Annotated in this window: 211 protein-coding genes, 5 pseudogenes and 2 riboswitches (2 of these 218 running past the window's edge); of the genes and pseudogenes, 121 read left to right on the top strand and 95 right to left on the bottom strand. The window is 71.3% G+C overall.

The features are described 5' to 3' along the window. A protein-coding gene (locus tag GQF42_RS14180) for a bifunctional [glutamine synthetase] adenylyltransferase/[glutamine synthetase]-adenylyl-L-tyrosine phosphorylase (protein WP_158919990.1) crosses the window boundary here: on the top strand, positions 1-361 show its final stretch. Its footprint begins 2654 nt before the window's first position; 361 of the gene's 3015 nt are visible here — the last part of the coding sequence; its start codon lies beyond the left edge, outside the window; it ends in the stop codon at positions 359-361. A 396-nt stretch (positions 362-757) separates the two neighbouring features. Here the strand turns inward: GQF42_RS14180 and GQF42_RS14175 are convergent, their stop codons facing one another. Together GQF42_RS14175 and GQF42_RS14170 are read right to left on the bottom strand one after the other, a co-directional pair. Next, entirely contained in the window at positions 758-1660 is a 903-nt protein-coding gene (locus GQF42_RS14175; protein WP_199272680.1) for a phosphatase PAP2 family protein, read from the bottom strand. A gap of 68 nt (positions 1661-1728) precedes the next feature. After that, positions 1729-2763, bottom strand: coding sequence for a LacI family DNA-binding transcriptional regulator (locus tag GQF42_RS14170; RefSeq protein ID WP_267906138.1), 1035 nt, complete (start codon positions 2761-2763; stop codon positions 1729-1731). A gap of 382 nt (positions 2764-3145) precedes the next feature. On the opposite strand from GQF42_RS14170, the gene GQF42_RS14165 reads away from it, so the two are divergent. From GQF42_RS14165 to GQF42_RS14145, 5 genes are all read left to right on the top strand, one after another. Continuing rightward, the gene (locus GQF42_RS14165; RefSeq protein WP_158919988.1) at positions 3146-4420 is read left to right on the top strand and encodes an extracellular solute-binding protein; all 1275 of its coding nucleotides are present in this window, start codon (positions 3146-3148) and stop codon (positions 4418-4420) included. Positions 4421-4526: 106 nt separating this feature from the next. Further along, a complete protein-coding gene (locus GQF42_RS14160) occupies positions 4527-5531 on the top strand; it encodes a carbohydrate ABC transporter permease (protein ID WP_158919987.1) in 1005 nt (334 codons plus the stop codon). 19 nt (positions 5532-5550) lie between these two features. Further along, positions 5551-6456 (top strand): sugar ABC transporter permease, encoded by a 906-nt coding sequence (locus tag GQF42_RS14155; RefSeq protein ID WP_158919986.1) that lies wholly within the window; start codon positions 5551-5553, stop codon positions 6454-6456. Positions 6457-6626: 170 nt separating this feature from the next. Then, a complete protein-coding gene (locus GQF42_RS14150) occupies positions 6627-8363 on the top strand; it encodes a glycoside hydrolase family 13 protein (protein WP_158930128.1) in 1737 nt (578 codons plus the stop codon). 123 nt (positions 8364-8486) lie between these two features. Beyond that, the gene (locus tag GQF42_RS14145; RefSeq protein WP_199272679.1) at positions 8487-9872 is read left to right on the top strand and encodes an alpha-amylase; all 1386 of its coding nucleotides are present in this window, start codon (positions 8487-8489) and stop codon (positions 9870-9872) included. A 19-nt stretch (positions 9873-9891) separates the two neighbouring features. Here GQF42_RS14145 and GQF42_RS14140 read toward each other — a convergent pair whose 3' ends face one another. After that, on the bottom strand, positions 9892-11976 hold the full coding sequence (locus tag GQF42_RS14140) for a carbohydrate-binding module family 20 domain-containing protein (RefSeq protein WP_407699491.1): 2085 nt from the start codon (positions 11974-11976) through the stop codon (positions 9892-9894). 187 nt (positions 11977-12163) lie between these two features. Between GQF42_RS14140 and pulA the strand changes: the two genes are divergently transcribed. Next, a complete protein-coding gene (gene pulA, locus GQF42_RS14135) occupies positions 12164-17536 on the top strand; it encodes a pullulanase-type alpha-1,6-glucosidase (RefSeq protein WP_233273342.1) in 5373 nt (1790 codons plus the stop codon). Between the two features lie 43 nt (positions 17537-17579). Beyond that, entirely contained in the window at positions 17580-17942 is a 363-nt protein-coding gene (locus GQF42_RS14130; protein WP_158919984.1) for a 5-carboxymethyl-2-hydroxymuconate Delta-isomerase, read from the top strand. A gap of 52 nt (positions 17943-17994) precedes the next feature. Here GQF42_RS14130 and GQF42_RS14125 read toward each other — a convergent pair whose 3' ends face one another. The 5 genes from GQF42_RS14125 to GQF42_RS14105 all read right to left on the bottom strand — a co-directional run bounded on the left by GQF42_RS14125 (position 17995) and on the right by GQF42_RS14105 (position 23347). Further along, positions 17995-18684, bottom strand: coding sequence for a TetR/AcrR family transcriptional regulator (locus GQF42_RS14125; RefSeq protein ID WP_158919983.1), 690 nt, complete (start codon positions 18682-18684; stop codon positions 17995-17997). A 36-nt stretch (positions 18685-18720) separates the two neighbouring features. Then, on the bottom strand, positions 18721-19779 hold the full coding sequence (locus GQF42_RS14120) for a PDR/VanB family oxidoreductase (RefSeq protein WP_158919982.1): 1059 nt from the start codon (positions 19777-19779) through the stop codon (positions 18721-18723). Beyond that, positions 19779-20693: a metal-dependent hydrolase gene (locus GQF42_RS14115; protein ID WP_199272678.1), complete on the bottom strand. Its 915-nt coding sequence runs from the start codon at positions 20691-20693 to the stop codon at positions 19779-19781. Before GQF42_RS14115 ends, GQF42_RS14120 begins: the two co-directional genes overlap by 1 nt. A 98-nt stretch (positions 20694-20791) precedes the next feature. Continuing rightward, the gene (locus GQF42_RS14110; protein WP_158919981.1) at positions 20792-22711 is read right to left on the bottom strand and encodes a hypothetical protein; all 1920 of its coding nucleotides are present in this window, start codon (positions 22709-22711) and stop codon (positions 20792-20794) included. 108 nt (positions 22712-22819) lie between these two features. After that, positions 22820-23347, bottom strand: a complete 528-nt coding sequence (locus GQF42_RS14105) for a tetratricopeptide repeat protein (protein ID WP_158930120.1) — start codon at positions 23345-23347, stop codon at positions 22820-22822. A gap of 97 nt (positions 23348-23444) precedes the next feature. Between GQF42_RS14105 and GQF42_RS14100 the strand changes: the two genes are divergently transcribed. Next, positions 23445-23846 (top strand): hypothetical protein, encoded by a 402-nt coding sequence (locus GQF42_RS14100; protein WP_199272677.1) that lies wholly within the window; start codon positions 23445-23447, stop codon positions 23844-23846. Positions 23847-23974: 128 nt separating this feature from the next. On the opposite strand, the gene GQF42_RS14095 is transcribed toward GQF42_RS14100, so the two are convergent. The 10 genes and pseudogenes from GQF42_RS14095 to GQF42_RS14050 form a co-directional block, all read right to left on the bottom strand. After that, positions 23975-25519, bottom strand: a complete 1545-nt coding sequence (locus GQF42_RS14095) for a DUF1996 domain-containing protein (RefSeq protein WP_158919980.1) — start codon at positions 25517-25519, stop codon at positions 23975-23977. A 151-nt stretch (positions 25520-25670) separates the two neighbouring features. Then, complete coding sequence (locus tag GQF42_RS14090) at positions 25671-26324, bottom strand: LuxR C-terminal-related transcriptional regulator (RefSeq protein WP_158919979.1); 654 nt, start codon at positions 26322-26324, stop codon at positions 25671-25673. Next, positions 26309-27583 (bottom strand): sensor histidine kinase, encoded by a 1275-nt coding sequence (locus tag GQF42_RS14085; RefSeq protein WP_158919978.1) that lies wholly within the window; start codon positions 27581-27583, stop codon positions 26309-26311. The genes GQF42_RS14090 and GQF42_RS14085 overlap by 16 nt, the downstream gene beginning before the upstream one ends. Before the next feature lie 31 nt (positions 27584-27614). Beyond that, on the bottom strand, positions 27615-28661 hold the full coding sequence (locus GQF42_RS14080) for an SDR family oxidoreductase (RefSeq protein ID WP_199272676.1): 1047 nt from the start codon (positions 28659-28661) through the stop codon (positions 27615-27617). A gap of 76 nt (positions 28662-28737) precedes the next feature. Further along, positions 28738-29334 carry a winged helix-turn-helix domain-containing protein gene (locus GQF42_RS14075; RefSeq protein ID WP_158919977.1) on the bottom strand — a complete coding sequence of 199 codons (597 nt, stop codon included), beginning with the start codon at positions 29332-29334 and terminating at the stop codon, positions 28738-28740. Positions 29335-30113: 779 nt separating this feature from the next. Next, on the bottom strand, positions 30114-31145 hold the full coding sequence (gene glnII, locus GQF42_RS14070) for a glutamine synthetase (RefSeq protein WP_158919976.1): 1032 nt from the start codon (positions 31143-31145) through the stop codon (positions 30114-30116). 226 nt (positions 31146-31371) lie between these two features. Then, positions 31372-31497, bottom strand: a pseudogene (locus tag GQF42_RS14065) (MarR family transcriptional regulator); the annotation flags it as partial. Between the two features lie 120 nt (positions 31498-31617). After that, the gene (locus tag GQF42_RS47255; RefSeq protein ID WP_325100328.1) at positions 31618-31893 is read right to left on the bottom strand and encodes a hypothetical protein; all 276 of its coding nucleotides are present in this window, start codon (positions 31891-31893) and stop codon (positions 31618-31620) included. A 359-nt stretch (positions 31894-32252) separates the two neighbouring features. After that, positions 32253-32963, bottom strand: coding sequence for an RlpA-like double-psi beta-barrel domain-containing protein (locus GQF42_RS14055; protein ID WP_158919975.1), 711 nt, complete (start codon positions 32961-32963; stop codon positions 32253-32255). Positions 32964-33082: 119 nt separating this feature from the next. Next, complete coding sequence (locus GQF42_RS14050; protein ID WP_158919974.1) at positions 33083-33451, bottom strand: ArsC/Spx/MgsR family protein; 369 nt, start codon at positions 33449-33451, stop codon at positions 33083-33085. Positions 33452-33554: 103 nt separating this feature from the next. Here GQF42_RS14050 and GQF42_RS14045 point away from each other — a divergent pair, with 103 nt between their 5' ends. The 3 genes from GQF42_RS14045 to GQF42_RS14035 all read left to right on the top strand — a co-directional run bounded on the left by GQF42_RS14045 (position 33555) and on the right by GQF42_RS14035 (position 36196). Continuing rightward, entirely contained in the window at positions 33555-35084 is a 1530-nt protein-coding gene (locus tag GQF42_RS14045) for a class I adenylate-forming enzyme family protein (protein ID WP_158919973.1), read from the top strand. A gap of 213 nt (positions 35085-35297) precedes the next feature. Beyond that, entirely contained in the window at positions 35298-35612 is a 315-nt protein-coding gene (locus GQF42_RS14040) for a hypothetical protein (protein WP_158919972.1), read from the top strand. Positions 35613-35917: 305 nt separating this feature from the next. Further along, entirely contained in the window at positions 35918-36196 is a 279-nt protein-coding gene (locus GQF42_RS14035) for a hypothetical protein (RefSeq protein WP_158919971.1), read from the top strand. Positions 36197-36212: 16 nt separating this feature from the next. Here GQF42_RS14035 and pspAB read toward each other — a convergent pair whose 3' ends face one another. The 4 genes from pspAB to GQF42_RS14015 form a co-directional block, all read right to left on the bottom strand. Further along, positions 36213-36797: a PspA-associated protein PspAB gene (gene pspAB, locus GQF42_RS14030; protein WP_158919970.1), complete on the bottom strand. Its 585-nt coding sequence runs from the start codon at positions 36795-36797 to the stop codon at positions 36213-36215. A 3-nt stretch (positions 36798-36800) separates the two neighbouring features. Continuing rightward, positions 36801-37718 carry a zinc metalloprotease HtpX gene (gene htpX / locus GQF42_RS14025; protein WP_158919969.1) on the bottom strand — a complete coding sequence of 306 codons (918 nt, stop codon included), beginning with the start codon at positions 37716-37718 and terminating at the stop codon, positions 36801-36803. A 116-nt stretch (positions 37719-37834) separates the two neighbouring features. Then, positions 37835-38089 (bottom strand): SCO2583/SCO2584 N-terminal domain-containing protein, encoded by a 255-nt coding sequence (locus GQF42_RS14020; protein WP_158919968.1) that lies wholly within the window; start codon positions 38087-38089, stop codon positions 37835-37837. An 84-nt stretch (positions 38090-38173) separates the two neighbouring features. After that, positions 38174-38764 (bottom strand): isochorismatase family protein, encoded by a 591-nt coding sequence (locus tag GQF42_RS14015; RefSeq protein ID WP_158919967.1) that lies wholly within the window; start codon positions 38762-38764, stop codon positions 38174-38176. Positions 38765-38886: 122 nt separating this feature from the next. Here GQF42_RS14015 and GQF42_RS14005 point away from each other — a divergent pair, with 122 nt between their 5' ends. Further along, positions 38887-39876, top strand: a complete 990-nt coding sequence (locus GQF42_RS14005; RefSeq protein ID WP_158919965.1) for a GlxA family transcriptional regulator — start codon at positions 38887-38889, stop codon at positions 39874-39876. 96 nt (positions 39877-39972) lie between these two features. Here GQF42_RS14005 and glnA read toward each other — a convergent pair whose 3' ends face one another. After that, the gene (gene glnA / locus GQF42_RS14000; RefSeq protein ID WP_158919964.1) at positions 39973-41382 is read right to left on the bottom strand and encodes a type I glutamate--ammonia ligase; all 1410 of its coding nucleotides are present in this window, start codon (positions 41380-41382) and stop codon (positions 39973-39975) included. A gap of 210 nt (positions 41383-41592) precedes the next feature. Between glnA and GQF42_RS13995 the strand changes: the two genes are divergently transcribed. Together GQF42_RS13995 and GQF42_RS13990 are read left to right on the top strand one after the other, a co-directional pair. Further along, positions 41593-42060 carry an RDD family protein gene (locus GQF42_RS13995; protein WP_158919963.1) on the top strand — a complete coding sequence of 156 codons (468 nt, stop codon included), beginning with the start codon at positions 41593-41595 and terminating at the stop codon, positions 42058-42060. A 282-nt stretch (positions 42061-42342) separates the two neighbouring features. Further along, complete coding sequence (locus GQF42_RS13990; protein ID WP_158919962.1) at positions 42343-42843, top strand: flavin reductase family protein; 501 nt, start codon at positions 42343-42345, stop codon at positions 42841-42843. Between the two features lie 22 nt (positions 42844-42865). Here the strand turns inward: GQF42_RS13990 and GQF42_RS13985 are convergent, their stop codons facing one another. The 4 genes from GQF42_RS13985 to lipB all read right to left on the bottom strand — a co-directional run bounded on the left by GQF42_RS13985 (position 42866) and on the right by lipB (position 45913). Further along, a complete protein-coding gene (locus GQF42_RS13985) occupies positions 42866-43555 on the bottom strand; it encodes a DUF4191 domain-containing protein (RefSeq protein ID WP_158919961.1) in 690 nt (229 codons plus the stop codon). A gap of 62 nt (positions 43556-43617) precedes the next feature. Further along, on the bottom strand, positions 43618-43815 hold the full coding sequence (locus tag GQF42_RS13980) for an SCO2195 family GlnR-regulated protein (protein ID WP_158919960.1): 198 nt from the start codon (positions 43813-43815) through the stop codon (positions 43618-43620). Positions 43816-44035: 220 nt separating this feature from the next. Beyond that, a complete protein-coding gene (gene lipA, locus GQF42_RS13975; protein WP_158919959.1) occupies positions 44036-45001 on the bottom strand; it encodes a lipoyl synthase in 966 nt (321 codons plus the stop codon). A gap of 114 nt (positions 45002-45115) precedes the next feature. Further along, positions 45116-45913, bottom strand: coding sequence for a lipoyl(octanoyl) transferase LipB (gene lipB, locus GQF42_RS13970; RefSeq protein ID WP_158919958.1), 798 nt, complete (start codon positions 45911-45913; stop codon positions 45116-45118). A gap of 256 nt (positions 45914-46169) precedes the next feature. Here lipB and GQF42_RS13965 point away from each other — a divergent pair, with 256 nt between their 5' ends. Next, the gene (locus GQF42_RS13965) at positions 46170-47627 is read left to right on the top strand and encodes a regulator (RefSeq protein WP_158919957.1); all 1458 of its coding nucleotides are present in this window, start codon (positions 46170-46172) and stop codon (positions 47625-47627) included. A gap of 73 nt (positions 47628-47700) precedes the next feature. Here GQF42_RS13965 and GQF42_RS13960 read toward each other — a convergent pair whose 3' ends face one another. Beyond that, entirely contained in the window at positions 47701-49065 is a 1365-nt protein-coding gene (locus GQF42_RS13960) for an NAD(P)/FAD-dependent oxidoreductase (RefSeq protein ID WP_158919956.1), read from the bottom strand. A gap of 227 nt (positions 49066-49292) precedes the next feature. Further along, positions 49293-50186: a TIGR01777 family oxidoreductase gene (locus GQF42_RS13955; RefSeq protein WP_158919955.1), complete on the bottom strand. Its 894-nt coding sequence runs from the start codon at positions 50184-50186 to the stop codon at positions 49293-49295. Positions 50187-50251: 65 nt separating this feature from the next. Here GQF42_RS13955 and GQF42_RS13950 point away from each other — a divergent pair, with 65 nt between their 5' ends. Beyond that, positions 50252-50731 carry a GNAT family N-acetyltransferase gene (locus GQF42_RS13950; protein WP_199272675.1) on the top strand — a complete coding sequence of 160 codons (480 nt, stop codon included), beginning with the start codon at positions 50252-50254 and terminating at the stop codon, positions 50729-50731. 30 nt (positions 50732-50761) lie between these two features. On the opposite strand, the gene GQF42_RS13945 is transcribed toward GQF42_RS13950, so the two are convergent. Further along, complete coding sequence (locus GQF42_RS13945; protein WP_158919953.1) at positions 50762-51946, bottom strand: MarP family serine protease; 1185 nt, start codon at positions 51944-51946, stop codon at positions 50762-50764. 491 nt (positions 51947-52437) lie between these two features. Here GQF42_RS13945 and GQF42_RS13940 point away from each other — a divergent pair, with 491 nt between their 5' ends. Continuing rightward, a complete protein-coding gene (locus GQF42_RS13940; protein ID WP_158930114.1) occupies positions 52438-53277 on the top strand; it encodes a peptidoglycan recognition protein family protein in 840 nt (279 codons plus the stop codon). A 75-nt stretch (positions 53278-53352) separates the two neighbouring features. Continuing rightward, positions 53353-53583: a hypothetical protein gene (locus tag GQF42_RS13935; protein ID WP_158919952.1), complete on the top strand. Its 231-nt coding sequence runs from the start codon at positions 53353-53355 to the stop codon at positions 53581-53583. A 27-nt stretch (positions 53584-53610) separates the two neighbouring features. On the opposite strand, the gene GQF42_RS13930 is transcribed toward GQF42_RS13935, so the two are convergent. From GQF42_RS13930 to GQF42_RS13900, 7 genes are all read right to left on the bottom strand, one after another. Further along, positions 53611-54129, bottom strand: a complete 519-nt coding sequence (locus tag GQF42_RS13930; RefSeq protein WP_158930112.1) for a DUF4240 domain-containing protein — start codon at positions 54127-54129, stop codon at positions 53611-53613. A 66-nt stretch (positions 54130-54195) separates the two neighbouring features. Continuing rightward, positions 54196-55185 (bottom strand): helix-turn-helix transcriptional regulator, encoded by a 990-nt coding sequence (locus tag GQF42_RS13925; protein ID WP_158919951.1) that lies wholly within the window; start codon positions 55183-55185, stop codon positions 54196-54198. Between the two features lie 112 nt (positions 55186-55297). Next, complete coding sequence (gene aceE / locus GQF42_RS13920; RefSeq protein ID WP_158919950.1) at positions 55298-58000, bottom strand: pyruvate dehydrogenase (acetyl-transferring), homodimeric type; 2703 nt, start codon at positions 57998-58000, stop codon at positions 55298-55300. Positions 58001-58280: 280 nt separating this feature from the next. Further along, positions 58281-58904, bottom strand: a complete 624-nt coding sequence (locus tag GQF42_RS13915; RefSeq protein ID WP_158919949.1) for a GntR family transcriptional regulator — start codon at positions 58902-58904, stop codon at positions 58281-58283. Between the two features lie 193 nt (positions 58905-59097). Beyond that, on the bottom strand, positions 59098-60894 hold the full coding sequence (gene sucB / locus GQF42_RS13910; protein ID WP_158919948.1) for a 2-oxoglutarate dehydrogenase, E2 component, dihydrolipoamide succinyltransferase: 1797 nt from the start codon (positions 60892-60894) through the stop codon (positions 59098-59100). A 61-nt stretch (positions 60895-60955) separates the two neighbouring features. Then, positions 60956-62344 (bottom strand): dihydrolipoyl dehydrogenase, encoded by a 1389-nt coding sequence (gene lpdA / locus GQF42_RS13905; RefSeq protein WP_158919947.1) that lies wholly within the window; start codon positions 62342-62344, stop codon positions 60956-60958. Positions 62345-62656: 312 nt separating this feature from the next. After that, positions 62657-64210, bottom strand: coding sequence for a leucyl aminopeptidase (locus GQF42_RS13900; RefSeq protein ID WP_158919946.1), 1554 nt, complete (start codon positions 64208-64210; stop codon positions 62657-62659). Between the two features lie 317 nt (positions 64211-64527). On the opposite strand from GQF42_RS13900, the gene GQF42_RS13895 reads away from it, so the two are divergent. Then, entirely contained in the window at positions 64528-64704 is a 177-nt protein-coding gene (locus GQF42_RS13895; protein WP_158919945.1) for a hypothetical protein, read from the top strand. A gap of 313 nt (positions 64705-65017) precedes the next feature. Here GQF42_RS13895 and GQF42_RS13890 read toward each other — a convergent pair whose 3' ends face one another. Both GQF42_RS13890 and GQF42_RS13885 read right to left on the bottom strand, forming a co-directional pair. Then, positions 65018-65599, bottom strand: coding sequence for an RDD family protein (locus GQF42_RS13890; RefSeq protein ID WP_158919944.1), 582 nt, complete (start codon positions 65597-65599; stop codon positions 65018-65020). Between the two features lie 46 nt (positions 65600-65645). Further along, entirely contained in the window at positions 65646-66440 is a 795-nt protein-coding gene (locus GQF42_RS13885) for an adenosylcobinamide-GDP ribazoletransferase (RefSeq protein ID WP_158919943.1), read from the bottom strand. Positions 66441-66500: 60 nt separating this feature from the next. Here GQF42_RS13885 and GQF42_RS13880 point away from each other — a divergent pair, with 60 nt between their 5' ends. Then, a complete protein-coding gene (locus GQF42_RS13880; protein WP_158919942.1) occupies positions 66501-67265 on the top strand; it encodes a hypothetical protein in 765 nt (254 codons plus the stop codon). On the opposite strand, the gene GQF42_RS13875 is transcribed toward GQF42_RS13880, so the two are convergent. The 3 genes from GQF42_RS13875 to cobT form a co-directional block, all read right to left on the bottom strand. Then, positions 67205-67969 carry a hypothetical protein gene (locus GQF42_RS13875; RefSeq protein ID WP_158919941.1) on the bottom strand — a complete coding sequence of 255 codons (765 nt, stop codon included), beginning with the start codon at positions 67967-67969 and terminating at the stop codon, positions 67205-67207. The genes GQF42_RS13880 and GQF42_RS13875 overlap by 61 nt on opposite strands. 24 nt (positions 67970-67993) lie before the next feature. After that, positions 67994-69790, bottom strand: a complete 1797-nt coding sequence (locus GQF42_RS13870; RefSeq protein WP_233273341.1) for a phosphatidylglycerol lysyltransferase domain-containing protein — start codon at positions 69788-69790, stop codon at positions 67994-67996. 86 nt (positions 69791-69876) lie between these two features. Beyond that, entirely contained in the window at positions 69877-70983 is a 1107-nt protein-coding gene (gene cobT, locus GQF42_RS13865) for a nicotinate-nucleotide--dimethylbenzimidazole phosphoribosyltransferase (RefSeq protein WP_158919940.1), read from the bottom strand. A 133-nt stretch (positions 70984-71116) separates the two neighbouring features. On the opposite strand from cobT, the gene GQF42_RS13860 reads away from it, so the two are divergent. After that, entirely contained in the window at positions 71117-72097 is a 981-nt protein-coding gene (locus tag GQF42_RS13860) for a class I SAM-dependent methyltransferase (RefSeq protein WP_158919939.1), read from the top strand. Positions 72098-72118: 21 nt separating this feature from the next. Here GQF42_RS13860 and GQF42_RS13855 read toward each other — a convergent pair whose 3' ends face one another. Further along, complete coding sequence (locus tag GQF42_RS13855) at positions 72119-73321, bottom strand: bifunctional adenosylcobinamide kinase/adenosylcobinamide-phosphate guanylyltransferase (protein WP_158919938.1); 1203 nt, start codon at positions 73319-73321, stop codon at positions 72119-72121. An 80-nt stretch (positions 73322-73401) separates the two neighbouring features. Between GQF42_RS13855 and GQF42_RS13850 the strand changes: the two genes are divergently transcribed. Further along, entirely contained in the window at positions 73402-73614 is a 213-nt protein-coding gene (locus tag GQF42_RS13850) for a hypothetical protein (protein ID WP_158919937.1), read from the top strand. 61 nt (positions 73615-73675) lie between these two features. Here the strand turns inward: GQF42_RS13850 and GQF42_RS13845 are convergent, their stop codons facing one another. The 3 genes from GQF42_RS13845 to GQF42_RS13835 form a co-directional block, all read right to left on the bottom strand. Then, complete coding sequence (locus GQF42_RS13845; protein ID WP_158919936.1) at positions 73676-74749, bottom strand: S1C family serine protease; 1074 nt, start codon at positions 74747-74749, stop codon at positions 73676-73678. An 86-nt stretch (positions 74750-74835) separates the two neighbouring features. Next, positions 74836-75573: a class I SAM-dependent methyltransferase gene (locus tag GQF42_RS13840; RefSeq protein ID WP_158919935.1), complete on the bottom strand. Its 738-nt coding sequence runs from the start codon at positions 75571-75573 to the stop codon at positions 74836-74838. An 83-nt stretch (positions 75574-75656) separates the two neighbouring features. Beyond that, the gene (locus GQF42_RS13835) at positions 75657-76253 is read right to left on the bottom strand and encodes a DUF3043 domain-containing protein (protein ID WP_158919934.1); all 597 of its coding nucleotides are present in this window, start codon (positions 76251-76253) and stop codon (positions 75657-75659) included. A 319-nt stretch (positions 76254-76572) separates the two neighbouring features. Between GQF42_RS13835 and GQF42_RS13830 the strand changes: the two genes are divergently transcribed. Together GQF42_RS13830 and pspAA are read left to right on the top strand one after the other, a co-directional pair. Then, complete coding sequence (locus GQF42_RS13830; protein ID WP_079133060.1) at positions 76573-77364, top strand: PspA/IM30 family protein; 792 nt, start codon at positions 76573-76575, stop codon at positions 77362-77364. A 33-nt stretch (positions 77365-77397) separates the two neighbouring features. Continuing rightward, positions 77398-77676 (top strand): PspA-associated protein PspAA, encoded by a 279-nt coding sequence (gene pspAA, locus GQF42_RS13825; protein ID WP_158919933.1) that lies wholly within the window; start codon positions 77398-77400, stop codon positions 77674-77676. Between the two features lie 107 nt (positions 77677-77783). Here the strand turns inward: pspAA and GQF42_RS47250 are convergent, their stop codons facing one another. Next, positions 77784-78032 (bottom strand): hypothetical protein, encoded by a 249-nt coding sequence (locus tag GQF42_RS47250; protein WP_158919932.1) that lies wholly within the window; start codon positions 78030-78032, stop codon positions 77784-77786. 29 nt (positions 78033-78061) lie between these two features. Between GQF42_RS47250 and GQF42_RS47245 the strand changes: the two genes are divergently transcribed. The 4 genes from GQF42_RS47245 to GQF42_RS13800 all read left to right on the top strand — a co-directional run bounded on the left by GQF42_RS47245 (position 78062) and on the right by GQF42_RS13800 (position 83462). Next, positions 78062-78220 carry a hypothetical protein gene (locus GQF42_RS47245; RefSeq protein ID WP_158919931.1) on the top strand — a complete coding sequence of 53 codons (159 nt, stop codon included), beginning with the start codon at positions 78062-78064 and terminating at the stop codon, positions 78218-78220. Positions 78221-78297: 77 nt separating this feature from the next. Further along, a complete protein-coding gene (locus GQF42_RS13810; RefSeq protein WP_158919930.1) occupies positions 78298-79530 on the top strand; it encodes a sensor histidine kinase in 1233 nt (410 codons plus the stop codon). Further along, positions 79527-80207 carry a response regulator gene (locus GQF42_RS13805; protein ID WP_158919929.1) on the top strand — a complete coding sequence of 227 codons (681 nt, stop codon included), beginning with the start codon at positions 79527-79529 and terminating at the stop codon, positions 80205-80207. Before GQF42_RS13810 ends, GQF42_RS13805 begins: the two co-directional genes overlap by 4 nt. 153 nt (positions 80208-80360) lie before the next feature. Next, positions 80361-83462, top strand: a complete 3102-nt coding sequence (locus GQF42_RS13800; RefSeq protein WP_158919928.1) for an efflux RND transporter permease subunit — start codon at positions 80361-80363, stop codon at positions 83460-83462. Between the two features lie 119 nt (positions 83463-83581). Here GQF42_RS13800 and nadA read toward each other — a convergent pair whose 3' ends face one another. Then, positions 83582-84766: a quinolinate synthase NadA gene (gene nadA / locus GQF42_RS13795; RefSeq protein WP_158919927.1), complete on the bottom strand. Its 1185-nt coding sequence runs from the start codon at positions 84764-84766 to the stop codon at positions 83582-83584. A gap of 264 nt (positions 84767-85030) precedes the next feature. Here nadA and GQF42_RS13790 point away from each other — a divergent pair, with 264 nt between their 5' ends. After that, entirely contained in the window at positions 85031-85387 is a 357-nt protein-coding gene (locus GQF42_RS13790; protein WP_030340884.1) for an iron-sulfur cluster assembly accessory protein, read from the top strand. Positions 85388-85468: 81 nt separating this feature from the next. Here GQF42_RS13790 and GQF42_RS13785 read toward each other — a convergent pair whose 3' ends face one another. Together GQF42_RS13785 and GQF42_RS13780 are read right to left on the bottom strand one after the other, a co-directional pair. After that, positions 85469-87001 carry a hypothetical protein gene (locus GQF42_RS13785; RefSeq protein WP_233273340.1) on the bottom strand — a complete coding sequence of 511 codons (1533 nt, stop codon included), beginning with the start codon at positions 86999-87001 and terminating at the stop codon, positions 85469-85471. Positions 87002-87115: 114 nt separating this feature from the next. Next, positions 87116-87325 (bottom strand): hypothetical protein, encoded by a 210-nt coding sequence (locus GQF42_RS13780; RefSeq protein ID WP_158919926.1) that lies wholly within the window; start codon positions 87323-87325, stop codon positions 87116-87118. 130 nt (positions 87326-87455) lie between these two features. Between GQF42_RS13780 and GQF42_RS13775 the strand changes: the two genes are divergently transcribed. Further along, positions 87456-88430, top strand: a complete 975-nt coding sequence (locus GQF42_RS13775; protein ID WP_158919925.1) for a carbohydrate kinase family protein — start codon at positions 87456-87458, stop codon at positions 88428-88430. A 40-nt stretch (positions 88431-88470) separates the two neighbouring features. Here the strand turns inward: GQF42_RS13775 and GQF42_RS13770 are convergent, their stop codons facing one another. Beyond that, positions 88471-89856, bottom strand: a complete 1386-nt coding sequence (locus GQF42_RS13770; RefSeq protein ID WP_158919924.1) for a cysteine desulfurase/sulfurtransferase TusA family protein — start codon at positions 89854-89856, stop codon at positions 88471-88473. A gap of 288 nt (positions 89857-90144) precedes the next feature. Here GQF42_RS13770 and ctaC point away from each other — a divergent pair, with 288 nt between their 5' ends. From ctaC to GQF42_RS13750, 4 genes are all read left to right on the top strand, one after another. Further along, positions 90145-91104 carry an aa3-type cytochrome oxidase subunit II gene (ctaC, locus tag GQF42_RS13765; RefSeq protein WP_158919923.1) on the top strand — a complete coding sequence of 320 codons (960 nt, stop codon included), beginning with the start codon at positions 90145-90147 and terminating at the stop codon, positions 91102-91104. Then, the gene (gene ctaD / locus GQF42_RS13760) at positions 91101-92834 is read left to right on the top strand and encodes an aa3-type cytochrome oxidase subunit I (RefSeq protein ID WP_158919922.1); all 1734 of its coding nucleotides are present in this window, start codon (positions 91101-91103) and stop codon (positions 92832-92834) included. Before ctaC ends, ctaD begins: the two co-directional genes overlap by 4 nt. Continuing rightward, complete coding sequence (locus GQF42_RS13755; RefSeq protein WP_158919921.1) at positions 92831-93229, top strand: cytochrome c oxidase subunit 4; 399 nt, start codon at positions 92831-92833, stop codon at positions 93227-93229. The genes ctaD and GQF42_RS13755 overlap by 4 nt, the downstream gene beginning before the upstream one ends. 155 nt (positions 93230-93384) lie before the next feature. Further along, positions 93385-94647: a L,D-transpeptidase gene (locus GQF42_RS13750; RefSeq protein ID WP_158919920.1), complete on the top strand. Its 1263-nt coding sequence runs from the start codon at positions 93385-93387 to the stop codon at positions 94645-94647. A 110-nt stretch (positions 94648-94757) separates the two neighbouring features. Here the strand turns inward: GQF42_RS13750 and GQF42_RS13745 are convergent, their stop codons facing one another. After that, complete coding sequence (locus tag GQF42_RS13745; RefSeq protein ID WP_158919919.1) at positions 94758-95159, bottom strand: DNA-binding transcriptional response regulator; 402 nt, start codon at positions 95157-95159, stop codon at positions 94758-94760. Positions 95160-95325: 166 nt separating this feature from the next. On the opposite strand from GQF42_RS13745, the gene ctaE reads away from it, so the two are divergent. The 6 genes from ctaE (at position 95326) to GQF42_RS13715 (ending at position 102411) form a co-directional block, all read left to right on the top strand. Beyond that, positions 95326-95946, top strand: coding sequence for an aa3-type cytochrome oxidase subunit III (gene ctaE / locus GQF42_RS13740; RefSeq protein WP_053653891.1), 621 nt, complete (start codon positions 95326-95328; stop codon positions 95944-95946). Between the two features lie 60 nt (positions 95947-96006). Continuing rightward, positions 96007-96819 carry a cytochrome bc1 complex diheme cytochrome c subunit gene (qcrC, locus tag GQF42_RS13735; protein ID WP_158919918.1) on the top strand — a complete coding sequence of 271 codons (813 nt, stop codon included), beginning with the start codon at positions 96007-96009 and terminating at the stop codon, positions 96817-96819. After that, positions 96816-97874 carry a cytochrome bc1 complex Rieske iron-sulfur subunit gene (qcrA, locus tag GQF42_RS13730; protein WP_158919917.1) on the top strand — a complete coding sequence of 353 codons (1059 nt, stop codon included), beginning with the start codon at positions 96816-96818 and terminating at the stop codon, positions 97872-97874. Before qcrC ends, qcrA begins: the two co-directional genes overlap by 4 nt. Beyond that, positions 97871-99508 carry a cytochrome bc1 complex cytochrome b subunit gene (gene qcrB, locus GQF42_RS13725; RefSeq protein ID WP_158919916.1) on the top strand — a complete coding sequence of 546 codons (1638 nt, stop codon included), beginning with the start codon at positions 97871-97873 and terminating at the stop codon, positions 99506-99508. The genes qcrA and qcrB overlap by 4 nt, the downstream gene beginning before the upstream one ends. A 126-nt stretch (positions 99509-99634) precedes the next feature. Continuing rightward, complete coding sequence (gene trpD / locus GQF42_RS13720) at positions 99635-100708, top strand: anthranilate phosphoribosyltransferase (RefSeq protein WP_158919915.1); 1074 nt, start codon at positions 99635-99637, stop codon at positions 100706-100708. A 65-nt stretch (positions 100709-100773) separates the two neighbouring features. Continuing rightward, positions 100774-100890: riboswitch (SAM riboswitch) on the top strand. A gap of 147 nt (positions 100891-101037) precedes the next feature. After that, the gene (locus GQF42_RS13715) at positions 101038-102411 is read left to right on the top strand and encodes an aminotransferase class V-fold PLP-dependent enzyme (protein WP_158919914.1); all 1374 of its coding nucleotides are present in this window, start codon (positions 101038-101040) and stop codon (positions 102409-102411) included. 36 nt (positions 102412-102447) lie between these two features. Here the strand turns inward: GQF42_RS13715 and GQF42_RS13710 are convergent, their stop codons facing one another. Then, on the bottom strand, positions 102448-102729 hold the full coding sequence (locus GQF42_RS13710) for an Lrp/AsnC family transcriptional regulator (RefSeq protein WP_158919913.1): 282 nt from the start codon (positions 102727-102729) through the stop codon (positions 102448-102450). Next, positions 102726-103469, bottom strand: coding sequence for a rhomboid family intramembrane serine protease (locus tag GQF42_RS13705; RefSeq protein WP_158919912.1), 744 nt, complete (start codon positions 103467-103469; stop codon positions 102726-102728). The genes GQF42_RS13710 and GQF42_RS13705 overlap by 4 nt, the downstream gene beginning before the upstream one ends. A gap of 155 nt (positions 103470-103624) precedes the next feature. On the opposite strand from GQF42_RS13705, the gene GQF42_RS13700 reads away from it, so the two are divergent. From GQF42_RS13700 to GQF42_RS13680, 5 genes are all read left to right on the top strand, one after another. Then, positions 103625-103864 (top strand): hypothetical protein, encoded by a 240-nt coding sequence (locus tag GQF42_RS13700; RefSeq protein WP_158919911.1) that lies wholly within the window; start codon positions 103625-103627, stop codon positions 103862-103864. Positions 103865-103932: 68 nt separating this feature from the next. Next, positions 103933-105276, top strand: a complete 1344-nt coding sequence (locus tag GQF42_RS13695; protein WP_158919910.1) for an NYN domain-containing protein — start codon at positions 103933-103935, stop codon at positions 105274-105276. Positions 105277-105496: 220 nt separating this feature from the next. Next, positions 105497-106531, top strand: a complete 1035-nt coding sequence (locus GQF42_RS13690; protein ID WP_158919909.1) for a C40 family peptidase — start codon at positions 105497-105499, stop codon at positions 106529-106531. A 261-nt stretch (positions 106532-106792) separates the two neighbouring features. Next, positions 106793-107800, top strand: a complete 1008-nt coding sequence (locus GQF42_RS13685; protein ID WP_158919908.1) for a C40 family peptidase — start codon at positions 106793-106795, stop codon at positions 107798-107800. A 28-nt stretch (positions 107801-107828) separates the two neighbouring features. Next, positions 107829-109016: a hypothetical protein gene (locus GQF42_RS13680; RefSeq protein ID WP_199272674.1), complete on the top strand. Its 1188-nt coding sequence runs from the start codon at positions 107829-107831 to the stop codon at positions 109014-109016. On the opposite strand, the pseudogene GQF42_RS13675 reads toward GQF42_RS13680, so the two are convergent. Further along, positions 108973-109236: pseudogene (locus GQF42_RS13675) on the bottom strand (hypothetical protein); the annotation flags it as partial. The gene GQF42_RS13680 and the pseudogene GQF42_RS13675 overlap by 44 nt on opposite strands. 317 nt (positions 109237-109553) lie before the next feature. Further along, positions 109554-110792: a glycosyltransferase 87 family protein gene (locus GQF42_RS13670; RefSeq protein ID WP_158919907.1), complete on the bottom strand. Its 1239-nt coding sequence runs from the start codon at positions 110790-110792 to the stop codon at positions 109554-109556. Positions 110793-110947: 155 nt separating this feature from the next. Between GQF42_RS13670 and GQF42_RS13665 the strand changes: the two genes are divergently transcribed. Together GQF42_RS13665 and GQF42_RS13660 are read left to right on the top strand one after the other, a co-directional pair. Further along, a complete protein-coding gene (locus GQF42_RS13665) occupies positions 110948-112090 on the top strand; it encodes a glycosyltransferase family 4 protein (RefSeq protein WP_158919906.1) in 1143 nt (380 codons plus the stop codon). A gap of 51 nt (positions 112091-112141) precedes the next feature. Further along, on the top strand, positions 112142-113779 hold the full coding sequence (locus GQF42_RS13660) for a GMC oxidoreductase (protein ID WP_233273339.1): 1638 nt from the start codon (positions 112142-112144) through the stop codon (positions 113777-113779). 19 nt (positions 113780-113798) lie between these two features. Here GQF42_RS13660 and GQF42_RS13655 read toward each other — a convergent pair whose 3' ends face one another. Further along, complete coding sequence (locus tag GQF42_RS13655; RefSeq protein WP_158919905.1) at positions 113799-115595, bottom strand: AMP-dependent synthetase/ligase; 1797 nt, start codon at positions 115593-115595, stop codon at positions 113799-113801. 296 nt (positions 115596-115891) lie between these two features. Here GQF42_RS13655 and GQF42_RS13650 point away from each other — a divergent pair, with 296 nt between their 5' ends. The 7 genes from GQF42_RS13650 (at position 115892) to GQF42_RS13620 (ending at position 122503) form a co-directional block, all read left to right on the top strand. Beyond that, the gene (locus GQF42_RS13650) at positions 115892-116728 is read left to right on the top strand and encodes a metallophosphoesterase family protein (RefSeq protein ID WP_375990496.1); all 837 of its coding nucleotides are present in this window, start codon (positions 115892-115894) and stop codon (positions 116726-116728) included. Between the two features lie 110 nt (positions 116729-116838). Beyond that, on the top strand, positions 116839-117282 hold the full coding sequence (locus GQF42_RS13645; protein ID WP_158919904.1) for an SRPBCC family protein: 444 nt from the start codon (positions 116839-116841) through the stop codon (positions 117280-117282). Positions 117283-117326: 44 nt separating this feature from the next. Then, a complete protein-coding gene (locus GQF42_RS13640) occupies positions 117327-118502 on the top strand; it encodes an ArsA family ATPase (protein WP_158919903.1) in 1176 nt (391 codons plus the stop codon). A 57-nt stretch (positions 118503-118559) separates the two neighbouring features. Beyond that, positions 118560-119084 carry a DUF5304 domain-containing protein gene (locus GQF42_RS13635; RefSeq protein ID WP_158919902.1) on the top strand — a complete coding sequence of 175 codons (525 nt, stop codon included), beginning with the start codon at positions 118560-118562 and terminating at the stop codon, positions 119082-119084. Positions 119085-119151: 67 nt separating this feature from the next. Continuing rightward, complete coding sequence (locus tag GQF42_RS13630) at positions 119152-120105, top strand: ROK family glucokinase (RefSeq protein ID WP_158919901.1); 954 nt, start codon at positions 119152-119154, stop codon at positions 120103-120105. Between the two features lie 146 nt (positions 120106-120251). Then, positions 120252-121016 carry an endonuclease/exonuclease/phosphatase family protein gene (locus tag GQF42_RS13625; RefSeq protein ID WP_158919900.1) on the top strand — a complete coding sequence of 255 codons (765 nt, stop codon included), beginning with the start codon at positions 120252-120254 and terminating at the stop codon, positions 121014-121016. Between the two features lie 89 nt (positions 121017-121105). Next, the gene (locus GQF42_RS13620) at positions 121106-122503 is read left to right on the top strand and encodes a serine hydrolase domain-containing protein (protein WP_158919899.1); all 1398 of its coding nucleotides are present in this window, start codon (positions 121106-121108) and stop codon (positions 122501-122503) included. A 21-nt stretch (positions 122504-122524) separates the two neighbouring features. Here the strand turns inward: GQF42_RS13620 and GQF42_RS13615 are convergent, their stop codons facing one another. The 3 genes from GQF42_RS13615 to GQF42_RS13605 all read right to left on the bottom strand — a co-directional run bounded on the left by GQF42_RS13615 (position 122525) and on the right by GQF42_RS13605 (position 124628). Next, a complete protein-coding gene (locus GQF42_RS13615) occupies positions 122525-123202 on the bottom strand; it encodes a TetR/AcrR family transcriptional regulator (protein ID WP_158919898.1) in 678 nt (225 codons plus the stop codon). A 63-nt stretch (positions 123203-123265) separates the two neighbouring features. Continuing rightward, the gene (locus GQF42_RS13610) at positions 123266-123847 is read right to left on the bottom strand and encodes a hypothetical protein (protein ID WP_158919897.1); all 582 of its coding nucleotides are present in this window, start codon (positions 123845-123847) and stop codon (positions 123266-123268) included. Next, a complete protein-coding gene (locus tag GQF42_RS13605; RefSeq protein ID WP_158919896.1) occupies positions 123840-124628 on the bottom strand; it encodes an alpha/beta hydrolase in 789 nt (262 codons plus the stop codon). The genes GQF42_RS13610 and GQF42_RS13605 overlap by 8 nt, the downstream gene beginning before the upstream one ends. Positions 124629-124808: 180 nt before the next feature. On the opposite strand from GQF42_RS13605, the gene GQF42_RS13600 reads away from it, so the two are divergent. The 5 genes from GQF42_RS13600 to GQF42_RS13580 all read left to right on the top strand — a co-directional run bounded on the left by GQF42_RS13600 (position 124809) and on the right by GQF42_RS13580 (position 129700). After that, positions 124809-125558, top strand: a complete 750-nt coding sequence (locus GQF42_RS13600) for a lysophospholipid acyltransferase family protein (RefSeq protein WP_158930100.1) — start codon at positions 124809-124811, stop codon at positions 125556-125558. A gap of 24 nt (positions 125559-125582) precedes the next feature. Further along, a complete protein-coding gene (gene macS, locus GQF42_RS13595; RefSeq protein WP_158919895.1) occupies positions 125583-126788 on the top strand; it encodes a MacS family sensor histidine kinase in 1206 nt (401 codons plus the stop codon). Next, entirely contained in the window at positions 126785-127462 is a 678-nt protein-coding gene (locus GQF42_RS13590; protein WP_158919894.1) for a response regulator, read from the top strand. Before macS ends, GQF42_RS13590 begins: the two co-directional genes overlap by 4 nt. A gap of 113 nt (positions 127463-127575) precedes the next feature. Next, positions 127576-128604, top strand: coding sequence for a 6-phosphofructokinase (locus GQF42_RS13585; RefSeq protein WP_158919893.1), 1029 nt, complete (start codon positions 127576-127578; stop codon positions 128602-128604). A 106-nt stretch (positions 128605-128710) separates the two neighbouring features. Further along, positions 128711-129700, top strand: a complete 990-nt coding sequence (locus GQF42_RS13580) for a 2-hydroxyacid dehydrogenase (RefSeq protein WP_158919892.1) — start codon at positions 128711-128713, stop codon at positions 129698-129700. Here GQF42_RS13580 and GQF42_RS13575 read toward each other — a convergent pair. Beyond that, complete coding sequence (locus GQF42_RS13575) at positions 129652-131532, bottom strand: anthranilate synthase family protein (protein WP_158919891.1); 1881 nt, start codon at positions 131530-131532, stop codon at positions 129652-129654. The two genes, GQF42_RS13580 and GQF42_RS13575, sit on opposite strands and share 49 nt — an antisense overlap. Positions 131533-131804: 272 nt before the next feature. On the opposite strand from GQF42_RS13575, the gene GQF42_RS13570 reads away from it, so the two are divergent. Then, a complete protein-coding gene (locus GQF42_RS13570; RefSeq protein WP_158919890.1) occupies positions 131805-133157 on the top strand; it encodes a class II 3-deoxy-7-phosphoheptulonate synthase in 1353 nt (450 codons plus the stop codon). 150 nt (positions 133158-133307) lie between these two features. Continuing rightward, positions 133308-133577, top strand: a complete 270-nt coding sequence (locus GQF42_RS13565) for a (2Fe-2S)-binding protein (RefSeq protein ID WP_199272673.1) — start codon at positions 133308-133310, stop codon at positions 133575-133577. 6 nt (positions 133578-133583) lie between these two features. On the opposite strand, the gene bfr is transcribed toward GQF42_RS13565, so the two are convergent. Then, positions 133584-134066 carry a bacterioferritin gene (gene bfr / locus GQF42_RS13560; RefSeq protein WP_089101118.1) on the bottom strand — a complete coding sequence of 161 codons (483 nt, stop codon included), beginning with the start codon at positions 134064-134066 and terminating at the stop codon, positions 133584-133586. 185 nt (positions 134067-134251) lie between these two features. Between bfr and GQF42_RS13555 the strand changes: the two genes are divergently transcribed. After that, on the top strand, positions 134252-134884 hold the full coding sequence (locus GQF42_RS13555; RefSeq protein ID WP_158919889.1) for a sulfite oxidase-like oxidoreductase: 633 nt from the start codon (positions 134252-134254) through the stop codon (positions 134882-134884). Between the two features lie 14 nt (positions 134885-134898). On the opposite strand, the gene GQF42_RS13550 is transcribed toward GQF42_RS13555, so the two are convergent. The 5 genes from GQF42_RS13550 to thiO all read right to left on the bottom strand — a co-directional run bounded on the left by GQF42_RS13550 (position 134899) and on the right by thiO (position 140087). Then, entirely contained in the window at positions 134899-135792 is an 894-nt protein-coding gene (locus tag GQF42_RS13550) for a deoxyribonuclease IV (RefSeq protein ID WP_158919888.1), read from the bottom strand. A 111-nt stretch (positions 135793-135903) separates the two neighbouring features. Then, on the bottom strand, positions 135904-137820 hold the full coding sequence (gene pknB / locus GQF42_RS13545) for a Stk1 family PASTA domain-containing Ser/Thr kinase (RefSeq protein ID WP_158919887.1): 1917 nt from the start codon (positions 137818-137820) through the stop codon (positions 135904-135906). Positions 137821-137913: 93 nt separating this feature from the next. Further along, positions 137914-138708: a thiazole synthase gene (locus GQF42_RS13540; protein WP_158919886.1), complete on the bottom strand. Its 795-nt coding sequence runs from the start codon at positions 138706-138708 to the stop codon at positions 137914-137916. 3 nt (positions 138709-138711) lie between these two features. Further along, entirely contained in the window at positions 138712-138930 is a 219-nt protein-coding gene (gene thiS / locus GQF42_RS13535) for a sulfur carrier protein ThiS (protein WP_199272672.1), read from the bottom strand. Further along, the gene (gene thiO / locus GQF42_RS13530; protein WP_158919885.1) at positions 138927-140087 is read right to left on the bottom strand and encodes a glycine oxidase ThiO; all 1161 of its coding nucleotides are present in this window, start codon (positions 140085-140087) and stop codon (positions 138927-138929) included. The genes thiS and thiO overlap by 4 nt, the downstream gene beginning before the upstream one ends. Continuing rightward, a riboswitch (TPP riboswitch) is annotated at positions 140085-140196 on the bottom strand. (Overlaps the previous gene by 3 nt.) Positions 140197-140331: 135 nt before the next feature. On the opposite strand from thiO, the gene GQF42_RS13525 reads away from it, so the two are divergent. The 5 genes from GQF42_RS13525 (at position 140332) to GQF42_RS13505 (ending at position 144774) form a co-directional block, all read left to right on the top strand. Further along, positions 140332-141564, top strand: coding sequence for an NAD(P)/FAD-dependent oxidoreductase (locus tag GQF42_RS13525; RefSeq protein ID WP_158919884.1), 1233 nt, complete (start codon positions 140332-140334; stop codon positions 141562-141564). A 64-nt stretch (positions 141565-141628) separates the two neighbouring features. Then, the gene (locus GQF42_RS13520; RefSeq protein WP_158919883.1) at positions 141629-141994 is read left to right on the top strand and encodes an Rv2175c family DNA-binding protein; all 366 of its coding nucleotides are present in this window, start codon (positions 141629-141631) and stop codon (positions 141992-141994) included. Between the two features lie 92 nt (positions 141995-142086). After that, on the top strand, positions 142087-142734 hold the full coding sequence (gene thiE / locus GQF42_RS13515) for a thiamine phosphate synthase (RefSeq protein ID WP_158919882.1): 648 nt from the start codon (positions 142087-142089) through the stop codon (positions 142732-142734). Positions 142735-142855: 121 nt separating this feature from the next. Beyond that, positions 142856-143779, top strand: a complete 924-nt coding sequence (metF, locus tag GQF42_RS13510; RefSeq protein WP_158919881.1) for a methylenetetrahydrofolate reductase [NAD(P)H] — start codon at positions 142856-142858, stop codon at positions 143777-143779. Positions 143780-143835: 56 nt separating this feature from the next. After that, positions 143836-144774, top strand: a complete 939-nt coding sequence (locus GQF42_RS13505) for an SCO2102 family sporulation regulator (protein WP_158919880.1) — start codon at positions 143836-143838, stop codon at positions 144772-144774. A 14-nt stretch (positions 144775-144788) separates the two neighbouring features. Here GQF42_RS13505 and GQF42_RS13500 read toward each other — a convergent pair whose 3' ends face one another. The 5 genes from GQF42_RS13500 to GQF42_RS13480 form a co-directional block, all read right to left on the bottom strand. Continuing rightward, entirely contained in the window at positions 144789-146300 is a 1512-nt protein-coding gene (locus tag GQF42_RS13500) for a phytoene desaturase family protein (RefSeq protein WP_199272671.1), read from the bottom strand. A 47-nt stretch (positions 146301-146347) separates the two neighbouring features. Then, positions 146348-146950, bottom strand: a complete 603-nt coding sequence (locus GQF42_RS13495; protein WP_158919879.1) for a DUF4126 domain-containing protein — start codon at positions 146948-146950, stop codon at positions 146348-146350. A gap of 368 nt (positions 146951-147318) precedes the next feature. Continuing rightward, on the bottom strand, positions 147319-147948 hold the full coding sequence (locus GQF42_RS13490; protein WP_158919878.1) for a TetR/AcrR family transcriptional regulator: 630 nt from the start codon (positions 147946-147948) through the stop codon (positions 147319-147321). A gap of 47 nt (positions 147949-147995) precedes the next feature. After that, a complete protein-coding gene (locus tag GQF42_RS13485) occupies positions 147996-150080 on the bottom strand; it encodes a YhgE/Pip domain-containing protein (protein ID WP_158919877.1) in 2085 nt (694 codons plus the stop codon). Continuing rightward, positions 150067-150855: an ATP-binding cassette domain-containing protein gene (locus GQF42_RS13480; protein ID WP_233273338.1), complete on the bottom strand. Its 789-nt coding sequence runs from the start codon at positions 150853-150855 to the stop codon at positions 150067-150069. The genes GQF42_RS13485 and GQF42_RS13480 overlap by 14 nt, the downstream gene beginning before the upstream one ends. Positions 150856-151021: 166 nt before the next feature. On the opposite strand from GQF42_RS13480, the gene GQF42_RS13475 reads away from it, so the two are divergent. The 3 genes from GQF42_RS13475 (at position 151022) to GQF42_RS13465 (ending at position 153147) form a co-directional block, all read left to right on the top strand. Next, positions 151022-151591 (top strand): SAV_6107 family HEPN domain-containing protein, encoded by a 570-nt coding sequence (locus GQF42_RS13475; protein ID WP_158919875.1) that lies wholly within the window; start codon positions 151022-151024, stop codon positions 151589-151591. Positions 151592-151715: 124 nt separating this feature from the next. Further along, a complete protein-coding gene (locus GQF42_RS13470; protein ID WP_158919874.1) occupies positions 151716-152486 on the top strand; it encodes a methyltransferase in 771 nt (256 codons plus the stop codon). Positions 152487-152763: 277 nt separating this feature from the next. Further along, positions 152764-153147 (top strand): DUF3040 domain-containing protein, encoded by a 384-nt coding sequence (locus GQF42_RS13465; RefSeq protein ID WP_158919873.1) that lies wholly within the window; start codon positions 152764-152766, stop codon positions 153145-153147. Between the two features lie 83 nt (positions 153148-153230). Here the strand turns inward: GQF42_RS13465 and GQF42_RS13460 are convergent, their stop codons facing one another. From GQF42_RS13460 to GQF42_RS13445, 4 genes are all read right to left on the bottom strand, one after another. Then, entirely contained in the window at positions 153231-155615 is a 2385-nt protein-coding gene (locus GQF42_RS13460; RefSeq protein ID WP_158919872.1) for a transglutaminase TgpA family protein, read from the bottom strand. Further along, on the bottom strand, positions 155612-156973 hold the full coding sequence (locus GQF42_RS13455; protein ID WP_158919871.1) for a DUF58 domain-containing protein: 1362 nt from the start codon (positions 156971-156973) through the stop codon (positions 155612-155614). Before GQF42_RS13455 ends, GQF42_RS13460 begins: the two co-directional genes overlap by 4 nt. Continuing rightward, the gene (locus tag GQF42_RS13450) at positions 156973-158013 is read right to left on the bottom strand and encodes an AAA family ATPase (protein ID WP_158919870.1); all 1041 of its coding nucleotides are present in this window, start codon (positions 158011-158013) and stop codon (positions 156973-156975) included. The genes GQF42_RS13455 and GQF42_RS13450 overlap by 1 nt, the downstream gene beginning before the upstream one ends. A 278-nt stretch (positions 158014-158291) precedes the next feature. Continuing rightward, the gene (locus GQF42_RS13445) at positions 158292-158840 is read right to left on the bottom strand and encodes a beta-class carbonic anhydrase (protein WP_158919869.1); all 549 of its coding nucleotides are present in this window, start codon (positions 158838-158840) and stop codon (positions 158292-158294) included. A 420-nt stretch (positions 158841-159260) separates the two neighbouring features. Here GQF42_RS13445 and rsmH point away from each other — a divergent pair, with 420 nt between their 5' ends. The 16 genes from rsmH (at position 159261) to GQF42_RS13365 (ending at position 177157) form a co-directional block, all read left to right on the top strand. Beyond that, complete coding sequence (gene rsmH, locus GQF42_RS13440) at positions 159261-160217, top strand: 16S rRNA (cytosine(1402)-N(4))-methyltransferase RsmH (protein WP_158919868.1); 957 nt, start codon at positions 159261-159263, stop codon at positions 160215-160217. A gap of 16 nt (positions 160218-160233) precedes the next feature. After that, positions 160234-160908: an FtsB/FtsL family cell division protein gene (locus GQF42_RS13435; protein ID WP_158919867.1), complete on the top strand. Its 675-nt coding sequence runs from the start codon at positions 160234-160236 to the stop codon at positions 160906-160908. 5 nt (positions 160909-160913) lie between these two features. Continuing rightward, positions 160914-162878, top strand: coding sequence for a peptidoglycan D,D-transpeptidase FtsI family protein (locus GQF42_RS13430; RefSeq protein WP_325100325.1), 1965 nt, complete (start codon positions 160914-160916; stop codon positions 162876-162878). 188 nt (positions 162879-163066) lie between these two features. Continuing rightward, positions 163067-164587, top strand: coding sequence for a UDP-N-acetylmuramoyl-L-alanyl-D-glutamate--2,6-diaminopimelate ligase (locus GQF42_RS13425; protein ID WP_158919865.1), 1521 nt, complete (start codon positions 163067-163069; stop codon positions 164585-164587). A gap of 28 nt (positions 164588-164615) precedes the next feature. Continuing rightward, positions 164616-166031, top strand: coding sequence for a UDP-N-acetylmuramoyl-tripeptide--D-alanyl-D-alanine ligase (locus tag GQF42_RS13420; protein WP_158919864.1), 1416 nt, complete (start codon positions 164616-164618; stop codon positions 166029-166031). Further along, positions 166028-167101 (top strand): phospho-N-acetylmuramoyl-pentapeptide-transferase, encoded by a 1074-nt coding sequence (mraY, locus tag GQF42_RS13415; protein WP_158919863.1) that lies wholly within the window; start codon positions 166028-166030, stop codon positions 167099-167101. The genes GQF42_RS13420 and mraY overlap by 4 nt, the downstream gene beginning before the upstream one ends. After that, entirely contained in the window at positions 167083-168519 is a 1437-nt protein-coding gene (gene murD / locus GQF42_RS13410; RefSeq protein ID WP_199272670.1) for a UDP-N-acetylmuramoyl-L-alanine--D-glutamate ligase, read from the top strand. The genes mraY and murD overlap by 19 nt, the downstream gene beginning before the upstream one ends. A 68-nt stretch (positions 168520-168587) precedes the next feature. Then, entirely contained in the window at positions 168588-169946 is a 1359-nt protein-coding gene (gene ftsW / locus GQF42_RS13405; RefSeq protein WP_158919861.1) for a putative lipid II flippase FtsW, read from the top strand. A 6-nt stretch (positions 169947-169952) separates the two neighbouring features. Beyond that, positions 169953-171041 carry an undecaprenyldiphospho-muramoylpentapeptide beta-N-acetylglucosaminyltransferase gene (gene murG / locus GQF42_RS13400; protein ID WP_158919860.1) on the top strand — a complete coding sequence of 363 codons (1089 nt, stop codon included), beginning with the start codon at positions 169953-169955 and terminating at the stop codon, positions 171039-171041. A gap of 26 nt (positions 171042-171067) precedes the next feature. Continuing rightward, positions 171068-171862, top strand: a complete 795-nt coding sequence (locus tag GQF42_RS13395; RefSeq protein WP_158919859.1) for a cell division protein FtsQ/DivIB — start codon at positions 171068-171070, stop codon at positions 171860-171862. Between the two features lie 280 nt (positions 171863-172142). Then, positions 172143-173351 (top strand): cell division protein FtsZ, encoded by a 1209-nt coding sequence (gene ftsZ / locus GQF42_RS13390; RefSeq protein ID WP_158919858.1) that lies wholly within the window; start codon positions 172143-172145, stop codon positions 173349-173351. Further along, on the top strand, positions 173348-174076 hold the full coding sequence (gene pgeF / locus GQF42_RS13385) for a peptidoglycan editing factor PgeF (protein ID WP_158919857.1): 729 nt from the start codon (positions 173348-173350) through the stop codon (positions 174074-174076). Before ftsZ ends, pgeF begins: the two co-directional genes overlap by 4 nt. A 6-nt stretch (positions 174077-174082) precedes the next feature. Beyond that, positions 174083-174802, top strand: a complete 720-nt coding sequence (locus GQF42_RS13380) for a YggS family pyridoxal phosphate-dependent enzyme (RefSeq protein ID WP_158919856.1) — start codon at positions 174083-174085, stop codon at positions 174800-174802. Between the two features lie 128 nt (positions 174803-174930). Next, on the top strand, positions 174931-175572 hold the full coding sequence (locus GQF42_RS13375) for a cell division protein SepF (protein ID WP_158919855.1): 642 nt from the start codon (positions 174931-174933) through the stop codon (positions 175570-175572). Positions 175573-175632: 60 nt separating this feature from the next. Beyond that, complete coding sequence (locus GQF42_RS13370; protein ID WP_158919854.1) at positions 175633-175920, top strand: YggT family protein; 288 nt, start codon at positions 175633-175635, stop codon at positions 175918-175920. Positions 175921-175975: 55 nt separating this feature from the next. Further along, the gene (locus tag GQF42_RS13365; protein WP_158919853.1) at positions 175976-177157 is read left to right on the top strand and encodes a DivIVA domain-containing protein; all 1182 of its coding nucleotides are present in this window, start codon (positions 175976-175978) and stop codon (positions 177155-177157) included. Positions 177158-177389: 232 nt separating this feature from the next. Here the strand turns inward: GQF42_RS13365 and ileS are convergent, their stop codons facing one another. Further along, positions 177390-180584 (bottom strand): isoleucine--tRNA ligase, encoded by a 3195-nt coding sequence (gene ileS / locus GQF42_RS13360; protein WP_158919852.1) that lies wholly within the window; start codon positions 180582-180584, stop codon positions 177390-177392. 605 nt (positions 180585-181189) lie between these two features. Between ileS and GQF42_RS13350 the strand changes: the two genes are divergently transcribed. The 6 genes from GQF42_RS13350 (at position 181190) to GQF42_RS13325 (ending at position 187146) form a co-directional block, all read left to right on the top strand. Further along, positions 181190-182326, top strand: a complete 1137-nt coding sequence (locus tag GQF42_RS13350; RefSeq protein ID WP_158919851.1) for a TraR/DksA family transcriptional regulator — start codon at positions 181190-181192, stop codon at positions 182324-182326. Between the two features lie 67 nt (positions 182327-182393). After that, on the top strand, positions 182394-183038 hold the full coding sequence (lspA, locus tag GQF42_RS13345) for a signal peptidase II (protein WP_158919850.1): 645 nt from the start codon (positions 182394-182396) through the stop codon (positions 183036-183038). A gap of 168 nt (positions 183039-183206) precedes the next feature. Then, on the top strand, positions 183207-184151 hold the full coding sequence (locus tag GQF42_RS13340) for an RluA family pseudouridine synthase (protein ID WP_158919849.1): 945 nt from the start codon (positions 183207-183209) through the stop codon (positions 184149-184151). Then, positions 184148-184618, top strand: a complete 471-nt coding sequence (locus GQF42_RS13335) for a GNAT family N-acetyltransferase (protein ID WP_158919848.1) — start codon at positions 184148-184150, stop codon at positions 184616-184618. Before GQF42_RS13340 ends, GQF42_RS13335 begins: the two co-directional genes overlap by 4 nt. Positions 184619-184692: 74 nt before the next feature. Next, positions 184693-186279, top strand: a complete 1587-nt coding sequence (locus tag GQF42_RS13330; protein WP_158919847.1) for a Na+/H+ antiporter — start codon at positions 184693-184695, stop codon at positions 186277-186279. 126 nt (positions 186280-186405) lie between these two features. Further along, positions 186406-187146 (top strand): SDR family NAD(P)-dependent oxidoreductase, encoded by a 741-nt coding sequence (locus tag GQF42_RS13325; RefSeq protein ID WP_158919846.1) that lies wholly within the window; start codon positions 186406-186408, stop codon positions 187144-187146. 41 nt (positions 187147-187187) lie between these two features. Here the strand turns inward: GQF42_RS13325 and GQF42_RS13320 are convergent, their stop codons facing one another. Then, entirely contained in the window at positions 187188-188294 is a 1107-nt protein-coding gene (locus GQF42_RS13320) for a mechanosensitive ion channel family protein (protein ID WP_158919845.1), read from the bottom strand. A 104-nt stretch (positions 188295-188398) separates the two neighbouring features. Here GQF42_RS13320 and GQF42_RS13315 point away from each other — a divergent pair, with 104 nt between their 5' ends. Further along, entirely contained in the window at positions 188399-188977 is a 579-nt protein-coding gene (locus GQF42_RS13315; RefSeq protein ID WP_158919844.1) for a dienelactone hydrolase family protein, read from the top strand. Between the two features lie 204 nt (positions 188978-189181). On the opposite strand, the gene GQF42_RS13310 is transcribed toward GQF42_RS13315, so the two are convergent. The 4 genes from GQF42_RS13310 to GQF42_RS13295 form a co-directional block, all read right to left on the bottom strand. Then, positions 189182-190852 carry an alkaline phosphatase D family protein gene (locus tag GQF42_RS13310; protein WP_158919843.1) on the bottom strand — a complete coding sequence of 557 codons (1671 nt, stop codon included), beginning with the start codon at positions 190850-190852 and terminating at the stop codon, positions 189182-189184. Positions 190853-190946: 94 nt separating this feature from the next. Next, positions 190947-191756 (bottom strand): thioredoxin domain-containing protein, encoded by an 810-nt coding sequence (locus GQF42_RS13305; protein WP_158919842.1) that lies wholly within the window; start codon positions 191754-191756, stop codon positions 190947-190949. A gap of 66 nt (positions 191757-191822) precedes the next feature. Next, the gene (locus tag GQF42_RS13300) at positions 191823-192503 is read right to left on the bottom strand and encodes a hypothetical protein (protein ID WP_158919841.1); all 681 of its coding nucleotides are present in this window, start codon (positions 192501-192503) and stop codon (positions 191823-191825) included. A 68-nt stretch (positions 192504-192571) separates the two neighbouring features. Further along, on the bottom strand, positions 192572-193912 hold the full coding sequence (locus GQF42_RS13295; RefSeq protein WP_158919840.1) for a DUF2252 domain-containing protein: 1341 nt from the start codon (positions 193910-193912) through the stop codon (positions 192572-192574). A gap of 203 nt (positions 193913-194115) precedes the next feature. On the opposite strand from GQF42_RS13295, the gene dnaE reads away from it, so the two are divergent. Continuing rightward, positions 194116-197658, top strand: coding sequence for a DNA polymerase III subunit alpha (gene dnaE, locus GQF42_RS13290; RefSeq protein ID WP_158919839.1), 3543 nt, complete (start codon positions 194116-194118; stop codon positions 197656-197658). Positions 197659-197766: 108 nt separating this feature from the next. On the opposite strand, the gene GQF42_RS44920 is transcribed toward dnaE, so the two are convergent. Beyond that, entirely contained in the window at positions 197767-197943 is a 177-nt protein-coding gene (locus GQF42_RS44920) for a hypothetical protein (protein WP_199272669.1), read from the bottom strand. Positions 197944-198169: 226 nt separating this feature from the next. On the opposite strand from GQF42_RS44920, the gene GQF42_RS13285 reads away from it, so the two are divergent. The 4 genes from GQF42_RS13285 (at position 198170) to GQF42_RS13270 (ending at position 202067) form a co-directional block, all read left to right on the top strand. After that, complete coding sequence (locus GQF42_RS13285; RefSeq protein ID WP_233273337.1) at positions 198170-199432, top strand: NYN domain-containing protein; 1263 nt, start codon at positions 198170-198172, stop codon at positions 199430-199432. 29 nt (positions 199433-199461) lie between these two features. Continuing rightward, a complete protein-coding gene (locus GQF42_RS13280; RefSeq protein WP_158919838.1) occupies positions 199462-200475 on the top strand; it encodes an ABC transporter ATP-binding protein in 1014 nt (337 codons plus the stop codon). A 64-nt stretch (positions 200476-200539) separates the two neighbouring features. Then, positions 200540-201361, top strand: a complete 822-nt coding sequence (locus GQF42_RS13275; RefSeq protein WP_158919837.1) for an ABC transporter permease — start codon at positions 200540-200542, stop codon at positions 201359-201361. Positions 201362-201395: 34 nt separating this feature from the next. Next, a complete protein-coding gene (locus GQF42_RS13270) occupies positions 201396-202067 on the top strand; it encodes an AAA family ATPase (protein WP_158919836.1) in 672 nt (223 codons plus the stop codon). A gap of 84 nt (positions 202068-202151) precedes the next feature. On the opposite strand, the gene ybaK is transcribed toward GQF42_RS13270, so the two are convergent. The 4 genes from ybaK to GQF42_RS13250 all read right to left on the bottom strand — a co-directional run bounded on the left by ybaK (position 202152) and on the right by GQF42_RS13250 (position 206169). Further along, positions 202152-202655 carry a Cys-tRNA(Pro) deacylase gene (gene ybaK / locus GQF42_RS13265; protein WP_158919835.1) on the bottom strand — a complete coding sequence of 168 codons (504 nt, stop codon included), beginning with the start codon at positions 202653-202655 and terminating at the stop codon, positions 202152-202154. A 9-nt stretch (positions 202656-202664) separates the two neighbouring features. Next, complete coding sequence (locus tag GQF42_RS13260; protein WP_158919834.1) at positions 202665-203405, bottom strand: LON peptidase substrate-binding domain-containing protein; 741 nt, start codon at positions 203403-203405, stop codon at positions 202665-202667. 11 nt (positions 203406-203416) lie between these two features. Further along, positions 203417-204469 carry a hypothetical protein gene (locus GQF42_RS13255; RefSeq protein WP_233273336.1) on the bottom strand — a complete coding sequence of 351 codons (1053 nt, stop codon included), beginning with the start codon at positions 204467-204469 and terminating at the stop codon, positions 203417-203419. A 122-nt stretch (positions 204470-204591) separates the two neighbouring features. Continuing rightward, positions 204592-206169 carry an oxidoreductase gene (locus tag GQF42_RS13250; RefSeq protein ID WP_158919832.1) on the bottom strand — a complete coding sequence of 526 codons (1578 nt, stop codon included), beginning with the start codon at positions 206167-206169 and terminating at the stop codon, positions 204592-204594. Positions 206170-206350: 181 nt separating this feature from the next. On the opposite strand from GQF42_RS13250, the gene hisD reads away from it, so the two are divergent. The 10 genes from hisD to GQF42_RS13205 all read left to right on the top strand — a co-directional run bounded on the left by hisD (position 206351) and on the right by GQF42_RS13205 (position 213995). Beyond that, positions 206351-207676, top strand: coding sequence for a histidinol dehydrogenase (hisD, locus tag GQF42_RS13245; protein ID WP_158919831.1), 1326 nt, complete (start codon positions 206351-206353; stop codon positions 207674-207676). Further along, positions 207673-208779, top strand: coding sequence for a histidinol-phosphate transaminase (locus GQF42_RS13240; RefSeq protein WP_158919830.1), 1107 nt, complete (start codon positions 207673-207675; stop codon positions 208777-208779). Before hisD ends, GQF42_RS13240 begins: the two co-directional genes overlap by 4 nt. Further along, positions 208776-209378, top strand: coding sequence for an imidazoleglycerol-phosphate dehydratase HisB (gene hisB, locus GQF42_RS13235; protein WP_158919829.1), 603 nt, complete (start codon positions 208776-208778; stop codon positions 209376-209378). The genes GQF42_RS13240 and hisB overlap by 4 nt, the downstream gene beginning before the upstream one ends. A gap of 3 nt (positions 209379-209381) precedes the next feature. Then, complete coding sequence (locus GQF42_RS44915) at positions 209382-209546, top strand: hypothetical protein (protein WP_167549311.1); 165 nt, start codon at positions 209382-209384, stop codon at positions 209544-209546. Continuing rightward, on the top strand, positions 209537-210187 hold the full coding sequence (hisH, locus tag GQF42_RS13230; protein ID WP_158919828.1) for an imidazole glycerol phosphate synthase subunit HisH: 651 nt from the start codon (positions 209537-209539) through the stop codon (positions 210185-210187). Before GQF42_RS44915 ends, hisH begins: the two co-directional genes overlap by 10 nt. A gap of 3 nt (positions 210188-210190) precedes the next feature. Further along, positions 210191-210916, top strand: coding sequence for a bifunctional 1-(5-phosphoribosyl)-5-((5-phosphoribosylamino)methylideneamino)imidazole-4-carboxamide isomerase/phosphoribosylanthranilate isomerase PriA (gene priA / locus GQF42_RS13225; protein ID WP_158919827.1), 726 nt, complete (start codon positions 210191-210193; stop codon positions 210914-210916). Next, complete coding sequence (locus GQF42_RS13220; RefSeq protein WP_071375445.1) at positions 210913-211308, top strand: RidA family protein; 396 nt, start codon at positions 210913-210915, stop codon at positions 211306-211308. The genes priA and GQF42_RS13220 overlap by 4 nt, the downstream gene beginning before the upstream one ends. Before the next feature lie 6 nt (positions 211309-211314). After that, a complete protein-coding gene (gene hisF, locus GQF42_RS13215) occupies positions 211315-212070 on the top strand; it encodes an imidazole glycerol phosphate synthase subunit HisF (protein WP_158919826.1) in 756 nt (251 codons plus the stop codon). A gap of 83 nt (positions 212071-212153) precedes the next feature. Next, positions 212154-212741, top strand: a complete 588-nt coding sequence (locus GQF42_RS13210) for an ArsR/SmtB family transcription factor (RefSeq protein WP_158919825.1) — start codon at positions 212154-212156, stop codon at positions 212739-212741. Positions 212742-212756: 15 nt separating this feature from the next. Further along, positions 212757-213995: an MFS transporter gene (locus GQF42_RS13205; RefSeq protein WP_158919824.1), complete on the top strand. Its 1239-nt coding sequence runs from the start codon at positions 212757-212759 to the stop codon at positions 213993-213995. A 3-nt stretch (positions 213996-213998) separates the two neighbouring features. Here GQF42_RS13205 and GQF42_RS13200 read toward each other — a convergent pair whose 3' ends face one another. Continuing rightward, positions 213999-214397, bottom strand: a complete 399-nt coding sequence (locus tag GQF42_RS13200) for a VOC family protein (protein WP_158919823.1) — start codon at positions 214395-214397, stop codon at positions 213999-214001. A 19-nt stretch (positions 214398-214416) separates the two neighbouring features. Next, complete coding sequence (locus GQF42_RS13195; protein WP_158919822.1) at positions 214417-215052, bottom strand: TIGR03085 family metal-binding protein; 636 nt, start codon at positions 215050-215052, stop codon at positions 214417-214419. A gap of 139 nt (positions 215053-215191) precedes the next feature. Here GQF42_RS13195 and hisI point away from each other — a divergent pair, with 139 nt between their 5' ends. The 11 genes from hisI (at position 215192) to lgt (ending at position 224238) form a co-directional block, all read left to right on the top strand. Then, a complete protein-coding gene (gene hisI, locus GQF42_RS13190) occupies positions 215192-215593 on the top strand; it encodes a phosphoribosyl-AMP cyclohydrolase (protein WP_158919821.1) in 402 nt (133 codons plus the stop codon). An 11-nt stretch (positions 215594-215604) separates the two neighbouring features. Continuing rightward, complete coding sequence (locus tag GQF42_RS13185; protein ID WP_158919820.1) at positions 215605-217098, top strand: anthranilate synthase component I; 1494 nt, start codon at positions 215605-215607, stop codon at positions 217096-217098. A gap of 86 nt (positions 217099-217184) precedes the next feature. Continuing rightward, on the top strand, positions 217185-217823 hold the full coding sequence (locus GQF42_RS13180) for a TIGR02234 family membrane protein (protein ID WP_158919819.1): 639 nt from the start codon (positions 217185-217187) through the stop codon (positions 217821-217823). 201 nt (positions 217824-218024) lie between these two features. Continuing rightward, a complete protein-coding gene (locus tag GQF42_RS13175) occupies positions 218025-218285 on the top strand; it encodes an HGxxPAAW family protein (protein WP_158919818.1) in 261 nt (86 codons plus the stop codon). Positions 218286-218461: 176 nt separating this feature from the next. Continuing rightward, positions 218462-218905, top strand: coding sequence for a DUF2752 domain-containing protein (locus GQF42_RS13170; protein ID WP_158919817.1), 444 nt, complete (start codon positions 218462-218464; stop codon positions 218903-218905). 134 nt (positions 218906-219039) lie between these two features. Continuing rightward, positions 219040-219849: an indole-3-glycerol phosphate synthase TrpC gene (gene trpC, locus GQF42_RS13165; protein ID WP_158919816.1), complete on the top strand. Its 810-nt coding sequence runs from the start codon at positions 219040-219042 to the stop codon at positions 219847-219849. Positions 219850-219870: 21 nt separating this feature from the next. Beyond that, positions 219871-220098, top strand: a complete 228-nt coding sequence (gene trpM, locus GQF42_RS13160; RefSeq protein WP_158919815.1) for a tryptophan biosynthesis modulator TrpM — start codon at positions 219871-219873, stop codon at positions 220096-220098. Between the two features lie 78 nt (positions 220099-220176). Next, on the top strand, positions 220177-221460 hold the full coding sequence (gene trpB / locus GQF42_RS13155; protein WP_158919814.1) for a tryptophan synthase subunit beta: 1284 nt from the start codon (positions 220177-220179) through the stop codon (positions 221458-221460). After that, positions 221457-222275, top strand: a complete 819-nt coding sequence (gene trpA, locus GQF42_RS13150; protein WP_158919813.1) for a tryptophan synthase subunit alpha — start codon at positions 221457-221459, stop codon at positions 222273-222275. Before trpB ends, trpA begins: the two co-directional genes overlap by 4 nt. 110 nt (positions 222276-222385) lie before the next feature. Then, on the top strand, positions 222386-223159 hold the full coding sequence (locus tag GQF42_RS13145; RefSeq protein ID WP_158919812.1) for a DsbA family protein: 774 nt from the start codon (positions 222386-222388) through the stop codon (positions 223157-223159). A gap of 83 nt (positions 223160-223242) precedes the next feature. Next, positions 223243-224238, top strand: coding sequence for a prolipoprotein diacylglyceryl transferase (gene lgt, locus GQF42_RS13140; protein WP_158919811.1), 996 nt, complete (start codon positions 223243-223245; stop codon positions 224236-224238). Positions 224239-224316: 78 nt separating this feature from the next. On the opposite strand, the pseudogene GQF42_RS13135 reads toward lgt, so the two are convergent. From GQF42_RS13135 to GQF42_RS13110, 6 genes and pseudogenes are all read right to left on the bottom strand, one after another. Continuing rightward, positions 224317-224592 (bottom strand): annotated as a pseudogene (locus tag GQF42_RS13135) (CoA ester lyase); the annotation flags it as partial. Next, positions 224586-224840, bottom strand: a pseudogene (locus GQF42_RS13130) (CoA transferase); the annotation flags it as partial. The pseudogenes GQF42_RS13135 and GQF42_RS13130, both read right to left, overlap by 7 nt. Positions 224841-224882: 42 nt before the next feature. Further along, on the bottom strand, positions 224883-225776 hold the full coding sequence (rbsK, locus tag GQF42_RS13125) for a ribokinase (protein ID WP_158919810.1): 894 nt from the start codon (positions 225774-225776) through the stop codon (positions 224883-224885). Continuing rightward, positions 225773-227131: an ADP-ribosylglycohydrolase family protein gene (locus GQF42_RS13120; RefSeq protein WP_158919809.1), complete on the bottom strand. Its 1359-nt coding sequence runs from the start codon at positions 227129-227131 to the stop codon at positions 225773-225775. Before GQF42_RS13120 ends, rbsK begins: the two co-directional genes overlap by 4 nt. After that, a complete protein-coding gene (locus GQF42_RS13115) occupies positions 227119-227682 on the bottom strand; it encodes an ADP-ribosylglycohydrolase family protein (RefSeq protein WP_158919808.1) in 564 nt (187 codons plus the stop codon). Before GQF42_RS13115 ends, GQF42_RS13120 begins: the two co-directional genes overlap by 13 nt. 8 nt (positions 227683-227690) lie before the next feature. Next, a pseudogene (locus GQF42_RS13110) lies at positions 227691-228405 on the bottom strand (ADP-ribosylglycohydrolase family protein); the annotation flags it as partial. A 270-nt stretch (positions 228406-228675) separates the two neighbouring features. Here GQF42_RS13110 and GQF42_RS13105 point away from each other — a divergent pair. Then, positions 228676-229072, top strand: the 5' portion of a protein-coding gene (locus GQF42_RS13105; protein WP_158919807.1) for a VIT1/CCC1 transporter family protein. Its footprint extends 335 nt past the window's final position; 397 of the gene's 732 nt are visible here — the first part of the coding sequence; it begins with the start codon at positions 228676-228678; its stop codon lies beyond the right edge, outside the window.

Here is a 229072-nt window from a genome sequence, read left to right as displayed (position 1 = left end):
CGACGTCGAGTGGACGGTCCAGCTGCTCCAGCTCCGGCACGGCTGGGAGCTGCCCGGCCTGCGCACCACCCGCACGCGGGAGGCCCTGGCAGCCGCCCGGGAGGCCGGGCTGCTGTCCGCCGAGGAGGCGGAGACCCTGGACGAGGCCTGGGTGCTGGCCACGCGGGTGCGCAACGCGGTGATGCTGGTACGCGGCCGGGCCGGCGACACCTTCCCGACCGAGCCGCGAGAGCTGGCCGCGGTGGGCCGCTACCTGGGCTACGGGGCAGGTCACGCGGGAGACATGCTGGACGCGTACCGCCGCACGGCCCGCCGGGCACGCACGGTGGTGGAGGACGTCTTCTACGGCGACTCACCGTGACCGCGCCAGGCGCCCGGCGCCCGGCGCCTGGCCACCCGCGTGCCACGTCCGGTGCTCCGCGTGCCGCGTCCGGCGCTGCCGCGCCCCGTGCTCCGCGTCCGGCGTTCCTCGTCCGGCGCCCCGCGCGCCACGTCTGGACGCTCCCGCGTCCCGCACCCGCCCCACGCACCGCGCTCCCGCGTCCCGCACCCGCCCCACGCACCGCGCTCCCGCGTCCCGCACCCGCCCCACGCACCGCGCTCCCGCGTCCCGCACCCGCCCCACGCACCGCGCCCCCGCGTCCCGCGGCGTTCCGTACCCCACGCCCCGCGCCCCGCGCTCCGCACCCCGCCCCACGGCCACCGGCGAACGCCGTGACATCGCAGCACGGCCGCCGCCAACCTCTACGGCCGACCCCTACGACACCGTCGCCCCGGCCGGCTCGGGCTCGGGGGTCCGCGTTCGGCCCGGCAGCCGAGGCAGCGCATACGGCAGGGCCCGGTACCACACCCGGGCCACCGTGAAACCGAAGCCCAGGCACAGCACACCCCCCACCGCGTCCAGCCAGAAATGGTTGGCGGTGGAAACGATGACCAGGAGCGTGGTCATGGGGTAGAGCAGCCCCAGCACCCGTACCCACGGCACCGACGCCAGCGTGAAGATCGTCAACCCGCACCACAGCGACCAGCCGATGTGCATGGACGGCATCGCCGCGTACTGGTTCGACATGTGCTTGAGATCGCCGGAAGCCATCGAACCCCAGGTGTGGTGCACCATCACGGTGTCCACGAAGTGCCCGTCGCGCATCAGCCGAGGCGGTGCGAGCGGAAACAGGTAGTAACCGACGAGGGCCACACCGGTGGTCGCGAACAGCACCAGCCGGGCCGCCGCGTACCGGCCCGGATGCCACCGGTACAGCCACACCAGGACGCCCAGCGTCATGATGAAGTGCAGTGTGGCGTAGTAGTAGTTCATGCCGATGATCAGCCAAGTAACCGAGTTCACGGCATGGTTGACCGTCTGTTCGACGGCGATGCCCAGATGGTGCTCGGTGCGCCAGATCCAGTCCGCGTTGCGCAGCGCCTTGTCCTTCTGCTCCGGGACGGCGTTGCGGATCAGTGAGTACGTCCAGTAACTCACCGCGATCAGAAGGATCTCGAACCAGAGCCGGGGCCGGCGCGGCCGTCGCAGCCGACCGAGGACACCCCGCGGATCCTGTCCGGCCCTTCCCGCGACGGTCTGCCTGTCCTCGCCCGTGACCGCCCTCGGAACGGCCGCCTCCTCGCGACCTTCCGACTGCGTCACGGTCGAGTCACTCATAGGCATCAAGTCTGCCAGAAAAGGCTTCCTCGACAGATCATCCCAAGGTCGGGTCCGCGGCGCACCTTCTACGACGTACGGACGACATGAGGCGCCGAAGCCGTCGAACCACGTACCACCAGCTCCGGCATGAACACGAACTCACTGTGGGGTGCGGGCGTTCCGCCGATCTCCTCCAGCAACGTGCGCACCGCGGCCTGCCCCATCGCCGGCACCGGCTTGCGCACCGTGGTCAGCGGTGGATCGGTGAACGCGATGAGCGGGGAGTCGTCGAAGCCGACCACCGACACGTCCCGGGGCACGTCCAGACCCCGCTGCCGCACGGCCCGTATCGCACCGAGCGCCATCATGTCGCTCGCACACACCACGGCCGTGCAGTTGCGGTCGATGAGCGCGCTCGCCGCCGCCTGACCACCCTCCAGCGTGTACAGCGAGTGCTGGACCAACTCGGTCTCGATGACGCCGACATCCAGCCCCAGCTGGTCCTGCACGGCCCGTACGAAGCCCTCGATCTTGCGCTGTACCGGCACGAACCGCTTGGGCCCGAGGGCGAGCCCGATCCGGGTGTGGCCGAGCGACACCAGATGGGTCACCGCGAGCGTCATCGCGGCCCGGTCGTCGGGGGAGATGAACGGTGCCTGCACCTTCGGCGAGAACCCGTCCACCAGCACGAACGGCACGCCCTGCGCCCGCAGGCGCTCATAGCGCTGCATGTCGGCGGTGGTGTCCGCGTGCAGCCCGGAGACGTAGATGATCCCGGCGACCCCGCGGTCCACGAGCATCTCGGTCAGCTCGTCCTCGGTCGACCCGCCCGGGGTCTGGGTGGCGAGTACCGGCGTGTAGCCCTGGCGGGTCAGCGCCTGGCCGATGACCTGGGCCAGGGCTGGGAATATCGGGTTCTCCAGCTCGGGTGTGATCAGGCCGACCAGACCCTCGCTGCGCTGCCGCAACCGCACCGGGCGCTCGTAGCCCAGGACGTCCAGTGCGGCAAGCACGGACTGGCGGGTGGTGGCGGCGACGCCCGGCTTCCCGTTGAGGACCCTGCTGACGGTCGCTTCGCTCACCCCCGCCTGCGCAGCGATGTCGGCAAGCCGTGTGGTCACGGCACTGGACTGTACCGGTCGTATGACGCCTTGCCCACCGGCCGGACGCCGGGCACGGGAAGCCGGACGGCCCGCCCTGGGTTGCTGCCTCATCGCGCTCCCTCGAAGTCATGGCGGCAAGAACTTGCAGAGTCTTGCACAAGTGCCGTCAGTACCGCCCCACGGGCCCCAATGCGCGGTTGCGCCAGGGTCGAGTGCCGGTCACGGCCCGGTAACCATCGTGTTCCCTTGCACTTTTTTTCTGCAAGGTCTTTCGCAACGCTTACATCGCTGTTACGTTCCCTGTCGCCCGGCGGCCGCAACGGCGCAGTCGGCAAGACAGCGGGAACAGCGGACGGGACTGCTCTCGCATCACACGGGCTTGAACCCTCAAGGAGAACTCATGCGGCGTGGCATAGCGGCCTCCGCGCTGGTGGCGTCCTTCGCCCTCGCGGCGACGGCCTGCGGCGGCAGCAGCGACAGCGGAGACAAGGCCGGCGGCCCGGTCACCATTACCTGGTGGGACACCTCCAACGCCACGAACGAGGCGCCGACGTACAAGGCCCTGGTCCAGCAGTTCGAGGCCCAGAACAAGAACATCAAGGTCAAGTACGTCAACGTGCCCTTCGACCAGGCGCAGAACAAGTTCGACACCGCCGCCGGCTCCAAGGGCGCCCCGGACATCCTGCGCTCCGAGGTCGGCTGGACCCCCGCCTTCGCCAAGAAGGGCTACTTCCTGCCGCTGGACGGCACCGAGGCCCTCTCCGAGCAGAGCAGCTTCCAGCCGAACCTGATCAAGCAGGCGCAGTACGAGGGCAAGACCTACGGCGTTCCGCTGGTCACCGACACCCTGGCGCTGGTCTACAACAAGGCGCTGTTCAAGAAGGCCGGCATCACCGAGGCCCCCAAGACCTGGGACGAGCTGAAGTCGGACGCGGCGAAGGTCAAGGACAAGACCGGTGCCGACGGCTACTGGGGCTCCACCCAGTCCTACTACGCGCAGCCCTTCCTCTACGGCGAGGGCACCGACACCGTCGACGCGGCCGCCAAGAAGATCACCGTCGACTCGGCCGCCGCGAAGAAGGCCTACGGCACCTGGCTGAGCCTGTTCTCCGGCAAGGGCCTGCACAAGGCCGACAGCACCGCCGACGCCTACGCCCACATCTCGGACGCGTTCGTCAACGGCAAGGTCGCCGCGATCCTGCAGGGCCCGTGGGAGATCACGAACTTCTACAAGGGCAGCGCCTTCAAGGACAAGTCCAACCTCGGCATCGCCACCGTCCCGGCCGGTTCCACCGGCAAGGCGGGCGCCCCGACCGGCGGCCACAACCTCGCGGTCTACGCCGGTTCGGACAAGGCCCACCAGGAAGCGGCTCTCAAGTTCGTGAAGTTCATGACCTCGGCGTCCTCCCAGGAGACCATCGCCCTGAAGAACTCCACCCTGCCGACCCGCTCCGACGCCTACACCGCCCAGGTCAAGGCCGACCCCGGTATCGCCGGCTACCAGAGCGTCCTGTCCGCCTCCCAGCCGCGCCCGGCGCTGCCCGAGTACAGCAGCCTGTGGACTCCGCTCGACCAGGAACTGCCGAAGGTCGCCGACGGCAAGGAGTCGCTGGACCAGGGCCTGAGCAACGCCCAGCTGGCCATCGCCAAGCTGGTGCCCGACTTCAGCAAGTGAGCCCGTGTGGCCGCCGGATCCTCCGTCACGGAAGGCGGGGGGAAGGATCCGGCGGCCACCGCCCTGTGCCCGGCCCAACTCCTGAACGTTTTGAAGGTGTCGAACCATGACAGTCGCCATCGACCGTGCGACCGGCAAGCGCCGCGGTGACCGCGCGCCTCGGCCCGGGCTGGGGCAGCGCATCAAGAACGGCTTGCAGAAGTACTGGTACGCCTACGCGATGATCGCCCCGGTGGTCGTCGTACTCGCCGGCATCGTCGGCTACCCGCTGGTCCGCGGCGTCTACCTGACCCTCACCGACGCCAACAGCCTCAACTCGGCGCGCACCATCGGCGTCAACCACATCGCGGCCACGTACAAGTTCGTCGGCCTGGACAACTACAAGGACATCCTGTTCGGCCCGACCGCCTACGACCGGTTCTGGTCGCACTTCCTGTGGACCATTGTCTGGACGGCCGCCTGTGTGGTCCTGCACTACACCATCGGTCTCGGGCTCGCGCTCATGCTCAACCAGAAGCTGCGCGGCCGTACCTTCTACCGGCTGCTCCTCGTCCTGCCCTGGGCCGTGCCGACGTTCGTCACCGTCTTCTCCTGGCGGATCATGCTCGCCGACACCGGCGTGCTCAACCAGATCCTGCACTCCCTGCACCTGCCCCAGCCGCAGTGGCTGGAGGACACCTTCTGGCAGCGGTTCGCCGCGATCATGGTCAACACCTGGTGCGGTGTGCCGTTCATGATGCTCTCGCTCCTCGGCGGCCTGCAGTCCATCGACTCCAGCCTCTACGAGGCGGCCGAGATGGACGGCGCGAACGCCTGGCAGCGCTTCAGGCACGTCACCCTGCCGGGGCTCAGGTCCGTCAGCTCCACCGTCGTCCTGCTCGGCATCATCTGGACCTTCAACCAGTTCGTCATCATCTTCCTGCTGTTCGGACCCACCAGCGCCCCCGACGCCCAGATCCTCGTGGACTGGGCCTACCAGCTGGGCTTCGGACAGCAGCCGCGGGACTTCGCGCAGTCCGCCGCGTACGGCGTGCTGCTGCTGTCGATCCTCGTCGTGTTCACCTCCTTCTACTTCCGCTGGCTGAAGCGCAATGACCAGCTCGCCGTCTGACGCCGCAGGAGCCGCCGCCATGAGCACCCCGACCCTCGAGAAGACCGAGGCCGCCCCGGCCGCCACGGGCGAGGCCCCGCGCCGTACGCGCCGGCGCGGCGAGCGCGGCCCGCTCGGCGCCGCCCTGCTGCACGGCGGCCTCGCCGTCGCGAGCCTCATCGCGCTGGCCCCGGTGGCCTGGCTGTTCTATCTCTCCCTCGGCCCGGACAAGGACGACTACCTCCACCCGGGCAAGATCGCGGGCAAGCTGTCCTTCTCCAACTACAGCTTCGTGCTCCAGCACACCGGCTTCTTCGACTGGTTCAAGTCGACGATGATCGTGGCCTGCGGCACCACCCTGATCGGCGTCCTCGTCGCCGCCACCACCGGCTACGCGGTCTCCCGGATGCGCTTTCCCGGCTACAAGCAGCTGATGTGGGTCCTGCTGCTCACGCAGGCCTTCCCGATCGCCATCCTGATCGTGCCGATGTACCAGATCTTCAGCGATCTCGGCCTCATCGACACCTACTGGGCGCTGATCATCATCAACTGCACCACGGCCGTGCCGTACAGCGCCTGGCTGCTCAAGGGGTACTTCGACACCATCCCCTTCGAGATAGACGAGGCCGGACGTGTCGACGGGCTCAGCCCGTTCGGCACCTTCTTCCGGCTGATCCTGCCGCTGGCCCGCCCGGGCCTGGCCGTGGCCGCCTTCTACAACTTCATCACCGCCGTGGGCGAGGTCGCCTTCGCGACGACGTTCCTGCTGGACGACTCGAAGTACACCTTCGCCGTCGGTCTGCAGACCTTCGTCAGCGAGCACGACGCCCAGTGGAACTACATGGCCGCCACCGCGGTGCTGATCGCGATACCCGTGTCGGCGTTCTTCTACCTCGTGCAGAAGAACCTCGTCACCGGTCTGACCGCGGGCGGTACGAAGGGCTGACAGCCCCTTGGAATGAACTCCCGCGCGCCTTGCCGCGCGGGTAGGCGGCCGCGGTGATCCATCCGACCCCGCAGTCACCGCGGCCGCCTCGCAGTACACCTCCGGTCCCCGGCACCCCCGGCCGTACCCACGCGCCCATGACCAGAACCCCTTTACACATCAAGGACGCCATGAGCCAGCAGCACCCCGCCGCACCGGCCCCCCACTCCGCCGCAGCCGCCGTCGCCGACCGCCGTGACTGGTGGCGGGACGCGGTCATCTACCAGGTCTATCCGCGCAGCTTCGCCGACAGCAACGGCGACGGCATGGGCGACCTGGAAGGCATCCGCGCCCGACTGCCGTACCTGCGTGACCTCGGCGTCGACGCCGTGTGGCTCAGCCCCTTCTACGCCTCGCCGCAGGCCGACGCCGGCTACGACGTCGCCGACTACCGTGCCGTCGACCCGATGTTCGGCAGCCTGCTCGACGCCGACGCGCTGATCCGCGACGCCCACGGGCTGGGGCTCAGGATCATCGTCGACCTCGTCCCGAACCACTCCTCCGACCAGCACGAGTGGTTCCGGCGCGCCCTCGCCGAGGGCCCCGGCTCCCCGCTGCGGGAGCGCTACCACTTCCGCCCCGGCAAGGGGAAGCACGGCGAACTCCCGCCCAACGACTGGGAGTCCATCTTCGGCGGCCCGGCCTGGACGCGGATCACCGAACCGGACGGCACGCCCGGCGAGTGGTACCTGCACCTCTTCGCCCCCGAGCAGCCCGACTTCAACTGGGACCACCCGGCGGTCGGCGACGAGTTCCGCTCGATCCTGCGCTTCTGGCTGGACATGGGCGTCGACGGCTTCCGTATCGACGTGGCCCACGGACTGGTGAAGGCCGACGGCCTGCCGGACCTCGGCGCGCACGACCAGCTCAAGCTGCTGGGCAACGATGTCATGCCGTTCTTCGACCAGGACGGCGTGCACGCGATCTACCGGCAGTGGCGCACGATCCTGGACGAGTACTCCAAGAACAAGGGGCCCGAAGGGCCTTCGACGGACGGGCGGCGGTGGGAGACGGGCGGGCGCATTTTCGTGGCCGAGGCGTGGACGCCGACCGTCGAGCGCACCGCCAACTACGTCCGCCCGGACGAGCTGCACCAGGCCTTCAACTTCCAGTACCTGAGCACGGCGTGGGACGCAAAGGAACTGCGCGAGGTCATCGACCGCACGCTGGAGGCGATGCGACCGGTGGGCGCCCCCGCCACCTGGGTCCTGTCCAACCACGACGTCACCCGGCACGCGACCCGGTTCGCCAACCCGCCCGGTCTCGGCACCCAGATCCGCACCGCGGGCGACCGTGAACTGGGACTCAGGCGGGCCCGGGCGGCCACCCTCCTCATGCTCGCGCTGCCCGGCTCGGCGTACATCTACCAGGGCGAGGAACTGGGCCTGCCGGACGTGGTCGACCTCCCCGACGAGGTGCGCCAGGACCCGGCGTACTTCCGCGGCGCCGGCCAGGACGGCTTCCGCGACGGCTGCCGGGTGCCGATCCCGTGGACCCGCACGGGCTCGTCGTACGGCTTCGGCGGCGGGGGCAGCTGGCTGCCGCAGCCCGAGAGCTGGGGCGGGCTGAGCGTGGAGGCGCAGACCGGGGTGGCCGGTTCCACCCTGGAGCTGTACCGCACCGCGCTCGCCACCCGCCGGGAACACCCCGCCCTCGGCGCGGGCGACGCGGTGGAGTGGCTGCCGGCACCGGAGGGCGTCCTGGTCTTCCGCCGGGGCGAGTTCGTGTGTGTCGCGAACACCACGGAGGAGGCGGTGACCACCACGGCGTACGGGCGGGTGCTGCTCGCCAGTGGTGAGGTGGCCGAGGCCGACCGCGAGGCGAAGGTGCCGGCCGACACCACGGTGTGGTTCACCACCCGCCCCTGAAACTTCTTGCATCAACTTCACCCGGCCCGCTGCCTTTTCAGGCGGCGGGCCTTTAACATCTCCGTCACCGCAAGTTGGCTGAAACTTTTCAGCAAGAGCCTTCAACGGTGAAGGAACCCCCACATGGCACGCAGAACACTCCCCACGGCACTCGCGCTCACCATGGCCACGTTCGGCCTTACGGTTGGCATGAACCCGACCACCGCCGAGGCCTCCCCGCCCGGCACCAAGGACGTCACCGCCGTCCTCTTCGAGTGGAACTACGCCTCGGTGGCCCGCGAGTGCACCACCACCCTCGGCCCCGCCGGCTACGGCTACGTCCAGGTCTCCCCGCCCGCCGAGCACATACGGGGCTCGCAGTGGTGGACCTCGTACCAGCCGGTGTCGTACAGGATCGCGGGCCGGCTCGGCGACCGGACCACCTTCAAGAACATGATCGACACCTGCCACGCGGCCGGGGTGAAGGTCGTCGTCGACACCGTCATCAACCACATGTCGGCGGGCAGCGGCACCGGCACCGGCGGCTCGACGTATACGAAGTACGACTACCCGGGCCTGTACTCGTACCCCGACTTCGACGACTGCACCTCGCCGGTCACCAACTACCAGGACCGCTGGAACGTCCAGCACTGCGAACTCGTCGGCCTGGCCGACCTGGACACCGGCGAGGAGTACGTCCGCAAGACCATCGCCGGGTACATGAACGACCTGCTCTCGCTCGGCGCCGACGGTTTCCGCATCGACGCGGCCAAGCACATCCCGGCCGAGGACCTGGCGAACATCAAGTCCCGCCTGACCAACCCCTCCGCCTACTGGAAGCAGGAGGTCATCTACGGAGCGAACGAGGCCGTCCAGCCCTCCGAGTACACCGGCAACGGCGACGTCCAGGAGTTCCGCTACGCCTACGACCTCAAACGTGTCTTCACCAGCGAGAAGCTGGCGTACCTCACCAACTTCGGCGAGGGCTGGGGCTACCTGAGCAGCTCGGTCGCCGGCGTCTTCGTCGACAACCACGACACGGAGCGCAACGGCTCCACCCTCAACTACAAGGACGGCGCCGACTACACCCTGGCCAACGTCTTCATGCTCGCCTGGCCTTACGGCGCCCCCGACATCAACTCCGGCTACGAATGGTCGGACGCGGACGCGGGTCCACCCGACGGAGGCCAGGTGAACGCCTGCTGGCAGGACGGCTGGAAGTGCCAGCACGCCTGGCCGGAGATCAAGTCCATGGTCGCCTTCCGCAACACGACCCGCGGCGAGGCCGTCTCCAACTGGTGGGACGACGGCAACAACGCCATCGGCTTCGGCCGGGGCGGCAAGGGCTACGTGGCCGTCAACCACGAGTCCTCGGCCCTGTCCCGCACGTACCAGACGTCCCTGCCCGCCGGGACGTACTGCGACGTGCAGAACAACACGACGGTGACGGTGAACTCCAGTGGGCAGTTCACCGCCACCCTGGGCTCGAACACGGCGCTCGCGATCTACGCCGGCAAGTCGAGCTGCTGACCCCCAAGGGCTGCCGCCACTACTTCCAGGTGTCGCTCGTCGTGTAGCCGGACGAACTGCCCGTCGTGTACGTGCGGTTCGTCCCGGACTCCCAGGTCACGTTCCCGGAGCTGTCCTTCTTGAGGTACTTGTACTCGAAGGAGGTGCTCCTGGGAACGATGACCAGCCTGCTCCAGTCCGGGTACGAGGCCGACGACAGCTGGATCGCGTCGGCCGTGTTCCAGGAGCCGAGCGAGGGGATGGAGCCGGACACGTAGACGTTGGTCCCCCAGTCGGTCGTGGCGTTCTCGTGGAACGTCACGTCCGTGGCGTCGGTGTTCGCCACGTTCCAGGAGTTGTTCAGGGCCAACGCCGAAGTCGTCGTCGCCGTCGACCGGTTGGCGTTCGACTCCCAGGTGACGTTCCCGGAGGCGTCCTTCTTGATGTACTTGTAGGTGAAGGACGTGTTCACCGGCACGCTCACCTCGCCGGACCACTCCGGGTAGCCGGACGACGAAAGCGCCACCGCCTTCGAGGTGTCCCAGCCGCCCAGTGCCGCGATGGACCCGACCACGTACACGTTGGTGCCGGAAGTGGTCGACGCGTACTCGTTGAAGGTCGCACTCACCGTGTCGCCCGAGCCGCCGCCCGCGTCGCCGCAGCCCACCGTGCAGGTGTAGGAGGAGTTGTAGAAGGCGACCGCGCCCTTCGCGGGGATCGTGACCGACGCGCTGCCGCCCGACACGGTCACCGCCGTCCTCCCGCCGTCGACGACGTTGCTGTACGTGCCGTCGGCCATGCCTGTCGTGAACGTGTAAGTCGCCGCAGCCGTCCCGTTGTTGAGCGCGAAGAAGCCCTTGCCGCTGCGGCCGAAGCCGATCACGTTCGAGGACATCGTCTGCCAGTTGGAGACCGCGGCCGTGTCGGTCGCGTTGTGCCAGGCGACCATGCCGACGACGGCGGTGTCGCGGTCCAGGCAGTACCAGGAGCCGCCGGCGCAGTCCGTGTCGCTGACGAACCCCGAGGAGTTCGGCGGGGCCTGGTCGCTCTGGGTCCACTCCCAGCTGGCGTACACCGTCGGCGTCGCCCACTTGTAGGCGAGCTGGAAGAGGTTGGCCAGTTTGTAGGTGTCGCCGTCCTTGTAGGACAGGTGAAGGCCGTTGCGTTCCGTGTCGTGGTTCGTCACGAACGACACCGAGTTCGCGGCGGGCAGGATGCCGCTGCTCTCGATCGAGGACAGGTCGGAGACATTGCCCTGGAAGGCCGACTTGAGCTTGCTCGCGTAGGTGAAGTCCAGGACGTCACCGGTGGGGTAGTAGTCGCTCGGCTGCGGGGTCGTACCCGGGTAGATCTCCTGGAAGACGTACGGCGCCGAGCCGGACGCGGTGTTCGTCAGCTTGCCCTCGATCGCCGCGATGTCGGTCTCGGGGATGTGCTTGGCCGCGTCGATCCGGAAGCCGTCCACGCCCAGTGCGAGCTGGGAGTTGAGGTAGTTCGCGAGACCCGCGCGTACCGTGTCCGACCCGGTCCTGAGGTCGGGCAGGCCCAGCAGTTCGCAGTTCTGGACCTGGGTCAGGTTCGAGTAGTCCTGGATGGTCAGGTCCGAGGTCGGGCACTCGCTGGAGTCGTGGTAGTCGGTGCGGGACCAGTCGGGCGTGGCGTACTTGTCCGTGATGGTCGTGCCGTCGTAGCCCGTGCCGGTCTGCGCGGCCGTGTGGTTGATCACCGCGTCCGTGTAGACCTTCACGCCCGCCCGGTGGCAGGCCGTGATCATGGCGGCGAACTTCGCCCGCGTGCCGAAGCGGCTGTTCAGTGAGTAGGAGTAGGGCTGGTAGACGTCCCACCAGTAGTAGTTCGTCTGCTTCAGGGACTCCTGTGGCGGTGCGACCTGGACCGCGCCGTAGCCCGCCGGGCCCAGCACGTTGGTGCACTCCGAGGCGATCGAGTCCCAGTTCCACTCCCACAGGTTGGCGATCACGTCGCCCTTGGCGGTCGTCCTCGCCTGCGCGGGCGCCGCCGGCAGGGCGAGCACGCCCGCAAGCGCCAGCGCTCCGGCGCTCATGGCCCCGGCCGTCCGGCGGAAGACACCCGCGGGGCCCGGGGGCCGGTGTCGGTTTCCGGTCATGTGCGGCTCCCAAGAGAGGGGTTGTGGTTCAACAACCGGTGAGCGTGCGGCAGTTGAGAAGAGCACGTCAAGGTTGACGTTGAAACTTCTTGCTATGAGTTTCAAGACTCTTGCTGTAAAGCTTTCGTTGGGGATACGGTCGCGCGGGGTCGGACCCAAGAGAGCCGCATTCGCTAGGAGTTACCGCGTGATACCCAGAGCGAGACGGGCCGCGGCCGTCACCGCCGTCGCCCTCGCCGCCGCCCTGATCCAGCCACTGGCGGCGCACGCAGCCACCCCGCCCGCACCCCCGTCGGACGCGGCCCTGGCCGCCCAGCCCGCCCGGCACGACGACACCCGCGAGCAGTTCTACTTCGTCATGCCGGACCGTTTCGCCAACGGGGACAGGGCCAACGACAAGGGCGGCTTCACCGGCTCGCGCCTCGCCACCGGCTACGACCCCACCGACAAGGGCTTCTACCAGGGCGGCGACCTCAAGGGCCTGACCAGGCGGCTCGACTACATCAAGGGGCTCGGCACCACCGCCATCTGGATGGCGCCGATCTTCAAGAACAAGCCGGTCCAGGGCACGGGTGCCAACGCATCCGCCGGCTACCACGGATACTGGATCACCGACTTCACCCAGGTCGACCCGCACTTCGGTACCAACCAGGACCTCAAGACCCTCATCGCCAAGGCCCACGCCAAGGGCATGAAGGTCTTCTTCGACGTCATCACCAACCACACCGCCGACGTCGTCGACTACAAGGAGCAGTCCTCCGACTACCTCTCCAAGGGCGCCTTCCCGTACCTGACCAAGGACGGGAAGCCCTTCGACGACGCCGACTACGCCGACGGCACCAAGAGGTTCCCGGCCGTCTCCGACGCCTCCTTCCCGTACACCCCGCGGGTCACGAGCGACAGCAAGGTCCCGGCCTGGCTCAACGACCCGACGATGTACCACAACCGGGGCGACTCGACCTTCGCCGGCGAGTCCGCGACCTACGGCGACTTCTCCGGCCTCGACGACCTGTGGACCGAGCGTCCCGAGGTCGTCCACGGCATGGAGAAGATCTACGAGCGCTGGGTGAAGGACTTCGCCGTCGACGGCTTCCGCATCGACACGGTCAAGAACGTCAACATGGAGTTCTGGACCCAGTGGGCCACCGCGCTCGACGCCTACGCGGCCACGCACGGGCGGAAGAACTTCTTCATGTTCGGCGAGACCTACTCCGCCGACACCTCGGTGACCTCCCCGTACGTCACCCAGGGCCGCCTCGACGCCACCCTCGACTTCCCCTTCCAGGACGCGGCCCGCGCCTACGCCTCCCAGGGCGGCAGCGCCCAGAAGCTCGCGAGCGTCTTCGGCGACGACTGGAAGTACACGACCGACAAGGCCAACGCCTACGAGCAGGTCACCTTCCTCGGCAACCACGACATGGGCCGCATCGGGTACTTCCTCAAGCAGGACAACCCGAAGGCGACCGACGCCGAGATCCTCAGGAAGGACAGGCTCGCCAACGAGGTGATGTTCCTCAGCCGTGGCAACCCGGTCGTCTACTACGGCGACGAGCAGGGCTTCACCGGCTCCGGCGGCGACAAGGACGCCCGCCAGACCATGTTCGCCTCCCAGGTGCCCGACTACCTCAAAGACCCCGAGATCGGCACCACCCGCACCCACGCGAGCGACTCCTACGACACCGGTGCCCCGCTCTACCGGGACATCGCCGCCCTGTCGAAGCTCCGCAAGGCCAACCCGGCCCTGACCGACGGCGTCCAGACCGAGCGGTACGCGGCCGACGGCGCCGGGATCTACGCCTTCACCCGCACGGATGCCAAGGCGGGCGCCGAGTATGTCGTCGCCCTCAACAACGCGGACACCGCGAAGACGGCCACCTTCGCGACGGGGTCGGCGGACATGGCGTACCGGGGCGTCTACGGTGCGGACGGCTCGGTGAAGACCGGCGGGGACCGTCGACTCACCGTCACCGTCCCGGCCGAGTCCGCCGTCGTCTACCAGGCCGCCGGCCATCTCGCCGAGCCCGCCGCAAAGCCGACGATCACCCTGACCGCCCCGGCCGCCGGAGCCACCGGGACCGTGGACCTCACGGCCGGCGTGGACGGCGGACAGCTCGACAGGGTCGTCTTCGCCGCGCAGGTCGGCAACGCCAGGTGGCAGGTGCTCGGCTCCGCCGACCACGCCCCGTACAAGGTCACCCAGACCCTCGGCAAGGCCGTACCCGCCGGGACCGCCCTGCGCTACAAGGCCGTCGTCATCGACTCGGCCGGGCGCACCGCCGGCGCCACGGCGAGCAGCACCAGTGGCACCCCGCCCACGACGCCCGTCCCCACGGCCTCCTCGCGGGACTACGCGATCGTCCACTACAAGCGCACCGACGGCGACTACGCCGACTGGGGCCTGTACGCCTGGGGCGACCTCGCCGACGGCGAGGCCACCACCTGGCCGGCCGGGCACCCCTTCACCGGCCGGGACGCCTGGGGCGCCTTCGCCTACGTCAAGCTCAAGCCGGGCGCCTCCACCGTGGGCTTCCTGGTCGTCGACAAGAACGGGAACAAGGACGTCTCGGCCGACCGGAGCATCGACGTCACCAGGACGGGCGAGGTCTGGGTCGAGCAGGGCAAGGCGGACGTCCAGACCGAGAAGCCCTCGTACCCGGCCCAGGACACCACCAAGGCCGTCATCCACTACCGCCGCGCCGACGGGAACTACGACGGCTGGGGCCTGCACGTCTGGACGGGTGCGGCGACCCCCACCGACTGGTCGAAACCCCTTCAGCCGGTCAAGACTGATGCCTATGGCGCGGTCTTCGAGGTGCCGCTCACCGCGGGTGCCACCAGCCTCAGCTACATCATCCACAAGGGCGACGAGAAGGACCTCGCCGCCGACCAGTCGCTCGACCTCAAGGCGAACGGCCATGAGGTGTGGCTGTTGAACGGCCAGGAGAAGTACCTGCTCCCGCAGCCGGCCGGCAGTGCGGGCGCGCTCGACCTGACCACGTCCAAGGCGGTCTGGATCGACCGGGACACCGTCGCCTGGAACGGCGTCGACGGCGCCGCCTCCACCCAGCTGCTCTCCTCCCACGACGGCTCGATCACCGTCAAGGACGGGACGCTGACCAGCGACGACGAGCGCTGGATCCGGCTGGAGAAGACCACGCTCACCGACGCCCAGAAGGCGAAGTTCCCGTACCTGAAGGACTACACCGCCTGGTCCGTCGACCCGCGTGACCGCGGCCGGGTGCGTACGGCGCTGACCGGCCAGCTCGTCGCCTCGCAGCGCGCCGCGAACGGCGCCGTCCTGACCGCGACCGGCGTGCAGGTCGCGGGCGTCCTCGACGACCTCTACCCGGGTGCCACCAAGGCCGCGCTCGGACCGGTCTTCCACGACGGCAGGCCCACCCTCTCCGTCTGGGCGCCGACCGCACAGAGCGTCGCCCTGGAGCTGGACGGCTCGCTCAAGGCCATGCACCGCGACGACACGACCGGCGTCTGGTCCGTCACGGGCCCGGCGTCCTGGAAGGGCAGGCCCTACCGGTACGTCGTGAAGGTCTGGGCGCCCAGCGTCCGCAAGCTGGTCGTGAACAAGGTCACCGACCCCTACTCGCTCGCCCTCACCGCGAACTCCGAGCGCAGCCTCGTCGTCGACCTGGACGACGCCTCCCTCGCCCCGAGCGGCTGGGCGGGCCTCGCCAAGCCCAAGGCCGTACCGATGAAGGACGCGCAGATCCAGGAGCTGCACATCCGGGACTTCTCGGTCGCCGACAAGTCCGTCCCGGCGCGCGACCAGGGCACCTACCTCGCCTTCACCGACAAGAACAGCGACGGCTCGAAGCACCTGCGGGCGCTGGCCAAGGCGGGTACGTCGTACGTGCACCTGCTGCCGGCCTTCGACTTCACCTCCGTCCCCGAGAAGAAGGCCGACCAGCAGAGCCCGGCCTGTGACCTCGCCTCGTACCCGGCCGACTCCGACCAGCAGCAGGCGTGCGTGGCGAAGACCGCCGCGAAGGACGCCTACAACTGGGGCTACGACCCGTATCACTTCACGGTCCCCGAGGGCTCGTACGCCACCGACCCGGACGGCACCGCCCGTACGGTCCAGTTCCGGCAGATGGTGCAGTCCCTCAACGAGGACGGCCTCCGGGTCGTCATGGACGTCGTCTACAACCACACCGCCGCGAGCGGCCAGGCCGACACCTCCGTGCTCGACAAGGTCGTGCCCGGCTACTACCAGCGACTCCTGGCCGACGGCTCGGTGGCCAACAGCACCTGCTGCTCCAACACCGCGCCCGAGAACGCGATGATGGGCAAGCTGGTCGTGGACTCGATCGTCACCTGGGCCAAGGAGTACAAGGTCGACGGCTTCCGCTTCGACCTCATGGGCCACCACCCGAAGGCCAACATCCTCTCGGTCAGGAAGGCCCTGGACGCGCTGACGCCGCAGAAGGACGGCGTCGACGGCAAGAAGATCATCCTGTACGGCGAGGGCTGGAACTTCGGCGAGGTCGCGAACGACGCCCGGTTCGTGCAGGCCACCCAGGCGAACATGGCCGGCACCGGCATCGCCACCTTCTCCGACAGGGCCCGGGACGCCGTACGCGGCGGCAGCCCCTTCGACTCCGACCCCGGCGTCCAGGGCTTCGCCTCCGGGCTGTACACCGACCCCAACTCCTCGGCGGCCAATGGTACTTCGGCCGAGCAGAAGGCCCGTCTCCTGCACTACCAGGACCTGATCAAGGTCGGGCTGAGCGGAAACCTGGCGAAGTACCGCTTCACGGACACGAAGGGCAAGGACGTCACGGGAGCCGAGGTCGACTACAACGGCTCGCCCGCCGGGTACGCGGACGCCCCCGGCGACGCCCTCGCCTATGCGGACGCCCACGACAACGAGTCGCTGTTCGACGCGCTGACCTACAAGCTGCCCGCCGGGACCAGCGCCGCCGACCGGGCCCGGATGCAGGTCCTCGCGATGGCCACGGCCGCGCTCTCGCAGGGGCCGTCCCTCTCCCAGGCAGGCACCGACCTGCTGCGCTCGAAGTCCCTGGACCGCAACTCCTTCGACAGCGGGGACTGGTTCAACGCCATCCACTGGAACTGCGCCGACGGCAACGGCTTCGGCCGCGGGCTGCCGATGGTGGCCGACAACGAGTCCAAGTGGCCGTACGCCAAGCCGCTGCTGAGCACGGTCGCGGTCGGCTGCGCCGACATCACCGGGGCCTCGGCCGCCTACCAGGACCTGCTGAAGATCCGCACGACCGAGCGAGCGTTCTCCCTCGGCACGGCCGCCCAGGTGCAGGACGAGCTGTCCTTCCCGTTGTCCGGCACGGACGAGACGCCCGGTGTGATCACCATGCGCCTCGGTGACCTGGTCGTCGTCTTCAACGCCTCTCCGCAGCGGCAGGAGCAGACGATCGCTGCCCTGGCCAAGGCGCCGTACCGGCTGCATCCGGTGCAGGCCTCCGGCGCCGACCCGGTGGTGAAGACCTCCTCCTACGCGGCCGGCTCCGGCACGTTCTCCGTCCCGGCGCGGACGGTTGCGGTGTTCACCCGGGCGGGGAAGTAGGGTCGGGGTCCCGTCGTAGAACAGTCGCAGAACAGGAGCGCTCATGCCGCAGATCACCATCGACTACTCGCACCTCGTGGCGGACGCCTTCGACCGCGCGGGCTTCGCCAGGGAGCTGCACGAGGCGACCGTGGCGATCGCGGCGGCGAAGCCGGAGGCCTGCAAGACGCAGTTCCGGCCGAGCGCGTACACGGTGTTCGGGTACGAGGACCCCGGCGCGGGCGGGCACGCCATCGTGCACGTGACGATCGGGCTCCTTGCCGGACGCAGTGACGAGACCAAGGCGAAGCTCACGGAGGCGACCCTGGAGCTGCTGCGGAAGCACGTGGCGGACGCGGGCGTCACCCTGCACGCCTCCGCCGAGGTCCAGGACCTGGATGCGTCGTACCGGAAGTTCGACCGCTAGGTCCGTCGAACTCCTGCCGTCCGCCCGGAGGGCAGGAGTTCGATGACAGGGCCTAGGACCCCAGGGAGATCAGCCGGCCGACCAGCTCCGCGAAGGGGCCGTCGGCCTGCTCGCCCTTGACCATGGTCTTGAGCAGGGCCGCCATGTCCTCGTCGTGCGCGGCGCTGACGGCGGCCAGTGCGGCGAAGTCGTGCACGAGCTGGAGTTCCAGCTCGGCGCGGGGGATGCGCCGGCCGTCCAGCCAGAGCAGGGCGGTCGACTCGGCGAGGGAGATCCAGGAGCGGACCACCAGTTCCAGGCGCGCGGGCGCCGCGGCGACGCCGAGATGGGACAGCATCTGGTCGTAGGCGGCCTGGCGCACCGAGTCGATGAGAGCGTTCGTCGCCGACGAGCCGACCGCCGGGCCGCCGCGCATCAATGCCGAGAAGCCGGGTCCGTGTTCGTCCACGAAGTCGAAGTAGCGGCGCATCACCCGCAGCAGCCGGGCGCCGAGCGGCCCTTCGTGCGGCTCGGCGAAACGGCTCGCGAGGTCCTGCGATGCCCGCTTCAACGCGGCCTCGTACAGGCTGAGTTTGCCGGGGAAGTAGTGGTACACGAGCGGCCGCGAGATGCCCGCGGCCGTCGCTATCTCGTCGATGGAGACCTCGTCGGGCGAGCGTCGGCTGAACAGGTCGAGTGCGACGCCGATCAGCTGCTGCCGCCGCTCATCGACGCCCATCCTGCGGCGAACCCCGGTACTCATGCGAACACCTTACCGATCGGTTCCGGCCGCACGTGTTCACATGTCGAGCACCAAACGATCGCTCCGGGACCGTGATACGCAGATCAGCATCGAGCCGGCACGCTCCGTGTCCGTCAGCAACTCGTCCCGGTGGTCGATCTCTCCCTCCAGCACCCGCTGTTGGCAGGTCCCGCAGAATCCCTGCTCGCAGGAGTAGGCGGTGTCCGGCAGCTCGTCGCGCACGGCGGCCAGTACGGTGGAGTCGGCCGGGACGGTCAACGTGCGCCCACTGCGCCGCAGTTCGACCTCGAACTCGGTGTTGCCGTCGGACGACGTACGTGGCGCGAATCGTTCGAGACGGACGTGGGGAAAGCGGGCCTCGACGGCCGCCATGAGGCCCTCGGGGCCGCAGCAGTAGACGGCGGCCCCGTCGCTCACCTCCAGCGTGTCGAGGTCGGGCTGTCCCTCCACCACGGTCACCCTTCCTCCGGCTCGGCCCGGCCCGCCCGGGGGAACCGCCGTGCTGCCCAGCTTCTCGATTTCCTCCAGGAACGGCATCGAGGCCCTGTCGCGCCCCGCGTACAGCAGCCGCCACTCGGCGTCCTGCGGGAGTGCCCGCAGCATCGGCAGCAGCGGGGTGATCCCGATCCCGCCGGCGACGAAGACGTACGACTCCGCCTTGACCAGCGGAAAGCGGTTCCGCGGCCCCCGCACCTCCAGTTCCATGCCCTCCGTCACCTGCTCGTGCACCTCGCGCGAGCCGCCCCGCCCGCTCTCGACCAGCCGGGTCGCGACGGTGTACGAGGAGGTGTCCTCGGGGTCGCCGCACAGCGAGTACTGCCTCACGAGCCCCGATGGCAGGACGAGGTCGAGATGCGCGCCGGGCTCCCAGCGCGGCAGGTCCCGGCCCTCGAGCCGGAGTTGGACGACGCCGTCGGCCACCGTCCGGCGCGAGGTCACCAGCAGCCGCAGCGCCCGCGAGCGCGGCCGGCCCGAGGTGGGCTCCTCCAGCGCGGGCAGCGGCCACAGCGGTGAGAGCTGGATCCGGCGGCGCAGGGCACCCCGGGTCAGCAGCGCGGCGCCCGCGACGAACGCGACGGTACGCAGCTTGGGCATCAGGCCACCCCCTTCGCCGACTGCTCCGCCTTCTGCGCCGCGAGCGCGGCGGGGGAGCCGGCCAGATAGGCCACGGCCTGGGCGGTGGAGAACTCGTGGGAGGGGTGGTAGGCGCGGCTCAGATACCGCGGTATGGATTTGAGCATGGCGCCGGTGGTGGGCAGCGTGCCCCTTCGGCCGCTCAGATGGAACTCCTTGAGGGAGGCCTTGCCGTTCACGAGCGTCGGGTCGTTCGCCATGAAGAAACGGGACCCGCGCTGCCACAGGAACACGATCGCCGCGAAGGCCGTCGCCCAGGTCCGCGCCCGGCGCCGGTAGCTGCCGTCGACGTGCGTGAACAGGTCGAAGGCGACCGAGCGGTGCTCGACCTCCTCGGCGCCGTGCCAGCGCAGCAGGTCCAGCATGGTCGGGTCGGCGCCGCGCCGGTCCAGCTCGGCGGCGTTCAGCACCCAGTCGCCGAGGAACGCCGTGTAGTGCTCGATGGCCGCGATGAGCGCCACCCGCTCCAGCAGCCACCAGCGCCGGGCCCGGCCCGGCGGCAGCGTGCGGTCGCCGAGCAGCTTCTCGAAGAACCAGTCGACCTGCGCGGTGTACGGGGTCGGGTCGAGGCCCTGCTCGCGCAGGTGCGGCAGCACCTCGTCATGGGCCTGCGAGTGCATGGCCTCCTGTCCGATGAACCCGATGACGTCCTCGCGCAGCCTGTCGTCCCGGATCAGCGGCAGCGCCTGCTTGTAGACGTGCACGAACCACCGCTCACCGGCGGGCAGCAGCAGGTGCAGCACATTGATCGTGTGCGTGGTGAAGGGGTCGCCGGGCACCCAGTGCAGCGGGGTCTCCTCCCATGAGAAGGAGACCTTGCGGGCCTTGAGCGCGACGTGCTCGGACTCCAGCGGCCGGGGCTGCGTGTTAGACATGGCGTCAATGTACTGATGGGTAGGCCCGCTGAGAACCCCTGTGCCGCATCTTGTTTACGCCGGTGTCAACAACGCTCCGGGGCCGGGTTCCGCTGCCTCTAGTGCAGTCCGCTGATCGGCTGCCCGTCGCCCAGTGTGCCCTTGAGGGTGGCCCGAGCCCCCTGCCTGGCCCGAGCCATGAGCAGCGGGCCCTGACCGGCCGCGGTGATGCCGCCGCCCGCCTGGATGGTTGCGGTGTCCGCACTGCCGGCGGCCAGCAGGTACCAGTGCCCGGCCGCCGACTTCCACAGCACCCCGGCCAGCACATGAGGATCGCGCGGTCCGCAGGCCCGTACGTCCGTGCCCTTGGCGACCACCGCGCCGACCGGGCTGCCGGGTGTGCGGAACTGGGCCAGTGCGGCCGTGCCGTCACCGCGCCAGGTCTCGGCCCGGGTGCACACCCACGCCCCGGCCCCGCTGCCGTCGGGCAGCGGCTGCTCGGCGTAGGCCCAGGCGTTGACACTCCGGATGCCCGCCGAGCGTTCGGCCGCCAGTGAGCAGGCGAACGGCGCCCAGGCGTGCAGCCCGGCGGCACCGGACGCCTCGCCGGGCGAGCCGGGCTTGCCCGCGGTGAGGTGCGCAGGGACCAACTCACCCAGGTCGGTGTCCAGTTGGGTGCCGGAGGCGTCGGTCAGCTGCAGCACTGTCCACGAGGTGCAGCTGCCGGTCTGGAGCGCGGGGCTGGGCAGCGGCGCCGTGACACCCCCGGCGAGGGTCAGGGCGGTCGTGGCCGCGGCCGGCTTCAGCAGGTTCCGGGCCGCCGCCTTCCTCACCCAGGGCGCGGTCAGGTACTGCACGTTGCCGTCGGAGCGGCCCAGTAGCAGCGCGCTCGCCTCGGCGCCGGTCGCGCCGTCGACGCGGGCGAAGTCGAGGGCCGCGCCCGCGGTGCCGTTCGCCGGTTCGGCGTAGCGGGCGATGCGCAGACCGTCGTAGAGGATCACCACCCGGGCGTTGTCCACCTGGCCCGCGTACAGCAGCTGGGGCGGGCCGGCCGGGCCGCCGGTCTGGGTGCCGGGGGTCGCCGAGACGCGGACCGTGTCGCCGGGGCGGGCCCAGACGGCGAGGGCGCGGCGCAGCAGGTCCTGGTCGCCGGTGAGCGGGCCGCGCGCGGGCCACACGGAGAAGTCGGCGCGCGCGGAGGTCTTCCAGGCGGTGGGGGAGACCCGGACGAGCTGGGCCGGGTCGAGGGCGGCCTGGGCGGCCGGGTTCCCGGCGTAGGCGGGCGCGGCGGCGCCGTCCGGGCCCCAGCCGCCGCCCGGCATCAGCACCAGCGCCCCGCACACCGCGAGCGCGCCCGCCGCGGCGAGGGCGGCCTTCGTGTGCTGGCGGCGGCGCATCAGATCGGTGGGCCGGGCCTGCAGCGAGCAGGGGTCGAACTCGGGCGAGGTGAGCAGCGCGGGCTGGGTGGGCACGCTGTTCGCCGAGGCCAGCGCTCCGCCCGGGTCGCCGACCCCGGCGGAGTCGAGGAGCCCCCGGATGTCGGCATCGGAGAGCTTCTCCAGGCCGCGCAGGACGTAGGCGGCGCGGGCCGGGCCGGACAGGGCGGCGAGCCGCTGGTCCAGGGCGAGTTCGTCGGCGCCGCCCGAGCGCGGGAACAGCCTCAGGCCCCAGACCTGGGGGAGCAGCGGCGGCAGCTGGGAGAGCCGGGGCAGGCCCTTGCGGGGGCGGGCCGCCTCCAGGGCCGTGCACAGGACGCGCTCGCGCAGGTACGCGTATCCGGGGTCGGCCTCCCGGCCCGAGGCCTGGGAGGGGAGCGCAGACGGCTGCTTGCGGCCCCGCGGCAGGGCGCGCTGGACCAGGGCGTGTGCGGTCAGCACCCGGCGGCCCCGGCCGAGGCTCGGCGGCAGCACCAGATAGGCGATCCGGACCAGCCGTGGATAGTGCTCGACGAGCGCGGCCTCGGCCTGCTCGACGTCGACCGGACCGGGGTCCCCGGCGAGGGCGACTGCGTGACGCTGGGCTACATCCTGTGACTGCACGTCATGAAGAACGAGCCAACCGGCGGTTGGTCACCGCCGGATGGGTGATTCGCCTTCCCCGGCGGTACCGCCCCGGCGCGCGCCCGCCCCCAGGCATGCCCCCCAGGCTCACTCCTCCGGATCGACCAGGAGGCGGGCGTAGTTCGCCATCGACCGCTGGTAGCGCGGCAGATGGGGGGCCAGTGCGCCGAGGACGAGGGAGAGGCCCTCGCGGTCCCGGCCGGTGCTGGACAGGCACAGCGCGAGACAGGCACGTACCGCGTCGTCCAACTCGTCGGAGGCCGCGTCCAGCTCGGGCGTGAGCAGCTTGACGCCCTCCTCCGGCTCGCCGGTGTTCCTGAGCGAGCTGGAGAGCTGGATCTTGGCCCGCCGGCCCTTGTACCGGCTCGCCTCCGACAGGCCGCGCGCCAGCGCCTCCCGGTACAGCGGCACCGCCTTGTCCGAGTGCCCGGTCGAGTCCCAGGCGCAGGCCTGCTCGAAGGGGCCCAGCGGGCTGCCGTCCGGCAGTTCGGCGACCAGCGCGTCGATCAGCGCGCGGAACTCGTGCGCGCGCTCCTCCGGATAGTCGTCGAAGGTGGCCCAGGCGGCGGCCACGCGGTCTTCCCAGTTCTCGTTCACCGGAGGACTTTCGCACATCCGTGCCCGTGCGGTCACCGGAATTGAGTGTACGGCGGCCGAGGTCCGTATCCGAAGGAGCCGAGGCATGCTTGGGCCGCAAGGACCGGAGGAACAGATGAGGGTGACACGACTGCTGCTGGGCGCCACCGCCGTACTGGCGCTGGCGGGCTGCGGGGCGGGCGAGGGGACCAAGGCGGTCCCGCCCACCGCGACCGGCAGCCTGGAGAGCCTGGCCGCCGAGGTGAAGTGCACGCCGAACATGCAGACCGACGCCGACACGATCCGCCAGGCCATCTGCACGAACACCGACGGGAAGTTCATCCTCGCCACCTTCTCCACCGACCGCGGCCAGCGCGAGTGGATCAACGACGCGAAGGACTACGGCGGTTACTACCTCGTCGGCCGCAAGTGGGTCGCCGTCGGCGGCAACGGCACCGTCAAGGCGCTGCGCGGCACGCTCGGCGGGGACGTGGAGATCGGCACGGACCACTCCGCCCACTCCGGGCACGGCGGCTGAGCCGGCCGAGCCGCCCGTGTCGGCACGCCCGCCTCGGCGGCCGTGCCGACACGGGCGCGGACACGGCGAAGGCCGGTGACGGGAGGGGGGTCCGTCACCGGCCTGGCTCTGTGGCGCGTGCCCAGTGATCAGGCGCAGTTGCGCCCGCTGTTGATGCAGTTGGCGATCCTGTTGGCCAGGCCGCCGGTCGTGACGCTGATGAAGTCGTCGTGGTCGGTGATCGGCTTGTGCAGCTCCTCCGGGAAGCCGTCCACCGCGTAGGCGTTCTTCACCGTGCCGTCCGCCTGCAGGACGGGCTGCGGCACGTTGTACACCAGGCGCATCGTCAGCTGTGGGATCGCCTTGAAGCCGTTCGGGCAGACCCCGCTCGCCGGGTCGGCGAAGGCCACGTGCGTGCGGTGGTTGGCACTGTCGATGTTCTGGCCGTCCCAGCAGCTCTGGAAGGCGAACGAGCGCACCACGTTGCTGCCCTGCGGGCAGATCGGGTACTTGTCCGTCAGCTGGACCTTGTTCTCGAAGCCGGTGCAGCTCCAGTGCGCGTTGGCGTTGGCCGGGCCGTTGACGAAGGCCTTGGCGTCGCCGGTGATGATCCGCAGGAACTGCGGCATCGCGACGACCTTGCTCGCCGGGGAGCCGACGTACTTGATCTGCGCCTGCTGGGCGACCAGGATCTTGCCGACGTTGAGGTCCTTGCCACCGCCGTCGGCGTTCGCGTCCTTCTCCTGCGTGCCGTCCTGCTCGCGGATGACCGGCCAGTAGTACGCCGACAGGTCGTTGCGGTTCTGGCAGCTGGTGCCGCCCTGCAGGAACGTCTGGTTGCTGGAGAACGCGTTGACCTTCTGGTTGCCCACGTAGTCGTGCACGTGGTGGGCGCCGTTGGTCACTCCGGGGGCGACGATCACGTTGTCGCTGTTGTGGTTCTGGTTCGCGTTCACACCGCAGCGCGTGGTGAACGTGCCCGTCGAGGCGTTCTGCAGCCTGCTCGGCTTGCCCTGGACGTTCGGGGCGACCTTGGTGATGTCCACGAAGTCCGCCGCGGCAGGACCGTCGCCGCCCTGGCCGCCGTTGTTGCCCTGCTGCTGACCGCCCTGCTGCTGGCCGCCGTTGTTGCCCTGCTGCTGACCACCCTGCTGCTGGCCACCGTTGTTCTGCTGCTGGCCGCCGCCCTGCTGCTGCCCCCCGGCGGTGGTCTGGTCGGCGGACTGCGTCGTACAGGCGGCGAGCTGGGACAGGGAGCTGTTGAACCAGCCGCCGGTGCGCTGGATGTCGATCCGGATCCGGTTGATCGTCGCCGCCCGCTTGTCCTTGAGCGGGCCGACGATCGCGTTCTGCACGAAGCTCGGATCCTTGGCCTGCGCGTTGCGGGTGGAGCCGAGCCGGGTGTAGGCCTCGGTGATCTGCTTGTCGAGGTTCGCCAGCTCCATCGCCACGCCCCGGCGGGCCGCGGCCGGTACGTTCGTCAGTTTCTGGCCGACGTCGGGGCAGGAGATCGTCGCGACCTGTGCCGTCGCGGCCTTGGTGGTGTTGCCTCCCCATGCCTGGTTGTTGGACTCGTGTGCCGAGGCGTAGTAGTTCGCCCACAGCAGCCCGCCCCCACCGAGCGCTAGGGCCGCCGATGCGGCTATGGCCTTGGTGGCCAGCGGCGTACGGCGTTTTCGTGTGTTGCGTCCCATGGAACTCCTCTGACTTCCTTGCGAGCGGGGCAGCATCGGGGCGCCCGACAGGAGTGAAGCGGCGTCCTTGTGTACGGACGCCGCCCCAGAGGTGTTCACCGGTCTCACAAATTACTCGTAGAAACAGGGGAGTTGGCAGGTCAGCGTGCGGTCACCGGTCCTGGTCGAGATAGGCGAGCACCGCCAGTACGCGCCGGTTGTCGTCGTCCGACACCTCGAGTCCCAGTTTGGCGAAGATGTTGGAGGTGTGTTTGGCGATGGCCCGTTCTGTCACCACGAGCTGGGCCGCGATGCCCGCGTTGGACCGGCCCTGCGCCATCAGTTCCAGCACCTCCCGCTCGCGCGGGGTGAGCCGGGCGAGCGGCCGGTCGTCGGCGGCCCGTCGGGACAGCAGCTGCTGGATCACCTGTGGGTCCATCGCCGTACCGCCCGCGGCGACCCGCCGTACGGCGTCGACGAACTGCTCGGCGTCGAACACCCGGTCCTTCAGCAGGTAGCCGATCCCGCCGGTGCCGTCGGCGAGCAGCTCGCGCGCGTACAACTGCTCCACGTGCTGGGACAGGACCAGCACCGGCAGCCCGGGCCGCTCCCGCCGGGCCGCGAGCGCGCACTGCAGTCCCTCGTCGGTGTGCGTGGGCGGCAGCCGCACGTCGACCACGGCGACGTCAGGCTTCAACTCGGCCAGTGCGCGGGTGAGTTCGGGCCCCGACTCGACGGCGGCCGCGATCTCGAAGCCGAAGGCCTGAAGCATCCGGACCAGCCCGTCACGCAGCAGGAAGAGGTCTTCGGCTAGGACAACACGCACGGAATCTCCATGGTCACCATGGTGGGGCCGCCGGCGGGGCTGCTGACGGCCAGGACGCCGTCGAATGTACCGAGCCGGCGCTCGACCCCGGTCAGGCCCGACCCGGCGCCGACCGCCGCGCCGCCCTTGCCGTTGTCCGTGACCGTGATCCGCAGCCGGCCGTCGGTGTGGTGCGCGTCGACCCAGATCCGGTCGGCGCCCGCGTGCTTGACGGCGTTGGTGAGCACCTCGCTGACCGCGAAGTAGGCCGCCGACTCGACCGGGGCCTCCGCACGGCCCGGCAGCTCCACGGTCACCTCCGTGGGCAGCGCCAGCCGCAGCGCCAACGCCCGTAGCGCATCGCCGAGTCCGCGTTCGGCGAGGACCGGCGGGTGGATGCCGCGCACCAGGTCGCGCAGCTCCTCCAGGGCCTCGGCGGAGTTCCTGCGGGCCTGGGCGAGCAGCTCCTTGGCCTGCGCCGGGTCCCGCTCCACCAGCGACGCGATGGTGCCGAGGTCCATGCCCATGGCCACCAGCCGGGCCTGCGCGCCGTCGTGCAGGTCCCGTTCGATGCGGCGCAGCTCGGCGGCGGAGGTGTCCACGGCGTCCCGCCGGGTCTCGGTCAGCACCCTTACCCGTTCGGCGAGTTCGGCATCACCGCCGAGCACGGCCCGGGTCAGCCGGAAGTGCGCCGTCAGCATCCCCGGGACGAGACGGTAGGCGACGACGAGGAGCACGGCGGCGAGCCCGGCCGCGCCGAAGGCGCTCGTCCGGTCGGAGACCGGCACGAAGGCGTACCAGTAGGTGTCGCCGGTGCCCGACGCGTACGGCCGCCACAGCCCGGCCGCCAGCAGGAACCCCTCGAGCGGGTAGCACAGCAGCAGGGCCGGCAGCAGCGCGGTGACGAAGCCCGCCGTGAAGTCCACCGGCAGCCACAGCACGTCACGCCGGACCTGTGGGTCCCGCAGCAGCGCGACCGTGCGCGTCCAGGGGTTGCCGCTCGCGGGCAGCGGCCGGTACACCGCCGGGATCCGCACCCCGCACCACTGCGCCGCGAGCCTCCTGCGGACGTCCGCGAGGGCCCGTACCCCGGTCAGGATCGCGGGAGTCGTGAACAGCCCGATGCCGAGCGGGATGAGCGCGACGGAGACCAGGGTCAGGCAGAGGAACGCCACACCGCAGGGCAGCACGGCCACGGCCAGCGTCAGGCCCTGTACGGCGGCCAGCAGGACCTTGCGCGCACGGGTCCGGAAGGTGCCGCGCTCGATGTCGGTGGTCATGCCACAAGTCTCACCGACCGGCGTCGGTGCGTCAGTCGTGCGAGGCCCCCTCCTCGGGGGTGGTGCCAGGTACACCCCCGGCCCCCGCCAGGAGCTTCGCCTCCGTCCCGGGATCGATCCCCGGGGGCTCCCGGTCGCTGCGCTGCGGTGCCGTGCCCCCGATCTGCGTCAGCCACCGCCAGGTGTCCGCCACGGTCTCGCCGGCCGGCCGGCACACCAGGCCGGTGGCCACCGCCCGGGACACGTCAGCACCGTGCAGGGCGCCGTACAGCGGGTCGTCCGGCGGCACCCACACCGGCAGCTGTGTCCAGGGCTCGATGCCGGCGGCGAGGACCGTCTCCGGGTCGATCCAGCGCAGCTCGGCGTCCGCGCCGGTGACGTCGACGCAGTGGCGCAGCAGCTCGCCCATGGTGGTGTGCCCGGGCGGGCTCACCAGGTTGTACGGCCCGCTCAGGCCCTGTTCCACGGCGCCGAGCAGCCAGTCGGCGAGGTCGCGTACGTCGATGTACTGCAGCGGCAGACCGGCCGGTCCCGGGGCCGGCACCGGGCCGCCGCGGGCGATCCGGGTCAGCCACCAGGGCAGCCGGCCGACGTTCTCGTACGGGCCGAGGATGGTGCCCGCCCGGGCCAGCAGCGAGCCCTCGCTGCCGAAGGACTCGAGGGCGGCCAGTTCGCCACCCCGCTTGTCGCGGCCGTAGTCGGACGGTTCGGCGTCGGCGGCGGCGCCCTCGACCAGCGGGGCGTCCTCCGCGACCCCGGCGGGCGGGGGCCAGGCGTACACCGACCGGCTGGAGACGTAGACGTACCGTCCGGCACGGTCCCGCAGCAGCCGTGCCGACCCCCGTACGGCACGGGGCCCGAAGGACCAGGTGTCCACCACGGTGTCCCAGTCGCCCCTGTCCTCGTCGAGGGCGGCGAGGCCGTCCGGGGCGGTGCGGTCACCGAGCAACGGCCGTGCCCCGGGCGGGGGTTCGTGCCGCCCGCGGTGGAAGACGGTCACCTCCCAGCCGCGGGCGAGCGCGGCCTCCGCGACGGCCCGGCCCACGAACTCCGTGCCGCCCAGCAGAAGAAGTCTCATGCCGTCGATCATTCCGGGCCGGGGCACAGGGCGCCACGGCGCTCTGCCGAGGGCAGAGCGCCGTACGGCGCGGGGCTCAGCGGCCGGTCGGCGGGGTGTACTTGTAGCCGACCCGGCGTACCGTCTGGATCGTCTGGCGGTACTGCGCGCCCAGCTTGCGGCGCAGCCGGGCGATGTGCACGTCCACCGTGCGGCCGTCGCCGACGTGGCCGTAGCCCCACACCGTGGTGACCAGCTGGTCGCGGGTGTGCACCCGGTGCGGATGGGCCACCAGGTGGGTGAGCAGCTCGAACTCCAGGTAGGTCAGGTCGAGTTCACGGCCGTCGACGCTCGCGGTGCGCTGCACGGGGTCGATTCGCAGCAGCGGGTCGCCGGCCGCCTCGGGCTCAACCCCGGCCGCCTCGGGCCCGGCCCCGGCCGTCTCGGCCCGGTCCGGCGCCGCGACCGGCAGGAACGGCGGCCGCTGGTCGGCCGGGACCAGCACCAGATAGCCGACCATCGGCGGCCGGCCGGGCAGGGTGGGCAGGGTGTGCTGCGGCGCGGGCAGCCAGGTGGCGCCGGGCGGCAGGAAGTCCGCGACGTCGATCACCTCGTCCCGGTCGACGGCGCGCAGCCGGTGCCGGGCGGGTGCGGCGAGGGGAGAGGCGGAGGAGAGGGAACGAGTGGTCGCCATGAGAGGTCAGCTCTTTCGCGCGAGAGATTCGTCGGACGATGCGACGGCCGCGATTCGTGGTCGGGCGCGCCGGAGGGACGTACGTCGTTTCGCGCTGGCCGGAGGCCGGGGGTTTCGGCTTACAGGGCCCGCGCATCGGTCGCGCGACAACACACCCGGTCGAAGTCGTGGTGCTGACGGGAAGGCCAGAAGGGCTCGAGGTCATGGCGACCCGTCGCGGTGTGCTTCTGGATGCTGGCCATGCGCCCATTGAAGCAGACGGCGGCGCCGGACAGGACCCTTCTCTCACTGCTTGGACGCCTGCTTGACACGAAGTTGACGGCGCATGCCCTCCGCGTCCGGGTTTCCGGCCCTGATCAGCGGCTTTCCATCACTCCGTGGGGCCCGGCACGTCGTCTCGGTATTCGGACAGCGGCCGTCGGCCGGACGCCGGCAACGGGCGGGCGCGATCGGTCCCGGCAACGGTGCGGTGGCGGGCCCGGGTAGGGCCGCACGAGTCGGCCGAACGGTGGTCGTGCTGCCGGGTTCGGCGCCGGGACGGGGCAGGTGCGGGCCCGTGTCGCCGGTCGCCCGGCGCTGCACCGGCGCGTCGGTCACCGCTCCCGGGCAGCGCCGCCGCGCGCGGCGCCTCGGCACCGGCGGCCGGCCCGAGCGCGCCGCGTACGGCGCCTCGCGTCACCGCCGTACTCCTGCCCGGGCAGCGGTGGCACGGTCGGGCGGAGACGCCGAAGGGGCGCCCGCCAAGACGGCGGGCGCCCCTTCCGGGAAGCGACGGAGGATCAGACCTGGCCGGCCTTCTCCAGCGCGGAGCAGCAGGTGTCCACCAGCAGGCGGGTCACCACGTAGGGGTCGACGTTGGCGTTCGGGCGGCGGTCCTCGATGTAGCCCTTGCCGTCCTTCTCGACCTGCCACGGGATACGCACCGAGGCACCGCGGTCGGAGACGCCGTAGGAGTACTTGTCCCACGGGGCGGTCTCGTGCAGGCCCGTCAGGCGCTCGTCGATGCCGGCGCCGTAGTTCTTGACGTGGTCCAGCGGCTTGGAGCCCTCGCCCAGCGACTCGCACGCGGTGATGATCGCGTCGTAACCCTCGCGCATGGCCTTGGTGGAGAAGTTGGTGTGCGCGCCCGCGCCGTTCCAGTCGCCCTTGACCGGCTTGGGGTCCAGGGTCGCGGAGATGCCGAAGTCCTCGGCGGTGCGGTACAGCAGCCAACGGGCCACCCACATCTGGTCGGAGACCTCCAGCGGGGCGAGCGGGCCGACCTGGAACTCCCACTGGCCCGGCATGACCTCGGCGTTGATGCCGGAGATGCCGAGACCGGCCTTCAGGCAGTTCTCCAGGTGGGCCTCGACGACGTCACGGCCGAAGATCTCGTCGGCGCCGACACCGCAGTAGTAACCGCCCTGCGGGGCCGGGAAGCCGTTCTCGGGGAAGCCGAGCGGACGGGAGCCGTCGAAGAAGGTGTACTCCTGCTCGATGCCGAAGATCGGCTCCTGCGCGGCGAAGCGTTCGGCGACCTCGGCCAGCGCGGCCCGCGTGTTGGACGGGTGCGGGGTCATGTCCGTGTCGAGGACCTCGCACAGCACCAGGATGTCGTCGCCGCCGCGGATCGGGTCCGGGCAGCTGAAGACCGGCTTGAGCACACAGTCCGATGAGTGGCCCTCGGCCTGGTTGGTGGAGGAACCGTCGAAGCCCCAGATCGGCAGCGTGTCGAGACCGGCCGGGACACCCGTGATGACCTTCGTCTTGGAACGGAGCTTGGCCGTCGGCGCGGTGCCGTCGATCCAGATGTACTCAGCCTTGAAGGTCACGGGGGCCACGTCCTTAGGGGTGGGTCGGGCGCACTCGTCGGCGCGGGTGCTGCGGCGCTGCGGCACTGGGGCGCCGCGTGGAACTGCCCGGCAGCTTGTCAACAGGCGGTTTCCCGGCCATTGCTCGAATGTGAACCCCGTGTTACCTGGTGTTTCTGTGGCGCGACTCACGCGGTGCCGGGGCGTTCTCGGTCACCGCGGCTTCCCGGACGCTGTCCAGGAAGCGGGTCGTCTCCGTACCGGCCCGCCCGGCGTCCACGAGGGCGATCAGGGCGCGTACGTCCGTCGGGTGCATGCCGTGGTGCTGCGCGAACCGGGCGCTGTGCAGGCCGAGTCCGACGGTGGTGCGGATACGGCGGACGCGGCGCGTACGACAGTGAGCGTTTCCGGAAGGTGTACGACAGGGTGCTCGCGCGGCGGCCCGCCGAGCGCGAGGCGCTGACCGTCCGCACCCCTTTCGGGGACACCCGCGTCAACGCCTGCGGTCCGCGCCCCCGCTGCTGCTGCTCCCGGGCAGCGGGTCGGCGACCTCCGTCTCCTGGTACGGCCTGGCCGTCGCCCTCGCCCGGGTCCGCCGGGTGTACGCCGTCGACCTGATCGGCGCGCCCCGCCCGAGCGTCCCGGCCGCCGACCGCCACCCCCGTGCGGTCGGGACCTGTCCGCCCGGCCGGACGCGCTGACGGACGGCCCGGGCGCCGATGAGGCCGACCTGGGCGGGCACTCGTACGGCGGCTGGATCGCCCTGCACCACACCCTGTGGGGCGCCCGGCCGGGTGCGCCGCCTGTTCCTCCTGGACCCGACCGGGTGTTTCGCCGGGTTCAAGGCGGCGTACCTGTTGCACGCCCTGCCGATGCTGCTGCGGCCCTCACCCCGCGGCGTCCGGCACCGGACGCGCTGCGGGTGCTGCAGACGCGGGTCCTGCTGCTCGTGGCCGCGAACAGCAGGACCCTCCCCCGCTCTCGACTTCGCTCGGGCGGGGGCACCTGTCCGGGCGTGGACAGGGGGTGCTGCCGGGCGTCTCCCATCAGGCGCTGGCGCAGTCGGCTCCGGGCGACCTGGCGGGCCGTATCACCGCGTTCCTGTCCGGTGACTGGTTCTCCTGAGCCTCACCCCACCTTCTCGATCCGGGCGTGGCGGATGAGGAACTTGCCCGGCTCCCTGACCTGTTCGAAGGCCGCGTTGTTGAGCAGGACGCAGCTGCCGGAGACCGAGGTGACCTTCACCGTCGTGGACTTGTTGTTGTCCAGGTTGGTGACCTTCAGGGTCGTCCCCGCCGGGAACTGGTTGCTGGAGGCGGCCGGGGCGCCGGCTTCCCCGGAGAGGGTCACCGTGGAGCCGTTGCAGACCTGTTGGCCGGAGGCGGACGCGGCACCGGTGCTGCTGCCCGCACTGGCGCCGCTGCCCGCGCCGGTGCCGCCGCTTGCGGCGGCGGACTGCGAGGGCTGTGCGCTCTGCCCCTGGGACTGGCCGCCCTGCGCCGACTGGGAGCCCTGAGCCGACTCCCCAACGGTGCAGCCTGCCGCCTTCTGCTGGACCTTGATCTGCGCGATCACCGCCTGCCGGTTGGCGATCCGGGCCGCCGACTGGGCGTCCGGGTTGGCCTGCTGTCCGGCGATGAACCGCTCGTTGTTGCCGAGCGCGGTGGCGAGGCCCTGGCAGACGGTCGAGTCCCCGGCGGACAGGGTCTTCGCGTGCTGCGCGGGCTGGGCGGCGTTGGAGGTGGTGGCCAGAGCGAAGGCCCCGCCACCCGCCACCGCCGCCGCACTGGCGAGCAGCGCGATCTTCTTCTTCGTGCCGAGAGTTCTCCTGCGCGACATGCGCGCCTCCTGAAGAGGTAGGGGAGCGTACGCCGCTATGTACGAGATACCGAACGCGCTGACTCAGCCGTCGCCGCAGTCATCGAAGTGACCTGCACCACACGGGAGTTGGGCCCGGCTCAGCCCTTGGTGCGGGAAAGGGCCTCCCGTACGGCCTCCTCGGTGCGGGCCACCAGGGCCGTGCCGTCCTCGGCGGTGATGATCGGGCGTTGGATGAGCCTCGGGTGCTCGGCGAGCGCGGTGATCCACCGCTCGCGTGTGCTCGCGTCCCGCGCCCAGTCCCTGAGTCCCAGCTCCTTGGCATCGGCCTCCTGGGCGCGGGTGACGTCCCACGGCTCGAGGTTCAGCCGCTCGAGGACGGCCCTGATCTCGTCCGCGCTCGGCACGTCCTCCAGATAGCGGCGGACGGTGTACTCGGTCCCTTCGGCGTCGAGCAGGCTGATGGCGCTGCGGCACTTGGAGCAGGCCGGATTGATCCAGATTTCCATGCGGACACGGTAGGCGAGAACGGTCTGGCGCGGGTGCCGGGACCGGGTTCCGCCCCGGGTGGGTGGTGTTGCGACACGGTCGCGCCCGGCCTTCCATGGGACTGTGGCGGCGACATACGTGACCCGGCTCATCGAGGCGCTGGAGGGCCATGCCGACCGCCCGGCCCTGGGCGGTGCGGGCCTCGGCGGTCGTGTGCTCGACCATGGCGCACTGCTCGCCGAGGTCTACCGGATCGCCGGCGTGCTGGCCGACGCGGGGGTGTGCCGCGGCTGCGGTCTGGCGTGTGTGCTCGGCGAGAACCAGGCCCAGGCACTGCTCCTGCGGACCGCCGCCCACGTCCTCGGCGCGCGGTTGACCCTGGTGGTGCTGGACGCGTCCGTGCACGGTGCGCAACACGTGCTCCGGGACTGCCGTCCCGGCCTGGTCGTGCACGACGTACCGGTGCCGGACACGGGGGTGCCGCGGCTGACCGCGGCCGAGGTGCTCCGGCGGGCCGCGCGCCGTCAGGCGGTCGCGGTGCCGGTCGCGGCCCGCGAGGACGACGTGGCCCGCGTGGCGTACACGGGAGGCACCACCGGCCGTCCCAAAGGCGTCGCCACCACCTTCCGGGCGCTGGCGGCACGCCCCGGCGGACAGGGTGCGTGCAGCGCCGAAGGCCGCCACGGCCCGGGGACCTTCGTCTCGGTGACCTCCCTGGCGGCGCGGTCCGGCGGCCGCTGCCTCGAACAGTGGCGGGCCGGCGGCCGGGTGGAGGTGCTGTCCGCCTTCGACGCGGGGCGGTTGGCGGAGGCCTGCCGGAGGCTTGGACCGGCGTCGACCTACCTGATGCCGCCCATGATCTACCGGTTGCTCGAGGATCCGCGGACCGCCGACGGAATTCCCGGCCTCGAAGAGATCAGCTACGGCGCCGCGCCGGTCCTGCCGCGGCGGCTGCGGCAGGCGGTCACCGCCTGGGGCTGCCGCTGGCAGCAGGGCTACGGCGCGACCGAGGCCGCGGTCATCACCCGGCTGACCCCTGCCGATCACACGGCGGCCGTCGCCGGCCGGCCCTGGCTGCTCGGCTCGGTGGGGCGCCCGGTGGCCGGTGTGGAGATCGAGGTGCGGGAGGTCTCGGATGCCGGGGGGCCGCTGCCCGCCGGCCGGGTGGGCGAGGTGTGGGTGCGGTCGGCCGCCCGGATGTCGGGCTACTGGATGCGCCCCGACCTCACCGCGCAGGCGCTGCGCGACGGGTGGCTGCGCACCGGCGACCTCGGGCATCTCGACGCCGAGGGCTATCTCTACCTCGACGACCGGATCAAGGACATGGTGGTGGTCGACGGGGACAACATCTACAGCCTGCCCGTCGAGGCCGCCCTCGCCCGGCACCCTGCGGTCGGTCAGGCCGCCGTGGTCGGTAGGCCCAGTGCCCTGACGGGCGAGGAGGTCTGTGCCTTCCTCGTGCCGGCGCCCGGCCGCGGGGCAAGCCGGTCCGTCGCCGCCGAGGCGTGCGCGATCGCGGCACGGCAGCTCGCCCCGGCGCACCGGCCGACCACGGTCTGGTGGACGGAACGCCTGCCGCTCACCGGCAACGGCAAAGTGGACAAACGCGCGTTGCGGGCCAGGGCCGTGGCGGCCGGCACCGGACCGGACTGACCGCCCCGCCGATGCCCCTTGTTCGAATATGACACCGCCTCACAGGCACCACGCGGATCGATGGTGACGGAACATCAATTCACCATCTCACCTGGATGTTCGGCTGATCCCGCGGACTGTCTCGATGTCAGTGCCGGGCAGTAAACTGGAGGCAGTGTTCGAGGGCATCGACGGGCCGTCCGGCCGGTGCCCGACCGCGACAGGAGGATGCCTGTGCCCGCTGCCGCCCTGAAGCCGAAGCCGTCCCGGACCCAGTCCACCGCCCAGCACCCCGTTCTGTTCGACTCGCCCGTCCAGCCCGTGACGAAGTGCCCGCTGCCGGCCGGGCGGCCGCGCGAGTGGTACGTCACGCACAACCGCCGGCTGAAGGCCATGCGCCTCGCCATAGCCCTGCTCGACTCCGGCGTCTATTTCCCGTCCCAGGCCCCCGACGCAACGATCCGCAGCACGGCGCAGGACATCGGCATGCGCCCGCCGTCCGCCACCACCTGCCACATGGTCCGGGCGTTCATGCGCTACAGCCGCTGAGTACGGCCAGGCACCGGGTGCCCCGCGAAGCGGCGGGGCACCCGGTGCGGCCCGCACGCCGATACGCCCTCGCAACCGGTGCTCCTGCCCGGCCCGGCGGCCGGGCGTGCACCCCGCCGAGCCCTCCGCCGTCGAAGTCGTGGGCGGCGTAAGGGATTTCGCTCATGGGGGCGGGCACTCGCGGCGAGTCCGCGGCGGGCGGAAAACGGGATGCGGGTGGGGTCGCGGCGTCCCTACGCTGATCAAACGGCACGAAGCCGACACACTCCACCCCAGCCACCCTCACCTCACGGAGGAGGTCCGTCATGCGTGGCATCGTCGCGTCCGGGACCGTCGTCCTGGTGATCCTCGGAATCGGCAACCATCTGTGGTGGCTCGCCGCCGTCGCCCTGCTGTACCTGCACGCGACGCACGGACGCGGTTCGCCCGGCACGCCACCGCCCCCCGGCCCGGGCACCCCGCCCGCGCCCGACAGCTACCGCGCCTACCGCGAGCGCCGGGACCGGCTCGCCCGGTGGGAGCGCCGCTACCGCCGGGAGCACCCCTTCGAGGTGCGCCGGCAGGAGCGGGAGAAGAGCAGGTGAGCCACGGCGTCCCCGGTCACAGGCCGGGGGCGCCCCACACCGGGAACCAGCGGCTCAGGTCCTGCTCGATCCTGAGGTCGTTCGCGAGCGTCGCCTTCACCTGGAGTTCCAGGGCACTGTCCCGCCGTTCACCGGCACCGGCGAGAGGAGCGAAGGGGTAGAAGGTGCCCCGCTTGTAGAGGTAGACCAGCGCCAGCCTGCGGCCTCCGTCGTCCTGGAAGGCCGCGAGCGAGCACAGCAGCTGGGGGCCGAAGCCGTTGACCTCCATCGCACTGTTCACCGCGTGCAGATCGTTGACGAGCTGGGGCAGTTGGTCCGGGGTCCGCTCGGAGACCAGCCACGAGTAGCCGTAGTCGTCCCGCCGCAGTTCCACCGGCGGACCGGTCCGGTCGGTGTCCGCGTCCAGCAGCGCCTGCACCTCCCGGTGCGTCTGCTCGAACGCGGCCCCCTCCACCGTCGCGAAGCACACCGCCCCGCCCCCGGTGGGCGTGAAACCGGCCGCGGCCTGAAGGGTCACGGCCGCCGAGGGCAGCGCGAAGAGCTGGTCCAGGTCGGGCGCGACCGGTTTCGTACGGCCCAGCAGGATGTCCAGCAGCCCCAATACTCAGCCCGCCTTTCCGGGGGAGGCGGCCTCGCCCAGTTCCGCCGAGATCCGGCCCAGCTGCTCCAGGCGCTGCTCCAGGGTCGGGTGGGTGGAGAAGAACCGCTCCAGGCCCGGCTCCTTCCCCTCCGCCGGGGTGAAGAAGAAGGCGTTGAAGGCCTGTGCCGTGCGCAGGTCCTTGGTCGGGATCCGGGCGATGTCCCCGGAGACCTTGGTGAGCGCCGAGGCAAGGGCCGACGGACGGCCGGTGAGATGCGCGGCCGCGCGGTCGGCCGCCAGCTCCCGGTACCGGGACAGCGCCCGGATCAGCATGAAGCTGATCGCGTACACCGCCACCGAGACCGCCAGCACGGCGGCCAGCACGGCGGCCGTGTTCTGGTCCCTGCGGCCCCCGAAGACCTGGGAGTAGAAGGCGAACCGGACGATCAGGCCCGCCAGCACCCCGAGGAAGGACGCGATCGTGATCACGGCGACGTCCTTGTGCGCCACGTGCGACAGCTCGTGCGCCAGCACGCCCTCCAGCTCGGCGGGCTCCAGCCGCCGTAGCAGCCCCGTGGTCACACAGACCACCGCGTGGTCGGGGTTTCGCCCGGTGGCGAACGCGTTCGGCATGTCCAGCTCGGACACGGCGACGACCGGCTTGGGCATGTCCGCGATCGCGCACAGCCGGTCGACCACCGCGTGCAGCTCGGGATACTCCTCGCGCTCCACGACCCGACCGCGCATCGCGAACATGGCGATCTTGTCGGAGAACCAGAACTGGGCCACGAACATCGCCCCGACCACGACGACGACCAGCACCCAGGACCTCAGCAGCACGATCAACGCCGCGACGAAGCCCACGTAGAGCAGACCGAGCAGGAACATCGTGAGTCCCATGCGCACAGTCAGCCGTCGGTCGCTCCGGAACCGGCTCTGCATCTTGCATCACCCCGCAGTCAGGCACTCGTCCCGCTGTCCAGTGTGCACCTGCCGATTCCCATGGAATAGTTCCGAACGGCCCTAGGGGCAGCAAAAGCTACCTGTGAGCGCTGTCACTAGTACGAAGAGTGAAACTGTACGAAACCGATCAGCACCATCACCGCCAGTACACAGCCGACCACCACGGCCGTCGACGCCCATGACGCCCGGCGCGGCACCGGGTCGGCGTCGGCGCGGAAGGGCGCCGGGTCGGGCGGGCTCTCCTTCCAGCGGGCGGCGAGCATCCGCGCCCGCGCCGAGGGTTCCTTGTGCTCGGCCGATTCCGCCCAGCGGTGATCGAACTCCCGCTCCCAGTCGTCCTGTTCCGTCATCCCCGTGCAACCTCTCTCGTCCGGCAGGGTCAGGAGGGATGATCTCCCGAAGGTAGGAATGCCGGGAAGCCGAAAAGGTTGCTCTCAGGTCAGCGACGCGGCGGACGGCACGACGACGCCGTACAGGTCGGCGATCGTCGCGAGCGCGCCGTGGTGGAGCTGGTCGGAGGAGACCCCGGCGACGGCGGTGGCGAGCGGCCGGGTCGCGCAGGCGTCGGCGACGACCGTGGGCCGGTTGCCGCGCAGGAAGGCGCCCTGGGCGGTGAAGGCGACGCACATGTGGGTCATGAAGCCCGCGACGATCACGTCCTTGTGCCCGGCGGCGTCCACGTGCGCGGCCAGATCGGTGTCCAGGAACGCGTTCGGCGCCGTCTTGACCACCACCGGCTCGCCCTCCACGGGGGCGACCTTGGGATGGATCGCGCCGATCTCGGCCCGGATGTCGTACGGCGTCCCCTCACCGCCGTCGTTGACGACGTGCAGGACCGGCGCGGCCGCGCTCCGGGCCCGCGCCAGCAGATCCGCCCCGGCGTCGAGCGCGGCCTGCCAGCCGGTCAGTTCCATGACGCCGCGGGTGTAGGTGTTCTGGTAGTCGATGAGGATCAGCGTCGCGCCGGCGAGCGAGGCCGGGGTCTGGTCGAAGCCGCTGAGGTCACGCAGAGTCGTCGTAGCCATGGCCCTCACGCTAGGGGCGGCCTCACCATGGCGGCAATGTCAGGTAACTTGCAGATCCGGACATCGGATCCGGACATCGGATCAGGCGTCGGTCCGGTCGTCGGTGGGGGGAGGGAAGCCTGGTGGGCAGCGCTGAACGGTACGTCGTCGTGCTGGTCTTCGACGGTGTCGACCTGCTCGACGTCACCGGCCCGCCCGAGGTGTTCGCGCTGCTGCGCTGGGAGACCGACGACGCGGACGGCATCCGGGTCGTCCTCGCCGCCGAGACCCTGGACCCGGTCACCACCTCGGCCGGGGTGCGCGTGCTGCCCGACGTCACCTTCGACGAGGCCGCCCGGCTTCCCCTCGACACCCTGCTGGTGCCCGGCGCGGTCGAGGTCGACGACGAGGGCCAGGTGCGGGCCGTGACCGACGAGGGCGTGGTCCGCCGGGTGCGGACGCTGGCCGACCGCGCCCGCCGCGTCGCCTCCGTCTGCGTGGGCGCGCATCTGCTCGCCGCCGCCGGACTGCTCGACGGCAGGCGCGCCACGACCCACTGGTCCACCGCGCGCCAGCTGGCCGCCGAGCATCCGGCCGTACGGGTCGACGCCGACCCGATCTTCCTGCGCGACGGCAAGGTGTGGACCGGCGCGGGCATCACCGCCTGCCTCGATCTGTCCCTCGCGCTCGTCGCCGAGGACTTCGGCGAGCCCGTCGCGCTGCGCGTGGCCCGGCAGCTGGTGATGTACCTGAAGCGGCCGGGCGGCCAGAGCCAGTTCAGCGTGCCGCTCGAACCCGTCTCGACCACCCGGCGCATGGACGATCTGCGGCGCTACGTCGACCGGCACGCCCCCGGCCGGCTCACGGTCGCCGATCTCGCCGCCCAGGCGCACATCAGCGAGCGCCAGCTGACCCGGCTGTTCAAGGCCGAGCTGGGCACGACCCCGGCCGCCTACATCGAGTCCGCCCGCGTCGAGGCGGCCCGGGGCCGGCTGGAGTGCACCGACGACACCCTCGACCGGGTGGCCGCCGCCTGCGGCTTCGGCACGGTCGACACCCTCATCCGCGCCTTCCGCCGCAGGCTGGACACGACCCCGACGGAGTACCGCGGCCGGTTCCGGCACAGGGGCTGAGCACGAGGGCCGGGTACCGCGGCCGAGTACGGCGAAGGCCCCCCGGCCGCTCTCCGTGGAGAGAACCGAGGGGCCCGATCCCGGGGGATCCGTCTGTCACACGTCGAAGTACAGCTCGAACTCGTGCGGGTGCGGACGCAGCTGCAGCGGCGCGATCTCGTTGGTGCGCTTGAAGTCGATCCACGTCTCGATCAGGTCCGGGGTGAACACGTCACCCTGGAGCAGGAACTCGTGGTCGGCCTCGAGCGAGTCGAGGACGGCCGGCAGCGAGGTCGGGACCTGGGCGACGTTCGCGTGCTCCTCGGGAGCCAGCTCGTACAGGTCCTTGTCGATCGGCTCGGCGGGCTCGATCTTGTTCTTGATGCCGTCCAGGCCCGCGAGGAGCAGCGCGGAGAAGGCCAGGTACGGGTTGCCGGAGGAGTCGGGCGCGCGGAACTCGACGCGCTTGGCCTTCGGGTTGGAGCCCGTGATCGGGATACGCATGGCCGCGGAGCGGTTGCGCTGCGAGTAGACCAGGTTGATCGGCGCCTCGAAGCCCGGCACCAGACGGTGGTACGAGTTGACCGTCGGGTTGGTGAAGGCGAGCAGCGACGGGGCGTGCTTGAGGATGCCGCCGATGTAGTAGCGGGCGGTGTCCGACAGGCCCGCGTAACCGGCCTCGTCGTAGAACAGCGGGTCGCCGTTGCTCCACAGCGACTGGTGCACGTGCATGCCCGAGCCGTTGTCACCGAAGATCGGCTTCGGCATGAAGGTCGCGGTCTTGCCGTTGCGCCAGGCCACGTTCTTCACGATGTACTTGAAGAGCTGCAGGTCGTCGGCGGCGGCGAGCAGCGTGTTGAACTTGTAGTTGATCTCGGCCTGGCCGGCCGTGCCCACCTCGTGGTGCTGGCGCTCGACCTTGAGGCCGTTCTTCTCCAGCTCCAGGGAGATCTCGGCGCGCAGGTCGGCGAAGTGGTCGACCGGCGGGACCGGGAAGTAGCCGCCCTTGTAGCGGACCTTGTACCCGCGGTTGTCCTCGAGGGCGCCGGTGTTCCAGGCACCCGCCTCGGAGTCGATGTGGTAGAAGGACTCGTTCGCGCTGGTCTGGAAGCGGACGGAGTCGAAGACGTAGAACTCGGCCTCGGGACCGAAGTACGCGGTGTCCGCGATACCGGTCGACGCGAGGTACGCCTCGGCCTTCTTCGCCACGTTGCGCGGGTCACGGGAGTACTGCTCGCCCGTGATCGGGTCGTGGATGAAGAAGTTGATGTTGAGGGTCTTGTCCCGGCGGAACGGGTCCACCCGGGCGGTGGACAGGTCGGCGCGCAGCGCCATGTCGGACTCGTGGATGGCCTGGAAACCACGGATCGACGATCCGTCGAAGGCCAGCTCCTCGTCGGGGTCGAACGCCTCGACGGGCACCGTGAAGTGCTGCATGACGCCCGGCAGGTCGCAGAAGCGGACGTCGACGAACTTGACGTCCTCGTCCGCGATGAACTTCTTGGCCTCGTCGGCGTTCTGGAACATCCAGCTCCTCCTACTCCCGACCGTCCTCGCCGGGGTGGTAGATCGTGCGTGCGGCCAGTGCGGTGGCACACGGTGGTCTCGACCCTAGGGACGGGTGATTTCTCGGGCGTGACCCGTTTGTTTCGCAGAAGTTAACCGGCCACGTGTCCACCGTAGACCCGACACACCCCTCCGCGTAGGGACCGCGGCCGGGCGCAGTACCTTTGACGGGTGGACAACAGGCGTGCAATCGGATCATGGCTCTCCGGGCCCCGCGAGGCCCTGGAAGACGCCGGTGCCGACTTCGGTTACCGGGGTGAGCAGCTCGGTCTGCCGGAGCAGGGGCCGAACTCGATCGCACGGCCCGGCCGGCGGCTCGGCGCACTCGTCGTGGACTGGACGGTGTGTGTCCTGATCGCATACGGCCTCATCACCCACGGCTACAGCCAGGCGACGAGCAACTGGGCCCTCGGTGTCTTCTTCGTCCTGAGCGCCCTGACCGTCGGCACCGTCGGCTTCACCCCGGGCAAGCGGCTGTTCGGCATCCGGGTCGTGGCCCTGCAGACCGGCACGGTCCACCCGGTGCGCGCCCTGGTGCGCACGATCCTGCTCTGCCTCGCGATCCCGGCGCTGATCTGGGACCGGGACGGCCGCGGCCTGCACGACCGGCTGGCGAAGACCGTCGAGGTACGGATCTGAGGGGCCGCGGCCGGCCACGACGGACCCGCACGGTCCATGCCACCGTCCGTCCCCGGTTCATCCGGATGTCCCATTCCCGGTAGCCGCTCGGGTGACTGCTCCCACCTGCGGGGCGTGCCGTGCGGCGCCCGGCGCCCGCGCGGAGCCCCCCGCCTCTCTGGTTGCCCGGTCACACCGTCGGCGGCATAGTCGTGATCGCGGCCGTGACGGCCCGGACACGGACTGTCGCAGGCCGCCCAGGGCCGACGCGGGCCGGACGTCGCGGGACAGGTGGTGCGCGGTATGACCGATGCTCAGGATGTGATGGCGGCCGAGGTGACTCCCGAGGAGTTCCGGGACGCCATGTCGCGCTTTCCGTCGGGCGTGGTGGTGGTCACCGCCCGCTGCGAGGACGGCACCCCGCGCGGCTTCACGGCCAGTTCCTTCTGCTCGGTCTCGCTGGAACCGCCGCTGGTCCTGGTGTGCCTGTCGGACCTCGCCGACTCGGCGCTGGTCTTCGCGCGCTGCGACCACTTCGCGGTGAGTGTGCTGGCCCCGGAGCACCAGCATCTGGCGCTGCGGTTCGCCACCAAGGGCGCGGACAAGTTCGCCGACGGCCTGCTGCAGCCGAGCCCGGCCGGGCTGCCCACGGTGGTGCAGGCGCCGGTGCAGCTGGACTGTGCCGCATACGCGCGTTACCCGGCCGGGGATCACACGATCCTGATCGGCCGGGTAACGGGAGTGCGGCTGGGCGAGGGGTCGCCGATGGTCTACTGCGAGCGCGAGTTCCGGTCGCTGAACTGACCGGGAGGCGCCGGTACGCGGCTCAGCGGCCCTTGGGCATGCGCATGCCCTTGGGCATCGGGCCCTTGGGCAGCGGCATGTTGCTCATCAGGTCGCCCATGGCCCGCAGCCGGTCGTTGGTGGCCGTGACCTGGGGGCCGGTGAGCACGCGCGGGAACTTCAGCATGGTCGTGCGCAGCTTCTTCAGCTCGACCATGCCCTCGCCGTTGCCCACGATGACGTCGTGCACCGGGACGTCGGCCACGATGCGGTTCATCTTCTTCTTCTCGGCGGCCAGCAGGCCCTTCACCCGGTTCGGGTTGCCCTCGGCGACCAGCACGATGCCGGCCTTGCCGACCGCCCGGTGCACCACGTCCTGGCTGCGGTTCATCGCCACCGCCGGCGTCGTCGTCCAGCCCCGGCCGACGTTGTCCAGCACGGCGGCCGCGGCGCCCGGCTGACCCTCCATCTGACCGAAGGCGGCGCGCTCGGCCCGGCGGCCGAACACGATCGCCGTCGCCAGCACGGCGACCAGCAGACCGAAGATGCCCAGGTAGACCGGGTGGTCGATCAGGAAACCGATTGCGAGAAAGACAGCAAAGGTGCCGATGCCGACGGTCCCGAGCACAAGACCGATCTTCTTGTCGGCCTTACGGGTCATCTTGTACGTGAGGGCGATCTGCTTCAGTCGCCCTGCGTTCGCGGCGTCCGCCGCGGTTTCCTTCCTCGCCATGGCACGAAGTCTACGTGGCCCCGGGAGCGCCGACGACGGCAGTGCCCGCGGTTCGGGATGCCTCAGGATCGGTCGGCGGCCTGCTCCAGCACGCGCTGCGCCTCGACCCGGTCCTTGGCGCGGCGGCGGTCCTCCAGCACGGAGGTCCAGGCGTTGCGGCGGGCGGTGCGCTGACCGCTGCTCATGAGCAGGGACTCGACGGCGCGCAGGGCGTCGGTGAAGGACGGGATGGCGGTGGCGCGGACGGGCGCGGCCTGCATGTTCGAGGTCCCCCCTCGGAGCGGCGGGTGGTGTACGAGGCGTGATACCAGAGTCACTGTTTGGTGTTACCAGGGCGTGACCGACCGGTCAAACACCAATGAAGCCTTGATGCGGAACCCCCAAATGCTGACGCGGCCCTGATGAACGCCCTCATCAGCGAGGACGGTCAGGACCGCGTCGACTCGGCCATTACTGGCCAGTAATAACTTGTGCGCGAATTCACACGGCCTGGGAGGCGATGTAACTCCCACGCTTCTCGACGGCCATCTGGTACAGCCGCCCGGCCCGGTACGAGGACCGCACCAGCGGACCGGACATCACGCCGGAGAAACCGATCTGCTCGGCCTCCTCCTTCAGCTCCACGAACTCCTGCGGCTTCACCCAGCGCTCGACCGGGTGATGCCGCACGGAGGGACGCAGGTACTGGGTGATGGTCACCAGCTCGCAGCCCGCGTCGTGCAGCTGCTGCAGCGCCTCGCTGACCTCCTCGCGGGTCTCGCCCATGCCGAGGATCAGGTTCGACTTGGTCACCAGGCCGAAGTCGCGGGCCTCGGTGATGACCTTCAGGGAGCGCTCGTAGCGGAAGCCGGGGCGGATGCGCTTGAAGATCCGCGGGACGGTCTCGACGTTGTGCGCGAAGACCTCGGGGCGGGAGTCGAAGACCTCGGCCAGCTGCTCCGGGACGGCGTTGAAGTCGGGGGCCAGCAGCTCGACCTTCGTACGGCCGCCTTCGCGCTGCGCCGTCTGCTGGTGGATCTGGCGCACGGTCTCGGCGTACAGCCAGGCGCCGCCGTCCTCCAGGTCGTCGCGGGCGACGCCGGTGATGGTGGCGTAGTTCAGGTCCATCGTGACCACGGACTCGCCGACACGGCGCGGCTCGTCGCGGTCCAGGGCCTCGGGCCTGCCGGTGTCGATCTGGCAGAAGTCGCAGCGCCGGGTGCACTGGTCGCCGCCGATGAGGAAGGTCGCCTCGCGGTCCTCCCAGCACTCGTAGATGTTCGGGCAGCCGGCTTCCTGGCAGACCGTGTGCAGGCCCTCGCTCTTCACGAGGTTCTGCATCTTCGTGTACTCGGGGCCCATTTTCGCCCGGGTCTTGATCCACTCGGGCTTGCGCTCGATGGGGGTCTGGCTGTTGCGGACCTCCAGGCGCAGCATCTTGCGTCCGTCGGGTGCGACTGCGGACACGACCGGCTCCCTAAGCTTTGATTCCTCGGCGCACACCAGGGTACGCCCGTGCAAAATGCGCCCTGCCGCTGGAGCCAACCCCGGTGCCACAGGGTGCATTCCCGGCGGAACGGGTCAGGCGGAGGCCTGCTCGATCACCCGGGGCCGCAGCTCCGCGTTCCCGAGGGCGTCCTGCAGGTGCTTCTCGGCGATCGGCAGCACCTCGTCGATGGTCACCTCGCGGCCGAGTTCGTACGAGAGGGAGGTGACGCCCGCGTCCCGGATGCCGCACGGGATGATCTTGTCGAAGTTCGAGGTGTCCGGGTTCACGTTCAGGGCGAAGCCGTGCATGGTGACGCCCTTGGCGACGCGGATGCCCACGGCGCAGATCTTGCGGTCCTCGCGGCGCTGGCCCGCGTTCGAGGGCGCGTACTCGGGGCCGTTGAGCCGGGGGTCGAACTCGGGGTCGGCCGCGCGCGGGTCGAAGTCGAGTGTCAGTCCGTTGAACGCGGGGCGCTGCTCGACCGGGTCGCCGAGCACCCAGACGCCGGCCCGGCCCTCGACCCGAGAGGTCTCGATGCCGAACTCGGCGCACACCGCGATCATCGCGTCCTCGAGGCGGCGCAGATGCGCGACCACGTCCACCGGGCGGGGCAACTGCTGGATCGGGTAGCCGACCAGCTGGCCCGGGCCGTGCCAGGTGATCTTGCCCCCGCGGTCCACGTCGATGACCGGGGTGCCGTCCAGCGGGCGCTCCTCGGGCGCGGTGCGGCGGCCCGCCGTGTACACGGGTGGGTGTTCGAGGAGGAGAACGGTGTCCGGGATCTCGCCGGCGAACCGGGCCGCGTGCACCCGGCGCTGCTCGTCCCAGGCCTCCCGGTAATCGACGGCATCCGCACCGAACCCCATGCGGACGAACCGCAACTCACTCACGGCAAGCGCCTCCCTCAGCGACCGGGCAAACCGAGCAGTCGGTGTGTCAGGCACGTAACGCGCCCACGCCACTGTACGTCCGACCGCGGTACGTCAGCCTCATGGACGTTTCTCACACGATCGGATGAATGCCTGGCGGAATGTGTGATCGCACACTCACTCTCCGCTACATTCGCGCCGTTCGTGAGGCCATAAGGGCTGCTCAAAGGGAAACCGGGCACTTCAGAGGCCCGGAAGGCAGGAGACCGCACCGCAGATGACGGACCGACCCGCGCAGCGCACCCCCAACCGCCAGCTCGCCGCGCTCATCGCAGAGGCGGGGTTCTCCAACGCGGGTCTGGCTCGTCGCGTCGACCAGCTCGGCCTCGAGCACGGGCTGGACCTCAGATACGACAAGACCTCGGTCACCCGCTGGCTGCGCGGACAGCAGCCCAGGGGCACCACGCCCGCCCTGATCGCCGAGGTGTTCACGCGCCGTCTCGGCCGTCGGCTCACCGCCCAGGACCTCGGCCTGGACGCGTGTGCGCCTGTGTATGCCGGGCTGGAGTTCGCGGCGACCCCGGAGGAGGCCGTCGACATCGTCAGCGGGCTGTGGCGCAAGGACTCCGGCAGCCACGCCGAGCTGCGCAAGATCGCCTTCACTCCGGCGGGGCTCGTCGTGCCCAGCCGGGACTGGCTCATCGGCAAGCCCGACGACAAGGTGGCCCGGGACCCGGCGCCCCGGGTGCCCGCGCAGGGCCGCCCGCACCCGGCGAAACCCCAGCCGCTCGCCCCGCCCCGGGCGCGCGGGAACGCCGAGCGCGTCCCCGGGCACAAGGTGACCGGCGGTGACATCGCGGCGCTCCGCTCGGTCGGCGAGCTGTTCCGCACCCTCGACGACCGCTTCGGCGGCGGCCACGCCCGCCAGGCCCTCGTGCGCTACCTGGAGCACGAGTGCGAGCCGATGCTGCGCGGCACCTACGACGAGCAGACCGGCCGGCGTCTGTTCGGCGCCGCCGCCGACCTGACCCGGCTGGCCGGCTGGACGTCGTACGACATCGCGGCGCACGGACTCGCCCAGCGCTACTTCGTGCAGGCCCTGCGGCTCGCGCAGGCGGCCGGCGACCGGGCGTACGGCTCCTACGTCCTGGTCACGATGAGCCGCCAGGCCGTCTACCTCGGGCACGGCAGGGAGGCCGTACAGCTGGCCCGCGTGGCCCAGCAGGGGGTGGGCACCGGTGCCACGCCGGTCGTCCAGGCGCTGCTGCACGCGTCCGAGGCGCGGGCGCACGGGGTGCTGGGCGAGGTGCGCGCATGCACCGCGGCGCTGGTCCGGGCCGAGCGCGCCCTGGAGGCGGCCCGGCCCGGGGACGAGGTGCCGTACTGGGCCAAGTTCTTCGACGAGGCGCAGCTCGCCGACGAGTTCGGGCACTGCCACCGGGACCTGCAGCAGTTCCGGGCCGCCGCCCAGCACGCCGAACGCTCCCTCCAGCTGCGGGCGCCCTCCTTCGCCCGCAGCCGCCTCTTCTGCCGGATCGTGCTCGCCACCGCCCGCCTCGGCCTCGGCGAACTCGACCAGGCGTGCACGCTGGCCGCGGAGGCCGCCGGTCAGGCGGCCGAGATGCGCTCCGCTCGTGCGATCGAGTACGTGCGGGACTTCGAGCGCCGACTGGAGCCGTACAAGGACGCCGCGCCGGCCAGGGGGTATCGGGAGAAGGTGGCGACGCTGGGGTAGCCCCGCGCCCCACGGGGGCGCTGAGTCCTGTCGTCGAACTCCCGCCTGACCCAATGGAGTTCGACGACAGGACCTAGGCCGCGCGCGGCACCGTCGCTGCCGGCTCCGCCCGGTGCATCGAGCCCGCCGCGCCCAGGTCCGCCAGGATCGCGGCCGCGGCCCTGTGGGCCGAGTGCAGCGCACCCTGGACCGTGCTGGTGTCGCGGTGGTCGCCGCAGACGTACAGGCCGGCCAGGAGGCGCACCGGGCGGCGCAGGTCGTGTGGGGGGCGCATCGCCGGGACCGCCTCCGGGGTGTGGTGCACGGCCAGCGTCTCCCAGCGGCGCGTCGAGGTGCCGTAGAGCCGGGAGAGGTGGATGCGTACGGCGGTGTCCACGCTCTGCGGCGGCGGCCCGAGCACGGTCGAGGAGATCAGCACCCGGCCGACCGGCGCCCGGCTCGGGTCCACGTTGCTGAGCACCGCCGTGTGCGCCACCGGCCCGCCCCGGTCGGCGTCCAGCAGCAGCGAGGTGCCCGTGGTGAACGTGGCCGCGGCGTCGTCGGTGGTGTGGTGGACCACGGTCACCGGATGGAAGTCCGGCACCCTGAGGCCCGGCAGCAGCTCCGCCGCGGCCCGCGCGTCCGTCGCCAGCAGCACCGCCCGGCAGCGGATCTCCCCGTGCTCGGCCGTGGTCACCGAGGTGGTGCACACCGACGTCACCCGCACCCCGGTGTGCACCGTGCCGGGCGGCAGGGCCCGCGCCAGCAGCTCCGGCAGGACGTCCGCGCCGCCCTCCGGCACACACAGCCGGCCGCTCGCGAAGGCGCGCAGCGCGAGGTCGGCGCACCGGCTGGAGGTGGTCAGCCCCGGGTCGCACAGCAACGTGGCGAGCAGGGGACGCAGGAAGCCCTCGACGGTGCGGGCCGGCAGCCCGCGCTGGGCGAGGGCCTGGGCGGCGGGCATCTCCGGGCGGGACAGGATGCGCTCGAGCGGGGTGGTGGCGATCCGGCCGAGCGCGGCGCCCAGCCGGGCCTGGTCCATCGCGCCGCCCACCGGCGCGCCGGCCCGGCCCGGAGCCGCTGCCGTACCCCTGGGGGCGCTTGCGAGGGCGCGCACCACATGGAGTGCGCCCCTTGCGCTCCCCGCGGTCGCCGGTGCGCCCGCGCGCTGGGTCCGGCCGTCGCGGTGCAGCAGCACGCCCGGCGCGAAGCGGCGCAGGACCAGCGAGTCCAGGCCCGGGGTGAGCCGGAGTTCGGGATAGGACGAGGAAAGCAGCTGTCCGATGCGGTCGAGCCGGAAACCGTCGACCTTCTCGGTCGACATACGGCCGCCCACGTAAGGGGCGGCCTCCAGGACTGCGGTCGTTACTCCTGCGCTGGTGAGCCGGTGAGCCGCCGAGAGTCCGGCGATTCCGGCTCCCACGATGACGACGTCCACCTGGTACGCGGGCTCAAGCACGAGGCCCCTCCTGTGGTTGCGCGGCCGGTGGAGACGTCATGCCCCCAACAGGCTCCGGGGATACCCGAGTTCGGATCGAGGTTAGGGCCGTGATCGGTCACAAACAGTCGCGCATGAACAGGGCACGGTCGCATGGAGGTCGCATACGGTCACAAGAGGTCGCAGGACATCTCTCGTGTACGGCAGGTCGTCGGGAAGGTGTGCGCCGGACGGTGGGAGCGGCCGTGTCAGGCCGCCCGGATCGCCTCGTCGATGCCGGGGAACGCAAACCGGAACCCCGACTCCAACAGCCGCTTGGGCAGCACCCGTTGACTGCCCAGCACATCCCCGGCCATCTCGCCCAGCGCCGCGCGCAGCACGGGCGCCGGCACCGCGAACGGGGCCGGGCGGTGCAGCACGCGCGCCATCGCCGCCGTGATCTCACGGTTCGTCAGCGGCTGGGGCGCCGTCAGGTTGAACGGCCCGGACAGGGTCTCGGTGTCGATGAGGTGCCGGATCGCCGCGACCTCGTCGTGCAGGGCGATGTACGACCAGTACTGCCGCCCGTCGCCCAGCCGGCCCCCGAGCCCCGCCCGGAACAGCGGGAACAGCCGGCCCCAGGCCCCACCGCCCCGGGCCACCACCAGCCCCGTGCGCGCGAACACCGTCCGTACGCCCGCCTCCTGCGCGGGCGCCGCCGCCTCCTCCCACTCCACGCACAGCCCCGGCAGGAACCCGTCGCCCGGCGGTGCCTCCTCGTCCACCGCCCGGTCGCCGGTGTCGCCGTAGAAGCCGATCGCGCTGCCGCTGACGAAGACCTGCGGCGGCTCGGGCAGCGCGGCCACCGCCTCCGCCAGTGCGGCCGTGCCCAGCACCCGGCTGTCCCGCAGCAGCCGCTTGTACGCCGGTGTCCAGCGCCGGTCGCCGATCCCGGCCCCGGCCAGATCGACCACCGCCGCACAGCCGGTCAGCCCGGCCGCGTCCACATACTGGCCCTCGGGATCCCAGCAGACCTCGTCCGGCCCCGCCGCCGCCCGCCGCACCAGCCGTACGACCTCGTGCCCGTCCGCCGTCAGGGACCGCACCAGGGCGCTGCCGATGAGCCCGGACGCACCCGCCACCGCGATTCGCATACGTTCCATGGCCCCAGCATGCCCGTACCGAAACCCCGTGGGGCGATACGGCCGTCCGCCGTAGGGTGATCGTCATGCCGGAGCCGTACATACGCATCGCCGTGGCCGCCGACGAGGACGGCCTCGCCCTCCTCGACCGGGCCACATGGTCCACCCTGCACGCGGTCTCGCCCCCGCCCGAGCCGCCGTTCTTCGACGAGCGCCACCTGCCTCAGGACTACCTGGTGGCCGAGGCCGACGAGCGGATCGTGGGCTACATCCGCCTCGGCCGCCCGACCCCGCTCGCCTCCAACGTGCACGTCCTGCAGATCCAGGGCCTCGCCGTCCGCGACGAGGCGCGCGGGCAGGGCGTGGGGCGCGCCCTGATCCGGGCCGCCGTCGAGGAGGCGCGCAGGCGCGGTGCGCGGCGGCTGAGCCTGCGCGTGCTCGGGCACAACGCCCCGGCCCGCGCGCTCTACGAGTCCGAGGGGTTCGCCGTCGAGGGCGTACAGCCCGAGGAGTTCCTCCTCGACGGTGCCTACGTCGACGACGTGCTCATGGGTCGCATGCTGTAGCGGCAGCGACAGGCGCGACGGCAGTGGCGGCTAGGAGCTGACCAGCTGTCCCGTGTCCACCGGTGCCGTCGCCGTGGCGGCGCTGCGCGCGTCGCCCGCCACCTCGGCCGCCGTCAGCGCGTACCCCGTCTCGACGTCCGAGGTGGAGCGGGCGAAGACCACGCCGAACACCCTGCCGTCCGTGGTCAGCAGCGGGCCGCCGGAGTTGCCCGGGCGGACCGTGGAGCGGATCGAGTAGATGTCCCGGGTGACCGTGCCGTCGTTGTAGATGTTCTGCCCGGTCGCCTGCACCCGGCTCGCCACCGTCGCCGCCTGCAGGTTCAGGCCGCCGTCCTGCGGATAGCCCGCGACCACCGCCGAGTTGCCGCGCGACGCGCTCGTGTCGAAGCGCAGCACCGGGGCGCGCAGGCCCGGCACGTACAGCACGGCCACGTCCCGGTCGGGGTCGAAGAGCACCACCCGGGCGTCGTACGACCGCCCGACCCCGCCGATGCGCACGCTCGGGTGGTCGATGCCCGCCACCACGTGCGCGTTGGTCATCACCCGCTCCGAGGCGTAGACGAAACCGCTGCCCTCACGGCCCTCGTTGCCCGAGATGCCCTCGATCTTCACCGTGCTCAGCTTTGCCGCGCTGGTCGCGGCCGGGGTCACACTGTCGCCCGAGGGACGGGCCACCTGGGCCGTCGACTCGTTCTCGAACGGGTTGAAGACCTGCGGGAAACCCGCCTCGGTCAGCGCCGACGTGGCCCGCGAGAACCACGCGGGTGTCGTGTCCGGCATCGCCTGCTGCACCGCGCCCAGCAGCGTCGAGTTCCGTATCGCCGTCGCCAGTGCCTGTGACGGGGCCGCGCCCAGCACGCTCGCCGCGACCCAGGCCACGATCAGCACGGCGACCGAGTTGGCCGCCGCACCCCCTATCCCGTCCGCCACCCGCAGCGGACCGCGGTCCAGCTCCCCGCGCAGCCGCAGCGCCAGCCGGCCCGCCAGCTCGTGCCCCATCACCGCGGGCACCAGCACCGTCATCACCGCGAGCACCGTCGCCGTCGCCGTACCGCGCGCCACCAGGCCGGTCACCCAGGGCAGCACCCACACGCCGACGACGGCGCCGCCGACGAACCCCGCCAGCGAGACGCAGCCGGCCACCAGCCCGCGCCGGTAACCCGACACCGCATAGCCGAGGATCACCAGCACAAGCACCAGGTCGAGCAGGTCCACGGAGCCGCCTTTCTCTCGGACCCCTCAGTACGGACGGGACGGGCCCGGTGATCAGTCACCCACACTTCAGCGGCCGCCGCGCGCCGAACCGACCACGTATGTGTGTACCCCCAGAAACGTCCCGGACCAGGACGATGGTTCCACCGGGTGGCACAGCGCACATCGCGGGCACGGCGTGTCGGCTTGAGAGTGGAACCATGCGTGCTTTGCGAAGATCGCTGAGAAGGCTGAGGAGAGCGGGCGGACCGTGGAGACGGTGGAGACCGCGAAGACCGGGAAGAGCGGGCGGACCGTGGAGACGGTGGGGACCGCGAAGGCCGGGAACCCCGGGGGTGCAGGCGAGGCTGCCCGAGGTCCAGGCGGCGCAGGGGACGTCCGAGGCGCCGGAGCCGGTGTTCGCGCTCTCGGCGGCGTCGCAGACGCCCGGGGCCACTGAGCCGGTGGGGTCACGGCGGCGGCGATGGGGTGTCCGGATCCCGCGTCCGCTGCTGATGCTCTTCGGGTGTCTGCCCGGGGTGTCCGCCCTGCTCGCGCTGGCGCTGTTCGCCCGGGGGGCCGACGGACCCGTCACGGTGCGGGTCGACCGGCACGTCGCGGGCCCGGCGACGACGGCCTACCGCGCCGCCCGGCCGCACATCCTGCCCCGGTCCGTCTGGCTGGCCGGCCTCACCCGGCGCAACCAGCCGCCCGCGCGCTACGACGACAAGGTGGTCGCCGTCTTCATCCACCACACCGACTCGCCGGGCGGCTACGACTGCGCCGACGCGCCCGCCATCATCCGCCACCTGTACGCGGGCCAGACGGGCGACCGCCGCTGGGACGACATCGGCTACAACTTCATCGTCGACCGCTGCGGCACCATCTACGAGGGCCGCGCCGGTGGCGTCGACCGGCCCGTCATCGGCGCCCACACCCTGGGCTTCAACCACCGCACCGCCGGGATCGCCGCCCTGGGCACCTTCACCGGGGGCGTCCCCGTGCCCAAGGCCATGACCGACGCGATCGCCGCCCTGGCCGCCTGGAAACTCGGGCTCGCCGGCGTCGACCCGCGCGGCAGCGTCCGCCTGCGCTCCAGCAACAGCCACAGCCGTTACAAGGCCGGCACCGCCGCCACGCTGCCCACGCTCGCCGGCCACGACGCCGGTTACATGACCAGCTGTCCCGGCGCCGCCCTCACCGCCCGCCTGCCCGAGATCCGCGAGGCGGCCGCCCGCCTCCAGGGCCGCATCCCGCGTACGCCGCCCACGACGCACAGGCCGTCCACGGCCCGTAAGCCGTCCACGGCCCCTGCGCCGTCCACGGCCCGCAAGCCGTCCACAGGGACCCCATAGGCGCTCCTCAGCCTGCTGCGAGCCGTGCGCCCTACGGTCGGGTACGACGACGAGCCGACCGGAGGCGGGGCGACGATGAGCGGTCGTACACAGCGACAGGAACAGCACACCGGCAACTCCCGGCGGTCCGGGTCCGCGCCGCGATCCCTGTGGGGGCGGGCGGCGCGCAGCCCCTGGACCGTGGTCTGCGTCGTCGCCGCGGTGGTGGTGGGCCCGGCCGCCGAAACGGCGTCCGCGCTCGACCGGGCCAACGCGGCGCCACCCCTGCACATTCCGTCCCACGAAGGCCCCAAGTCCCTTGCATGACAAGGCAGTCGGGCTCGTGAGAGGGCTTCAGCCCTTGAAACGATCCCAGAGCTTGGGATAAAGCTCCGTGAGGACAGCTTCGTTCTCGAAGTCGATCGAGGTGCCCTCCGGCTCGGCGGGCGCCGGGGCGATGCCCAGATCGGGTGCGACGGTGCCGGTCAGCTGTTCGTAGGCCTCGTCGGCCGCGTAGCCCAGCTCCTCGCCGTCGCCGTCGATCTCCTCGTCGAACTCGTCCAGCAACTCGGCCAGCGAGTCCGGGTCGTGCAGGGCGCCCTCGAAGACCTCCCGGCCCTGGCCGATCAGCCAGCACCGGAAGAAGTCGAACGCGTCGTCACTGGCCCCGTCCAGCAGCACCCAGGCGGCGCCCCACAGGTCCCAGCGGTAGCCGCGGTTGTAGCGGGCCTCGAAGTGACGGGCGAAGTCCAGCACCATGTCCGGGTCCAGCTGGAGCAGCCGGTCCACGAGCAGGTCGGCCTGCTCCTCGGGGTCGCCCTCGGCGGCCTCGCGGGTGGTGTCGATCAGCTCCCAGAACTCCGTCTCGTCCATCACGGCACCAGCATCGGGCCTCGACCGGTGCGACGCACGCGGAGTACACCGGAGTACGGCGGATCGTTATCCGGCGTCGACGCGGCCGTACAGCGCCGCGAGGCGGGCCGCGTGCGCGGCGAAGCGCTCCCGCAGGCTCTCCGGGGCCAGCACCTCGGCCTCCGCGCCGAGCGCCGTCAGCTGCGTGTACGCGACCTCTTCCGACTCCACGGGCAGCGTCACCGTCACCCAGCCCCCGTCGTCCGGCTCATGCCCGTCGCCGAGCGCCTCGCGCGCGGCCTGCGGATCGACCACGTGCCGCAGCCGGCGCACACCCGTCAAGGACAGCCGTACGACGACCTCGGCGCGCAGGATCGAGCGCGCGAACCCCTCCGCCTGCCCGGCCCAGTGCTCCGGCAGGTCGAAGCCCGGGGCGCGGGTGAAGCGCTCGGCCTGCTGTTCCACGCCGTCGAACCGGTCGAGCCGGTACGTACGGAAGGCACCACCACTGTCGGCCACCCGCGCGCACAGGTACCAGACCCCCGCCTTCAGCACGAGCCCGTACGGCTCCAGCTCCCGCTCGACCGTGCTCTGCCCGCGCCGGTAGACCGCGCGGATCCGCCGGTCGTCCCACACCGCCTCGGCCACCGCCGGCAGCAGCGCGGGCGTCTCCGGCTCCCGGAACCAGGCCGGCGCGTCCAGATGGAACCGCTGGGACGCGCTGTCCGGGGCGTCCCGCAGCGAGGGCAGCAGCGCGGCCGACACCTTCAGCCGGGCGGCCGAGGCGGCGTCCTCCAGGCCCATCTCCCTGAGCGCCGTCGGCACCCCGCTCAGGAACAGCGCCTCGGCCTCGCTCCTGGCCAGTCCTGTCAGCCGCGTGCGATACCCGCCGACCAGCCGATACCCGCCGGCCCGCCCCCGGTCGGCGTAGACCGGCACCCCCGCCTCCGACAGCGCCTGCGCGTCCCGTGTGACCGTCCGCTCCGACACCTCCAGCTCCCGGGCAAGCTCGGCCGCGGTCATGGTGGGCCGGGACTGGAGGAGGAGCACCATCTTGATGAGACGAGCGGCGCGCATCCCCTCATCATGCCGGGGGCCACTGACAAAGGACCACAGAGGAACAGGGGAACAAGGAGAGACGAAGAAGGGGTACGGCAAGTCGCCGTACCCCTTCACCGCACCTCAGTGCTTACAGCCCGTACCGCTCCCGGGCCTCCTTGACCGCGGTGGCCTTGACCTCGCCGCGCCTCGCGAGCTGGGCCAGGGCCGCGACGACGATCGACTCGGCGTCGACGCCGAAGTGGCGGCGAGCGGCGTCGCGGGTGTCCGAGAGGCCGAAGCCGTCGGCGCCCAGCGAGGAGTAGTCCTGCTCGACCCACTGCGCGATCTGGTCCGGGACCTGGCGCATGTAGTCGGAGACCGCGAGGACCGGGCCCTCGGCACCCTGCAGGGCCTGGCGGACGAACGGCACGCGCTCCTCGCCGCGCAGCAGGGCCGCGTCGGCCTCCATCGCGTCGCGGCGCAGCTCGGTCCAGGAGGTCGCGGACCAGACGTCGGCCGCGACACCCCACTCCTCGGCGAGCAGCTTCTGCGCCTCGACGGCCCAGTGGATCGCCGTACCGGAGCCCAGCAGCTGGATGCGCGGGGCGTTGGCCGCCGGGGACAGGCCCGCGGACTCCGCCGTGTTGAAGCGGTACAGACCCTTGACGATGCCCTCGTCGATGCCGAGGCCCTGCGGCTTGGCGGGCTGCGGCAGCGGCTCGTTGTAGACCGTCAGGTAGTAGAAGACGTTCTGGTCCTCGCCCGGCTTGGCCTCGCCGTACATCCGGCGCAGACCCTCACGCACGATCACCGCGATCTCGTAGGCGAACGCCGGGTCGTACGACAGCGCGGCCGGGTTGGTGGCGGCGATCACCGGGGAGTGGCCGTCGGCGTGCTGCAGGCCCTCGCCCGTCAGGGTCGTACGGCCCGCGGTCGCGCCGACGAGGAAGCCGCGGCCGAGCTGGTCGCCGAGCTGCCACATCTGGTCGGCCGTGCGCTGCCAGCCGAACATCGAGTAGAAGATGTAGAACGGGATCATCGCCTCGCCGTGCGTCGCGTACGACGACGAAGCGGCGATGAAGTCGGCCATCGAACCGGCCTCGGTGATCCCCTCGTTGAGGATCTGGCCGTTCTTGGCCTCCTTGTAGTACATCAGCTGGTCGCGGTCGACCGGCTCGTACGTCTGGCCCTTGGGGGAGTAGATCCCGAGGGACGGGAACAGCGACTCCATTCCGAAGGTGCGCGCCTCGTCGGGGACGATCGGCACCCAGCGCCTGCCCGTCTCCTTGTCGCGGACCAGGTCCTTGACCAGGCGGACGAAGGCCATCGTGGTGGCCACGTTCTGCGAGCCGGAGCCCTTGTCGAAGGAGGCGAACGCCTTCTCGGCGGGCGTCGGCAGCGGGGCCAGCGCGTGGGTACGGCGGGCCGGGGCCGGGCCGCCGAGGGCCGCGCGGCGCTCCTGGAGGTAGCGGACCTCGGGGGAGTCGGCGCCCGGGTGGCCGTAGGGGACCACGCCGTCGGTGAAGTCGCTGTCCTTGATCGGCAGGCCGAGCAGGTCCCGCATCGTCTTGAACTCGTCCACCGTCAGCTTCTTCATCTGGTGGTTGGCGTTCTTCGACGCGAAGCCGTCGCCCAGGGTGTGGCCCTTGACCGTCTGGGCCAGGATCACGGTCGGCGCACCCTTGTGCTCGACGGCGGCCCTGTAGGCGGCGTAGACCTTGCGGGCCTCGTGACCGCCGCGCGAGAGGTGGAAGCACTCGAGGATCTTGTCGTCGCTCAGCAGCTTCGCCAGCTCGGCGAGCGCCGGGTCCTTGCCGAAGAAGTCGGCGCGGATGTAGGCGGCGTCGCGGGTCTGGTACGTCTGGACCTGCGCGTCCGGTACCTCGCGCAGGCGGCGTACCAGCGCGCCCGTGGTGTCGAGGGCGAACAGCTCGTCCCAGGCGGAGCCCCACAGGGTCTTGACGACGTTCCAGCCGGCACCGCGGAACTGGGCCTCCAGCTCCTGCACGATCTTGAAGTTGGCGCGGACCGGGCCGTCGAGGCGCTGCAGGTTGCAGTTGATGACGAAGGTCAGGTTGTCCAGGCCCTCGCGGGAGGCGAGCGCGAGTGCGGCCGTCGACTCCGGCTCGTCCATCTCGCCGTCGCCGAGGAACGCCCACACGTGCGAGGCGGAGACGTCCTTGATGCCGCGGTTGGTGAGGTAGCGGTTGAAACGCGCCTGGTAGATGGCGGAGAGCGGGCCGAGGCCCATCGACACCGTCGGGAACTCCCACAGCCAGGGCAGCCGGCGCGGGTGCGGGTACGACGGCAGGCCGTTGCCGCCGGCCTCCTGGCGGAAGTTGTCGAGGTGCGCCTCGGTGAGGCGGCCGTCGAGGAAGGCGCGGGCGTAGATGCCGGGGGAGGCGTGGCCCTGGATGTACAGCTGGTCGCCGGAGCCGTCCCCCTCCTTGCCCTTGAAGAAGTGGTTGAAGCCGGTCTCGTACAACCATGCGGCGGAGGCGAAGGTGGCGATGTGGCCGCCGACGCCGTGCTTGGAGCCGCGGGTCACCATGGCGGCCGCGTTCCAGCGGTTCCAGGCCGTGATCCGGGCCTCCATCTCCGGGTCACCGGGCAGACCCGGCTCGGCGGAGGTGGGGATGGTGTTGACGTAGTCCGTCTCGAGGAGCTTCGGCAGCGCGATGCCGCCCGCCTCGGCGCGCTCCAGCGTGCGGCGCATCAGGTATGCGGCGCGGTGCGGCCCGGCCTCCCGGGCGACGGCGTCGAGGGAGGCCTGCCATTCGGCGGTCTCCTCCGGGTCGCGGTCGGGGAGCTGGTCGAGCGCGCTCGGCTGGATGGCGTTGGGGTCGGTCATGTCGCCGCCTTCCTCAGTCGAAGGGGGTTCCCTCATCGGTAAGGGTTCGGGGGTGCCCTAGGTCTTTGGCAGGACAGGGCGCGGACTTCGGTGGAAGTCCGTCGGTGACTGTAACTCCCTGATCGATGATCGATCAAAGGGTTGAGGGGCAAAACCTCTCGATTACGAGAAAGTCGGCACGCGGTGCCTTCGATCAGGGCACCGAGTGTCGGTTCCGAGGCGCGTTTTCGCAGGTCGAGCCACGTTTGAGCGGGGCTCTGCTCGCCGGTGCCAGGGCAGGTTACGGTCGCGGGGCGCAGCCGAGGACGTGGGACTTCACCAGCTCCGCGATCCGCGGATCCCGGCGCCTGAAGGCCTGCACCAGCTCCTCGTGCTCCTCGGCGTACGACTGCTGGACCGTGCCCAGCCAGCGGATGGACAGCGCCGTGAAGACCTCGATGCCGAGGCCCTCCCAGGTGTGCAGCAGGACGGAGTTGTGCGCCGCGCGGACCAGTTCGCGATGGAAGCCGACCGTGTGTCGGACCTGGGCGGTGCCGTCGGCCTCGCGGTCGGCCTCGTACAGGGCCAGGACGTGCGGCTCCAGGGCCGAGCAGTCCTCGGCGAGGCGGTCGGCCGCCAGCTCCGCCGCGATGGCCTCCAGGCCCGCCCGGACCGGGTAGCTCTCCTCCAGGTCGGCCGCGGTCAGGTTCCGCACCCGCACGCCCTTGTTCGGCGCGGACTCGATCAGGCGCAGGGACTCCAGCTCGCGCAGGGCCTCACGGACCGGGGTCTGGCTGACCTCCAGCTCGGTGGCGATACGGCGCTCCACGATCCGCTCGCCCGGCTGCCAGCGCCCGCTGACGATTCCCTCCACGATGTGCTCGCGGATCTGTTCGCGCAGCGAGTGGATGACGGGCGCGGTCATTTGGTCTCCTTAGGGAGGGCTGACGTTTAGACAATACGGCGGGTTCGCTCCGTGGGTGCGGCACGCGGGGGTGCTTTCGTGCAGGTGAGACGAGGCTTACACGCGATGTGTGCCGCCAAACACGAACACCCCGCCCGGAAAAATCCGGACGGGGTGCCGTACTGCCCGATCAGGCCGGGACGCTCGATCCGGGTCAGAGACCCAGCTCGACCTCGAACTCGCCGGCCTCCAGGATCGCCTTGACCGTCGTCAGGTAACGGGCCGCGTCGGCGCCGTCGACCAGGCGGTGGTCGTAGGAGAGGGTCAGGTAGGTCATGTCGCGGACGCCGATGACCGTGCCCTCCTCGGTCTCGATGACGGCCGGACGCTTGACCGTGGCACCGATGCCGAGGATCGCGACCTGGCCCGGCGGCACGATGATCGTGTCGAACAGCGCGCCGCGCGAACCGGTGTTGGAGATGGTGAAGGTCGCGCCGGACAGCTCGTCCGGGGTGATCTTGTTGGCGCGGACCTTGCCCGCCAGCTCCGCCGTGGCCTTGGCGATGCCCGCGATGTTGAGGTCGCCGGCGTGCTTGATGACCGGGGTCATCAGGCCCTTCTCGGAGTCCACCGCGATACCGATGTTCTCGGAGTCGAAGTAGGTGATCGTGCCCTCGGCCTCGTTGATCTTGGCGTTGATGACCGGGTGGGCCTTGAGCGCCTGCGCGGCGGCCTTGACGAAGAACGGCATCGGGGAGAGCTTGACGCCCTCACGGGCCGCGAAGGAGTCCTTCGCCTTGGCGCGCAGCTTCATCAGGCGGGTGACGTCGACCTCGACGACCGACGACAGCTGGGCCTGCTCGTGCAGCGCCTTGACCATGTTGTCGCCGATGACCTTGCGGATGCGGGGCATCTTGACGGTCTGGCCGCGCAGCGGGGAGACCTCCAGCGCCGGGGCCTTCTTGGCGGCGGCCGGGGCGGCGGCAGCGGCCGGAGCCGGAGCAGCGGCGGCGGCCTTCGCGGCCTCGGCGGCGGCGATGACGTCCTGCTTGCGGATACGACCGCCGACGCCGGTGCCCTTGACGGTGGCGAGGTCGACGCCGTTCTCGGCGGCGAGCTTGCGCACCAGCGGGGTGACGTACGCACCCTCGTCCGTCGCCTGGGCGGCGGCCGGAGCGGCGGCGGGGGCCGGGGTGACCGGGGCCGGGGCCGGGGCGGGCGCCGGCGCGGCCGGAGCCACCGGAGCCGGGGCAGCGGCGACCGGGGCCGGAGCGGCCGGAGCCGGGGCAGCCGGAGCCGCGGGGGCGGCCGGAGCCGGAGCCGGAGCCGGAGCGGCCGGGGCAGCGGCGGCGGGCGCCGGGGCGGCCGGAGCCGGAGCGGCGGCCGGGGCGGCACCCGGGGCGCCGATGACGGCGAGCTTGGCGCCGACCTCGGCGGTCTCGTCCTCGTTCACCACGATCTCGAGCAGCACGCCGGAGGCGGGCGCCGGGATCTCGGTGTCGACCTTGTCCGTGGAGACCTCGAGCAGCGGCTCGTCGGCCTCGACGGAGTCACCGACCGACTTCAGCCAGCGGGTGACGGTGCCCTCGGTGACCGACTCACCGAGCGCGGGCAGGACCACGTCCGTGCCGGTCGCGCCACCGGCGGGGGCGGCGGGGGCGGCGGCCGGGGCCGGGGCCGCGGGGGCCTCGGCGACCGGGGCCGGAGCGGCGGGGGCGGCCGGGGCCGGGGTCTCGACCGCGGCGGGGGCCGGGGCGGCCGCGGGGGCGCCGGAGCCGTCGTCGATGATGGCCAGCTCGGCGCCGACCTCGACCGTCTCGTCCTCGGCGACCTTGATGGAGGCCAGCACGCCGGAGGCGGGCGAGGGGATCTCGGTGTCGACCTTGTCGGTCGAGACCTCGAGCAGCGGCTCGTCGGCCTCGACGCGCTCGCCCTCGGCCTTCAGCCAGCGGGTGACAGTGCCCTCGGTGACGCTCTCACCGAGCGCCGGAAGGGTTACGGAAACCGCCATGGTTTCGGTTGCTCCTTACGAATTGCGGAAGTCTGTGTCGTCGCGCCCGTTGACCGAAGGCTCAGTCGTGGGAGTGCAGCGGCTTGCCGGCGAGCGCCAGGTGCGCCTCGCCCATCGCCTCGTTCTGCGTCGGGTGGGCGTGGATGAGCTGGGCGACCTCGGCCGGCAGCGCCTCCCAGTTGTAGATCAGCTGGGCTTCGCCGACCTGCTCACCCATGCGGTCGCCGACCATGTGGACGCCGACCACGGCACCGTCCTTGACCTGGACGAGCTTGATCTCGCCCGAGGTGTTGAGGATCTTGCTCTTGCCGTTGCCCGCCAGGTTGTACTTCAGAGCGACGACCTTGTCCGCGCCGTAGATCTCCTTGGCCTTGGCCTCGGTGATGCCGACGGAGGCGACCTCCGGGTGGCAGTACGTCACCCGCGGGACACCGTCGTAGTCGATCGGAACGACCTTCAGACCGGCCAGACGCTCCGCCACCAGGATGCCCTCGGCGAAGCCGACGTGCGCGAGCTGGAGCGTCGGGACGAGGTCACCGACGGCGGAGATGGTCGGGACGTTGGTCCGCATGTACTCGTCGACCAGGACGTAGCCACGGTCCATGGCGACGCCCTGCTCCTCGTAACCGAGGCCCTGGGAGACCGGGCCGCGGCCGACGGCGACGAGCAGGACCTCGGCCTCGAACTCCTTGCCGTCGGCAAGGGTGACCTTCACGCCGTCCTGCGTGTACTCGGCCTTCTGGAAGAAGGTGCCGAGGTTGAACTTGATGCCGCGCTTGCGGAACGCGCGCTCAAGAAGCTTCGAAGAGTTCTCGTCCTCGACCGGGACGAGGTGCTTGAGGCCCTCGATGACCGTGACGTCGGAACCGAAGGACTTCCACGCCGAGGCGAACTCGACGCCGATGACACCGCCGCCCAGGATGATCGCGGACTTGGGCACGCGGTCCAGGACGAGGGCGTGGTCGGAGGAGATGATGCGGTTGCCGTCGATCTCCAGGCCCGGCAGCGACTTGGGCACGGAGCCGGTCGCCAGCAGCACGTGGCGGCCCTGGATGCGCTGGCCGTTGACGTCCACGGAGGTGGGGGAGGAGAGCCGGCCCGTACCCTCGATGTACGTCACCTTCCGGGACGCGATGAGGCCCTGGAGACCCTTGTACAGGCCGGCGATGACGCCGTCCTTGTACTTGTGGACGGCCGGGACGTCGATGCCCTCGAAGGTCGCCTTCACACCGAACTGCTCGCTCTCGCGGGCCTGGTCGGCGATCTCGCCCGCGTGCAGCAGGGCCTTGGTGGGGATGCAACCCCGGTGCAGGCAGGTGCCGCCGACCTTGTCCTTCTCGATCAGGGCGACGTCCAGGCCCAGCTGCGCCCCGCGCAGGGCCGCGGCGTAACCACCGCTACCACCGCCGAGGATCACTAGGTCGAAAACGGTGCTGGCGTCGTTCGCCACGTCACGTCCTCCATGCATGTGCGCCGTACGCCGGTCTTCGATGACCGGCAGGCGGCTGGTGTCCGGCCGCTTGATGCTTCGGCCCTTCGGTGGGGGCCCTGTCCTGCCGGGCTCCATCTTTGCACTTGTTCGAGGCGTACGAGACGCCGGGCCGGGGTGTGAGACAGCCCACGTACAGCTGAAAACGAGCGGAGGAGCGGCCGGCGGAAGGGGTGCGGGGCCGTGTTGACATGCGGCTCCGCCGCGTGGGCGCGACCGGCCCACGCGGCGGAACGGCGACAGGACAGTGCGGCCCGAGCCGACGGGCGAACGTCAGCCCAGGTCGCCGGAGGCGGTCTGCTCGGCCAGCCGGACCAACGTCCGCACGGCGGAGCCGGTCCCGCCCTTGGGCGTGTACCCGAACGGGCCGCCCTCGTTGAACGCCGGGCCGGCGATGTCGAGGTGCGCCCAGGTGATCCCCTCGCCCACGAACTCGCGCAGGAAGAGACCGGCGACCAGCCCGCCGCCCATCCGCTCACCCATGTTCGCGATGTCGGCGACCGGGGACTCCATGCCCTTGCGCAGGTGCTCCGGCAGCGGCATCGGCCAGGCCGGCTCGCCGACCTCCTCGGCCGCCTCGTGCAGCGAGGAGCGGAACGCGTCGTCGTTGGCCATGACGCCGAAGGTCCGGCTGCCCAGCGCCATCATCATCGCGCCGGTGAGCGTCGCGACGTCCACGATCGCGTCCGGCTTCTCCTGCGAGGCCGCCCACAGCGCGTCGGCGAGCACGAGCCGGCCCTCGGCGTCGGTGTTGAGCACCTCCACCGTCTTGCCGCTGTACATGCGCAGCACGTCACCCGGGCGCACGGCGGAACCGGAGGGCATGTTTTCGGCCAGCGCCAGCCAGCCGGTGACGTCGACCTCGAGGCCGAGCCGCGCGGCGGCGACGACGGCGGCGAACACGGCGGCGGCACCGCTCATGTCGCACTTCATCGTCTCGTTGTGCCCGGCCGGCTTGAGCGAGATGCCGCCCGAGTCGTAGGTGATGCCCTTGCCGACGAAGGCCAGGTGCTTGTCGGCCTTCGGGTGCTTGTAGGACAGCTTCACCAGGCGCGGGGTCGCGGCCGAGCCGCCGCCGACGCCGAGGATGCCGCCGTAGCCGCCCTTGGCCAGGGCCTTGTCGTCGAGCACCTGCACCTTGAGGCCGTGCTCCTTGGCCGCCGTCTGTGCGATCTGCGCGAAGATGGCCGGGGTCAGGTCGTTCGGCGGCGTGTTGACCAGGTCACGGGCGCGGTTCAGCTCCTCGCAGACCGCGACGGCGCGGGCGAGCGCACCCTTGTGGGCGGCGTCACGCGGCTTGCCGCCGAGCAGTGCGGCCTCGGCCAGCGGCGCCTTGCCGTTCTTGGCCTTGGCGGAGCCGTTGGCGGACTCCTTGTAGACGTCGAAGGCGTACGCGCCGAGCAGCACGCCCTCGGCGATCGCGCCGACGGCGCCCGCGTCGTCCACGGGCAGCGCGAACGCGGCCTTCCTGCATCCGGCGAGCGCCCGGGCGGCCACACCGGCCGCCTTGCGCAGCGCCTCGCCGGCGAAGCCGCCGTCCTCGGTTTCCTTGCCGCCGGGCAACGCGCCCAGGCCCACCGCCACCACGAGCGGGGCCTTGAAGCCTGCCGGAGCGGGCAGCTTCGTCAGCTCGCCCTCGGCACCCGAGGCACCGAGGGTCTCCAGGACGCCGGCCAGCTTGCCGTCGTACGCCTGGTCCACTGCTTCGGCGCCCGGCGCCACGACGAGGGTCCCGGACTTGGATCCGGTGCCCTTGGCGACACCGATCACGATCGCGTCGGCCCGCAGGCCGGGCGCCGCGGCGGTGCTGAGAGTCAGAGCAGTCACGGTGGTGAAATCTCGCTTCCGATGTCAAGTTGCTGTGGCCGATATGGGGTGGGTCGACCTGGGCCCGAGAGCCGACCCTAGGTCCAGGCCTGGGGACACGTGGCAACCGGGGCCTTCACCCTGTCGGCGAACACCCGGGACGAGACTACGCGCGTGCGGGCGCTCGCTCATTCCTGCGGGTGTTCACCTGTCCGTGACGTCATGGTCACTTGTCGCCCCCGCGGGCGGGGGCGGGCCGGGCCACACGTCGGGTTCCGACGGGCCGTGCGGCCCGCCACGGGCCCGCCACGGAGGGCCTCCGGGGGGAGGCACCAGCCATGACCCGCCGCGCGCACCCCTGGAGCGCGCTCGGCAACACCGCGACGACCGCCGGCCTGCTCACGCCGGGGATCGCCGCTCCGGGCGCGGCGGCGGCCGTCGACCCGCGCACCGACCTGCGGGTCCTGGTCGTCGACGACGGCGCGGGACCGTCGGCGCGATCACCGGCCGGCTGAAGGGCGAGGGCATCCCGTACACCACCGTCACATTGGCCGACTTCGCGCGCCCCACCCTCACCGCGGCCTTCCTCGCCGCACGGTCGGCGGCCGGCCCGAGAGCTGTGAGAGGTCGTACGACATCCCCCGACCGGACGCGTACACCTGGGCACATCCCGGGGCCGGACTCGACTGCACCGACGCGGGCGGCTGTGCGGGCGTCCCGGACGGCCGCAGTGCCGAGGTCACCGACGCCGGCCGGCCGGGCGGGCCCCTTCGGCCACCTGCGGGGCTCCTTCTCCTTCGAGGGCAACTCACCCTCGGTGCAGGGGAGTTACGACCCGGACGGCCCGGGCGCGCCCTCGACGCTGGTGCCGGCCAGCCGGTCGGCGAGGGAGCGGCGGCCGGGGAGGAACACCGGCACCGCGTTGATGAGGAACAGCGCCGTCGCGACCGCCCACACCAGCAGCGACGCCAGGAAGTGCCCCTCGATCAGCAGCATGCAGGCCAGCGCGTACACCGCGACGTCGGCGGCGGTCGTGACGGCGGCCCGGCGCAGGGCGTGCCGGGACAGCCGGGGCGTGACCCGCAGGCCGAGCAGGCCCTTGCCCAGGGTGCGGCCGAGCAGGGTCAGACACGCCCACTGGTAGAGGAACGTGGCGATCACGAGTGCCCCGAAGGCCTCCTCCACGTCCAGCACCACCGAGTTCCACAGGGACAGCCCGAGGTGCTCGGACGCGCCCACGACGTCACCGCGCGAGGTCAGCAGTTCGAGGCCGCCCTTCGCGGCCAGGGACGGCACGTCGGTGACGAGGACGGTGACGCGGTGGAAGGTCAGCACCGCCAGCAGTGAGGCCGCGCCGATGACCAGCGCGAAGTCTATGAACCAGGCCGTGATCCGGCGCAGCGTCACCACGGAGTTCCCCCGATCGTTCTCGTCCGTGTACGGGCGCAGAGCCTAGTCAGTGGCCGAAGGCCAGCACCACCAGCGCCGCCGTGGCCGCCGTCTCCTCCAGCGCCCCGAACACATCCCCCGTCACCCCGCCGAACCGCCGCAGGCACCGGCGCAGCAGCAGCTCGGCCACCGCCAGGGCCAGCAGCACCGCGAGCGCCGCGCGGACGACGCCGTGGATCCCGAGGAAGCCGCCCCCGGCCGCCGCCGCGAGCGTGCAGACCACCGTGGCCGCCAGCGCGTCCCGGACCGGTACCACCCCGGCCACCGCGGCCCCGAGCCCCTCCGGGCGGGCGGCCGGCACGCCGGTGCGGGCGGCGAGGGTGAGGGCGAGGCGGGCCGTCACCGCCGAGGTCACGGCCGCCACGGCGCCTCGCGTCCAGGAGTCGCCGTAGAGCTGGGCCAGTACGGCGATCTGGGCCAGCAGGGTCAGGACGAGGGTGATGACCCCGAACGGCCCGATGTCCGACTGCTTCATGATCCTCAGTGCGTCCTCGGCGGGTTTGCCGCTGCCCAGGCCGTCCGCCGTGTCCGCGAGGCCGTCGAGGTGCAGGCCACGGGTCAGGGCGGCCGGTACGGCGACGGAAGCGACCGCGGCGAGCAGCGGGCCGGTGCCGAGGGCGAGCAGCAGCAGGCCGAGGCCGGCCGCCGCCGCTCCGACGACCAGGCCGGCCGCCGGAGCGGCCAGCATTCCGCCGCGCGCGGCGCCGCGGTCCCAGCGGTGCACCCGGACGGGCAGCACGGTGAGGGTGCCGAAGGCGAAACGGAGGCCGTGGAGCCGGGAGGGCGACGAGGACGTGAGCACCGGCGCAGGGTACCCGGCGGCCGTCGGGCCGCCCGATGGCCGCCGGGATAAAGTGCGCACATGGGGCACTGGTGGTACCGGAACATCGTCGAACCGGGCAAACTCCCGCTGCTGCTGGCCCTCGCGGCCTTCGTGCTGACCTTCCTGGTCACCCGGGTGATCACCCGCCTGATCCGGGCCGGCAGGGGTCCGTTCGGCAACGTCAGGGCGGGCGGCCTGCACATCCACCATGTCGTCCCCGGAGTCGTCCTCACCGTGATCGGCGGCTTCGGTGCCGTCGCCAGCGACCGGCACGGCATGGGGGGCGCGGTCTGCGCCGTGCTGTTCGGCACGGGCGCCGGGCTGGTCCTGGACGAGTTCGCGCTGATCCTGCACCTGGACGACGTCTACTGGACCGATGAGGGCCGCAAGAGCGTCGAGGTCGTCGTGCTCACCGCGGCCCTGGTCGGGCTGCTGCTCGCCGGGTTCGCGCCGTTCGGTGTCAACGACCTGTCCCAGCAGGAACTCCAGGACCGGGGCACGGTCATCGCCGGCATCGCGGGGAACTTCCTCCTGGCGCTCGTCGCCCTGAGCAAGGGCAAGGGCCGCACCGCGGTGTTCGGGGCCGTCGTGCCCCTCGTCGCGCTCGTCGGCGCCGTACGGCTGGCCCGGCCCGGCTCCCCGTGGGCCCGCCGCTTCTACGGCCGCCGTCCCCGCGCCCGCGCCCGGGCCACCCTGCGCGCCTACCGCCACGACCGCCGCTGGGCCGGGCCGCGGCGCGCCCTTCAGGACTGGATCGGCGGCAAGCCGGACCCGCGCCCGGTACGGCTGCCCGGCCGTCGGTGACCGTGCCGCAACCGGCCGCCGTACGCGTGCCGCAGCCACAGGCACAGCTCGCGACCGAACCGGTGCCGCACCGCCACCACCAGGCACAACAGTCCCACGGCCATCAGCGCGGCCAGATGCTCCTTGCCCGCCAGGTTCTCCTTGATCAGCACCTCGGCCACCATGGCCACCGTCACCGCACCCGTCGTCGCGTAGGCGCCGTACCGCCAGGCCACGTACACGGCGAGCCCCACCACGGCCGCCGACGGACCGGTGTCCACCACCTGCGCGTCCGTCCAGGGCAGCCCGAACGGGGCGTGTGCGCCGAGCGAGATGCCCACGCGCGCGTACAGGGTGCCGGCGAGCGTGGCGACGTAGGCGATGACCAGCGTCCGCCACCAGCCGATGCACACCTCGGCGATCCCGAACACCAGCAGGATCTGTGCCAGCGCGCCCCACACGGGCAGGTCCAGCGCCGGCACGTAGAGCGAGAGGGGGGTGCGCAGCAGGGCCAGCCGGAGCGGGTCCTCGGCCCGTACGGAGCCGACGTTCTGCACGAACTGGAAGCCCCACGGCTGGTTCTGCACCCACTGCAGCAGCGCCGTCAGGCCCACCGTCGTGAGCGTCATCGGGATCGCCCGCAGGCGCCGCTCCAGCAGGGTCTCGCGTACGGCGACGTACAGCGGCCCCCACTCCTCACGGGCCCGGCGGGCGAGCGTTCTCATCGGACGTTCCTCTTCAGGCGTTCTTCATCGGCGCGTGTCCAGGTGTCTGCGGTGCAGCCACTTGGGCAGCCCCGGCGCCTCCAGGAACCCCTCCGCGCGGGCCGAGGCGAGGCCGATGCGCAGCAGGTCCGCGCTCTTCTCGAAGAGCAGGAACCGCGGCTCCCAGATGGGCCGGTACTTGGCGTTGGCGCGGTACAGCGACTCGATCTGCCACCAGCGGGAGAAGAAGCTGAGGAGCGAGCGCCACAGCCTCAGCACCGGACCGGCACCGAGGCGCGCACCACGTTCAAAGACCGAACGGAACATCGCGAAGTTCAGTGAGACCTGGGTGATTCCGATCTCGCCGGCCCGTCGCAGCAGTTCGATCACCATGAACTCCATCAGCCCGTTGTCGGAGTCCCGGTCCCGGCGCATGAGGTCCAGGGACAGCCCGTGCGGCCCCCACGGCACGAAGGACAGCAGCGCGCGCAGCCGGCCCTCGGTGTCGGTGCACTCCAGCATCACGCACTGCCCGTCCTCGGGGTCCCCGAGCCGGCCGAGCGCCATGCTGAAGCCGCGCTCGGTCGCCCCGTCCCGCCAGTCGTCCGCCCGCTTCACCAGCTGTGTCATCTCGTCCGCCGGGATATCGGCGTGCCGCCGGATGCGCACCTCGTACCCGGCTCGTTTCACCCGGTTGTGCGCCTGCCGGACGGTGCGCATGGCCCGCCCCTCAAGGGTGAACTCCGCCACCTCCACGATGGCCTCGTCGCCGAGTTCCAGCGCGTCCAGGCCGTGCCGGGCGTAGATCGTCCCGGCCTCCTCGCTCGCCCCCATCACCGCCGGGATCCAGCCGTGCACCCGCGCCTCGGCCAGCCACGGCGCGATCGCCCCCGGCCAGGCCTCGGGGTCCCCGATCGGATCGCCGGAGGCGAGCGAGACCCCGCCGACGACGCGGTAGGCGACGGCCGCCTTCCCGGTCGGCGACCACACCACGCTCTTCTCCCGGCGCAGTGCGAAGTAGCCCAGCGAGTCCCGTTCGCCGTGCCGGTCCAGCAGGGCCCGCAGCCGCTTCTCGTCGTCCTCGGTCAGCGGGTCGACGGCGCGCCGGGAGCGGAAGGCGGCGTAGAACACGGCGAGGACGAGGGCCGTGCTGAGCACGTTGATCGCGACGTTCGCCCAGTTCGGCGGGTCGATGCCGGGGAAGCGGGACTCGTCGGCGGCCACCGACACCAGCCGCAGGGTGCCGAAGTGCCAGCGCTCCAGGAAGGTCGAACGGGCCGCGTCCGGCGCCTGGTTGGTGACCGTCACCAGCAGCGCCGCCAGCAGTGAGGCGAGCACCCCGCCGCCGACGGCGACCGTCGCCGCGAGCCGGGGGTTGGAGCGGTCGCCCTTGGCGTAGAACTCCCGCCGGCCCACGAGCAGTGTGCCGACGAACGCGGCCGTCAGACCCAGCGAGATCCAGTTCTGTGCGTACCGCCGGATCTCCGGGAACGCCATCGCGAACGCGAACAGAGCCAGGAAGACCCCGCTCATCACCAGGTTGAGGATCCACGCGGCCCGCTTGCGGCGGCGCATGGTGATCGCCAGGAACGCGGTGAACACACCCGAGGCGAAACCGGCCGTCAGCAGGTACGGCGTGAAGAAGTCGTCCTGGTTGTGCCGGCGGACGTCCTGTCCGAGCGAGACCCAGACCGCGCTGAGGAAGTTGATGAAGGCGACGGTCCGCAAATACCAGACGGCGAAGGCGGCGGCCCGTCGGGAGGCCCCGGTGGACCGCCGCCCCTCCTCACCCGGACGATCCGGTTCGACTTGCGGTGGTGCGGCAATTCGGGCATCTCCCATGGTTCACGATCATATGGGCGCCGCCCTGGCTAACTGTACTTTTCCGGCCTCTGCGGTGTGCGTACGGGTTTGCGGCCGAAACCCGACTATTCCGTCGTCCCTTCCGGCTCCTTCCCGGAACCGTCCTCCGGCTTCCCGGAAGCCTCCTGCGGCCTCTCGGGAAGCTCTGCCGCGAGCGCCGCGGCCGAGCGGACCAGCGGCAGCGCCAGCAGTGCCCCCGCCCCCTCGCCGACCTTCAGGCCCTGCTCCAGCAGCGGCTCGAGCGCCATCCGGTCCAGCGCCTTCGCCTGCCCCGGCTCGCCGCTGTCGTGCCCGGCCAGCCACCAGTCCGGCGCCCGGAAGGCCACCCGCTGTCCGACCAGCGCGCAGGCCGCGGCCACCACGCCGTCCAGGATCACCGGCAGCTTCCGTACCGCGCACTGCAGCAGGAACCCGGTCATCGCGGCCAGGTCGGCCCCGCCCACGGTCGCCAGCAGCTGCAACTGGTCCCCGAGCACCGGCCGGGCCCGGCGCAGCGCGTCCCGGATCGCCGCACACTTGCGCATCCACGCCAGGTCGTCGATCGCGAGCCCGCCCCGCCCGGTCACCACCGACGCGTCGGTCCCGCACAGCGCCGCGATCAGCACCGCGGCCGCCGTGGTCCCGCCCACGCTGATGTCGCCGAGCACCACCAGGTCCGTACCCGAGTCGGCCTCCTCGTCGGCGATGGCCATGCCCGCCCGCAGGGCCGCCTCGGCCTCCTGCAGGGTGAGCGCGTCCTCGATGTCGATACGGCCGCTGCCGCGCCGCACCCGGTGGCGCACGACGTCCTCGGGGAAGGCGTCCGGCTCGCAGTCCAGGGCCATGTCCACGACCCGTACGGGAACCTCGAAGCGCCGTGCGAGCACGGACACCGGGCTCGCACCCTCCAGCACCGCCCGCACCAGCTGCTCGGCGCTGCCCGCGGGCAGCGCCGAGACGCCCTGTTCGGCGATGCCGTGGTCACCGGCGAAGAGGACCACCCGTGGTCGTTCGACGGGCCGTACCGGAGCGGCACTCTGCGCGGCGGCCAGCCACTCGCCCAGCTCGTCAAGGCGCCCCAGTGCCCCGGGAGGCACGATCTGGCGCTCCCGCCGGGCCTCGGCGTCACGGCGCACGCCCCCGTCCGGGCGCTCGATCAGATCGGTGAAGTCGTCCAGATTAAGCCTGCTCATTCGCCGAACAGTACCGCCCGCGCCCGCCCGCTTCCGCGCCACATCGCCACCACACCCCCATCACGTCATTGCGCCCAAGATCGTGATCCCATACGTTCCGGTTTGCAGCGGAATGTCGCTCAGGGAGCCGCCCATGCCGACCTCGCACCTCACCCCGTACACCGAGCCGCCCGCCGACCCCTACCACGAGCCGCGCCGCGCGAACTGCCCCTGGTGCGGCGGCAAGCGCCTGCGCACCCGGGTCCGGTCCGCCGCCCGGGGACGGCGGCTCGCGCCCGGCGCCTACACCGTGGACCGGTGCCGCGACTGCGGTCACGCCTTCCAGAACCCGCGGCTCACCCCGGAGGGCCTCGCCTTCCACCACCTGGCCTTCTACGCGGGCCACCTGGAGGGCTTCGCGGACCGGGCCCTGTCCGACCGGGCGGTCCGCCGCCGGCACCTGGCCGCGGCCCGTACGGTGCTGGCGCTGGCCGAGCCGGAGAGCTGGCTGGACGTGGGCACGGGTCACGCCCGCTTCCCGGAGACGGCGCGGGAGGTGTTCCCGTACACCTCCTTCGACGGCCTGGACGCGACCCCGAGGGTCGAACAGGCGCTCCGGGCGGGCCGGATCGAGGAGGCGCACGTCGGCGACCTCACCAACCCCTGGATCCTGCCGCGCCTGTACGCGCGCTACGACGTGGTCAGCATGTTCCACCACCTGGAGTACACCCCCGACCCGCGCGCCGAACTCCGCGCGGCCCTGACCGTCCTGCGTCCCGGCGGCCATCTGCTTCTCGAACTCCCGGACCCGAGAAGCGTGTTCGGCCTCCTGCTGGGCCGCTGGTGGCTCCCGTACGGCCAGCCCCGCCACCTGCACCTGCTGCCCCTGGGCAACCTGTGCCGGGAACTGGAGGTCCTCGGCTGCACGATCCTCGCCAAGGACCGCCGGCCGGCCCACATCCCCTACGACCTGTCAGCGGCCGTGTCCCTGTTCCTGGCCCGGGTGCCCCGGCCCCTGCGGGCGCTGCTGAGCCCCCTCGTCAGCGCGGCCTCGGCCCTGGACCACGCCCTGGCCCCGGTGCTGCGCCGCACCCCCTTCGCGAACGCGTACCGCATCATCGCCCGCCGCACATGACGCCCGCGCTGCCGCGGGCCGTCAGCCCCGCAGCACCCAGGCCTGCCCCGCCACCACCAGCAGCACCTGTTCGCACTCGCCCGCGAACGCCGCGTTCATCCGGCCGAGTTCGTCCCGGTAGCGGCGGCCGGAGGCGGTGGCAGGGACGATCCCCGAACCCACCTCGTTCGACACCGCCACCACCGTCCGCCGGGTGGCGCGCACGGCGTCCGTCAGCTCCCGCACCCGCTCCCGCAGCGACTTCTCGCCGCCGCCCGCCCACTCCGCGTCGTCCCAGGCCCCGACGGCGTCCATGGCGTCCGTCAGCCACAGCGACAGGCAGTCGATCAGCAGCGGCGGGCCGTCCTCGGCCAGCAGCGGCACCAGGTCCGTCGTCTCCGTCGTGCGCCACGACCCCGGCCGCCGCTCCCGGTGCGCGGCCACCCGCGACGCCCACTCCGTGTCCCCGCCGCGCGTCCCGCCGGTCGCCACGTACAGCACGTCCGGGAAGGACTCCAGGCGCCGCTCGGCCTCCACGGACTTGCCCGAGCGCGCCCCGCCCAGCACCAGCGTCCGGCGCGGCACGTCCGGCACGTTTTCGTACGCCCCCACCGCCAGCGTCGTACCGTCCGGCACCGCCCGTGCCCCGGCCGCCGCCAGCCGCCGGCGCAGCTCCGCGCCGGGCGGTACGTCGTGGTCGAGGTGGGCGGCGATCACGTCCGTCGTGGGACCGACGGAACCGACCGCCCGCAGCCGGGCCAGCGCGTCCGGGCGGGCCACGACGTCCAGGAGCACCATGTGGTACGCGGTCGCCGTCGCCTCGTCCAGGCCCGCCGGGGCTCCGCCCGGCGGCAGGTACAGCAGCCGCTGCCCGTCCGGGCCCGTCACCGCGTACCCGGTGCCGCCCGCGTCCATCGCCACCGCCCGCACCCGGTGTCCCGTCAGCAGCGCCAACTCCCGCCCGTCCGGCACCCGCCCGGGCTGCGGCAGCCCGGCCGGCACCTCCACCGCCGGGCCGTCGTGCGGATGCGACAGCAGCACCTGCCGCACCCCGCCCAGCGAATGCCCGGCCCGCGCCGCCGCGAACGCCACGCCCGGTGTCAGGTCGAGCAGCAGCGCCCCGTCCACCAGCACGGCCGTCGCCGCCCGGGCGTCCGGGCCGAGCGCGTTCGCGCAGGCGGCACAGGGGCAGTCGGGGCGAGGCAGGCCGGCCGGGACGCCGGTACCGAGCAGAGTCACTTCCACGGAATCGATTTTCGCCCGTCTGATCAGGTCTTGCGCTTCCGGCTAGTCTGCCAGCAGGTGTTGGATCGAAGGAGGCCCACATGACGGCATGGACGTGGCGGTTCGAGACGGCCGACGGGACGGAGGTCCAGCCCGCCGTGCAGCCCGAGGAGTTCACCACGCAGGGGGATGCCGAGTCCTGGATCGGCGAGAACTGGAAGGACCTGCTGGAGGGCGGCGCGGACCAGGTGCGGCTGTTCGAGGAGGGCGCCGAGATCTACGGGCCGATGAGCCTGCACGCCGACGCGGCCTAGGTCCTGTCGACGACAGGGCCTGGCCGCCCCGGGGGTGCGGCCCGAGCGGCCGTACCCCTCCTCACTGCTCGCCCAGCTTCACCTGCACCTTCTTCGTGGTGCTGTCCCGCTGGTACGTCACCGACGTCTTCTGGCCCGGCCGGTCCGCCGCCAGCGACTCCGCGAGGGAGGTGATCGTGGTGATGGGGTCATCGCCCAACTTCGTGATGATGTCGCCCTGCCGGAGGCCCGCCCGGGCCGCCGCGCCGCCCCTCTTGACGCTGACCACCGCCACCCCGGCCGGCTGGTAGCTCTCGTTCACGACCGTCCGCCCGGTGATGTCGAGCGCCGCCCGCCCCGAGTCGACGACCCTGCCGTTGCGCACGATCTGGTCGGCGATCGTCTTCACCATCGACGCCGGAATGGCGAAGCCGATACCGGGCGCCGCACTGCCCCCGAGGTCGGGGTCGGCGGCGGCGAGCGTCGGAATGCCGATGACGTGCCCGTCCAGATTGACCAGGGCGCCGCCGCTGTTGCCGGGGTTGATGGCGGCCGAGGTCTGCACCATGTTCGCGATCGTCGCGCCCGTACCCCCGTTGCCCTGGATCTCGCTGACGGTCCGTCCGACCGCCGAGACGATGCCCTGCGTCACGCTGGACGACAGCCCGAGCGGCGAGCCCATGGCCAGCACGATCTGGCCGACGTCCACCTTCTCGGAGTCGCCGAACGTCGCCGCCCTCAGCCCGGACGGCACCTTGTTCAGCTTGATCACGGCCAGGTCCTGCCCCGGGTAGGAGTACACCAGGCTCGCGGTGAGCGGCTCCTCATTGTTGGCCGTGGTCACCTTGAAGGTCTTCTCGGTCCCCACCACGTGCGCGTTGGTGACGATGTGCCCGTTGTTGTCGTACACCACCCCCGAGCCCAGGTCACGACGCGCCTGGATCTGCACGACCGACGGCAGGACCTCCCTGATCACCTTCTGGTACTGGTTCTGCAGATCGGCCGCCGCCATCGGCACGGCCGCCCGAGCGGTCGTCGTGGTGTCCTGAGCCCGGGGAGCGGCGGTCGGCGAGCAGCCGACGGCGAGGACCGCGCAGCACACCAGCGCGGCGACGGGCACGGCCGTACGGAGGGCACGGGTACGGAAAGCGTCCATGCCCCGAGTCTCACGGGCCGGTGATCACCCGGCCCGTGGTGTTCCGCCGAACGGGGGCCGGGTCCCGTGCGCCGCGGGCAGCGGGCTCAGCCCCGCACCCCGCACAGGTGCAGCAGCGCCGCCACCGTGCGGTAGGGGTCCGTGCGCCCGGCCCGCTCCTCGGCCGCGAGGAGCGTCTCCAGATCGGGCGGGACCGGCGCGTCGTCCGCGGCCGTGTCGGTGAAGACCTGCACGCCGTACCAGGCGTGCAGTGGGGCCCCGAGGCCGGCGAGCATCGCGGTCAGGGCGGCCAGCCGGTCGGCCCGCACGTCCGGGCCGAGCCGGGCGGGGGTCCCCCCGTTCGAGTCCATTCGGGCATGGGGGAGGCAGGCGGTGGTCTCGAACGCGGCCAGCGCGCCGGCCCAGTCACCGGACAGTCCCGGGCGCATGGCGAGCGCGTCGCCGTTGCGGACCAGCAGGGAGAGCAGGCCGCCGGGGGCCAGCATCCGGGCCAGGCCCGCCACCAGCGCATCGGGCTCCTCGACGTACATCAGCACACCGTGGCACAGAACCACGTCGAAGCTGCCCGGAAGGAAGTGCACACCGGTGTCCCGCCCGTCGCCCTGCACCAGCCGGACCCGCTCGCGGATCCCCTCCGGCTGCTCGGCCAGCGCCTCGCGCGCGGCGTCGACCAGCTCCGCGTCCTGCTCGACACCGGTCACCTGATGGCCGAGCCGGGCCAGCCGCAGTGCCTGTGTCCCCTGGCCCATGCCGACGTCGAGCACCCGCAGCCGCCGCCCGACCGGGAACCGCGCGGCGATCTGCTCGTCCAGCTGCCGGGCCACCAGCTCCTGCCGTACGACATCACGCAGCCCGCCCCGCCTGCGCAGCCAGGCGTCGGCCGCGTCCTTGGGGGAAGCGTCTGCGCTCAGGGTCGCTCTCCGCGCTTGACCTGCGGCTTCGGCAGCCGGAGCCGGCGCATCTGGAGGGAACGCATCAGCGCGTAGGCAACCGCGCCACGGGTGTTCTGGTCGGGGAACCGCTGCGCGAGGCGCTTCTTGAGCCGGAAGCCGCTGAAGGCCGCGTCCAGCACGATCAGCACGATCACGACCAGCCACAGCAGCAGCGCGATGCTCTGGATCGCGCCCACCCGCACCACGCTCAGCACGAGGATCACCACGGCCAGCGGCAGGAAGAACTCCGCCACGTTGAACCGCGAGTCCACCCAGTCGCGGGCGAACCGGCGCACCGGGCCCTTGTCCCGGGCGGGCAGATAGCGCTCGTCACCGGTGGCCAGGGCCTGGCGCTGGCGGTCCAGCGCCTGGCGCCGGTCCTCGCGCTGGCGCTTGGCGGCGTCCTTGCGGGTCGTCGGCGTGTTGGCGACGCTGCGGCGCTGGGACTGGGCCTCACTGCGCTTGGGCGTGGGCCTGCCCTTGGGGGCCTGCGGGTCACGGGGCTGCTTGGAGTCGGCTGCCGGCACCTTGTCGGTGGGGGCCTTCTCTTCCTTGGCACGGCTACGGAACACAAAAACCAAGGGTAAGCGCTAATCAAAAGGTGTGGGGCCGCAGGTCCCCCAAAATAAGGGCGGTGCCGGGCCACGGGCGGGCATGGACCCCGGTCGGGCGGGGAACGATCCGGCAACACCGGTCGTCGTAAGGGGACAGAGGGGGCGTTCCGGCAGGGGGTCACCTACTCCTTGCGCCGGAGCGATACGGTCCGCAGTCGTTCTTGGGGATGAGCGCATCGCTCCCCGAACAGTGCGGTAATGGAGTCAGGGCCCGTACTGTGGGTCCTGTCGCAGGATCTGTGAGCTGGAGTCCGTCAGAAGGGGGCGCGCGAAGCCCATGAGCGGTGTCATGAAGCGTATGGGGATGATCTTCCGCGCGAAGGCGAACAAGGCCCTTGACCGGGCCGAGGACCCGCGCGAGACCCTCGATTACTCGTACCAGAAGCAGCTGGAGCTGCTGCAGAAGGTGCGCCGCGGGGTCGCCGACGTGGCGACCAGCCGCAAGCGCCTGGAACTGCAGCTCAACCAGTTGCAGCAGCAGTCCACCAAGCTGGAGGACCAGGGCCGCAAGGCGCTCGCGCTCGGCCGCGAGGACCTGGCCCGCGAGGCGCTGTCCCGGCGCGCCGCCCTCCAGCAGCAGGTGACGGACCTCGAGACGCAGCACGCGACCCTCCAGGGCGAGGAGGAGAAGCTCACCCTCGCGGCCCAGCGTCTGCAGGCCAAGGTCGACGCCTTCCGTACGAAGAAGGAGACCATCAAGGCCACCTACACCGCCGCCCAGGCCCAGACCCGTATCGGCGAGGCCTTCACCGGCATCTCCGAGGAGATGGGCGACGTCGGCCTCGCCATCCAGCGCGCCGAGGACAAGACGCAGCAGCTCCAGGCCCGCGCCGGCGCCATCGACGAGCTGCTCGCCTCCGGTGCCCTGGACGACCCGACCGGCACGGCCAAGGACGACATCGCCGCCGAGCTGGACCGCCTCTCCGGTGGTACGGATGTGGAGCTGGAGCTGCAGCGCATGAAGGCCGAGCTGGCCGGAGGCTCTCCGCAGCAGGCCATCGAGGGCGGCACCGGCCAGGCGCAGTCCCAGCAGCAGCCGCAGGACACCCCCCGCTTCGACAAGCAGTAGTCCGGCGCCGGGGCCCGATCCGAGGAGACCGACGTGATCGTACGGATCATGGGGGAGGGCCAGTGGAACCTGGCCGACTCCCACTTCGCCGAGCTGAACAAGCTCGACGACGAGCTGCTGGCGGAGATGGAAGGCGGCGACGAGGCGGGCTTCCGCCGCACGCTCGGCGCCCTCCTCGACTCCGTCCGCCGGCTCGGCACTGCGCTGCCGGACGACGCTCTGGAGCCCTCGGAGCTGATCCTTCCGACGCCGGACGCCTCGCTGGAGGAGGTCCGGGAGATGCTCAGCGACGACGGTCTGATCCCGGGCTGAGACGGCCTTCCGGCCCGGCTCGGACCGGGGAGTACTCAGGGTCGGCTCGGGGTCGGTTCAGGGTGACCCCTTGTCGGCGTCCAGCGCGCTGTCCAGGTCCCAGGTCCTCACCGGCGCGCCCGGGGCCGAGCCGTCGTACAGGCGCAGGGTCCGTCCTCGTCGTCGCCGACCACGACGTGGCCGCCGCCGACGTCCACCGTGGCGGAGGCGCCCGCGGCGCCGGTCGGACACCGGGCGTCGGCGGAGTGCTGGACGGCCGAGGAGACCGCGTAGTGCAGGGCGGTCGTGGCTGTCCTGCCGCCGAGACCGGTCACCTTGGGCGTGAGGTCGGCGCAGCCCCGGGCGTGCGCGGTCACCCGCGCTGCCGCGGCTGCCTCCCGTGCCGGTGACCTGGACGTCCCCGGTGCCGGCCACGCTGCTCCCGCTCGTCCTGCTCGCGGTCACGGTCAGGGCGGAGGCATCGGCGCCGCTCTGGGCCACGGTGAACCGTGGCGACCGGGTCACCGGTGCTGCCGACGGCGCCCAATCGGCCAACGGGGATTGACAGTTGACGGTCCGCCGGGCGGCCGAGTGCGCATTGGCCCGTACAGGTCGGCGGAAAGCCCCCGTACTGTTCATCCCGTGAGCACTCTCGACCGCGCCCGTTGCAGCCTCAAGGCCCATCCCTGGGCCCTGGACGCGGCCGTCGCCGCGGGCGTGCTGGTGTGCATGATCGCGGGATCCTTCGTGACTCCGCGCGGCAACAACGGCGTCACCTGGGGCGTCCGTACCCCGGCCGCCCTGAGCCTCGTTCTCATGCTCCTCGCTGCGGCCGCGCTGGTCTTCCGCAGCCGTGCCCCCATGGCGGTGCTCGCCGTCACCGGCACGTTCTCCGTGGTCGAGTGCGTCACCGGCGACCCGCGCGCCCCGGTCGCGATGGCCGCCGTCGTCGCCCTGTACACCGTCGCCTCGACCACCGACCGCACCACCACCCTGCGGATCGGCCTGCCCACCATGACCGTGCTGACGGCCGCCGCCATGCTCGGCGGCCCCCTGCCCTGGTACGGCCAGGAGAACCTGGGCGTGCTCGCCTGGACCGGCATCGGAGCCACCGCCGGCGACGCCGTGCGCAGCCGGCGCGCGGTCGTCCAGGCCATCCGGGAGCGGGCCGAACGCGCCGAACGCACCCGCGAGGAGGAGGCCCGCCGCCGGGTCGCCGAGGAGCGGTTGCGCATCGCCCGCGATCTGCACGACGTCGTCGCCCATCACATCGCCCTCGTGAACGTGCAGGCCGGGGTGGCCGCACACGTCATGGACAAGCGCCCCGACCAGGCCAAGGAGGCTCTCGCCCACGTCCGGGAGGCCAGCCGCTCGGCCCTGGACGAACTGCGGGCCACCGTCGGTCTGCTGCGCCAGTCCGGTGACCCGGAGGCCCCGACCGAACCCGCGCCCGGCCTGGGCCGCCTCGAGGATCTCGCGGGGACCTTCCGCAGCGCCGGGCTCCCGGTGGAGGTGGCCCTCGCCGCGCAGGAATCCGATCTGCCCGCCGCCGTCGACCTGGCCGCCTACCGGATCGTCCAGGAGGCCCTGACCAATGTGCAAAAGCATGCGGGACCGGGTGCCAAGGCCGAGGTCAGCGTCGTACGCGTGGGCCCGGACATCGAGGTCACCGTCCTGGACGACGGCCCGGGCGGGCAGAGCGCGCCCGGCACGGGCGGCGGGCACGGACTGCTCGGCATGCGCGAGCGGGCCAGCGCCCTCGGCGGCACCCTCACCACCGGACCCCGCTACGGCGGCGGCTTCCGCGTCCATGCGATCCTGCCCGTCAAGACCCGTACGGAGACCCGTACGACGGCCCCGGGGGAGCCCGCATGACGATCCGTGTCCTGCTCGCCGACGACCAGGCACTGCTGCGCAGCGCGTTCAGGGTGCTGGTCGACTCCGAGGCCGACATGGAGGTGGTGGGGGAGGCCTCCGACGGCGCGGAGGCGGTGCGGCTGGCCGGGGAACAGGCCGCCGACGTCGTCCTCATGGACATCCGGATGCCGGGCACGGACGGCCTTGCCGCCACCCGGATGATCAGCGCCGATCCCCTGCTCGCGCAGGTCCGTGTGGTCATCCTGACGACGTTCGAGGTGGACGACTACGTCGTCCAGGCGCTGCGCGCGGGCGCCTCCGGCTTCCTGGGCAAGGGCAGTGAGCCGGAGGAGCTGCTGAACGCGATCAGGGTCGCGGCCGGCGGTGAGGCGCTGCTGTCGCCGGTCGCCACCAGGGGGCTGATCGCCCGCTTCCTCGCGCAGGGCGACGGTGACGACGGCCGCGACCCCGCCCGCTCCGAGCGGCTCGGCGCGCTCACCGGACGGGAGCGGGAGGTACTCGTCCAGGTCGCCGGCGGGCACTCCAACGATGAGATCGCCGAGCGCCTCGAGGTCAGCCCGCTCACGGTGAAGACGCACGTCAACCGGGCCATGGCCAAGCTGGGCGCGCGCGACCGGGCCCAGCTCGTGGTGATCGCGTACGAGTCGGGACTGGTCCGGCCGAGGACGGACTGACTCTCCACCCGGGTGTACGGCGAAGTCTCCACCCGGCGTACTACGAGCGGAGTAGGGCCCGGGTAAGGAAATGGACTCTGGGCCTACGGTTCGGCCCTCCGTGATGGGCGAGGGTGATGGGGTCTGCCGCTCCCAGAAGAGAGACCTTGATCCATGTCCTGGCTGTCGAGATTCAGCCTCCGGCAACGGGCCCTGATCGGCCTGATGTCGCTTGTCGCGCTCGTCTTCGGGCTGATTGCGATACCCCAGATCAAGCAGCAGCTGCTGCCCACCATCAACCTGCCCATGGTGTCGGTGATCGCGCCGTACCAGGGTGCCTCGCCCGATGTGGTCGAGAAGCAGGTCGTCGAGCCGATCGAGAACAACCTCCAGGGTGTGGACGGCGTCAAGTCGGTCACCTCCACCGCCAGTGAGGGCAACGCCGTGATCATGGCGTCCTTCGACTACGGCAACGACACCAAGCAGCTCGTCTCGGACGTCCAGCAGGCCGTCAACCGGGCCCGCAACCAGCTTCCGACCGATGTCGACCCGCAGGTCGTCTCCGGCTCGACCGACGACATGCCGACCGTGGTCCTCGCCGCCACCTCCGGCAAGGACCAGCAGGCCCTGGCCGACCAGCTCGACAAGACCGTCGTACCGGCCCTCAAGGACATCTCCGGCGTCGGCCGCGTCCAGGTCACCGGTGTGCGCGACCTCCAGGTCACGGTCACCCCGGACGACGCGAAGCTCGCCCGGGCGCGTCTCACCTCCGCCGCGCTCGGCCAGGCCCTGCAGGCGGGAGGCGCGACCGTCCCGGCGGGTTCCTTCGACGAGGACGGCGTGAGCCGCACCGTCCAGGTCGGCGGCGGCTTCACCTCGCTGAAGCAGATCCAGGACCTGACGGTCACCGGCGGGAGCGGCGGCGGGCCGGTACGCCTCGGTGACGTGGCCACCGTCAAGGAGCAGCCCGCCCCGGCCGACTCCATCACCCGCACCGACGGCAGGCCCAGCCTCGCCGTCAACGTGACCATGGACCACGACGGCAGCGCGGTCACCATCTCGGGCGCGGTCAAGGACAAGCTGCCCGGCCTGCGTGAGCAGCTCGGCTCCGGCGCGAGGCTCACGGTCGTCAGCGACCAGGGCCCGGCCGTCTCCAAGTCCATCAAGGGCCTGACCACCGAGGGCGCGCTCGGCCTGCTCTTCGCGGTCCTCGTCATCCTGGTCTTCCTCGCGTCGATCCGTTCGACGCTGGTGACGGCGGTCTCCATCCCGCTGTCCGTCGTCCTCGCACTGATCGTGCTGTGGACGCGCGGCCTGTCCCTGAACATGCTCACGCTGGGCGCGCTGACCATCGCCATCGGCCGGGTCGTCGACGACTCGATCGTGGTCCTGGAGAACATCAAGCGCCACCTCGGCTACGGCGAGGAGCGGCAGGCGGCGATCCTGAGCGCCGTGCGCGAGGTGGCCGGCGCGGTCACCTCCTCCACCCTCACCACGGTCGCCGTCTTCCTGCCGATCGGCCTGGTCGGCGGCATGGTGGGCGCCCTGTTCGGCTCGTTCAGCATCACGGTGACGGCGGCCCTGCTGGCCTCGCTGCTCGTCTCGCTGACGGTCGTCCCGGTCCTGTCGTACTGGTTCCTGCGTGCGCCCAAGGGCACCCCCGAGGACGCCGACGAGGCTCGCCGGCGGGCCGAGGAGAAGGAGGCGAACAGCCGCCTGCAGCGCGCCTACGTCCCCGTGCTGCGCTTTGCCACCCGCCGCCGCCTGACCAGCGTCCTGATCGCGATCGTGGTCCTCGTCGTCACGTTCGGCATGGGCGGCCTGCTCAAGACCAACTTCTTCGACCAGGGCGAGCAGGAAGTCATCACCGTCAAGCAGGAGCTGAAGCCCGGCACCGGCCTCGCGGCCACGGACGCGCAGGCGAAGAAGGTGGAGAAGCTGATCGCCTCCACCGAGGGCGTGAAGGACTACCAGGTCACCGTCGGCTCCTCCGGCTTCATGGCGGCCTTCGGCGGCGGCACCGACACCAACCAGGCCTCCTACCAGGTCATGCTCAAGGACTCGAAGTCGTACGACGAGGTCCAAAAGCACCTCGAGGACGGGCTGAAGAAGCTCCAGGGCATCGGTACGACCACGGTGTCGGCCGGTGACGGCTTCGGCAACCAGGACCTGAGCGTCGTGGTGAAGGCCGCCGATCCGCAGGCGCTGCGCACGGCGGCCGAGCAGGTCCGCTCCACGGTCGCCGGCCTGGACGGCGTCACGGACGTCACCAGCGATCTGTCGACGAGCGTGCCGCGGATCTCGGTGCAGGCCAACGCCAAGGCGTCGGCAGCCGGCCTCGACGACCAGAAGCTCGGCGCGATGGTCGCCCAGGCGGTGCGCGGTACGACGGCGGCGAAGGCGGTCCTCGACGACACCGAGCGCGATGTCGTGGTGCGGTCGGCCGAGCCCGCCACCACCCTGGCCCAGCTGAAGAACCTGCGCATCGGCCCGGCCAGGCTCGGTGACATCGCCACGGTGCAGCTGGTGGACGGCCCGGTGTCGCTGACCCGCATCGACGGCCGGCGCGCAGCGACCGTCACGGCCAAGCCGACCGGTGACAACACCGGCGCGATCAGCACCAAGCTCCAGTCGAGGATCAAGGCACTCAAGCTCCCGGCGGGGGCCACGGCCGAGATCGGCGGTGTCACCTCCGACCAGAACGACGCGTTCAAGAACCTGGGCCTGGCCATGCTGGCGGCGATCGCGATCGTCTTCATGCTGCTGGTCGCGACGTTCCGTTCGCTGGTGCAGCCCCTGATCCTGCTGGTGTCGATCCCGTTCGCCGCGACGGGCGCGATCGGTCTGCTGGTCGCCACCGGTACCCCGATGGGCGTTCCGGCGATGATCGGCATGCTGATGCTGATCGGCATCGTGGTGACCAACGCGATCGTGCTGATCGACCTGATCAACCAGTACCGCCGACAGGGCCACGGCGTGGTCGAGGCCGTGATCGAGGGCGGCCGGCACCGGCTGCGCCCGATCCTGATGACGGCTCTGGCGACGATCTTCGCCCTGCTTCCCATGGCGCTCGGCGTCACGGGCGAGGGCGGCTTCATCGCCCAGCCGCTGGCGGTGGTCGTCATCGGCGGCCTGATCACGTCCACCCTGCTGACGCTCCTGCTGGTGCCGACGCTCTACGCGATGGTGGAGCTGCGCAAGGAGCGCCGGGCGAAGAAGCGCGCGGCGAAGCAGCAGGACCGCGAGCCCGAGGTGCTGGAACCGGCCGGCGTCTGAACGCCGTCGGTCTGCGCACTCCCTCGGTCCGCGAACACCGTCCGCGAACACCGTCCGCGAACACCACTGAGGCCCGGCTCCCCTCGGGGAGCCGGGCCTCAGCCCTGTCGTGAGGAGACCTACGGCAGGGCCAGCATGCGCTCCAGGGCCAGCTTGGCGAAGGCCTCTGTCTCCTTGTCGACCTCGATGCGGTTGACCAGGGTGCCCTCGGCCAGGGACTCCAGGGCCCAGACCAGGTGGGGCAGGTCGATGCGGTTCATGGTCGAGCAGAAGCAGACCGTCTTGTCGAGGAAGACGATCTCCTTGCCCTCGGGAGCGAAACGGTTCGCCAGGCGGCGGACCAGGTTCAGCTCCGTGCCGATGGCCCACTTGGAACCGGCCGGCGCTGCCTCGAGAGCCTTGATGATGTACTCGGTCGAGCCGACGTGGTCCGCCGCGGCCACGACCTCGTGCTTGCACTCGGGGTGGACCAGGACGTTCACACCGGGGATGCGCTCGCGGACGTCGTTCACCGAGTCCAGGCTGAAGCGGCCGTGCACCGAGCAGTGCCCCCGCCACAGGATCATCTTCGCAGCCCGCAGCTGCTCCGCCGTCAGTCCGCCGTTCGGCTTGTGCGGGTTGTAGACCACGCAGTCGTCCAGGGACATGCCCATGTCGCGGACGGCGGTGTTGCGGCCGAGGTGCTGGTCGGGCAGGAAGAGCACCTTTTCGCCCTGCTCGAAGGCCCAGTCGAGGGCCCGCTTGGCGTTGGACGAGGTGCAGATCGTGCCGCCGTGCTTGCCGGTGAACGCCTTGATGTCGGCGGAGGAGTTCATGTACGAGACCGGCACCACCTGCTCGGCCACGCCTGCCTCGGTCAGCACGTCCCAGCACTCCGCGACCTGCTCGGCCGTCGCCATGTCGGCCATCGAGCAGCCGGCGGCGAGGTCGGGCAGGACGACCTTCTGGTCGTCGGAGGTGAGGATGTCCGCGGACTCGGCCATGAAGTGCACACCGCAGAAGACGATGTACTCGGCGTCCGGGCGCGCGGCCGCATCCCTGGCCAGCTTGAACGAGTCACCCGTGACGTCGGCGAACTGGATGACCTCGTCGCGCTGGTAGTGGTGGCCGAGCACGAAGACCTTGTCCCCGAGCTTCTCCTTGGCCGCGCGGGCGCGCTTCACCAGGTCGGGGTCGGAGGGCGAGGGCAGGTCACCGGGGCACTCGACGCCCCGCTCGCTCTTGGGGTCGGCCTCACGGCCGAGCAGCAGCAGGGCGAGCGGAGTCGGCTGTACGTCGAGATCCGGGGTCTGGGCGGTGGTCACGACACGCACCCTTTCTTCTTTTCGTCTAACTGACGCTATCTATCATATCCGCTTCATGTCAGTTTGACGATGGCCATAACGTCGATGTGACGTGAATCCCGCTCGGCTCCCTCCACGGGCCGCTGTCGGCCTCCAGGGGCATGTGCGAGCATGAAGAAGAGAACGAAAACGCGACAACGCGACTGCCCGGCCCGGAATGAATCCGCGGAAGCGCCGGTTGCACTCGTCGGCAAGCAGTCTCCGTACAACCCGGGAGAGATGTAGATGTCCGTATCGGACGAGACCACCACCGTCACCGACGGCATCATCCTGACCGACGCCGCCGCGGCCAAGGTCAAGGCCCTGCTCGACCAGGAAGGCCGCGACGACCTCGCGCTGCGCGTCGCCGTTCAGCCCGGCGGCTGCTCCGGCCTGCGCTACCAGCTCTTCTTCGACGAGCGCTCGCTCGACGGCGACGTGGTGAAGGACTTCGGCGGGGTCAAGGTCGTCACGGACCGCATGAGCGCTCCGTACCTGGGCGGCGCCACCGTCGACTTCGTGGACACCATCGAGAAGCAGGGCTTCACGATCGACAACCCGAACGCGACCGGCTCCTGCGCCTGCGGCGACTCCTTCAGCTGAGCCGACGGCCCGCAGCCTGACGGCCTGAGAAAGGCGGCGGCCCCTTGCAAGGGGCCGCCGCCTTCGTCGTACGTCCTCGACCTAGCGCGTCCGCAGCGCCGCAACCGGCCGCAGCGCCCCCGCCTTGGCCGGGGGGATCCGCCCGCCGTCCGCGCCGACCACCGTCCGTCCGCCCAGCGGTGCGTCCAGCCGTACGGTCTTCACGTACTCCTTGGCGATCAGCACGCACACCTTGTCCGGCCAGGGGTGCTCCGTGACGGTGACGGTCACCTTCCCGCCGCTCTCCTTCGCCGCCGCCGTGTAGTCGGCGCACACCCCGCCGAAGAAGCTCACCGTCAGCTCCCTGCCGTCGGACGCATAGCCCTCGACCTTCACGGTGTGCGACTTGGGTGCCGTCCCGGTCCCCACGGTTCCCCCCGCCGAGGGAGTCGTCGCCGACGCCACATACGCGGGATCGACCGCCGGGTACGTCACCGTGTACGCGCTGCTCCCCGCGCCGTCCCGCACCTCGAACAGCCAGGACGGCACCAGCGTCTGCCGCCCCGCCACGGAGTGCGCGGCCAGCCCGAACACCGCCTTGTCGACGGTGACCGTCGTGCCGCCCGTGGCCGCGTCCGCCGGCCCGGGCGTGGCGGAGGACGCACCGCACAGCTGCTCCCCGTGGTCCTTGAGCGGTACCGGGGAAGCGCAGCCGCCGATCCCCATCCGGTGGTCGCTCCTGGGCGCCGCGTTCATCTGCCTGAGCGTCCTCGCCGCGCTCAGCACGGGGTACGTGGCACCCTTCACCGGCGTCCCCAGCAGCCCGTGACCGCCCACGACCCGGCCCTGCCGGTCCACGGTCAGGCCGGTCGTCCAGCCGTACGTCGGCAGCCCGCCGACCACCGGATCGGCGTTGACCACCCGCTGGACGCCCATGACCTGGCTCGCGTCGACCTTCGCGCCGTCCAGCCCGGCCGCCTTGAGCACCGGCGCAGCGGCCGAGGTCGCCCTGGACACGCTCACCGCTGAGCCCGCCGGGCCCATCGGGTCGTGCGTGCACAGGACGCCCTTCCTGCAGTCGTCGGTGCCCGGCGCGTACCGGCTGAAGGTCCAGCTGCCGGGCGCGTCCCGGTTCACCGTCAGGCTCGGTCCGGTGCCGTCCTTGCCGCCGACCCGCCAGATCCCGCCCTCGGCCACCGGCGTCGCACCGACGCCGAGCGCCCGGGCCAGGCGCGCCACCGCGTCCTTGCCGACCGCACCCGCCGGGGCGTACACCGGCGCGGAACCAGGGCCGGCGGGCAGCTCGCCGTGGGCCACGTACGTCGCGCCGTAGGGGTCCGGCTCGCCCACGGCGACGCCGTTCGCGCTCCAGCCGTCCAGGGCGAGCGGCTGGGGAGTGCCGCCCCCGCCGGCCGCGCCGGGGCCGCCCGTACGGCCGCCTGCGCCACTGCTCGCCGCGAGCAGCGCGCCACCGCCGCCGACCAGCAGCACGGCGGCGGCCACGGAGACGACGACGAACCGGGACCGACGCCGCCCGCCGTGCTCGCCGTCGGCACCCTGCGCACTGTCCGCGCCCTGCGCGCCGTCCGTCGTCCCGGTCGTCGGCGTGCGGTCCTCGGGTCGCTCGGTGTTCACCGCATCGCTCCTCGCTGGTCGTGTCCCGCGGTCGTATCCCGCCTCCCCCGCGTGGGGGACGGCGATGGGACGCGGGCGGGGAGCGCGCGGTTCCCGGTGAACGCGCCCGGCGTGTCAGTCGCCGTAGTCGGACATCGCGTCCAGCAGCCGCGCGGAGCGCGCCGGCACGCTCACCCCGTGGATCAGGGACGGCGGCACCGGCCGCGGCGCGGCGTGCGGCGGCACCGCCCAGTGCGGCGCCATCCGCGCGCAGTCGACACGCAGCGCGGCGAGGTCGCCCTCGAGGTCGGCCGGGGCGGGGGAGTGGACCTTGAGGTTCGTCATGACGGCACCGTAAGCACGGTCGGGGGTGCGAAGAAAGCTCTACTATCGGGTAGTTTTGCCAGCTACAGCGGTCTCGCCCGAGCGGGTAGCGTGAACTGTCAATCCAGCCTCCCGCAGGAGATTTCCCGTCGTGCGCATTGCAGTCACCGGCTCCATCGCCACTGACCACCTCATGACCTTCCCCGGCCGCTTCGCCGACCAGTTCGTCGCGGACCGGCTGCACACGGTTTCGCTCTCCTTTCTGGTCGACAACCTCGACGTGCGCCGTGGTGGCGTCGCCGCCAACATCGCCTTCGGCATGGGCCAGCTCGGTACCAGGCCGATCCTGGTCGGCGCCGCCGGCTTCGACTTCGACGAGTACCGCGCCTGGCTCGACCGGCACGGCGTGGACACCGAGTCGGTCCGTATCTCCGAGACCCTGCACACCGCCCGCTTCGTGTGCACCACCGACGCCGACCACAACCAGATCGGCTCGTTCTACACGGGCGCGATGAGCGAGGCCCGCCTCATCGAGCTCAAGACCGTCGCGGACCGCGTCGGCGGCCTCGACCTCGTCCTCATCGGCGCCGACGATCCGGAGGGCATGCTCCGCCACACGGAGGAGTGCCGCTCCCGGAGCATTCCGTTCGCCGCCGACTTCTCCCAGCAGATCGCCCGTATGGAGGGCAACGAGATCCGCGTGCTGATGGAGGGGGCGACGTACCTGTTCTCCAACGAGTACGAGAAGGGCCTCATCGAGACCAAGACCGGCTGGAGCGACGACGAGATCCTGGCCAAGGTCGGCCACCGCGTCACCACGCTCGGCTCGCGCGGCGTGCGCATCGAGCGCGTCGGCGAGGACCCGATCGAGGTCGGCTGCCCGGAGGAGGAGCGCAAGGCCGACCCCACGGGCGTCGGCGACGCCTTCCGCGCGGGGTTCCTGTCGGGCCTGGCGTGGGGTGTCTCGCTGGAGCGGGCGGCCCAGGTCGGGTGCATGCTCGCCACGCTGGTCATCGAGACGGTCGGCACACAGGAGTACCAGCTGAGCCGCGCGCACTTCATGGAGCGGTTCACCAAGGCGTACGGGCAGTCGGCCGCCGAGGAGGTCCAGACCTGCCTGGGCTGAGGCGGCGCCGGGGTCCGGGGGCCTTGGTTCCCGGACCCGCTCAGCTCACCTTCCGCACCACATAGGCAGAGCCCCGCTCCGCCGGCTCCTCCCCCACGTACTCCTGCCCCCGCATCTCGCACCACGCCGGAATGTCCAGCCGGGCGGCCTCGTCGTCCGACAGGACGCGGACCGTGCCGCCCACCGGCACGCCCCCGAACACCTTGGCCAGTTCGATGACCGGGATCGGGCAGCGCCTGCCGAGGGAGTCGACGACGACTTCGCCGGCCTCCTCGGCGGGTACGGCCTTCGCGGGGGCCGGGGCTCCCAGCTTCTCGCGGACGCCCGCCACGGTGCCCGGCAGTACCTCCAGGAAGCGCTCCACGTCCGCCTCGGCGGTGCCCGGCGGCAGGGACACCCGGACATTGCCCTCGCTCAGCACACCCATCGCCTTGAGCACATGGCTCGGCGTCAGCGTGCTGCTCGTACAGGACGATCCGGAGGACACGGCGAAGCCCTCGCGGTCCAGTTCGTGGAGCAGGGCCTCTCCGTCGACATAGAGACAGGAGAACGTGACGATCCCGGGCACCCGGCGCTCCGGGTCGCCCACCACCTCCACGTCCGGCACCAGCTGCGGCACCCGGGTCCGGATCCGTGCCGTCAGCTCCCGCAGCCGTACCGCCTCCTGGGCCGCCTCGGCCCGTACCGCGCGCAGCGAGGCCACGGCGGCCACGATCGCCGGGATGTTCTCGAACCCCGCGGCCCGCCCCGACTCCCGCTCGTCGGCCGGGCCTTGGACGGCGAAGCGCACCCCCTTGCGCACCACGAGCAGCCCGACCCCCGACGGGCCGCCCCACTTGTGCGCACTGCCCGTCAGCAGCGACCAGTCGCCCTCGACCGGCCCCCACCCCAGCGACTGCGCCGCGTCCACCAGCAGCGGCACCCCGGCCGCCCGGCACACCCCGGCGACCTCCGCCACCGGCTGCACGGTCCCCACCTCGTGATTGGCCGACTGGAGCACGGCCAGCGCCGTGTCCTCGCGCAGCGCGGCCTCGTAGGCGGCGGGATCGACGGCTCCGGCCCGGTCCACGGCCACTTGGGTGACGGTCCCGCCGTCCGACTCGAACACCTCCGCCGAATGGAGCACCGAGGAGTGTTCGACGGACGACACGATCAGGTGGCGTCCGACCCGTCGGCGGCCGGCCAACGCTCCCCCGACGCCCGTGTGTACGGCCCGCGTCCCGGACGACGTGAACACCACCTCGTCCGCCCGGCACCCGACGGCCTCCGCGGCCGCCTCGCGGGCGGCGTCGAGCAGCATCCGCGCCTTGCGCCCTTCTCGGTAGAGCCGGGCAGGGTCCGCCCATCCGTCGTCCAGGGAGGCCAAAAGCGCCTGACGGGCGACGGGATGGAGAGGTGCGGCGGAGGCAGCGTCGAAGTAGGACACACAGCAACGGTAAGACTTGCGTCGGCCACAACTCCCCAGGGGCGCGGGCAACTGCGCGACCAGCCATGACCCGGTGCCGCGGTCGCAAACGCACCGAAACCACCCGAGCCGCTAGGCGCTTTCGGGTGACCCCTAGCGCGTATGCCCCCCTCCCCGCGAACCCCCGGAGGGCGTCGGCTAGGGTTTGGTCCGCATAAACATCCAAACCCCTGCCCGACGCAGGGCGGCGACCGACCAGCGAGAAGGCCGCAGCCGACCGCGCGGGCGAGACTCTCGGGAAGGCGCTACGTGAGTCCCAACGGCTCCGACCGCTCGCCGCGGCGCCCGATGCGGCGGAAGCTGCTGCAGGCAATGACCGCGGGCCTGGTCCTGGCGACCGCTACCGGTTGCACATACAAGGACTTCCCCCGCCTTGGTATGCCCACCCCGACCACGGAAGAGGCTCCGCGGATCCTCTCCCTGTGGCAGGGCTCCTGGGCTGCCGCGCTCGCCGTCGGCGTGCTGGTGTGGGGCCTGATCCTGTGGAGTGCTTTCTTCCACCGGCGCAGCCGCACCAAGGTCGAAGTACCTCCGCAGACTCGGTACAACATGCCGATCGAGGCCCTGTACACGGTGGTCCCGATCATCATCATCTCGGTGCTCTTCTACTTCACGGCCCGGGACGAGTCGAAGCTCCTGGACCTCTCCAAGAAGCCCGACGTCACGGTCAACGTGGTCGGCTTCCAGTGGAGCTGGGGCTTCAACTACGTCGAGAACGTCCCCGGTGTCTCCGGCGACGCCAAGACCGACAAGAACCTGGACGCCATTCCGGACCGGTTCAAGAAGGACTTCCCGGTGAACGCCGGCGGTGTCTACGACGTCGGTACGCCCGCCTCGAAGAACCCGCAGACGGGCAACCCCGGTCCGACGCTGTGGCTGCCCAAGGGCAAGACGGTCCGCTTCGTCCTCACCTCTCGTGACGTCATCCACTCCTTCTGGGTGGTGCCGTTCCTGATGAAGATGGACGTCATCCCGGGCCACACCAACTCGTTCCAGGTGACCCCGAACCATGAGGGCACCTTCCTCGGCAAGTGCGCCGAGCTGTGCGGCGTCGACCACTCCCGGATGCTGTTCAACGTGAAGGTCGTCTCCCCGGCAGCGTACGAGGCGCACCTCAAGGACCTCGCCAAGAAGGGGCAGACCGGTTACATTCCCGCCGGCATCGCGCAGACGAGCCACGAGAAGAACCGGGAGACGAACAACCTGTGAGCATCCTCAACGAACCCCAGGGTGCCGCGGCAGCTGAGGACTCTTACGAGAACGAGCTGCCGGTCAGGCGCAAGCAGCCCGGCAATGTCGTGGTGAAGTGGCTGACGACCACCGACCACAAGACGATCGGCACGCTCTATCTGGTCACCTCGTTCGCGTTCTTCCTGATCGGTGGCGTGATGGCGCTGCTGATGCGCGCCGAGCTGGCCCGTCCGGGCCTGCAGATCATGTCGAACGAGCAGTTCAACCAGGCGTTCACGATGCACGGCACGATCATGCTGCTGATGTTCGCGACGCCGCTGTTCGCCGGTTTCACCAACTGGATCATGCCGCTGCAGATCGGTGCGCCGGACGTGGCGTTCCCGCGGCTGAACATGTTCGCCTACTGGCTCTACCTGTTCGGCTCGACCATCGCGGTGGGCGGCTTCCTCACCCCGCAGGGCGCGGCCGACTTCGGCTGGTTCGCCTACTCCCCGCTGTCGGACGCGGTCCGCTCGCCGGGCATCGGCTCCGACATGTGGATCATGGGTCTGGCCTTCTCCGGCTTCGGCACCATCCTCGGCGCGGTCAACTTCATCACCACGATCATCTGCATGCGTGCTCCGGGCATGACCATGTTCCGCATGCCGATCTTCGTGTGGAACGTGCTGCTGACCGCCGTCCTGGTCCTGCTCGCCTTCCCGGTCCTCGCGGCCGCGCTGTTCGCCCTGGAGGCGGACCGAAAATTCGGCGCCCATGTATTCGACGCCGCAAACGGCGGAGCCTTGCTGTGGCAACACCTCTTCTGGTTCTTCGGCCATCCAGAGGTGTACATCATCGCGCTGCCGTTCTTCGGCATCATCTCCGAGGTCATTCCGGTCTTCTCGCGTAAGCCGATGTTCGGCTACATGGGTCTGGTCGCCGCGACCATCTCGATCGCCGGTCTGTCCGTGACGGTGTGGGCGCACCACATGTACGTCACCGGTGGTGTGCTGCTGCCGTTCTTCTCCTTCATGACCTTCCTGATCGCCGTACCGACCGGTGTGAAGTTCTTCAACTGGATCGGCACGATGTGGAAGGGCTCACTGTCCTTCGAGACGCCGATGCTCTGGGCGACCGGCTTCCTGATCACCTTCACGTTCGGTGGTCTGACCGGTGTCATCCTGGCCTCGCCGCCGATGGACTTCCACGTCTCCGACTCGTACTTCGTGGTGGCCCACTTCCACTACGTGGTCTTCGGTACGGTCGTCTTCGCGATGTTCTCCGGCTTCCACTTCTGGTGGCCGAAGATGACGGGCAAGATGCTGGACGAGCGCCTCGGCAAGATCACCTTCTGGACGCTGTTCATCGGCTTCCACGGCACCTTCCTGGTCCAGCACTGGCTGGGCGCCGAGGGCATGCCGCGTCGTTACGCCGACTACCTGGCGGCCGACGGCTTCACCGCCCTGAACACGGTCTCGACCATCAGCTCCTTCCTCCTCGGCCTGTCGATCCTGCCGTTCCTCTACAACGTGTGGAAGACGGCCAAGTACGGCAAGAAGGTCGACGTCGACGACCCGTGGGGCTACGGCCGTTCGCTCGAGTGGGCGACCTCCTGCCCGCCGCCGCGGCACAACTTCGTCACCCTGCCGCGGATCCGCAGCGAATCCCCGGCGTTCGACCTGCACCACCCTGAGATCGCCGCGCTCGAGCAGCTCGAGCACGCCGGTCACGGCACCGCCATCGCGGGCAGCAAGGAGGCCGGCAAGTGAAGATCCAGGGTCGGATGTTCATCTGGCTGAGCGTCTTCATCCTGATCATGGCCATCGTGTATGGCGTGTGGTCGAAGGAGCCGGCCGGAACCACCGCGCTCTTCCTGGCCTTCGGCCTGAGCGTCATGATCGGCTTCTACCTGGGCTTCACCGCCCGGCGGGTCGACGCGGGCGCCCAGGACAACATGGAGGCCGATGTCGCGGACGACGCGGGCGAGCTGGGCTTCTTCAGCCCGCACAGCTGGCAGCCGCTCATGCTGGGCTTCGGCGGTGCGATCGCCTTCCTCAGCATCGCGGTCGGCTGGTGGCTGATCTACTTCGCCGCCCCGATCATCATGATCGGCCTGTTCGGCTGGGTGTTCGAGTACTACCACGGTGAGAACCGCACCCAGTAGCACACGCGAACGCGCACCGGGAGCCCGGATCCCCCGTCAGGGGGGTCCGGGCTCCCGGCTTTTCCACAGGAAGGGTCGTTCATGTGGAGCAGTGTCGATCCCTCGTACGGGTTACACGCCGCGCAAATGGGGTGAACGCCTCATAGCGTGATCGTATGAACCACACTCCGCGGACCCGCACCGTCGTCAGCTGCACGCTGCTGGTGACCGCCCTCGGCGCGGGCGTCACCGCCTGCGGTTCGGACGGTAATCCCCTGTCGGCCAGGCCGTACGACGCAGCGGACCTGATCTCCTTCAGCGGCCCCGCCGGTGAGGGGAAACGAGTCGATCCGGACAAGCCCCTGGAGATCACCGTCAACGACGACGACGGCCGGATCACCGACGTGACCGTCCAGGACGCCACAGGGCGCTACGTGGCGGGCGAACTCGCCGCCGACGGCAGCCGGTGGCACAGCACCTCTCCGCTGGCCGCCAACGCCCACTACACGGTCGCTGTGAGCACCGAGGACGACGACGGCGCGCCCGGCCGCAAGGTCCTCACGTTCGACACCAGCAATCCCACCACCCGTAAGCGGCTGACCGTCACGTTCGGCCCGCAGGCGGGCGAATACGGGGTCGGACAGCCCATCACGGCCCAGCTCGACCAGGAGGTCAAGGACAAGGGGCAGCGCGCCGTCATCGAGCGTGCCCTCAAAGTGGACTCCACGCCGGAGGTGCAGGGCTCCTGGTACTGGGTCAGCGGCAAGGAACTCCACTACCGGCCCAAGGAGTACTGGCCGGCCCACACCGCCATCTCGGTGCACAGCAACCTGGACGGCATCAAGATCAGCGACCGGCTGTGGGGTGGTCCTGCCAAGCCGCTGAAGATCACCACGGGCGACCGGATCGAGGCCCTCACGGACGCCGCCGCGCACCAGATGACGGTCTACCGCAACGGCGCGCAGATCAACCGGATCCCGGTCACCACGGGCAGGCCCGGCTTCGAGACCCGCAACGGCGTCAAGGTCGTCCTGGACAAGCAGTACCTCGTACGCATGCGCGGCACCACGATCGGCATCGCCGAGGGCACCTCCGACTCCTACGACCTGCTGGTCTACTGGGCCACCCGGGTGACCTGGTCCGGCGAGTACGTCCACGCCGCACCCTGGTCCGTGGGATCACAGGGCTCGGCGAACGTCAGTCACGGCTGCACGGGCATGAGTACGTCGAACGCCCAGTGGTTCTTCAAGACCGTCCGCGACGGCGACATCGTCAAGGTCGTCAACTCCAACGGCCGGGCGATGGAACCCTTCGGCAACGGCTTCGGCGACTGGAACGTCGACTGGAAGAAGTGGAGCAAGGGCAGCGCGCTGGCGAACGCGAAGACGGGTGCCCAGGCCCCCGGAGACGTGGCACGCCTGCAGCCGGCGGCGTTCTGAACACGCCCCGCGGAGGCGCGGGGCTCCTTCCGGCGCGCGGCCACCGCCGCGTGGGCGCGAGGAGCCACGGCGCACCGGTACGCGCGCCGAAGCCCCCGCGCCCCGGGCCGCTAGGCGCTCAACAACCGCTCACGCCGCAGCAGAGAGGCGAGCGAGGAGGCGAACTCGACGGGATCCACCGGCAGGGTGACCGCGGCGTCGGCACGGCTCCACGTGGCCAGCCACGCATCCTGCGGCCGGCCCATCAGGAGCAGCACCGGCGGGCAGTTGAACACCTCGTCCTTGATCTGCCGGCACACCCCCATGCCCCCCACCGGCACGGCCTCGCCGTCCAGCACGCACACGTCGATGCCGCCCCGGTCCAGCTCGCGCAGCACCGCCGCGGGCGTCGCACACTCCACGAACTCGACCAAGGGGACGTCAGGAGCGGGCCTGCGTCCGGCTGCCAGCCGTACCTGCTCGCGGGTGTTGGAGTCGTCGCTGTAGACCAGCACGGTGGCGGTCGGCTGCATTGTTCCTCCGGGACGTCGGCGTCGTACGGACGGGACGGACAGGGCCGTTCGGGCGGAGCTTACTCCGGTCAAAGCGCCCATGAACACCACGTCAACACCGGTTCGGCGGGCAGCAACACTCCGAACGGCACCCCCCGGAGTGAGGGCGGGATAAGCGACCGACATAATGTCGGTCGTGGCGACAGCAACGACAGTAGAAACTGGGCACGCGCACCCGTCGGTCAACCGGCCGAACCTCACCAGCGTCGGAACCATCATCTGGCTGAGTTCCGAGCTGATGTTCTTCGCGGCCCTCTTCGCGATGTACTTCACCCTCCGCTCGGTGACCGGACCGGATCACTGGAAGCACATGGCGCATGCGCTCAATGTGCCCTTCTCCGCGACGAACACCACGATCCTGGTGCTCTCCTCACTCACCTGCCAGCTCGGCGTGTTCGCGGCCGAGCGCGGGGACGTGAAGAAGCTCCGTGGCTGGTTCATCGTCACCTTCATCATGGGTGCGATCTTCATCGGCGGTCAGATCTACGAGTACACGGAGCTGGTGAAGAAGGACGGCATCTCGCTGTCCTCCGACCCGTACGGCTCGGTGTTCTACCTGACCACCGGCTTCCACGGTCTGCACGTGACAGGCGGCCTCATCGCCTTCCTGTTCGTCCTCGGCCGCACCTACGCGGCGAAGAGGTTCACCCACGAGCAGGCGACCGCCGCCATCGTCGTGTCCTACTACTGGCACTTCGTCGACGTGGTCTGGATCGGCCTCTTCGCCACGATCTACTTGATCAAGTAGCGGGACCCGCTCCCGCATCCAGAAGCATCGACGCAGAAGATCCTGACACCGGGGTAATCCGTGAAAAAGCTCTCCGCACGACGACGCCATCCGCTGGCGGCGGTCGTCGTCCTACTCCTCGCGCTGGCGGCCACTGGGGGGCTGTACGCCGCGTTCGCACCCGCGGGCAAGGCGCAGGCCGATGAAACCTCCCAGTCCCTGACCATCACAGAGGGCAAGAAGCTCTACGAGGTCGGCTGCGCCAGCTGCCACGGCACCGGTGGCCAGGGCTCCTCCGACGGCCCCAGCCTGGTCGGCGTGGGCGCCGCGGCGGTCGACTTCCAGGTCGGCACCGGCCGCATGCCGGCCGCCACCTCGCAGGGCGCCCAGGTCCCGCGCAAGAAGGTCGTCTACAACCAGACGCAGATCGACCAGCTCGCCGCCTACATCGCCTCGCTGGGTGCCGGCCCGAACGTGCCCACCAAGGAGCAGTACGGCCCGGCCGGCGCGGACATCGCCAAGGGTGGCGAACTGTTCCGCACCAACTGCGCGCAGTGCCACAACTTCACCGGCAAGGGCGGTGCCCTGACCAAGGGCAAGTTCGCGCCCAGCCTGGAGGGTGTCGCTCCCAAGCACATCTACGAGGCCATGCAGACGGGCCCGCAGAACATGCCGTCCTTCCCGGACACCACGCTGTCCTCGCAGAACAAGAAGGACATCATCGCGTACCTGAACGCGGTCAACGGCGACAAGACGGAGAACCCGGGCGGTCTGGAGCTGGGCGGCCTCGGGCCGGTCAGTGAGGGCCTGTTCGCCTGGATCTTCGGTCTCGGCGCGGTGATCGCGGTCGCCGTCTGGGTCGCCGCTCGGACCGCAAAGGCCAAGAAGTCATGAGTAGCCAAGACATTCCAGAAGAGAACCTGCCCGCTGAGCAGGAGCACGCGCAGGGCGCCGTAAGCGTCGCGGACGAGGAGAACCCGTTCGCCGACCCCGGGCTGCCGCCGCACGAGCACCGGATCCAGGACATCGACGAGCGTGCCGCCAAGCGGTCCGAGCGTTTCGTCGCCCTGCTGTTCACGGTGTCGATGCTGGCCACCGTCGGCTTCATCGCCGCGTACCTGGCGATCCCGCACGACAAGTCGATCTTCGTCTTCCCGATCGGGCACATCAGCGCGCTGAACTTCGCGCTGGGCCTGACCCTCGGTACGGCGCTGTTCTGCATCGGCGCGGGCGCGGTCCACTGGGCCCGCACCCTGATGTCCGACGTGGAGATGGCCGACGAGCGGCACCCGATCGAGGCCTCGCCCGAGCTGCGGGCGCAGGTCATGGACGACTTCCAGCAGGGTGCCCAGGAGTCCGGCTTCGGCCGGCGCAAGCTGATCCGCAACACGATGTTCGGCGCGCTGACCCTGCTCCCGCTCTCCGGCGTCTTCCTGCTCGGCGGTCTCGGCCCGGCGCCCAAGAGCAAGCTGCGGCACACCATGTGGGCCAAGGGCAAGCGCCTGGTCAACATGAACACGAACCAGCCGCTGCGTCCCGAGGACGTCATGGTCGGCTCGCTCACCTTCGCCAAGCCCGACGGCCTGGAGGAGACGAACGAGGACTTCCAGAACGAGATCGCCAAGGCCGCCCTGATGATCGTCCGGCTCCAGCCGGGCAACATCAAGGACAAGCGCGAGCTCGACTGGTCGCACGAGGGCATCGTCGCCTTCTCGAAGATCTGCACCCACGTCGGCTGCCCGATCTCCCTGTACGAGCAGCAGACGCACCACGTGCTGTGCCCGTGCCACCAGTCCACCTTCGACCTCTCCGACGGGGCCCGAGTGATCTTCGGTCCCGCCGGCCACGCCCTGCCGCAGCTGCGCATCGGCGTGGACGGTGAGGGTTACCTCCAGGCGCTGGGCGACTTCGAGGAGCCCGTCGGTCCTGCATTCTGGGAGCGCGGATGAGCACTACAGCGAACGACACCTCCCGCGCACGCGGGAAGGCCCCGGCCGGCGAGCGCGTCGCCGACTGGGTCGACGGCCGGGTGGGGATCTACTCCCTGGCCAAGAGCAACATGCGCAAGATCTTCCCCGACCACTGGTCGTTCATGTTGGGTGAGATCTGCCTCTACAGCTTCCTCATCATCATCCTGACGGGCGTCTACCTGACGCTGTTCTTCCACCCGTCGATGAACGAGGTCGTGTACCACGGCAGCTACGTCCCGCTCCAGGGACAGCTGATGTCCGAGGCGTTCAACTCGACCGTGCACATCTCCATGGACGTGCGTGGTGGTCTGCTCATCCGGCAGATCCACCACTGGGCCGCGCTGATCTTCCTCGCCGGCATGTTCGTGCACATGATGCGCGTGTTCTTCACCGGCGCGTTCCGCAAGCCGCGTGAGATCAACTGGCTGTTCGGCTTCCTGCTGTTCGTCCTCGGCATGTTCACCGGCTTCACCGGTTACTCGCTCCCGGACGACCTGCTCTCCGGCACCGGTGTCCGCTTCATGGAGGGCGCGATCCTGTCCGTGCCGATCATCGGCACGTACCTGTCGATGTTCCTCTTCGGCGGAGAGTTCCCCGGCCACGACTTCGTCGCCCGGTTCTACTCGATCCACATCCTGCTGCTGCCGGGCATCATGCTCGGTCTGGTGGTCGGCCACCTGATCCTGGTCGTCTACCACAAGCACACGCAGTTCGCGGGCCCCGGCCGGAGCGAGAAGAACGTCGTCGGCATGCCGCTGCTGCCGGTCTACATGGCCAAGGCCGGAGGCTTCTTCTTCCTGGTCTTCGGTGTCATCGCGGCCATCGCGGCGGTCGCCCAGATCAACCCGATCTGGGCCATGGGTCCCTACCGTCCGGACCAGGTGTCCACCGGCGCCCAGCCCGACTGGTACATGGGCTTCGCCGAGGGTCTGATCCGCTTCATGCCGGGCTGGGAGATCAACCTGTGGGGCCACACGCTCGTCCTGGGCGTGTTCATCCCGCTGGTCCTCTTCCCGCTGGTCCTGGCGGCGATCGCGGTCTACCCGTTCATCGAGTCCTGGGTCACCGGCGACAAGAGCGAGCACCACATCCTGGACCGCCCGCGCAACGCCCCGACCCGTACCGCGTTCGGTGTCGCCTGGGTGACGATCTACATGATCACCCTGGTCGGCGGCGGCAACGACCTGTGGGCCACCCACTTCCACCTGTCGATCAACGCCGTGACCTGGTTCGTCCGGATCTTCTTCTTCGTCGGCCCGGTCATCGCCTTCATCGCCACCAAGCGGATCTGCCTGGGCCTGCAGCGCCGCGACCGCGACAAGGTGCTGCACGGCCGCGAGACCGGCATCATCAAGCGCCTGCCGCACGGTGAGTTCATCGAGGTGCACGAGCCGCTCAGCCAGGAGCAGCTGCACACGCTGACCTCGCACCGGCAGTACGAGCCGGCCCGGATCGGCCCGGCGGTGGACGAGAACGGTGTCCAGCGCAAGGTCGGGTCCACGGAGAAGCTGCGGGTCAAGCTGTCGAACGCCTACTACGGCGACGACAACCAGATCCCCAAGCCGACCGTTGACGAGTACAAGGAGATCGCGAGCGGCCACGGCCACCACTGATCCCCGCGTCGCCACGCCACACTGAAGGGCCCCGTCCGGCTTACGGACGGGGCCCTTCGCCCTGTCCTGGGGCCGATAGGGTGGAACCGACCACGGATTTCGCAGGTACGACACCCAGGAGCGGCTATGAGCGCTGTGACCCCCGCTGGAGGCGACACCGCGGCGGGCCGCTCCTGGCCCGCCCTGTTGAACGGCCTGCTCAGCGGCCACGACCTGGCTGCCGACGACACCGCGTGGGCGATGGACCGGATCATGCGCGGCGAGGCGACCGACGCGCAGATCGCCGGGTTCGCGGTGGCGCTGCGGGCCAAGGGACAGACGGTCGAGGAGATCACCGGTCTGGTCCGCACGATGTACGAGCACGCGAAGGTGATCGAGGTGCCCGGCCGGACCGTCGACATCGTCGGCACGGGCGGCGACGGGGCGAAGACGGTGAACATCTCCACGATGTCGTCGCTGGTCGTCGCGGGCACGGGCGCCAAGGTGGTGAAGCACGGCAACCGCGCCGCTTCCTCCTCCTCCGGTTCCTCCGACGTCCTGGAGAAGCTCGGCGTCAACCTCGACCTCACGCCCCGGCGGGTGGCCGAGGTCGCCGAGGAGGCCGGCATCACCTTCTGCTTCGCGGTGAAGTTCCATCCCGCGCTGCGCCATGTGGGCGCCGCCCGCGGCCAGTTGGGCATCCGTACGGTGTTCAACCTGCTCGGTCCGCTGACCAACCCGGCGAAGGTACGGGCCCAGGCGGTCGGCGTGGCCGTAGCGCAGGAGGCGCCGATCGTCGCGGGTGTGCTCGCGGAGCGGGGCAACTCCGCGCTGGTCTTCCGCGGCGACGACGGCCTGGACGAGCTGACCACGACGTCCACGTCCCACGTCTGGGTCGTGCGGGACGGCAAGGTCGCCGAGGAGGTCTTCGACCCGCGCGAGGTCGGCCTCCAGATGGTCCCCGTGGAGGCCCTGCGCGGTGGCGACCCGGGCCACAACGCGGAGGTGGCCCGCCGACTGCTCGAGGGCGAGCCGGGCCCGGTCCGCGACGCCGTCCTGCTCAACTCCGCGGCGGCCCTGGTCGCCCTGAACCCGGCGGACGCCCCGCTCTCCGAGCAACTGCGCGCGGGCATGGACCGGGCCGCCGAGTCGATCGACTCGGGTGCGGCGAAGCGGGCGCTGGAGCGCTGGGTGGCGGCCACCAACGCACAGCGGCCATGACGGGCGTCCCGCAATCCGGACCGGGGTTGCGGGACGACGATCAGTTGACGTAGTTTCCTGAACCAGGTCATGAGTGACAGTCATGAGGCCCCGGCCGACTGTCCGGCAACCCTCCGTCCGTGGCGGGGTGCCCCGGGTGAAGACCAGGTCGTAGGCAGCGAGGTCTACGGCAAGCGCGGACCCCTCGAGAAACCAGGGGTCCTGGTCGTCGAGGAGTCCTCCGTGAGCAAGCGAATGCGATAGGGCCGCCGAGCCCCGCCTCCGCGCACCCCTTCTTTCTCTTCTTTCCGTACGTCTTCTTTCGCGTACGTCCTCACGGGAGTTCACCCATGTCTGTCTTCACCGCTGCCGCCGACCAGTCCGTGTGCCGTGACAACTCGGGCGCGCTGCCCGTTCTGGGCCGGGATGTCACCGTTCCGCTCGTCACCGGGGGCGAGGTCACCTACGCGGCCCTCGACTACGCGGCCAGCGCCCCCGCCCTCCAGCGTGTCTGGGACGACGTGGCCGCCTACGCGCCCTACTACGGCAGCGTCCACCGCGGTGCCGGCTACCTCTCCCAGCTCTCCACCGACCTGTTCGAGAACGCCCGCGGCGCGGTCGCCGACTTCCTCGGCTGCCGTGCCGACGACCAGGTGGTCTTCACCCGCTCGACGACGGACTCCCTCAACCTGCTCGCCCGTGTCCTGCCCGCCGACTGCCAGGTCTTCGTCTTCGAGACCGAGCACCACGCCTCCCTGCTGCCCTGGCAGGACGCGAAGGTCACCTACCTCAACGCCCCGCGCACCCCGCGGCAGGCCGTCGAGACGCTGGAGCGGGCCCTCGCCGACCGTGACCCCCACGGCCCGGCCCTGGTCTGTGTCACCGGCGCCTCCAACGTCACCGGCGAGCTGTGGCCGGTGCGCGAGCTGGCCGCCGCCGCGCACGCCCACGGCGCCCGGATCGTCATCGACGCCGCCCAGCTGGCCCCGCACCACCCGGTGGACATCCGTGACCTGGACGTCGACTGGGTCGCCTTCTCGGGGCACAAGCTGTACGCCCCCTTCGGCTCCGGCGTCCTCGCCGGCCGCGCCGACTGGCTGCGCACGGCGGAGCCGTACCTCGCGGGCGGCGGCGCCAGCCGCAAGGTCACCCGGCGCGCGGACGGGGGAGTGGCCGTGGAGTGGCACGAGAGCGCCGCCCGGCACGAGGCGGGCTCCCCGAACGTCATCGGCGCCTACTCCATCGCCTCGGCCTGCAGGGCACTCACCGAGGCCGGCTGGGACGGCCTGGTCGCCCGCGAGCAGCACCTGATCGCCGAGGTGCGCGCGGGCCTGGCCGAGGTCCCGCAGGTGAAGGTGCTGTCCCTGTTCGGCGACGACGCGCCGCGCGTCGGCGTGATCTCCTTCGTGGTGGAGGGCTGGAACAGCTCCCACTTCGCCGCCGCGCTCTCCGCCGAGTACGGCATCGGCGTCCGGGACGGCCTCTTCTGCGCGCACCCCCTGGTCCGCACCCTGCTGGGCAGCGACCCCCAGACGCAGGGCGAGTGTGGAGCCCCGGAGGCGGCCCCGGGCGAGAAGTCCCTCAACGCCATCCGTGTCAGCTTCGGCGCGGGCACCCCGGACGAGCACGTCGAGCGCTTCGTGAGGGCGGTGAAGGAACTGGTGACCGTGGGCGCCAAGTGGACGTACCGCACGCAGGAGGGCCGCTGCGTGCCTGCCGCGTGAGGTGGTGCGCCCTTTGTCGAGGCGGCCTTCGGCCGGTCAGGAGTCCAGCCCGATCGCGAAGGCCGCCTCGAGGTCGTGCTGGGAGTAGGTACGGAACGCCACATGGGTGTCCGTGCCCTCCACCCCGGGGATCTTGCTGATCCGCCCGGGGATGACCTCGGCCAGATCCTCGTGCCGCTGCACCCGGACCATCGCGATCAGGTCGTACGTGCCGGTCACGGAGAACACCTCGCTCACCGAGTCCAGCGAAGCGATCTGCTCCGCGATCTCGGGGATCCGGTCCACGCTGGTCTTGATCAGGACGATCGCGGTGATCACGGCTGGTTCTCTCCCTCGGGTGCCGGAGCTGCGGTGCACTTCACTCTAGTCCCACGCCCGAAGCGCACCCACGCGTAGACGAAGCCCAGCCCGAACCCCACCAGGTGCGCCAGATACGCCACCCCGGGCCCGTCGGAGGCCTGCTCCGCGGCCGCCCACTGCACCGCCGCCCAGAACGGGAGCACGACCCAGGCCGGGAACCGCAGCGGCAGGAAGAGCAGGAACGGCAGCAGGCTGGTCACGCGGGCGCGCGGGAACAGATAGAGGAAGGCACCGAGGACCGCCGAGATCGCCCCGGACGCGCCCACCAGCGACTCCTCGGACGAGGCGTTGACGGCCGCGTAGCCCAGCAGGGCCAGATAGCCGCAGCCGGCGTAGAAGAGGGTGAACTCGGCCCGGCCCATCCGTTCCTCGGTCATCGCCCCGAAGACGAAGAGGAAGAGCATGTTGCCGAGCAGATGCACCCAGCTGCCGTGCACGAACAGCGCCGTCGCGGGCGTGAGGATCTCCCGGGCCGGCCCGTCGAACAGCTCGGCCGGCACCACGCCCCACTGCCGGAAGTAGGCCCGCTGGGCGGCCGCAAGGGCCGCCCCGGTGCCGTAGCCGGGGGTGAGTCCGGAGGCCGGGCCGAGGACGAAGAGCAGACAGCACAGGGCGATGAGGCCGTAGGTGATGGGTGCCGATGCACTCCGGACCGCTCGCAGGGTCCTGCCGGTCGCCGTGCTCCACTGGCTGATCATGAACACAGAGCATGACGTAACGGGACACAGGCCGACAGACCGCCTCGCCGTCGCGGACGGACGGGCGGCGAGTCCCCGGCAGGCCGTAGGGTTACGGCCACACGCGTCGGCCGGCGGCGCGGGAGAGACGCAACGAGAAGGAGCGGACTGCCACGATGACGGTTCCCCTGCCGACCGCGACCACCCGGTGGCGCTGCACCCTGTGCGGCAACCTGACCCGGTTCGACGTGACCCGTTCGTCGAAGGTCGTCGAGTACGTCCATCTCGATCTGGCCGGAGAGCCGACGGTGGAGGAGCGCGAGGTGGTCAGTGAGACCATCGAATCGGTGCGCTGTCGCTGGTGCAATGCGGTGGATCAGGTGGAACTCGTGGACAGGCCGGGCACCGACTCCTGAGCGGGGCGGCCCGAAAAGACGACGCGGCAGAAGTGACGCGGCAGAAGTGAACTAGTGGGGTGTGACGGATGGCGGAGACCGCAGGCGGGGGGCCGGGCGACGGCACCGCCGAGGTGCTTGACCGTCCGCTGCCCGACGGCGTGCGCCGCCGGGTCGTGCAGATCGTCTCGGACGGCTTCGGCGGGCTGACCGTGACCGAACTGCCCGCCCAGCTCAGGCAGTACGCCCGGTTCACCCCCAGTCGCCGGGCGAAGTTCGCCGCGAACGCGATGGCGGCGGCACTGGAGACCGATTCACTGTTCCGGCAGCGGATCGGGGAGAAGCTCAGAGAGGCGCAGCCGGAACTGACCGGCGCCCTCGACTCAGGCTCCCCGCCCCCGGCCGCGGACCCGCTCGACGTGGCGGCCGCGGCCTACGTACTGCGCCCGGCGGGCTGGGTGAAGCTGGTCGCCGCGGCCGGCGAGGAGGCCCAGCGCGCGGACGCCGAGCGGGCGGACGAGGAGAGCCGGGCCGAGCTGGAGCGGCTGCGCCACGAGCTGGCGCAGGCCCGCGGACACACCCGCGCCGAGACCGAACGGCTGCGTACGGAGCTGGAGTCGGCGAGGCGGGAGGCGGAATCGCTTCACCGCAAGCTCCGTGCCGCCCTCAGCGACGTCAAGCGCGGCGAGGCCGCGCTGCGCAAGGCACAGGGCGAGATGGACGCCCTGCGGGCCGAGGCGCAGGCGCAGGTGTCGGCCGCCGAGAGCGAGTCCCGGCGGCTCAAGGCCCGGCTCGGCGAGGCCGAGGCGGGCCTCGAGGCGACCCGGCGGGCCGCACGCGAGGGCCGCAGCGTGGAGGACATGCGGGTACGGCTGCTGCTGGACACCCTGCTGGACGCCACCCAGGGCCTGCGCCGCGAACTCGCGCTGCCGCCGGTGTCCGTACGCCCCGCCGAGACCGTGGACGCGGTCGAGCCTGGCCGTATGACCCCCAAGGACATCGCGGCGCGTGCGCTGTCCGAGAACGACCCGGCCATCCTCGACCAGCTGCTCGCGCTGCCCCAGGCGCATCTGGTGGTCGACGGCTACAACGTCACCAAGACGGGCTATCCGCAGATGCCGCTGGAGAAGCAGCGCCTCAGGCTGCTGGGCCAGCTCTCGGCGCTCGCTGCACAGACCGGCGCCGAGGTGACATGCGTCTTCGACGGCGCCGAACTGGCCGCGCCGGTGCTGCTCGCGCCGCCGCGCGGGGTGCGGGTGCTGTTCTCCAAGCCGGGGGTCACGGCCGACGAGCTGATCCGCCAGCTGGTGCGCGCCGAGCCACCGGGCCGTCCGGTGATCGTCGCCTCCACCGACCGGGAGGTGGCCGACGGCGTCGCCAAGGCCGGTGCCCGTCCGGTGGCGTCTGCGGTACTTCTGAAGCGACTGTCCTGAACGCCCAACGGGCATGGTCAATGCCCGAATTGGACCGTTCTTCACGCCACTCAGGGTCAATCGCGTCTCACTGCATGTGAGTCGTGTGCAAAGAATGCATTGAGTGACGGGAATTTTTGGCGTGAGGATTTGAACTGATCACAACTGGGTCACTAGGGTCAGGGCTCGAACCTCCGAACGGGTGATTACTCACTCACTCACAAGAAGGAGTTCGTCCTCCGTGGCGTCCCATCGTCGACCCAAGCAGCAGAGTCGCGCCCGTGTGACCGTGCTGACCACCGCAGCTGCCGCCGCCGTCGTGCTGAGCGCGAACGCCGCCAATGCCGCGCCGAGCGAGAAGCTCAGCAAGGACCAGGTCAAGGCCAAGGTCGACGACCTCTACTCGAAGGCCGAGCAGGCCACCGAGAAGTACAACGGGGCGCAGGAGAAGCAGCAGAAGCTGCAGAAGGAAATCTCCACGATCCAGGACAACGTCGCCCGCGGTCAGCAGGACCTCAACAAGCTGCGCGACGGCCTGGGTTCGCTGGCCACCTCGCAGTACCGCTCCGGCGGCATCGACCCCTCGGTCCAGCTCTTCCTGTCCTCCAACCCGGACGACTTCCTGGACAAGGCCTCCACGCTCGACCAGTTGAGCGCCCAGCAGGTCGACGCGCTGAAGAAGATCCAGGACAAACAGCGCGAACTGGCCCAGGAGCGCGCCGAGGCCGCCGAGAAGCTCAAGGACCTCTCCTCCACGCGCGCCCAGCTGGAGCAGAACAAGAAGGACGTCCAGGGCAAGCTCGCCGACGCGCAGAAGCTGCTGAACAGCCTGACCGCCAAGGAGAAGCAGCAGCTGGCCGCCGAACAGCAGCGCGCCGACCGCTCCTCGAGCGAGCGTGTCAACCTCGGCAACAGCACGCCCGCCTCCGGCCGTGCCGCGGCTGCCTTCGCCGCCGCCCAGTCGCAGATCGGCAAGCCGTATGTCTACGGCGCCACCGGCACCGCCTCCTACGACTGCTCGGGCCTGACCTCCTGGGCCTACGCCCAGGCCGGTGTCTCCATACCGCGCACCTCCCAGGAGCAGGCCACCATCGGCACCCGGATCGACTCCGCCAGCGACCTGCAGGTCGGCGACCTGGTCTTCTTCTACGGCGACATCCACCACGTCGGCCTGTACGCCGGCAACGGCCAGGTGCTGCACGCCCCGCACACCGGTGCCGTGGTCCGCTACGAGGCCATGGCCGACATGCCGTTCCAGTTCGGCGTCCGGGTCTGACAGCACCTTCGAAGGCCCCGCGGGCCCGCGCGAAACGCGGACGCGGGGCGCCCGAACGGGCGAATCCCCGGGACCGGAACTGACTCCTCGCCCCGCCAATGACCTGCGTCAGCGGCGGGGCGTCACTATGTGTTGCCTTCACGGTCTTTGGCCCGGGCCCTCGGCTGCGGCTACTGTCTGCCCGCGCTCCCCCGGCACCGGGGCCTCCCCGTCCCCGGGCGGCGGGGGAGCGGTCTGACGTCCGCCTGCTGAAGGACTGCCGTGGGCTCTCATCGCCGCCTTGTCTCCTCCGGATTCGACCGGGGCGCCACCGTGCTGTGCGTCCTGTCCGCCGCCGCCGCGCTCGGCGCCGTACCCGCGCACGCGGCGCCGCACGCCGACGCCCGTGCCGAGGTGGACCGCCTCTACCAGGAGGCCGAGCAGGCGACCCAGGCGTTCGACAAGGCGCAGGAGCAGGCCGACACGCTGCGCCGCGAGGTGCGCGACGCCCAGGACCACATCGCCCGGCAGCAGCTGCGCATCAACACGCTGCGCGAGCAGCTCGGCTCGCTGGCCGGCGCCCAGTACCGGGCCGGCGGTATCGACCCCGCCGTCGCGCTGCTCTTCTCCGACAACCCCGACGACTACCTAGACAAGGCCACCATCCTCGACCGCATCGGCGCCCAACAGGAGGGCAGGCTGCGGGAGTTGAGGACGGCGATGCGGCAACTGGCGCAGGAGCGGTCCGAGGCGGCCGGGAAGCTCGCCGCGCTGGACAAGAGCCGCAGGGCCGTGGCCGCGCACAAGAAGACCGTGGAGAAGAAGCTCGCCAAGGCCCGGCAGCTGCTCGACGCGCTGTCGGCCCCCGCCCGCGCCGCTTACGACCGCGCCTCCCGGGACGACCGCGTCGACCTGCCCGACCTGACCGGCGCCGTCGCCCCCGACGCCCGCGCCGCGGCGGCCGTGGCCGCCGCCCAGTCGGCCCTCGGCCGCCCCTACGTCTGGGGCGCCAACGGCCCCTCCGGCTTCGACTGCTCGGGCCTGATGCAGTGGTCGTACGCGCACGCCGGCATGCATCTGCCGCGCACCTCGCAGGAGCAGCGCTTCGCCGGCCGGCAGATCCCGCTCTCCGAGGCGCGCCCCGGCGACCTGGTGATCTACCGCTCCGACGCCAGCCATGTGGGGATGTACGTCGGCAACGGCCAGGTCGTCCACGCCCCCTATCCGGGAGCCGCGGTGCGCTACGACCCGGTCGGGATGATGCCGATCTCCTCGGTCACCCGCCCCTGACCGCGGCACGCGCCGTTACGATCGGGCAATGGCTGGTCGCAGGCGGGCGTGGTGGATCGGGGCCGTGGGCCTCGCTCTGTTGCTGCCCCTGACCGGATGCGGCGGCGGGACGTCGAGCGATCCCGCCCGTGCCGAGGTGCAGCTGCTGCTCGACCGGCGCTCCGCGGCCCTGCTCGGCCACGACGAGGGGGCGTACGCGGCGACGGGCACCCGCACCGAGTACGACCGGCTGCGCGCCCTTCCGCTGGCCTCCTGGCACTACCAGGTCACCACCGTGCGCCGCACCGGCTCCGACGCCACCGCCGACGCGGAACTGAGCTACCGCGTCGCCGGCTACGACACGGCCCCGGTCGACGCCCGCCGCACCCTCACCCTCGGCCGTGCCGCCGACGGCTCGTGGTACGTCGCCGCCGACGAGCCCGCCGAGCAGGCCGGGCAGCAACTGTGGGACCAGGGCGGGGTGACCGTCGTGCAGGGCGCACACAGCCTGGTGCTGGGCACCGACCGGCCGGTCGCCGACCTGCGTGCCTACGCCGCGCTCGCCGACCGCGCGGTCCCGGCCGTCTCCCGGGCGTGGGGCGCGGACTGGGCCCGCCGGGTCGTCGTTCTCGTCCCGGGCTCGCTGGCCGGCATGGGCGGGCTGCTCGGCTCGCCCGCGGCCAACTACCGGGGCATCGCCGCCGTCACCACCGGCGAGGCGGGCGGCTCCGGGCAGGCGCCCGCGGACCGGGTGGTGATCAACCCGGACGCGTACGCCGCCCTCGGCGATCTCGGCAAGCAGGTCGTCCTCACACACGAGACCACCCATGTGGCCACCCGTGCGCACACCACCGCCGCGACCCCGCTGTGGCTCTCCGAGGGCTACGCGGACTGGATCGGCTACCTCGGCACCGACCGCACCCCCACCGAGGTCGCGCCGGAGCTGACCGGCGCCGTCCAGGCCGGTCACGTCCCGACCGCGCTGCCCACAGACAAGGACTTCGGCTTCACCAGCGAACCCACCGAGCTGGCCCGGGCCTACGAGAGCGGCTGGCTGGCCTGCCGGATGATCGCCGACCACTGGGGCACGGCCCGGCTCGACGCCTTCTACCGCGCCGTCGGCGCCCACCCGCAGCGGGCGGGCGCGGTCGAGTCCGCCCTGAAGGAGCAGCTCGGCACCACACCGGAGGCGTTCACCGCACAGTGGCGGGCGTACGTCGGGGCGCAGCTCGGCTGAGGGTCTCCAGCGCCTCGCGCAGCCGGGCCCGCTCCGCCTTCCCGGTGGCTCGGGCGACCTGCAGCATGCCCTCCCGGAACAGATCCCCGGCCTCCTCGGCGCGCACCGGCTCGCCGTCCCGGTGGAAGAAGCTCGACGGCGCCTGAAGGAAGTCCGGACGACGGCGCAGCACCGCGGCCTGTCCGGCGGGGTTGTCCAGGTGCCGCAGGAAGGACAGGACCGGCAGGACCGTCCTGGACCATGGCCGCCTCCGGCGCCGGGTCTCCCGCGTCGCCGACCAGGGCCTGCTGTTCCTGCGCCGTGTCGGCCCCTTTCTGTTGCTGATGGCCTGTTTCATCGCGCTCGGCGGGGTCCTCGAGGGCAGCGGTGGAGCACCGGTCCTGCTCCGGGGCACCCTGCTCGGCGCGGCCGGCCGGCTCCCGCTCGCCCACGCGCTGTCCGGTCCAGGGCTGCCCGGAGTCCGTCTGGCGCTCGCGCTCGCGATGGCTGTGCAGTGCGCGGCCGTGGCCGTGCCGACGCGCCGGCCGGGGCGGGGCGTCAGGAGGAGACCGGGGTCTGCCGGGGCCGGGTCGGCTGGGGCGGCAGTGGGGCGGCGGGGGCCGGGCCGACGGTCGCGCGCCACAGTTCACGGCCCGCCGTGAGGGAGGCCGCGACCAGCAGGCCGTTGCGGACCAGCATCAGCAGCACGCCGTACCGGTCGCTCGCCACCACGTGCCCGAAGCCGAGCGGGAACTCCAGCACCGTGACGAAGGACGCGACCACCACCATCAGCGCGGGCGCCCCCATCCGGCTCGCCCGGTACGACAGGCAGACCGCGGCGAGGCCGACCAGCCAGACCAGGTACTGCGGGCTGATCACCCGGCTGGTGACGGTGAACAGCAGTACCGCCGTGAACGCCGCGTCCGCCAGGGTGTGCGGCGTCCTGCGGACGGCCCGCAGCCGCCACAGCAGCAGCCAGCCGAACGCGGCCCCGGTCAGCGCCAGCGCCACCGTGCTGACCTGGTCCACATGCGGGCCGAGGAACTCGAGCGAGCCGTAGTTCAGCAGCACCTGGCCGTGCCAGCCGAAGTGCCGGGCCACGTGGAAGACCAGCGCGCCCAGCGACTCCACCTCGGTGCCCCGGCTGCGCTGGAAGGTCAGGAAGGCGAAGGCGCCCGGCATGGCCACCGTGAACACCGTCGTGAGCCCGGCCGCGGTCACCGCCGCCGCCGCCCACGCGCGCCGCCGCACGACACCGACCAACAGCAGCGCCGGCCACACCTTCAACAGCGCGCCGAACGCGGTCAGCGCGCCCATCACCCGCGGATGCCGGACGCCCGCGAGCAGCGCCGCCACGGCCACCGCGGTCACCATCACGTCGTAGCGGGCGTACACCGTCGGGCCGAGCAGGGGCACCCCCGCCACCCACACCCAGGCCCCGCGCGGCGACCGGCCGGGGCGCCCGGCCGGATACAGCAGGAGGTGCAGGACGACCGCGTCGGCGAGGAACGCGAGGATGAAGAAGGCGTGCGCGTAGGACAGGAAGGGCAGGACGGCGGGGGCGAGGATCGGCAGGGCGGCGGCGGGCGGGTACTGCCAGGTCACGTCGTCCAGCGGAAACGTTCCGTGCCGCAGGACCTCGTACCAGCCGCGATAGGTCACCGACACGTCGGAGGTGACGTCCAGCCCTCCCGGGAAGATCCACACCTGGAAGACGAACAGCAGCAGCACCAGACGGGTGACGCCCCAGGTCGCGAGCAGCCATGCCAGGGACCGCCCGGCGCCTTTGGTCTCCACGTGATCCCCTTGCCGTCAGGTTCCGGTTCGATGTCCGCGTCGCGGACCATGATGTCGTGCCCGGCTGTGTACCTGCCACAGACCCGGCCGCTCCCGGCCGTGCGCAGCCCGTTCGGTCGCGGCCGGGTACGTCCCGTTCGGTAGGGTCGGCGGCGATGCACAAGACCCTGATCGTCACCAACGACTTCCCGCCCCGGCCGGGCGGCATCCAGGCGTTCCTGCACAACATGGCCCTGCGCCTGGACCCCGACCGGCTGGTCGTCTACGCCTCCACCTGGAAGCGGAGCCGGGAGGGCATCGAGGCAACCGCCACCTTCGACGCCGAGCAGCCCTTCACCGTCGTACGCGACCGTACGACGATGCTGCTGCCGACCCCGCAGGCGACCCGGCGCGCCACCGGGCTGCTGCGCGAGCACGGCTGCACGTCGGTGTGGTTCGGTGCGGCGGCACCCCTCGGCCTCATGGCCCCCGCCCTGCGCAGGGCGGGCGCCGAGCGGCTGGTGGCCACCACCCACGGGCACGAGGCGGGCTGGGCCCAGCTGCCCGCCGCCCGGCAGCTGCTGCGCAGGATCGGCGAGTCGACGGACACGACCACCTACCTGGGGGAGTACACGCGCTCGCGCATCGCGGCGGCCCTCACCCCGCAGGCGGCCGGTCGCATGGTCCAGCTGCCGCCCGGGGTCGACGAGAAGACCTTCCACCCCGGCTCCGGCGGTGACGTGGTCCGCGCCCGCCTCGGCCTCACCGACCGCCCGGTCGTGGTCTGCGTCTCCCGCCTGGTCCCGCGCAAGGGCCAGGACACCCTCATCCGGGCCATGCCCCGCGTCCTCGCCGCCGAGCCCGACACCGTGCTGCTCGTCGTCGGCGGCGGCCCCTACGAGCAGGACCTGCACCGCCTGGCCGACGAGACCGGCGTCGCGGCCTCGGTCCGCTTCACCGGAGCGGTCCCCTGGAGCGAGCTGCCGGCCCACTACGGCGCCGGTGACGTCTTCGCCATGCCCTGCCGCACCCGCCGTGGCGGCCTGGACGTCGAGGGGCTGGGCATCGTCTACCTGGAGGCGTCGGCGACGGGCCTGCCGGTCGTCGCGGGCGACTCCGGCGGCGCCCCCGACGCGGTCCTGGACGGCGAGACTGGCTGGGTGGTCAGGGGCGGCGACCCGACCGCCGTGGCCGACCGCATCGTCCCCCTCCTCCGGGACCCGGAACTGCGCCACAGGATGGGCGAGCGGGGCCGCCAGTGGGTGGAGGAGAAGTGGCGCTGGGACCTGCTGGCGGAGAAGCTCAAAGCCCTTCTCTAAAACGTTCCGGAGAGGCTAGCCGGAACCGGAGAATCCGCACATGCTGCGCACATGACAGCAAAACTGATACAGCGTCAGCTGAGTAGACGTCAGATCCTGGGCATGATCGCCCTCCAGACCGCCGCCGCGGCCGGTCTCACCCGCATCGGTCTGCAGTCCGCGCACGCAGCCGAACCGGCCGCCGTCGACAACTCCCTGGCCATCGTGGTCGGTTCGGGCTACGGCGGTGCCGTAGCCGCCCTCCGGCTCGGACAGGCGGGCATCCGCACCCTCGTCCTGGAGATGGGGCAGCTGTGGAACACCGCCGGCAGCGACGGCAAGGTGTTCTGTTCCACCTCCGCCCCCGACCAGCGCTCCATGTGGTTCCGCACCCGCACCGAGGCCCCGCTCGCGACCTTCCTCTGGCTGGACGTGGTCAACAAGGACATCAGCTCGTACCCCGGCGTCCTGGACCGTGTGCACTACGACAACATGTCCGTCTACGTCGGCCGGGGCGTCGGCGGCGGCTCCCTGGTCAACGGCGGCATGGCGGTCACCCCCGTGAAGTCGTACTTCGCCGAGCAGTTCCCGACCGTCGACGCCGACGAGATGTACGGCACCTACTACCCGCGCGCCCGCGCCATGCTCGGCGTCAACACGATCGACCCGGGCTGGTTCGAGTCCACCGAGTGGTACCGGTTCGCCCGCACCTCCCGCAAGGCCGCAGGCAACGCGGGCCTGCAGACCACCTTCGTGCCGAACGTCTACGACTTCGGCTACATGCAGCAGGAGGCCGCCGGTACGGCCCCCAGGTCCGCGCTCGCCGCCGAGGTCATCTACGGCAACAACCACGGCAAACGCAGCCTCGACAAGACCTACCTGGCCGCCGCCCTCGGCACCGGGAACGTCACGATCCACACCCTGGAGAAGGTCACGTCGGTCAGCCGGGCGGCCGACGGGTCCTACGTGCTGACCGCCGACCGCATCGACACCACCGGCGCGGTCGTGGAGACCAGGAGCTACAGCTGCACGTACCTCTTCCTCGGCGGCGGCAGCCTCGGCACCAGCGAACTCCTCGTCCGCGCCAGGGACACCGGCGCGCTGCCCGACCTCGACTCCACGGTGGGCGCCGGCTGGGGCACCAACGGCAACACCATGCTCGGCCGCGCCAACCACATCTGGGACACCGTCGGCGCCAACCAGGCCACCATGCCCGTCCTGGGCATCGACGACTGGGCCAACACCGACAACCCCGTCTTCGCCGAGATCGCCCCGCTGCCCATGGGGTTCGAGCACTGGGTCAGCCTCTATCTGGCGATCACCAAGAACCCCGAGCGGGCCTCCTTCACCTACGACTCCGCCTCCGGCACGGTGAAACTGGGCTGGACCCCCGCCCAGAGCGCGGTCTCGGTGAGCATGGCCAAGAAGCTGTTCGACCGGATCAACCTGGCCAACGCCACCATCTACCGCTACGACCTGTTCGGCGGCGCGAGCAAGGTCTTCGCCGACGACTTCTGCTACCACCCGCTCGGCGGCTGCGTCCTCGGCAGGGCGACGGACGACTACGGCCGGGTGAAGGGGTACGACCGGCTCTACGTCACCGACGGCTCGCTCGTGCCCGGCAACATCGGTGTGAACCCCTTCGTCACCATCACCGCGCTCGCCGAACGCACGATGGCGCGGGTCCTCGCCGAGGACACCGCGCCATGACACTCCGTCAGGAGCCGTGCTACTTCGCGTAGATGGCCTCGATCTCGGCCGCGTAGTCCTTCGCCACCACGTTCCGCTTGAGCTTGAGCGACGGGGTGAGGTAGCCCGACTCCTCCGTGAACTGGGAGGACAGAATGCGGAACTTCCGCACCGATTCCGCCTTCGACACCGCGGCGTTGCCGTCGTCGACGGCCGACTGGACCGCCGCGATCAGGTCCGGGTCGTCCTTCAGCGACGCCGCGGTGGAACCCGCCGGCTTGCCGTGCTCCTCGGCCCAACGGCCCAGGAACTCCTCGTCGATGGTGACCAGCGCGCCCACGAACGGCCGCCCGTCGCCGACCACCATGCACTCCGCGACCAGCGCGTGCGCCCGGATCCTGTCCTCGATCACGGCCGGAGCGACGTTCTTGCCGCCCGCGGTGACGATGATCTCCTTCTTCCGGCCGGTGATCCTGAGGTAGCCGTCCTCGTCCAGGGTGCCGATGTCACCGGTGTGGAACCAGCCGTCGGCCAGCGCCTCAGCGGTCGCGCCCGGGTTGTTCCAGTACTCCTTGAACAGGTGCTCGCCGTGCAGCAGCACCTCGCCGTCGTCCGCTATCCGGATCACCGAGCCGGGCAGCGGCTGACCGACCGTGCCGATCTTCTGCCGGTCCCACGGGTTGAACGCCGTCGCCGCGCAGGACTCGGTCAGGCCGTAGCCCTCCAGCACCGTGAAGCCGATGCCGCGGAAGAAGTGGCCGAGCCGCTCGCCCAGCGGGGCACCGCCGGAGATGGCGTACTCGCCCCGGCCGCCGAGCACCGCGCGCAGCTTGCTGTAGACCAGCTTGTCGAAGACCTTGTGCTTGACCTTCAGGCCGAACGACGGGCCCGAGGCGCTGTCCAGTGCCTTGCTGTACGCGATCGCGGTGTCCGCCGCCTTGTCGAAGATCGCGCCCTTGCCGTCCGCCTGAGCCTTGGCGCGCGCCGAGTTGTAGACCTTCTCGAAGACGCGCGGGACACCGAGGACCAGCGTCGGCCGGAAGGCGGCCAGCTCGTCGGTGAGGTGCTTGATGTCGGGGACGCAGCCCAGCTTGATCGGCGCCATCATCGGGGCGATCTGCACGAGCCGGCCGAAGACGTGCGCGAGCGGCAGGAAGAGCAGCACCGAGCACTCGCCGGTGCGGAACAGCGGGCGCAGCCGCTCCACGATGTTGCCGCACTCGGCGAAGAAGCTGCGGTGGGTGAGGACACAGCCCTTGGGGCGGCCGGTCGTCCCGCTCGTGTACACGATGGTCGCCGGGTCGTCGGCCCGGGCGAGCGAGGAGCGCTCCTCCACCGTCTGGTCCGAGACGTCCTGCCCGAGCCGGCCCAGCTCGTCCATGCCTCCGGCCTCGATCTGCCAGACGTGCTTGAGGGCGGGCAGCGACTCGCGCACCGACTCCACGGCCGCCGCGTGCCCGTCCAGCTCCACGACGCACGCCGTCGCGCCCGAGTCGGACAGGATCCACTGCACCTGCTCCGGCGAGCTGGTCTCGTACACCGGCACGGTGACCGCGCCCGCGCTCCAGATCGCGAAGTCCAGCAGGGTCCACTCGTAGCGGGTGCGGGACATCAGGCCCACCCGGTCGCCCGGCTGCACCCCGGCGGCGATGAGGCCCTTGGCGGCGGTGTGCACCTCGGCCAGGAACTGCCGTGCCGTCACGTCCTGCCAGGCGCCCGCGACCTTACGGGCGATGACGGCGACGTCAGGATGCTGCGCGGCGTTTCTGCGGACGATGTCGGTCAAATTGCCGTCCGCAGGGACCTCGTACAAAGCCGGAAGGCTGAACTCGCGCAAGACTGCTGCTCCTCATAGGGCGCCGGCGCCACGACACTGTGTGATGCGACGGTGCGGTCCAAGGCTCGGGCTGGTGCTCGGGTCTTCGGTGGTTGAAAGCCAGAGCACGACTGGACGGCCCGGACGTTACCCGCCGGTATGGCGTTCCCGACAGGGGGTCCGGCCGAGATGTTCGCTGCGTCACACACGTTGGCGTTCCTTCGCGCACAGTAGTCCACGGCTGAACCGACCGGCGAGTAACCGCAGGCCGGCCGGACACTGTTCACGCACATCGCACAGGCCTACGCTTGATCGCCATGGCATCCACACCGTCCGGGGACCGGACAGCCGGAAACCGAACCGCCGAGAACCGGCGGACACGCGGTACGCGCATCCATGTGATCAGCGACGTGCACGGCAACGCCCGGGACCTGGCCCGGGTCGGCGAGGGTGCCGACGCCCTGATCTGCCTGGGCGACCTCGTCCTCTTCCTCGACTACGCCGACCACTCGCGCGGCATCTTCCCGGACCTGTTCGGCGAGGAGAACGCCGACCGCATCGTCGAGCTGCGCACCGCGCGCCGCTTCGAGGACGCCCGGGAGTTCGGCGCCCGCCTGTGGGCCGGCATCGGTGCCGACCGGGCCGCCGCCATCGAGAAGGCCGTACGCAAGCAGTACGCCGAGATGTTCGCCGCCTTCCCCACCCCGACGTACGCCACCTACGGAAATGTCGACATGCCGCCTCTGTGGCGGGAGTACGCCCGGCCCGGCACCACCGTCCTCGACGGCGAGCGGGTGGAGATCGGCGGCCGTGTCTTCGGCTTCGTCGGCGGCGGCCTGAGGACGCCCATGCGCACGCCGTACGAGATCGACGACGAGGAGTACGCGGCGAAGATCGAGGCGGTCGGCGAGGTCGACGTGCTGTGCACGCACATCCCGCCGGAGGTCCCCGAGCTGGTCTACGACACCGTCGCCCGCCGTTTCGAACGCGGCAGCCGCGCCCTGCTGCACGCCATCCGCCGTACGAAACCCCGCTATTCGCTCTTCGGGCATGTGCACCAGCCGCTCGCGCGCCGGATGCGGATCGGCGCGACCGAGTGCGTGAACGTGGGCCACTTCGCGGGGACCGGCAGGCCGTGGGCGCTCGAATGGTGATCGACGGGACATGCGGTGAAGGCGGCAGTCCGGCGGCGCGGTAGCCTTCACGCTGCACACACGTGCGCACGAAGACCCCAGTACGGCCCGCATCTGGAGGAGCCACGGCGATGGCGGAACACACCAGCTCGAGCATCACGATCGAGGCGGCACCGGCCGACGTCATGGCGGTGATCGCCGACTTCACGCGCTACCCGGACTGGACCGGCGAGGTGAAGGAGGCGGAGGTCCTCGCGACCGACACCCAGGGCCGCGCCGAGCAGGTCCGCCTCGTGATGGACGCCGGCGCCATCAAGGACGACCAGACCCTCGCCTACACCTGGACCGGCGCGAACGAGGTCTCCTGGAGCCTGGTGAAGTCCCAGATGCTCCGCTCCCTCGACGGCTCCTACCTTCTGAAGCCGGCCGGCCGGGACGCCACCGAGGTCACCTACCGGCTCACCGTCGACGTCAAGATCCCCATGCTCGGCATGATCAAGCGCAAGGCGGAGAAGGTCATCATCGACCGGGCGCTGGCCGGTCTCAAGAAGAGGGTGGAGTCCGGGGAGAAGTAATCGCCCCCGCCCGTCCCCCGTGCGCGACGGTACCGTTCACCCTCATGCGCACCATCCTGATCACGGGCCCCGGCGGCAGCGGTCGTACCACGATCGCCGCCGCGACTGCGCTCACCGCCGCCCGCGAGGGCACCAGAACCCTCCTGCTGAGCGCCGACCGCACCGACACCCCCGGCGCGGCCCTGGGCTCCGCGACCGGGCCGGCGGCCAGGGAAGCCGCACCGAACCTCAGCACCTGGCGGCCCGACGCGGCCGACCGCTTCCGCACGGACCTCACCGCCTTCCAGTCCCGCGCCGCGAACGTCCTCGACCTGCTCGGCGCCTCCCGCCTGGACGCGGAGGAGGTCACCCCACTGCCCGGCGCCGAGGAGCTGTCCTTCCTGCGCGCGCTCAGGGACGCCGCCCTCAGCGAGCGCTACGACCTTCTCGTCGTCGACCTCCCGCCGCTCCCGCAGGCCCTGGCCCTGCTCGGCCTGCCCGAGGAACTGCGCCGTTATCTGCGCCGGCTGCTCCCGCCCGAGCGGCAGGCGGCCCGGGCCCTGCGCCCGGTCCTCGGCCGGCTGGCCGGGGTGCCGATGCCCGCCGACTGGCTGTACGAGACGGCGGCCCGCTGGGACGTCGAACTGGCCGCCGTCGAGGCCGTCCTCGCCGACCGCGCGACCGCCGTGCGCCTGGTCGCAGAGCCAGGCCCGGCCGGCGCCGACGCCGTGCGCACCGCCGGCCTCGCCCTCGCCCTGCGCGGCCTGCGTACCGAGGCCCTGATCGCCAACCGCACCCTGCCCGAGTCCGGGCCGGACAGCTGGCCCGCCGGGCTCCTCGCCCAGCAGCGCAAGACCCTCGCCGAATGGCAGGAGCAGCCGTACGGCATCCACCCCGTCGCCCACCTCGGCCGCGACCCGCGCGGCGACGACGACCTCGCCGCCCTCGCCGTACCCTCCGTCAACCCGTCGCCCGCCCCGGTCGGGTGGCCCGTCACCGACCGGCTCGCCGAGGACGGCGTGCTGGTGTGGCACATCCCCCTGCCCGGCGCGATACGGGACGAGCTGGACCTGATCCGGCGCGGCGACGAACTCGTGATCACCGCCGGGCCGTTCCGCCGGATCGTCGCGCTGCCCTCGGCCCTGCGCCGCTGCACGGTCGCCGGGGCCGGACTGCGCGAGGGTGAGCTGCGCATCCGGTTCGCCCCGGACCCGGACCTGTGGCCCGTCCCGGGACGATGAACCGGGTACGCCCGTTCGGGTAACGTCGTACAGGCGAACCGTAGTCAGGAGTCCGCCATGAGCGAAGACCGTCCCGCATCCGACTCGTACGAGGAAGAGGCACACGGGAGGCAGGGCCGGGCGACCGATGCCGATGCCTGGGCCACGGCCTGTGCCGAGGACCTCGCCGCCGAGAAGGCCCGCCGCCGTGCCGAGAACGGCCCGCAGCCGGGCTCGGCCGCCGAGGAGCTGAAGAAGTTCGTGGACACGGTGGCCGAGAAGCTGTCCGGCCTGCAGTCACCGCTCCTCGGCGGCCTCGCCGGGCCGGCCGCCCAGCAGATGGTGCGGCAGGCCGTCCAGCAGGCCAGGGCCGCCGTCGAGCCCGTCGTGGAACGCAACCCCGAGGTCTTCGACCACCTGGCCGCGGCCGGCGGCGAACTGCTCGCCGCCTACCGCTCCGCCGTCCAGGGCCAGGAGGGTCGCTGGACCGCCCGCACGGCCGAGGACCTGAACCGCGAGCGGGCACAGGACCCGGGCGACCGGCGCGACCGGAAGGACCCGGGTGAGGGCACCGGTCCGGGGGAGCGCATCGACTTGGACTGAAGCGCTCCCACGACAGGGCCTCGGGTACGGTTGGCCGTAGCGGGGCTCGACCGAAACTGAGGGATTCATGGGACTCACCATCGGCGTCGACATCGGCGGCACCAAGATCGCGGCCGGTGTGGTCGACGAGGAAGGCAACATCCTCTCGACCCACCAGGTGCCGACCCCGGGCACGCCCGAGGGCATCGTGGACGCCATCGCCGCTGCCGTCGAGGGCGCGCGCGCCGGGCACGAGATCGTCGGTGTCGGCATCGGCGCGGCCGGTTATGTGAACCGCCAGCGCTCGACGGTCTACTTCGCGCCGAACATCGACTGGCGTCAGGAGCCGCTCAAGGAGAAGGTCGAGGCCCGCGTGGGCCTCCCGGTCGTGGTCGAGAACGACGCCAACGCCGCCGCCTGGGGCGAGTACAGGTTCGGCGCCGGCAAGGGCCACCGCAACGTCATCTGCATCACGCTCGGCACCGGCCTCGGCGGCGGCATCATCATCGGCAACAAGCTGCGCCGCGGTCACTTCGGCGTGGCCGCCGAGTTCGGCCACATCCGGATGGTCCCGGACGGCCTGCTGTGCGGCTGCGGCTCGCAGGGCTGCTGGGAGCAGTACGCCTCGGGGCGGGCCCTGGTGAGGTACGCCAAGCAGCGCGCCAATGCCACCCCGGAGCACGCGGAGCTGCTGCTCTCGCTGGGCGACGGCACGCCCGAGGGCATCGAGGGCAAGCACATCTCCATGGCCGCCCGCCAGGGCGACCCGGTGGCCGTCGACTCCTACCGCGAGCTGGCCCGCTGGGCCGGCGCGGGCCTGGCCGACCTGGCCTCGCTGTTCGACCCGTCCGCGTTCATCGTCGGTGGCGGCCTGTCCGACGAGGGCGAGCTGGTCCTGGACCCGATCCGCAAGTCCTACAAGCGCTGGCTGGTCGGCGGCAACTGGCGCCCGGTGGCCGACGTGATCGCGGCCCAGCTGGGCAACAAGGCGGGCATGGTGGGCGCGGCGGACCTGGCCAGGGAACCCGACCCGATCATGTGACAGTCACTTCTCGAGCTGCGGCAACTGTGCCGATCTCAGGGGCGCGGGGAACTGCGCGACACGCCACGACGCACCGGCAGTCGCACACGAAACCCCGCGCCCCGAGCTGTCGGGCGCCCCGGTACCCGGCGTCCTAGAGTGACGGCATGGCAACCCCCCTGCTCCCCAACTCCCGCACGGAACCCGACGGTTCACCCGTGATCCGCGTCCTGAGCTACAACATCCGCTCGATGCGCGACGACACCGCCGCCCTCGCCAGAGTGATCGCCGCCTGCGCCCCCGACGTCGTCCTCGTCCAAGAGGCCCCCAGATTCTTCCGCTGGCGCAAGAAGCTCGCGCGCCTCGCCGCGGCCTCCGGCCTGGTCATCCTCACCGGTGGAGCCACCGCGGCCGGCCCCGCGATCCTCTGCTCGCTGCGCGCCACCGTCGAGCGCACCGAAGACGTCCTCCTCCCGCTCACGTCCGGCCTGCACCGGCGCGGCCTCGCCACGGCGGTGGTCCGCTTCGGCGCCGTCCGCGTCGGTGTGCTCAGCTGCCATCTCAGCCTCCAAAAGGACGAGCGCCGCGCGCAGGCAGGCCTGCTCCTCGACCGTCTCGCCGGGATGGGCGTCGAGCACGTCGTGGCCGGCGGCGATCTCAACGAGGGCCCCGACGGCCCCGCCTTCCGTCTGCTCTCCGGCACGCTGCAGGACTGCCGGGCGGTGGCTCCCTGGGGCGGCGAGGAGACCTGGACGCACAGCGGGCCCCACCGGCGTATCGACGCCGTCTTCGCCACGAAGGGCATCGAGGTCCTCGGCTGCGGGGTCCCTCGGGAGCAGCCGGGCGTCACCCGCGCCGACCTGATCGCGGCCACGGACCACCTCCCGGTGCTCGCCGCGCTCCGGGTGCCCGGTGGCCCAACCTCCACTTGAACTAAGTGCAGGAAACCTCTTGTGCGTCCTTCCGTGCCCGCCCTACAGTCCTTCCTGTACTTAGTTCAAGTACCCGGAAGGGGGCCCTGATGTCGGGGAAGCGTGAGTCGACGGAGCTGTCGGAAGCGCTGTCGGAGTTCGTGGCGGCGACAGCGAGGGAGTACGGGATACCGGGGGCCGCCGTAGCCGTGCTGACCGGTGGCCGGGAGATCCGCATCAGCCACGGCGTGACGCACGCCGAGCACCCCCTGCCGATCGACGAGCACACGCTCTTCCCGCTCGCCTCGGTGACCAAGACCTTCACGGCGACCGCGCTGATGCGCCTGGTCGAGCAGGGCCGGGTGGACCTCGAAGCGCCGGTCCGGCGGTACGTCCCCGAGCTGCGCCTCGCCGACGAGGAGGCCGCCGCCCGGATCACCGTACTGAACCTGCTCAACCACACGGCGGGTCTGGACTGGAACCTGGTCGACGCCGACGAGGGCGACGGCTCGCTCGCGGTCTTCGTCGCCCAGCTGGACCGGCTGCCGCAGATCGCGCCGCCCGGCGCCCGCGCCTCCTACAGCCAGGCCGGCTACAACCTGGCCGGCCGGGTGGTGGAGAAGGTCACCGGCCTGCCGTTCGAGAAGGCGCTGGCCGAACTGGTGCTGGAGCCGCTGGGACTGACCGACACCGTCTTCGACCTGGACGACGTCGTGGTCCGCCGCTTCGCCGTGGGACACAACCGCGCCAAGGACGGCACCCTGACGCCCGCCCGCCCCTGGAAGTCCTGGCGGGCCGGCGCCCGCGCCAACAACCCCGGCGGCGGCATCGTCTCCTCGATGAGCGACCTGCTGCGCTGGGCCTGCTTCCAACTGGGCGACGGAGAAGGGGTGTTGACGGCACGGACGCTCGAGCGCATGCGGCGGCCCACGGTCGAACTGCGCGGCAGCACACTCGGGGACGGCCTGGGCATCTGCTGGTTCCTGCGGGACGTGGAGGGTGTGCGCACGGTCGGCCACGGAGGCTCGGGCAACGGGCAGTTCGCCGAGCTGCTGCTGGTGCCGGAGCGGGACTTCGCCGTCGTCTGCCTGGCCAACGCCGGTCCGGACGGCTACCTCCTCAACCAGGCGGTGCTCAAGCGGGCGCTGGAGCTGTATCTCGGTCTGACCGAGTCCGAGCCCGAGCCGCTGCCCCACGACGAGGAGCGGGCGCGGGAGGTCGCCGGGGGGTACGAGATCGACGCCATGTACCTCGACGTCGCGGTCGACGCCGGCCGGCTCACCCTGGCGGTGGGCATCAAGCCGGACATCCGGGCGGCCTCCGAGGCGGACATGCCCCCGGACTACCCGCCGGCCGGGATCGGCTTCCTCCCCGGCGCCGGCGACGAGTACGTCATCACGGAGGGCGGCCTGCGCGGACAGCGCGGGTACTTCTCCCGCGGCGCCGACGGCGCGGTGACCGGGATCGACCTGGCCGGCCGCCTTTTCAGCCGGACGGCACGTCCGTAGCGCGTCGGCGTAGCGCCGCCGTCAGGACCCGGTGCCGCCCGGGCGAAGGCCGTCGAGAAGCGCCCGCAGCCCCAGCTCGTAGCTGCTGTCCGCCGCGTCCGCGTACCGCCTGGCTGCGGACGTGTCGATCCGCTCCCGCAGCCGGGGAAACGGCTCCGCCGCCTGCGCCGCCTTGGCCAGCGTCTGGGTGAACCCCTGCTCGGCGTCCACCCCCGACCGCCGCAGCTTGCGCGTCAGCGAGGCCGTGGCAGAGGCGCCGAACGCGTTGCCCAGCACATAGGTGAACACCGCCCCCGCCGCCCGGTCCGCCTCCTGCGGTGAGAACCCGGCGGTCTCGAACGCCCCGAGCAACCGGTCGTCGTAGCGCGCCTTTCCGGTGCCGTGCAGCAGGTGCGAGGAGAAGGCCTGCACCAGCCATGGATGCCGCAGCAGCATCGCGTGCAGCCCGTCGGCCAGGGCCGTGACCACGCCGTGCCAGTCGGCCGCGTCGAACTCCGGCAGTTCGACCTCGTGCCACACCCGGTCCGCGGCGAGCAGCACGAGGTCGTCCTTGTTCTTCACATGCCAGTACACGGCGGTCGCCGCGGCCCCGAGCCGTTGGCCCAGGCTGCGCATGTTCAGGCCCTCGAGCCCCTCGTCGTCCAGGAGTTGCACGGCGGTCCGGACGATCTGTTCCGGGGTGAGCGTGTCGCGCGGCATGCGCACACGATAGGTGACCCGCCCGACACTTGTACAAAGTTCAGGCGGGTCGGAACCACGTTCTCAGACCACCGCTCCGCGGCCCGGGTCGTCGTCCTCGTCGTCCGTGCGCATCCGCACCACCAGCGTGGCGAAGCCACCGAGGAAGCCGCCGATGCCCAGGGTGGTCAGCCACCACGTCATGTCCCAGCCGAGCAGGACCGCCAGCAGAAGCAGCACCGGGCCGCCGACCACACCGAGCCAGGCGAACTTGGCCGTGGTGTCCGCGGTCGGCAGCGGAGGCGGCTCCGGCGGGACGAAGTGGCCCTCGTCGTCCTCGTCGAAGTCGTCCTCGGAGGGCTCCGGAGCCTTGTGGTCGCGCGGGCCGATGCCGGGCGCGAAGGTGACCGAGCTGCCCAGCGGGCGGGCGGGCGGCGGACCGGCGGAGTCGTCCTTCTCACTCCTGCCGTCCTGCGGGGTGTCCGCCGCGGTGTCCTTCTCCAGGAGCGCGAGGTCCTCCACCGGCTTGAAGGGCTTGGCGCCCGGCGGGTCCGGCGGCTCCTCGCCGAACCCGGCGACGATGGCCCGCCAGGCGGCGTCCTCGTCGAAGGGCGCCCCCTGGTCGTCCGGCTCGCGACCCTCGCGGTCCGAGTCGTGCTCAGCCAACTGCGGCCGTCCCTTCCTTGCCGTCCTTGCCCACACCGGGCGCGAGCCGGCCGATGAAAGCGAGGCTCTCCTCGAAGATCCGGTCCGCATCCTCGTCCAACGTCGCCACGTGGTAACTCTGTTCCAGCACGATCTCCGTCACGTCCGTGGACGACACCCGGCTCAGCACCCGGGCGGAGTCGACGGCCGGGACGACATGGTCCTGCGCGCTGCGCAGCAGCAGCAACGGCTGGGTGACCTGGGGCAGCTCGCCGTCCAGCCGGCGCAGGAACACCCGCAGCGAGTGCGCGGCGTGCAGCGGCACCCGGTCGTAGCCCAGCTCCGCCGCGCCCTCCTTGGCGATGTCGCTGGCGATGCCCTTCGTCGTGCGCACGAGATGGCGGGCCACCGGAAGGGCGTACGCCGACAGGCCGTGCACCTTGTTCGCCGGGTTGACGACCACCGCGCCCGTGACCCGCGCGCCGTGCCGGGCCGCGAGCCTGAGGGCCAGTGCACCGCCCATCGACAGGCCCGCGACGAACACCCGGGAGCAGCGCTCGGACAGCAGGCGCAGCTCGCGGTCCACCTCCGCGTACCAGTCCTGCCAGCCCGTGACCTGCATGTCCTCCCAGCGGGTGCCGTGCCCGGGCAGCAGCGGCAGCGACACGGTCAGGCCGTGGGCCGCGTGGTGCTCCGCCCAGGGGCGCAGCGACTGGGGCGAGCCGGTGAAGCCGTGGCAGAGGATGACCCCCACCTCCCCGCCCTCGTGGCGGTACGGCTCGGCTCCGGGGAGAACCGGCACCTTCGACTCTCCTGTTCCTTGGGAAGGGCCTGTGACGGTCCGCTGGCCGGCAGAGGCGTGAGGAAACGCGTGGATGTGCTTCACCGTACGCGACCGCACTGACACCGACCAGGGTCGTCGGGTCCATTGACGGTCCTCCGGGTTAAGGTCTGTTCGACGGAAACGGGAGGCACACGGGTGTTGTACGGCACGATGAAGGTCGCCATCGGAGGGCCGCTGAAGGTCGCCTTCAGGCCCTGGGTGGAGGGGCTGGAGAACATCCCGGCCGAGGGCGCGGCCATTCTGGCGAGCAATCACCTGTCCTTCTCGGACTCGTTCTTCCTGCCCGCGGTCCTGGACCGCAAGGTCACCTTCATCGCGAAGGCCGAGTACTTCACCACTCCCGGTGTGAAGGGCCGGCTGACGGCGGCCTTCTTCAAGGGTGTCGGACAGCTGCCGGTGGACCGCTCCGGGGCGCGCGGCGCCGGCGAGGCCGCGATCAAGAGCGGCATAGAGGTGCTGGAGCGGGGCGAGCTGTTCGGCATCTACCCCGAGGGCACCCGCTCGCCCGACGGCCGGCTCTACCGGGGCAAGCCCGGCGGCCTCGCGCGCGTGGCGCTCGCCACCGGCGCGCCGGTCATCCCCGTGGCGATGATCGACACCGAGAAGATCCAGCCGCCCGGCAAGGTGATGCCCAAGCTGATGCGCCCCGGCATCCGGATCGGCAAGCCGCTGGACTTCAGCCGCTACGTCGGCATGGAGCACGACCGCTTCGTCCTGCGCGCCCTGACCGACGAGGTCATGTACGAGATCATGAAGCTCTCCGGCCAGGAGTACGTCGACATGTACGCGACCGCGGCCAAGCGGCAGATCGCGGATGCGGCGAAGGCGGCCAAGGAGGCCGAGAAGGCCAGGGAGACCGAGCAGAAGACAGAGGCCACGGAGGCCTGACCGAGGGGCGGGGGACCGGGGGAGATGCCCAGGCGTGAGCGTGTGATGCGGATGTCGGTCGAGCTGCCGCTGTGGCGCGCGCTCGCCGGTTACCGCGTCCTGACCATGCTGTACGCGATCTGCCTGGGCGCCACCAGGTACCACCTCTACGTGCGCCCCTGGGTCGCCGTCTGCTACTTCGCCGTCCTGTTCGTCTGGACCCTCGCCACCCTCCCGCGCGTGCGCAACGCGGCGAGCTGCACCAGGCGCTTCCTGGCCGCCGACCTGACCATCGCTCTCACCGGCGTCCTGGTCACCCCGCTCGCCGACAGCCACCAGCGGATCGCGGGCGGTCCCACTCTGCCGTCGATATGGACCGCCGGTGCGGTGCTGGCCTTCGCGATCAAGGGCGGCTGGCGCTGGGCCGCCGTCGCCTCCACGCCGGTCGCGCTGGCCAACCTGCTCGAACGCGGCCATCCCGCCCGGGACACCGTGCACAGCCTGATCCTCGTCTGGGTGGCCTCCCTCGCCATCGGCTACGTCGTGGAGGTCGCCCGCGCCTCCGAGCGCACCCTCGCCCGTGCCCTGGAGATCGAGGCCGCGACCCGGGAGCGGGAGCGGCTGGCCCGGGACATCCACGACGGCGTGCTGCAGGTGCTGGCGATGGTGCAGCGGCGCGGCGCGGTCCTCGGCGGCGAGGCGGCGGAGCTGGGGCGGCTCGCAGGCGAGCAGGAGGTGGCGCTGCGCGCGCTGGTCTCCGGCGGCCTGGTGCCCGTCTCCCGGGTGTCCGACGACGCCGCCGCGGGAGCCGTCGTACGGGCCGTCGAGGAGCCGGACGACGAGGGCGCGGTGGATCTGCGGGCGCTGCTGGTGTCCTTCGCGGGTGCCCGGGTGAGCCTGGCGGAACCGGGCGCGCCGGTCGAGCTGCCCGGGCCGGCCGCGCGGGAGCTGGCCGCCGCGGTCGGGGCCGCCCTGGACAACGTACGCAGCCACGCGGGCGAGGCGGCTCGGGCCTGGATCCTGGTCGAGGACGAGCCGGACGGGATCGTCGTGACCGTCCGGGACGACGGCCCCGGGATTCCCGAGGGCCGGCTCGCCCAGGCCGAGGGCGAGGGCCGGCTCGGGGTCGCCCAGTCCATCCGTGGCCGGCTGCGCGATCTGGGCGGCAGCGCGGAACTCGTCTCCGTCCCCGGGCAGGGCACGGAAGTGGAACTGAAGGTACCCAAGAACGCGAAGGCGGGGCGTCGATGAGTGAGCAGCAGGACCCGATCAGGGTCATGGTGGTGGACGACCACCCCATGTGGCGCGACGCGGTCGCCCGGGACCTGGCCGAGTCCGGCTTCGAGGTGGTCGCCACCGCCGGAGACGGCGAGCAGGCGGTCCGCCGTGCCAGGGCCGCCGCCCCCGACGTCCTCGTCCTGGACCTCAACCTGCCCGCCAAGCCCGGCGTCCAGGTGTGCAAGGAACTCGTCGGCCACAACCCGGCGTTGCGCGTGCTCGTCCTGTCCGCGAGCGGCGAGCACGCCGACGTCCTGGAGGCGGTGAAGTCCGGCGCGACCGGCTATCTGCTCAAGTCGGCCTCCACCGATGACCTGGTGGACGCGGTGCGCCGTACCGCCGTCGGCGACCCGGTGTTCACGCCGGGCCTCGCCGGACTGGTCCTCGGCGAGTACCGCCGCCTGGCCTCCGAGCCCGCGCCGGCGCCCGACACCGACGAGCCCGGCGCGCCCCGGCTGACGGACCGGGAGACGGAGGTGCTGCGCCTGGTCGCCAAGGGCCTGAGCTACAAGCAGATCGCCGAACGCCTCGTCATCTCCCACCGCACGGTGCAGAACCACGTCCAGAACACCCTCGGCAAGCTCCAACTGCACAACCGGGTCGAGCTGGTGCGGTACGCCATAGAGCGCGGGCTCGACGACGAGTAACCGAATGCCCCGGAATCACCCGTCCCGCCTCTCCCGATGTGACCTGGGTCACCGTTAGCGTGGCTGACAGTCCGTGACTGAGCATCAGGGAACCGCGGCGAAGGGACATTTCCATGCGGGTCGGAGTACTGACCGGAGGCGGCGACTGCCCCGGGCTCAACGCCGTCATCCGGGGCATCGTCCGCAAGGGCGTGCAGGAGTACGGCTATGACTTCGTCGGCTTCCGGGACGGCTGGCGCGGGCCTCTCGAGGGCGACACCGTCCGTCTCGACATCCCCGCGGTGCGCGGCATCCTGCCCCGCGGCGGCACCATCCTCGGCTCCTCGCGCACCAATCCCCTCAAGGCGGAGAACGGCGTCCGCCGGATCAAGGACCAACTGGCCAAGCTGGACGTCCAGGCCCTCATCGCGATCGGCGGCGAGGACACCCTGGGGGTCGCCGCCCGGCTGTCCGACGAGTACGCGGTGCCCTGCGTCGGAGTGCCCAAGACGATCGACAACGACCTGTCGGCCACCGACTACACCTTCGGCTTCGACACCGCCGTCAACATCGCCACCGAGGCCATCGACCGGCTGCACACCACCGCCGAGTCCCATATGCGGGTCCTGGTCGTCGAGGTGATGGGCCGGCACGCCGGCTGGATCGCCCTGCACTCGGGTCTGGCCGGCGGCGCCAACGTCATCCTCATCCCCGAGCAGCGCTTCGACGTCGAGCAGGTCTGCGCCTGGGTGACCTCCCGCTTCCGGGCGTCGTACGCGCCGATCGTGGTCGTCGCCGAGGGCGCCATGCCCAGGGACGGCGAACTGGTCCTCAAGGACGGCTCGCTGGACTCCTTCGGGCACGTCCGGCTCTCCGGGGTCGGCGAGTGGCTGGCCAAGGAGATCGAGAGCCGCACCGGCAAGGAGGCCCGCACCACGGTCCTCGGCCATGTCCAGCGCGGCGGCACGCCCAGCGCCTTCGACCGGTGGCTCGCCACCCGCTTCGGTCTGCACGCCATCGACTGCGTCCACGACGGCGACTTCGGCAAGATGGTCGCCCTGCGCGCCACCGACATCGTCCGCGTTCCCCTCGTCGAAGCCACGGCCAGGCTCAAGACGGTGGACCCGGAGCTGTACCAGGAGGTCGGGGTCTTCTTCGGCTGACCCGGCACCCCGGGCCGTGGGCCGTACCTTTCGGCCCATGGCCCGGACAACCTCAATCGACAGGGATCAACAGGGATCAACGGGGATCAACGGGGAGTGCGGGCGGGTGGAAATCCTGGCCTTCGGCGTGCAGGCGGACGAGCGGCCGTTGATCGAGCGTGCCTTCGCTCCCCACCACGCCGTCCGCTGCCTCGACGTCTTCCTCACCGAGGACACCGCACCCATCGCCACCGGCCACGAGGTGATCTCCACCAGCGTCAACGCGGAGCTGCACGAGTCCGTCCTGCGGATCCTCGCGGCCGGCGGCACCCGGATGGTCGCCCAGCGCTCGACCGGCTTCAACAACATCGATCTCGGCGCCGCCGCACGCCTCGGCCTGACGGTCGCCCGGGTCTCGTCCTACTCCCCGTACTCCGTCGCCGAGTTCGCCTGGACGCTCGCCATGGCGGTGAACCGCCATATCGTCCGCGCGGCGACCCGCGACTTCGACTTCCGCCTCGACGGGCTGATGGGCCGCGACATGCACGGCCGTACCGTCGGCGTCCTCGGCACCGGCAGGATCGGCGCGGCGTTCGCCCACATCGCCCACGGCCACGGCATGCGCCTGCTCGGCTGGGACGTCGCCGAGAACCCCGCCTGTGCGGACCTCGGTATGAGATACGTCCCCAAGGACCGGCTGCTCGCCGAGTCCGACCTGGTCAGCCTGCACGTCCCGCTGATGCCCGAGACCCGGCACCTGATCGACCGGGCCGCGCTGAAGTCGATGAAGGACGACGCGATCCTGGTCAACTCCAGCCGCGGCGGCCTGATCGACACCGCCGCCCTGGTCGCCGAGCTGCGCGAGGGCCGCTTCACGGGCGTCGGCCTCGACGTCTACGAGTCCGAGGCGGGCCTGTTCTTCCTCGACAAGTCCCTGGAGGCCATCGAGGACGACACCCTGGCCCGCCTGGTCACCTTCCCGAACGTCCTGGTCACCTCGCACCAGGCGTACTACACCGAGGACGCCGTCGGACAGATCGTGGACGCCACGCTGCGCAACGTCCTCGACTACACCGAGGGCCGCCGATCCGAGAACGTGCTCGTCCCGGCGACCTGACCGATCAGCTCCCGCACGATCGCGGCCCCGTCCAGGGTGAGCACCGACTCCGGGTGGAACTGCACGCCCGCGAAGCCCGGACCCCGCAGCGCGTGCACCTCGTGCGAGACGCTCCGGCTGACCTCCACGCCATGTGCCGCCAGCTCCCGCGCCGCGTCCTCGTCGCACCGCGCCACGAAGCTGTTGTAGAAGCCGACGGTCTCCTTGCGCCCGAACAGGTCCACGCTCGTCTGCGCCCCCTGGCACGGCACCTCCTTGCGGACGATGTCCAGCCCCAGCTCGGCCGCGATCAGCTCATGGCCGAGGCAGACCCCCAGCACGCCGTGCCGGTGCTCCCGGATCACCGTGGCGGTCAGCTCCCGCAGGACGCGCATCTTGGGGTCGGCCAGGTCGCACGGGTCGCCCGGGCCGGGGCCGAGCACCACCGGACCCTCGTGCCCGAGCACGGCCGCCCGCAGCCCCGGCTCGTCGTACCGCCGTACCGTCACCTCCAGGCCGCCCGAGCGCAGCACATGCCCCAGCATGGCCGTGAAGGTGTCCTCGCCGTCCACGACGAGGGCGTGGCCCTCGAGTGCCGGGAGCCGCTCCTGCATGCGGAGCCAGAAGGGGGCGAGTGAGGCGCGCCGCGCGTCCAGCGCGGCCCGCACCCGCGGATCGTCGGCGAGCCGGGGCCGCTCCTGCTCCCCGCGCGGCCGAGCGGGCCGTACCCCGAGGGCCGCCAGCACGCCCGCCGCCTTCGCGTGGGTCTCGGCGACCTCGCTCACCGGGTCCGAGCCGCGCACCAGCGTCGCCCCGACCCCGACGCGCAGCCGGCCCGTCGCGCCGATGTCGGCGGTGCGGATCAGGATGGGGGCGTCCAGGGTCTGTGCGCCCCCGGAATCCCGGCCGAGCAGCGCCAGCGCCCCGGCGTAATACCCCCGCCCGCCGGACTCGTACCGCTCGATGACCCGGCACGCGTTCTGCACCGGCGAGCCGGTGACGGTCGCCGCGAACATCGTCTCCCTGAGCACCTCCCGCGCGTCCAGGGAGGACTTCCCGCGCAGCTCGTACTCGGTGTGCGCGAGGTGGGCCATCTCCTTCAGCCGCGGTCCGACGACGACCCCGCCCATGTCGCCGACGGTGCACATCATCTTGAGTTCCTCGTCGACGACCATCGACAGCTCCTCGATCTCCTTGCCGTCGGCGAGGAAGGAGAGCAGATGCTCCGGGGTCGGGCCCTCGGCGGGATACCGGTACGTCCCGCTGATCGGGTTCATCACGACCGTGCCGCCGGACATCCGGACGTGCACCTCCGGGCTGGCGCCCACCAGCGTGCGGTCCCCGGTGTGCACCACGAACGTCCAGTACGCACCCCGCTCGCCCGCCAGCAGCCGCCGGAACAGCGCGAGCGCGTCGGCGCGCCCGAAGCCCGGGATCTCGCCCTCGTAGGTGCGCCGGATCACGAAGTTCGCGCCCTCGCCCCGGCCGATCTCCTCGGCCAGCACCCGCCCGACGACCCCGGCGTACTCCTCGTCGTCGACGTCGAAACCGCCGCCCTCGACCCGCACCTCGTGCGCCGGGAGCCGGTCCAGCGCCTCCTCGAGCGGGAACGCGTACGACTCCTCGGGAGTCAGCACCAGCAGGGGGGCGGCGTCGTCGCGGACGTCGAAGCCGCGCTCGCGGATCTGCCGGAACGGGACGAGGGCGAGGCCCTCGTCCGGCAGGTCGGCCAGCCGGTCGCGGCTGCTCACCGGGCCGAGCAGCAGTTCCACCACGTTCTCGTCCCGGCCGGGCGTGCGGCGCCGCAGCAGGGCGAAGGGACGGGGGTCGTGCAACAGGTCCTGGAGATTCACGGGTGCTCCTTCTCGATCTTCTGATGGAGAGGAACGACCCCGGAAAACACCGAAGGCCGCCCCTCGGGCGGCCTTCGCGAAGTCTGGATACGCGCAGTCAGCGGGCCGCCGGAGAAGCGGTCCACCACCAGGTCTGGGTGCAGTTCTGGTTCGAAAGCGCGAACATGCCAGGCACCCTACCGCACCGGGTGCCGGTCCACGGGGCAAACAACGCGTCTCACCTTTCGAGCCAGAAATCAACGCGCGCCCCGTGACCCCGTAATGTTTACGAGGTGACCGTGAACGCTAAGACCAGCGAGAGCGCTGGCAACACCTGGCGAGACCTGCCCGCGGCGCAGCAGCCCGAGTACCCCGACCCCGAGGCTCTGCGCGCAGCGATCGCGGACCTCGAGTCGTATCCGCCGCTCGTCTTCGCGGGCGAGTGCGACCAGCTGCGCGCCCGGATGGCGGCCGTCGCCAAGGGAGAGGCGTTCCTTCTCCAGGGCGGCGACTGTGCCGAGGCCTTCGACGCGGTGTCCGCCGACCACATCCGCAACAAGCTCAAGACGCTGCTCCAGATGGGTGCCGTCCTCACCTACGCGGCCGCCGTGCCCGTGGTGAAGGTCGGCCGGATCGCGGGGCAGTACTCCAAGCCGCGCTCCAAGCCGACCGAGACCCGCGACGGCGTGACGCTCCCGGTGTACCGGGGCGACTCCGTCAACGGCTTCGACTTCACCGAGAAGTCCCGTATCCCGGACCCCGAGCGGCTCAAGCGCATGTACCACGCCTCGGCGTCCACGCTGAACCTGGTGCGTGCCTTCACCACCGGCGGTTACGCGGACCTGCGTCAGGTGCACGCCTGGAACCAGGACTTCGTCCGCACCTCGCCGTCGGGCCAGCGCTACGAGCAGCTCGCGCGGGAGATCGACAGCGCGCTGAACTTCATGCGGGCCTGCGGCACGGACCCGGAGGAGTTCAAGACCGTCGAGCTGTACTCCTCGCACGAGGCGCTGCTGCTGGACTACGAGTCCGCCCTGACCCGGGTCGACTCCCGCACCGGCAAGCTGTACGACGTCTCCGGGCACATGGTGTGGATCGGTGAGCGCACCCGGCAGCTGGACGGGGCGCACATCGAGTTCGCCTCGAGGATCAGCAACCCGATCGGCATCAAGCTCGGCCCGACGACGACGGCCGAGGAGGCGCTCAGGTACATCGACCGCCTCGACCCCGACCGGCAGCCGGGCCGGCTGACCTTCATCGTCCGCATGGGCGCCGACAAGATCCGCGACAAGCTCCCCGAGCTGGTCGAGAAGGTCACGGCGTCCGGTGCGACGGTGGCCTGGGTGACCGACCCGATGCACGGCAACACCTTCGAGGCGGCCTCCGGGCACAAGACCCGCCGCTTCGACGACGTGCTGGACGAGGTCAAGGGCTTCTTCGAGATCCACAAGGCCCTCGGCACCCACCCGGGCGGCATCCATGTGGAGCTGACCGGCGACGACGTCACCGAGTGCGTGGGCGGCGGCGACGAGATCTTCGTCGACGACCTCCACCAGCGCTACGAGACGGCCTGCGACCCGCGGCTGAACCGCAGCCAGTCGCTGGACCTGGCCTTCCTGGTCGCGGAGATGTACCGGGACCAGTAGGACCGGCGGCACCAGTGGCCGATCTGGGGCGCGGATCACATGCGATCCGCGCCCCTCTCCACTTTTGCGGGCCTTGCGCGGCGGGTAAGGTTAGGTTTGCCTCACCGGTCATGGGGAGGGCACAGCGATCCCGTCGGGAGGTGAATCCGCGTGTACGTCTGCAGCTGCTTCGGCATCACCGAGGCCCAGGTCAAGCAGCACGCGGAGGACGGCGCCTGCACCCCCCGCCAGATAGCCTCCGCGTGCAAGGCCGGCACGGACTGCGGCTCGTGCGTCCGCCGGATCCAGGCCCTCCTCGGCCGCGGCGCCTGCCCCCGCCGCGAGCTGGCCGACCAGGGCAAGCCGGTGCTGGCTCGGATCCTTGCGAAGTCGCAGGTCCCCGAGGTCCCGAAGGAGCCCGGGATCGCGGAAGCCGCGTGATCCGGCTCAGCTGCTCTCGGGCTGCTCGATGATCTGCGAGATGTAGAGCGCCTCGCCGAGCTTCTCCACCAGCTCCAGCTGGGTGTCGAGGTAGTCGATGTGGTGTTCCTCGTCCTCGAGGATGTCCTCGAAGATGTTCGCGGACGTGATGTCGCCCTTCTCGCGCATCACCTTGATGCCCCGCTTGAGCCGGTCGATCGCCTCCACCTCGATCTGCCGGTCCGCCTCGAACATCTCCTTCACCGTCTGCCCGACCCGCACGTGGAAGAGCCGCTGGTAGTTCGGCAGTCCCTCCAGGAACAGGATCCGGTCGGTGAGCACCTCCGCGTGCTTCATCTCGTCGAACGACTCGTGCCGCGTGTACTTGGCGAGCTTGTACCAGCCGAAGTTCTCCTGCATCTTCGCGTGCAGGAAGTACTGGTTGATCGCGGTCAGCTCGCCGGTGAGCTGCTCGTTGAGGAATTCGATGACCTCGGGGTCGCCCTGCATCGCAGAGGTTCCTTCCACGGGGAAACGGGGGGAGGCGTGCGGCGGCATGATTGCATCGGTAACGAAGATCGTCCAGTAAGTGGAGACTTATCAGGTTCGCCCCGGCTGGACGCCTATTGTCCATTTAGTGGATGGTGGCGGAGGGATGGTCAGGGGCACTGCTCCAGGTCTGTCAGGATGGATACATGGGTCATCCGGTGGAGCGAGAGTCTGGAGCAGGGGCAGGGTCCGAGCTTCCGCCGGGTCAGCGGCTCCAGCGCGGCTGGCCGGTCACCCACTACGGTCCTGTACCCAAGTTCCGGCCCGAGCGCTGGGAGTTCCGGGTCTTCGGCGCCACCGCCGACGGCGACAAGCACACCTGGGGCCACGAGGAGTTCACGGCCCTGCCGTACACCACGGTGGTCGCCGACCTGCACTGTGTGACCAAGTTCAGCATGACCGGCGCCGAGTGGGGCGGCGTTCCGGCTGCCGCGATCCTGGACCTGGCCCCTCCGGCCCCCGACGTCACCCATGTGATGGTCTGGGCGGAATACGGCTTCAGCACCAATCTGCGCCTGTCGGACTTCGCCTCGGAGCGCACCATCTTCGCCACCCACAAGGACGGCGAACTCCTCACCGCCGAGCACGGCTTCCCGGTCCGACTGATCGTGCCCCACCTCTACGCCTGGAAGGGCCCCAAGTGGGTCCGGGGCGTGGAGTACATGACCGCCGACCGCCGCGGCTTCTGGGAGGAGCGCGGCTACCACAACATCGGCGACCCCTGGAAGGAGCAGCGCTACTCCTACCAGGAGGAACCGGGCGACGGCCCGGAGCTGTAGCCCCCGGCGGAGGGTCAGCCGTCCCGCAGCTTCTTCAGCCGCTCCACGTCGGCCGCATGCCCCTCCTGGCCGCCGGGCGTCTCGATGATCAGCGGCACGCCCTCGGTGGCGGGATGGGCCATCAGAGCGCGGAACGGGCCCTCGCCGATATGGCCGGCACCGATGTTCTCGTGCCGGTCCTTGTGGGCGCCGACCACATCCTTGGAGTCGTTGGCGTGGATCAGCTTGAGCCGGCCCTCGCCGACGGTGTCCACCAGCAGGTCCAGCGTCTGGTCCATCCCGCTCGGTCCGGTCAGGTCGTGCCCGGCGGCGAAGATGTGACAGGTGTCCAGGCACACACCCAGCTTGGGATGGGCCTCGAGCGCCTCGAAGTACGGCCCGAAGTCCCAGGTCCGGGAACACAGGGAGGCGCCCTGCCCGGCCGTCGACTCCAGCAGCAGGAACGGATCGTCGTCGTGGGTCAGCTCGTCCAGCAGCGGCAGCATGCGCTCCCGCACCTGTCGCAGTGCCACGGCCCGCTCCCGCCCGCCCGTCGCGCTCCCGGTGTGCACGACGACGCCGAGCGCGCCGATCTCCCGCCCGCGCCGCAGCGAGTGCCGCAGCGACTCCACCGACCGCTCCACGGTCGCCTCGGTGTGCGAGCCGAAGTTGATCAGGTAGGGGGCGTGGACGTACGCCGGGATCGACTCCTCGGCGCAGGCCGCGCGGAACGCCTCGTCCTGTCGGGGGTTGCCGGCGGGCGTGGCCCAGCCGCGCGGGTTGGCCACGAAGACCTGCACGGTCTCCGCCTGCAGCGCCCGGGCGTACGACAGCCCGACGGAGTGCAGGCCGCCGGCCACGGGGACGTGCCCGCCGACGGGGTTGCGGGGCAGGGAGGGCTGAAGGGACGACGACTGATCGGGACTCACCCGTTCAGGGTGTCATGTCCGTCCGGGCCGTCGGACCACGGTCCCCGGTGACCCGGGCACCGCGACCCGCCGGGACGGGCCGGCACTCGCCGGGACCCGCCGCGACCCACGTCACCGGATGGTGATCGTGATCGTCGAACCCTTGGGGGCCGTGTCGCCGCCCCGGACCGACTGCTTCTTCACGGTGTCGCCGAACAGCCCGAGCAGCCCGCGGTCCTCGCTCACCTTGAAGCCGGCGCCCTCCAGCGCCTTGTGGGCGTCCGCCACGCTGTCGCCGGTCACGTCGGGCACCTCGATCATCTGCGGGCCCTTGGACAGCGTCAGCGTCACCGTGTCGCCCTCGGCGGCCTGGCTGCCGTCGCCCGGGCTCTGCCGGGCCACCTTGCCCTTGTCGTACTCGGAGTTGACCCGGTCGGGGGCGACGACCACGTTCAGCCCGGCGTCCGTCAGCTCCTGCCGGGCGTCCGCCGGATCGTCGCCGGTGACGTCGGGAACGTCGATCGGGCTGCCCTTGCTGACGGTCAGCGCGATCGCCGAGCCCGCGTGCCGCCTGGTGCCCGCCGTGGGTGCCGTGGCGATCACGGAGCCCTTGGCGACGTCCGCGCTGAACTCGCGGGTGACCATGCCCGGCTCCAGCCCGTCGGCCTTCAGCCGCGCCCGCGCCTCGGCGAGCGTCCGGCCCGTCACATCCGGGACGTTGACCGTCTCCGGGCCCAGCGAGACGGTCAGCGTCACCGAGTCGTTCTCCCGGATCCGGGATCCGGGCGCCGGGTCGGTGGAGATGACCGTGCCACGCTGGACGGTGTCGTTGTACGCGCGCTTGACCTGCCCGATCTCCAGCCCGGCCGCGTCGAGCCGCGTCCGCGCCTGCGCCTCGGTCTTCGACAGCAGCGGCGGGACCTTCGTGAACTGCCCGGAGTTGATGTACCAGACACCCGCGCCCACCCCGAACACCACCAGGACGGCGGCGACGATCGTCAGTACCAGGCGCTTCGTGCGGCGTGGCGGCGCCGGTGGGGCCTGGAGCCGGCTGGTGTGCCGGACGGCGCCCTCGGCGGACTCGTCCTCGTTCACGGGCAGCGGCCGGGGCACGGTCAGCGAGCGCGGGATCACGCTCGTACGGTCACCGGCGTTGTCGTGCCCGGCGGACAGCGCCTGCGGCGGCAGCGCGTCCAGCTGCTCGTCGCTCAGGTCCTGGCGCGCCTCGCGCACCCGGGCCAGCAGCGCCACGGCGTCCTGCGGACGGACCTGCGGGGTGCGCGCGGCGGCGGTCGCGACCAGCTCGTCCAGCGCGTACGGCAGCCCCGGCACCAGGGCCGACGGGGGCGGCACGTCCTCGTGTATGTGCTTGTAGAGCACCTGGGCGGGGGAGTCCCCGGAGTGCGGCTTGCCGCCCGTCAGCATCTCGTAGAGCACGACACCGCACGCGTACACGTCGACGCGCGGGTCCGCGGTGCCCTGCTCGATCTGCTCGGGCGCGAGATACGACACCGTCCCGAGCACGGCACCCGTGGTGCTGGTCACGGTGTCCACGGACCGCACCAGCCCGAAGTCGGCGACCTTGACCCGGCCGTCGTCGCCTATCAGCACGTTCTCGGGCTTCATGTCCCGGTGCACGAACCCGGCCCGGTGCGCGGCGCCGAGCGCCGCCAGCACCGGCTCCAGGATGTCCAGCGCGGCCCGCGGCTGCAGGGCGCCCCGCTCGCGCAGTACGTCGCGCAGGGTGCACCCGGCGACGTACTCCATCGCCAGGTACACGTACGACCCGTCGGTGCCCTGGTCGAAGACCTGGACGACATTGGGGTGGGCGAGCCGGGCGACGGACTTCGCCTCCCGGATGAACCGCTCGACGAAGGTGCCGTCGGCCGCGAGCGTAGGGTGCATCACCTTCAGCGCGAGGACGCGGTCCAGCCGGATGTCCAGGGCCCGGTAGACCGTGGCCATCCCACCGACCGCTATCCGGCCGTCGACGCGATAGCGGCCGTCGAGCACCTGCCCGACGAGGGGGTCCTGAAGGGTCGTATCCACGAAAGGGGAGTCTACGAGGACCGACCGACAGTGCCGCACGCCGTGCTGCCGAGCGCACGGACTGCAGCCGAGCTGTGACGCTTGCGCCGGCCGCTAGAAGGCAGGGCGCTCGGGGTCCAGCCGGGCCCGTCCCTCGGCCGGGGAGGAGGCCTCGGCGAAGTGCCGCCGCGGGATCCGCCCCGCCAGCAGGGCCAGCCGGCCCGCTTGCGTCGCATGCCGCATCGCCGTCGCCATCAGCTCCGGCTCCTGCGCCCGGGTCACGGCCGAGGCGAGCATCACACCCGCGCACCCCAGCTCCATCGCCAGCGCCACGTCGGACGCCGTACCGGCCCCCGCGTCCAGAATCACCGGCACGCGCGCGTGCTCCACGATCAGCTGGAAATTGTGCGGATTGCGGATCCCGAGTCCCGAGCCGATCGGCGAGCCCAGCGGCATCACCGCCGCACACCCGACGTCCTCGAGCTTGCGCGCGAGCACCGGGTCGTCGTTGGTGTACGGCAGCACCGTGAACCCGTCGTCCACCAGCGTCTCCGCCGCATCCAGCAGCTCCACCGGGTCCGGCAGCAGCGTGCGCTCGTCGGCGATGACCTCCAGCTTGATCAGATCCGTGCCCAGCGCCTCCCGGGCCAGCCGCGCGGTCAGCACTGCCTCCCCGGCGGTGAAACAGCCCGCCGTGTTCGGCAGCACCCGGATGCCCAGCTTCTCCAGCACGGACAGCACCGAGCCGTGCACGGAGGGGTCCACCCGCCGCATCGCGACCGTCGTCAGCTCCGTACCGGAAGCGATGAGCGCCCGCTCCAGCACCTCCAGGCTGGGCGCACCGCCCGTGCCCATGATCAGCCGCGACGAGAACGCCGTACCGCCGAGAACCAAGGAGTCGTCGGCCATGGCTCAGCCCCCCTGCACGGCGGTGAGGACTTCCACACGGTCGCCCTCGGTCAAGAACGTGCCGGCCCATTGGGTGCGCGGGACGACGGTCTCGTTGACGGCCGCGGCCACTCCGGAGGGCGCGGCGACCAGGGAGCGCACGACGGAATCGAGGGCGGTGCCCGCCGCGACGTCCCGGCGTTCGCCGTTGACGGAGATCGAGATCATGACGGACGTGCTCATACGGACTGCTCCTGGAGGACGGCGCCGAAGCGCTGCGGCGTGAACGGACGGGCTTCTTCCGGCAGTTCGCCGTCGGCCAGCAGCCGCGCCAGCACATCGCCGGTGACCGGAGTGAGCAGCACCCCGTTGCGGTAGTGCCCGGTGGCCAGCACCAGTCCCTCGAGCCCGGACGGGCCGAGCAGCGGCGCGTTGTCGGGCGAGCCGGGGCGCAGCCCGGCACGGGTCTCGGTGAGCGGCAGCTCGGTGATGCCGGGCACCAGCTCATGGGCGTCGCGCAGCAGCTCGTACACGCCGCCCGCCGTCACCGTCGTGTCCCAGCCCAGTTCCTCGCTGGTGGCGCCGACGACCAGCTCACCGTTCTCGCGGGGCACCAGATAGACGTGGCCGCCGCGGACGATGGCCCGCACGGTACGGCTCAGGAACGGCGCGTACGCGCGCGGTACGGCCAGCCGCAGCACCTGGCCCTTGACCGGCCGCACCGGCGGCAGCAGCGCCTCGGGCACCCCCGCGAGCCGCCCGCTCAGGCTTCCGGCCGCGAGGACCACCTGTCCCGCGCGCAGTTCGGTGCCGTCGGCCGTGGTGACCCCGGCAGCCCGGCCCCGTACGACGTCCAGCCGCTCGGCCCACGCACGGTGGAACACCACCCCGGACCGCTCGCACGCGACCACGAGGGCCGCCGCGAGCCGCCGCGGATCGATCTGGTGGTCGCCGTCCACCCGCAGCCCGCCGCGCACCACGGGCGAGAGCATCGGCTCCAGACGCCGGCACTCCCGCCCGGACAGCCACTCCGACTCCAGGCCGCAGCGCTCCTGCAGGGCATGCAGCTCGCGCAGGTGGGCGCGGTCGTCGGCGTCGAGCGCGACCTGGAGGGTGCCGCAGCGGCGGTAGCCGAGGTCGTGGCCGGTCAGCTCGGTCACCTCGGCCGCGAACCCGGGGTAGCGGCGGGCGGACTCCAGGTTGAGGGCGAGCAGGGTCTCCTCGCCGTAGTGCAGTTCGGTGACCGCGGCCAGCATCCCGGCCGCGACCCGCGCGGCCCCGCCGCCGGGTTCGGGGTCCACCACGGCCGTGGCGAGCCCGCGCTGCGCCGCGCGCCAGGCCGTGACCAGGCCGATGACTCCGCCCCCGATGACGAGGACGTCGGACGTACCTGAGGACATGGGCGTCCAGCCCCTCCCTTCGCCGGCATGACCCGGATCAGGTTCGTACGGTCGGAGGCCGCCAGCCTCCCTCTCAGCCCGGTGCGTCCGGGCTCCCGCGAGTGCTTGTACGGAGGCCACCCTAGCCCGCCCCGCCCGTCACCCGTAAGAGAGCCCCGCCCGCGGCCCCGCGACCCGCCGGTGTGGAACAGGTCACCGAACACGACCGCTGACTCACAATCCGTCACCTGTCTATGGTGATCAGGTGAGCGAGCACACAGCCCGTGAGGGCACGTCACAGGGGCGGCGCGTGGTCGTCGTCGGCGCGGGCATGGCCGGGGTGCAGACCGCGGTCGCGCTGCGGGAACAGGGCTTCCGGGGGGCCGTCACCCTGATCGGAGCCGAACCGCACCAGCCGTACGACCGGCCGCCGCTGTCGAAGGCCGTGCTGCTCGGCAAGGCCGAGGGCTCCGCCTTCGAGGTGGACTTCGAGTCGCTCGGCGTCGAGCTGAGGCTCGGCTGCGAGGCGCTGGGCGTGCGCCCCGCCGAGCACGAGCTGGACACCGAGGCGGGCCCGGTGCCCTACGACGTCCTGGTCCTCGCCACGGGCGCGGAGCCGGTCCTGCTGCCGGGCACCGAGGGGGTGCCCGGTGTGCACCTGCTGCGCACCCTGGACGACGCCGAGCGACTGCGGCCCGTGCTCGCCCGCCAGCACGAGGTCGTCGTCGTGGGCGCCGGCTGGATCGGTGCCGAGTTCGCCACGGCCGCGCGCGAGGCGGGCTGCGAGGTCACCGTCGTCGAGGCCGCCGACCGGCCGCTCGCGGGCGCTCTGCCGGCCGAGGTCGCGGCGCCCATGGCCCGCTGGTACGCCGACGCGGGCGCGCAGTTGCGCACGCACGCGCGCGTGGAGCGCGTCGAGCCCGGCGCGGTGCTGATCGCCGACGGCACACGGCTGCCCGCGGGCGCCGTCGTCGTCGGCATCGGTGCCCGCCCCGCCACCGGCTGGCTGGCCGGCTCCGGCATCGGGCTGGGCCCGCACGGCGAGGTCCTCGCCGACGCCCACCTGCGCGCCGGCGTCGAGGACGTGTACGCGGTCGGCGACTGCGCCTCCTTCCCCTCGGCCCGCTACGGGGAACGGCTGCTCGTCCACCACTGGGACAACGCCCTGCAGGGCCCGCGCACGGTCGCCGCGAACATCATGGGCGAGACCCCGGCGGTGTACGACCCGGTGCCCTACTTCTGGTCCGAGCAGTTCGGCCGGTTCGTGCAGTACGCCGGGCACCACGCCGGGGCCGACCGACTGGTGTGGCGCGGCGACCCGGCCGGCCCCGCCTGGACGGTGTGCTGGCTGCGCGGGGACCGCCTGGTGGCCCTGTTGGCCGTCGGCCGCCCGCGTGACCTGGCCCAGGGGCGACGGCTGATCGAAGCGGGCCGGAGCATGGACGCGCAGGCGCTGTCCGACCCGGGCAGACCCCTGAAGGATGCAACGGCCGGCTAGCCCACCCTCCCGGCTGGACCTGCCTGACTTCCGACTGTCAGTGGGGGATGGCAGGCTTGATTCCGTGACCGAGATTGACGCAAAGATCGATGCTCTCGTCCCCGCCTGGCTCACCCTCCCCGACATCGCCGAGATGCTCGGCGTCGAGGTGACGCGCGTGCGGCAGCTGGTCAAGGAGGGCCAGCTCATCGCCGTACGCCGAGGTGAGAACCGGGCGCTGCACGTCCCCGCCGCCTTCATCGACGGGGACAAGGTCGTCAAGGGCCTGACCGGGACCCTGACGCTCCTGCGGGACGACGGCTTCACGGACGAAGAGATGCTCGAGTGGCTCTTCACCCCCGACCCGACCCTGCCCGGCACCCCCGCGCAGGCCCTGAGCGAGAATCGCGGCACGGAGGTGAAGCGCCGCGCCCAGGCGCTCGCCGTCTGAGCCGACCCGTACCACCGGTGGCGTGCGGGCCGTCGCAGCCCGCACGCCACCCATGACAGCCGACAGCGACACCCACCCGGGGGGACCCACGCATGTCCGACACCGCACGCGCCGCGTTCGCCGGCGCCCGCCTGTACCTGTGCACGGACGCGCGCAGGCGCCAGGGCGACCTGCCCGAGTTCCTCGACGCGGTCCTGGCCGGCGGTGTCGACATCGTGCAGCTGCGCGACAAGGGCATGGAGGCCGCCGAGGAGCTGGCCCACCTGGAGGTCTTCGCCGACGCCTGCGCCCGGCACGGCAAGCTCCTCGCGGTCAACGACCGCGCGGACGTCGCCCACGCGGCCCGCGCCGACGTGCTCCACCTCGGCCAGGGCGACCTGCCGGTCCCCGCGGCCCGCGCCGTCCTCGGCGACGAGGTGCTGATCGGCCGTTCCACGCACGCCGAGTCCGAGGCCGCCGCGGCCGCCGCGCAGGACGGCGTGGACTACTTCTGCACGGGCCCCTGCTGGCCCACCCCCACCAAGCCCGGCCGCCCCGCGCCCGGCCTCGACCTGGTGCGGTACACGGCCGCTCTGGGCACCGAGCGCCCCTGGTTCGCGATCGGCGGCATCGACCTGTCCAACCTCGACGAGGTGCTGGACGCGGGTGCCCGCCGGGTGGTCGTCGTCCGTGCGATCACCGAGGCCGACGACCCGGGAGCCGCCGCGGCGGAGTTCGCCGAGCGGCTGCGACGGGCCTGACGGCGGTGGCCGTGGCCGCCCTGTCCGGAATTGTGTCCAAGGGGTGGACAGCAGGCCGACAAATCGGGCAAATTTCCGGCGTCCGGTTGGGGGACCGCCCACCCCTGGCTAACCTGCCCGTATGGCCCTAGGAACCGCATCCACCAGGACTGATCGTGCACGCACCGTGCGCGACATCCTGGCCACCGGCAAGACGACGTACTCGTTCGAGTTCTCTGCGCCGAAGACCCCCAAGGGCGAGCGGAACCTGTGGAGCGCCCTGCGGCGGGTCGAGGCGGTCGCCCCCGACTTCGTCTCCGTGACCTACGGTGCCGGCGGTTCCACCCGTGCCGGTACGGTCAAGGAGACCCAGCAGATCGTCGCCGACACCACGCTCACCCCGGTCGCCCACCTCACCGCGGTCGACCACTCCATCGCCGAACTGCGCAACATCATCGGCCAGTACGCGGACGCCGGGATCCGCAACATGCTCGCCGTGCGCGGCGACCCGCCCGGCGACCCCATGGGCGCATGGGTCGCACACCCCAAGGGCCTGACCTACGCGGCCGAGCTGGTCCGGCTCATCAAGGAGTCGGGGGACTTCTGCGTGGGCGTCGCCGCGTTCCCGGAGATGCACCCGCGCTCGGCGAACTGGGACACCGACGTCGCCCACTTCGTGGACAAGTGCCGTGCGGGCGCCGACTATGCCATCACACAGATGTTCTTCCAGCCGGAGTCGTATCTCCGGCTGCGCGACCGTGTGGTGGCCGCGGGCTGCCGGACTCCGGTGATCCCCGAAGTTCTGCCGGTCACCAGCGTGAAGATGCTGGAACGGTTGCCCAAACTCAGCAATGCGGTTTTCCCGGACGCCCTGAAAGAGCGGATCCTCACAGCACAGGACGATCCGGCGGCGGTACGCTCCATCGGTATCGACTTCGCCACGGAGTTCTGCGCTCGGCTCCTCGCCGAGGGAGTGCCCGGACTGCACTTCATCACGCTCAACAACTCCACGGCGACCCTGGAAATCTACGAGAACCTGGGCCTGCACCACCCCCCGCAGGCCTAGACCGGCCGCACCGCGATACGACACACTGCGTAGCGGCCACTGGGAGAGGGGCGTACATGGGCTGGACGGTCCTCTACATCGCGTTCGGCGTCGTCGCACTGTGGCTGCTCGGCGAGGTGCTGTTGCAGTACAAGGCGCGGCTGCGCTGGCGGCTGCTCGCCTTCGCCGGCTTCCTCGGTGTCGTGGTCGGTGTACTGATGCCGTCCGTCATCGTGATCGGCGCGGGCGCCATCGCCTTCGCCGTCGGCCAGACCTACGTCACCCTGTCGTTCCGCCGCGGCTTCGCCGCCGGCTGGGCGGTCAAGCGGCCCGAGGGCGAGAGCGACGCGGGCTCCGGCAGCAAGCGCCGCCGCGGCAAGGCGGGCCGGCAGGATCCGACGCTGGAGGTCTCCGACCTCGAGCCCGTCGGCGCCGAGGACGAGCGGGAGCCCGAGCAGCCCGGCTACGCCCAGGGTCACGAGACCTACGACGACTACGACCGCGACGACGTCTTCACCCCGGTCCGGCCCGGTGAGCCCACCGCCGCCGAGACCACCGCCGTCTACGAGCCCCAGCCGATGCCGGAGGACACCGGCGCCTACGGCGTCTACGGTGCCACCGCCACACACGCGGCCCAGCCCCAGGGCACCGGGCAGCAGGCCTACGCCTACGACTACTCCGGCTACGGCCAGCAGGGCTACGGCTACGACGCCGGCGCCCAGCAGGGCTACGCCAACTACTCCGACCCGTACATCGGCAGCCAGTCCTACGGCGGCGGTGCCTACGACCCCGGGTACTCCGGGCAGTACGGTCAGCAGGGCTACGCCCAGGACCCGTACGCCGGGGGCGGCTACGGCGAGACCCCGTCCGGCGGCGTGTGGGTGCCGCAGCAGCGCACCGACGAGGGCTACGGCGGCGAACTGCCCCAGGAGCAGCCCTACCCCTACCAGGGGCACGACCACGCCCAGCAGCAGCCGCAGCCGGGCGCCGGATACGACGAGCAGTACCGTTTCTGAAGGCTGAGCCCGGCTCACTGGGAGCCGCGGAACTCCAAGCCCTCCACGATCAGCCCGGCCACCAGCGCGCCCGACATGCCCGCGTGCGGCAGCCCGCCGCCCGGGTGGGACCAGCCGCCCACCCGGTACAGACCGGGCAGCCGTGTGGTGTTGGACGGGTGCAGGAAACGGCCCCCGCCGGCGGCCAGTGAAGGGGCCGGCACCGCGCCGAGAAAGGCACTCGTCTCGTCGTCGGTGTCGTCGGGTGTGCGCACCTCCTGCCACAGGACGCGGTCCCGCAGGCCCGGTATCGCGGCCTCGGCGGCCTCGAAAAGATGGTCCGTGTACTGCCGGACCATGTTCTCGTCCTCCCAGTCGACAGCGCTCGGCACCACCGCGGACAGCACCATGGACTCGTGGCCGTCGTCCGGCGCGAGCGCCGGGTCGTCGGGGCGCAGCACGGTCACCGTGGGACACGGCGGCTGGTCTGCGACCCCCGAGCCCAGGAAGTCCAGCTCGGACTCCGGGTCCGGCGCGTGGACGACCGTGCGATGCGCGGCACCGGACCCACGCCCGCCGCGCAGGGCCAGCAGCACGGTGAACCGCCCCGGACGGGGCGTGAAGGCATTGACCCGGACATCCCCGTCCGCGTCCAGCGGACGGTCCGTCATCGCCTTCAGCCGGGCCGGGTCCACGTCCGCCACGACATGGTCGGCCTCGGCCACCGTGCCGTCCCGCAACTCCACACCCGTGGCCCGCCCGTCCTTCTCCAGGATGCGCATGACCTCCGCGTCGAAGACGAACTCGACCCGCCGCTTCAGGCACCGCTCGTAGACCGCGCGCGCCAACTCCCGGATGCCGCCGCGCACGTACCAGGTGCCGAAGGCATGCTCCATGTAGGGCAGCACGGCCGCGCTCGCCGGAGCGGTCCGCGGGTCGAGGCCGTAGCCGAGCACGCAGCTTTCCAGCAGGGCCGTCAGCCGCTCGTCGCGCAGCTCCCAGGCGCCGATCTCGGCCGGCGTGCTCGCGCGCCGCGTGCGCAGCAGCCGCTTGTGCGGGACGCCCGGATACGGCTCCTTCCTGGCCAGCACCTGCCAGTTGGGCCACAGCGGCTCCTCCAGCAGAGGCCTGCGGGTGCGGTCCCAGGCCTCCCGGGCCCGCACCAGGAAGTCGCCCCACCGCTCGCCCGTGCCCGCGCCCAGCGCCTCGTCCAGGGCCGCGACCACCCCCGCGCGCGAGGCGTTCGGCAGGCACACCTCGCTGCCGTCCGCGAAGAGATGCCGCGAGGACGGGTCGACCTGGACCAGCTCGACGCAGTCCTCCAGCGGCTCCTTGCCGGTCTTGACGAACAGATCGCGGTAGACGGCGGGCAGCGTGAGCAGGCCGGGGCCGGTGTCGAAAGCAAACCCGTCCCGCTCGAACCGGCGCACCGCGCCGCCGTACGTCTGCGTACGTTCGTACACCACCACCCGGTGGCCCGCGACGGCCAGCCGGGCAGCGGCCGCCATCGCGCCCATCCCGGCGCCGATCACCGCAATCCGTGCCATGCCTGCGACTTTATCGACCGCCACTGACAATCCGGCCTCCGGGCGGCTCAGGGTGACCGCGAGGCCAGCCGCCGCTCCTCGCGCCGCTGCGCCCTGCGGCGCAGGAAGCGCCGGATGCGGGAGATCAGGAGGACCAGCACGACCAGCCCGCCGGCCAGCAGGACACCCGCGACGATCGCCGCCGCCTGCGGGTGGAACATCGCGAACGACATGATGCCGCCCACACCGAGGTCCTCGGCGAGGCTGAGCACGAAGTTGCTGAACGGCTCCGGCGAGGTGTTGACCGCCATCCGCGTCCCGGCCTTCACCGTGTGGCTGGCCAGTGCCGTCGAGCCGCCGACCAGACCGGCCGCCACGTCCGACAGCGAGCCGCTGTGCCCGGCGAGCAGCATGCCCACCCAGGCGCCCGCGAGCGGCCGGACCACCGTGTGCACCGAGTCCCACACCGAGTCGACGTACGGGATCTTGTCGGCGACCGCCTCGCACAGGAACAGCACACCGGCGACGATCAGCACCTCGGGGCGCTGCAACGTCTGCGGGACGTCGTCGCTCACCCCCGTCACGCCGAACAGACCGAGCAGCAGCACCACCGCGTAGGCGTTGATGCCGCTGGCCCAGCCGCTGGTGAAGACCAGGGGGAGTACGGACACGGACGCGATCGTAGCCAGGCGGCGGGCCGCAGGCCCGGGCACGCGCGCGTACGGCTGAGTATCCGTACCTAGGCCGCGAGATGAGTACCCGCGCGGATGGGGCGCGACCCGTGCGGACGGGACAGTGGAGGCACGGCAAGGGGAGCGGCCCGGCACCGCCGACACGGGGCGGCGGAACGGCGCCCGCCACCTGGCCGCTCCTTCCGCCGATCCGTCGGCGGAAGCGAGACGGGGGACCCGGGGGAGCGACCACCCACGGGGGACCAACGGGGGAGAACCGTACGGGGGAGTACGGGGAACAAGGGGAAACGGAAGGCGCCGGTCCCACAGCGGACCGGCGCCTTCCTCACATGTCCGGGCAGGAGGGCTCAGCCCTTGCCGCTCACGCGTCCCTGGAGCAGCCGGGACAGGGCCGCGTGGACGTCGTCCAGGGAGCGCTCCGCCTGGAAGGACTTCCAGTCCAGGGCGGCCACCAGGACCATGCCGACCAGCGCGGCCGCCGTCAGCGGGATGTCGATCTCGTCGCTGAACTCCCCGGCCGCCACGCCCTCGCGCAGCACCCTCTCGACCACCGCGACGGCCTCCTGCCGGACCACCATCAGCGTGGACTGCCAGGCCCGGTTGGTGCGCCACAGCTCGGCCACGTACAGCTGGGTGAAGGCCGGGTAGCGGTCGATGAAGACCAGACCCGCGCGGATCATCGCGTCCAGCGCGTCCACCTTGCTGCCGCCCTCGCGCGCGGTCTGTTCCGCGGCCTCCTTCAGCGAGGCGGTGAGCAGGCCCACACCGTGGCGCAGCAGTTCCTCGAAGAGGACCGACTTGCTCGCGAAGTTGTAGTAGACCGTGCCTTTTGCGACCCCGGCCCGCTCGGCGATCTCGTCCACCGTCGTCGCGGAGAAGCCCTGCTCGGCGATGAGCGTGACGGCCGCCTCGTAGAGCTTCTGCCGGGTGGCCTCGCGGCGCGTGCTGCCGCCGGACCTGGCGCTGCTGCTTTCCATGGACCCGATTCTCACAGGTACGCGCGCGTGCGGGGCGTCACCGGGGATCACAGACTCAGCTCCGGATGCAGCCGGTCCAGCGTCCACACCTGGCGCCGCCGGGCCGCGAGGGCGGTCAGGGCGAGCGCCCCCGCGGTGAACGCGGCGAGCACGGCGCACGCCTGCCAGACCGGACCGAGTCCGCCGCCCGTGATCAGCCGGCGCAGCGCCGCCACGATGTAGCTCATCGGCAGGAACGGGTGGATCGCGTTGAAGAAGCCCGGACTCGTCTGTACGGGGTACGTGCCGCCCGCCGAGGTCAGCTGGAGCATCAGCAGCGCCAGCACCAGGATCCGGCCGGCCGCGCCGAAGCGGGCGTTCAGCCACTGCACGATCGCGGCGAAGCACGCCGTGACCAGGAACAGGAAGCCGATCGTGCCGGCCGCGTGCAGCATCTGCAGCCCGATCGCCCAGTGCAGCACGGCCATCAGCGCGGACACCTGGAGCACGCCCACGGCGACCACCGGCAGCCAGCCCGCGAGCGCGATCCGCCATGCGGACGAACCGGCCGCCAGGGCACGCCGGTTGAGCGGCTGGATCAGCATGTAGGCCACCATCGCGCCGACCCAGAGGGACAGCGGGATGAAGTACGGGGCGAACCCGGTGCCGTAGTTCGGTGCCTTGTGCAGGTCCTGGGAGGCGAGCTGGACGGGGTCGGCCATCACCCCGGTGCGCGCGTCGCGTTGGTGCTTGTCGTAGTCCGGGATCTTCTTCGCGCCGTCGTGCAGCCCGCCGGCGAGCTTCCCGGAGCCGTCGGACAGCTTGAACAGGCCGCCGTTGAGGGTCTGGGCGCCCGACGCGGCCGTGCCGATGCCCGTGTCCAGGGTGTCCGCGCCGGCCCGGGCGGTGCCGAGCCCGGTGTGCAGCTTCTTGGCGCCCGCGGCGACCTGCTGCGCGCCGTCGTTCAGCTTGTCGATCTTCTTGACGGCGTCGTCGACGTCCTCGTACAGGTGCGGAGCGCGCGCGGCGAGCGCGTCGGCCTGCTTCTGCAGCGTGCCCAGGTTGGCCCGCATCGTCTTCAGGTCGCCGTCCTGGTCGGCGACCAGCGTGTCGAGGTCGTCGGCGACGGTGGTCACCTCGGCCGCGGCCGTCCTGGCCCGCTCGAGGTCCGCGCAGGCAGGGTCGGGCAGGGGCGCGTTCTCGCAGCGCGTCCGGTAGATCGTGTCCAGGACGGCCGAGGAGCCGTGCACGGTCTTGTCGGCGACCGGCGCGAGCTTCATCAGGACGTCGAGGTTGTCCTTGACCGTCTTCGCCGAGTCGGAGACCAGGCGGGCGGTGTCCCCGATGGTCTTCTCGTTGTCCTTCAGGAACGGACCGGCCTGGTCGTAGACGCCGTTGACCTTGTCGGCGAGCGCCTGGGTGCCGTCGGCGACCTGCCGGGACCCGTCCTGGAGGTCACCGGCCCCCGTGTCCAGCTTCTTCAGGCCCTTGGCCAGCTTGCCGCTGCCGCTCCTGGCGTCCTGCAGGCCGTCCGCGAGGTCCTTGGAACCCTTCTCCGCCTTGCCGATACCGGTGTTCAGCCGGTCGGCACCCTCGGCGGCCGTGACCGTCTTGCCGTGGATGTCGGAGAAGGAGACGAAGATCTTGTCCAGGAAGGTGCGGGAGGCCTTCGTGGAGGCGGCCGAGCGCACCTCGTTGAAGACGGTGCGGGAGATCTGGCCGACGATGTAGTTGTTCGCGTCGTTGGTGCGCACCCTGAGGGCGCCGGTCCCGGGGGAGTTCCCCGAACTGGACGCGATCCGCCCGCTGAAGTCCGCCGGCATGGTCAGCGACAGGTAGTACGTGCCGTCCTCGACGCCCTTGCGGGCCTCCTCGTCGCTCACCTCGTGCCAGTCGAAGGTGCGGCTGTCGCGCAGCCCGGCGACGATGTCGTCCCCGGCGGTGATCCTCTTCCCGCCCGCCGTGGCGCCCTTGTCGTCGTTGACCAGAGCCACCGGGATGCGGTCCAGGCGGCCGTACGGGTCCCAGAAGGACCACAGGTACAGGGCGCCGTAGAGCAGCGGGAGCACGAGCAGCGCGACCAGTGCGGCGCGCGGCAGCTTCCCGCGCCCGAAACGCCTCAGCTCGAGCGCGGCCAGCCTAGGCGAGCGCATCGGCATCCTCCTCGGGGTCGCTCTTCTCGTCGTCCGTGTCGTCGTTCGCGCCGGCCGCGGCGTCCTCGTCGCCCCTGGCCTCGGCGTCCTTGGCCCCGGTCCGTACGGCCACGCAGTCGGCGGGCGCGGTGCGGCAGACGGCCGCGACCGTCGTCCCCGCGCGCGTGAGTGAGCGCAGCAGGTCCCAGGCCTCGGCGCGTTCGGCGTCCGAGAGCTTCAGGTCGATGTCGTCGACGCCGAGCAGCCCGGGGCGGCCGAGCAGCGCCAGGGCGACGGACAGCCGCAGCTCCTGGAGCCGCTCCAGGTCCCGTACGGCCGTGCGGGAGCCCTTGGGCAGCGACTCGAGGTCGAGCCCTGCGGCGGCCAGCGCCGCATCGACGCGCAGCCGTGCCTCGTGCGCGCGCTGCGGGCGGGGACGCAGCAGGTCGGGCAGGGAGTCGGTGAACCGGCTCTGCAGCAGGGCCCGTTCGCGCAGGTGCTCGCCAACGGTCAGGGCCGGCTCCAGGTCGGTCACCCCGGACACGTTGGCCACCGCGCTGATCCGGCGCAGCGCGGCCATCCGCTTGGGGAGCCCGAGTCCGCCGACGGCGGCCGTTCCCTCGGTGGGCTTCATCCGCCCGGTGAGCGCGAGGAGCAACGACGTACGGCCGGAGCCGGACGGTCCCTCGATCGCGATGAGCGAGCCGGGCTTCGCGTCGAGGGTGATGCCGCGGAAGGCCCATCCCCGCGGTCCCTTGAGCCCGAGTCCCTCGGCCGTGACGTTCACGCCGTCCACCAGCCCCCTGCCTGATCGCCAATATTTGAACTGACTGGTCAGTGCAAAAATACGCCCGAACCTACGATCGAAGCAAAGCCGCAGGTCAGATCGGATTGTCAGTGCCATACCTCACGATGGGCACATACGGCACCCGTGCCGTCACCCAGACGACAGGAGGTTCGTCATGGCCAACCCGTCCGCCGCCGCCCGCCGGCGCCGCGCCACCGGCCCTGCCCCCTCACTGACCGGCCGGGCGAGCGATGTGCACCCCGTGCTCCGCCGGACCACGGCCCCGCCCGCCGCCCTCGACCTGCTCGCCCAGGCCCGCGCCGGACTGGAGGAGGCCGCCGTCCTGGACACGCCGAACGAACGCTATGCGACGGCCCACCTCGCCGCCCTGCGCACCGCCGCCGCCGTACTCGCCGCCCTGGGGCGCCCCGAGACCTCACCGCGTCGCCGCGCGCGGATCCGCAGCGCCTGGGAGGTGCTCCCCGAGATCGCACCCGAACTGACCGAGTGGAGCGCGCTGTTCGCCTCCGGCGCCGCCCGCCGCGCCCGCGCCGAGGCCGGTATCCAGGGCGCGGCCGGACAGCGTGATGCCGACGACCTCATACGCGACGTCGGGATGTTCCTGCGGATCGTGGAGCGGATGCTCGTCCTCCAGCCCGTCCTGCCCCAGCCCCGCAGGGACGCCCGGGACGGCGGGGAAGGGACCGGCCCGAGAGCGCGCGGTGACCTTCCGGACGCGGGCTGAGCACCGAGAAGTCCGCCGAGCGAGACGCAGCGCGCCCTGTCCGGTCGCGGTGACCGGCAGAGCACCGGAGGCAATAGGGTGGAGGTCGCCTGAAGCGTTCCGCCCTGCCGAGGAGTCAACTGCCGTGTCGGACCCGACGCGCCCCCGCGCCTCTCTCCGTACCGCCGTGGTCTGGGAGGTCCTGCAGGACGCCCTCGACCGCCGGGTCAAGGCCACGGGCCGGGACTCGCTGGACGTCCTCGACACCGGAGGCGGCAGCGGCAACTTCGCCGTGCCCCTCGCCCGGCTCGGCCACCATGTCACCGTGGTCGACCCCAGCCCGAACGCGCTCTTCGCGCTGGAGCGCCGGGCCGCCGAGGCCGGCGTCGCCGACCGGGTCCGGGGCGTCCAGGGCGACGCCCACGGCCTGTTCGACGTGGTCGAGCGCGGAGGCTACGACGCCGTGCTGTGCCATGGCGTCCTGGAGTACGTCGACGACCCGGCCGAGGGCGTGAGCAACGCGGTCGCGGCCCTGCGCACGGAGGGCGTCCTCAGTCTGCTCGCAGCCGGGCTCGGCGGTGCCGTGCTCGCCCGCGCCCTCGCCGGCCACTTCACCGAGGCCCGGCAGGCGCTCCAGGACCCCGACGGCCGTTGGGGCAGCGGCGACCCGATGCCGCGCCGGTTCACCGCCGAGCAGCTCACCGCGCTGGTCGAAGGCGCGGGCCTGGCCATCGGAGCCGTGCACGGTGTGCGGGTTTTCGCCGACCTCGTTCCCGGCGTCCTGGTGGACACCGAGCCCGGCGCCCTCGAGGCGCTCCTGAAGCTGGAGGCCGCCGCAGCGGAGTTGCCCGCGTTCCACTCCGTCGCCACCCAGCTGCATGTGCTCGGTGAGACGCCGGGTGCCGCCGAGGCCTGACCGTACTGCCGGGACCCACCGCTGATCAGGGCATCGAGGGCGGATGGAGTACGACACAAGACCTCCGATCGAGGGGTTTGCGCCGTATGATCGAGGTGCACCACCCGGCATGACGGGTCGGCCGCAGGGGAATGGAAGCCTCAGCGAGCCGGGACGGCCATGACGGATCCCGGTTGGCCAATTGGCGTAGAGGGGCGGGTTTCACGGGGGCGATTCCCTGCCTATCCTGAAGGGACCCCCCGGGTCGCCCCGGCGACTGCACGATGAGGAGGACTCCGTGCCGCTCTCGGAGCACGAGCAGCGCATGCTCGAGCAAATGGAGCGAGCGCTGTACGCCGAAGATCCCAAGTTCGCGTCGGCGCTTGAGGGAAGCGGACTGCGCACGTACACCCGGCGCCGGGTCTACCAGGCGGTCGCAGGCTTTCTCGTAGGTATCGCGCTCCTCATGGCCGGAATGGTCGCGCAGCTGATCTGGGTCAGCGTGGTGGGTTTCCTCGTCATGCTCGGCTGTGCCGTACTCGCCGTCACCGGCTGGCGCAAGGCCCCCAAACCGGGCGAGCAGCCCGCGGGCGCCGCTCGCCGCCCGGTGCGCACCAAGCGGTCCATGATGGACCGGATCGAGGAGCGCTGGCAGCGCCGCCGGGACGAACAGGGCCGCTGACGCCGCCGACGGACTGTGCCGGCACCGACAGACAACGTGTGAGGGGCGGCCACCTTGGGTGGCCGCCCCTCACACGTTGCGTCTCAGCTCCGCTGCTCCGACGGACGGCGCAGACTCGGTCGGGCCGCCGTCACCCGGGCCCGCAGCGCGGACCAGCGGGCCGAGGCTGCCCACAGCACCCGCACCGCCGAGCGGGGCAGGAACAGCGCCCGCAGTCGCGCACCGGCACCGACCGCGCCGCGCAGCCCCTCGACGGCCCGGCGCACGTCCTGTGCCGCACCCGTCGCCGGGCGCGGTCGCGGCGCGTACAGCACCTGCTCCACCGCGTCCGCCACCCGGTGCACCGCGGCACCGGCCGCCGGGTCCAGCTCGCCGAGCCTGACGATCCGGTCGGCCGCGCCGCGCGGGGTCAGCGACTCGTCCGGCGCGATGCCGTAGTCCCAGGCGCTGTCGGCCAGCTCCTGCCAGGCGGCCAGGGTGTGTGCCGCCGCACCCTCCTCGGTCCGGGCATGCGTCCCCAGCCGCACCGACCGCATCCGCGCCCGCCACAGCAACGGCGACAGCGGAACGGCCAGCACCACGAGCGCGGCCAGCCCGATCAGCAGGGCCCACCACAGACCCGCGCCCCCGCCACCGCTGTGCGGCACCGCCGCGGCGGACGCGGTGTCGCAGCCCTGGAGCTTGACCAGCTTGGGCGAGCAGTTCCCACTGGGCGAGGCGGCCGACGAGGGCGCCGTGGACGACTGGTGCGACGGCAGGCCCTGGTCCGGCAGTGAGGTGCCCGGTGTGTCGGACTGGGTGTACGACGGCGTGGTGCCCCGGGTCGGGGTCGGCTCGAAGCGGGTCCAGCCCACGCCCTCGAAGTACAGCTCGGGCCAGGCGTGCGCGTCCTTCTGGTTCACCGAGACCGTGCCGTCGGGCTGCGGGGTGCCCGGGGCGAAGCCCACCGCGACCCGCGCCGGGATGCCGAGGGTGCGGGCCATCGCCGCCATGGCGAAGGAGAAGTGGACGCAAAAGCCCTGCTTCTTCTTCAGGAAGGTTGCGATGGCGTTGGGACCGCGGCCGACCTCGACCTGGGTGTCGTACTGGAAACCGCCCGTGAGGGCGAAGTAGTCCTGGAGCCTGACCGCTTCCTCGTAGTGGTTGCGCGTGCCCGCGGTGATCTGCCTGGCCGTCTGGGCCACCACCTTGGGCAGCGCGGCCGGCACCTGGGTGTACTCGCGCTTGAGGGCCGCGGGCGGCTCCGGCGCGGAGGCGAGCTGCTGCGCGGTCGGCTCGACGTCCAGGCTGGTCACCTGGTAGGTCTCCCCGCGGGTGTTCTGGCCGTGGTCGCCGACGAGGGTCATGCCGACGGGCTCGTAGCGCCACCGGCCGGCGATCTTCACCCCGCTCGGCGGGTACGGCATCGGCAGCCAGTCCTGGGCGTACCAGTCCGCCGCCGAGATCGTCGTGGTCACCGTGCCGCGCTTGACGTCCGCGCTCAGGCCGACGGGCGTGGGAAGCGTGTCCGGGACGCCGACGATGTGGCGCTGGGCCGGTCTCCAGGTGGTGCCGTCGAAGTCGTCCAGGGAGACGATCCGCAGATACAGGTCCGAGACGTCGTTGGTGCTGGTCTTCACGGACAGCACCTGGCGGTCGTTGGTCGTGTTCAGGCTGTCGCGCAGCGACACCAGCGGGTTGACCGCGGAGACCGTGCCACCGTTGCCGTTGCCTGCCCCCACTCCGGTACCGGCAGCGTCCAGCAGGCCGCCGCTCATCGCGGGCAGCGCCAGCGGCACCAGCAGGGCCACCCCGAGCGCCACCGCGCCGATCCGGCGCCCGGTGCGCACCGGGGCCACCGCGCCGCCGTCCGGAACGCCCGGGGAGCGGGGCCCGCCGCCGAAGACCCGGCCCCACTGCGCCAGCCGGTCGCGGCCCTCGGCGAGCAGCAGCATCAGATAGCCGGCCGCCGCCACCAGGAACCACAGCCAGCCGGCCCCGCCGTCGGACAGCCCGGCCGCCACCGAGTACAGCGCGAGCAGCGGCAGCCCGGCCGGGGCTGCGCTGCGGAAGGTCACCGCGAGGGTGTCCACCAGCAGGCCGATCAGCAGGACCCCACCGATCAGCATCAGCTTGATGCCCTCGGTGAGCGGCGCCGGTATCGCGTACTCGCCGACGTCGGTGGAGCCCTGCTGCAGCAGGGCGGCCAGGTAACGGAAGGTGCCCGGGCCGGGGATCAGCCCGATGATCGCGTGCTGCCGCGCGAAGACCAGGGTCAGCAGGAGCAGGGTGGCCAGCGCCTGCGCCGCCACGGTCAGCGGACGGCCGAGCGGCACCCGGCGGGCCGCCGCGCCCACCCCGCTCTGCACGGCCACCAGCGGGACCAGTTGCAGCAGCCAGGTCGGTCCGTCCACCAGCGGAAGCAGCGCGCAGGAGGCCATCAGCGTGGCCGCGGCGGCGCACAGCGCCAGTCGTGCCCGCCCGCTCATCCCGTCGCCTCCCCGCTCAACGAGGCCAGACCCGAACGCTCCCGGTCCGCCTGCTGCCACAGTGCGTTCAGCGCGGCGCCGCGCGGCACGCTCAGTGCCGTCCAGCCCGCCTCGCGCAACATGCGCAACCGCTCCGCGTGCCGGTCCCCGGGCCGTGGCACGTCGGTCGCCTCGCGCACCCAGGTGTCCGGGTCGAGCACGAAGGCGACGGCACCGCCGCTGCGCCGGCTCATCTTGGCGACCGTCGCGGCCTGTTCCTCGTCCAGATCGCCCAGGAAGGCCACCAGCAGCCCCTCGTTGCCACCGCGCAGCACGTCGTAGGCCCGGGACAGGCCCGTGCCGTCGGAATGGTCGATCACCGCGAGGGTGTCCATCATCAGCCCGGCCGCGTCCGCGGTCTCCGGGCCGCCGCCCCCGAACCCGTCGCCGCCCTCGCCGGGCACCGCGCTGCCGCTGTCGGTCAGCAGCCGTACCGAGAAGCCGCGTTCGAGCATGTGCACCAGCGCCGAGGCGGTGGCGGAGACCGCCCACTCGAAGGCCGAGTCGGGGCCCGCGCCCTCGTAGGCACCGCCCCGGGTGTCCAGCAGGACGGTGCAGCGGGAGCGCCGGGGCTGCTCCTCGCGGCGCACCATCAGCTCGCCGTAGCGTGCGGTGGACCGCCAGTGCACCCGGCGCAGGTCGTCGCCGTAGCGGTAGCCGCGCGGGATCACGTCGTCCTCGCCCGCCAGGGCCAGCGAGCGCTGCCGCCCGTCGCCGTACCCCTTGGCCTCGCCGCTGAAGCGGACCGGGGCGAGCGGCTCCACGCGCGGGATGACCGTGAGCGTGTCGAACGCCGAGAAGGAGCGGGTCAGTTCACACATCCCGAAGGGGTCCGTCAGCCGCAGCTGCAGCGGGCCCAGGGGGTAGCGGCCGCGCAGGTCGGAGCGGACCCGGTAGGAGACCTCGCGGCGGCCGCCCGGCTCCACGCGGTCCAGCACGAACCGGGGGCGGGGCCCGAGGACGTAGGGCACCCGGTCCTGGAGCATCAGCAGGCCGGTGGGCAGCCGGGAGACGTTGTCCATCCGCAGGTGCACCCGGGCCTCGCTGCCGGCCGGCACGCGCGCGGGGGCGAGCCGACGGGTGGCGGCCACCCGGTAGCGCGTGCGGTAGAGCACGGTCGCGCAGAGCAGGGGCAGCACGGCCAGCAGCAGGCCGACCCGCAGCAGATCGCTCTGGCCGAGGACGTAGGCGCAGATCGCGGCCGCGATCCCGGCCGCCAGGAAGGAGCGGCCACGGGTCGTCAGACCCGCCAGTGCCGTTCGGACACCGCCCGCCTCCCCGCGGTCGGCCTCCGCCTGCCCGGTCCCCCCGGCGCTCATCAAAGACTCCGCGGGGGCTGCTGCGGATACGCCGGGACGCCTCGGCCCAGAGAGCCGAAGCCGCCCTGCTGCCCGGGCGCCGCGGGCACCGGGGTGCTCTGGAGGATCTCCTGTACGACCTGCTCGGCCGTACGGCGGTTGAGCTGGGCCTGGGCGGTGGGCAGCAGACGGTGGGCGAGGACGGCGACGGCGAGTGCCTGCACGTCGTCCGGCAGCGCGTACTCCCGGCCGGACAGGGCCGCGGTCGCCTTCGCCGCGCGCAGCAGGTGCAGTGTCGCGCGCGGGGAGGCGCCGAGTCTGAGGTCGGGGTGGGTGCGCGTGGCGGCGACCAGCTCCACCGCGTAGCGCCGGACCGGCTCCGCGACGTGCACGCCGCGCACCGCCTCGACCAGCTTCACGATCTCGTGCGCGTGCGCCACCGGCTGGAGGTCCTCCAGCGGGCTGACCCCGCCGTGGACGTCGAGCATCTGCAGCTCGGCCTCCACGCTGGGGTAGCCGACCGAGACGCGGGCCATGAAGCGGTCGCGCTGGGCCTCGGGCAGCGGGTAGGTGCCCTCCATCTCGACCGGGTTCTGCGTGGCCACCACCATGAAGGGACTGGGCAGTTCGTAGGTCTGCCCGTCGATGGTGACCTGGCGCTCCTCCATGGACTCCAGCAGCGCCGACTGGGTCTTGGGCGAGGCGCGGTTGATCTCGTCGCCGATCACGATCTGCGCGAAGATGGCGCCCGGCTTGAACTCGAAGTCCCGGCGCTGCTGGTCCCAGATGGACACGCCCGTGATGTCCGAGGGCAGCAGGTCGGGCGTGAACTGGATGCGCCGCACCGAGCAGTCGATGGACCGCGCGAGCGCCTTGGCGAGCATCGTCTTGCCCACGCCGGGCACGTCCTCGATCAGCAGGTGGCCCTCGGCGAGCAGCACGGTCAGCGCGAGTCGTACGACCTCGGGCTTGCCCTCGATCACGCCCTCCACCGAATCGCGTACCCGCTCCACCGTGGCGGTCAGATCAGTGAGGCTCGCTCGATCGTCATAGGTCGTCACCCGGCCCTCCTCGGCCCGTTCTCCGGGCCGACGCTGCGATGCGAAACCGGCCCACCCCGAAACACGGACACCACACGGGAAAGGTTCCGTGTGACGTCACACCCCGCATTCTTGCTGCCGTTACCGATTCGTGTCACTCGCCTGTGGACAACTGCCCGCACGATGTCGGTCTTACGGCCTTTTCGACCCTGTTCTCGATACGGAAACGGGATGGGGAGTGCGGTGTTTCCGGGGCGGACGGCCGGTCGGCCCGGTCGGGCCGGGGCGAACTCTCCCGGTCAGGCCGGGTCGACCTCGCGCAGCAGACCCGTGCGCACGTCGAACACGAAGCCGCGCACGTCGCCGGTGTGCAGCAGGAACGGCGAGGTGCGCACGCGCTGCATGGACTGGCGCACGTCCTGGTCGACGTCCCGGAACGACTCCACCGCCCAGGCCGGGCGCTGGCCGACCTCCATCTCGAGGTCATGGCGGAAGTCCTCGGTGATGGACTCCATGCCACAGCCGGTGTGGTGGATGAGCACGACGCTGCGGGTGCCGAGCGCACGCTGGCTGATGGTCAGGGAGCGGATCACGTCGTCGGTGACGACGCCGCCCGCGTTGCGGATGGTGTGGCAGTCGCCGAGCTGCAGGCCGAGTGCCTTGTGCAGGTCGAGCCGGGCGTCCATGCAGGCCACGACCGCGACCTGGAGGACGGGGCGCGCGTCCATGCCCGGGTCGCTGAACTCGGCGGCGTAGCCCTGGTTGGCCTTCACCAGGCGGTCGGTCACGGTGCCGCCGTGGGTTATGGCGCCTTCGGATCCAGTGGGAACTGCTGCGGAAGTCGTCATAGCCATGACGTTACTGGCCACCCTCGGCCCTGGCCTGCTGTGAGAGCGGACAAAGAACACCAGGGTGGCTTGTTGTGAGCTAACCCACACGGACGGCAAACATGGTCCGGACGGGTGAATCCCGTCGAATTGCAGCTTCCGCCGCGATGCGGTACGCGACGCGCAGGCCGGTTGATTGACCGCGAGACACGGTGGACTAAAGTGACGCGAAGCGGGAGGCGTGGCTCTCCCTGCTGGTGAAACCCCTGGAGACCCCGGACCGTACCCGGACCGTCTCCCCGCGTGCGCGGCGCGTACGTACGGCTCGGCCTCCTCCCGCTCCCGGTCCGGCTGACGCTTCCGGCGCCGGCAGACCCCCCTCTTCACGAGCAGGCGGGGACCCGGCAGTGCGTACGGGCCCGCAGGATCTGAGAGGCCCCTTTGAGCCAGAGTCGACACGTCCCGGTGATGCTCCAGCGGTGCCTGGATCTGCTGGCGCCCGCCCTGGAGCGGCCGGGAGCGGTGGTCGTCGACTGCACCCTCGGCCTCGGCGGGCACAGCGAGGCGCTGCTGACCCGGTTCCCCGAGGCCCGGCTGATCGGCCTCGACCGGGACAAGGAGGCGCTGCGCCTGTCCGGCGAGCGGCTCGCGCCCTTCGGCGAGCGCGCCACCCTCGTGCACGCCGTCTACGACGAACTGCCCGACGTACTGCGCAGACTCGGCATCGCGCGCGTGCAGGGCGTCCTGTTCGACCTCGGGGTCTCCTCCATGCAGCTGGACGAGGCCGACCGCGGCTTCGCCTACGCCCAGGACGCGCCCCTGGACATGCGCATGGACCAGACGACCGGCGTCAGCGCCGCCGAGGTCCTCAACACCTACCCGGCGGGCGAACTCGTGCGCATCCTGCGCGCGTACGGCGAGGAGAAGCAGGCCAAGCGGATCGTGGCCGCGATCGTGCGCGAGCGCGAGAAGGAGCCGTTCAGCAACAGCGCCCGCCTCGTGGAGCTGATCCGGGACGCCCTGCCGCAGGCCGCCAAGCGCACCGGCGGCAACCCCGCCAAGCGCACCTTCCAGGCGCTGCGCATCGAGGTCAACGGTGAACTGTCCGTCCTGGAGCGGGCGATCCCGGCCGCGGTGCAGGCCATCGACGTCGGCGGGCGCATCGCCGTGCTGTCGTACCAGTCGCTCGAGGACCGGCTGGTCAAGCAGGTGTTCGCGGCCGGTGCCGCCTCGACCGCGCCGCCCGGGCTGCCGGTCGTGCCCGAGCGCTACCAGCCGCGGCTCAAGCTGCTCACCCGGGGTGCCGAACTTCCCACCGAGGAAGAGATCGCCGAGAACCGCCGGGCCGCACCGGCGAGGCTGCGCGGCGCCGAGCGCATCAGGGAGGAAGCGGAGTGAGGGAGACGGGGGAGCAGTGAGCAGGAAACCCGAACTGAGGGGGCGGGCCGCACGGCTCGCCCGGCTCTTCCCGGCCGGCCGCGCGCGGGCGGCCCGCACCCCGTTCGTCCTCCTCGTCGTCCTGGTCCTCGGCGGCGGCCTCATCGGGCTGCTGGTCCTGAACTCCGCCCTCAGTGAAGGCTCGTTCAAACTCGCCGACCTGCAGAAGCGGACGAAGAGCCTCACCGACGAGGAACAGGCTCTCCAGCGGGACATCGACGCCTACTCCTCGCCCGACGCCCTCCAGCGCCGCGCCCACGAACTCGGCATGGTGCCCGGCGGAGATCCGGCCTTCCTGGGCCCCGGCGGCACGGTCAAGGGCGTGCCGAGCGCCGCGGCCCACGATGCGGCCGCCTTCACCGCCCCCGTGGTCCCCGAGACGATGACCCCGGCCGCTGCCCCTCCCGCCTCTCCGGCCACCCCCCTCTCCGCCTCTCCGGACCCGGCCGCCGCCCTCTCCGCCTCTCCGGACCCGGCCGGCGCCCTCTCCGCCTCCCCGGATCCGGCCGGCGCCCTGCCCGGCTCTGCGACCCCGGCGCTTTCCGCTTCACCGGCCAGGTCCCAGGGCACCCCTGCTCCCTCCGCCCCGGCGGCAGCGGTCCCCCCGCCGCCCATCCCCCAGACCGCCTCCACCCCGACCCCCGGCAGGTGACGGAAGTGTCCGACAGGGAACCGCCGCGCCGCCGTGTGCCCGGTCCGGTCAAGCCTCCGCGGCCGAGGAGCGCCGTGCGGCGGCAGCCCGGGCCCGGTGCCCGGCCGGTACGCCGGCCCAGCGGCGCCCGGCCGCCGGTCCGCTCCAAGCTCCGGCTCGGCAGCCCGCGTCCCCGGCTGCGCATGGTCAGCCTGGCCCTGACCCTGGTGCTGATCGCCTTCGTCGTTAGGCTCTTCCAGGTCCAGGCCGTCGACGCGAGCGAGTACGCCGCCCGGGCCGACCAGAACCGCTACGTCGTGCACACCCTGACTGCCGAGCGCGGCGGGATCACCGACCGCAGCGGCGTGGCCCTGGCCGTCAGCGAGGACGCGTACGACATCACGGCCGACCCGACGATGTTCAGCGCCAAGCAGCTGAAGATCGACGACGGTCCGGAGCAGGCCGCGGCTCTGCTCGCGCCGATCCTCGGGCAGGACCAGGCCACGATCGTCAAGAAGCTGCGGCCCGCGAACAGGAACTCGCGTTACACCCGGCTCGCGACCCGGCAGACCCCGCAGGTCTGGAAGCAGATCAAGGACCTGAGGGCCGCGCTCGCCGCGAAGGCGGGGACGGACAAGCGCACCGTCAACGTGCTCGCCGGTGTCTTCGCCGACCCCAGCAGCCAGCGTGTGTACCCCAACGGCGATCTGGCCGCCGGGATACTGGGCTGGGTCAACGCCGACGGCCAGGGCGCCGGCGGCATCGAGCAGGAGCTGAACAAGGCGCTGACGGGCAAGGACGGCCAGATCCGCTATGCCCAGGCCGGCGGGCGTGAGGTGCCCACGGCGGGATCGACCCAGACCCCCGCCGTGCCCGGCGCCGACGTCGAGCTGACCATCGACCGCGACATCCAGTGGGCCGCGCAGAACGCCATCACCGAGCAGGTGAAGAAGTCCAGGGCGGACCGCGGTTACGTCGTCGTCCAGGACACCCGTACCGGCCAGATCCTGGCGATGGCCAACTCACCCGGCTTCGACCCCAACGACCTGTCCAAGGCGGACTCCGCGGCCATGGGCAACGCGGCGGTCCAGGACGCCTACGAACCCGGCTCCACCGCCAAGGTGATGTCCATGGCGGCCGTGCTGGAGGAGAACGCGGCCACCCCGCTCACCCATGTCGTCGTGCCCAACCGGCTGCACCGCGGCGACCGGCTCTTCTCCGACGACGTCGACCACAAGACCTGGTACCTCACGCTGAACGGCGTCCTCGCCAAGTCCAGCAACATCGGCACCATCCTGGCCACCGGCCAGCTGGGCAAGACGCAGGACGCGGCCAACAAGGTCCTCTACTCGTACCTGCGCAAGTTCGGCATCGGCAGCTACACCGGGCTCGGCTTCCCCGGCGAGACCCCGGGCATCCTCGCGCCGTACCAGAAGTGGTCCACTTCGCAGCAGTACACGGTTCCTTTCGGCCAGGGCTTCTCCATCAACGCGATGCAGGCCGCCTCCGTGTACTCGACCATCGCCAACGGCGGGGTCCGCGTCGAGCCGACCCTGGTGCGCGGCACCAAGGGCGCCGACGGGCGCTTCACCCCCGCTCCCAAACCCGGACAGACGCGGGTCGTCAGCGACAAGACCGCCAGGACGCTCGCCCAGATGCTGGAGTCCGTCGTGGACGACGAGCAGGGCACCGGCAATCTGGCCCGCATCCCCGGCTACAACGTCGCCGGCAAGACCGGCACGGCCAACCGTGTGGATCCGGCCACCGGCAAGTATCACGGTTACACCTCGTCGTTCGCGGGCTTCGCGCCCGCGGACAACCCCCGCATCACCGTCTACTGCGCCATCCAGAACGCCACCTCCGGCAGCTACTACGGCGGTCAGATCTGCGGTCCCATCTACAAGCAGGTGATGGAGTTCGCCCTCAAGACCCTCCAGATCCCGCCGACCGGGGCGCAGGCCGCCAACCTGCCCGTCGACTACAAGCCCTGACCAGCACCGCTCCACCGCCCCCGCACCGCGGTAAGACCACCAGGAACGAACTCGTGACAACGATCACTCCGGACCCCGGGAACCACAGCGCCCCCAGCCCCTCGCTTCGCCCCGGAGCGGGTGCGCCCGGTACGCTCACCGCCGTGCCACACGCTGATCAGTCCCAAACCACCCAGAAGGGCGCTTCCGTGACATATCCGGGACCGCCGCGACCGGTTCAGGTCTCCGCCACACCCCTCGCGGAACTGGCCGATCAGCTGGGTGCCGCCGCTTTGGACAGCCCCGCCGAGGTCACGGGGATCACCCACGACTCGCGCGCCGTCCGCCCCGGCGACCTGTACGCCGCCCTCCCGGGCGCCCGCCTGCACGGCGCCGACTTCGTCACCCAGGCCGCCGGCCTCGGCGCGGCCGCCGTGCTCACCGACCCGACGGGCGCCGAGCGCGCCGCCGCGACCGGACTGCCGGTCCTGGTCGTCGACGACCCGCGCGCACGGATGGGCGAACTGGCGGCGACGATCTACGGCCGCCCGGGCCGCGACCTGCTCCAGATCGGCATCACCGGCACCTCCGGCAAGACCACCACGGCCTATCTGGTCGAGGGCGGCCTGCGGACCGCGAAGTCCACCGGCCTCGTCGGCACGGTCGAGATGCGCATCGGCGACGAACGCATCAAGTCCGAGCGCACCACCCCCGAGGCCACCGACCTGCAGGCCCTGTTCGCCGTCATGCGCGAGCGCGGGGTCGAGGCGGTCGCCATGGAGGTCTCCAGCCACGCCCTGGTCCTCGGCCGGGTCGACGGCTGCGTCTTCGACATCGCCGTGTTCACCAACCTCAGCCCGGAACACATGGAGTTCCACTCCGACATGGAGGACTACTTCCGGGCCAAGGCGCAGCTGTTCACGCCGCAGCGCAGCAAACTCGGCGTGATCAACGCCGACGACGAGTACGGCCGCCGGCTCGCCGAGGAGGCCACGGTCCCGGTCGTCACCTTCTCCGCCGAGGGCCACCCCGACGCCGACTGGCGCGCCCAGGACGTCCAGGTCGGGCCCATGGACTCGACGTTCACCGTCGTGGGCCCGAACGGCGAGCGGATCCACGCGAGGTCGCCGATCGCCGGCCCCTTCAACGTGGCGAACACCCTCGCCGCCGTCGTCGCCCTCGCCGCCGCCGGTCTCGACCCGCAGACCGCCGCCGACGGCATCGCCGCCGTACCGGGCGTCCCCGGCCGCCTGGAGCGCGTGGACGCCGGCCAGCCCTACCTCGCGGTCGTGGACTACGCCCACAAGACCGACGCGGTCGAGTCGGTGCTCAAGGCGCTGCGCAAGGTCACCAAGGGCCGGCTGCACGTCGTCCTCGGCTGCGGTGGCGACCGCGACCAGACCAAGCGCGCCCCGATGGGCGCCGCCGCGGCCCGGCTCTCCGACACGGCCGTACTGACCTCCGACAACCCCCGCTCCGAGGACCCGCTCGCGATCCTCGCGACCATGCTCCAGGGCGCGGCCTCCGTGCCCGCGCACGAGCGTGGCGAGGTGCTCCTCTTCGAGGACCGGGCCGCCGCGATCACCGCCGCCGTCGGCCGCGCCGCGCCCGGCGACACCGTGCTGGTCGCGGGCAAGGGCCATGAGCAGGGCCAGGACATCGCCGGCGTGGTCCGTCCCTTCGACGACCGCCAGGTGCTCCGCGAAGCCATCCAGAAGACCCAGGGATGAAAATCCAGAAGACCCAGGGGATGAACTTGTGATCGCCCTCTCCCTCGCCGAGATCGCAGCAGTCGTCGGCGGGCAGACACACGACATACCGGATCCGTCCGTCCAGGTCACGGGACCGGTCGTCCGGGACTCCCGAGAGGTGGTCCCGGGCAGCCTGTTCGCCGCCTTCGTCGGCGAGCGGGTGGACGGCCACGACTTCGCACCGCAGGTGATCGAGGCGGGCGCGGTCGCCCTACTGGCGTCGCGCCCCGTCGGCGTGCCCGCGATCGTGGTCGAGGACGTGCAGACCGCCCTCGGCGCCCTCGCCCGGCACGTCGTACGCCGGCTCGGCGCGACCCTCGTCGCCCTGACCGGCTCGGCCGGCAAGACCAGCACCAAGGACCTGATCGCGCAGGTCCTGCAGCGCAAGGCGCCGACGGTGTTCACGCCGCAGTCGCTCAACAACGAGATCGGGCTGCCGCTGACCGCCCTGACCGCCACCGAGGAGACCAGGTTCCTCGTGCTGGAGATGGGCGCCCGAGGTATCGGGCACATCCGCTACCTCACCGACCTCACGCCCCCGAAGATCGGCCTCGTCCTCAACGTCGGTACCGCCCACATCGGCGAGTTCGGCGGCCGCGAGCAGATCGCCGAGGCCAAGGGCGAGATCGTCGAAGGCCTGCCGTCCGCGCAGGACGGCGGTGTCGCGATCCTCAACGCCGACGACCCGCTGGTCAGGGCCATGGCCCCGCGTACCGAGGCGAAGGTGGTCCTTTTCGGAGAGTCGGCCGAAGCGGACGTACGCGCCGAGAACGTGCGACTCACGGACAGTGGACAACCATCCTTCAGGCTTCACACACCCTCCGGTGCATGCGATGTGACCATGCGCCTGTACGGTGAGCACCACGTGTCGAACGCGCTCGCCGCGGCCGCCGTCGCCCATGAGCTGGGCATGTCCGCGGAAGAGATCGCCACCGCGCTCTCCGAGGCGGGCACCCTCTCCCGCTGGCGCATGGAGGTCACCGAGCGACCGGACGGCGTGACCATCGTCAACGACGCCTACAACGCCAACCCCGAGTCCATGCGGGCCGCCCTGAGGGCGCTCGCGGCCATGGGCAAGGGGCGCCGCACGTGGGCGGTGCTCGGCAAGATGGCCGAGCTGGGGGACGAGGCGCTCGCCGAGCACGACGCCGTCGGACGGCTCGCCGTCCGGCTCAACGTCAGCAAGCTCGTCGCGGTCGGGGGGATTGAGGCCTCCTGGCTGCAACTGGGCGCATATAACGAGGGTTCGTGGGGTGAGGAGTCGGTGCACGTGTCCGACGCACAGGCGGCGATCGACCTGTTGCGCAGCGAGTTGCGCCCGGGGGACGTCGTGCTCGTGAAGGCGTCCCGTTCGGTGGGGCTCGAGAGCGTTGCCCAGGCGCTGCTCGAGGCCGGTGCCGAGGGCGAGGTTGCCGCCCGATGATGAAGCAGATCCTGTTCTCAGGAGTCATTGGCCTCTTTCTGACGCTGATCGGCACCCCGCTGCTGATCAAGCTCCTCGCCCGCAAGGGCTACGGCCAGTACATCCGTGACGACGGCCCGCGCGAGCACGCCAGCAAGCGCGGTACGCCGACCATGGGCGGTATCGCCTTCATCCTGGCGACGATCGCCGCGTACTTCCTGAGCAAGCTCATCACCGGTTACCCGCCCACCTACTCCGGCCTGCTGGTGCTCGGCCTGATGTTCGGCATGGGCCTGGTCGGCTTCCTCGACGACTACATCAAGATCGTCAAGCGGCGTTCGCTGGGTCTGCGGGCCAAGGCGAAGATGGCCGGCCAGCTGATCGTCGGCATCTCCTTCGCGGTGCTGTCGCTGATGTTCTCCGACGCACGCGGCAACACGCCCGCCTCCACCAAGCTGTCCTTCATCACGGACTTCGGCTGGTCGATCGGCCCGGTGCTGTTCGTGATCTGGGCGCTGTTCATGATCCTCGCGATGTCGAACGGTGTGAACCTCACCGACGGTCTGGACGGTCTGGCCACCGGTGCCTCCGTGCTCGTCTTCGGTGCCTACACCTTCATCGGCGTCTGGCAGTTCCAGGAGTCCTGCGCCAACGCGCAGACGCTGACCAACCCGGCCGCCTGTTACGAGGTGCGCGACCCTCTCGACCTCGCGGTGATCGCCTCCGCGCTGATGGGTGCCTGCCTGGGCTTCCTGTGGTGGAACACCTCGCCGGCGAAGATCTTCATGGGCGACACCGGTTCGCTCGCCCTCGGCGGTGTCCTGACGGGCCTGGCCATCCTCTCCCGCACCGAACTGCTGGTGGCCATCATGGGTGGCCTGTTCGTCCTCATCACCATGTCGGTCGTCATCCAGGTCGGCTCCTTCCGGCTCACCGGGAAGCGCGTCTTCCGGATGGCGCCACTCCAGCACCACTTCGAACTCAAGGGCTGGTCCGAGGTCCTGGTGGTGGTCCGATTCTGGATCATTCAGGGCATCTGTGTCATCGTCGGACTGGGCCTCTTCTACGCAGGATGGGCAGCGGACAAGTGACCTCCACCTCGGAGCCCTTCGACTTCCAGGGCCGGCACGTCGTCGTCGCGGGACTCGGTGTCTCCGGCGTCCCGGCGGCCAAGGTGCTGCACGCGCGCGGGGCGGTCGTCACGGTCGTCAACGACGGCGACGACGCACGCGCGCGTGAGCAGGCCGCCGTACTGGAGGCGCTCGGCATCACCGTGCGCCTCGGTGACGGGGCGACCTTGCCGGAGGGCACCGAGCTGATCGTCACCACGCCCGGCTGGAAGCCGGACAAGCCGCTGTTCCTGGCGGCGCAGCGGGCGGGCGTGCCCGTGTGGGGCGACGTCGAGCTGGCCTGGCGTCTGCGCGGCCCGGACGCGGCGCCCTGGCTGGCCGTCACGGGCACCAACGGCAAGACGACCACCGTGCGGATGCTCGCCTCGATCCTCACCGCGGCGGGCCTGCGCACGGCCGCCGTCGGCAACATCGGCGTCTCCCTGCTGGACGTCGTCCTCGGCGAGGAGCAGTACGACGTCCTTGCCGTGGAGCTGTCCAGCTACCAGCTCCACTGGTCGCCCTCGCTGCGCGCCCATTCCGCCACTGTGCTGAACCTCGCGCCCGACCACCTCGACTGGCACGGTTCCATGGAGGCGTACGCACGCGACAAAGGCCGTATCTTCGAGGGCAATCAGGTCGCCTGCGTCTACAACGTCGAGGACAAGGCCACCGAGGACCTGGTCCGCGAGGCCGACGTCGAGGAGGGCTGCCGGGCCGTCGGGTTCACCCTCGGCACCCCCGCGCCCTCCCAACTCGGTGTCGTGGAGGGCATCCTGGTCGACCGCGCCTTCGTCGAGAACCGGCAGAAGAACGCGCAGGAGCTGGCAGAGGTCACCGACGTCCGTCCGCCGGCCCCGCACAACATCGCCAACGCCCTTGCCGCGGCGGCTCTCGCGCGCGCCTTCGGGGTGCCCGCCTCGGCCGTCCGCGACGGACTGCGGGCGTTCCGCCCCGACGCCCACCGTATCGAGCACGTCGCCGACCTCGACGGGGTCGGGTACGTGGACGACTCCAAGGCGACCAACACGCATGCCGCCGAAGCCTCGTTGGCGGCATATGAGTCGATCGTATGGATTGCGGGCGGTCTGGCGAAGGGCGCGACCTTCGACGAACTGGTCGCCAGGTCGGCAAAGCGACTTCGCGCGGTGGTCCTCATCGGTGCCGACCGGGGACTGATCCGTGACGCCCTCGTGCGACACGCCCCGGAAGTACCCGTGGTCGACCTCGACCGGACCGACACTGGGGCGATGCTCCAGGCGGTGACGGAGGCGAAGCGGCTGGCGGTCGCCGGCGACACGGTGCTGCTCGCCCCGGCCTGCGCCTCCATGGACATGTTCACCAACTACAACCAGCGCGGTGACGCGTTCGCGGCAGCGGTCCGCGAACTCGGAGCCTGACCCCGGCCGCCCGCCGGGCGGATCTTGGGAGGGACGCGTGGGACGGTCGACGTTCAGTGGAGGCGCCGATGTCCGGTAGCCGTACCGGTCGGCCGCCCGTGCAGCGGGCGTCCCGCCGCCCCGCGGTCCCCCGGCCACTGCGTGAGAGCCCCTTCCAACGGCTCTACACGCGCACGCGCAAAGCCTGGGACCGGCCGCTGACCGCCTACTACCTGATCCTCGGCGGCAGTGTGCTGATCACCGTGCTGGGCCTGGTGATGGTCTACTCGGCCTCCCAGATCACCGCGCTGCAGATGTCCCTGCCGGGGTCGTACTTCTTCCGCAAGCAGCTGCTGGCCGCCGTGATCGGCGGTGTCCTGCTGTTCATGGCCTCCCGCATGCCGGTGAAGCTGCACCGGGCGCTGGCCTACCCGATCCTGGCGGGTGCCGTCTTCCTGATGGTCCTGGTACAGGTGCCCGGGATAGGGATGGCGGTCAACGGCAACCAGAACTGGATCTCCCTCGGCGGCTCCTTCCAGATCCAGCCCAGCGAGTTCGGCAAGCTCGCCCTGGTGCTGTGGGGCGCCGACCTGATCGCCCGCAAGCAGGAGAAGAAGCTGCTGACCCAGTGGAAGCACATGCTGGTGCCGCTGGTGCCGGTCGCCTTCCTGCTGCTCGGGCTGATCATGCTCGGCGGCGACATGGGGACGACGATCATCCTGACGGCGATCCTGTTCGGGCTGCTGTGGCTCGCGGGCGCGCCGACCCGGTTGTTCTCCGGGGTGCTGGGCGTCGCCGTGGTCCTCGGCACCATCGCCATCGAGACCAGCCCGCACCGGCTGGCCCGCCTCAACTGCATCGCGGCCACCGACCCCGGCCCGGGTGACATGTGCTGGCAGGGCGCCCACGGCATCTACGCCCTCGCCTCCGGCGGACTCTTCGGCTCCGGACTCGGCGCGAGTGTGGAAAAATGGGGGCAACTGCCTGAAGCCCACACCGACTTCATCTTCGCCGTCACCGGTGAGGAACTGGGTCTTGCCGGGACACTGTCGGTGCTCGCCCTGTTCGCGGCTCTAGGCTATGCGGGTATCCGCGTGGCCGGACGCACGGAGGACCCCTTCGTGAGGTATGCCGCGGGAGGCGTGACGACATGGATCACCGCTCAGGCGGTGATCAACATGGGTGCGGTGCTCGGCCTGCTGCCGATCGCCGGTGTCCCCCTCCCGCTGTTCTCCTACGGAGGTTCCGCCCTGCTGCCGACCATGTTCGCCATCGGGCTGCTGATCGCTTTCGCACGCGACGAGCCCGCTGCGCGGGCGGCGCTTGCCATGCGGCAACCTCGCTTTGGTAGAAAGCGGGCAGGAGGCTCCGGTGCCGAGCGGGGGCCTCGGAGATGGAACACGATGCGACGGCGTGCCCCGGTGGCGCGCTCGTCCGGAGAGCGGTGAATTTCGGTGCATGTCGTACTCGCCGGTGGGGGGACCGCCGGCCACATCGAGCCCGCGCTCGCCCTCGCGGACGCCCTGCGCAGGCAGGACCCCACCGTGGGGATCACGGCCCTGGGCACGGAACGCGGCCTGGAGACCAAGCTCGTCCCGGAGCGCGGCTACGAGCTGGCGCTGATCCCGGCCGTGCCGCTGCCCCGCAGGCCCACGCCCGAGCTGATCACCGTCCCGGGCCGGCTGCGCGGCACCATCAAGGCCGCCGAGCAGATCCTGGAGCGCACCAAGGCGGACGCCGTGGTCGGCTTCGGTGGATATGTCGCCCTGCCCGGCTACCTGGCCGCCAAGCGGCTCGGCGTGCCCATCGTGATCCACGAGGCCAACGCCCGCCCCGGTCTGGCCAACAAGATCGGCTCGCGGTACGCGGCCCGGGTCGCCGTCTCCACACCGGACAGCAAGCTGCGTGACGCGCGCTACATCGGCATCCCGCTGCGCCGCTCCATCGCCACCCTGGACCGGGCCGCCGCCCGCCCGGAGGCCCGCTACCGCTTCGGCCTCGATCCGAACCTGCCCACGCTGCTGGTCTCCGGCGGCTCGCAGGGCGCCCGGCGCCTCAACGAGGTCGTCCAGCAGGTCGCTCCGTGGCTCCAGCAGGCCGGTATCCAGATCCTGCACGCGGTCGGCCCGAAGAACGAACTGCCGCAGGTGCACCAGATGCCGGGGATGCCCCCCTACATCCCGGTAAGTTACCTGGACCGGATGGACCTCGCGTACGCCGCGGCCGACATGATGCTCTGCCGAGCGGGCGCGATGACCGTCGCCGAACTCTCCGCCGTCGGACTCCCGGCCGCCTACGTCCCGCTGCCCATCGGCAACGGCGAACAGCGGCTCAACGCCCAGCCGGTGGTGAAGGCCGGTGGCGGACTCCTCGTCGACGACGCGGAACTGACGCCCGAGTGGGTACAGCAGAACCTCCTGCCCGTGCTCGCGGATCCGCACCGTCTGTACGAGATGTCCCGCGCGGCAAGCGAGTTCGGCCGCCGGGACGCCGACGAGCTGCTCGTCGGCATGGTGTACGAGGCGATCGCCTCGCGCCGTTAGGACCGTATGACGAAAGGGCAGTGAGCGTGGCCGGACCGACGACCGCCGAGCGCGGGGAACGCCAGCAGGAGTCGTCCGGCCCGCCGTCCGCCCGGCGGTTCAGAAGACCGCACCTTCGTACGATCGTCATCCTGGCCGTGGCCGCCGTACTCCTCGGGGCCGGTGCCACTTGGGTGTTGTACGGCTCTTCCTGGCTGCGCGTCGAGCACGTCTCGGTGTCCGGCACGCGCGTGCTGACCCCCGCCGCGGTGCGCGATGTGGCCGCCGTACCGGTCGGGGCGCCGATGGTCTCCGTCGACACCGACGGTATCGAAGCCCGACTTCGTCGTGAATTGCCCCGAATTGGCGCGGTTGACGTGGTTCGTTCCTGGCCTCATGGAATCGGCCTGAAAGTGACCGAGCGCACTCCGGTCCTGCTCCTGAAAAGCGGCGGGAAGTTCGTCGAAGTCGATGACGAGGGTGTCCGGTTCGCCACGGTTTCGCAGGCGCCAAAAGGCGTTCCCGCTCTGGAATTGTCCCTTTCCCGCGCGGGTTCCGCGGCCGCGAGCCTGAGGCGCTTCGGCGCCGACCGGCTGGTGCGCGAGGCGGTCCGGGTCGCCGGCGACCTGCCGGACGCGGTCGCCAGGGACACTCGGACCGTCCAAGTCCGTTCCTATGACGACATCTCGCTGGAGTTGGGCGACCGTCGCACGGTGGCTTGGGGCAGCAGCGAGAGCGGCCGCGCCAAGGCGCGGGCGCTCACCGCTCTCATGAAAGCAGCTCCGGGCGCACGGCACTTCGATGTCACTGTTCCCACCGCCCCTGCGTCATCGGGGAGTTGACGCACATCAGCGCAGGCCAGCACCCTGGTTGGGCACTGCTACGGCTGATCACATAGGGTGAAAAGAAAAACGGGAGGTTCGGCGTGTTCGTTGAACGGGCGCCACTTGTCGACTTAGTGTCCTGTTCAGAAGACTTCAAGGAACAGGCACACTGGTAACCCTAAACTTCAGGGTTAGGGTTCGGGTCGGCGCTACGAACCGTCCCATTCGGCATCTGCCGTCCCGGCGCGGGGCACCGCACGGCGACGGCAACGTTAATTCGAGGCGAGAGGCCTTCGACGTGGCAGCACCGCAGAACTACCTCGCAGTCATCAAGGTCATCGGTGTCGGCGGCGGTGGTGTCAATGCCATCAACCGGATGATCGAGGTCGGTCTCAAGGGCGTCGAGTTCATCGCCATCAACACCGACGCACAGGCGCTGTTGATGAGCGACGCCGACGTCAAGCTGGACGTCGGCCGTGAACTCACCCGCGGACTCGGCGCCGGAGCCAACCCGGCCGTCGGCCGCAAGGCTGCCGAGGACCACCGCGAGGAGATCGAAGAGGTCCTCAAGGGGGCCGACATGGTCTTCGTGACGGCCGGTGAAGGCGGCGGCACCGGCACCGGCGGCGCGCCCGTCGTGGCCAACATCGCGCGCTCGCTCGGCGCCCTCACCATCGGTGTGGTCACCCGCCCGTTCACCTTCGAGGGCCGGCGCCGCGCGAACCAGGCCGAGGACGGCATCGCCGAACTGCGTGAAGAGGTCGACACCCTCATCGTCATCCCCAACGACCGGCTGCTGTCCATCTCGGACCGCCAGGTCTCGGTCCTGGACGCCTTCAAGTCCGCCGACCAGGTCTTGCTCTCCGGCGTCCAGGGCATCACCGACCTCATCACCACCCCCGGTCTGATCAACCTCGACTTCGCCGACGTCAAGTCGGTCATGTCCGAGGCCGGTTCGGCCCTCATGGGCATCGGCTCGGCCCGCGGCGACGACCGCGCGGTGGCCGCGGCCGAGATGGCGATCTCCTCGCCGCTGCTCGAGGCGTCCATCGACGGCGCCCGTGGCGTCCTGCTCTCCATCTCCGGCGGCTCCGACCTCGGGCTGTTCGAGATCAACGAGGCTGCCCAACTGGTCAGCGAGGCCGCCCACCCCGAGGCCAACATCATCTTCGGTGCGGTCATCGACGACGCCCTCGGCGACGAGGTCCGGGTCACCGTGATCGCGGCCGGCTTCGACGGCGGCCAGCCGCCGGCGCGCCGGGACACCGTCATCGGCTCGGCCTCGGGGTCGACGTCCGCCCGCCGCGACGAGCCCTCTTCGGTACGGCTGTCCGAGCCCAGCCGGCCGACCTTCGGCTCGCTCGGCAGCGTGACGCCGAAGGAGGAGCCGGAGCCGGCGCCCGAGCCGGTGGCCGACCTCCCGACCGTTCCGCCGATCCCGCCGGCGCCGCGTAGCTACGCGGACAGCGCCGCCGAGGAGCTGGACGTGCCGGACTTCCTGAAGTGATAGGACAGCGCGAGAGCGTGAGCGGCGCGCACTTCGCCTTCACCGACCGGTGGGGCGGGGTGAGCGCCGCTCCGTATGAGGAGCTGAACCTCGGCGGCGCGGTCGGTGACGCCCCCGAGGCCGTACGGGCCAACCGCGACTCCGCCGCCAAGACGCTCGGCCTCGACGCGGACCGGGTCGTCTGGATGAACCAGGTGCACGGCGCCGATGTGGCCGTCGTGGACGGACCGTGGGGCGAGCGTCCCGTGCCGGAGGTCGACGCGATCGTCACCGGCCGCCGCGGACTTGCCCTCGCCGTCCTCACCGCCGACTGTGTGCCGGTGCTGCTGGCCGACCCCGTCGCCGGAGTCGTGGCCGCGGCCCACGCGGGCCGCCCCGGCATGGTCAAGGGGGTCGTCCCGGCCGCCGTACGGGCCATGGCCGAACTCGGCGCCGAGCCCGGCCGGATCGTCGTCCGCACCGGACCCGCCGTGTGCGGCCGGTGCTACGAGGTGCCGGAGGCGATGCGCGCCGAGGTGGGCGCCCTCGAGCCGGCGGCGCACGCCGAGACGAGCTGGGGCACACCCGCGGTCGACGTGAGCGCGGGCGTGCACGCGCAGCTCGACCGGCTCGGGGTGTGCGACCGGGCGCAATCGCCGGTGTGCACGCTGGAGTCGGAGGACCACTTCTCGTACCGCCGCGACCGCACCACCGGGCGGCTCGCCGGCTATGTCTGGCTGGACTGATGGGGCATGACGGACCGTAAGACCGAACTCGCCGCAAACCTGGCGAAAGTGGAGGAGCGCATCGCCGACGCGTGCACCGCGGCCGGACGCGGGCGGGAGGAGGTGACCCTCATCGTGGTCACCAAGACCTACCCGGCGAGCGATGTGCGGATCCTGTCGGAACTCGGTGTGCGCCACGTCGCGGAGAACCGCGACCAGGACGCGGCACCGAAGGCCGCAGCATGCTCGGATCTGCCGCTTACATGGCATTTTGTCGGCCAGCTGCAGACCAACAAGGTCCGTTCCGTGGTCGGTTATGCCGATGTCGTGCAGTCCGTCGACCGTGCCCGGCTCGTCACCGCGCTGTCCAACGAGGCGGTGCGGGCGGAGCGCGAGGTGGGCTGCCTGATCCAGGTCGCGCTGGATGCGGGGGAGAGCGGCCGGGGTGAGCGCGGAGGCGTGGCCCCGGGTGGAATCGAAGAGTTGGCCGATCTCGTCGGCGCGGCACCGGGGCTGCGGCTCGACGGGCTGATGGCCGTCGCCCCGCTCACCGGGGAGTACGCGGGGCGCGAACGGGCGGCGTTCGGGCGGCTCATGGATTTGTCGACCGACCTGCGCCGAACCCGTCCGACTGCAACCATGGTGTCGGCAGGGATGAGTGCGGACCTCGAACAGGCCGTGGCCGCCGGGGCGACACATGTGCGCGTCGGCACCGCGGTACTCGGAGTCCGCCCCAGGCTCGGGTAACGTCGCCAGGAAGTCGGACCACAGCAGAAAATATGGTCAATGCCCGCGAAGGTGGGCACAACGACCACGTGGATCGCGGGCACTTGGCAGTCGTCAGTCGATCCACCACAGAGCGGAGGACTCAGAGAATGGCCGGCGCGATGCGCAAGATGGCGGTCTACCTCGGCCTCGTGGAGGACGATGGGTACGACGGCCGCGGATTCGACCCCGACGACGACTTCGAGCCCGAGTTGGACCCGGAGCCCGAGCGGGACCACCGACGGCATGAACCGTCACACCAGTCGCACGGCGCACATCAGTCCCAAAGGGACGAAGAGGTGCGAATCGTCCAACCGCCCGCGCAGCGCGAGCCGGTGGCCCGTTCGACTTCGCTCGCCGCGGAATCCGGACGTCCGGCGCGCATCGCGCCCGTGGCATCCATCACACAAGAACGTCAGCCCCTCGAGAAGAACGCACCGGTGATCATGCCCAAGGTTGTGTCCGAGCGAGAGCCTTACCGGATCACCACGCTTCACCCGCGGACCTACAACGAGGCCCGTACCATCGGGGAACACTTCCGTGAAGGCACCCCTGTGATCATGAATCTGACTGAGATGGACGACACAGACGCGAAGCGACTTGTCGACTTTGCGGCTGGTTTGGTGTTTGGTCTTCACGGCAGCATCGAGCGGGTGACGCAGAAGGTGTTCCTGTTGTCTCCTGCTAACGTCGATGTCACGGCGGAGGACAAGGCCCGCATCGCAGAGGGCGGGTTCTTCAACCAGAGCTGAGACGCACAACCGGATCGACGTTCGGAAGAGCACGGAACAGGGGAGAGGGAAGCGCAGGCCATGAGCGTGTTCGCACAGGTGGTCCACATCGCGCTATTGGCGTTCCTCGCCGTGCTCATTTTCCGGCTCGTCATGGATTATGTGTTCCAGTTCGCCCGCTCGTGGCAACCCGGCAAGGCGATGGTGGTCGTACTGGAGGCCACCTACACTGTCACCGATCCACCGCTGAAGCTTCTGCGGCGGTTCATTCCGCCGCTGCGTCTCGGGGGCGTGGCGCTCGACCTGTCCTTCTTCGTACTGATGATCATCGTTTACATCCTCATCTCCATCACGGGGAGCTTCGTGTAATGAGGGTGGACGATACGGTCTTGCCGACTGCCGATGACTACGTTGAGGTGAAGAGATGCCGTTGACCCCCGAGGACGTGCGGAACAAGCAGTTCACGACCGTCCGCCTCCGAGAAGGCTATGACGAGGACGAGGTCGATGCCTTCCTCGACGAGGTCGAAGCCGAACTGACCCGTCTGCTCCGCGAGAACGAGGACCTGCGCGCCAAGCTGGCCGCGGCGACCCGTGCGGCCGCGCAGAACCAGCAGAACATGCGCAAGGGCCCGCCGGAGCAGGACCAGCAGCAGCATCCCCAGCAGCACCCGCAGCAGCAGGGCATGCCTCAGCAGGGGATGCGAGGGCCCGGCGCGCCGGTGCCCGCCGGCATATCGGGCCCGCCGCAGCAGCAGATGGGTGGCCCCATGGGTGGCCCGCCCCAGCTGCCGAGCGGTGCCCCGCAGCTGCCCGCCGGTCCCGGCGGTCAGGGCGGCCCGCAGGGTCCCGGCCCGATGGGCCAGGGTCCGATGGGCCAGGGTCCGATGGGTCAGGGTCCGATGGGTCAGGGTCCGATGGGCGGTCAGCCGCCCATGCAGCAGCAGATGGGTGGTCCGATGGGCGGCCCCATGGGCGGTCCGATGGGCGGCCCCGGTCAGGGCCCCGGTGGCGACAGCGCCGCCCGAGTCCTCTCGCTGGCCCAGCAGACCGCCGACCAGGCGATCGCCGAGGCCCGCTCCGAGGCCAACAAGATCGTCGGTGAGGCCCGCAGCCGCGCCGAGGGTCTGGAGCGTGACGCCCGTGCCAAGGCCGACGCCCTGGAGCGGGACGCGCAGGAGAAGCACCGCGTCGCGATGGGCTCCCTGGAGTCCGCCCGCGCCACGCTGGAGCGCAAGGTCGAGGACCTGCGCGGCTTCGAGCGCGAGTACCGCACGCGCCTGAAGTCGTACCTCGAGTCCCAGCTGCGCCAGCTGGAGACCCAGGCCGACGACTCCCTGGCCCCGCCGCGCACCCCGGCCACCGCGTCCCTGCCGCCGTCCCCGGCGCCCTCCATGGCTCCGGCCGGCGCGAGCGCCCCGTCCTACGGCGGCAACCAGACGATGGGCGGCAACCCCGCTCCGTCCGCCCCGTCCTACGGCGGTCAGCAGCAGATGACCCCGGCCATGACCCAGCCCATGGCCCCGGTCCGTCCGCAGGGTCCGTCCCCGATGGGCCAGGCTCCCTCGCCGATGCGCGGGTTCCTGATCGACGAGGACGACAACTGAGCACCGGGCACGGTGAGTAGTACGCCTTAGGCGTCGGCAGCGTTCAACAGGGCGGGGCCCCTGGACTCAGGTCCGGGGGCCCCGCCCTGTTTACGCGAGTTGAGACGCTGGTGCCGGGTGCGGGGGGTTTCAGGGGCGCGTGGAACCGCGCACCGCAGGCGATCCGACCGCACCCATGAAGAAGGGCCCGGCCTCCCCAGGGAGACCGGGCCCTTCTGGCACGACTCGGCGCTTACGCCTTCCGCAGCCGGAATGAGAGAGACAGCCCCTCGTCGGTGAACGGCTCACCGAAGCTGTCGTCGGCCTCACCCTGTTGGAAGTCCGTCGACAGAACCTCGTCGGCGATCAACTCGCTGTTCTCGGACAAGGCCGCGATCACCCCGGGGTCGGTCGATGTCCATCGCAGGGCGATCCGGTCGGCCACGTCCAGCCCGCTGTTCTTGCGGGCCTCCTGGATCAGCCGGATCGCGTCACGGGCCAGGCCCGCCTGCCGCAGTTCCTCGGTGATCTCCAGGTCCAGCGCCACCGTGGCACCGGAGTCGGACGCCACCGACCAGCCCTCGCGCGGGGTTTCTGTGATGATCACCTCGTCCGGGGCGAGGGTGACCGTCTCACCGTCGACCTCCACCGACGCGGTGCCCTCGCGCAGCGCCAGCGACAGCGCGGCGGCGTCGGCACCGGCGATCGCCTTCGCCACGTCCTGCACCCGCTTGCCGAACCGCTTGCCCAGCGCACGGAAGTTGGCCTTGGCGGTGGTGTCCACCAGGCTGCCGCCTCCCGCTGGACCGGCGGAGGAATCCGACAGCGACGCCAGCGAGGAGACGTTCAGCTCCTCGGTGATCTGGGTGTGCAGCTCGCGGTCCAGGGAATCGAAGCCGGTCGCGGCGATCAGCGCGCGGGACAGCGGCTGACGAGTCTTGACGCCCGACTCCGCGCGCGTGGCACGGCCCAGCTCCACCAGCCGGCGGACCAGGACCATCTGCTTCGACAGCTCCGGGTCGATCGCCGACAGCTCGGCCTTGGGCCAGGCGGCCAGGTGCACCGACTCCGGCGCGCCCGGGGTCACCGGCACGATCAGGTCCTGCCACACCCGCTCGGTGATGAACGGGGTGATCGGCGCCATCAGCTTGGTGACCGTCTCCAGCACCTCGTGCAGCGTGCGCAGCGCGGCCTGTTCGCCCTGCCAGAAGCGGCGGCGCGAGCGGCGGACGTACCAGTTGGACAGGTCGTCGACGAACGCGGACAGCAGCTTGCCGGCACGCTGGGTGTCGTACGCCTCCAGCGCCTGGGTCACCTGGTCGGTGAGGGCGTGCAGTTCGGACAGCAGCCAGCGGTCGATCAGCGGGCGCTCGGCCGGGGCCGGGTCCGCCGCGCTGGGCGCCCACTCGGACGTACGGGCGTACAGCGCCTGGAAGGCGACCGTGTTCCAGTACGTCAGCAGAGTCTTGCGCACGACCTCCTGGATGGTGCCGTGGCCCACCCGGCGGGCCGCCCACGGGGAGCCGCCGGCCGCCATGAACCAGCGCACCGCGTCCGCGCCGTTGGCGTCCATGAGCGGGATCGGCTGCAGGATGTTGCCCAGGTGCTTGGACATCTTGCGGCCGTCCTCGGCCAGGATGTGGCCGAGGCACACGACGTTCTCGTACGACGACTTGTCGAAGACCAGCGTGCCGACGGCCATCAGCGTGTAGAACCAGCCACGGGTCTGGTCGATCGCCTCGGAGATGAACTGCGCCGGGTAGCGGCTCTCGAACAGCTCCTTGTTCTTGTACGGGTAGCCCCACTGCGCGAAGGGCATCGAGCCCGAGTCGTACCAGGCGTCGATGACCTCCGGCACGCGCGTGGCCGTGCTGCCGCAGCCTTCGTGCGGGCAGGCGAAGGTGACCTCGTCGATGTACGGCCGGTGCGGGTCGAGGGCCGACTGGTCGGTGCCGGTCAGCTCGGTCAGTTCCGCGCGGGAGCCGACGACGGTGAGGTGGTCGTCCTCACAGCGCCAGATCGGCAGCGGGGTGCCCCAGTAGCGGTTGCGGGACAGCGCCCAGTCGATGTTGTTGTTCAGCCAGTCGCCGAAGCGGCCGTGCTTGACTGTCTCAGGGAACCAGTTGGTCTTCTCGTTCTCCTGGATGAGACGGTCCTTGATCGCCGTCGTGCGGATGTACCAGGAGGGCTGTGCGTAGTAGAGCAGCGCGGTGTGACAGCGCCAGCAGTGCGGGTAGCTGTGCTCGTACGGGATGTGCTTGAACAGCAGGCCGCGCTGCTGGAGGTCCTCGGTCAGCTTCTCGTCCGCCTTCTTGAAGAAGACGCCGCCGACCATCGGCACGTCCTCCTCGAAGGTGCCGTCCGGGCGGACGGGGTTCACGACGGGCAGGCCGTAGGCGCGGCAGACCTTGAGGTCGTCCTCACCGAAGGCGGGGGACTGGTGGACCAGACCCGTACCGTCCTCGGTCGTGACGTACTCGGCGTTGACGACGAAGTGCGCCGAAGCCGGACCGTGCCCGTCGGTTCCCTCGCTGACGCTCGGGAACTCCACCAGCTCGAACGGACGTTGGTACGTCCAGCGCTCCATCTCGGCGCCGGTGAAGCTCTGGCCCGTGGTCTCCCAGCCCTCGCCGAGCGCCTTGGCGACAAGCGGCTCGGCGACGACGAGCTTCTCCTCGCCGTTGGTCGCGACGACGTAGGTGACCTCCGGGTGCGCGGCGACGGCCGTGTTGGACACCAGGGTCCACGGGGTCGTCGTCCACACCAGGAGCGCGGCCTCGCCCGCGAGCGGACCGGAGGTGAGCGGGAAACGGACGTACACGGACGGGTCGACGACCGTCTCGTAGCCCTGCGCCAGCTCGTGGTCGGACAGGCCGGTGCCGCAGCGTGGGCACCAGGGGGCGACGCGGTGGTCCTGGACCAGCAGGCCCTTGGAGAAGATCTCCTTCAGCGACCACCAGACCGACTCGATGTACTCGGGGTCCATGGTCACGTAGGCGTCGTCCAGGTCGACCCAGTAGCCCATCCGGCTGGTCAGCTCTTTGAAGGCGTCGGTGTGGCGCAGCACGGACTCGCGGCACTTGGCGTTGAACTCGGCGATGCCGTACGCCTCGATGTCCTGCTTGCCGGAGAAGCCCAGCTCCTTCTCGACGGTCAGCTCCACCGGCAGGCCGTGGCAGTCCCAGCCGGCCTTGCGGGCCACGTGGTAGCCGCGCATGGTCCGGAAGCGCGGGAAGACGTCCTTGAAGACGCGCGCCTCGATGTGATGGGCGCCGGGCATGCCGTTCGCGGTGGGCGGGCCCTCGTAGAACACCCATTCGGGGCGGCCCTCGGACTGCTCCAGGCTCTTGGCGAAGATCTTCTGTTCGCGCCAGAAGTCGAGCACGGCGTGCTCAAGAGCGGGCAGGTCGACCTGTGCGGGCACCTGGCGGTACGTCGGCGCTGTCATCTGCGAGCATCCTCCAACGGACTTGCTGCCTTCCGTCGGAGGGACGAGAGCCTTCGATCCTGTCTACGCCGTGTGCGGCGCGCTCCCGCGGTACCACCCTCCTTGGCCCTCCGTCGCGCCGTACGCGCCGGTGAGCCCCCTCATTGGGGTCGCGAAGCCGGTTCTACCGGCCCCAGCCCTACGGCTGCGGCTTTCTTCCGGCGGCTCCGGGGTGATCTTCACGTCGCGCTCGCCCCCGGGCTCACACCGTCCCCGGGTCGCTCTGGGCTGCGTACGCCGCTACTCGTCCCCATCCACGCTTCTCGCTCCGCCCAGTGTACGGCGCCGCACGGACAGCGGCCGACCGGTTTTCCGCGGGGCGGGGCCGTATGCCTCGGGGCCGGGCGGGATGCCCCGAATGGCGAGGGCGGGCGGGGGCACCTGCGGCCCGGGCCGTCCCGGCGGATTACCCGGCGGGGAGCTGGGCACAACGGATGCAGGCCCGCTGCTCGGGGGGTGCGGGCGGGCGAATCGGGCGGTGTGCCCCGTTGCCGCGGGACTCAAGTCGATTTATCGTCCCAGCACGATTCGCGAGCAAGATCACAATATGTGAAGGGGCCGCGGCCATGGTGGCGAAAGAGACCGCCGTACAGCAGCCGTCGACCGGCCGGGCCAGGGGCTCGGCCGCGCAGAGGACGGCCGCGAAGGGCACGGCCGCCAAGAAGACGGCCGCGAAGAAGGCGCCGGCGAACACGACGCCGGTCGACAAGGCACCGGTCAGGAACGCGACGGCGAAGAAGGCCGCTGTACGGGCGGCCGCGAAGGAGGCTCCGGCCGGGATGGCCGGCGCGCGGACGGTTGCGGCCGGGAGGACGGCTGCGAAGAAGACCACCGCGAAGACCGCGACCAAGACCGCGGAGGCGGCTGAGCCCGCGGAGGTCGCTGAGGCCAAGGGGGCCGAGGAGGCTACGGAGGCCGCGACGGGCGCGACGGCAGTGACGGCGAAAGCCGCGAAGAAGACCGCGAAGAAGAAGACCGTGAACAAGGCCGCGGTCGAGGAGCGGGCGGCCGGGAAGACGGCAAAGAAGGCCGGGAAAACGGCAGGGAAGAAGGCGGCGGCGAAGGGGGTGGCGGTGAAGGAGGCGACCGCCGAGGAGTCGGCGGCGAAGCAGGCCGGCGCCAGGAAGAAGGCGGCTGCCCCGGCCGTCTCCACGGAGACGGCCGGGAAGAGCACGGCCAAGAAAGCGGGCGCGGCGCGGGCCGCGAAGCAGACGGGAGCCACGACAGTGGTTGCGAAGAAGACTCCTGGCACGGCCACGGCCGCACAGAGCGCCGTTCCCAAGGCACGGCTCGCCGCGGCGGACCCCGGCGAGCTGGCGGTGCGCCCCGGCGAGGACCCCTGGACCCCGGAAGAGGTCGCGCAGGCCCGTGCCGAACTGCTGTCCGAGGTGGAGCGGCTGCGCGCCGAGATCAGCTCCTCCGAGGCCTCCCTCGTGGGCCTGATGCGGGACTCCGGGGACGGTGCGGGCGACGACGAGGCCGACACCGGGACCAAGAACATCACGCGCGAGCACGAGATGGCGCTCGCCGCCAACGCGCGCGAGATGCTGATCCAGAACGAGCACGCGCTGGAACGGCTGGACGCAGGCACCTATGGTCTGTGCGAGAACTGCGGCAACCCCATCGGCAAGGCCCGGATGCAGGCCTTCCCGCGGGCCACGCTGTGTGTGGAGTGCAAGCAGAAGCAGGAACGCCGCTCCTGAGCGTGAGGGGCCGCGCGGCCGTGCCGTAGTCTCGTCCTCAGTCAGGTACCTAGGCTGAGGGACTCACGTGGCAGAGGCGGAGCGCATCATCGGTACGCCGGACACCCCGGACGACGGCGGCGAGCAGACGGCGGCGGCCGGCGTGCCGGCGGGTTCCGACGCGTCCGCCGGGACCGGTGCGTCCGGGGAGGGCCGGCCAAAGGCCCCGGCGCAGGCGCGCGACGGTCGCGGGCGACGGATCGCCGTGCTGTTCGCGGTGGCCGCGTTCGCGTACGCCCTCGACCTGATCAGCAAGACGCTCGTGGTCGCCAAGCTGGAGGGTCACGAGCCGATCAAGCTGCTCGGGGACCTGCTGGAGCTGCACGCCATCCGCAACCCCGGTGCCGCCTTCGGCTTCGGAGCCGCGTTCACGGTGATCTTCACGCTGATCGCCGCCGCGGTGATCGTGGTGATCATCCGACTGGCCCGCAAGCTCTACAGCTTCCCCTGGGCGATCGCCCTCGGCCTGCTGCTCGGCGGTGCGCTCGGCAACCTCACCGACCGCATCTTCCGGTCGCCCGGGATCTTCGAGGGCGAGGTCGTGGACTTCATCGCCCCCAAGGGCTTCGCGGTGTTCAACCTGGCCGACTCGGCGATCGTGTGCGGCGGCATCCTGATCGTGCTGCTGTCCTTCCGCGGCCTGGACCCGGACGGCACGGTCCACGAGGACTAGGACCTGACCGGCGGGTCATGCCGCAGATGCGGGGGCCGGCGCGCCCGTCTGCGGCGTTGTCGTCGGTCGCTGTGGCCTTCCTGCAACTTTCCGCCGGACAGGCCCTGGTCGCTCGAGTTGTCCACAGGCACGTTCGGGGCCGTCGGGGCCGTCCGGCATACTCGACGGGTGAGCACGATTCCCGAGATCCGTACCCTGCCCGTGCCCGACGGCCTGGAGGGCGAGCGTGTCGACGCCGCCATCTCCCGCATGTTCGGCTTCTCTCGCACGAAGGCGGCCGAGCTGGCCGCGGCCGGCAAGGTGCAGGTCGACGGCGCGGTGGTCGGCAAGTCCGAGCGGGTGCGCGGCGGCGCCTGGCTCGAGGTCGAGATGCCGCAGGCGCCCGCGCCGGTGCAGGTGGTCGCCGAGCCGGTCGAGGGCATGGAGATCGTGCACGACGACGATGACGTGGTCGTCATCGTCAAGCCGGTCGGCGTGGCCGCGCACCCCTCGCCGGGCTGGAGCGGCCCCACCGTCATCGGCGGCCTGGCCGCCGCCGGGTACCGGATCTCCACCTCCGGCGCCGCCGAGCGCCAGGGGATCGTGCACCGCCTGGACGTCGGCACCTCGGGCCTGATGGTGGTCGCCAAGTCGGAGCGGGCGTACACCTCGCTCAAGCGCCAGTTCAAGGAGCGCACGGTCGACAAGCGCTACCACACCCTGGTCCAGGGCCACCCGGACCCGACGAGCGGGACCATCGACGCCCCCATCGGCCGACACCCGAACCACGACTACAAGTGGGCGGTCACGGCCGACGGCAAGCCCTCCGTGACCCACTACGACCTCCTCGAGGCGTTCCGCGCCGCCTCGCTGCTGGACGTGAAGCTGGAGACCGGCCGCACCCACCAGATCCGCGTCCACATGGCCGCCCACCGCCACCCCTGCGTCGGCGACCTCACCTACGGCGCCGACCCGACGCTCGCCAAGCGGCTGCGCCTGACCCGCCAGTGGCTGCACGCCGTGCGGCTCGGCTTCGAGCACCCCGCGGACGGGCAGTGGGTGGAGTTCCACAGCGACTACCCCGAGGACCTGCAGGAGGCCCTCGACCAGGTCCGCGAGGAGACGTACGCGTGAGCGCGGCGCCGTACACCGTCCGGGTCGCCGAGGACGTCGCCGACCGCGAAGCCTGCTTCGCGGTCCGCAAGGAGGTCTTCGTGCACGAACAGGGCGTTGCCGAGGACATCGAGTACGACGCCTACGACGCCGGCGCCGTGCATGTGCTGGCGATCCGCGAGGACGGTGTGCCGCTCGGCACCGGGCGGCTGCTGTCCGGCAAGGCGGCCGTCGCCAAGACCGGCGCGGACGCGTCGGTGGGCTCCCTGGGGCGGCTCGCCGTCTCCCGGGCGGCGCGCGGGCTCGGAGTCGGCGCGGCCCTGGTGCGGGCCATCGAGGACGCGGCACGCGCGCGTGGCCTCACCGCGGTGGACCTGCACGCACAGACCCAGGCACTGGGCTTCTACGAGCGCCTCGGCTACGCGGCGTACGGCCCCGAGTTCCCGGACGCGGACATGCCGCACCGGGCGATGCGCCGGGCCCTGTAGCGGCGCGCGCTCCCGGCGGGCGGATGGCAGGCTTGAGATCTGCCGTGTGATCGTCGACTCCCGGAGCGCCGGCCGTGGACCAGTTGGCCCTGCTGTTCGTCCTGCTGCTGGGGGCCCTGGTGAGCGTGCCGGTGGCGGACCGGTTCGGGGTGCCGGCGCCGGTGTTGATGACGCTGTTCGGCGGAGCCCTCGCGGTGGCCGACTTCGTGCCCAACGTGGACATCCCACCCGAGCTGATCCTGCCCGGGCTGCTGCCGCCGCTGCTCTACGCCGCCGTGCGCCGCACCTCCTGGCGGCAGTTCGCGGCCAACATCCGGCCGATCTTCCTGCTGGCCGTCGCCCTGGTGTTCGTGACGACCGTGTGCGTGGCGTACGTCGCGAACGCCATCGTGCCCGGGCTGCCGATCGCCGCGGCCGTAGCGCTCGGCGCGCTGATCGCCCCGCCCGACCCGGTCGCCGCGACCAGCGTGGCCGGACAGCTGGGGCTGCCGCGCCGCCTGGTGTCGATCCTGGAGGGCGAGGGACTCTTCAACGACGTCACGGCCATCGTGCTGTACCACGTGGCGATCGCCGCGGTCGTGAGCGGCACCTTCTCGGCATGGCGGGCCGGGCTGGACCTGGTGCTGTCCGCGGTCGTCGCGGTGGCCGTCGGCCTGCTGCTCGGCTGGGGTGCGAACAGGCTGATGGACCTGCTCGGCGATCCGACCCTGCAGATCGGCATGACCCTGCTGGTGCCGTACGCCTCCTACGTGCTCGCGGAGAAGCTGCACGGCTCCGGGGTGCTCGCGGTGCTCACCACGGCGCTCTTCCTCGCCGAGTACGCCACCGACGCCGATGACGTCATGACCCGGCTGGCCGGGCACACCTTCTGGGACATCATCGACACCCTCGTCACCGGTGTGGCCTTCGGGCTCATCGGTCTGGAGCTGCACAACGCCATCCGTACGGCCGCGGGCCGCTGGGGGGAGCTGCTCGGCTGGGCCGCGGCCGTCGTCGGCGTGGTGATCGTCGTACGGCTGATGTGGCTGCTGCCCGCGACCTGGCTGACCAAACGGCTGCACGCGCGGCGGGACTACGACGAGGAGATCCCGGTCAGCTGGCGGGAGACCGTGGTGATGTGGTGGTCGGGGATGCGCGGGGTGGCCTCGGTGGCACTCGCACTGGCCGTCCCGCTCAAGACCCACGCCGGCTCCCCCTTCCCCGACCGGGACGAGATCGTCTTCATCGCCTTCGGGGTCATCGTCGTCACGTTGGTGCTCCAGGGGCTCACCCTGCCGTGGCTGGTCAAGCGGCTGGGGGTGCGGACCGACTCCGAACGGGAGAAGGAGTTCGAGAAGGAGCTGGCGGTGCGCGCGGCCAAGGCGGCCAGGCGCAGGCTGCGGGAGATCGAGCAGGTGGAGGATCTGCCCGAGGACCTGGCGGAGCAGATGCTGCGGCGCGCCTTCGACATCGGCATCCGGATCAGCCCGGACATGGGGGAGGAGGAGCGCCGGGAGGCGCAGTACCAGCGGGCCAGGCGGCTCAAGCGCATCCGGCGCATCCAGAACGAGATGATGAGCGCGGCACGTCACGAGGTGCTGGCGGCGCGGAGCGAGCCGGGGTCGGACCCGGAGATCGTGGACCGGGTGCTGCGCCATCTAGACGTGCGCAGCCTGCGGTGAGGCGCGCGGGGCGTGCGGCCGGCGGGCGCAGGCGATTGTGCACAGGGCGGCTTGTCAGTCGTACAAATGTATGACGGCTGTGGAAAACTCCGGCACTGCCCGGCGGTCCGTGCCTACTCTCGGATCATGACGCGCAACATCGTGATCAGTGGAGGCGGTACGGGCATCGGGCTGGCGACAGCGCAGGCGTTCGCCGCGGACGGGGACCGGGTGCTGTTGCTCGGGCGGCGGGCCGAGGTGCTGGAGAAGGCCGGTGTGCCCGGGGCGCTCACCCGTGCGGCAGACCTCTCCGAGCCCGGTCAGGTCCGCGGGGTGGCCCGGTTCGTCGCCGAGGAGTTCGGCACCGTCGACGTGCTCGTGCACAGCGCGGGCGGCGCCGGGCATCTGGAGCCGCCGTCCGGCAGCGAGGACCCCCTGGACCGGGTGGCCCACGACTGGACAGTCAATTTCAGACAGAACGCGCTGACGGCCGCGCTCCTCACCGAAGCGCTCAAGAGCCGGCTCGCCGAGCCCGGCGGGCGGGTGCTCTTCGTCAGTTCCATCGCCGCCTACCGGGGTTCGGGCACCGGCGCCTACGCGGCGGCCAAGGCCGGCCTGCACCCGTACGCGCACGACCTGGCCCGGCAGCTCGGGCCGCGCGGCATCACCGTGAACGTGGTCGCGCCGGGGTTCGTCGAGGACACCGAGTTCTTCGGGGACACCATGGACGAGGCCCGGCGGGCGAGGCTCGTCGGCGACACGCTGACCGGCCGCGCCGGGACACCGGGAGACGTGGCGGCGACGCTGCACTGGCTGGCCTCGCCCGCCGCCGGGCACGTCACCTCCCAGGTGATCCAGGTCAACGGCGGCGCGGAGCGCGGGCAGTGACGCCTTGAGCCGCGCGGTGCCGAGTCCGGCCGGCGGACCGGTCAGGGCCGGCCGGTGCGTGGGTGCGCGTGGTCCTTGCGCAGGGACGTGCCGTCGAGGGAGGGGAGGTGGTGCGGCGGGAGTACCGCGGCGGCGGTGTTGACCCGGGGGAGCGCATAGGGGTGTTCCCGCACCAGCCAGGTGATCATCTGCTCGCGGACGGCGACCCGAACCGTCCAGATGTCGGCGGAGTCCTTCGCGGTCATCAGAGCGCGCACCTGGAGGGTGCTCGGCGTGCTGTCCGTCACCACCAGGCTGTAGGAACGGCCGTCCCACGCCGGGCACTCGCGCAGGATGTCGCGCAGTTTCTCGCGCATCGCCTCGACGGGCGCGCTGTGGTCGAGGTGCCAGAAGACGGTGCCGGTCATCTGCGGGGTGCCCCGCGACCAGTTCTCGAAGGGTTTGGAGGTGAAGTACGACACCGGCATGGTGATCCGGCGCTCGTCCCAGGTCCGTACCGTCAGGAAGGTCAGAGTGATCTCGTCGACCGTGCCCCACTCGCCGTCCACGACGACCGTGTCGCCGATGCGCACCATGTCGCCGAAGGCGATCTGCAGCCCGGCGAACATGTTGGACAGCGTCGACTGGGCGGCGACCCCGGCGACGATGCCGAGGATGCCTGCCGAGGCCAGCAGCGAGGCCCCGGCCGCGCGCATCGCCGGGAACGTGAGCAGCATGGAGGCGATTGCCACGACGATGACGATCGCGGAGACCACCCGCATGATCAGCTCCACCTGGGTGCGCACCCGGCGGACCCGGGCCGCGTCCTGGTGGACGCGCGCATAGCGCCTGTAGGTGGTCTCGACGACCGCGGCGGCGATCCGGATCACCAGCCAGGCGGCGGAGCCGATCAGCACCAGGGTCAGGGTCCGGGCGATGCCGGCCTGGTGCCGCTCCAGCACCTTCGTCTGGTCGTACGATCCGCGGAGCAGGGCGGTGCACAGCACGAGCTGGTAAGGGATGCGAGCGCGGCGCAGCAGCTCCCACAGCGGGGAGTCGTGGTTGCGTTCGGCGGCCTTGTGCAGCAGCCGGTCGGTGGCCCACCCGATGGCCAGGGTGATCAGCACGGAGGCGCATATCACGATCACAGGGCGGAGTGCGTCTTCCATGCCTGCGCTTCTAACCGGTGCCCGGCGGGCATGAACATGTGAGTTCGCGGCGTCCCTGGACACGGCGGCTCCGGTGGCGTCGCACCGGCTGGCACCATGGCCTCATGAACATCATGCTCTTTCATTCGACCTACGGCCTCAGGCCCGCGGTGCGCGAGGCCGCGGACCGGCTGCGCGCGGCGGGCCACGAGGTGTGGACGCCCGACCTCTTCGAGGGCCGCACGTTCGACACCGTCGAGGAGGGCATGGCGTACAAGGAGGAGATCGGCAAGGACGAGCTGCTGAAGCGGGCCGTGCTCGCGGCGGCGCCGTACTCCGATCGCGGGCTGGTGTACGCGGGCTTCTCGCTGGGCGCCTCCATCGCCCAGACCCTCGCCCTCGGTGACGACAAGGCGCGCGGGCTGCTGCTTCTGCACGGCACGTCGGACATCGCGCCGAACGCGCAGGCGGACGACCTGCCGGTGCAGCTGCACGTGGCCGAGCCGGACCCGTTCGAGACGGACGACTGGCTGAGCGCCTGGTATCTCCAGATGGGCCGGACCGGCGCGGATGTGGAGGTCTACCGCTACGCGGGGGCCGGGCACCTGTACACCGACCCCGAGCTGCCCGACTACGACGCCGAGGCCGCCGAGGCCACCTGGCGGGTGGCACTCGGCTTCCTCGACAGCCTGGAGGCGGCGTAGGGACGGGCTCGGCCCGGGCCATGTGCGCATGACCGGGCCGGCCCCTCGGTCACGACCGCCGGCGTCGTGCCGCGCCGGAGGCCTCAGCCGGGGAAGCACTCCTTGGGCGGGTGGACCAGCCACGGGAAGTGCCCGGACCACACCCAGGCCGGCGGCTGGGAGTCGTCTGCCGCTGGTTGCCTCCTGTACAGCTCGGAGCAACCGCTACACCGGGTCGTAGGTCCGCTCGACCTTCTGCGTGCCGCTGCGGGTGCGGTACGAACGCTCCCACTTGGACGTCGCGTTCGGGTCGGTGCGGTCGGACAGGACGTAGTAGTCCATCTGCGCCCGGTCGGCGGTGATGTCCAGGACGCCGTAGCCGTGCCGGTCGGTGTCGACCCAGTGGACGTGCCGGTTGGCGGCCTCGATGAGCGGCGCGGCGACCGCGGAGACCACGCCCTCGGGGACCTTGACGATGTCGTCGAGGTTGTCGGAGGTCACCGAGGTGATCACGAACTCGGTGGCCGCCGACGGCGACAGCGGATACGTGCCCGCGTCCACCGGCACGTCGTTGGCCCAGGACATGTGGATGTCACCGGTGAGGAAGACGGTGTTGCCGATGGCGTTCGAGCGCAGGTGGTCGAGGAGCTCACGGCGGTCGTGGGTGTAGCCGTCCCACTGGTCGGTGTTCACGCCGATGCCGTCCTGCGGCAGGTCGAGCAGCTTGGCGAGCGGCCTCAGCAGGTCGGCGGTGAGCGAGCCGATGACGAACGGGGCGATCATGACCGAGTTGCCCACCAGCCGCCACCTGGTGTCGGAGGCCTTCAGCCCGGCCTTCAGCCAGTCGAGCTGGGCGCGTCCGGTGATCGTGCGGTTCGGGTCGTCCACCGAGCCGCTGCCCGCGTTCGCCTGCTGGGAGCGGAAGGAGCGCAGGTCCAGCAGGGACAGGTCGGCGAGCTTGCCGAAGCGCAGCCGTCGGTAGGTGGTGCCCTCGACGGCGGGGCGGACCGGCATCCACTCGAAGTAGGCCTGTTTGGCGGCGGCCTTGCGGGCGGCCCAGGTGCCCTCGGCGCCCTCGGTGTGGTTGACCGCGCCGCCCGACCAGGCGTTGTCGGCGAACTCGTGGTCGTCCCAGATCGCGATGACCGGTGCCTTCAGGTGCAGGGCCTGCAGGTCGGGGTCGGTCTTGTACTTGCCGTGCCGGATCCGGTAGTCGGTGAGCGTGATGATCTCGTTGGCGGGCGCGTGCGGGCGGACGACCTTGCCGCGGGCCGCGTACTCGCCGGACTTGTACTCGTAGATGTAGTCGCCCAGGTGCAGCCAGGCGTCGAGGTCGCTGCGGGCCGCGAGGTGACGGTAGGAGGCGAAGTAGCCGGCCTCCCAGTTGGCGCAGGTGACCACGCCGAAGCGCAGCCCGGCCACGGCGGCGTCCGCCGCCGGGGCGGTACGGGTGCGGGCCACCGCGGAGTCGGTGCCGCCGGCCGAGAACCGGAACCAGTAGTCGGTCGCCGGTTGCAGGCCGCGGATGTCGGCCTTCACGGTGTGGTCGGAGGCGGCCGTGGCGGTGGTGGATCCCTTGGCGACGACGTTCGTCAGCGCCTTGTCCGTGGCGACGACCCAGCTCACCTTGGTGTCCGGGCCGATCCCGGAGCCCGGCAGGGCCTCGGCGGTCGGGGTCACCCGGGTCCACAGCAGGATGCCGTCGGGCAGCGGGTCGCCGGAGGCGACGCCGTGGAGGAAAGACGGGGCCTGGTTGGTCGCGCGCGCCGGAAGGGCTGCGGCGAGCGGACCCGCCAGCACAGCGGTCGCCGCCGCGGCCTTGACGACCGTACGGCGGCGGGGAGAGAGGGGGCCGAGGCCGCGAAGCACCTCGGACGATCGGTTTCGACTGGTCACGACCGACGAGGTTACTGACCGGTACGAACAAAAGAGCGGGCGAACCGGGAAAGTTCGCCCGCTCTTCACCCGGCAGTCGAATTCCGACGGGTCGTCAGCCCTTCATGGCCGCGTCGATCGCGTTGTTGAAGTCGGGCACCGTCAGGATCACCTTGCCGCCGTTGAGCTGCTTGCCGTTCATGACGAAGCCCGGGGTGCCGGTCACACCGTCCTTGTTGTTGTCGAAGGTCTTCGACATCGCCATGGCCCAGGCGTCGTAGGTGCCCTTCTTGACCGCGTTCTGGAACTGCGCGTTGCCCTTCAGCGCGGGGACGGTGTCGGCGACCTGGATGAGGTAGTTGTCGTCCTTGAACTTGTCGACCGTCTCGTCCGGGTGCCACTTCGTGGAGTAGAGCGCGGACTTGTACTCGAGGAACGCCTCGTCGCTGACGTTCAGCGCGGCGCCCAGGGCGCTCAGCGCGTTCTTGGAGCCCTGGCCGTTGTCCTTGTCGTCGATGAACGTGGCGCCGACGTACTGGTACTTGAACTTGCCGTCGTCGATGTCCTTCTTGAGGGTCGTGCCGACGCTCTCCTCGAACTGGGCGCACACCGGGCAGCGCGGGTCCTCGTACATCTTGAGGGTCTTCTTGGCGCTGTCCTTGCCGATGACGACGGTGGTGCCGTTCGTGCCCGTCGTGTGGGCCGGCGCGACGACCTTGGCGGTCTTCATGCCCTCCCAGTAGCCGGGCTTGTTGGCCTGGACGACGGCGTAACCTATGCCGCCGGCCGCGGCCAGTACGGCCACGACCGAGGCGGCCACGATGACCTGCCGCCTGGCCTTGTCGCGCTTGGCCTGCCGCTCGCGCTCCTGGCGCAGCCGCTCCCGGGCCTGTGTCTTCGCTGCCTGGCTGTTCCGCTTGCTCATAGTGGTGATCTCCATATGGGACGCGCACATGCCGTACGCGGGATACGTGTGGGGGACTGATCGTGCTCAGGCGAATGCCGGTGAGCACGGAGGTCCACGCCGTCCCAGGGAGTGAACCAGGAGCAGGCCGCGGGCGGCGACCGGCCGCGGGGCGGGGCGGGGCAGCCGGCGGACCGGCCGGAGCCGTACGCCCACCACGGCGACCGCCAGCAGCAGTGGCCGGAAGGTGGTGGCGGCGACCGCGCGCAGCAGCTGGGTCAGCGCCCGCTCGCCCCGGCGCAGCCAGGCCGCGGCCAGCAGTCCCACACAGACGTGCGCGGCGAGCAGCAGCCAGGCGGCGGCCGGGGTGGCGTGCGCGAGCAGCGCGGCCGAGCGGTCCGGGCTGCCGGTCACCTGCGCGAGCGGGGTGCCCACCCGGCCGTCGCACAGCACGTCGAAGCCGAAGGCGCGCAGCGGACCCGCGACCGGGCCGCCCGCCTGGCCGTAGCAGGTGTGCTGGCCGGTGGTGAACACCGTGTCGGCGGCCAGCTCCAGCGGAACCAGCAGGGCGGCGATCCGGCCGAAGCCGCGCTCGCGGCCCGCCAGCGCGTAAGCGGTGACGAAGACCCCGGCGGCCACCGCCGCCACCGTCGCGGCCGGCAGCGGGGCCCGGGACAGCAGCACGTGCGACGCGGTGCTGAGCGTCACGACGAAGGCCGTGAACAGCGCCGCGCGCACGGCTCTGAGCTGGGTCCCGGATATGTCCATAGCGAGAGAAGAGTGTGTCACGTACGAGAGTAAGAGACCCCTAAAGAGTGCCTGTGAGTCCGCGAAGGTTACAGCCCCGGAATGCGGTCGTTGCGGAACAGGTCGACGAAGATCTGGTGGTCCGCACGCGCGCGTGCGCCGTAGGCGTGCGCGAAGTCCACCAGGACGGGCGCGAAGCCCTCCTCGTCGGCCGCGATCGCCGCGTCGATGGCCCGCTCGGTGGAGAAGGGCACCAGGGACTCGCCGGACTGGTCGTCCGCCGCCGCGTGCATGGCCGCCGTGGCCCGGCCCAGGTCGGCGACGACCTGCGCGATCTCCTCGGGGTCGTCGATGTCGCTCCAGTCCAGGTCGACGGCGTACGGCGAGACCTCGGCGACCAGCTGGCCCGCGCCGTCCAGCTCGGTCCAGCCCAGCCACGGGTCGGCGTGCGCCTGCAGGGCGCGCTGGGAGATCACCGTGCGGTGCCCCTCGTGCTGGAAGTAGCCGGCGATGGCCGGATCGGTGACGTGCCGCGAGACGGCCGGGGTCTGGGCCTGCTTGATGTAGATCACGACGTCGTTCTCCAGGGCGTCGCTGTGGCCCTCGAGGAGGATGTTGTACGACGGCAGCCCGGCCGAGCCGATGCCGATGCCCCGGCGGCCGACCACGTCCTTCACGCGGTAGGAGTCGGGCCGGGCCAGCGAGGCGTCCGGCAGGGTCTCCAGATAGCCGTCGAAGGCGGCCAGTACCTTGTAGCGGGTCGCGGCGTCCAGCTCGATGGCGCCGCCGTCCGGCGCGAAGCGGCGCTCGTACTCGCGGATCTCGGTCATCGACTCCAGCAGCTCGAAGCGGGTCAGCGAGCGGGCGGTGCGCAGGGCGCCCAGCAGCGGGCCCTCGGCGGTGTCCAGGGTGAACGGCGGCACCTCGTCGCTCTTCGCGCCGGTGGCCAGGGCATGGATGCGCTCGCGGTAGGCGAGCGCGTAGGTCTCCACCAGCTCGGTGATCTGCTCGTCGCTGAGCGCCTTCGCGTATCCGATGAGCGCGATCGAGGCCGAGAAGCGCTTCAGGTCCCAGGTGAAGGGGCCGACGTAGGCCTCGTCGAAGTCGTTGACGTTGAAGACCAGGCGGCCGTTGGAATCCATGTACGTGCCGAAGTTCTCCGCGTGCAGGTCGCCGTGGATCCACACGCGCGAGGTGCGGTCGTCCAGGAACGGACCACCCCGCTTCGACCCGAACTCATGGTTCGCAGCCAGGTCGTGGTAGAAGAGGCACGCCGTGCCCCGGTAGAACGCGAACGCCGAGGCCGCCATCTTGCGGAACTTCACCCGGAACGCGGCCGGGTCGGCGGCCAGGAGCCGGCCGAAGGCGGTGTCGAAGACGGCGAGGATCTCCTCGCCGCGCTCCTCGTCGTTGAGCCGGTGGACCGACATCGCGGGGTGCCTCCTGGTGCAAATACCTGTACGACAGCGTTTCTGCCGTCTCCAACGGGCGACGCCACGCGGGAGTGCCCGGTTCCCGCACGAAGGTACGCAGGGAACGCCCGCGAGTGTCAGTGCCGGGGCATAGACTTCGACGCTGACCCCAGAACTGTCCGCCCATCCGTCCCCCCGTGTTTTCCGTCGGAGGCCATACCGTGTCAAAGCCGCCCTTCACGCACCTGCACGTCCACACCCAGTACTCGCTGCTGGACGGTGCCGCGCGGCTCAAGGACATGTTCAATGCCTGCAACGAGATGGGCATGACGCACATCGCCATGTCCGACCACGGCAACCTGCACGGGGCGTACGACTTCTTCCATTCCGCACAGAAGGCCGGAGTCACCCCGATCATCGGGATCGAGGCGTATGTCGCCCCCGAGTCCCGGCGCAACAAGCGCAAGATCCAGTGGGGCCAGCCGCACCAGAAGCGGGACGACGTCTCCGGTTCCGGTGGTTACACCCACAAGACGATGTGGGCGGTGAACAAGACCGGTCTGCACAACCTCTTCCGTCTCTCCTCCGACGCCTACGCCGAGGGCTGGCTGCAGAAGTGGCCCCGGATGGACAAGGAGACCATCGCCCAGTGGTCCGAGGGGATCGTCGCCTCCACCGGCTGCCCCTCCGGAGAGGTCCAGACCCGGCTGCGCCTGGGGCAGGAGGAGGAGGCCCTCAAGGCCGCCGCCGACTACCAGGACATCTTCGGCAAGGACAAGTACTTCCTGGAGCTGATGGACCACGGCATCGACATCGAGCACCGGGTCCGCGAGGGTCTCCTGGAGATCGGCAGGAAGCTCGGCATCCCCCCGCTGGTCACCAACGACTCGCACTACACGTACGCGCACGAGGCGGCCGCCCACGACGCCCTGCTGTGCATCCAGACCGGCAAGAACCTCTCCGACCCGGACCGCTTCAAGTTCGACGGCACCGGCTACTACCTGAAGTCCACGGACGAGATGTACGCCATCGACTCCTCGGACGCCTGGCAGCAGGGCTGCGCCAACACGCTCCTGGTCGCCGAGATGGTGGACACCACCGGCATGTTCGAGAAGCGCGACCTCATGCCTCGGTTCGACATCCCGGAGGAGGGCTACACCAACGTCACCTGGTTCAAGGAGGAAGTGCGGCGCGGCATGCACCGCCGCTACCCGAACGGCATCCCGGAGGACCGCCAGAAGCAGGCGGACTACGAGATGGACATCATCATCCAGATGGGGTTCCCGGGGTACTTCCTCGTCGTCGCCGACTTCATCATGTGGGCCAAGAACAACGGCATCGCCGTGGGCCCGGGCCGAGGTTCCGCCGCCGGTTCGATCGTCGCGTACGCGATGGGCATCACCGACCTCGACCCGATCGAGCACGGACTGATCTTCGAGCGCTTCCTCAACCCCGAACGCGTCTCCATGCCCGATGTCGACATCGACTTCGACGAGCGCAGGCGCGTCGAGGTGATCCGGTACGTGACCGAGAAGTACGGCGCCGACAAGGTCGCCATGATCGGCACGTACGGCAAGATCAAGGCGAAGAACGCGATCAAGGACTCCGCGCGCGTGCTGGGCTACCCCTACGCGATGGGCGACCGCATCACCAAGGCGATGCCCGCCGACGTCCTCGGCAAGGGCATCGACCTCGACGGCATCACCAACCCCTCGCACCCCCGCTACAACGAGGCGGGCGAGGTCCGGGGGATGTACGAGAACGAGCCGGACGTGAAGAAGGTCATCGACACCGCGCGCGGTGTGGAGGGCCTGGTCCGGCAGATGGGCGTGCACGCCGCCGGCGTCATCATGTCCAGCGAGCCGATCATCGAGCACGCCCCGGTCTGGGTGCGGCACACGGACGGCGTGACGATCACGCAGTGGGACTACCCGCAGTGCGAGTCCCTCGGCCTGATCAAGATGGACTTCCTGGGTCTGCGCAACCTCACCATCATGGACGACGCCGTGAAGATGGTGGAGGCCAACAAGGGCGTCAAGCTCCAGCTCCTCGAGGTCCCGCTCGACGACCCGAAGACCTACGAACTGCTCTGCCGCGGTGACACGCTCGGCGTGTTCCAGTTCGACGGCGGCCCGATGCGCTCGTTGCTGCGCCAGATGCAGCCCGACAACTTCGAGGACATCTCCGCCGTCTCGGCCCTGTACCGGCCGGGCCCGATGGGCATGAACTCGCACACGAACTACGCCGAGCGCAAGAACGGCCGGCAGGAGATCACGCCGATCCACCCGGAGCTCGAGGAGCCCCTGAAGGAGACGCTCGGCCTGACCTACGGCCTCATCGTGTACCAGGAGCAGGTGCAGAAGGCCGCGCAGATCGTCGCCGGCTACTCGCTCGGCGAGGCCGACATCCTGCGCCGCGTGATGGGCAAGAAGAAGCCCGAGGAACTGGCGAAGAACTTCACCATCTTCCAGGAGGGCGCCCGCAAGAACGGCTTCTCGGACGCGGCGATCCAGGCCCTGTGGGACGTGCTGGTCCCCTTCGCCGGGTACGCGTTCAACAAGGCGCACTCCTCGGCGTACGGCCTGGTCACCTACTGGACCGCCTACCTGAAGGCGAACTACCCGGCCGAGTACATGGCCGCCCTCCTCACGTCCGTCAAGGACGACAAGGACAAGTCGGCCGTCTACCTCAACGAGTGCCGCCGCATGGGCATCAAGGTGCTCCCGCCGAACGTCAACGAGTCGGTGCACAACTTCGCCGCCCAGGGCGACGACGTGATCCTCTTCGGCCTCGAGGCCGTGCGCAACGTCGGCACCAACGTGGTCGAGTCGATCATCAAGAGCCGCAAGGCGAAGGGCAAGTACGCGTCCTTCCCCGACTACCTCGACAAGGTCGAGGCGGTCGCGTGCAACAAGCGCACCACGGAATCACTGATCAAGGCCGGCGCCTTCGACACCATGGGCCACACCCGCAAGGGGCTCATGGCGCAGTACGAGCCGATGATCGACAACGTGGTCGCCGTCAAGCGCAAGGAGGCCGAGGGGCAGTTCGACCTCTTCGGCGGCATGGGCGAGGAGACCAGCAGCGAGCCCGGCTTCGGACTCGACGTGCAGTTCACCGACGAGGAGTGGGACAAGACCTATCTGCTCGCCCAGGAGCGGGAGATGCTCGGTCTGTACGTCTCCGACCACCCGCTCTTCGGTCTGGAGCACGTGCTGTCCGACAAGGCCGACGCGGGCATCGCCCAGCTCACCGGCGGCGAGCACGCGGACGGCGCGGTGGTCACCATCGGTGGCATCATCTCGGGCCTGCAGCGCAAGATGACCAAGCAGGGCAACGCCTGGGCGATCGCCACCGTCGAGGACCTCGCCGGTTCCATCGAGTGCATGTTCTTCCCGGCGACCTACCAGCTCATCTCGACCCAACTCGTCGAGGACGCCGTGGTGTTCGTCAAGGGCCGCCTCGACAAGCGCGAGGACGTGCCCCGGCTCGTCGCCATGGAGCTGATGGTCCCGGACCTGTCCAACGCGGGCACCAACGCGCCGGTGATCCTCACCATCCCGGCCACCAGGGTCACTCCGCCCATGGTCAGCCGCCTCGGCGAGATCCTCAGCCACCACAAGGGCGACAGCGAGGTCCGGATCAAGCTCCAGGGCCCACGCAAGACCACCGTGCTGCGCCTTGACCGGCACCGGGTCAAGCCCGACCCGGCGCTCTTCGGCGACCTGAAGGTCCTGCTCGGCCCGTCCTGCCTGGCGGGCTAGCCGCAGCCCCCCGCCCGGCGGCGGGGAGGCGGAAGCGCGCAAGGGGCGCACCCGCGGCGGGTGCGCCCCTCGTCATGTGCCCGGGCTCAAGTGCCCTTTATGCAGATGTCAGTTGTGACCGAAGCGCTTCTGCCGGCCCTTGCGCGCCACGTCCGCGGGCGTCATCTGGCTGAGGTGCTGCTCGTTGCGCGCCTCCGCCGAGGACTTCTGGGCCTGCTCCTGCCCGCGCTCGGCCTGCGAGGCGTGCTGCTGCTGGCTTCGGTCCTGTTTCTTGTTCTTGGCCATGGTGATCTGCCTCCTGTGGGGGATCTGGGGGCCAGAGACGGGACCAGATTCACATACGCTGACATCAGGCGCATTTCGGATAATTACCGTGTGTGACAGGGTGGGTGGGCGCGCGTGAGCCGCAAACGCCACGCCGAAGATCGAGTTCGGGCCGTTAACCCCCGCGCGGTCGGGCAGACTCGAAGGAAGTCCTTGAGCAAAGCCTCCCGGGAAGAGGGTGAGTCGCGTGGACCGCTGCATCGTCCTGGTGGACGCCGGGTATCTGCTGGGCGCAGCCGCCAGCCTGCTCGCCGGCGAGCCCTCGCGGTCCCGGATCACTGTCGACCACAGCGCGCTGATCCATGCGCTGCGTGAGCGTGCGGAAGCCGAGACCGAGCGCCCGCTGCTGCGCATCTACTGGTTCGACGGCGCCCCCGACCGCGTCCCCCAGCCGGAGCACCGCAGGCTGCGCGTGATGCCCCGGGTCACCGTCCGGCTCGGCGCCCTCACCCGCAGTGACGGCCGCTGGGCGCAGAAGGGCGTGGACGCCGCCATGCACGCCGAGCTGACCGAGCTGGCCCGCAACCGCGCCTGCTCCGACGTCGTCCTCGTCACCGGGGACGGCGATCTGCTGCCCGGCATGATGGCCGCCAAGGAGCACGGCGTCGCCGTCCACCTGTGGGCCGTCCAGGCCGCGGACGGCGACTACAACCAGTCCGAGGACCTGGTCGCCGAGGCCGACGAGCGGCGGGTGCTGGACCGGGCCTGGATCACCCAGGCCGTTCGTGCCAAGGAGCTGACCGGCGTCTGCGCCCCGCAGCCCGTACCCCGCCCCGAGATCGCCGCGATCCTCTCCGCGCCGCTGCCCGAGTCCGCGCTCGCCGCGGCGGCCGACCGGCCGGCCGAGCAGGGCACGCACCCACCGGCCGCCGCCGTGACCGAGAACGGTAGCCAGGAGCGGGCCGCCGCCCCCAAGGGCGTACCCACCCCCAAGGACCTCGCCGCCCTGCGCGCCCCCGGCACCCAGCCCGTCCAGAACCCCGCGACCGCGACCCTGCGCTGGTCCTCCGACAAGGGCTGGGTGGACCGCCCGGGCATGGTTTCCGAGCCGCCCGAGGCCGCCGCCATGCCGACGCTGGCTCAGCTCACCACGGCCGAGCAGCGCTGGGCCGACCGGGAGGAGGACATCACGACCGTCGGCGGCGACCCGTACGAGGTCGGTCAGGTCTTCGCCCGGCGCTGGATCTCCCGGCTCGGCGACCAGAGCCATCTGCACAAGCTGTCGCAGATGTACCCGCGTGTGCCGCACCGCATCGACGGCGAGCTGCTGCGCTACGCGGCCCGGTTCGGACTGCTCGCCCACAAGGACGACCAGATCGACGAGCACGACCGTTACGCCATTCGGGCGGGCTTCTGGCGGGAGATCGACGTGCCCGCGGCGACGGACCCCGCGTCCGCCGGGGGACTGAACCCGGGCGGAACCCCCGTAGGCGGCCCCAAAGGCGAGTAAAGGCCCCGGACCCCGTACCCTCGTCCCTTGTGAATACGCGCGCGGTACAGGACCTCCGGTATGACGAGGTCGTACGCGTGCGCGGACTCGCCAAGACCTATCCGGCCGTCAAGGGACGGCGCCACGCCCCCGGCACGCCCGAGGTGCGGGCCACCGACGGCGTTGAGCTGGCGGTCCGGCGCGGCGAGGTCTTCGGGCTGCTCGGACCGAACGGCGCCGGCAAGTCCACCCTCGTACGGCAGCTCACCGGGCTGCTGCGGCCGGACGCCGGCCGTGTCGAGATCCTCGGCCACGACATCGTGAAGCACCCCGAGCGGGCCGCGCGCCTGCTCGCCTACCTCGGCCAGGAGTCCTCCGCGCTGGACGAGCTGACCGTCTCCCTCGCCGCCGAGACCACCGGACGCCTGCGCGGTCTGGACGTACGGGCCGCGCGGACCGAGCGGGACGCCGTACTGGAGGAGCTGGGCCTCACGCCGATCGCCGGGCGGGCGCTGAAGAAGCTGTCCGGCGGCCAGCGGCGGCTCGCCTGCTTCGCCGCCGCCCTCGTCGGAAAGCGCCCGCTGCTCGTGCTGGACGAGCCGACCACCGGCATGGACCCGGTGGCCCGGCGCGCGGTGTGGGCGGCCGTGGACCGAAGGCGCGCCGAGGACGGGACGACCGTGCTGCTGGTCACCCACAACGTCATCGAGGCCGAGACCGTGCTCGACCGGGTCGCCGTACTCGACCAGGGGCGGGTCATCGCCTGCGACACCCCGGCCGGGCTGAAGGAACAGGTCGCCGACGAGGTCCGGGTCGAGCTGGTGTGGCGGGAGCGGGCGCCGCTGGAGGTGCCCGAGGTGGCCGCCCTGCGCGAGCGCGCGGCGGAGTCCGGCCGGCGCTGGACGCTCCGGCTCGCGCCCGAGGAGGCCCGCGCGGTCGTCGCCACGGTGACCGGTGGCGCCGCCTTCGCCGCCCTGGACGACTTCACGCTCGCCACGCCCAGCCTGGAGGACGTCTACCTGGCGCTCGGCGGCGCGGCGCGGCAGGGGCTGGTGAAGGCATGAGCGTACGGGCCGCGCAATGCGTATGGGTGTACGCGACTGCCGTAGGGAAGAGGAGCAGCTCGACGTGAGTGTCGTACCCGCCCAGGTGCTGCCGGGCAGTGTCCCGGCCGCGCCCGATACGGCACCGGAGCCGGCGGAGCTGGGGCCGTCCGCACGGCTGTGGCCGTCGCTGGCGGCCGTCTACCGGGCGCAGCTGTCCCGGGCCCGGGTGGCGCGGATCCCGCTGCTGTTCGTGGCCACCTTCCAGTCCGTCGGCATCACGGTGATGATGCGCGGCGTCGTCGACAGCGGCGGCGAGGCACGGTCCGTGGTGGCCGGGTCGTCGGTGCTGGTCGTCGCGTACGTCGCGCTGAACCTGCTCGCGCAGTACTTCGGGCAGCTGCGGGCCAGCGGCGGGCTCGACCACTACGCCACCCTGCCGGTCCCGCCGGCCGCGGTGGTGCTCGGCGCGGCGGCCGCGTACGCCTCCTTCACCGTGCCGGGGACCCTGGTGACGGCCGTCTTCGGATGCGTGCTGTTCGGGCTGCCGCTGTCCAACCTGTGGATCCTGCTGGCCGTGATCCCGCTCGCCGGAGCCGCGCTGTCCGGGCTCGGCGCGGCCTGCGGCCTGCTCGCGCCACGTCCCGAACTGGCCACGCTCCTCGGCCAGCTGGGCATGTCCGCGGCGCTGCTGCTCGGGGTGCTGCCGCCCGACCGGATGCCGGAGATCGTCCGGCTGGCGCGGGACCTGCTGCCGTCGACGTACGGCGTGGAGGCGTACGCCCGGACCTTCGGGGCGCACCCGGACTGGGCCGTGGTCCTCGTCGACCTGGGCGTGTGCGCCGGTGTCGGGGTGGTCTCGCTGGCCGTGGCGGCCTGGGCGTACCGCCGGGCCGCCGTCCGGTGACGCGGCGCACAGCGCGACCTGGCACGATGGCAGGGTGACCGCACCGCTGACTCCGCCACCGCCACCGCACGACAACACCCCGCACCAGGTCTGGCAGGCACCGCCTGCCGGGGCGCCGGGCGCGGGCACGTACGAACAGGACGGGCCCGGGATGAAGACCGAAGTGCGCGAGGCCGCCGTGATCACGGTGGCGATGGCGCTGGGCGGGGTGCTGCTGGGGCTGCTGTGGTGGTGGCTGGCACCGCATGTGCCACTGATCGGCGACGAGGTCGACAAGAGCTGGGTCGTCTACCTCAAGGACAGCGAGGGCGAGCAGGCGATCGGGGTCGACGGCACGTTCACCCTGCTGGGGCTGGGCTTCGGGCTGGTCAGCGGCCTTGCGGTGTTTCTGCTGCGCCGCCGCGGGGGTGTGCCGCTCGTGGTGTCGCTGGGCATAGGCGGGCTGCTCGGGTCGCTGCTGGCGTGGCGGCTCGGGATGTGGCTCGGACCCACCTCGGACGTGATCGCTCACGCGAAGGCGGCGGGCAAGGGGGTCACCTTCTCCGCGCCGCTCAAGCTCGGGACCAATGGGGCGCTGCTGGCCTGGCCGTTCGCCGCGCTGGTCGTGCACCTCGGCCTGACCGCGCTGTTCGGGCCCCGGGATCCCGAACCGGGTTATCCGGTCGGACCGCAGACCGAGGATCCATACGGGGCGCCCCTGTCGTAGGCCGGGGCCCGCGACCGTTGCCGTCGTGGGCCGTGGTCGTGGGCCATGGGCCGCGCCGACCGGAAGGCGCCCCCCGGCCCTGCCTCAGCCCCGCCCGACCGGCGCCAGCACAGACTCCGTGAGCTGCACCAGGACGCCCGGCGCCAGTTCCACCTCCAGGCCCCGGCGGCCCGCCGACACACAGATGGTCGCGTGCGCCTCGGCCGAGTCGTCCAGCACCGTCCGCAGCCGCTTGCGCTGGCCCAGCGGGGAGATGCCGCCGCGGACGTAGCCGGTCGTCCGCTCCGCGAGCGCCGGGTCGGCCATGGCCGCCCGCTTGCCGCCCACCGCCGCCGCGAGGGCCTTGAGGTCCAGGGAGCCGGAGACCGGCACCACGGCCACCGTCAGTGCGCCGTCCACGTCCGCGACCAGCGTCTTGAAGACACGGTCGGGCGAGACACCCATCGCCTCGGCCGCCTCCTCGCCGTAGGACGGGTGGGCGGGATCGTGGTCGTAGGAGTGGACCGTGAAGTCCACACCGGCCGCCGTCAGCGCGACGGTCGCGGGCGTTCCCCCGGACTGCGGCTGCTTCTTCTGCTTCTTCGCCATCCGGCTTCCTCAGTTCAGACTCGTCGGCGTCCGCGTCAGCTCGAACGCGGGCAGCGACGGCAGGCTACGGATGATGGCCGTCTCGGCGCGAAGGAGTTTCAGCTCGTCACGCAGGCGCGAGGCGGTATCCGGTGCCTGCAGCAGCCGCTGCTTGGTCGGCGTGTCGTGCACCATCGCGGCGGCCACCAGATACGACACCACGCTCGGGTCGTCCGGCAGCTCGGCGCCCGAGGACAGCGAGCGCTCGCGTGCGCCGGCCAGGCGTTTCTGGTACTGCCGGAAGGAGCGCAGCACCCCTTCGGCCAGCGCGCCCGCCTCGTCGCCCGGTTCCTCCGGCAGCTCCTCCAGCTCCCCGGTGAGGAAGGGACCCGACGCGTCCACGGACAGCAGCCGCACCCGGCTCGTCCCCGTCGCCAGCACCTCGAAGGTGCCGTCGGCCCGCTCGCGGATCGTCGCCGCGTCCGCCACACAGCCCACCCCGTGGAAGGCCTTGAGCGGATCCGGGCCGAAGCCGGCCGCCGGCCCCCGCTCGGGCTGTGCCGTGGGATCCGGCATGCCGGGGGCGCTCGGCGCCACCTCGTAGCCGTCGCGGATCGCCACGACGGCGAACCGGCGCGGCTCGTCCTCGGGAGTCTTGAGCAACTCGCGCATCATGGCGCGATAGCGCTCCTCGAAGACGTTCAGCGGCAGCACGAGCCCCGGGAACAGCACGGTGTTCAGCGGGAACAGCGGGAGACGGACGGTGGTCACGGCGCCCCAGCCTAGTGGGCGCCGGGGCGAACGTGTCCGCCGTGCCCGCCGAGCGAGACCGGGGACCCGGTCGCGGACCCCGCGGGCAGGGGTCGAGGACCGGGGGACAGCAGGTGTTCGCGCAGCCGCAGGAAGTGGCCGAGCGGGTCGTCGGAGAACCGGTCCCAGGGGAAGGACGTGACGTACGGGCCGATCAGGCCGAGCTGGGCGCGGGCGTCCTCCCAGCGCTCCAGGCGCACGAGGACGTACAGCAGCTTGTTGCGGATCCCGGCGGACCAGGGGTCGGCCGCCGGTTGACGGGCGGACAGCGCGAGGGCCCGGTCCGCGGCGGCATCCAGCCGGGCGCGCGGCACCTCGGGGCCGCAGCCGTCGGTCAGGTAGCCGAAGGCCGCGCGAGCGGGCAGTGCCTGCACGAACGAGTCGGCCGGCGCGTCCTGGGCGGCCCGGTCGGCGAAGTCGAGGCACTCGCGGTGCGCCCCGTGCCAGGAGGCAGCCAGGTAGCGCAGGGCGGCCACATGGCAGCCGTGGTGGTGCGGGGCACGCCGTACGGCCGCCTCCCACAGCTCCTCGACATAGCGGTGCCCGGCCACGGAGCCGCGCGCGTGGTCCAACGCGATCCGCCAGGGCACCGGATCGCGGTCGTCGGCGCGGGCGGCGGCGGTGATCAGCGGGCTCACCTCGCGCAGCAGCTCGGCGCGGGCCGGCGAGGGCCAGGCGCGGTCCACCGCCAGCTGAGCCCCGACCAGCAGCGCGCCGGGGTCCTGAGGCGCGGTCGTGCGCCAGGCCTCGAACCATTCGGGGCGCGAGCGGGCGAAGGCGGCCAGATGCCGTACGTACCGGTCATGGTTCTCCCAGGCGGCCACGGCGCGGGTGGCGGCCAGCAGGGTGGCCGCCGTTTCGTACTCGCCCCGGGCGGCGGCGACCAGTGCGGGGGAGAGGCGGTCGTCGGGCGCGTCGAGCACGGCCTCGTCCCCGGCCGCGGGCAGGCCGGCCGGGCGCGCGGAGCGTTTGGTCATCCGGGCCCAGCGGATGAACGAAGGCAGCGGAGCCATGGTGTCGACCATTGAAAGACCGCAGGTCGGGGGCGCGCCAGAGGGTTGGGGCAAGTCGGGAAAAGTTGTACGGCGCGCGGTCAAGGAGGAGTAAAGGTGACGACGCGGTCGCCGTCCCGTACGTGCACTCGGATTCAGTTCCGCCGCAGCAGCCGCGTCGCTCCCGCCGCCACCGTCGTCGCGAGTATCCAGCCGAGCAGGATCATCGCGCTCTCCAGCCACTCCCAGCCGCCGTGCAGATGCCACTCGGAGACCTGGCCCAGGTCGATCACCGGCAGCAGCAGGTCCAGGGTGAACAGGGCCGGGCTCCAGTACGGATGCTCGTCGTGGTTCGCCGGCGGATGGTCGGCGTGCGCGAAGGCCAGCGTGCCCGCCGCCCACAGCACCGCCATCCACACCGCGGCCCGGCCCGGCCGGTAGCCGTAGGCGACCGTCCAGTCCTGGATGTAGCCCAGGGCCTTCGCGGCGAGCGGCAGCGTCTCGCGGCGCCGGCGCTGCTTGGCGAGCAGCACCTCGCGCGCGTCCTCGTCCTCGCCGGCCGCGCGCAGCACGGTCGCCAGCCGCTCGTACGGCTCCGGGGCGTACTCCGCGGTGGCCGCCGCCACCCAGTCCAGGCGCTGGGTCAGCGGGAAGGGGCCCTGCGGCACCAGGTTCTCGTAGGCGAACCCGGCCATGTGCAGATTGCCGGCCTCCGGCCAGGCGCCCGCGCGGTCCACCAGGTTGACGATCCGCGCGCCGGACAGCACGACCTTGCCGCGGCGCGGCCTGTCCCCGAGGAAGCGCAGCTCGGGCGAGTGCACCCGGCGCAGCGACAGCTCCTGGTCGTCGGCGAAGGCGAACCGCGCCCGCTCCAGGTCGACCGCGTCCCCGAACCGCCCGTCGTCCAGCCGTATCCCGCCGCGGCACTCGAAGCGCTGGATCCGCGTCCCGCGCGCGGGTGTCGTACCGCTCAGCAGCGGGCTGCCCACGCCGGCCGGGGTCAGATACAGGGTGCGCTCGACGGTCAGCTGGGGGGCGTTCAGGGCGAGTCGGCCGTAGGCGTTGGACAGCCTCGCGCCCCGCAGGCTGAGCGACACGCCGACCTTGGCGCTGCGCAGGCTCAGCTCGCCGTGCGACTCCAGCATCTCCGCCTGGAGGTCCTGGCCGACGCTCAGGCCGTCCGCCGCGATCGAGCGGCCGCTGCGGTCGCGGTACACGATCGCCTGGTTGAGCAGCAGGTCGGTGCCGATGTGCGCGTCGGTCAGCCGGATCCCGTTCTGGAAGCGGCAGCGCAGCAGATGCAGGTCGCCCTCGGTGTGCACACGGGCCGCCTCCAGCCGCGGGACCGCGCAGCCCACCAGGCGCAGGGTCGTGAACCGGGCCTCCGGCAGCAGCACCTCGCCGTCGAAGCGGCAGTCGCGCAGCTCCACGTAGGGCGTGACCGTGCCGCCCGCCAGGTCCAGCGAGCCGGTGATCCGGACGCCGACGAGCTTGAGGGAGGACACCCGGCCCGCGAGCGCGGGCGGTCCGTCCAGCAGCAGCCAGCACACGATCCGCGCCCGCACGGTCCGCTCGGGCCCCCAGGGATGCCCGCCGTGTGGATCGTCCACCACGGCGTCCCCGCTGCTCAGGTCGTACACGCTGCCGTTGCGGAAGGCCTGCCACATGCCCGCCTCGGCCGCCGTCAGCTCCTCCGGCACGTCGCCGGCACGGAAGCCGGCCTCCTCGGTCACCGTTGTTCCTTCTCCCTCCACCGTTCCGTTTCATTCAGGGCTTTTCGTACAACCGTTCATGCCCGCTGAGTGACTGCCGGAACACTAGAGGTGAAGGTGATCTTCCGAGTTCGGCCACGTTCTGTATCAGCCATTGATACGCGCGCACGCTGCCGGACCCCGGTCTGAGAGAATTGAGTCCGTGATCTCCCGAATCGATCTGCGCGGCGACGCCCTTCCCGAGGGCCCGGCCCTGCGCGACCTGCTGCCCCGAGCCGACTTCGACGTTCAGGCCGCCCTGGAGAAGGTGCGTCCGATCTGCGAGGCCGTGCATCATCGCGGCGACGCGGCGCTGATCGACTTCGCCGAGAAGTTCGACGGAGTACGGCTGGAATCCGTCCGTGTGCCGGCCCAGGCGCTCACCGACGCGCTGGCCGCCCTCGACCCGGCCGTGCGCGCCGCTCTGGAGGAGTCCATCCGCCGCGCCCGCCTGGTCCACCGCGAGCAGCGCCGCAGCACGCACACCACCCAGGTGGTGCCCGGCGGCTCGGTGACCGAGAAGTGGGTGCCGGTCGAGCGCGTCGGTCTGTACGCGCCCGGCGGCCGCTCGGTGTACCCGTCCTCCGTGGTCATGAACGTCGTGCCGGCCCAGGAGGCCGGGGTCGAGTCCATCGCGCTCGCCTCGCCGCCGCAGAAGGAGTTCGGCGGCCTGCCGCACCCCACGATCCTCGCCGCGTGCGCCCTGCTCGGCGTGGACGAGGTCTACGCCGCGGGCGGCGCCACCGCCGTCGCGATGTTCGCGTACGGCACCGAGTCCTGCGCCCCGGCCAACATGGTCACCGGCCCCGGCAACATCTGGGTCGCCGCCGCCAAGCGCTTCTTCACCGGCAAGATCGGCATCGACGCCGAGGCCGGCCCGACCGAGATCGCGATCCTCGCCGACGACAGCGCCGACCCGGTGCACGTGGCCGCGGACCTGATCAGCCAGGCCGAGCACGACCCGCTGGCCGCCGCCGTTCTCGTCACCGACTCCGTCGAACTGGCGGACGCGGTGGACAAGGAGCTTCAGCCGCAGGTCGCGGCCACCAAGCACGTCGAGGACCGGATCGTGCCCGCGCTGGAGGGCAGGCAGTCCGCGATCGTCCTCGTGGACGGCCTCGAGGAGGGTCTGCGCGTGGTCGACGCCTACGGCGCCGAACACCTGGAGATCCAGACGGCCGACGCCGCCGCGGTGGCCGACCGCGTGAAGAACGCGGGCGCGATCTTCATCGGTCCCTGGGCCCCGGTCTCGCTCGGCGACTACGCGGCCGGCTCCAACCACGTCCTGCCCACCGGCGGCTGCGCCTGCCACTCCTCGGGCCTGTCCGTCCAGTCCTTCCTGCGCGGCATCCACATCGTGGACTACACGCAGGACGCGCTGGCCGAGGTCGCGCACCACGTGGTGACGCTGGCGGAGGCGGAGGACCTGCCGGCGCACGGCGCGGCGATCAAGGCTCGTTTCGGTTGGAAGGTGCCCGAGAGCAAGTGACCAGGATCGACGATCTTCCCGTACGGGACGAGCTGCGCGGCAAGTCCCCCTACGGCGCGCCCCAGTTGGACGTCCCCGTACGGCTGAACACGAACGAGAACCCCTATCCGCTGCCCGAGCCGCTGGTCGAGCGGATCGCGGAGCGGGTCCGGGAGGCCGCCCGCGACCTGAACCGCTACCCGGACCGGGACGCGGTCCAGCTGCGCACCGAGCTGGCCGCGTACCTGACGAAGACGGGCAGGCACCCCCTCGGCATCGAGAACGTGTGGGCCGCCAACGGCTCCAACGAGGTCATCCAGCAGCTGCTGCAGACCTTCGGCGGACCGGGCCGTACGGCGGTCGGCTTCGAGCCGTCGTACTCGATGCACGCGCTCATCGCGCGCGGGACGGGCACCGGCTGGATCTCCGGTCCGCGGGGCGAGGACTTCACGATCGACCTCGCCGCCGCCGAGCGGGCGATCGCCGAGCACCGGCCGGACGTCGTCTTCGTCACCACCCCCAACAACCCCACCGGCAACGCGGTTCCGCCCGAGACCGTCCTCGCGCTGTACGAGGCGGCCCAGGCGGCCAAGCCGTCGATGGTGATCGTGGACGAGGCCTACATCGAGTTCAGCCACGGCGACTCGCTGCTGCCGCTGCTCGAAGGCCGTCCGCACCTGGTGATCTCCCGCACGATGTCGAAGGCGTTCGGCGCGGCGGGCCTGCGCCTCGGCTACCTCGCCGCCGACCCGGCGGTGGTGGACGCCGTCCAGCTCGTGCGGCTGCCGTACCACCTGTCGGCGATCACCCAGGCGACCGCCCTGGCCGCTCTGGAGCACACCGACACCCTGCTGAAGTACGTCGAGCAGCTGAAGGCGGAGCGGGACCGGCTGGTCACCGAGCTGCGCGCGATCGGCTACGACGTCATCGAGTCCGACGCGAACTTCGTCCAGTTCGGCCGGTTCCCGGACTCCCACGAGGCCTGGCGCAGGATCCTCGACCGGGGCGTCCTGGTCCGGGACAACGGCGTGCCGGGGTGGCTGCGGGTGTCCGCCGGAACCCCCGAAGAGAACGACGCGTTCCTCGACGCGGTACGTGAAGTCAAGAAGGAGCTTGAGGCATGAGCCGCGATCTGCGCGTCGGAAGAGTCGAACGGACCACCAAGGAGACGTCGGTCCTGGTCGAGATCGACCTCGACGGCACCGGGAAGACCGACATCGCCACCGGCGTCGGCTTCTACGACCACATGCTCGACCAGCTCGGCCGGCACGGTCTGTTCGACCTGACCGTGAAGACCGACGGCGACCTGCACATCGACTCCCACCACACCATCGAGGACACCGCCCTCGCGCTCGGCGCCGCCTTCAAGCAGGCCCTCGGCGACAAGGTGGGGATCTATCGGTTCGGCAACTGCACGGTCCCGCTGGACGAGTCCCTCGCCCAGGTCACCGTCGACCTCTCCGGCCGCCCGTACCTCGTGCACACCGAGCCCGAGAACATGGCGCCGATGATCGGCGAGTACGACACCACGATGACCCGGCACATCCTGGAGTCCTTCGTTGCGCAGGCGCAGATCGCGCTGCACGTGCACGTGCCGTACGGGCGCAACGCGCACCACATCGTGGAGTGCCAGTTCAAGGCGCTGGCCCGGGCGCTGCGTTACGCCTCCGAGCGCGACCCGCGTGCGGCCGGCATCCTCCCGTCCACGAAGGGTGCTCTCTGAGTCATGAACGGGCTGTCCACCATTCTGATCGTCGTCGGCCTCTTCCTGGTCGGCGGAATCGTCTCCTTCGTCAAGCAGAAGATGCCCACCAGCCTGATCGTGCTGCTCTCGATCGGCGCGGCCATGTGCCTCGTCGCGGGCGTCATGCGGCTGGAGGTGTGGAATTGACCGCTGCGCAGAAGAAGGTCGTCGTCTTCGACTACGGCTTCGGCAACGTCCGTTCCGCCGAGCGTGCTCTCGCGCGCGTGGGCGCCGATGTCGAGATCACGCGTGACTTCGACAAGGCCATGAACGCCGACGGTCTGCTCGTGCCGGGCGTCGGCGCCTTCGCCGCCTGTATGCAGGGACTGCGTGCCGCCCGCGGTGACTGGGTGGTCGACCGTCGGCTGTCCGGCGGACGGCCGGTCATGGGCATCTGCGTCGGTATGCAGATCCTGTTCGCGCGCGGCATCGAGCACGGCGTGGAGGCCGAGGGCCTTGACGAGTGGCCCGGCACGGTCGCGCCGCTGCAGGCCGAGGTCGTGCCCCACATGGGCTGGAACACCGTCGACGCCCCGGCCGACTCCCGGCTGTTCGCGGGCCTCGACGCCGACGCCCGCTTCTACTTCGTGCACTCCTACGCCGTCCACGACTGGACCCTTGAGGCGCACAACCCGGTGATCGAGGCCCCCAAGGTCACCTGGTCGACGCACGGCAAGCCGTTCGTGGCCGCGGTGGAGAACGGCGCCCTGTGGGCCACCCAGTTCCACCCCGAGAAGTCCGGCGACGCCGGCGCCCAGCTCCTCACCAACTGGATCGGAACCCTGTAGACCATGGCCAAGCTCGAACTCCTCCCCGCCGTCGACGTCCGCGACGGTCAGGCCGTCCGCCTCGTGCACGGCGAGTCCGGCTCGGAGACCTCGTACGGCTCCCCGCTCGAGGCCGCCCTCGCCTGGCAGCGCTCCGGCGCCGAGTGGCTGCACCTGGTCGACCTGGACGCCGCGTTCGGCACCGGTGACAACCGCGAGCTGATCGCCGAGGTCGCCGGGGCGATGGACATCAAGGTGGAGCTGTCCGGCGGTATCCGCGACGACGCCTCGCTGGCCGCCGCCCTGGCCACCGGCTGCACCCGGGTGAACCTCGGCACGGCAGCCCTGGAGACCCCGGAGTGGGTCGCCAGGGTCATCGCCGAGCACGGCGACAAGATCGCCGTGGGTCTGGACGTGCGCGGCACGACCCTGCGTGGCCGCGGCTGGACCCGCGACGGCGGCGACCTCTACGAGACGCTGGAGCGCCTCGACAAGGAGGGCTGCGCCCGCTACGTCGTCACCGACATCGCCAAGGACGGCACGCTGCAGGGCCCGAACCTGGAGCTGCTGAAGAACGTGTGCGCGGCGACGGACCGTCCGGTCGTGGCCTCCGGCGGCGTGTCGTCCCTGGACGACCTGCGGGCCATCGCCGAGCTGGTACCCCTCGGTGTCGAGGGCTCCATCGTCGGGAAGGCCCTGTACGCGAAGGCGTTCACCCTGGAAGAGGCCTTGGAGGCTGTGTCGTCATGACGTCCGATGCCGTGCGGCGGGTGCAGAGCGGGAGTCCCTGGGAAGAGAGTTTCGGCTTCGCGCGCGCCGTCGCGGCGGGGGACCGGGTGTCCGTCGGCGGTACCACGTCCTTCAAGGGCACGGTGCTGTACGGCGAGGGCGACCCGTACGAGCAGACCAAGGTCGCCTTCGGCAACGCCCTCGAAGCGCTCAAGGAGTTCGGGCTCGGCATCGAGTCCGTGATCCGTACCCGTATGTACCTGAGCCATGTGCGCGACGTCGACGAGGCGGGCCGGGCCCACAAGGAGCTGTTCGACTCCGTGCGCCCGGCGACGACCCTTCTCGTGGTCGAGGGCTTCGTCGACCCGCGCATCCTGGTCGAAGTAGAACTCGAAGCATTCAGAGGAGCCTGAGCAGTCATGACCCTGGCGGTCCGAGTCATCCCCTGCCTGGACGTGGACAACGGCCGGGTCGTCAAGGGCGTGAACTTCCAGAACCTGCGCGACGCGGGCGACCCCGTCGAGATGGCCAAGGTGTACGACGCCGAGGGCGCCGACGAGCTGACGTTCCTGGACATCACCGCGTCCTCCGGCAACCGGGAGACCACGTACGACGTGGTGCGCCGCACCGCCGAGCAGGTGTTCATCCCGCTGACCGTGGGCGGCGGAGTCCGTACGGCCGAGGACGTGGACAGGCTGCTGCGGGCGGGCGCCGACAAGGTGGGCGTGAACACCGCGGCGATCGCCCGCCCGGAGCTGATCCGGGAGATCGCGGAGCGCTTCGGCAGGCAGGTGCTGGTCCTGTCGGTGGACGCCCGCCGCAGCGAGTCGGGGTCGTTCGAGGTGACCACCCACGGCGGCCGCCGTGGCACGGGCATCGACGCGGTGGAGTGGGCGCACCGGGCGGCGGAGCTGGGCGCGGGCGAGATCCTGCTCAACTCCATGGACGCCGACGGCACCAAGGACGGCTACGACCTGGAGATGATCGCCGCCGTCCGCAAGCACGTCACCGTCCCGGTGATCGCCTCGGGCGGCGCCGGCAAGCTGGCCCACTTCCCGCCGGCCGTCACGGCGGGCGCGGACGCGGTCCTGGCCGCGTCGGTGTTCCACTTCGGCGATCTGCGGATCGGCGAGGTGAAGCAGACGCTGCGGGAGGCGGGGCACCCGGTGCGCTGACGCCGCGCCGGGCTTCCCGGACACGAAAGGGAAGTTGCGCAAAATCTGTTGTGCAACTTTTCTTTCGTATCTAGGCTCCGGGCATGGCTCGTGACGAGAAACGCCGCATCACGGACGTGGGCACCCTGAAGGCGCTCGCGCATCCCCTGCGGATGAAGCTCTACCGTCTGCTGTTCGTCGCCGAGGCGGCCACCGCCTCGCACCTGGCCGAACAGGTCGACGAGGCCGTCTCACTGGTCAGTTACCACCTGCGCAAGCTCGCCGAGCACGGTCTGGTCGAGGAGGCCGAACCGCGCAGCGCGGACGGCCGCGAGCGCTGGTGGCAGCCGTCCTCCGAGGGCGTCTCCATCCGCGACGAGGACTTCCAGGACGCACCGGAGAAGGTGGCGGCGCATCTCGCGGCCTCACGGATGTTCCTGGAACAGCGCACCGAGATGTACCTGCGGTACCTCGACGAGCGGGCCCACTGGGGCCCTGGGTGGAGCGAGGCCGCCCACGACTCCGAGACGCTGCTCAGGCTGACCGCCGAGGAGCTGGCGGAGCTGAAGAAGGACCTGCACGACCTGCTCACACGCTACGACGAGCAGGGGCGCGCCCGTGAGGCCGCCGGCGACACCGAGGGGCGCGAGCACGTCGCGCTGCACGTGTACGGCTTCCCGTTCCGCGTCTGAGAGGACCCTCCCGCCGTGACTGCCACGCTCATACCGCCGGCCACCGTGCAGGCCGCCCATCGCAACCCCGACGTCCTGCGCTGGCTCGCCGCCTACACCTCCTCGATGCTCGGGGACAGCGTCTACTACCTCGCCCTGTCCTGGGCCGCCGTCCAGGCCGGAACGCCCGCGCAGGCCGGGCTCGTGATGTCGGCGAGCGCACTGCCCCGGGCCGTGCTCATGCTCGGCGGGGGAGTGATCGCCGACCGGTTCGGGCCGCGCCGGGTCGTCATCGCCAGCGACGCCGTGCGCTGCGCGGCCGTCCTCGCCGTGGCCGCCCTGCTGTTCCTCACCAGCCCCGGGCTGTGGCCGCTCGCCCTGCTGGCACTGGTCTTCGGCACGGTCGACGCCGTCTTCGTGCCCGCCGTCGGCGCCCTTCCGGCCCGCCTCACCGAGACAAGCCAGCTCGCCCGCGTCCAGGGCATGCGCGGCCTCGCCATCCGCTTCTCCAGCGTGGTCGGTGCCCCGCTCGGCGGGCTCGGGGTGGCGGTGGGCGGAGCCCCGGCCGCTTTCGCCCTCGCCGGTCTGCTCATCGCCGTATCGGTACCGCTGCTGGTCTTCGTACGGGTGCGGGACCTGCCGGCACCGGACGGCGCCGGGAACTCCACCGCCTGGCGCGATCTCGGGTCCGGGTTGCGCTACATCCGCCGGCACCGCGTCCTCGCCCCGCTGATGCTGGCCATCGCCCTCGGCGACCTGGGCTTCGTCGGCCCGCTGAACGTCGGCCTGACCCTGCTCGCCGACCGGCGCGGCTGGGGCGCCTCCGGCATGGGCTGGGTGCTCGCCGGGTTCGGCGTCGGCGCGGGATCGGCCGCACTGCTGCTGGCCGTGCGCGGGCGGCTGCCGCGCGCCGGACTCGTCACCGGGTGCGCGTGCACCGTGGGTGCCGTGGCCGTCGGGGCTCTCGCCTACGCCCCCACCCTCGCGGCGGCCGTCGGCACGGCCCTGGCGGTCGGCCTGCTCACCGGGCTCAGCGGAGCGATGTGCGCAGCGCTGCTGCAGACCCAGACCGAGCCCGCCTACCTGGGGCGGGTCACCGCCGTCTCCAGCCTGGTCAGCCTCGGCCTGACCCCGCTCAGCATGCCGTTCCTGGCCGCCGCGATCGGGGCCTGGGGACTTCGTCCCGTCTACGTGGTCAGCGCCGCCGTCTGTGCACTCGGCGGGGTCGTCGCCCTGGTCGTACCGGCCCTGCGCACCGCCGAACTGCCCCGCTGAGCATCACTCCTTCGGCTGGACCAGCTGCACCAGGTTGCCGCAGGTGTCGTCGAACACCGCCGCGAGGACCGGCCCCTGCCGCTGCGGCGGATGCGTGAACCGGACGCCCACGCCGCGCAGGCGCGCGTACTCCGCCCGCAGGTCGTCCACGGAGAAGACGATGCACGGGATGCCCGCCTCGTACAGCGCGCTGCGGTACGACTCCGCGATCGGGCCCTGCCCGGGCTCCAGCAGCAGCTGCAGCTCCGGCTGGGCCCCGGCGGGCGCGCCGACCGTGACGAACAGGATGTCGTCGCCCAGGTCCATGTGGAGCCGCGTCTCGAAGCCGAGGACGTCCGTGTAGAAGGCGTGCGCCCGGGCCACGTCGTCCACGTACACACCGGTCATCGCGACCTTGATCACGGGGCGGCTCCCTGCGGGATCACAGTCCCAGCTGTTTGGACTCGTGCACCTTCGCGATGGCGTCCGCGTCACCCTCCAGGTCCACCCGGGCCGCGTTCTGCCGGCCGAACGCGAACATCAGCAGCTCCGAGGGCTCGCCGGTCACCGTCACCACCGGTGTGCCCCGGTGCGCCACCGCCGTCTGCCCGTCCGGGCGGCGTAGCACCAGCCCTGTCGGCACACCCCGGCCCATCAGCCGCGCGGTGCGCTCCAGCCGGGACCACAGGGCGTCCTGGAAGACCGGGTCCAGCTCGCGCCGGCTCCAGTCCGGCTGGGCACGGCGGACGTCCTCGGTGTGCACGTAGAACTCGACGACGTTGGCCGCCTCGTCGACCTGCTTGAGCTGGAAGGGCGAGAAGCGCGGCGGGCCGGTGCGGATCAGCTGGATCAGCTCCTCGTACGGCTTCGCCGCGTACTCGGCCATCACCTTCTCCAGGCGCGGCGCGAGCGGCTTGATCAGCGTGCCCCCGGCCGCGTCCGGTCGGCGCTCGCGCACGATCACATGCGCGGCCAGGTCCCGGGTCCGCCAGCCCTCGCAGAGGGTCTCGGCGTCCGGGCCGACGGTTTCCAGCAGGTCCGCGAGCAGCAGCCGTTCACGCTTGGCGAAGGTCGACATGGAAATCAGCCTACGGCCAGTCAGAAAGTCCGCCCACCCGTCGCCCGGCCACCGCCCCTCGACCAGGCGCCGCGCGCCGAAGTGTTCACCGGGCGGACGCGCCCCCGCGCTGTCGGTGCCGCGCGGCACAATGGCACTCATGACCAGCACGACCGGAACGCCCCGGCCCAGCAGCCTCGCCCCGGAGATCGCCGCGCGCCTCAAGCGCAGCCCCGACGGACTCGTCCCCGCCATCGCCCAGCAGTACGACACCGGAGAGGTGCTCATGCTCGGCTGGATGGACGACGAGGCACTGCATCGCACGCTGACCACCGGCCGTTGCACGTACTGGTCGCGCAGCCGCCAGGAGTACTGGGTCAAGGGCGACACCTCGGGCCACTTCCAGTGGGTGAAGTCGGTCGCGCTCGACTGCGACGCCGACACCCTGCTGGTCAGGGTCGACCAGGTCGGCGCCGCCTGCCACACCGGCGCGCGGACCTGCTTCGACGAGGACGTGCTCCTCGAGGACGCCGGTTCCGGCACCCCCGGCGCGGGTCAGTAAGGTCGGCGGCCATGGACCTCGAGACCTTCCGCAAGCTCGCCGCCGACCGACGTGTCATCCCGGTCACGCGCAAGCTCCTCGCCGACGGCGACACCCCGGTCGCGCTCTACCGCAAACTCGCCGCCGAGCGCCCCGGCACCTTCCTCCTGGAGTCCGCGGAGAACGGCCGCTCCTGGTCCCGGTACTCCTTCGTGGGCGTGCGCAGCGCCGCCACGCTCACCACGCGCGACGGCGAGGCGCACTGGCTGGGCACCCCGCCCGTCGGCGTCCCCGTCGACGGCGACCCGCTCGAGGTGCTGCGCGCCACGCTGCAGACCCTGCACACCCCGAACCAGGAGGGCCTGCCGCCCTTCACCGGCGGCATGGTCGGCTACCTCGGCTACGACATCGTCCGCCGTCTGGAGAAGATCGGCCCCGGCGAGCGCGACGACCTCGGGCTGCCCGAGCTGACCATGCTCCTGACCAGCGACCTCGCCGTGATGGACCACTGGGAGGGCTCGGTCCTGCTGATCGCCAACGCGATCAACCACAACGACCTCGACACCGGTGTGGACGAGGCTCACGCCGACGCCGTGGCCCGCCTCGACGCCATGGAGGCCGACCTCACGCGCGCGGTGCCCCAGCCGCCCGCCGTGCTGCCGCCCTCGGAACTGCCCGAGTACACCGCGCTGTGGGGCGGCCCCGACTTCCAGGAGGCCGTCGAGGACGTCAAGGAGCGCATCCGCGCGGGCGAGGCCTTCCAGGTCGTACCCTCCCAGCGCTTCGAGACGCCGTGCACGGCCAGTGCCCTGGACGTGTACCGCGTCCTGCGGGCCACCAACCCGTCGCCGTACATGTACCTGTTCCGGTTCCCGCACGGGGAAGGCAGGGCCTTCGACGTCGTCGGCTCCTCGCCCGAGGCCCTGGTGAAGGTCGAGGACGGCCGGGCCATGGTCCACCCCATCGCCGGCACCCGTCCGCGCGGGGCCACCCCGCAGGAGGACCAGGTACTCGCCGAGGAGCTGATGGCCGACCCCAAGGAGCGTGCCGAGCACCTGATGCTGGTGGACCTCGGGCGCAACGACCTCGGCCGGGTCTGCGAGCCCGGCACCGTCGAGGTGGTCGACTTCATGTCCGTCGAGCGGTACTCGCACGTGATGCACATCGTCTCCACCGTCACCGGCCGCGTCGCCCCGGGCCGTACGGCCTTCGACGTGCTCACCGCCTGTTTCCCGGCGGGCACCCTCTCCGGCGCCCCCAAGCCGCGCGCGATGCAGATCATCGACGAACTGGAGCCGTCCCGCCGCGGCCTGTACGGCGGCTGCGTCGGCTACCTGGACTTCGCGGGCGACTCCGACACGGCCATCGCCATCCGTACGGCCCTGCTGCGCGACGGCACGGCCTACGTCCAGGCCGGAGCCGGGATCGTCGCCGACTCCGACCCGGTGGCCGAGGACCAGGAGTGCCGCAACAAGGCGGCGGCGGTCCTGCGCGCGGTCCACACGGCCAACCGGCTGGGCGGATAGCGGTCCCTTGCGCGCGGTGACTTCTGCCGCGCGTGGCGCCACTCATACGAACCCCGGGTGACGCTTCGCCCGGGGTTCAGGCGATAGTGGAGTACGTGACTGCTGTTCCTCACCCCCGTTCCGAAGCCGCCGCGCCCGTCCGGTCCGGTCGGCGCAGCCTCGCCCTGGCCCTCCTGTGCGGTGCGCTCGGCGCGGCCGTGACGCTGCTCGCGACCCGGCAGCGCTGGGCGGAGGGCACCGCGACGGTGGCCGGCGGCGGCTTCCCGCTCACCGCCAAGGGCAGCGACGTCACGGGCGTCCCCGCGGCCCTCGCCATAGTGGGCCTCGCCGCGCTCGTCGCCGTCTTCGCCGTCCGCAGGGCCGGCCGCCTCGTCGTCGCCGGGCTGCTCGCGCTGTCCGGCGCCGGGATCGTGGCCGCCTCCCTGGTCTCCGCCTCCGACAACTCCGCGCTGGACGACAAGGCCGCCCAGGCGAGCGGTGACACCTCCGCCACGGTCACCGCGCTCAGCCACACCGGCTGGCCCTACGTCGCGGTCGTCGGCGGCGCGCTGATCCTGCTGGCCGGCCTGCTCGCCCTGCGCTACGGAAACCTGTGGCCCGCCATGTCCGGCCGCTACGAGCGCGGCGCCGAGCGCCCGCGCCGCAAGGCCCGGCCGGTCGACCCCGAGCGGCCCGAGGAGATCTGGAAGGCCCTGGACCGCGGCGAGGACCCGACTGGGGCCTGAGCCCGCGGTCAAGCGGCGATCAAGCGCCGGTCAAGGCGCACCGGTGTGGCGAACCAGACGCCACCCCCGCGTCCGCCACGCGGCCGGGTACGGGACAATGGACGGTGAGCGTCCGGCTCGGACACTGACGGGCGGGCTCGGAGCCGTACGACACGTACGCCGCTCTCCCGGGACACGTATACAGCAACGAGGAGCACAGACATGGCGGGCAGCAGCCACGGCCACGGTCACACCCCGGCCGCCTGGACCGGCGTCATCATTTCCTTCATCGGTTTCTGCGTCGCCGGCGCCTTCATGGTGATGGCCCAGCCCGTCGGCTTCTGGGCCGGCATGGCGATCATCCTCGCCGGCGCGGTGGTCGGCGGCATCATGCGCGCCATGGGGCTCGGCTCGAACCCCAAGCCCCTGAAGATGACCGGTGCCCCCCTTGCGACCGGCGAGCCGGTGGCCGCGGAGAGCTGAACTCCCGTACTGCCTTCGAGGGGCGGCCCGCACCGGACAGGTGCGGGCCGCCCCTCGCGTTTTCGCCGTCCTGACGTGTGGTCTTGCACAGCGGGGCGAGGCCGGACGCCGGGCCGCGGACGCCCGTACGCCCGCGCCGACGCGCGCGCCGCACAGGTGCGCGGCACAATGCCAGCGTGGATGCCGACAGCCGCGCGGCCCGGCCGGCGACAGCGCCCGCAGCACCGCTAGTACGGCGGCTGGCTGTCCCCGGCGGGCTGCTCGCGGCCGTCGCCGGGGCCTTCGCGTACGTCGGTGCCGTCGATCCGAACGAGCCCGGCCACTACCCCGTCTGCCCGTTGTACCGGCTCACCGGCCTGTACTGCCCCGGGTGCGGCGGACTGCGCAGCGCGCACGCCTTCGTCCACGGCGACCTGCTCACCGCCCTGCGCGACAACGCGCCGGGCGTGGCCGGTTTCCTGGGCTTTGCGGTGCTGTGGACCGTCTGGGTGCTCCGCACGGTTCGCGGCCGGCCGCTGCGGCTGAACCTCGGGCCGGTGCACCTGTGGGGGACCGGCGTGCTCCTGCTGGCCTTCACGGCTGTCCGGAACCTGCCCTCGGGAGGCTGGTTGCATCCTTGATCGAATCGTGAAGGTCCAGGTAGCGGGACCGGTGTCCGCCAGATGCGGAGGCATCGGCCTGCTGCGGATACCATCGCAGTGACCACGGGTTTTCAAAACCTGAAGGAACCACCGTCAGGAAGGGGGCCGCTCGCGTGAGTGTGCTCGACGAGATCATCGACGGAGTCCGTGCCGACCTCGCGGAGCGGCAGGCACGCGTCAGCCTCGACGAGCTCAAGGAGCGCGCGGCCAAGGCACCCGCCGCCAAGGACGGGGTGGCCGCGCTCAAGGGCGACGGCGTCAAGGTGATCTGCGAGGTCAAACGCTCCAGCCCCTCCAAGGGCGCGCTGGCCGCCATCGCCGACCCGGCAGGGCTCGCCGCGGACTACGAGGCCGGTGGCGCGGCCGTCATCTCCGTCCTCACCGAACAGCGCCGCTTCGGCGGTTCGCTGGCCGACCTGGAGGCCGTCCGCGCACGCGTGGACATCCCGGTCCTGCGCAAGGACTTCATCGTCACCTCGTACCAGCTGTGGGAGGCCCGGGCCTACGGTGCCGACCTCGTGCTGCTGATCGTGGCCGCGCTCGACCAGCCGGCCCTGGAGTCGTTGATCGAGCGTGCGGTGTCGATCGGCCTGACCCCGCTCGTCGAGGTGCACGACGAGGACGAGGTCGAGCGCGCCGTGGACGCGGGCGCCAAGATCATCGGCGTCAACGCGCGCAACCTGAAGACGCTGGAGGTCGACCGCTCCACCTTCGAGCGGGTCGCCCCGGAGATCCCGGACCACCTCGTCAAGGTCGCCGAGTCCGGCGTCCGTGGCCCGCACGACCTCATCGCGTACGCCAACGCCGGCGCCGACGCGGTACTGGTCGGCGAGTCCCTCGTCACCGGGCGCGACCCCAAGGCCGCCGTCTCCGACCTGGTCGCCGCGGGTGAGCACCCCGCGCTGCGGCACGGCCGGAGCTGACCACCCGATAGGCTGACACCGATGACTGTCACCGTGACCACCGTGGACCGGTACGCGCGCCTGGCGCGCGGCTGCCGCCCGAGGGGCTGCCGCGCCCCGGCGAGGCGCGTCCACGGTCGTCGTGTGCGGTACGTCATCGGTGACGAGCCGGGCCAAGTGAACGGCATGCGATGGCAGCAGCGCCCCGTCAGGGGCGCGGGGCTCTGTTCGATGTGCGGCCACCGCCGCGCGGGCGCGAACAACTACTGACGGCCCGCAGTCGTCGGACATTCCCCGCCTCCACGGCGAATAGTGTCATTTCACACGCACTCACCGTGAGGTTTCCGCATGCCCAGCGAATTCTTCTTCCCTGACCCCACCGGCCAGGTGCCCAGCGCCGAGGGCTACTTCGGCGCGTTCGGCGGCAAGTTCATCCCGGAGGCCCTCGTCGCGGCCGTGGACGAGGTCGCCGTCGAGTACGACAAGGCCAAGCACGATCCCGAGTTCGCCCGCGAACTCGACGACCTGCTGGTCAACTACACCGGCCGCCCCAGCTCGCTGACCGAGGTGCCGCGGTTCGCCGAACACGCCGGCGGCGCCCGCGTGTTCCTCAAGCGCGAGGACCTCAACCACACCGGTTCCCACAAGATCAACAACGTGCTCGGCCAGGCCCTGCTCACCAAGCGGATGGGCAAGACCCGGGTCATCGCCGAGACCGGCGCAGGCCAGCACGGCGTCGCGACGGCCACCGCCTGTGCGCTCTTCGGCCTCGACTGCACCATCTACATGGGCGAGGTCGACACCAGGCGCCAGGCCCTGAACGTGGCCCGCATGCGCATGCTCGGCGCCGAGGTCGTCTCGGTGAAGTCCGGCAGCCGCACCCTCAAGGACGCCATCAACGAGGCGTTCCGCGACTGGGTGGCCAACGTCGACCACACGCACTACCTGTTCGGCACGGTCGCCGGTCCGCACCCCTTCCCCGCCATGGTCCGCGACTTCCACCGCGTCATCGGCGTCGAGGCCCGGCGCCAGCTGCTCGAGCGCGCCGGGCGGCTGCCCGACGCCGCGATCGCGTGCGTCGGCGGCGGCTCCAACGCCATCGGTCTCTTCCACGCCTTCATCCCCGACGCGGACGTCCGCCTGATCGGCTGCGAACCGGCAGGCCACGGCATCGAGACCGGCGAGCACGCGGCCACCCTGACCGCGGGCGAGCCCGGCATCCTGCACGGCTCCCGCTCCTACGTCCTGCAGGACGAGGAGGGCCAGATCACCGAGCCGTACTCGATCTCGGCCGGTCTGGACTACCCGGGCATCGGCCCCGAGCACTCCTACCTGAAGGAATCGGGCCGCGGCGAGTACCGGGCGGTCACCGACGACGCGGCCATGCAGGCCCTGCGCCTGCTGTCGCGCACCGAGGGCATCATCCCGGCCATCGAGAGCGCCCACGCGCTCGCCGGCGCCCTGGAGGTCGGCAAGGAGCTGGGCAAGGACAGCCTGATCGTCGTCAACCTCTCCGGCCGCGGCGACAAGGACATGGACACCGCCGCACGCTACTTCGGCCTCTACGACACCGACGCCGAGGTCGCCGCCGACGCCACCGACACCGCCGAGATCGAGGGGGACGCCAAGTGAGCGGGAAGATCCAGCTGCTGTCGGACACCCTCGCCGCCGCCAGGGCCGAGGGCCGCTCCGCGCTCATCGCCTACCTCCCGGCGGGGTTCCCGACCGTGGACGGCGGCATCGAGGCGATCAAGGCCGTCTTCGACGGCGGGGCGGACGTCGTGGAGGTCGGTCTGCCGCACAGCGACCCCGTCCTCGACGGCCCCGTCATTCAGACCGCCGACGACATCGCCCTGCGCGGCGGCGTCAAGATCGCGGACGTCATGCGGACGGTCAAGGAGGCCCACGAGGCCACCGGCAAGCCCGTCCTCGTCATGACGTACTGGAACCCCATCGACCGCTACGGCGTCGAGCGCTTCACCGCCGAGCTGGCCGAGGCGGGCGGCGCGGGCTGCATCCTGCCCGACCTGCCCGTGCAGGAGTCGGCGCTGTGGCGCGAGCACGCCGACAAGCACGGCCTCGCCACCGTGTTCGTCGTCGCCCCCAGCAGCAAGGACGAGCGGCTCGCGCAGATCACGGCCGCGGGCAGCGGCTTCGTCTACGCCGCCTCGCTCATGGGCGTCACCGGCACCCGCGAGTCCGTCGGCGCCCAGGCCCAGAACCTGGTCGAGCGGACCCGGGCCACCGGCACCGGCCTGCCCGTCTGCGTGGGCCTCGGCGTCTCCAACGCCGCCCAGGCCGCCGAGGTCGCCGGCTTCGCCGACGGCGTCATCGTCGGCTCGGCGTTCGTGAAGCGGATGCTGGACGCCCCCGACCAGGCCTCGGGCCTCGAGGCGGTCCGCGAACTGGCCGGGGAACTGGCGAAGGGCGTGCGCGGACAGGCGTAGCCGTCGGTCGCTTTCCCTATAAGAAATCTCCGTCAGAACACTCGATCACCCGAACGGGTGGACCTCGGGCCGGGGAGGCGCGCTGCGCCTCTCCGGTTCGTTCTGGGGGTGTGAGCGAGAAGAACCGTGACGGAAAGCGCACCGCCCGGGAGCGGCTGGCGGTCGAGCGTGAGAAGCAGAAGGCCGCCGAGAAGCGACGTCGCACGCTGATCGTGGGCGCGAGCGTCGTCTGCGTCCTCGGCCTCGCGGCGGTGATCGGCGTGGTCGCCGCGAACAGCGGCAAGAACAAGAGCGAGAAGGCGGGCCCGGTCGTCGTGCCCTCGGGCGCGCAGGGCAAGGACAGCCTCGCGATCCCGGTCGGCAAGGACGGCGCCAGGTCGACGCTCACCATCTGGGAGGACATGCGCTGCCCGGCCTGTCAGGCCTTCGAGGTGGCCTATCGCCCGACGCTTCACGAACTGGTCGACGCAGAAAAGCTCAGAATCGAGTATCACCTGGTCAGGCTGATCGACGGCAATCTGGGCGGCACCGGCTCCCTGCGCGGGGCCAACGCCGTGGCCTGCGCGCAGGACGCCGGAAAGTTCCGCGACTACCACGACGTGCTGTACACGAACCAGCCAAAGGAGACCGACGACGCCTACAGCAGCAACGCCAAGCTGATCGAGCTGGCGGGCAAGGTCAAGGGTCTCGACACGCCCGCCTTCCAGAAGTGCGTCAACGACGGCACCCACGACAGCTGGGTGAACAAGGCGCACAAGGCCTTCCAGTCCGGCGGCTTCACCGGCACGCCCACGGTCCTGCTCGGCGGGAAGAACATCTACAACGACCGGACGATGACCCCGGCCAAGCTCAAGCAGATGGTGGAGGCGGCCAACCACGGATAGGCGCTTTCTCACGTCCCCGTTATGGAGCCGTAGCCGGGCTGCTTGCCGTCCCCACGGCCCGGCACGGTAGCGTCGGACCTGCCATGGAACTTGCCTACATTCCCAGCCCGTCGCGCGGGGTGCTGTATCTCGGCCCCATCCCGCTGCGCGGCTACGCCTTCTGCATCATCATCGGCGTCTTCGTCGCCGTCTGGCTCGGCAACAGGCGCTGGGTCGCCCGGGGCGGTCGGGCCGGAACGGTTGCCGACATCGCTGTCTGGGCGGTGCCGTTCGGCCTGGTCGGCGGTCGGCTCTACCACGTGATCACGGACTACGAGCTGTACTTCAGCCCGGGCCGCGACTGGGTGGACGCCTTCAAGGTGTGGCAGGGCGGCCTGGGCATCTGGGGCGCCATCGCGCTCGGCGCGCTCGGCGCGTGGATCGGCGCACGGCGCCGGGGCATCCCGATGCCGGCGTACGCCGACGCCGTCGCGCCCGGCATCGCGTTCGCGCAGGCCATCGGCCGCTGGGGCAACTGGTTCAACCAGGAGCTGTACGGCCGTGAGACGCATGTCCCCTGGGCCCTGCACATCACCTCCTCCGAGGGCGGCCGGGTGCCGGGCTACTACCACCCGACCTTCCTCTACGAGTCCCTGTGGTGCATCGGCGTGGGCTTCCTGGTGATCTGGGCCGACCGCCGCTTCAAGCTGGGCCACGGCCGGGCGTTCGCCCTGTACGTCGCCGCGTACTGCGTGGGCCGCGGCTGGATCGAGTACATGCGGGTGGACGACGCGCACCACATCCTGGGCCTCCGCCTGAACGACTGGACCGCGCTCATCGTGTTCCTGCTGGCGGTGACGTACATCGTGGTGTCGTCGAAGAAGCGGCCGGGACGTGAGGCCGTGGTCGAGCCGGGTGTCCTCGACGACGGTCCGGCCGACGGTACGCAGGCGGCTGCCGAGACCGAGCGGGATGCGGCTGCCGAGGCCGGGCCGGATGCTGCCGAGGCCGAGGCCGAGCCGGCGGAGAAGGACGACGCCGCTGAGAAGGACGAGGCGGCGGAGAAGGACGAGGCCGAGTCGGCCACCAAGAAGAGCTGAGCCGACCGCCGAGCCGTACGACGCCGAGGGGGCGCCCGGAGTTCTCCGGGCGCCCTGCGTGTATGCGGGACAGGGGGCTCAGCACCGGTGCCCGAGGGACAGCGTCCGCCGGGCCATGGCGACCACCGGCGGGTCGATGAAGCGGCCGTCGGGCAGGGCCTGGGCGCCCTCGTGGGCGGCTGCCGCCCCGAGGGCCGTTTCCGCGTGGTCGATCTCCGCCGGGGTGGGCAGGTAGGCCCGTCCGATCACCGGCAACCGGCGGGGGTGGATGGCGGCGCGGCCCAGGAGGCCGGGGGCGTGGCCGTGGGCGCAGGAGGCGGCGAGGCCGGGCAGGTCAGGGATGTCGGGGTGGACCGGCCGCCGGGTGTGGACAGGTCGAGCGTGATGGTGCGCTTGTTGCGGCCGGGGACCTTCCACCACAGGCCGACCCCGTGCCTGGCCGGCCCGTGCCCGCGGGACGCGTCGGGTCTGTGCGGATGCTCGACCTTGATCACCTCGGCGCCGAAGTCACCGAGCAGGGTGGCGGCCGGCGGGCCGGCGAACAGCGTCGCCAGGTCCAGCACCCGCAGCCCGGCCAGGGGCGGAGTCGTCTTCGTGCTCATGCGTCGGACCTCATGCGTCGGACCTCATGCGTCGTACGGGGCTCATGCGTGGTACTGGGCCTCGATCTCCGGGCGGTACGGCATCGACGCCGACGCTCCCTCCCGCTGGACGGAGATCGCCGCGGCGGCAGCCGCCCAGGACAGGGCCTCGCGCACCGGTTTCTCCTCGGTGAGTGCCACCGCGAGCGCGCCGACGAAGGTGTCCCCGGCGCCCGTGGAGTCGACAGCGGCCACCTGGGGCGCGGGGACCACGAGCGGCTCGGCGCCCCGGGCCCGGTACAGGCTGCCGGTCGCGCCCAGGGTGACGACGACCTCGGGCACCAGCTCCAGCAGGGCGGCGGCGGCCTCGCGCGGGTCGGTGCGGCCGGTGAGGGTGATCGCCTCGTACTCGTTGGGCACCAGCAGATCGGTCACGGCGAGGAGCCGGGGCGACAGCGGCTGGGCGGGGGACGGGGTGAGGATCGTACGGATCCCGTGCCGGCGCGCCGCCTCGGCGCCCGCGACGACCGCGGCCGGCGGGATCTCCAGCTGCAGCAGCAGCGCGTCGGCGGAGGCGATGAGTCCCTCGTCGCCGGGGGAGAGGTGGTCGACGGTGCCGTTCGCGCCGGGGATGACGACGATCGCGTTGCCGCCCTCGTCGTCCACCACGATGTGCGCGGTGCCGGAGGGACCCTCGATCGTGCGCAGGAAGTCGGTGTCCACGCCGGAGTGTTCGAGGGTGTCGCGCATCCTGAGGCCGAAGGCGTCGTTGCCGACCGCACCGATCATCGAGACGGTGGCGCCGGCGCGGGCCGCGGCGATCGCCTGGTTGGCGCCCTTGCCGCCGGGGATCGTGCGGAACTCCCGGCCCGTCACGGTCTCGCCGCGCTGCGGGGCCTTGGCGACGTAGGTGACGAGGTCCATGTTCGTGCTGCCGAGGACGACGATGTGGGTCATGAGCGGGCCGTCTCCAGAAGGGTGAGGTGGGCGAGGGTGTCGAAGCCGGTGCCGTCGAAGTCGGCAACGGTGGTGGCGAGCCGGTTCTTGAGCGGGGCCCGCCAGTGCTCGGGGAGCGCCGCCGCGGAGCCCGCGAGGAGGCCGGCGACGCTGCCGGCCGTGGCGCCGTTCGAGTCGGTGTCCCACCCGCCGGACACCGCACGGCAGATGGAACCGGTGAAGTCGCCGTCGGCGTGGGTGAGCGCCGCGGCGATCAGGGCGGTGTTGGGGACGGCATGCACCCAGTGGTGGGCGGGGGCGTAGCGGGCGTGGAGTTCGTCCACGACGGCAGTGAAGTCCGCTTGGGAGCGGGCCAGTTGGACGGCGTGGTCGAGCGCCCTGGCGAGCCGTGAGCGGGGCGGGACCACGCTGCGGCCGGCGCGCAGACAGGTGTGGACGTCGTGGGTGCCGGTGGCCGCGGTGGCGATGACGGCGGCCGTGAACATCGCCGCGTAGACGCCGTTGGCGGTGTGGGTCAAGGCGGCGTCGCGGTGGGCCTGTTCGGCTGCGGCGGCCGGGTCGCCCGGGTTGGTCCAGCCGTGGACGTCGGCCCGGATCAGGGCGCCGATCCATTCGCGGAAGGGGTTGCGGTGCCGGGCGGTGTGCGGGGGTTCGATGCCGGTGAGGAGGTTGCGGTAGGCGACGCGTTCGGCGGTGAACGTGCGGCCGGGCGGGAGTTCGTCCAGCCAGAGCCGGGCCACGTCCGTGGTGGTGAAGGCCTTGCCGTGGCGCTGCAGGAGCAGGAGGGCGAGCAGGGGGTAGTTGAGGTCGTCGCCCTCGGGCATGCCGTCGATGTTCTCGGCGAGGGAGGTGGCGGCCGAGCGGCGGTTCCAGGGGTGCGCGGCGAGGAGGTCGTCCGGGACACCGACGGCGGTGAAGTAGGTGGTGAGGGGCCAGTTGCCAGCTGCTCGGGCGAGGGTGCGGATGGCGTCGAGGGGGAGTTTCTCGACAGGTCTGCCGAGTAGACAGCCGATGGCCCGGCCGAGCCAGGCGGCTTCGAGCGCGCAGGGGGTGGCGACGCCTTCGGCAGGGGCGGGCCAGGCCGGGCACAGGGACTTGATCCGTGCCAGGCCGGTCGGCTCGTCCTCGGCCAACGTGCTGGGCAGGTCGGCCAGTTCATCCAGCAGGTCCTCCGCCAGCAGGCGCAGGTAGCGGGATGCGCCGTGGGGTGAGGCACCCGCCCGCTCCGGGGCGCTCGGGCCGCCCGCCGCGCGCCAGCGGGCCTCGATCGCCGACGGCTCGCGTCCGTCCAGGCGGGCCTGGCGCAGTTCGTGCCCGAGCAGGTCCTCCGGCTGGACCCAGGTCAGTCGGAGCATACGGTGCCCCCGAGTGCCGCGAAGGCCCGCTCGTGGGCGCGGCGGCGGCGTACGTCCGCCGCGAAGATCTCGCGCGTGACCTCGGTGAGGGTGCGGGCCGGCGCCCACAGGTCGAGCCTGCTGGCATCCGCCACCGTCTTCACCCGCTCCTGCGGAACGGGTGAGCCGAGTGCGCCCGCGAGGGCACCGGCCATCGTGGCGGTCGAGTCGCAGTCGCGGCCGTAGTCCACCGCACCGAGCACGGCGTGCCGGTAGTCGCCGCCCGAGACCAGCAACATGCCGAGGGCGATCGGCAGTTCCTCGATCGCGTGCAGCCGTGAGGGGCGGCGGGCGGTGCGCCAGGCGTCGTCGTGCCAGGGGCCGACGACGCCGTGGACGCGGCCGCCGTGCCGCTCGGCGATCTGCTCCGGGGAGTAGCCCTCGACCGGGCCGCCGAGAGCGTCGCCGACGGCGGCGCCGGTGATCCGTTCGGCGAGGCCGTCGGGGCGTGTTCCGGGTGTTGGTCCGGCTGTGCAGGTGTCTGTGGGTAGATGGAAACCCTTGGGCGTCATGCCCCGAATCATCCTCCTGGGTGGGCCGGTTGTGCGGCTTCCAGGAGTCCGGCGAGTTCCACCAGGTCGGTGCCGGTGAGACGGGGCAGGGTGCAGCGGGACAGGGTGCGGCAGGCGTCCCGCCAGGCCTGCGGGACGGACGCGCCGCCGCCGAGTGCTCCGGTGTAGCACCCGCGAGGGCGGGGGCGGAGTCGGCGACACGGGACAGGCAGGCGGCGGGTACGGCGGCTGCGATACGACCCTGGGCGGCGGTGGCCAGGGCGAGGGCGACCGGGACCGTCTCGGCGGCGGCGATGCCGTAGCGGGAGACGTGGTCGACGATCTGGTGCTCCAGCGGGACGAGGGCGAAGGCGGACTCGCTGTCCCGGGTCAGGGCGAGGGCGTGGCGGGCGTGCGGCCGATCTCGGAGTCGGCGGGAAGTTCCGCGAGCGCGGCATTCACGCAGGTCTCCGTGTCGGCGCCGGTCAGGGCGAGCGCCAGCGCCGCGGCCATCGCCCGCGCGCCGAGCACGCGGTCGCCGTCCGGGGTGCAGCGGGCGTCGAACTCGGCCGGGGCGGCGGCGCGTTCGGGGTCACCGGAATGGGTGACGGCGAGCACACAGGCGCGATCGCAGGCGGCGTCGTCGAAGTAGTGCGGGTCGTCGTGGCCGGTGGCGGGCGGGCGAAGGCCGGCGGGCGAAGGCCGGCGGCGTCCCCGGGCGCGGGGACCGGGGAGTGCAGGCGATCGATGCCTTGGGCGGCCTCCTGGGGCGGGGCCACGAACACGCTTTGCGGATGTCTCCCACGGGCCGTCGGCACCTGCGCCTTCCCTCTGCCCGTGTCACCCACTCGGCATCTGAGCGAGATCGCGCACGGATGAGCCGTAGCGGGCAAAGTCGCAGGTTAGCCCAGCCTTTCCTTGGTGGCGGGAAGAAGGCGATGGGCGTACCTTCGGTGATGTCGAAAAGTAGAACTCGTCCAAAGTTAGCTTTGGCTAAGCTATCCGGGGGCTCGTATGGCCATCATCGAAACCGAGGCCGCGCTGCATGAGGCGCACCGTGACAACCACACGCACCGCGACGTCAACGGCGGCTGGCTGCGTCCCGCCGTCTTCGGTGCGATGGACGGTCTCGTCTCCAACCTCGCCCTGATGACCGGTGTGGCGGGCGGATCCGTCAGTCACCAGACCATCGTCATCACCGGACTCGCGGGGCTCGCCGCCGGTGCCTTCTCGATGGCTGCCGGCGAGTACACCTCCGTGGCCTCCCAGCGCGAGCTGGTCGAGGCCGAACTCGACGTCGAGCGCCGTGAGCTGCGCAAGCACCCGCAGGACGAGGAAGAAGAGCTGGCAGCACTCTACGTGGCCCGGGGTGTCGAGCCCGTACTGGCCCGTGAGGTCGCCCGGCAGCTGT

This window comes from Streptomyces broussonetiae, from assembly GCF_009796285.1.
GTDB lineage: Bacteria > Actinomycetota > Actinomycetes > Streptomycetales > Streptomycetaceae > Streptomyces > Streptomyces broussonetiae.
This window is presented reverse-complemented; position numbering and strand designations above follow the sequence as displayed.

What these genes read in the sequence shown, in the direction of transcription:
- GQF42_RS14175 (WP_199272680.1), bottom strand. Translation starts at nt 1,660, where the DNA reads ATGAGTGACTCGACCGTGACGCAGTCGGAAGGTCGCGAGGAGGCGGCC.
- GQF42_RS14165 (WP_158919988.1), top strand. Translation starts at nt 3,146, where the DNA reads ATGCGGCGTGGCATAGCGGCCTCCGCGCTGGTGGCGTCCTTCGCCCTC.
- GQF42_RS14160 (WP_158919987.1), top strand. Translation starts at nt 4,527, where the DNA reads ATGACAGTCGCCATCGACCGTGCGACCGGCAAGCGCCGCGGTGACCGC.
- GQF42_RS14155 (WP_158919986.1), top strand. Translation starts at nt 5,551, where the DNA reads ATGAGCACCCCGACCCTCGAGAAGACCGAGGCCGCCCCGGCCGCCACG.
- GQF42_RS14150 (WP_158930128.1), top strand. Translation starts at nt 6,627, where the DNA reads ATGAGCCAGCAGCACCCCGCCGCACCGGCCCCCCACTCCGCCGCAGCC.
- GQF42_RS14145 (WP_199272679.1), top strand. Translation starts at nt 8,487, where the DNA reads ATGGCACGCAGAACACTCCCCACGGCACTCGCGCTCACCATGGCCACG.
- GQF42_RS14140 (WP_407699491.1), bottom strand. Translation starts at nt 11,976, where the DNA reads ATGACCGGAAACCGACACCGGCCCCCGGGCCCCGCGGGTGTCTTCCGC.
- GQF42_RS14130 (WP_158919984.1), top strand. Translation starts at nt 17,580, where the DNA reads ATGCCGCAGATCACCATCGACTACTCGCACCTCGTGGCGGACGCCTTC.
- GQF42_RS14125 (WP_158919983.1), bottom strand. Translation starts at nt 18,684, where the DNA reads ATGAGTACCGGGGTTCGCCGCAGGATGGGCGTCGATGAGCGGCGGCAG.
- GQF42_RS14120 (WP_158919982.1), bottom strand. Translation starts at nt 19,779, where the DNA reads ATGCCCAAGCTGCGTACCGTCGCGTTCGTCGCGGGCGCCGCGCTGCTG.
- GQF42_RS14115 (WP_199272678.1), bottom strand. Translation starts at nt 20,693, where the DNA reads ATGTCTAACACGCAGCCCCGGCCGCTGGAGTCCGAGCACGTCGCGCTC.
- GQF42_RS14105 (WP_158930120.1), bottom strand. Translation starts at nt 23,347, where the DNA reads ATGTGCGAAAGTCCTCCGGTGAACGAGAACTGGGAAGACCGCGTGGCC.
- GQF42_RS14100 (WP_199272677.1), top strand. Translation starts at nt 23,445, where the DNA reads ATGAGGGTGACACGACTGCTGCTGGGCGCCACCGCCGTACTGGCGCTG.
- GQF42_RS14095 (WP_158919980.1), bottom strand. Translation starts at nt 25,519, where the DNA reads ATGGGACGCAACACACGAAAACGCCGTACGCCGCTGGCCACCAAGGCC.
- GQF42_RS14085 (WP_158919978.1), bottom strand. Translation starts at nt 27,583, where the DNA reads ATGACCACCGACATCGAGCGCGGCACCTTCCGGACCCGTGCGCGCAAG.
- GQF42_RS14080 (WP_199272676.1), bottom strand. Translation starts at nt 28,661, where the DNA reads ATGAGACTTCTTCTGCTGGGCGGCACGGAGTTCGTGGGCCGGGCCGTC.
- GQF42_RS14075 (WP_158919977.1), bottom strand. Translation starts at nt 29,334, where the DNA reads ATGGCGACCACTCGTTCCCTCTCCTCCGCCTCTCCCCTCGCCGCACCC.
- GQF42_RS14055 (WP_158919975.1), bottom strand. Translation starts at nt 32,963, where the DNA reads ATGTCGCGCAGGAGAACTCTCGGCACGAAGAAGAAGATCGCGCTGCTC.
- GQF42_RS14050 (WP_158919974.1), bottom strand. Translation starts at nt 33,451, where the DNA reads ATGGAAATCTGGATCAATCCGGCCTGCTCCAAGTGCCGCAGCGCCATC.
- GQF42_RS14035 (WP_158919971.1), top strand. Translation starts at nt 35,918, where the DNA reads ATGCGTGGCATCGTCGCGTCCGGGACCGTCGTCCTGGTGATCCTCGGA.
- htpX (WP_158919969.1), bottom strand. Translation starts at nt 37,718, where the DNA reads ATGCAGAGCCGGTTCCGGAGCGACCGACGGCTGACTGTGCGCATGGGA.
- GQF42_RS14020 (WP_158919968.1), bottom strand. Translation starts at nt 38,089, where the DNA reads ATGACGGAACAGGACGACTGGGAGCGGGAGTTCGATCACCGCTGGGCG.
- GQF42_RS14015 (WP_158919967.1), bottom strand. Translation starts at nt 38,764, where the DNA reads ATGGCTACGACGACTCTGCGTGACCTCAGCGGCTTCGACCAGACCCCG.
- glnA (WP_158919964.1), bottom strand. Translation starts at nt 41,382, where the DNA reads ATGTTCCAGAACGCCGACGAGGCCAAGAAGTTCATCGCGGACGAGGAC.
- GQF42_RS13990 (WP_158919962.1), top strand. Translation starts at nt 42,343, where the DNA reads ATGACCGATGCTCAGGATGTGATGGCGGCCGAGGTGACTCCCGAGGAG.
- GQF42_RS13985 (WP_158919961.1), bottom strand. Translation starts at nt 43,555, where the DNA reads ATGGCGAGGAAGGAAACCGCGGCGGACGCCGCGAACGCAGGGCGACTG.
- GQF42_RS13980 (WP_158919960.1), bottom strand. Translation starts at nt 43,815, where the DNA reads ATGCAGGCCGCGCCCGTCCGCGCCACCGCCATCCCGTCCTTCACCGAC.
- GQF42_RS13965 (WP_158919957.1), top strand. Translation starts at nt 46,170, where the DNA reads ATGACGGACCGACCCGCGCAGCGCACCCCCAACCGCCAGCTCGCCGCG.
- GQF42_RS13955 (WP_158919955.1), bottom strand. Translation starts at nt 50,186, where the DNA reads ATGGAACGTATGCGAATCGCGGTGGCGGGTGCGTCCGGGCTCATCGGC.
- GQF42_RS13950 (WP_199272675.1), top strand. Translation starts at nt 50,252, where the DNA reads ATGCCGGAGCCGTACATACGCATCGCCGTGGCCGCCGACGAGGACGGC.
- GQF42_RS13940 (WP_158930114.1), top strand. Translation starts at nt 52,438, where the DNA reads ATGCTCTTCGGGTGTCTGCCCGGGGTGTCCGCCCTGCTCGCGCTGGCG.
- GQF42_RS13935 (WP_158919952.1), top strand. Translation starts at nt 53,353, where the DNA reads ATGAGCGGTCGTACACAGCGACAGGAACAGCACACCGGCAACTCCCGG.
- GQF42_RS13930 (WP_158930112.1), bottom strand. Translation starts at nt 54,129, where the DNA reads ATGGACGAGACGGAGTTCTGGGAGCTGATCGACACCACCCGCGAGGCC.
- GQF42_RS13925 (WP_158919951.1), bottom strand. Translation starts at nt 55,185, where the DNA reads ATGCGCGCCGCTCGTCTCATCAAGATGGTGCTCCTCCTCCAGTCCCGG.
- aceE (WP_158919950.1), bottom strand. Translation starts at nt 58,000, where the DNA reads ATGACCGACCCCAACGCCATCCAGCCGAGCGCGCTCGACCAGCTCCCC.
- GQF42_RS13915 (WP_158919949.1), bottom strand. Translation starts at nt 58,904, where the DNA reads ATGACCGCGCCCGTCATCCACTCGCTGCGCGAACAGATCCGCGAGCAC.
- sucB (WP_158919948.1), bottom strand. Translation starts at nt 60,894, where the DNA reads ATGGCGGTTTCCGTAACCCTTCCGGCGCTCGGTGAGAGCGTCACCGAG.
- GQF42_RS13895 (WP_158919945.1), top strand. Translation starts at nt 64,528, where the DNA reads ATGACCCGCCGCGCGCACCCCTGGAGCGCGCTCGGCAACACCGCGACG.
- GQF42_RS13880 (WP_158919942.1), top strand. Translation starts at nt 66,501, where the DNA reads ATGGGGCACTGGTGGTACCGGAACATCGTCGAACCGGGCAAACTCCCG.
- GQF42_RS13875 (WP_158919941.1), bottom strand. Translation starts at nt 67,969, where the DNA reads ATGAGAACGCTCGCCCGCCGGGCCCGTGAGGAGTGGGGGCCGCTGTAC.
- GQF42_RS13870 (WP_233273341.1), bottom strand. Translation starts at nt 69,790, where the DNA reads ATGGGAGATGCCCGAATTGCCGCACCACCGCAAGTCGAACCGGATCGT.
- cobT (WP_158919940.1), bottom strand. Translation starts at nt 70,983, where the DNA reads ATGAGCAGGCTTAATCTGGACGACTTCACCGATCTGATCGAGCGCCCG.
- GQF42_RS13860 (WP_158919939.1), top strand. Translation starts at nt 71,117, where the DNA reads ATGCCGACCTCGCACCTCACCCCGTACACCGAGCCGCCCGCCGACCCC.
- GQF42_RS13850 (WP_158919937.1), top strand. Translation starts at nt 73,402, where the DNA reads ATGACGGCATGGACGTGGCGGTTCGAGACGGCCGACGGGACGGAGGTC.
- GQF42_RS13845 (WP_158919936.1), bottom strand. Translation starts at nt 74,749, where the DNA reads ATGGACGCTTTCCGTACCCGTGCCCTCCGTACGGCCGTGCCCGTCGCC.
- GQF42_RS13830 (WP_079133060.1), top strand. Translation starts at nt 76,573, where the DNA reads ATGAGCGGTGTCATGAAGCGTATGGGGATGATCTTCCGCGCGAAGGCG.
- GQF42_RS13805 (WP_158919929.1), top strand. Translation starts at nt 79,527, where the DNA reads ATGACGATCCGTGTCCTGCTCGCCGACGACCAGGCACTGCTGCGCAGC.
- GQF42_RS13800 (WP_158919928.1), top strand. Translation starts at nt 80,361, where the DNA reads ATGTCCTGGCTGTCGAGATTCAGCCTCCGGCAACGGGCCCTGATCGGC.
- GQF42_RS13790 (WP_030340884.1), top strand. Translation starts at nt 85,031, where the DNA reads ATGTCCGTATCGGACGAGACCACCACCGTCACCGACGGCATCATCCTG.
- GQF42_RS13780 (WP_158919926.1), bottom strand. Translation starts at nt 87,325, where the DNA reads ATGACGAACCTCAAGGTCCACTCCCCCGCCCCGGCCGACCTCGAGGGC.
- GQF42_RS13750 (WP_158919920.1), top strand. Translation starts at nt 93,385, where the DNA reads ATGAACCACACTCCGCGGACCCGCACCGTCGTCAGCTGCACGCTGCTG.
- GQF42_RS13745 (WP_158919919.1), bottom strand. Translation starts at nt 95,159, where the DNA reads ATGCAGCCGACCGCCACCGTGCTGGTCTACAGCGACGACTCCAACACC.
- ctaE (WP_053653891.1), top strand. Translation starts at nt 95,326, where the DNA reads ATGTCGGTCGTGGCGACAGCAACGACAGTAGAAACTGGGCACGCGCAC.
- qcrA (WP_158919917.1), top strand. Translation starts at nt 96,816, where the DNA reads ATGAGTAGCCAAGACATTCCAGAAGAGAACCTGCCCGCTGAGCAGGAG.
- qcrB (WP_158919916.1), top strand. Translation starts at nt 97,871, where the DNA reads ATGAGCACTACAGCGAACGACACCTCCCGCGCACGCGGGAAGGCCCCG.
- trpD (WP_158919915.1), top strand. Translation starts at nt 99,635, where the DNA reads ATGAGCGCTGTGACCCCCGCTGGAGGCGACACCGCGGCGGGCCGCTCC.
- GQF42_RS13715 (WP_158919914.1), top strand. Translation starts at nt 101,038, where the DNA reads ATGTCTGTCTTCACCGCTGCCGCCGACCAGTCCGTGTGCCGTGACAAC.
- GQF42_RS13705 (WP_158919912.1), bottom strand. Translation starts at nt 103,469, where the DNA reads ATGATCAGCCAGTGGAGCACGGCGACCGGCAGGACCCTGCGAGCGGTC.
- GQF42_RS13700 (WP_158919911.1), top strand. Translation starts at nt 103,625, where the DNA reads ATGACGGTTCCCCTGCCGACCGCGACCACCCGGTGGCGCTGCACCCTG.
- GQF42_RS13695 (WP_158919910.1), top strand. Translation starts at nt 103,933, where the DNA reads ATGGCGGAGACCGCAGGCGGGGGGCCGGGCGACGGCACCGCCGAGGTG.
- GQF42_RS13680 (WP_199272674.1), top strand. Translation starts at nt 107,829, where the DNA reads ATGGCTGGTCGCAGGCGGGCGTGGTGGATCGGGGCCGTGGGCCTCGCT.
- GQF42_RS13665 (WP_158919906.1), top strand. Translation starts at nt 110,948, where the DNA reads ATGCACAAGACCCTGATCGTCACCAACGACTTCCCGCCCCGGCCGGGC.
- GQF42_RS13660 (WP_233273339.1), top strand. Translation starts at nt 112,142, where the DNA reads ATGACAGCAAAACTGATACAGCGTCAGCTGAGTAGACGTCAGATCCTG.
- GQF42_RS13650 (WP_375990496.1), top strand. Translation starts at nt 115,892, where the DNA reads ATGGCATCCACACCGTCCGGGGACCGGACAGCCGGAAACCGAACCGCC.
- GQF42_RS13645 (WP_158919904.1), top strand. Translation starts at nt 116,839, where the DNA reads ATGGCGGAACACACCAGCTCGAGCATCACGATCGAGGCGGCACCGGCC.
- GQF42_RS13640 (WP_158919903.1), top strand. Translation starts at nt 117,327, where the DNA reads ATGCGCACCATCCTGATCACGGGCCCCGGCGGCAGCGGTCGTACCACG.
- GQF42_RS13635 (WP_158919902.1), top strand. Translation starts at nt 118,560, where the DNA reads ATGAGCGAAGACCGTCCCGCATCCGACTCGTACGAGGAAGAGGCACAC.
- GQF42_RS13630 (WP_158919901.1), top strand. Translation starts at nt 119,152, where the DNA reads ATGGGACTCACCATCGGCGTCGACATCGGCGGCACCAAGATCGCGGCC.
- GQF42_RS13625 (WP_158919900.1), top strand. Translation starts at nt 120,252, where the DNA reads ATGGCAACCCCCCTGCTCCCCAACTCCCGCACGGAACCCGACGGTTCA.
- GQF42_RS13620 (WP_158919899.1), top strand. Translation starts at nt 121,106, where the DNA reads ATGTCGGGGAAGCGTGAGTCGACGGAGCTGTCGGAAGCGCTGTCGGAG.
- GQF42_RS13615 (WP_158919898.1), bottom strand. Translation starts at nt 123,202, where the DNA reads ATGCCGCGCGACACGCTCACCCCGGAACAGATCGTCCGGACCGCCGTG.
- macS (WP_158919895.1), top strand. Translation starts at nt 125,583, where the DNA reads ATGCCCAGGCGTGAGCGTGTGATGCGGATGTCGGTCGAGCTGCCGCTG.
- GQF42_RS13590 (WP_158919894.1), top strand. Translation starts at nt 126,785, where the DNA reads ATGAGTGAGCAGCAGGACCCGATCAGGGTCATGGTGGTGGACGACCAC.
- GQF42_RS13585 (WP_158919893.1), top strand. Translation starts at nt 127,576, where the DNA reads ATGCGGGTCGGAGTACTGACCGGAGGCGGCGACTGCCCCGGGCTCAAC.
- bfr (WP_089101118.1), bottom strand. Translation starts at nt 134,066, where the DNA reads ATGCAGGGCGACCCCGAGGTCATCGAATTCCTCAACGAGCAGCTCACC.
- GQF42_RS13555 (WP_158919889.1), top strand. Translation starts at nt 134,252, where the DNA reads ATGGGTCATCCGGTGGAGCGAGAGTCTGGAGCAGGGGCAGGGTCCGAG.
- GQF42_RS13540 (WP_158919886.1), bottom strand. Translation starts at nt 138,708, where the DNA reads ATGGCCGACGACTCCTTGGTTCTCGGCGGTACGGCGTTCTCGTCGCGG.
- thiS (WP_199272672.1), bottom strand. Translation starts at nt 138,930, where the DNA reads ATGAGCACGTCCGTCATGATCTCGATCTCCGTCAACGGCGAACGCCGG.
- thiO (WP_158919885.1), bottom strand. Translation starts at nt 140,087, where the DNA reads ATGTCCTCAGGTACGTCCGACGTCCTCGTCATCGGGGGCGGAGTCATC.
- thiE (WP_158919882.1), top strand. Translation starts at nt 142,087, where the DNA reads ATGTCCGACACCGCACGCGCCGCGTTCGCCGGCGCCCGCCTGTACCTG.
- metF (WP_158919881.1), top strand. Translation starts at nt 142,856, where the DNA reads ATGGCCCTAGGAACCGCATCCACCAGGACTGATCGTGCACGCACCGTG.
- GQF42_RS13505 (WP_158919880.1), top strand. Translation starts at nt 143,836, where the DNA reads ATGGGCTGGACGGTCCTCTACATCGCGTTCGGCGTCGTCGCACTGTGG.
- GQF42_RS13500 (WP_199272671.1), bottom strand. Translation starts at nt 146,300, where the DNA reads ATGGCACGGATTGCGGTGATCGGCGCCGGGATGGGCGCGATGGCGGCC.
- GQF42_RS13490 (WP_158919878.1), bottom strand. Translation starts at nt 147,948, where the DNA reads ATGGAAAGCAGCAGCGCCAGGTCCGGCGGCAGCACGCGCCGCGAGGCC.
- GQF42_RS13485 (WP_158919877.1), bottom strand. Translation starts at nt 150,080, where the DNA reads ATGCGCTCGCCTAGGCTGGCCGCGCTCGAGCTGAGGCGTTTCGGGCGC.
- GQF42_RS13475 (WP_158919875.1), top strand. Translation starts at nt 151,022, where the DNA reads ATGGCCAACCCGTCCGCCGCCGCCCGCCGGCGCCGCGCCACCGGCCCT.
- GQF42_RS13460 (WP_158919872.1), bottom strand. Translation starts at nt 155,615, where the DNA reads ATGAGCGGGCGGGCACGACTGGCGCTGTGCGCCGCCGCGGCCACGCTG.
- GQF42_RS13455 (WP_158919871.1), bottom strand. Translation starts at nt 156,973, where the DNA reads ATGAGCGCCGGGGGGACCGGGCAGGCGGAGGCCGACCGCGGGGAGGCG.
- GQF42_RS13445 (WP_158919869.1), bottom strand. Translation starts at nt 158,840, where the DNA reads ATGACGACTTCCGCAGCAGTTCCCACTGGATCCGAAGGCGCCATAACC.
- mraY (WP_158919863.1), top strand. Translation starts at nt 166,028, where the DNA reads ATGATGAAGCAGATCCTGTTCTCAGGAGTCATTGGCCTCTTTCTGACG.
- murD (WP_199272670.1), top strand. Translation starts at nt 167,083, where the DNA reads ATGGGCAGCGGACAAGTGACCTCCACCTCGGAGCCCTTCGACTTCCAG.
- ftsW (WP_158919861.1), top strand. Translation starts at nt 168,588, where the DNA reads ATGTCCGGTAGCCGTACCGGTCGGCCGCCCGTGCAGCGGGCGTCCCGC.
- GQF42_RS13380 (WP_158919856.1), top strand. Translation starts at nt 174,083, where the DNA reads ATGACGGACCGTAAGACCGAACTCGCCGCAAACCTGGCGAAAGTGGAG.
- GQF42_RS13375 (WP_158919855.1), top strand. Translation starts at nt 174,931, where the DNA reads ATGGCCGGCGCGATGCGCAAGATGGCGGTCTACCTCGGCCTCGTGGAG.
- GQF42_RS13370 (WP_158919854.1), top strand. Translation starts at nt 175,633, where the DNA reads ATGAGCGTGTTCGCACAGGTGGTCCACATCGCGCTATTGGCGTTCCTC.
- GQF42_RS13365 (WP_158919853.1), top strand. Translation starts at nt 175,976, where the DNA reads ATGCCGTTGACCCCCGAGGACGTGCGGAACAAGCAGTTCACGACCGTC.
- ileS (WP_158919852.1), bottom strand. Translation starts at nt 180,584, where the DNA reads ATGACAGCGCCGACGTACCGCCAGGTGCCCGCACAGGTCGACCTGCCC.
- GQF42_RS13350 (WP_158919851.1), top strand. Translation starts at nt 181,190, where the DNA reads ATGGTGGCGAAAGAGACCGCCGTACAGCAGCCGTCGACCGGCCGGGCC.
- GQF42_RS13325 (WP_158919846.1), top strand. Translation starts at nt 186,406, where the DNA reads ATGACGCGCAACATCGTGATCAGTGGAGGCGGTACGGGCATCGGGCTG.
- GQF42_RS13320 (WP_158919845.1), bottom strand. Translation starts at nt 188,294, where the DNA reads ATGGAAGACGCACTCCGCCCTGTGATCGTGATATGCGCCTCCGTGCTG.
- GQF42_RS13315 (WP_158919844.1), top strand. Translation starts at nt 188,399, where the DNA reads ATGAACATCATGCTCTTTCATTCGACCTACGGCCTCAGGCCCGCGGTG.
- GQF42_RS13305 (WP_158919842.1), bottom strand. Translation starts at nt 191,756, where the DNA reads ATGAGCAAGCGGAACAGCCAGGCAGCGAAGACACAGGCCCGGGAGCGG.
- GQF42_RS13300 (WP_158919841.1), bottom strand. Translation starts at nt 192,503, where the DNA reads ATGGACATATCCGGGACCCAGCTCAGAGCCGTGCGCGCGGCGCTGTTC.
- GQF42_RS13295 (WP_158919840.1), bottom strand. Translation starts at nt 193,912, where the DNA reads ATGTCGGTCCACCGGCTCAACGACGAGGAGCGCGGCGAGGAGATCCTC.
- GQF42_RS44920 (WP_199272669.1), bottom strand. Translation starts at nt 197,943, where the DNA reads ATGGCCAAGAACAAGAAACAGGACCGAAGCCAGCAGCAGCACGCCTCG.
- ybaK (WP_158919835.1), bottom strand. Translation starts at nt 202,655, where the DNA reads ATGGCGAAGAAGCAGAAGAAGCAGCCGCAGTCCGGGGGAACGCCCGCG.
- GQF42_RS13255 (WP_233273336.1), bottom strand. Translation starts at nt 204,469, where the DNA reads ATGGTCGACACCATGGCTCCGCTGCCTTCGTTCATCCGCTGGGCCCGG.
- hisB (WP_158919829.1), top strand. Translation starts at nt 208,776, where the DNA reads ATGAGCCGCGATCTGCGCGTCGGAAGAGTCGAACGGACCACCAAGGAG.
- GQF42_RS44915 (WP_167549311.1), top strand. Translation starts at nt 209,382, where the DNA reads ATGAACGGGCTGTCCACCATTCTGATCGTCGTCGGCCTCTTCCTGGTC.
- priA (WP_158919827.1), top strand. Translation starts at nt 210,191, where the DNA reads ATGGCCAAGCTCGAACTCCTCCCCGCCGTCGACGTCCGCGACGGTCAG.
- GQF42_RS13220 (WP_071375445.1), top strand. Translation starts at nt 210,913, where the DNA reads ATGACGTCCGATGCCGTGCGGCGGGTGCAGAGCGGGAGTCCCTGGGAA.
- hisF (WP_158919826.1), top strand. Translation starts at nt 211,315, where the DNA reads ATGACCCTGGCGGTCCGAGTCATCCCCTGCCTGGACGTGGACAACGGC.
- GQF42_RS13210 (WP_158919825.1), top strand. Translation starts at nt 212,154, where the DNA reads ATGGCTCGTGACGAGAAACGCCGCATCACGGACGTGGGCACCCTGAAG.
- GQF42_RS13195 (WP_158919822.1), bottom strand. Translation starts at nt 215,052, where the DNA reads ATGTCGACCTTCGCCAAGCGTGAACGGCTGCTGCTCGCGGACCTGCTG.
- hisI (WP_158919821.1), top strand. Translation starts at nt 215,192, where the DNA reads ATGACCAGCACGACCGGAACGCCCCGGCCCAGCAGCCTCGCCCCGGAG.
- GQF42_RS13185 (WP_158919820.1), top strand. Translation starts at nt 215,605, where the DNA reads ATGGACCTCGAGACCTTCCGCAAGCTCGCCGCCGACCGACGTGTCATC.
- GQF42_RS13175 (WP_158919818.1), top strand. Translation starts at nt 218,025, where the DNA reads ATGGCGGGCAGCAGCCACGGCCACGGTCACACCCCGGCCGCCTGGACC.
- trpM (WP_158919815.1), top strand. Translation starts at nt 219,871, where the DNA reads ATGACTGTCACCGTGACCACCGTGGACCGGTACGCGCGCCTGGCGCGC.
- trpB (WP_158919814.1), top strand. Translation starts at nt 220,177, where the DNA reads ATGCCCAGCGAATTCTTCTTCCCTGACCCCACCGGCCAGGTGCCCAGC.
- lgt (WP_158919811.1), top strand. Translation starts at nt 223,243, where the DNA reads ATGGAACTTGCCTACATTCCCAGCCCGTCGCGCGGGGTGCTGTATCTC.
- rbsK (WP_158919810.1), bottom strand. Translation starts at nt 225,776, where the DNA reads ATGACCCACATCGTCGTCCTCGGCAGCACGAACATGGACCTCGTCACC.
- GQF42_RS13120 (WP_158919809.1), bottom strand. Translation starts at nt 227,131, where the DNA reads ATGCTCCGACTGACCTGGGTCCAGCCGGAGGACCTGCTCGGGCACGAA.
- GQF42_RS13115 (WP_158919808.1), bottom strand. Translation starts at nt 227,682, where the DNA reads ATGACGCCCAAGGGTTTCCATCTACCCACAGACACCTGCACAGCCGGA.